We start from the raw sequence: 226,720 nt of genomic DNA, 5'->3' as shown, positions 1-226,720 counted from the left end.
TCTGTATCGCGAACGTATCGAGGGGCTGGGCAGGGATCGCGGCGAGGATGCTCGGCTGCAGGAGCGGCGCTTCAAGGAATTCCGCCTTGTCGGGCTGAAGGCCGAACGCGCCGCCTTGATCGACCTCATCCGCACCCGCCGCCTGAGCAGCGAGAGCATCCACAGACTCACACGCGAACTCGATCTGTCAGAGGCTCGGTATCGCGCCTGATCAGGGCGTGCCGCTGCGTTTGAAGGGCACCTTGAGCACCTCGATCGCGGCACTGCTCTGCTGGTGCATCGTGGCGGGTGTATAGGGCCCCGCCGTGCAGATGAAGAGCGTCTGCCCGTCGGCGCCGCCCAGCGCGCAGGCGTAGGAAAAGCGATCATCGTCATAGGGGATGAAGTGCGTCGCCCCCTTCCCCGGCTCGACACGGAACACGCCGGGGCCGCGCGCGGTGGTGACCCAGGCGCCGCCCCGATCGTCGCCGCAGATCCCGTCCGGATATTGGCCGCTGTCCAACTGGGCGAAGAGGGTGCCGTTGGACGGCACGCCATCCGCATCGAGATCGACACGCGTCAGCCGCATGCCCGCGCTCTCGGCCACGACCAGCTGCTGACCGTCGGCCGTGAGGATCATGCCGTTGGCAACGCGGAAACGATGTTCGCTCTCATACCAGCGCCCATCGGGTTCGACGACGATGATCGGTTCTTCGGGTGGCGGGCTCTGGTGCAGGAACTTGGCGACATAAGCGCGGCCGTGCGCGTCGACGACCATGTCGTTGATGCCGGTCGGCGCGACCGAGGTCAGATCGGCGTGGACGTGAAGTTCCCCGTTAGACAGGCGCAGGACGCGCCCCTCGTCCATCCCCGCGATCAGCATGTCGCCGTTTGGCAGCCATCCGAGGCCACCCGGCCGCGATTCGACGCGAACGACCGTTTCGAGCGTGCCGCCCTCGTCAATCCGATAGACGGTGCGGCCATACATGTCCGAGAAATAGAGCCAGCCGTCGCGCCAGCGCGGGCATTCGGTGAAGCAGAATCCGTCGGCGAGCGTGCGCGGACGCTCATCGAACTGGATCGGGGTTTCGGCGGTCATCCTCTTATCTCCTCGCCTCGATCCGGATCGGCAAACTCGTCCAGCCGATCTGGAATTCGGAAACGGCCCAATGGCCTTGATCGCGCAGGCAGGTCCATCGTTCGACCCGTTCCAGGAACTCGCGCAGCATGATCTGCCCTTCCATCCGCGCGACGTGGATACCGATGCAGAAATGCGCGCCCATGCCGAAGCTGATCAGGCGGCGGGGATTGCGATTCCAGCGGAATTCCTCGGGACCATCGAACTCGCGCGGATCGCGATTGGACGAGGCGAGCAGCATCAGGACCCGCTGTCCGGGCCTCAGCGCCACACCGCCCACCTCGACATCGCGGGCGACCGTCCGACCGAACCATTGAGCGGGCGCGCACAGGCGCAACATCTCTTCGAACGCCGGCGCGATCCGCGCGTCCAAATCCGCCCGGATCGCAGCCAGCTGATCGGGCAGCTGTTCGAGCAGAGCGATCCCGCCCGTGATCACCTTGGGAAGCGACTCGACGCCGCCGACGATGATCGAATTGACCTGCGGCATGATATCCGCATCGGTCAGCGGGCGGCCGAGCATGTCGGTGTTGATCAGCGCGTCGAGCAGGCGATTGGGCGGCGACTCCCCCGCACGGCGACGGCGCAGCAATTCCCCGATCTTCCCGTAGATCTGGCCCAGGAACTGCCGGCCCCGCTCGGTGAAGCCGGGCGTGTCCGGTTCACGCTCCATCCCCTGATGGACGAGCGAGGCGACATGTTCGGCCTCGTCGAGCGCCATACCGGTGATCATGCACATCGTGCACGCCCCGACATAGCCGGCGAAGTCGCGGTGAAAGTCGAACTCGCCCCGCTCGATCAGCGTGTCGAGCCGCCGGCGCGTGATCTGGCGGATGTCGTCGGCCAGTTTGTTGACGTTCCCCTTCAGGAAGGGCGCGGCCGTGACCTGGCGGAATTTGGTATGAACCGGGGGATCGATGTTCAGGAAGATGTCCATCGGATCGAGCCGGTGCGCGCGCGGGGGCCCCGCATTGTGCTGGAGCAGCTGTTCGCGCGCGAACATCTCACCCTCGGCAGTCGAGAAGTTCACGCTGTCGTTCAGGATCGCCCAACAATCCTCGAACCGGCTGAAGGCCCAGCTGTCATAGTCCGGCATGTAATAGGCCGGGTGATCTTCGCGCAGCACCCGATAGAGCGGCTGCGGATTGCGCATCGCCTCGATCGAATAGGGATCGTAGTGAAACGATGTCGCAACCATATGCCTGCCGCCTTTCAGGTCGAAGGATGCGATGAGGTCGAACGCGCGGCCCATGCGTCGAGGGCTGCGGCCACCCGCGCCCGCACCTCGTCGGGCGTTCCGAACGCATCGACGACGATGTGGCGCGCGGGATCGCGCGCGGCCTGATCGAGAAACGACTGGCGGATGCGGCGGTGGAATTCGAGATCGAGCGTTTCGAAACGCCCTTCGTCGACAGACGATGCCGACAGTCTGCTGCGGCTCCGCGCAAGCCCGATTTCGGCATCCAGATCGAGGATGATCGTAAGATCGGGCCAGACATCCCCCACCACCTGCGCATGCAGCGTGCGGATGAAATCTTCGGACATGCCGCGCCCGGCGCCCTGATAGGCGATGGTCGATCCTGCATAGCGATCCGACACGATAAAATGTCCGCGTTCGAGCGCCGGCGTAATCACACGCCTGACATGCTCGATCCGGGCGGCCGTCATCAGCAGCAGTTCGGAATGCGGATCCCAGGCATCATCCTGCCCGGACAATATCAGCGAGCGAAGCTGCTCGCCCTGCGGCGTTCCGCCGGGCTCGCGCGTCGCGATCCCTTCGAGCCCGAAGCTGCGCAGGTGATCGACCAGGAAGCCGACCATCCCGCTCTTGCCGCAGCCATCGACCCCTTCGATCGCATAGAAACCCGACCGGTTCATCCTGCCCGCCCTGTCACGAAACCGCTCGTGCCTCAAAAGGATTTTGCGCGGTCCGTCGACACGGCGAGCGGACGATCGCCTCAATCCTTCTGGGTCGGCGTCGGCGGCGTGAAGGATCCGGCCGGCATGAAGCGGGTCCGCTCAGCCGCCGGGGTGGGCGGAGGCGCGGGCGCTTCGGCGGCCTTGACCATGTCCGGATTGACCAGCTTCGCCGTCGCGCGGCCGGGCTTGTAACCCGCATCGGTGAGCTTCTTGTAGTAAAGGCCGTTATAGAGGAACGGCCACACCAGCAGCCAGGTGAGTCCGCCGGTGACGATATCCGTCGCCAGCATGATCCCGCCCCAGAAGATATCGCCGCGCATGAAGGCCGGAATCGGCCCGAACAGCAAAGTCGTCCAAGAATAGCCCGAAGGCGCTTCTTTGGTATCGCCCGTTTCGATGTTTGTCAGCGTTGCCATGATCCCATCCCCTGTTCTGTCCGAACCTGCGCCAAGGCGGCTTAGCCGACAAGCGATTCGCACAAAGTGATGGCAGTCACATGATCACCGCTAGAGTGTACGCTCCGCGTCGAGGAAGCGTTCGACGGCGCCAAGATCGACCTGCTTGTCGAGGAAGGTCTGGCCGATGCCGCGGGCAAGGAGGAATGGAAGGCGTCCGCCCTCCATCTTCTTGTCGTGGAGCATATGCGCGACGAGCGCGGCGCCGGTCGTATCGACATGCGCCTCGCGCAGCGTGGCGGGGAGGCCAGCGGCGCGCAGATGCGCGGTCACGCGATCGGCGTCGGCGGCCGAACACAGGCCAAGGCTGCCCGAAAAGCGGAAAGCGAGCGCCATGCCCGCTGCAACGCCCTCTCCGTGCAGGAGGACGTCCGAAAAGCCCGTTTCCGCCTCCAGCGCGTGGCCGAAGGTGTGGCCGAGGTTGAGGAGCGCGCGGGTGCCGCTCGTCTCTCGCTCATCCTCGCCGACGATGCGGGCCTTGGCGGCGACGCTGGTCGCGATCGCATGTTCGCGCGCCTGCGCTTCGCCGTCGAGCAAGGCGGGGCCATTGACCTCGCACCAGTCGAAGAAGGCGGGATCGTCGATCAGCCCATATTTGACGACCTCGGCATAGCCCGCGCCGACTTCGCGCCGGCCCAGAGTGTCGAGCGTGGTCGGATCGATCAGGACGTGGACCGGCTGATAGAAAGCGCCGATCAAATTCTTGCCCGCTTTGGTGTTGATCGCGGTCTTGCCGCCGACCGAACTGTCGACCTGCGCGAGCAGGGTCGTCGGCACCTGCACGAAGTTACACCCGCGCTTGAGCATCGAGGCCGCGAACCCGACCAGATCGCCGATCACGCCACCCCCCAGCGCTATCACCGTGTCCGACCGTTCGACCCCCTCTTCGAGCAGGCGATCGGTGACGCGGGCGAGGTTCGCCCAGCTCTTGGTCGATTCGCCCGCCGGCAATATCTCGATCGCGTGCGTGATCCCCGCCGCGGTCAGCGACGCTTCGAGCCGTTGCCACTGCGACTTGGCGACATTCTCGTCGGTGACGACCACGAAACGCCCGCGCCTGGCGAAAGGCCGCAGCAGATCGCCAGCACGATCGAGCGCGCCTGCCTCGACGTGAATGTCGTAGCTGCGCTCACCGAGCGCCACGCGGATGTCGGTCATGCGGCGAGTGCCTTCAGGATGCTTTCGACGGTCGCCTCGTGCGGCAAAGGCTGGCTGCGGACGTGGATCGGTGCCAGCGCGTAGAAGGGATTACGGATCGCCGCGAGCTCGGCGAGTGCCTCGCGCGGATCGCGGTTCTTGAGGAGCGGACGGCTGCCGTCGCGGCGCTTCACCCGATCGACCAGCACGTCGAGATCGGCGTCGAGCCAGATCGCGGTCGCGCGCTCGAGGATCAGGGAGCGGGTCTCTTCCTGCATGAAGGCGCCGCCGCCGGTCGCGATCACCTTGGGCCGCCCGTCGATCAGCCGCGCGATCACGCGCCGTTCGCCGTCACGAAATTCCTTTTCGCCGAAACGTTCGAAAATTTCGGGAATCGAAAGGCCCGCCGCGCGCTCGATCTCATGGTCGGCGTCGACGAACGGGAGGTGGAGCCGCGCCGCCAGCCGCTTGCCGACCGTCGATTTGCCCGTCCCCATCAGACCGATCAGCACCAGAGGCCGATCAAAAACGGGCATCGGCGGTGTGCTGTTCTGGGCCATGTCGTCGAGGGCTATACACATGGGGGTCCCCTCGGGCAAAAGCGCGATCGTTGCAAGCATCGCCCCGTTTTCCGAGGTATCCAATGTCCCGTGCCGCCGTCATCGCCCTGGTCGTCGTCCTGCTGATCGTCGTGGGGCTCCTCGCGCTCGGTTTCAAGCATGAGGATCGCCCGCTGACGACTGTCGAAAAGCCGATGCTGAACGAGAGCGGAGCGCAATAAGCCGATGCGCAAGCTCTGGTTGGCGGGCGGCGGGGCGCTCGCGCTCGCCGCGGGGATCGCCAGCCTCGCGCCTGTCTTTGCGCAGGGCGCGCCCGAATCGCTGCTGCCGCCCGGATTCGGCGAGGCGCCGGCGCCACGTCCCGTGCAGCCGACCGCGCCTACCCCCGGTCAACCCGCGCCTGCAGCGCCGGGAGCAGCTACGCCTGCGCCGGTTCTCGCGCTCGATCCGGCGCTGTTCGCGCCCGCGCCGACACCGGTGGCGGAGGCGCTGGAACTGCCGCCGAGCGCGCGCCGCTCCACCAACCGGGTCGGCGTGATCGCCGGGCTCGGGCCGGACACGTTCGGGACTGCGAACGGCAAATATCTGGCGGGCATCATGCGCCGCCTCGATATGCCGCTCGCCTCGCGCTGGGCCTCGATCACGGTGCGGCGCGCCTTGATCTCGCGCGTGGAAACGCCCGCCGGAATTGACCCGGCCGACTGGATCGCCGAGCGCGCGTGGCTGCTGCTTCGCATGGGCGAGGCCGATGGCGCGCGGATGATGGTCCAGGCCGTCGACGTCGATCGCTACAATGCCAAGATGTATGCGGTGGCCGCGCAGACTGCGCTCGCGACCGCCGACCCCGCCGGCCTCTGCCCGCTGGCCGACGGCGGCGCGCTCAGGTCCAAGGAAACGATCTGGCCGATGGCGCGCGCGATCTGCGCGGGCCTTTCGGGCGACGGCGCGATCGCCGACGTGCTGATGGATCAGGCGCGCCGGCGCACCAGCGACCCGCGCGGTATCGACGTTCAGCTCGCCGAAAAGGTGCTGGGCGTGAACGGATCGGGCGCGCGTTCGGTCAACATCGAATGGACCGGGGTAAACCAGCTCACCAGCTGGCGCTTCGGTATGGCGAGCGCGTTGGGCGTGACGGTGCCGTCCGATCTGATGGCGACCGTCGGCCCGCAGGTCGCCGCATGGCAGGCACGCAATCCGATGCTGCCCGCCGCCGACCGGATCGATGCAGCCCTGATCGCGGCGCGCCTGGGTGTCTTTTCGAACGCCGCTTTGGTCGACCTCTACGGCCAGCTCGCCGACGATGGCGAGGAACTGACCGCCGACAGCAAGGGCGGCCGCCTGCGCGCCTGCTATGTCGGCGACGACGACGGTGCGCGCGTCGCCGCGATGCGCTGGTTCTGGAAGGGCGAGGGCAAGGAAGAGGGTGCGGCGCACGATCGCTTCCCGCAACTGATCCTCACCGCCCGCGCCGCCGCCAGCGTCACGCCGAGTGAGGATTTCGCGGGTGACGTCAGCGATCTGGTCGGCGCGATGATGACGGCGGGGCTCGATCGCCGCGCGGCGCGCTGGGCGCCGGTCGTGGCGGGCATGTCCGACGAGAAGGCCGATACCGCGTGGGCGATCCTGGCGACCGGTTCGCCCGAACCGGTCGTCGATACCCGCGTGGCGCGTGTCGATGCCTATGCCGCCCGGATCGAGGGAAGCGATCCTCACAAGGCAAAGATGCTGATCGCGGCGCTGGCGGGCCTCGGCCGGCTGGGCGGCGAGGATGCACCCAAGCTGTTTTCCGATCACGGCGTGACGTTCGACCTGACATCGAACTGGGCGCAGCTGATCCGCCGTGCGGCCTTCGATCGCCAGCCGGGGACGGTCGCCCTGCTCGTCGCGATGGGGATGCAGCGGATGGAGTGGCGATCTGTCTCGCCCGCCTTGTTCTACACGATGCTCCGGTCGCTGCGCGAAGTCGGCCTCGACGGCGAGGCGCGCATGATCGCCGCGGAGGCGATGACGCGCCTATGAGCGATACCGACGCCATTCGTCGGTTCCTCGAAATGCTGGCGGTCGAAGGCGGTGCGGCGAAGAACACCGTGCTGGCCTATGGCACCGACCTGCGCGGTGCGTCGGCCTTTCTGGGCGGCGATCTGTCGCACGCCGACGAAGCCGCAATCCAAAGGCTCGCGACCGAGTGGATGCCGCTTGCCAATTCCTCGGTCGCGCGCAAGGCGTCGGTGCTGCGGCGCTTCTTCGCCTTTCTGCAGGACGAAGGCGATCGGCCCGACGACCCGTCCGACGCCCTCCCCCGCCCCGCAACCCGCCGCGCGCTGCCCCGGACGTTGGGGCATGAAGACATCGCCAGGCTCTTCGCCGCGCTAGAGGAACGACGCGAGGCACGGCACGCCGATCCACTGACTTTACGCCTGATCGCGCTGGTCGAGCTGCTATACGGTTCAGGGCTTCGCGCGACCGAACTCGTCTCCCTCCCCCGACAGGCGCTGCGCAGCGATCAGCCCTTCCTGATCCTGCGCGGCAAGGGCGGGCGCGAGCGGCTCGTGCCGATCTCGGACCGCGCACGCGCCGCTGTCGCCGAATGGAGGGTGCATGTGCCCGCCGATCAGCCTTTCCTCTTCCCGTCCGGGCACAGCCACCTGAGCCGCGTCCGCCTGTTTCAGCTGGTGCGCGAACTGGCGGCCGAAGCGGGCATCCCGCCGCAGCGGATCAGCCCCCACGTGCTGCGCCACGCCTTCGCGACCCACCTGCTCGAAGGCGGCGCCGACCTGCGCGCGCTACAGACGATGCTAGGCCACGCCGACATCGCGACGACAGAAATCTACACCCATGTCGACAGCAGCCGACTCGTCGAACTGGTCAATGCGCGACACCCGTTGATGGACAAATAAGGGAACTGCCCATCCGCCCGGACATTTTCACGCCTATCGGACCGAGAAGGAGTGTCGTTCGATGGTGCGTATGCTTATTCCCGCCGCCCTGATCGCGGCGGCCGTCGCCGGCCCTGCCCTCGCCGATCGCGGGCCGAGCCGGGAGGAGGCGGCTGCGATCGCCGCGAAGCTGACCGAGGCGGGGTTCAAGAGCTGGAACAAGATCGAGTTCGACGAGGACGGACCGATCTGGAAGGTCGACGACGCCCGCACGATCGAGGGCAAGACCTACGACCTGCAGCTCGACCCGACCCATTATGGAATCGTCAAGAAGGATGGGGATTAATCCCCCCTTTCGTTGACGCCGCGCGCCCGGCGGCTTAACCGGGCGCGATGGCAGTCTATCTGGAATTCGAGAAGCCGATCGCGGAGCTGCAGGCGAAGATCGCCGAGCTGCGCGACACCGCCGATGCCGGCGACATCGATATCGGCGCGGAGATCGCGAAGCTTGAGGCGAAGTCCGACAAGCTGTTGCGCGACACCTACACCAAGCTGAGCCCGTGGCAGAAGACGCAGGTCGCGCGGCATCCCGAGCGCCCGCACTTCAAACATTATGTCGCGGGCTTCGTGACCGATTTCATGCCGCTGGCCGGCGACCGTGCCTTTGCCGACGATCAGGCGATCCTGGGCGGCTTCGGCCGGATCAACGGCCGGCGCGTGATGGTGATCGGCCATGAAAAGGGTGACGACACCGCATCGCGCATCCGCCACAATTTCGGCATGGCCAAGCCCGAGGGCTATCGCAAGGCGATCCGCCTGATGCAGCTGGCCGACCGCTTCGGCCTGCCGGTCGTCAGCCTGGTCGACACGTCGGGCGCCTTCCCCGGCATCCAGGCCGAAGAGCGCGGCCAGGCGGAAGCCATCGCGCGATCGACCGAGCAATGCCTGGCGCTGGGCGTGCCGATGATCGCGGCGGTGGTCGGCGAAGGCGGATCGGGCGGCGCGATTGCCATCGCGGCGGCCAACCGCGTGCTGATGTTCGAACATGCCGTCTATTCGGTCATCTCGCCCGAAGGCTGCGCGTCGATCCTGTGGCGCACCGGCGACAAGGCGCCCGAAGCGGCCGAGGCGATGAAGGTGACAGCGTCGGACCTGAAGGGCCTGGGCGTCGTCGACCGCATCGTGCCCGAACCGGTCGGCGGCGCGCATCGCGATCCGGCGGCGGCGATTGAGGCGCTCGGCAAGGCGATCGACGAAGAACTCGCCAGCTTCAAGAATCAGTCGGCAAAATCGATCCGCGCCAGTCGGCAGGACAAGTTCCTGAAGATCGGCTGATCCCTGAAATCCTCCCCGGGACGGGGAGGTGGCGCCGAAGGCGACGGAGGGGGATCGCCGCAAACGCTGTACTCGACCTCCCGCCCCCTCCACCGCTTCGCGGTCCCCCTCCCCGTGCCGGGGAGGAACTGAACGCCGAGATGATCATTTCGCCGCCATGAAGACGCTGATCCTCGCACTATCGCTGGCCACGACGGCACTCGTCGCGACCCCGCTTTCCGCCCAGTCGATTTCGGAGGGCGACAAGAGGATCGGCGCGCAGGCCAATCCCGAACTGGTCGCCCAATATGGCGGCGCGATGAAGGGGCCGGCGGCCGACTATGTCGCGCGCGTCGGCAGAAGGATCGCGGTACAGTCGGGGCTTTCGAATTCCGAACGCGACTTCACCGTCACGCTGCTCGATTCATCCGTGGAGAACGCATTCGCGATCCCGGGCGGCTATGTCTATGTCACGCGCGGCCTGCTTGCGCTGATGAACGACGAGGCCGAACTGGCATCGGTGATGGGGCACGAAGTGGGCCATGTCGCCGCCCGCCACGCCGCGAGCCGCCAGCGCACATCGACGATCACGTCGGTCCTTGCGGGTCTTGCCGGTGCCGTCGCGGGCAATTCGGGGCTGGGCAGCCTGGTCGGGCGCGGCGCAGGCGTCGGCGCGGACCTGATCACCAAGGGTTTCTCGCGCAGCCAGGAATATCAGGCCGACGATCTGGGCGTCCGCTATCTGGCGAGCGGCGGCTATGATCCCACCGCCGCCGCCGACATGCTGGCGCAACTCGACGCGACCAAGTCGCTGACCGCCAAGACGACCGGGCAGACCAATAGCATCCCGACCTGGGCCAGCACCCACCCCAACTCCGCCGACCGCGTCACCCGTGCCGAAAACAAGGCGCGCGAGACGGGCCGGCAGGGCGGCGAGCGCAACCGCGCCGCCTTCCTCGCCGCGATCGACGGCCTCGTTTATGGCGACGACCCGGCCAAGGGCTATATGGAGGGGCGCGTCTTCAAGCTGCCGACCGAGCGGCTGAGCTTCGCGGTGCCGTTCAATTTCACGGTCAACAATGGCGACGCAGCCGTGACCATCGCCGGATCGAACGGACAGGCGATCTTCGCGGGCGGAAAGGCCGGTGGGACGCTGGCCGCGCATGTCGACAGCGTGTTTCGCGGGCTATCGCAAAATGGCGTCGGCCATGGCCAGATCAGCACGACCAAGGTCGGCGATCTGCCGATGGCGTACAGTTTCGGCCAGGCGAACAGCAATGCGGGCGTGCTCGACGTCGGCGTGTTCGCTTATGATTTCGGCGGCGGGAAGGCGTTCCACTTCGTCACGCTGACGCGATCGGGTGCCGGCATCGGCCCGTTCGAACCCCTCATCAACAGCATGAAGCGGATGAGCGAGGAAGAGGCGCGCACCGCCAGGCCGATGCGGATCAAGGTGGTGACCGTGAAGGCGGGCGATACCGCCGCCAGCCTTTCCAAACAGATGGCCTATGGCGATTATCAGCTCGATCGTTTCCTGACGATCAACGGGCTGGGCCCGGACGCGCCGTTGCGGGCGGGCGACAAGGTGAAGCTGGTCGTCCGCTAACGCGTGCGGCGCTGGATCGCGTGATGCTCCGCACGGGTGAGGAGCGCGTCGAGATCGGCGCGCGCGATGTCGAAGCTGTCAGGCATGTCGGCCAACGCCTGATCAATATCGGCGAGGTTTAGCCCCAGCGGTTCGGGCACCGGCGGCAGTGCGCGGTGCGGATAGCTGTGGCCCGACCAGCGGTGGAATGCGATCGCAAGCGCGGCGAGCGCGATCGAATTGATCCCCACCGGCACGAAGGCGAAGCTCCAGCCGGCCGCATGGATTGCCGGCCCGCCGATGACCGCGGTCAGTGCCGCAGCACCCCCTGGCGGATGCAGGCAGCGCAGCAGCGACATTGCCAGAATCGCCCCGCCCACCGCGACGCCGGCGGCAACATGCGCTTCGGGCACGAGCCGGAAAGCGGCGATCCCGATCAGCGTCGAGACGATATTGCCGCCCACCACCGACCAGGGCTGTGCCAGCGGACTGGCGGGCACAGCGAAGGCAAGCACGGCAGATGCGCCGATGGGCGCTACGATCAGCGGCAGATCGGCCATCGCGAAGGGATAATAAGCGCAGACCAGCATCGTCAGCGTGATGCCCAGCAGCGCGCCCACGCTGGCGACGGCACGATCGCCCAACGTAGCGCCGGCGATCAGGGGGCGGAACCAGGATGTCATGTCCGTTCGATTGGCGCAGGCCGATCGTGGTCGCCAGCGACCATTTCGGCCTGCCCCTAAAGATCAGATATCAGCCGAATAGCCGATTGCCTGCGCGACATGACCCAGCTTGTCGGGATTGCGCGTCATGTAGATCGCGGCGATCCGGCCGTCGCGAATGTCGAGCGCGGTCGTCTGGAATATGCCGCCCCGATCCCGGGTGACGTAACCGGGCAGACCATCGATCGTGACCCATTCGAGGATTTCGGGCCGTTCCTCGAACTTGCGGCGCAACCCTGCGAACAGGCGCATGACCTTGGCGATGCCGGTGATGACGTTGCGGAAGGCAATGACCTTACCACCACCATCGGACGTCAGCGTCACATCCTGCGCGAGCAGTGAGGCGAGCGCGGCCGTGTCCCCATCGCGCGAGGCGGCGAAGAAGGCGCGGGCGAGGCGATCGGCATCGGCGCGCTCGACCTTGAAGCGCGGGCGCGCAGCCTCGACATGGCGGCGCGCGCGGACCGCAAGCTGGCGGACGGCGGCAGGATCGCGATCGAGCGTGGTCGCGACATCCGCCAGTTCCATGTCGAACACGTCGTGGAGCAGGAAGGCCGCGCGTTCGAGCGGGGAGAGACGCTCCAGGGCCAGCATCAGGGTCAGGGTGATATCGTCGGCCATGATTTCCATTTCCGTCGTTTCGACGAGCGGATCGGGCAGCCAGGCGCCATAATAGGTCTCGCGCCGCGCCCGCGCGCTGTCGGCACGATCGAGGCAGAGGCGGGTGGCGATACGGGTGAGGTAGGCGGCGGGGCTGTCCACCGTATCCTCGACCCGCGCCCAGCGGATCCAGGCGTCCTGCACCACATCCTCTGCCTCCGCGAGCGATCCGGTCATGCGGTAGGCGAGGCGCAGCAGCCGGGGCCGCTGCGCCTCGAACGCCGCGAGGTGGCCGTCAGGCCGCGACACGCGCGCGATCTTCGGCCGACACGGGGTGCGCGACGCGGAAGCCGACCTGCAACCGGTTCCAGGTGTTGATCGCGCCGATGGCGAAGGTGAGCTGAACCTGCTCGGCCTCGCTGAACTCGAACGCGAAGTCTTCATAATCCGCGTCGGGCGCGTGGGTTTCGGACAGACGGGTCAACGTCTCGGCCCAGCCGAGCGCCGCGCGTTCCCGCGGGGTGTAGAGCGACGATTCACGCCAGGCGTTGAGCATGTAGAGCCGCATCTCGCTCTGCCCATCCTTGCGCAGCAGGCCGGTGTGCATGTTGATGCAGAAGGCGCAGTGGTTCATCTGCGACACGCGCAGCCGCACCAGTTCGAGCAGCACCGGATCGAGGCCGGTGGCGGCAAAGCTGCTTTCCAGCGCCATCATCGCCTTCACCTGTTCGGGGGCGAGGGCGATCGGATTTGCGATACGGGGCTTCATGGGTCGTCTCCTTGCACAGCGTGCACCATGCGCGCTCGAAGACAAGACGGGATGGAGAACGCCCGTGTGACATGGGGTGCGAATTTTTCTGCAATTTGATCCTCCCCCGCCAGGGGGAGGTGTCAGCGGAGGGGGCGGAGGGGGCGGAGGGGGCGGAGGGGGCGGAGGGGGCGGAGGGGGCGGACACGACCACCCTCAAGTTCTTCGCCGTCCTCTCCCTCCGTCAGCTACGCTGACACCTCCCTCTGGCGGGGGAGGACTTAGAAGGCGCATACGAAAAGGGCGGCGAACCCGAAGGTTCGCCGCCCGATCTGTCAGCCGTACCCGGTTTCTAGGAACCGATTACGAAGCCTTCATGTTGTTCGCGACGTTGTTGAACGTCTTCTGCAGCTGGTTGCCCAGGCTGGTCATCGCAGTGATCGCGGCAACCGCGATGAGGGCAGCGATCAGACCATATTCGATCGCAGTCGCGCCCTTGTTGTTCTTAAGCAGCTTCGCAACAAACTTCATAACTCTAACTCCCGCTTGGACACTTACGGGTCCGGCCCGGATGGCCCGCCTACGGCCAACGATTGCGATCTAGCCCGGGATTCCCTGTGAAACAGTTAATGCGTGGGACATTATCGCCATCAATCAGATGGTGGAGCCGACTTTAGTCGCAATGTTGTTCCAGGTCGCTTTGACCTGTCCGCTCAGCGTGGTGACGCCCACGAGCAGCGCCAGCACCACCAGCGCGAGGATCAGGCCATATTCGACGGCAGTCGCGCCATCTTCCGATCGGAACAGGCGACGGATAAGAGGTGAACGGGACAAGAGCGGTCTTTCGACTAATGGATAAGATTGCATTTTCCTTACGGCGATCAGCTTAAGGAAGCGATAAAGGACAAGGCGGTTTTGAACCAAAATCCAATGCTTATGGTCACGGCGGTGGCGCTGATCGATGCCGATGGGCGCGTGCTCGTGCAGCAGCGGCCCGAGGGGAAGCCGATGGCGGGGCTGTGGGAGTTTCCCGGGGGCAAGATCGAACCGGGCGAGACGCCCGAAGCCGCGCTGATCCGCGAACTTCGCGAGGAGCTGGCGATCGAGACACAGACCGCCTGCCTCGCCCCCGCCGCCTTCGCCAGCGAGCCGCTGGGCGAGCGCCACCTGCTGCTGCTGCTCTACATCTGCCGAAAATGGCGGGGCATCCCGCAGGCGGTGGAGGCGCAGGCGCTCAAATGGGTCCGCCCCGTCGAGCTGCACAACCTGCCGATGCCGCCGGCGGACAAGCCGCTGATCGGCCTGCTGGATGCCCTGATATGACGCTGGCCCACTGGTGGATCTTCGTCTGCGCCACCTTCCTGGTGTCGGCGATGCCGGGACCGAACATGCTCCACATCATGACACGCGCGATGCGCCACGGCGTCGCCCGCGCGACCTTCGCCATGGCCGGGTGCATGCTGGCGCTGCTGACCTTGTTCGGCCTGTCGGCGGCGGGGATGAGCGCCTTGCTCTCCGCGCTGCCGCAGCTGCTGGGGATCATCAAGGTGGGCGGCGCCGCCTATCTGATCTGGGTCGGGATCAAGGCGTGGCGCGATCGAGGCACGCCTGTCGACGTCGGCCCGAACACCGGCAATGCGGCGATCGATCCGCAGGCGAGCGCAGGCCAGTTGTTCCGCGGCGGCTATCTGATCAGCATCGCCAACCCCAAGGCGCTGATCTTCGCAGCCGCCTTCTTCCCGCAGTTCATCGATGCGAGCGCGCCCAAGGCGCCACAGTTCGCGATCCTGCTGGCGACCTTCGCGGTGATCGAGACCGCGTGGTACTTCACCTATGCGCTGGGCGGCCGATCGTTGAGCGGATTGCTGCGCGAGATGCGCTGGCAGCGCCGCTTCAACCGCGCGACCGGCGCATTGTTCGTAGGGTTCGGGCTATCGCTACTCGCGTGGCGGCGGTGACTTTTAATCCTCCCCTGGCGGGGGAGGATTAAAAAGATTCACCGCTGCTTGATCTGGGGTTGCGGGATCACCGGGAACGTCGGTTCGACGACATTGTCCACCGCGCGCTCGAGCGGACCGGGCAGGCCGCCCAATTCGCTGCGGAAGAAGATCGCAAGCGACGCCGCCTGGGTTTCCAGTTCCTCGATCAGCGCCGGCGGCAGCGCGTGGCGGGCGCACTGGCGCGCAATCGAGCCGAGGAGCTGTGACAGGCCGAACTGGCCGAAATTGTCGAGCAGCGCGCGCAGCGATTCGGCTTCGGTCGCGGCGACCTCCCATGCGCGGGCGCGCACGGCGGCGGCGATCCGCTTGGGACGATCGGTGACGTCGAACAGCAGCATCCGGATCAGCGTCGCGGCATCCTGCTCGCCCGCTTCCTCGACAAGCCAGCTCAGCCGCTCGCGATTGAAATGATCGGCGGGCGCGGCCTTCACCGGGCTGGCGCTGCGGCGCATCTTGTCGATCATCTCGATCAACTGGCGCGACACGATCGGCTTGGGCAGGAAGCTGTCGACCCCCGCTTCGAAATAGAGCCGGCGGCGTTCGGGCATCGCATCCGCCGAAATCGCGACGATCGTGGTTTCGGACGCCGGCGGATCGAGCGCGCGGATCGCGCGGGTCGCACCGAGGCCGTCAAGTTCGGGCATCTGCATGTCCATCAGGACCAGATCGAAACGCTGCGTCGTCATCGCCGACAGCGCCTTGCGCCCATCCTCGACCGCGACGACGTCGTGCCCGTGGCGGATCAGCAATGCCTTCATCAGACGGCGGTTGATCGGATTGTCTTCGGCCAGCAGGATGCGCAAGGGCTGCGCTTCCGCATCGCCTTCCTCAGCGGCCGTCGGCGCGCCGACGTGGGTCGCGAAGGGCAGTTCGACCGAGAAGATGCTGCCCTGCCCGGGCTCGCTCGACACCGCGATCGATCCGCCCATCGCCTCGGCAAGCTGCTGGCTGATCGACAGACCAAGCCCCGCCCCGCCCTGCAGCCGGTTGCGCGCGGCATCGACCTGTTCGAAGCGCGAGAAGATGCGGCCCAGCGCATCTTCGCCGATGCCGATGCCGCTATCCTGCACCATCACCATCCAATAATCGGATTCGGACGTGCGGCGCGAAATCGACGCGGTGATCGAAATCTTGCCCTGATCGGTGAACTTGATCGCGTTCGACAGCAGGTTGGACAGGATCTGCTGCACCCGTGCCGGATCGCCGCGCACGATCGCCGGATCGCCATCGATACCGTTGGCTTCGAGCGAGAGCCCCTTGGCGGTGGCGCTGCCCTGATAGAGATCCGCGGTGTTGCGGACGAGCACCTTGAGATCGAACTCACGCGATTCGAGGACGATGCGGCCCACCTCAATCCGCGACTGATCGACCAGATCGTCGACCACCGTCATCAGCGTGCAGGCCGATTGGGCGAGGCTTTCGAACAGGCGCAGCCGCTGCTGCTCGGGCGGATCCTCGCGCAGCAGGTCGATCGTGCCAATCACGCCCTGCATCGGCGTGCGGATCTCTTCGCTCATCACGGTCAGGAAATCGCCGCGCGCGCGTTCTGCGGCGCGGGCCTGGTCGCGGGCGACGATCAGGGCGCGTTCGCGCTCGACCTCGCCCGTCGAATCGTGGACGATCCCGAACATCGCGTCGGGGCCGTCCATCCGGCAGCTGACCGTCATGTGGATGGTCGGGCCATCGGGGCGCATCCAGCGCAGACGGAAGTCGTCGAGCTGGCCGGTTTCACGCGTCTCGGTCAACACGGCGGACAACCGGTCGCGGTCGTCGGGGTGGACACGGTCGATGAAGAAGCTGGTCGTCAGGCGAGCGCCGCGCTCAAGCCCGCAGACGTCGCTCATCTGTGGCGAAATGGTGATCGTGCCCTCGGCCAGATTCGCGCGCCAGTGCCCGAAACCCGAAAGGGCTTCGGCCAGCAGCAGCAGGCGGTTGGCCTCAGAAAGCCTATCGTTTGGAATGACGCTTCCCTCCCCGCGCGTTCCGATAAGCAAAGGACATATACTCACCCACGACATCACCCTTCAGGGCGATCAGGCCCGGTGCTTCCTCCTCAAAAAGCGCCAAGCTTCGTGAACGCCCGGGACGTTAATATAATACGGCACCGAATGCACGCAAACGACTGTAAATTATCATTGCGCGGGTCGGGTTCCGACGAAAGTTGCACAAGCCGCCAAAAAGGCGCCGCACAGTAAAGCAACCCACAAGGGCGGGTCCGCGAGCAGCAGCACCACGAACCCGCCGACCATGCTGCCAATCGCGAGGACTTTTGCCTTGGTCGGGATCGCCCGGTTCTCACGCCAGCGGCGGATCGGCGGCCCCATCCAGCGATGCTCGAGCAGCCATGCCTCGAACCGCGGGCTCGACCGGCTGAAGCAGCCGGCGGCCAGGATCAGGAAGATCGTGGTCGGCATAACCGGCAGGATCGCGCCGATAATCCCCAGCCCGACCATCACCCAGCCGAGCGCGAACCAGGCCCAGCGCGTCATGCGCCTGCCCGGTCGCGCCGGATGCGCCTGATCAGAACTGCCCGTGGCAGTGCTTGAACTTCCGCCCCGAGCCGCACGGACAGGGCGCGTTACGGCTAAGGCCGGCTGCCATGTCCTGCGTCAGAACAAAATCCGAACCCGGCGCCTGGGGCGGCCGCGCGGTGATCAGCCCCCGCGTGCCCGCATCGAAATCGCGCGTATCGTCCTCGCCGGTCAGCGGATCGATATGGCTGGTGATGAAATCGGGCATCGGCGGCAGCTCTGTCATCTCGGGCGGCATCGCGCCGAACTGAGCATGGGCCAGAATGCGGGTCACTTCCTCTCGAATCGCGATCAGCATCCGTTCGAACAACGCGAACGCTTCCTGCTTATATTCGTTGATCGGGGTCTTCTGCGCATAAGCGCGCAGGTGGATGACCTGACGCAGCGCATCGAGCGTCGCCAGATGCTCCTTCCAATGATGGTCGAGCGACTGGAGCAGGATGCTCTTTTCAACGCCATGCCAGCTGACTTCGTCGATCTGGGTCTTCTTCTCGGCGATCAGCGCGTCGGCGCTTTCGAGAACGCGTTCGGCGACCATTTCGGCATCGATGCCGTCCTGCGCCAGCCATTCGTCAATCGGCAGCTCGAACCCGAGCGTATCGTACGCGCGGGCCTTGAGAGTCTCGACGTCCCACTGTTCGGGGTAGCTGTTGGGCGGGCACGCTTCGCCGACGATGCTGTTCGCGGTTTCGGCGCGCATATCGGTGACGACGTCGTCGACCGTATCGGCATCCATGATGTCCGCGCGCTGTTCGTAGATCACCTTGCGCTGATCGTTCATCACGTCGTCATATTCGACGACCTGCTTGCGGATGTCGTAGTTGCGCGCCTCGACCTTCTTCTGCGCGGTCTCGATCGCCTTGGAGATCCAGGGGCTGACGATCGCCTCGCCATCCGCCAGATTCTTGTTCATCATCTTGGCGAACATCGTCTGCGGGCCGAAAATGCGCAGCAGATCGTCGTCGAGCGACAGATAGAAGCGGCTCAAGCCCGGATCGCCCTGACGGCCCGAACGACCGCGCAGCTGATTGTCGATGCGGCGGCTTTCGTGCCGCTCGGTGCCCAGCACGAACAGACCGCCGGCCGCGAGCACGGCTTCCTTCTCGGTCTGGATCTCGGCGCGGATGGCCGTCGCCTTGTCGGTATATTCGGGCGTGCCTTCGACGAGACCGGGATATTCGTCGAGCATGCGATATTCGAGGTTGCCGCCCAGCTGGATGTCGGTGCCGCGGCCCGCCATGTTGGTCGCGATCGTGACCGCGCCAAGCCGGCCGGCCTGCGCTACGATATGCGCTTCCTGTTCGTGATGGCGCGCGTTCAGAACCTTGTGCGTGACGCCCTCCTTCTGGAGGAACTCGCTCAGCAGCTCGGACTTTTCGATCGAGACCGTGCCGACCAGCACCGGCTGCCCGGTCTGCGCCTTGTCGCGGATGGCCTGGGTGATCGCGGCGAACTTGTCGTTCTGATTCTTGTAGAATTCATCATCCTCATCGACCCGCTTGACCGGCAGGTTCGTCGGAATGGTGACGACGTTCATCTTGTAGATCTGGAAGAATTCGTGGGCCTCGGTCGCCGCCGTGCCCGTCATGCCGCCCAGCTTGGGATACATGCGGAAATAGTTCTGGAAGGTGATCGAGGCCAGCGTCTGGTTCTCGGGCTCGATCTTGACGCCTTCCTTGGCCTCGACCGCCTGGTGCAGGCCGTCCGACCAGCGGCGACCGTCCATCATGCGGCCGGTAAATTCGTCGATGATGACGACCTTGTCGTCCTTCACCAGATAATCGACGTCGCGCTTGAACACGATGTTCGCGCGCATCGCCTGGTTGACGTGGTGGACGACCTGGGTGTTCTCGAAATCGTAGAGGTTCGTGCCTTCGAGCAGACCGGCGGTCTCCAGCAGGCGCTCCAGACGCTCGGTACCGTCCTCGGTCAGCACCACCGAACGCTGCTTCTCGTCGAGCTCGTAATCCTCGGGCTGGACGTTGCGGACGATCGCGTCGATCTGCTTGTACAGTTCGGACTTGTCGTCGGTCGGGCCGGAGATGATCAGCGGCGTGCGCGCCTCGTCGATCAGGACCGAATCGACCTCGTCGACCACCGCGAAGGCGAACGGGCGCTGCACCATCAGGTGGCGCTCATATTTCATGTTGTCGCGCAGATAATCGAAGCCGAACTCGTTGTTCGTGCCGTAGGTGATGTCGGCAGCATAAGCGTCGCGCCGCTCGGTATCGGTCAGGTTCGGCACGATCACGCCGACGGTCAGCCCCAGGAAGCGATAGACGCGTCCCATCCAGTCGGCATCGCGGCTGGCCAGATAGTCGTTGACGGTGACGACGTGGACGCCCGCACCCGGCAGCGCGTTCAGATAGACGCCGAGCGTGGCGACCAGCGTTTTGCCCTCGCCCGTGCGCATCTCGGCGATCTCGCCGCGATGGAGGACGATGCCGCCGATCATCTGGACGTCGTAATGCCGCTGCCCCAGCACGCGCTTCGCCGCCTCGCGCACCGTCGCGAAGGCTTCGGGCAGCAGGGAATCGAGCGTTTCGCCGGCATCGAGGCGGGCGCGGAACTTCGCGGTCTGACCGGCCAGTTCGTCGTCGGTCATCGCCGAGATGGTCGGCTCGAAACCGTTGATCTGATTGACGATCGGACGGAGCGACTTGACGTAGCGGTCGTTCGACGAACCGAAGATGGCTTTGGCGAGGCCGCCGAGCATGGGCATTCCTTGAAAACATGGGCCAACGGGCAGCCTTTTCGGGCCGCCGCGCCGGGATCGTCGGCAGATAGGTGGCGGGTGGGCCTACGTCAATTCGGGCGCGCGAGGATTACGCCAGCAGCGCCGCCGTTCCAATCGCCACCAGCCCGTCGTAGCGATCGGCTTGGCCGGCAGCGATCGCGGCGATGATCATCATGGTGATCGCTTCGAGGCGCCATTGGGCGTCGGCAACGCCGCGCGCTTCCATCTGCGAAAGGATGCGCTGCGGGATGGCCTTGGTGACAGGGCCGGCCATCTCCTGCCAGTCGGCGAGCCAGCCGGCCTTGCGCACTTCGAGGAGGAACGCGGCGTAGGAGGCGTATCCGGAAACATCCGCGCCGACAACGAAGGGCCGGAACAGGATGTCGAGCAACGTGCCAACGTCCGGTTCCCCCCGCGCCTCAGCCCCCCTCATCAGATCGACGCGCGCCGCCTCCAGCGCGGGAAGGCGGTGCGCGAAGATCGCGCGGACGAAGCCGTGGGCATCGCCGAAATGATAATGGACCGCAGAACTGTTGGCCGACCCGGCCTCCGTCGCGATCTGGCGAAGGGCCACGCCGTGGATGCCGTGGCGGGCGAACAGCCGCTCGCCCGCCTCGATCAACCCCGGCCCGGTCGCGCTGCGACGCTTCGTCTTCGTCACTCGGCGGCGACCGCCAGCGGCTCGGGATGGATCTGGACGCTCTGCCTGCCATCCACCCCCACCGGCACTTCGCCCGCCAGCGTCACGCGCCGCACGACGCGGGTCTGGTTGCCGAGATCGGCGGCGACCTTGTGCTGGGTCGCGCGATTGTCCCAGATCACGAGATCGCCGGTACGCCAGTGCCAACGCACGATATTCTCGGTCGCTTCGACATGGCGGGTGAACATCGCGAGCAAGGCATCCGAATCCGCCTTGGGCAGCCCGACGATCTCGCGCGCGAAGCCGCCGAGGAGCAGCAGCTTCTCGCCCGTCACCGGGTGGACGCGCACCATCGGATGCTCGGTTTCGAAGCGGGTCGCGGTGAAGGCGCTGAAATCGCTGCTCTTGGCATTCTGGACCGGGGAGGGCGCGAGATAATCGAACATGTTGGTGTGAATGACGCGCAGGCTCTCTGCCAACTGCTTGAGCGTATCCGGCAAATATTTGTAGGCCGTGACCGTGTTGATCCACATCGTGTCGCCCCCCGCCGGCGGCATATCAACCCCGCGCAGGATCGACGCGCGCGGATAATCCGCGGTGAAGGTGACATCCGTGTGCCAGACCGAGGCTACACGGTTCTCGGCGGTCGCGAGTTCGAGAATGTAGGACGATCCCGGCGCGACCTTGAGCGTCGGGTGCGCGACCGGCCTGCCCAGGCGATTAGCGAACGCCTCCTGACTCTCATCGGTCAGATGATCCTGATCGCGGAAGAACAGCACCTTGTGCCGCGCGAGTGCGGCCTCGATCGCCGCGACATCGGCGTCGCTGATGTCTGGCCCCAATTTGATGCCGCGCACCTCGCCGCCGATCCGCCCGGTGACGGGGGCGATATCGAGCGGCGACGATGGATCGGGCTGGTTATCGTAGCTGATGGTCATGGCGGTCCTCTCCTCTTATGCGACCCGTTTTAATTCATCTGAATTATTTTGCCAATGGACTGCTTCAAACCGTCGCATGTCCGGCCTATGGGCGTGGCATGAGCGACCAGACATCCCCCCTCGCCCGCCCCTTCCCCGCTTTGCCCGCGATCCCCGGCGTTCGCGCCGCCGTGGCCCGCGCGCGCTACAAGAATTGGGACCGGTGCGACCTGACCTACGTCGCGTTCGATGAGGGCACCGCGGTCGCTGGGGTGACGACTAAGAGCAAATGCCCCTCACCCGAAGTCGAGTGGTGTCGCGCCGCGCTACCGCTGGGCCGCGCGCGCGCACTGGTAGTGAATGCGGGTAACTCGAACGCGTTCACCGGGCATCGTGGCCGCGCGGCGGTCGAGGCGATCGCTGCGAAGGTGGCGGGCGCCGTCGGCTGCCAGCCGTCCGACGTGTTCGTCTCGTCGACCGGCGTGATCGGCGTGCCGCTGCCGATCGACAAGGCCGAGGCGGGGCTCGACGCGGTGCTGACCGCGCCCGAAGCCTCGTGGGAAGACGCCGCCGCCACGATCATGACCACCGATACCTTCACCAAGGGCGCCGTCACCCGCGCGGTGATCGGCGGCAAGACGGTCAGCCTGGTCGGCATCATCAAGGGTTCGGGGATGATCGCGCCCGACATGGCGACGATGCTCGGCTACGTCTTTACCGACGCCGCCGTCGAGCCCGCCTTCCTGCAGACGATGCTCGACAGCGCGAACGTCGCCAGCTTCTCCTCAATCACGGTCGATGGCGATACGTCGACCAGCGATACCGTACTCGCCTTCGCAACGGGCAAGGCGGGGAACGAGGTGCTGCGCAGCTTCGACGATGCCGGCGCGGACGCGTTCCAGTCGGCGCTGACCGATCTGTGCACCCAGCTCGCCCACCTGGTCGTCCGCGACGGAGAGGGCGCGTCGAAGTTCATCGCGATCACCGTCGAGGGCGCGGTCAGCAACGAGAGCGCGCACAGGATCGCGCTGTCGATCGCCAATTCGCCGCTGGTGAAGACCGCGATCGCGGGCGAGGATGCCAATTGGGGCCGCGTCGTGATGGCGGTCGGCAAGGCGGGCGAACCCGCCGAGCGCGACAAGCTCTCGATCCGTTTCGGCGCGACCCAGGTGGCGCGCGAGGGCCTCGCGGTCGAAGGCTATGACGAGGCGCCGGTCGCCGCGCACCTCAAGGGGCAGGACATCGAAGTCGGCGTCGAACTCGGGCTTGGCGAAGGGCGCGCGACGGTTTGGACGTGCGACCTGACCCACGGCTACATCTCGATCAACGCGGATTATCGGAGCTAGAGCGATTTCAAGGCAGATGGAAACATCTGCCGGCTCGGAAATCGCGGCAAACAAAAACTACCCGACCTCGATCCGGGCGGCGTTGCGCTTCGCCCACTCGGCGATCGGCAGCGGCGTGAGGCCGTAACGGCGGGCGGCAGCGGCGCGCGCCGGATAGCCGATGTCACCCAGCCAGACATGCTGGGTCACGATGCGCGGGTGCAGCCCCAGCTCTGTCGCGCGTTCGGGCGAGGCGCGCACCACCTTGACCGGCTTGCCCGATGCCGCGGCGAGCGCGTCCGCCATAGCCTCGTCAGTCAGTTCATCGTCGGCGATTTCGAGGATAGCGCCCGCGAAGCGATCGGGGTTGGCGATCGCGGTCGCTGCCGCCTCGCCGATGCTCGCATAAGATATGTAGGGCACCTTCACGCCCTCGGGCACCGCCGTCAGGATCTCGCCATGCGAGGCGAGGCGCGGAAACAGCACGCGCGCAAAGGCGATCGCATTGTCGACGATCATCGGCGGCCGCACGATCGTCCAGCGCTGGAAACCCGCCGCGCGGACCAGCCGCTCCTCGGCCGCCTTCAACTCCCAATAAGCGTGTCGGCCATCCCAATAATCGGGCCAGATCGACGGATCGGTCCAGCCGGGGAAGCTTTCATGCAGGCCGGTCGCGGAGACGGTCGACTGGACGACATGCTCCACCCCGGCTGCGAGCGCGGCGTTGAGCAAGGTCTCGACATGCGTGACGGGCGCATTGTCGAGCTGGAGCGAGAAGAGGGCGTTCACGCCCTCCACCGCGCGTGCGATCGAGGCGGGATTGGCATAATCGCCCACGACCAGTTCGGCGCCCAGCGCGGCCAGATCGCGCGCGACCGGCTTCTCCGCATCGCGGACCAGCGCGCGGACGCGCATGCCGCGTTTCAGGCAGGCACGCGCCGTCGCACTCCCCTGCCCGCCAGTCGCGCCTGTAACGAGGATATGCGTCATCGGCTCAACCCTGAAGCTGTTCCATCTGCTTCGCGAAGTCGGCCGAATCGAAATAATCGCGCCATACGGTGATCTCACCATTCTCGACCGTCAGCGTGCCCATCACCGGCACCGAGATCCGCACCCCGCTGGTGTGCGTGAAGGCATCGACACGTTCGTTGAGGACGACATTGCCGGCCGCCGCGATATGGACCGTCTCCCAATCCACCGTGAACGCAGTGCCGGCGCCGAAATCCTTGTGAAACTGGCGCACATTTTCGCGGCCCGTAATGTCGGGAAAGGGCACGTTGTCGTAGAGGACGTCGGCCGACAGCATGTCGATCGCGGCGTCGACGCGCTGGGCATTCCAGTGATCCAGGAAGGTCTTGGCAACGGCGATCGGATCAGCGGACATAGTGTCTCTCCTGGAGATATCTTTGCGCCGAGCCTGATCGAGCAACATGACGATTGCACGGGCCAGCCCGCGCTTTACAGCCACACGGAAAGCCATGGAGTATCGCGCCATGTTGACGAGCGAAGGCGGCTGTCTGTGCGGCAAGGTCCGCTATCGCATCGGGGCCGAGCCGACCGATGCCGGCTGGTGCCATTGCCGCAATTGCCAGCTCAATTCGGGCAGCCCGGCGATGGCCTTTTCCAATGTGCCCGTCGCGGACTTCGCCTTCATTGCGGGCGAGACGCTGGTCGGCCGCTACCAGTCGAGCGAGATCGGCCACCGCGCCTTTTGCACCGCTTGCGGAACGCCGCTCTATTTCAAGGCAGAGGAGGAGGAGAGCCTCGCCTTCTCGATCGCGACGCTCGACGCACCCGAAACGGTTACACCCGGCTATCATATCTACTATGCGAGCCACATCGCCTGGGCCGGCGCGGCCGATGATCTGCCGCGCTACGCCAAACTTCGATCGGATGGAGACCCGCTTTGATCATCTGGGGACGGCTTAACTCGCACAACGTCAAGAAGGTCGCCTGGCTCGCCGAGGAAATCGGGCTGGACTATGAACGCCGTGACATCGGGGGGCAGTTCGGTTTCACCGATGCCTATACGCGCATGAACCCCAACAAGCTGATCCCCACGATCGAGGATCGGGGCCTCGTGTTGTGGGAATCGAACGCGATCCTGCGCTACATGGCCGCCGAACATGCACCCGAAATCTTCTGGCCGGATGATGCGCGCGTCCGCGCGCGGGCCGACAAGTGGATGGACTGGCAATTCAGCTTCGCCGACGCGCAGCGCGACGCCTTCGTCAACCTCGTCCGTCGCAAGGAAGGTGAGCGCGATGCCGATGCGGTCGCCAAATCGGCGGCGGCTGCGGCCAGGGCGATGGCAATCATCGAAGAAGCCTTGGGCGACGCGCCCTGGCTTTCGGGCGAGCGCTTCGGGATCGGCGACGTGCCGATGGGGGTCTATGCCCACACCTTCTTCACGCTTGATATCCCGCGACCGCCGCTACCGCGCGTCGAGGAATGGTATGGCCGGCTGAAGACGCGCCCCGGCTATGCCGCCAACGTCATGATCCCGCTGACATGAGCCACGCCCTCTACGCCCCCGTCGCCGATCTGATGCAGATCGTCGCCCGCGACATCATGATGCCGCGCTATCAAAAGCTCGCCACCGATCAGGTGAGCGAAAAGACGCCCGGCGACTTCGTGACCATCGTCGATCGCGAATCCGAAGCGTTACTGTCCGAAGCGCTGGCCAGGCTTCTGCCGGGTTCGCGGATCGTCGGCGAGGAAGCGGCGTCGGTCGATCCGACCGTCGTCGACCGCATCGGCGAAGGCGCGTGCTGGATCATCGATCCGCTCGACGGCACCAACAACTTCACCGAGGGCAAGAGCCCGTTCGCGATCATGATCGGCCTCACGATCGACGGCGAGCGTGAGGCGGGATGGATCCTCGATCCGGTCACCGGCCGGATGTGCCATGCGGTGCGGGGCGGCGGATGCTTCGTCGGTGGCGGGCGGGTGCGATCGCGCCAGTCGGGCGCGCTGCCCAAGGCGGCAATCGCGACCTATTTCATGCCGCCCGAGCGCCAGGCCGATGTCCACCGGCGCGCTGAGGGCCGGATCGAGATCGTCAACATCCCACGATGCGCGGGCGAGCAATATCCGCGCCTGTTCCTGGGCACCAACGACATCGCCTTGTTCGAACGCACCCACCCGTGGGATCATGCGGCGGGCGCGCTGATGCTGGAGGAAGCCGGCGGCCGGATCGCGCGACACGACGGATCGCCCTATCGCCTCGACGTGCCCGGCACCGGCGCCATCGCGGCGTCGACCCCCGAAATGTGGGATCTCGCGAAGGCGGTGTTGTTCGACTAGAGCAGCGGTGCGCCGTCGCCGATCAGGGGATTGGCGAGGCGCTCGGGGAGCGGCCGGTCGCGGATCGCGGCGTCGACCCAGGCGCGTGCGCGGGCGATATCGGGCCCGACTGCGACGCGGTTTTCCTCGCGACGAGCAATGCGCGATTCGTTGTCGAACGCGGCGCCCGGCACCTTGGCATATTGGGCCGCAAGCGACGTGATCGCATTGTCGCTTGCGGGCGCGATCCCGAAATAGGCGGCGGCGGCGGCAATTGCTTCGACAGGTTCTGTGAACAGGGCTTCCGCGTCGAGGCTGCGCAATTGCGGCCAGCTTTCGAGCGCACGGGCATAGATGCGGATCTGCGCCAGCCACAGCGCGCCGGCTTTCTGCGCCGTGTCGAGCCCATCCACCGGCCCCGCCTCGATCGCGATCACGGGGGCAAGCTCCTGCGCCATCATCTCGATCCAGTCGCGATGCTGGTCGGACCGCAGGATCGCGGCGAGATAGTCGTTAAGGCCGAAGTGGAGCAGGATGCCCTTCGCGTCCGGCTGCAGTGCCATCAGCTCGGGAATGATGAAATTGACGGGCACGTTTGCCTTCACGACCACCGGCGCATCGGCATCGTAGCGCCGCCCGAGCATCGCGAGCTGGAGCCGGAGCCCTTCGATCCAGCCGTCGTTCGCAGGCTCCCCGGCAAAGGTCTGCGCCGCTTCGATCGCAAGCTGATGCAACGGCGCAGGTTCGCGCAGGACGAGGCTGTGGTCGGTGCGGTCGATCCCGCGCGCGAGCAGGGTCGATCCGCAATAGGCGACGTGGAAGATCCAACCGATCTCGGGCGCATCCCCGCCGCGCTGCTGGTTGTGCTGAAGCAGCGGCACGATCGGCACCCGCGCGCCACGCGCGCTGGCGGCCTCGATCCGCTGGTCCAGGAAGATCGAGCGGGCATAAGCCTCCCGGTCCATCTCCCGAAAAACCGCATCGTCGTCGTCGAAGATGAACAGATAGTGATCCGGACTGGCGAAGAGATCGTCGAGGGTGATGCTCATGGCCGCGGCGACTAGCACGGCGGCGCAGCACGCGCCATCGCGCCAGCCCCGTCGTCAAACAGTGTTAAACATCATCAATTCGTCTCAGGATTGGGGCGTTTTCAGATTTCGTTAACCATTTGAGTCCGAATGCGGATGCATGGCTTTGGTCGAGTTCCCTCCCCCGCCCCTGCACCCGCAGGAGGCGATGCGTCAGGCGACGCTCGACGCGCTGGCGATCCTCGACACGCCGCCAGATCGCGAGTTCGATGCGATCACCCATGCGGCGCGCGCTCTGTTCGGTTGCAAGATGGCTCTGGTGTCGCTGGTCGATCGCGACCGGCAATGGTTCAAGTCGCGCTGCGGCCTCGACACGAGCGAAACGCCGCGCGATGTCGCCTTCTGCCAGCATGTGATCGCGCTCGATCGGCCGCTGGTCGTGACCGACGCGACGCGCGACGTCCGCTTCGCGATGAACCCACTCGTCACCGACGGGCCGAAAATCCGCTTCTATGCCGGTGTGCCGCTGCGCATCGTTCGGCCGGACGGCAATGGCGAACGTTACCCGGTGGGCACATTGTGCATCATCGACGACAAGCCGCGTGATTTCGCCAGTGCAGCGCTGGCGCAGCTTTCCGAACTGGCGGGCGTGATCGAGACGTTGCTCGACGTGCGGCTGTCCGAACAGGCAGCGCGCAGGCTGGGCGAGGCGCAGCGGCGCGCGCTCGATGCGCTCGACATCATGCAGCGCCAGTTCCGCCAGGCCGAGCGCATGGCGAAGATCGGATCTTGGCGGCTGCCGCTGTCGACGCGGCGGGTGCAATGGTCCGCCGAGACCTATGCGATCCACGCGCTCGAGCCCGCCGACAGTGAATCGGTCGAACGCGCGATCGAATTCTACGCCCCCTATGAGCGAGCGAAGATCGCCTATGCGCTCGAGCGGGCCGTCGAACATGGCGAGCCGTACGACCTCGAACTCGATTTCTCCGACAATGACGGCACAGCGAAGCGGGTCCGTTGCAAGGGCGAGCTGGAGATGCGCGACGGCGAGCCCGTCGCTCTGATCGGCGTGATCCAGGACGTAACCGAACGCTGGATGATGGAACAGCGGCTCCGCCAGATCGCGAACACCGACGAATTGACCCGGCTCGCCAATCGGCCCGCTTTGCTCGCCTATCTCGACGATCAGCTCGATCGCGGCACACCGCTGGCGCTGCTGCTGATCGACCTCGACAATTTCAAGGCGGTCAACGATCGCTGCGGCCATGCGGCGGGGGACGATCTGCTACGGCTGATGGCCTCGCGCCTGCACGCGCCCTATCTCGCCGGCAGCTTCGCGGCGCGGCTGGGCGGGGACGAGTTCGTGATGGTGCTGACCGCGCCCGAAGCGCTCGACAATCTCGATACCCTGCTCGCGCGGCTGCTGTCCAATCTGCGCCATCGCGCGATTGATGCCGACGGTCCGATCCACACCGGCGCGACGATCGGCGCCGCATATCGCATCGCCGGCGAAGGCCGCAGCGCGCTGATGGCCCGTGCCGACGCCGCGCTGTATCGCGCCAAGGCGGCGGGGCGCGGCTGCGGCGCGATCGCGGGCGCCGAAAATCGCCTCATCACCCCCGCCGACCGCGCAGCGCATCTTCGCGCCGTCGGATAGCCACCCCCACGCATTGACAGCCGCCCCGGCCCCAGCAACACATAGGTAAAATGCGTTATAATGGGGAGGTTCGGCGATCATGGCGAAATGCCAGGCGCTTATTTTCGACAGCGGGCCGGACGTGGCCGAGGCACTGGGCGCGCCCGCGACGATAAGGGGCGATCTGTTCCTGCCCGAAGGCGCGCCGCGCCTGTTGATGGTCTGCATCGCCGGGGGCGGCATGAACCGGCATTATTTCGATCTGCCGACCCCGCCGGGCGAGGAGGAGGCCAGCTTCGTACGCGCGATGATGGCAAAGGGGTTCGCGGTCGCATTGCTCGATTTCCTGGGCATCGGCGACAGCGACGAGCCCGCCGACCCGTTCCGGCTTACCCCCGATCTCCACGCACAGGCACTGGCCGCCGCGACGCGAGCCTTGCAGGCGCAGACCGGGTTGCGCACCGTGGGCGTGGGTCACAGTTTCGGCGCGGGGCTCAACGTCGCGATCCAGGCGCATGACGCGCTGCATCTGGGGCTTGCGCTGCTCGGCTTCGGCGTCGCGCCGCTCGCGCGGCTGACGATGCCGGCCGAGGCCGACCTGCCGATCGAAGAGGCCCGCGCCCGCTTCGCCGAGTTCGCGGAGAACCGCTTCAAGACGCCCTATCTCACCATCGAGCCCATGGGTGGGCCGCGCGGGGCGATGCTGACGACGGCGAACGACCGGCTGCTCGCGACGTCGGCCTATGCGACCGTCCTGCCCCACACCTTCAAGCCCGAAGCCGACTTGATCGACGTGCCGCTGCTGATCGGCCTGGGCGACAAGGATCTGCACGGCGAACCGCGCGAGGCGATCCGGCACTTTCCGAAAAGCCGCGACATCACCCTGATCGAGCTGCCCGAAACCCGGCACAACCATTTCGTCTATCCGAGCCGCACGCACCTGTTCGATAGGATCGCGCATTGGGCGTCGGGCCTGTGAAGGCGCTGGTCGTCGGCGGGGCGGGGCCAACCGGCCCGTTCATCGTCGAAGGACTGCGCGCGCGCGGCTATCGGGTTTCGGTGCTCAACCGCGGCGTCCACCCGGTCGAGGCACCCGAGGATGTCGAACGGATCGTCGGCGATCCGCATTTCCTCGAGCCGCTGCAGCAGGCGATCGGCGATCGGACCTTTGACCTCGTCATCGCCAGCTATGGCCGGCTCGCGGTGGTGGCCGAGGCGCTGGCGGGGCGTGCGGGGCGTGCGGGGCGGTTCATCGGGGTGGGCGGCTTCGTCGCCTATCGCGGCTTCTACGATCCGAAGGTCAATTTCCCCGCTGGCCTGCCGATCCCCACGCCAGAGAGCTTCGATCTGGCCCGCGATCCGGCCGAGCATCGCTTCGCCGCGCTCGTTACCGCCGCCGAGGACACGGTGTTCCGGCTACATCCCGGCGCCGCCATCTTCCGCTATCCTTATGTTTATGGTCCGCGCCAGCTGGTGCCGCGCGAATGGTCAATCGTGCGGCGCGTGCTCGACGGGCGGCGTGCAATCCTCGTCGTCGACGGTGGGCTGAGCCTGATGATGCATGGCTATGCCGAAAATCTTGCCCACGCGATCATGCTGGCGGTCGAGCAGCCCGAGGCAGCGGCCGGCATGGCGTTCAACTGTGGCGACGAGGTTCAACTGGATCAGCGCCAGTTGATCGAGGTGGCGGCAGCCGAGCTGGGTGCGTCAATCGAACTGGTCTCGGTGCCCGACACCCCCACCGCCCGCGCGATCGCGCTCAACGCACCCAGCGCCCCCAAGCTGATGGACATCGCGCTGATCCGCGAGCGGCTGGGCTATCGCGACATCGTGCCGACGGTCGAGGCGGTAAGGCGCACCGTGCGGCATTATGCCGACAATCCGCTGGAGCGCGGCGGATCGATCGAGCAGCGCATGTACGACGCCTTCGATTATGCCGCCGAGGATCGGCTGATCGCGCTGACCCGCGATCATCTCGCTCGCATCGCCGATCTGCCCGCACCCGATACGCAGACCGCGCATCCTTATGCCCACCCCAAACAGGCCGGAGCCACCCTTGACCAGCGTGGACGCTGAAGCGCGCATCCGCGCCAATTTCGCGCGGATGCTCCGTGCGAAGCGGGTGGCCGTGCTGGGCGCGTCGGCGCGCAATCAGTTCTCGGCGCCCGTCATCGCCAATTTCGACAAGTTCGGCTTCACCGGCCATGTCCAGCTGGTGAACCCCAAGGGCGAGCCGATCGGCGACCGCCCGGTTCTGCGCAGCATCGCAGACCTCGAAGGCCCGGTCGACGCCGCGTTCGTCTGCGTGCCGCAAAGCACCGTGATCGATACGGTCGCGGAAGCGGCGGTGGCCGGCGTGACCGGCTTCGTCGTCGTCAGTTCGGGCTTTGCCGAGGCGGGCGCGGAAGGACGCGCATTGCAGGATCGGCTCGCGGCGGTGGCGCGTGAACATCAGGTGGCGTTGCTCGGCCCCAACGGGCTTGGCTTCATCAACTATGTCGATCGCGTGCCGATGTGCGTGCTCGGCCGCCCGGTGCGCACCGGCGGGCTGGGGATCGCGTCGGTCTCCGGATCGGTCGGCGGCTATCTGACCAAAGTCGCGATGCTGCAGGGCGTGGGCGTGTCGCACATGATCCTGACCGGAAACGAGGCCGGGATCACGATCGCCGACGTCGTCGATTTTCTGGTCGATGATCCCGACACCACATCGATCGCGGTGTTCCTGGAGGCGATCTACGATCCGCGCCGCTTCGCCGCCGCCGCCGAACGCGCGCTGAAAGCCCGCAAGCCGATCGTCGTCCTGAAGGCCGGCGCATCCGAAGCCACCGCCCGCCTCGCCGCGGCCCACACCGGCGCGCTTCTGGGTGACGACCGCGTGTTCGATGCGGTCGCCGCCGAACTCGGCCTGTCGCGCGTCTATAGTTATGAGGATCTGATCGCGACTGCCGCTCTGCTCGGGCAGGTGGGCCCGGTTGCAAAGCCCGGCGTCGCAGCACTGACCGTCTCAGGCGGTTCGGGTGAGATATTGTCCGATCTGGCGGGCGCGGCGGGCGTGTCCTTCCCGCCCTTCTCCCCCGATGTGCAGGCCGCGCTGGAGGCGACCGTCAGCGCCTTCGGCCAGACCCACAACCCGCTCGACCTGACCGGCGCGGCGCTCGCCGATCCCTTGCTGTGGGAACGCTGCCTCACCGCCATTGCCGCCGACGAGACGATCGGGCTGACCCTGTGCCTGTGGGATCCGCCGATCGGCCCGACCGAGGGCTGGATCAAGGCATCGCTCGAATCGATCGCGCGCGGATATGCCGCCTACCCCGCGACCCCGCCGCTCGTCGCACTCGTCGCCGAACCGATGACCGATTACGGCCATGACGCGCTGCGCGACGCGGGCATCCCCGGCGCGATTGCGGGCCTCAAACCCGCCGTCACCGCACTGGCGCAACTGGCGCCGTGGAGCCGCCGCGTCCTCGAAGGTCGACAGGTCTCGCTATTCGCAGACATCGGCGACGACATCGATCGCCCGCGCCACGACCGCGCCCTGCTCGATCGGCTCGGCGACCTCGGCGCGCCGGTCGTTCCCGGTACGATCGTCAGCGATGCCGATGCGGCCGTGCGGGCGGCCGAGGGCTTCAATTATCCGGTCGCGCTCAAGCTCGTCGCGCTCGATCTCCAGCACAAGACCGAGGTGGGCGGCGTGCGCCTCAACCTTGCCGACGCTGATGCCGTGCGCGATGCCTTCGCCGCGCTCTGCGCGATCGATCACGAAGGAATCGAGGGCATCGCCGTCTCGCCGATGCGCCGGCTCGACGCCGAGTTGCTCGTCGCCATCTCGCACGATCCGAGTTGGGGTCCGGTGCTGACGCTCGGCCTCGGCGGCATCTGGGTCGAGGTGATGGACGATGTCCGCCTCCTCCCCCTCCCCGCCGATGCGCGCCGGATCGAGGCTGCGCTGCGATCGCTGCGCGGCGCCCCGTTGCTCACCGGCGCGCGCGGCCGTTCACCGGTCGACCTCGCCACCGCATCGCAGGCGATCGAACGCATCGCCGCCGCCGCACTCGCGCTCGGCCCCGATCTCAGCCTGCTCGAAATCAACCCGCTGGGGATATCGAGCGAGGGCGCCGAAGCTCTCGACGCCCTTGCCCTCTGGAAAAATTGATCCTCCCCCGGAGGGGGAGGTGGCAGTCCGCAGGACTGACGGAGGGGTAGTTAGTCGCAAGCACATCGCTGCCGGCCAATACCCCTCCACCGCTTCGCGGTCCCCCTCCCCCTCCGGGGGAGGATTGAGATCAGGCCAACTCTGCCACGTCGCCGGCCATCAGCATTGTCTTGGATTCGAGGAAGGCGCGAAGCCCCTGGTGTCCGCCTTCGCGGCCGATGCCCGACTGCTTGTAGCCGCCGAAGCCCAGCGACATGTCGATCTTGAAGCCGTTATGGCCAACGGTGCCCGCGCGCAGTTGACGCCCGACGCGATAGGCGGCGTCGACATCGTTGGTGAAAACGGCGCTGTTGAGGCCGAAGGCGGAGTTGTTGGCGATGGCGATCGCCTGCTCCTCGCTGTCGGACGGGATCACGCTCAGGACCGGGCCGAAGATTTCCTCCTGCGCGATCGTGGCATTGGGATCGACATCGGCGAAGACGGTCGGGGAGACGAACCAGCCGCGCTGCAGTTCCGACGGGCGCTCGCCGCCGCCGACGAGCGTCGCGCCTTCGGCACGGCCTTTGGCGATATAGCCTTCGACGCGATCACGCTGCCGCTCGGTGGCGAGCGGGCCGAGCTTGGTCGCCTGATCGAACGGATCGCCGACCTTGATATGCTTGAAGGTCGCCGCCACCGCCTCGGCAAAGGCATGCTGGCGTGCGCGGGGCACGATGACGCGGGTCAGCGCGGCGCACACCTGCCCGTTCATGAACATCAGCGATCCGGCCAGGTTCTGCGCAGCCGCCCCGACATCATAATCATCGAGCAGCACCGCCGCCGACTTGCCGCCCAGTTCGAGCGTGCAGCGCGCGATGCGTTCGCCGCAGATCGATGCGATCTTCTTGCCCGCGACGCTGGAGCCGGTGAAGCTGATCTTGTCGACTTGGGGATGGCGAACGATCAGTTCGGAGACTTCGCGATCGGCGACGATCACGTTGATCACGCCCTTGGGCAGCCCGACCTTCTCGCAAATCTCGGCCAGCACCCAGCCCGCATGCGGCGCTTCGGGCGACATCTTCACGATCATCGTGCAGCCAGCGAGAAGAGCCGGCGCCACCTTGATCATCGTGAGCGAGGTGGGCGAGTTCCACGGGATGATCGCGCCCACCACGCCGACGGCCTCATAGACAACATAGCCGGTGCCGCCGCCGCGTGGGGCATGCTTCTCGACGAAGGGGTAGGTCTCCGCCATCGCCGCATATTCCTTGAGCGTGCCCGACGCGCCGACGCCGGCCCAGCCTGCCATCGTGCGGACGATGCCCATCTCGTTCGACTGCGCATCGGCAAGCTCGTCGCCGCGCTTCTCGAACTCGGCCGCCATCGCCAGCAGATAGCCGGCCCGCTCCTTGTGGGTCAGCCGCGCCCAGGGGCCATTGTCGAAGGCGTCGCGCGCGGCCGCGACGGCACGCTCGACATCGGGCGCCTGCGCTTCGGCGAACGTGGCGAAGGCCTCGCCGGTATGCGCCGAAATCACGGTCAGCGTGCGGTCGCTCGACGGGGCGACCCATTCGCCGTCGATGAAGAAGCGATCGGGGTGGCGGACGTTGGGGGCGGTCATGGCATTCTCTCCTTGAAATTCATCGCGGCCAGCCGGCCGGCGGCGGCGAGGGCAGCGAACAGCATCGTCAGCAGCGACACGATCACCGCGGATTCATAGACGTCGGCGATGACGAAACTGCGCGCGCCGACCGTCGCCAGACCGTCGGGCGCACGCGCGAACATCATCGGATATTGGAGCGCGCTCACGCCCCAGATGAGGCAGGGCTGGAGCCAGAAACCGCGCGTGAAGGCAGGGGCTGCGGCGGTGAAGCGGCGCTCGACCAACGCGAACAGCTGCAGCGCAACCCAGCCGGTCAGGAGCCAGCCGAGAAAGTTGGTCAGCGGAACGCCGAAATAGCCGCTCGGATATCGGAAAGCCCAATGGCCCAGCACAGTCGACCCGATCGGATCGTAGCCGAGGTCGTAGCCCGCGAGGATGAAGGTCGCCGCGATCGGCGTGGTCACGGCGTAGAGCGGCGCGAGGCCGGTCGGCCGGCCGCGCATGATCAGCTTACCGAGCGACCACGCGAGATAGCCGAGGAAGACATAACCTAGCGCCACCGGCGGCGGCACGCCCAGCAGCTTCGGCCCCATGAAGTCGCTATGGCTGTAGAAACCGAAGGGGAAACCGGTGTGGATGCTGCTCGCCTCCATCGCGAAGGCGACCGCGAGGCTGATTGCGAAGAAGGCGCCGAACCCCTTCCAGCCATAAGCGAGCGAGGCATGCACCGCGACCCAGCCGACCAGCACCAGCGTCTGGATGCCCGCCGCAGCCGGGCCTGCGCCCAGCTGTGCGGCCGCGAAGGCGACGAGCCAGAACGACAGCAGAACCCAGGTCGCCATAAAGCGCCATTTTCCGTCCATCGGCCTCCCCTCTTCTGGCCCTCTTCCGGCCCTGGCGGCACAGTGCCGATGGTTGGAAAGCGCGCAAGGCTTCAGGCGGCGAGCGCTTGCAAGGGACCACAGGTGGCCCCGAAAGGGCCGGCGGGCGGGATCGACCCCCGCCCGCCGGCATCGTCAAAATGCGAACTTCGCGCCCACGCCATAGGTGCGCGGCGGGGCAAAGCTGCCGCCGTCGCCGGTGTTGAGCGCAAAGACGGTGCGCAGATAGGTCGCGTTGGTCAGGTTGCGGCCATAGGCATAAACGGTGAAGCCGCTGTTCGCCGGCGTGAACGCCGCGCGCGCGCCCAGGGTCGCATAGGCTTTCTGCTCGATCCGCGCGGCATTATCCCAGAAGAACTTGCTGGTGTAATAGCCGGTGCCCGTCAGCTCGACCGTGCCGAAATCATAGTCCTCACGCCAGTTGGCGGTCAGGCCTGCGGTCAGCTTGGGCGAGAAGGGCATGCGCCCGTCGCTCAGATCGCCGGTGGTCGTCACGCTGCCGCAACGGCAACCGGGGAACTGCGCGTTGAACACCGCACCCGTATATTTGTCGTACTTGGCGTTCAGGTAAGCGATGCTGCCGGTCGTCGTGAACTGCGGGGTCCAGTGACCGGTGATCTCGGCATCGGCGCCCCAGATCTTCGACGTCGCGGCATTGGCTGTCACGTTGAAGCCGTTGACGATCGCCAGCACCTGCAGATCCTTATACTTATAGTAGAAGGCGGACAGGTTGGCGGAGATGATCCGGCTGGTGTTCGTCTTCAGGCCGACTTCGAACGCATCGATCTTCTCGGGCTTGAACGGCGTCGGCTGGAACGCCGAGATGTTGTAGCCGCCCGATTTGAAGCCCTTCGAATAGGTCGCGTAGATATTGTCGCCGCTGTCGAGATCGTAGCGGACCGAGATGCGCGGGGTGAAGCTGTCATATTTCACCTTGCCCGCGCCGATCGGGAAGAAGGCAGGCTTCTGCTTCACGCCGAAGGTGAAATTGCCCGATGCTTCACGCTTTTCGGAACTGTAGCGCGCGCCAAGAATGACCGTCAGCTGGTCGGTCGGCGTCCAGTTGAGCTCGCCGAACGCGGCATAGGCCTTCGTCTTCTGCTTCGACCAGATATAGGTCTGCGGATTGGTGGGGCCGTTGGGACCGAAATCGGCCTCGAGTGGGTCATATTTGCCCAGGCTGTCATAATAGAACAGCCCGACCACCGCCTGCATCTGCCCCATCTTCTCGGTCGAGAAGGTCAACTCCTGCGAGAAATCCTTCTGGTTCTGCTGGAGCCGATAATAGACGAGGTCGAGGTTCGAAAAGTCGCCCTCGGTATTATAGTCGGAATAAGCGTCGTTATAGGCGGTGATCGATGTCAGCGTGCCGACGTCGGTCTCCAGGCTGATATTGCCGCCGACGGACCAGCTGTTCGCCTTGAAGAAAGGCCCGTCACGGTTGAGCGAATAGGTGAAGGTGTTCGCGCGATTGGGCACGATCGGGCGCAGGCCGGGCGTCAGGTTCGCCGCCGAATTGCCGTTCAGCGCGGTGTAGGCGGCCGAATTGCCGTCCTTGCGCTTGCTGTAGGTGCCGAACAATTCGATGCTCAGCGTCTCGGTCGGCTCGAACAGCAGCTTGGCGCGCGCCGTCTTGCTGTTGATGCCGGTCGCCTTGGTGTTGCGGACGATGTCGCGGGCATAGCCGTCGCTGTCGTTGAACACGCCCGACAGGCTGAACGCGACCTTGTCCGCGACGATCGGCGCCGAGATATAGCCTTTCACCAGCACCTCATCGAGATTGCCGTAGCTCGCCTCGACCGAACCCGTCGGGGTGTATGACGGCCGCTTTGTGACGATGCGGATTGCGCCGCCGGTCGCGTTGCGGCCGAACAGGGTGCCCTGCGGCCCCTTCAGCACTTCGATACGCTCGACATCGGCAAGGTCTGCCGCGTTGTTCGCCGTCTGGCTCGATTGATACACGCCGTCGACATAGGTCGCGACGTTGGCATCGTTGCCCGGATCGGTCTGGCCCGAGGAGACGCCGCGGATCGCCGGCTGCGAATTGGGGCCGTTGCCGCCCATCTTGAGGCCCGGCGTGACGGTAGCGAGATCCTTGATCGAGATGATGCCCGATCGTGCGAGCTGCTCGCTGGTCTGCGCGACGATCGCGATCGGCACGTCGCTCAATTTTTCGCTGCGGCGCTGCGCCGTCACGATGATGTCGCTGTCGGCAGCCCCTGCATCGGCCGCAACGGGCGCCGCATCCTGCGCGAAGGCCGGCACCGAAAGCGTGCCGATGGCGAGCACGGTGGACGACAAGGCATGACGGATCGTCTTGCGATTCATGGCATTTCCCCTTCCTGTCGCGGCCGGTTGTTCCCGGTCCGCTGTTCGCATCAATTCATATGACTCTTTTACGCGCTTCACAATTCAAACCGGCAGCAATGGCCGCACGAGGCCGTTGAGGTAGAGCGATCCCGGTACCGCGAGCAGGAAAGCGCGGCGGCAGACATTGGCGTGGAGCAGCCGCAACAGCGCCTCGTCCGCCTCCGGCCCGGCGGCGTCTACAAAAGCTTCGAGCAGGCGATCCGCCTCGGCGACATCGGCGGGTGCGGCACCGGTCATCCGCGCCACATCGGCCAGATAATCGGCTTCCAGCTTCGGCCCATAGAGCGCGATCCGCTCCAGATAAGCGGTCAGCGATCGCTGGACATTCTTGCGATAGGCCGCGACCGGATCGGCTTCGGATAGTTCGCCGACCATGCTCGCTATCGCGAAGATCGGCGCGTCGGCCCAGCCGTGGTGGACGGGTGGCGGCGCGGGCGGTTCGAGGGTCACGCCGATGCACTCGGCGATCGCCTCCAGCGCCTGTTTCGCCTCCCAGACGATCCACACCAGATATTCGACATAATCGGCATCGGGCTGGGGCGCGGCCAGGAACTGTTCCATGCACAGGCACGAGGCCATCGTGCCTGCCAGCGCGAACGCCGCGGTGTGAAATCGGATCGCGGGCAGATCGACCGGCCAGCCGCCGGCCGCCTCGTAGAGCGCATAGAAGCTGGGGATATCGCCCAGATCCTCCCACTGCCCCCGGATGCGCAGCGCGGCCAGATCCATCATCGGATCGCCGATCACGCTCAGTTCGAAGTCCATCAGGGCGGTCAGCTCAGCGCCGTCGAACAGGAACTGGCCCGCATCGCAGGCGGTATAGCAGGCGGGTCGCGCCGAAGACGGCGCGTTGCGCTCGATCCAGCGCGCGGCGAAGGCAACCAGCGGGTCGGCGCGCCGCCGCTCGGCCTTATAGCGTGCGAGGATGTCGTCGAACTGCGACAGCGTCAGCGCGCGCGGGCTGTCCGGCAATCGCAGACCGGCCGCCACGAATGGCGCGATATCGAGCCGGTGCATCTGCACCATCTGCGCGGCCAGCTGGCGGCGCACCGCCTCGACATCTTCCGCGCTGTCGGCGGTCGCGAGGTTCGAACGACCCGCCACCCGGTCCATCACGATGCCGGGCAATTCCTCGATCAGCCCGTGGACATGCGGCACCCGGAGTCCACCTGCTTCGAGCAGCCGCCAGATGCCGAATTCGCGTTCGAGCGAATAGGGCAGGAAATTCTCGACGCGTTCGCCACGCACGTACAATTCCAGGGTGCAGCCATCGCGCTCGACGTCGACATGCCAGGCCGGACGCCAGCGCCCCTGCCGCACGATTCGTAGCACCTTTCCGCCGACATGCGCCTCGATCCAACGGGTGACATGCCGCTCGGCGGCGTCCGCCAGCGGCCGCTCCTCCTCCACCAACATCGCCGTCTCCGCGGTTTCGATAACTGAATCTACCTCAGGAAAAATGAAATGCAATCATGTCATTCCGTTATGGCCGGGACTTGCGCTATCTGGTCGACTTCGCGAATGACGGTCGGATGACCAGCACCGTCGCGCTCGCGCGACCGGCCAATCGCGCCGGCCGCCCCACCAAGGCCGATCTCGAACGCCGCAAGGCGCGCATCATCGAGGTCGCCGAGGCGATGTTCATCGAACAGGGTTTCGCCGCGACCACTCTGGAAGGCATAGCGCGCGCGGCCGGCGTGGCGACGCGCACGCTCTATCATCACTATGGTGACAAGGCCGCCTTGTTCCGGGTGATCGTGCAGGAACGATCGCGGATGGGCACGCCCGCCGAAATCTATGCGCTCGATGCGCTCGGCAAGCGCCACGCCCCGCGCGACGTGCTGCGCGCCGCGACGCGCCGGCTGCTGTCGATCTGCCTGTCGCCCGAAACCATCGCGATCGAGCAGATGATGATCGCCGACATGAAGCGCTTCCCCGATCTGCCGCAGAGCGTGGTCGCGCCCAACGTCGCCCAGTTGCAGGACAATCTCGCCGATCTGCTGCGGTCGATGGAACGCCACGGGCTGATCGGCGCGATCGACCATGATGCGGCCGCCAAATGCTTCATCGACCTGATCGTGGGCATGGCGTCGCTCCACCTGCTGGTCGGCTATGCCGAGGCGATGCCCGACGCCGCCGAAATCGATCGCAAGATTGACCTGTTTCTGGCTGGCCTCGACGCGCTCAAGCGGGCATGAGCATCGGATGCCACGAACGAGCCCAGTGCGGGTAAACGAAGATATCAGGCCAGTCGGGCGCGCCCAGCTGCGCAAACGGGCCAAGGCCGACACGATCCTGCAGGCCGCGCGCGAGCTGTTCCTCGAACATGGCTATAGCGGCGCGACCACCGACATGATCCAGGGGCGCGCCGCCGTCTCCAAATCCACGCTCTACTCGCATTTCCCGACCAAGGAGGTGCTGTTCGAGGCGGTATGCAAACTCGGCTCCGACGCGTTCGAGGCGATGCTGGCCAACGCCGTCGTCAGCGAGACCGAACCGCGCGGCTTCCTGCACCGCTTCGGCACCGAGTTCCTCACCTACCTGCTATCCGAAGAGGGCAAAGCCTTCTTCCGGCTGATGGTGGAGGCGAGCAAGAACTTCCCACAGCTCGGCCCCATCTTCTACGGCGCAGGCATCAAGGCGTCGAACGACATGATCGAACGCTATCTGGCGGACGCACACGCAGCGAAGCGGCTGGTCATCGACGATCCGGCGCTGTCGTCCGAACATTATATGGGAATGCTGCGCGGCGACATGCACCTGCGCGTCATCCTCAACATCGGCACGCCGCCAAGCCCCGCACAGATCGACACCTATGTCGCGGCGACGGTCGACCGTTTCCTGAAGGCGCACTCCGCCTGATTTAATAGCTGGTGAGCCCCAGGATCACGATATCGATCGACTTGAACGCGCGGCGTTCGCCTTCTTCGGTCCGGATGTTCCAGGTGAAAGCGAGTGCCAGCTGGACGTCGATCGGCTCGACATCGGGGGAAATCGCCCCGGCCGCGATGCACGCATTGGTAAGGTGGGCGATCGCCGCGTGGACGGGCAGATGCGCCTCCATCCGCTCCTGCTCGGTCGTCGCCGCGCTTAGCAATTGCGCAAAGCCGGTCTGTCGGCGCGCGAGTTCGACCAGACGGCGGCACCATGCCCGCAACGCCTCGACCGGCGGAAGTTGTTCGGTCAGGTCGCGCGCCAGATCGACCACACCCTCCAGATCGGCTCGATAGACCGCGACGACCAGTGCCTCGCGGGTCGGGAAATGGCGGTAGAGCGTGCCCGGCCCCACCGCCGCCAGCTTCGCGATCGCATTGAGCGACGTCGCCGGATCCCCGGCCAGCGCAGCGCGGGCAACCTCGATTATGCGTTGGCGATTGGCCTGTGCGTCGGAACGTAACGGAACAGCGACAGTCATTCGCAGACCCTAGTTGACTGAAACGGAGAAGTCTCCGATATTCGATAATCGGACGGCATAAAAGAATCAGACGACCGTTTTTAACCCATTGTCATCCTTGTCGGGTGGGAGCCCGGCGAGCCAGGCGGAGAGGCTGCAATGAGCTACAATATCCTGATCAAGGGCGGGACCGTTATCGACGGTCAGAACAACCCGCCGTTCAAGGCCGACGTGCGCGTTTCGGGCGGCAAGATCGTCAAGGTCGCCGAGAATATCGAGCGTGAAGGCGTCGAGCGCGTCGTCGACGCGGCCGGCTGCTACGTCACGCCGGGCTTCATCGAAACCCACAATCACTATGACGCGCCGATGTGGTGGATGCCCAACATGTTCCCGCTGCCGGGCTATGGCATCACCACCTCGATCAACGCGAATTGCGGCTTCGGCGCGGCGCCCGTGCCCGATACGAAGGAGGCCAAGGATGCCATGATCGGCATCTTCTCCTTCTTCGAGGACATCCCCCTTCAGCCGTTCCACGAGCAGCTGCCGTGGGACTGGAAGACCTGGGGCGAATATCGCGATTCGATGCGCCGCAACCTGAAGGTGCCGCTGAACTTCGAATTTTTCGCCGGCCACCAGCCGATCCGCCTCGCCGCGATGGGCATGGACGCGACCAAGCGTGTCGCGACCGACGACGAGATCAAGAAGATGCAGGACATGCTGCGCGAGGCGCTCGACGCCGGTGCATGCGGCTTCTCGTCGAACACGATGGACTATGACGGCGACGGCAACCCCGTCCCTTCGCTTCTTGCCGATGATCGCGAGTTCAACGCGCTGTTCGACGTGATGGACGACTATCCCGACAAGACCGTCGAGATCATCATCTCCACCTTCCAGCGCTTCACCGGCGTCGCCGACATGGAACGGCTGGTGCCGATGCTGAAGGACCGCAAGTTCCGTACCCAGTGGGCGGGCGTTCCCTTCCTTAAGTATCAGCTGTCGCGCGGGATCGGGCCGCTGATCGAGGAGCATGAGCGCTACAAGAAGGAAGGCTGGCCGCTCTACACCGGCTTCACCCATGTCGCCCCGGCGACGATGATCAATTTCAATTCGCCGCTGACCTTCGCGCAGAACAACATTCTCGTCTGGGTCGAAATGGCGCGCGAAACCAACGCGACCAAGAAGCTCGAGCTTCTCCAGAACGAAGAATGGCGCGAGCGCGCCCGCGCTTCGTGGGAGGAGATGTATCCGCAGGCGATGTGGCGCAAGCCGGAAACGGTCATCATGCGCGACAGCCAGTATCGCGTCGGGCCTTATGGTTCGAACGTCACGTTCAAGGACGTACTCGATCTGCGCGGCGACAACGTCCATCCGTCGGACGCACTGGCCGATTGGGTGATCGAAAACGGCATCGGATCGACGCTCGGCTACGGCATGGAGATCGAATCACAGCAGCAGATCATCGATCTGTTCAAGGACGAGAATGCGCTCGGCAACATCTCGGACTCGGGTGCCCATGCGCAGATGCTGTGCGGCATCGGCGATCACATCGATCTGATCAACAGCTACGCCCGCGACAACGATCACCTGACGATCGAGATGGCGGTCTATAATCTGACCGGCAAGCTGGCGAACTTCTTCGGCTTCCGCGATCGCGGCCATATCGCGGAGGGCAAGACCGCCGACATCGCGATCTGGAACATCGACGAGATCGAGCGCCGCCCGATGATCAAGGAGTTCGACGTGCCCGATGGGTCGGGTGGTCGTGCCTATCGCTATACCCGTGACGCCGCGCCGATGCGCATGACCCTGTGCCATGGCGAGCCCGTCTTCGACGGCGGCAGCTTCACCGGCGCCTATCCGGGCCGCATCGCCGGCCACGAAACGCACGAAGCGTTCGCGCAGGCGGCCGAATAATCGAGCGTTCAGGCAGGGCGGCGTCCACCGGGGCGCCGCCCCGTCCGTTACATCATGTTCCACTTTTACGAGTGACCGGACGGCGCGCTTCGCGCCCGTCACGTTTTTGTGTTTAGCTGCTCCGATAACAAAGCCCACGGAGAGGCAGCATGAAGTTCAGTTTCGCCCTACCCAACACCGTCCAGCTCAAGGCTCTCGGCAACGACTGGGAACGCAGCGTCGACGGCGCCGCGCAGACCGCGATGATCAAGCGCGCCGATGCGCTGGGCTATGACATGGTGGCGGTGCCCGAACATTTCCTGGTGCCGACCGAACATATCGAGCTGTCGGGCGCGCATTATTTCGACAGCGCAACGGGCATGGCCTATCTCGCCGGCGCGACCGACCGGATCCGCGTCAACAGCTGCCTCACCATCCTGCCGCTGCATAACCCGGTGCTGCTCGCCAAGGCGCTGTCCACCATCGATTTCATGAGCGGCGGGCGCGTCACCTGCACCTTCGGCGTCGGCTGGCTGAAGGAAGAGTTCGATCTGCTGCGCGTTCCCTTCCACGAACGGGGCAAGATGAGCGACGAGTATCTTGCGGCGATGGTCGAACTGTGGACCAGCGAGAATCCCAGTTTCGAAGGCCAGTACGTCTCGTTCAAGGATGCGGCCTTCGAACCCAAGCCGGTGCAGAAACCGCATGTCCCGATCTGGATGGGCGGCGACGCCGACGGCCCGCTCAAGCGCGCGGCGCGCTATGCCAGCGGCTGGATCCCCTTCCTGACCAAGGAAGCCGACATCCCCGCGCGGATCGACTTCATCAAGTCGCAGCCCGACTATAAGGGCGGCCCGTTCGACGTATCGTACAGCCTCGTCACCTCCGCGATCGGCGAAGGCCATGTCGTGCAGGACAATCCCGAAATGCACGTCCAGCGCAGCGTCCAATATTATGTCGATCGCATCGGGCAACTGGCGGACCTGGGAGTCACCTACACCGCCGTCCCCGCGCTCGAGGCCAAGAGCGTCGAAGCCTATATGGACCATGCCCAATGGGTGATGGAGGAGATCAAGCCACGGCTTAGCTGACATCGCCCCCTCGTCGCTGTTGCCGCAAAAGCACAGCGCGACGGCAAAAGATATAACTCTATAGTCGCCAGATCGACCGGATTTGGCCGCTTTAACGCCTTGCAACACTGCATTGGCGGCAAATTCTGTGCATTTCCGCCATTGTGGACTTGCAATCCGACGCATTGACAACCGCCCCTCCCATCTCGCTGGGAGAAACAGTCAAAAGTTTTGACGGGAGGGTGTTTCGTGAAATCCAATCTTCGTAAGCTGGCCTGTGGCTCTGCCGCCACGGCTTTGGCTCTACTTATCGCCGGTCCGGCCTGGTCGCAGGAAGCGGCACCGCAGGACGCCGAGCAGACCGGTGGCATCCAGGACATCGTCGTCACTGCCCAGAAGCGCGAACAGCGCCTGCAGGACGTGCCGGTGGCCATTTCGGCTGTGACCGCGGCCTCGCTCGAAGCCAACCGCATCGTCAGCGTTCGCGATCTCGACTCGATCTCGCCGAACCTCACGGTGCGCCAGATCGTCGGCGGCGGCGGCCTGCCGACCTACTCGATGCGCGGCGAAGTCACGATCGGTTCGTCGATCGGCGTCGATCGCGGCATCGCGCTCTATGTCGACGGCGTCTATCTCGCCAATGCGCAGGGCTCGATCTTCGAACTGGGCGATATCCAGCGGATCGAAGTGCTGCGTGGCCCGCAGGGCACCTTGTTCGGACGCAACTCGACCGGCGGCGCGGTGAGCATCACCACCGGCGACCCGAAGGGCGAGTTCGGCGCGAAGGGCACGATCAGCTACGGCAATTACGATCAGTTCCGCGCTGTCGCTCACGTCGATACGGCGAAGTATGGCGATTTCAGCGCAGCCTTCAGCTACGTCCACACCGAGCGCCGCGGCGACATCAAGAACCTTGGCGGCGGCACGACATGGGACTTCAGCCGTGTCGGCGGGGGCATCCGCAAGTCGCCGAAGCATCTGGGCGGCTTCAACACCGAAGCGGCAAGCGCCAACATCCTTTATGATGGCCCGGCAATCCGCGCGATCTACAAGTTCGACTGGACGGACAGCACCTTCTCGGCACCGGGCCAGGGCGTCATCTACATGTCGCCGCTGCTCCGCCAGCTCTATGCAGCGCAGCCTGCCGCCAACCGGCCGAACCTGACCCAGCTTTCGAAGACCCGTCCCGACGCGGTCAACAATGCGGGCGTCGTGAACAGCCGTATCAAGAACCAGGGCCATAACCTGACCCTGTCAGGCGACATTACCGACAATCTGTCGTTCAAGAACATCGCCGCCTATCGCCGGTCCAAGTTCCAGTCGCCGCTGACGCTCATCGACGGCAATGGCGGCCTGGTGAACCCGGGCACGGTGGCCATGGGTCCGTTCGCGACAGCCTTCGGCCTGCTCGCCGGCGGTGCACCTCTGCTGAACGCCAATATCGGCGCTCCGTTTCTTCTGCAGCCGACGCTCACTTCGGGCCTCGACAGGCAGTGGTCGGACGAATTCCAGCTGAACTACGATTCGGAATTCGCCACTCTCACGGCCGGCGGCCTGTACTTCCAGCAGCGATCCAACCGCGGTTCGACGGGTGACGGCAACAGCGTGCTGGGCAAGGCTCGCTCGGCCGCGTTCCAGATCTATCCCGGCTTTGCCATTCCGGGGCCGCGCGCCAACGGTTTCGGGGCGATCGACGGCCATGTGAAGGTGGTTTCGAAGGCCGCGTTCGGCCAGGCCGAATTCCATGTCCTAGACAATCTCGATCTCGTCGCCGGCGGCCGTTACACGCACGACAAGAAGACCGGCATCGACAACACCGTCGTTTCAGGCGCCGCGCCGATCGCCACGAACTCCTTCGTGGTGGATTATTCAAAGGGCAAGTTCACCTACAATCTGGGCGCCAATTACAAGGTGAACTCGGACGTACTGATGTACGGCAAGTATGTGACCGGCTTCATCTCGGGTGGCCAGTTTGCGGGCTTCGTGTTCGATCCGGAGACTGCCAAGTCGTGGGAAGGTGGCATCAAGGCCGACTGGTGGGGCCGCAAGCTGCGGACCAACCTGTCGCTGTTCACGGTGAAATATACCGGGCTGCAGCTGACGACGTCGGGTCCGAATATCGGCAGCACCAACCAGAACCTGACCCAGGTTGTGCTCAACGCGGGTGACGCGCGTGCGAAGGGCTTCGAGCTTGAAACCACGTTCCAGCCGATCCGCGAACTGACCTTCAACGCGTCGCTCGGCTACACCAACTTCAACTATACCCGCATCGATCCGCGGATCGCCGCCGCCGCCGCCGTGGTGGTCGCCAACGATCGTTCGACGTTGACGAGCGCGCTGTCGGCTCAATACGAGTCCGAGCCGGTGTGGGGCGATGCCAACTTCGTCGTGCGCTTCGACGGCAACTATAAGTCGAAGCAGCAGAAGGTGCCGATCGTTCCGCTGACCACGGGCTCCAGCGCCCTGTTCGGCATAAACGCCGCCGAACAGCAGGCCTTCGCCAATGCGCAGCGCATTCCGGGCTATTGGCTCGTGAACGGCCGTATCGCGTTGCAGGGCATCTCGATGGGCGGATCGAAGGCCACGCTGGCGCTGTGGGGCCGCAACCTGTTCGATACCAAGCAGGTCAGCTACGCGCCGTCGCTCGTCTATGCCATTTCGGCTGATTACGAGCGCGCCCGCACCTACGGTGTCGACCTGACGGTCGAGTTCTAAAACAACCGCCTCTTCACGAGGATTTCTACGCCCGTGGCCCAGTCGCCACGGGCGTATTTTTTTGCCATCGTGCGACCATGCAGATCCGGCACCTCGAATATCTCGTCACGCTCGAACGCGAAGGGCATTTCGCGCGGGCGGCGGCCCGCTGCAATGTGTCGCAACCGACGCTGTCGTCGGGGCTCTCCGCGCTGGAGGAGCAACTTGGCGCGCGGCTTATCGAGCGCGATCGGCGCTATATCGGGCTGACAGCGGAGGGGCGCGCCGTCCTTCCCTGGGCGCAGGCGATGCTCGCCGCACATACGAACATGAGCGCTGCGGCCAGCGTGGTGCGCGGGCCTCTCAAGGGCACGCTGCGCCTCGGCGCGATCCCCGCGTCGATGCCCAGCGTCGGCCACTTCGCCCGCGCGATGCGGGAGGCGCACCGGGGTGTCGAGGTCGACATCCGATCGCTCACCTCGCGTGAGATCGAGGCGGAGCTGGCGGCGTTCCGGCTGGATGCGGGCATCACCTATATCGACCATGATCCGCCCGCGAACGTCAGCGCGACGCCGCTCTATGCCGAGCGCCCGATGCTGGTCGTCGCGCATGGCCATCATATGGCGCAGATGGCGACCACGCGCTTCGAACGCGCGCTGGAGGAACCGCTCTGCCTGCTCCACCAGGGCATGCAGAACCGCCGCATCCTAGACGAGCATCTGGCCGCGCGGGGGTTGACGGCAGCCCCGCTCGCAACCGCCGACAGCTATGTCGCCCTGCTCGCGCTCGCGCGGTCGGGCGCGTTCGTCACGATCATGCCCGACAGCTACCGCACCCTGCTGCCCGACTGGGCGCACACGCTGACGTTCGAGGAACCGAGCTATGAAAGCCGCATCGGCCTGATCATCCCCGATCGCCTGCCGCGATCGCCGTTGGGCGAAGCGGCGGCGGCGGTCGCGCGCGATCTCGACCTTCCCTTTGATAGATAGCTTCTATCAAATTTCAGGAAAGTCGATTTGACCCTATCACGCGGGAGGCGCACCGCTCGTTCCCGTGATACCCGATGATCTCGACACGATCGTCGGCCGGCTGGCCGAGCGATTTTCAGCGCAGCGCGGCGCGTTGCTTCCTCTGCTTCACGCAATTCAGGAGGAAGTGGGCTGGGTGCCCGACGCGGCGACCCCGCTCGGCGCCCGCGCGCTGAATCTCAGTCGCGCCGAAGTCCACGGCGTCGTCACTTTCTACCACGATTTCCGTCGCGAACCCGCCGGCCGCCATGTCGTCAAACTGTGCCTTGCCGAAGCCTGCAAGGCGCGCGGCGTCGGTGCGATCGAAGCGGCGCTGGCGGATCGGCTGGGCGTTGGCATCGACAAAACCCGCGCGGACGGACAGGTCTCGTTCGAGGCGGTCTATTGCCTGGGCCTATGCGCCACGGGCCCTAATGCGCTGGTCGACGACCGCCCCGTCTCCCGCCTCGACGCCCGCAAGGTCGACCGCATCGTCGCCCAGGTGAGCGCATGACCCGCGCTTACATCTCCTGCGACATGGCCTCGGTCGCGCTGGGCGCCGACGATATCGCCGAGGCGCTGACGGCGGCGGGCTGCACGGTGATCCGCACCGGAGCGCGCGGCCTGTTCGCAATCGAGCCATTGGTCGAGATCGAGACCACGGACGGTGCCCGCATCGCCTACGGCCCGGTCGAGCCGGAGGATGTGCCCGCAATCCTCGACGACACCCACCCCAATCGCATCGGCGACCTCGCCACCCTGCCCTTCTTCGCGAAGCAGCAGCGCTTCACCTTCGCCCGCTGCGGCATCACCGATCCGCTGAGCATGGCCGATTATACCGCGCATGACGGCTGGAAAGGGCTTGCCGCCGCCCGTGCCCTCCCACCCCAGGCGGTGGTCGACGCGGTCAAGGCGTCGGGCCTGCGCGGGCGCGGCGGGGCGGGCTTTCCGACCGGCATCAAGTGGCAGACCGTCCTCGATGCCGCGTCCCCTGAAAAGTTCATCGTCTGTAACGCCGATGAGGGCGACAGCGGCACCTTCGCCGATCGGATGCTGATGGAGGGCGATCCCTATTGCCTGCTCGAAGGCATGGCGATCGCGGGGCACGCGGTGGGGGCAAGCCACGGCTACATCTACGTCCGCTCCGAATATCCCTTCGCGATCCGCGCGCTGAACGCGGCGATCGAGCGCGCCGGGCCGATCCTCGCGCCTTTCACGGTCGAGGTCCGCGTCGGCGCGGGCGCCTATGTCTGCGGTGAGGAGACCGCGCTGCTGGAATCGATCGAGGGCAAGCGCGGGCAGGTTCGCGCCAAGCCGCCCCTCCCCGCGATCCAGGGCCTGTTCGGGCAGCCGACCGTCATCAACAATGTGCTCAGCCTCGCCGCCATCCCCTTCATCCTCGCCGAAGGGCCGGAGCGTTATGCCGAGGTCGGCTTCAGCCGGTCGCGCGGGACGATGCCGGTGCAGCTTGCGGGCAATGTTAAGAATGGCGGGCTGTTCGAAATCGGCTTCGGCATCACGCTGGGCGAACTGGTCAACGATATCGGCGGCGGCACCGAGAGCGGGCGGCCGGTGCGCGCGGTGCAGGTCGGCGGGCCGCTGGGCGCCTATTTCCCGCCGTCGATGTTCGACTTGGCCTTCGATTACGAAGCGTTCGCGGCGGCAGGCGGGCTGATCGGCCATGCCGGGATCACCGTGTTCGACGATACCGTCGACATGGCCGCGATGGCGCGCTTCGCGATGGAATTCTGCGCGGTCGAGAGCTGCGGCAAGTGCACGCCCTGCCGGATCGGGTCGACCCGCGGCGTCGAGACGCTTGATAGGATTATTGGCGACCGCATCAAGGGCGCCGCACAGCGCGAACAGGCGCTCGAAGCCATGCCCCAGATGCGCAACGCCAAGGTCAAGCACCGCTCGGTCGACGAGGAGATCGGCGTGCTGCGCGACCTGTGCGAGACGATGAAGTTCGGGTCGCTCTGCGCGCTCGGCGGGTTCACCCCCTATCCGGTGCTGAGCGCGCTCGATCATTTTCCCGAAGATTTCGGCGGCGCCCGCGCGCTGCCCCAGGCGGCGGAGTAGAGAGATGGGCTGGATCGGCGAGATCGACCTCGGCACGAAGCCGATGCCCGTCACCGGGCCTCTGGTATCGCTCACCATCGACGGCCAGCCTGTCGACGTGCCGGCCGGCACATCGATCATGCGCGCCGCTGCGTTGATGGGCACGAACATCCCGAAGCTGTGCGCGACCGACACGCTCGAAAGCTTCGGATCGTGCCGCATCTGCCTGGTCGAGATTGACGGGCGCGCGGGCTACCCGGCGTCGTGCACCACCCCTGTCACCCCCGGCATGGTCGTGCGTACCCAGACCGACAAGCTCGCCAAGCTGCGCAAGGGCGTGATGGAACTCTACATCTCCGATCACCCGCTCGACTGCCTCACTTGCTCGGCGAACGGCGATTGCGAGCTGCAGGATCAGGCGGGCGCGGTCGGCCTGCGCGACGTGCGCTACGGCTATGACGGCGCGAACCATCTCGACGCCGCCAAGGACGAGTCCAACCCGTATTTCACCTTCGATCCCGCCAAGTGCATCGTCTGTTCGCGCTGTGTGCGAGCGTGCGACGAGGTGCAGGGGACGCTTGCGCTCACCGTCGACGGACGCGGTTTTTCGAGCCACATCGCTGCGAGCCAGGACGAGGATTTCCTGTCGTCCGAATGTGTGTCGTGCGGCGCGTGCGTGCAGGCATGCCCTACCTCGGCGCTGATCGAGAAGGAGGTCATCAAGGTCGGCACCCCCGACAAGGCCGTCATCACTACCTGCGCTTATTGCGGGGTCGGCTGTACCTTCCGCGCCGAGATGCGCGGCGAACAGCTGGTGCGCATGGTGCCGTGGAAGGACGGCAAGGCCAATCGCGGGCATAGCTGCGTCAAGGGCCGCTTCGCGTGGGGATATGCCAACCACAAGGAACGCATCCTCAACCCCATGATCCGCGCGTCGGTCCACGAACCGTGGCGCGAGGTAAGCTGGGAGGAAGCGATCGCCCACACCGCGTCCGAGTTCCGCCGTATCCAGTCCACCTACGGCACCCGCGCAGTGGGCGGGATCACGTCGAGCCGCTGCACGAACGAGGAGACCTTCCTCGTCCAGAAGCTGATCCGGCAGGGCTTCGGCAACAACAATGTCGATACCTGCGCGCGCGTCTGCCACTCGCCGACCGGATACGGCCTGAAGACCACCTTCGGTACGTCCGCCGGTACGCAGGATTTCGACAGTGTCCAGCATAGCGACGTCATCCTCGTCATCGGCGCGAACCCGACCGATGGCCACCCCGTCTTCGCCAGCCGGATGAAGCGGCGGCTAAGGCAGGGCGCCAAGCTGATCGTCATCGATCCACGTCGCACCGATCTGGTCCGCAGCCCGCATATCGAGGCGGCGCATCACCTGTCGCTGCGCCCCGGCACCAATGTCGCGGTGCTGACCGCGATGGCGCATGTGATCGTGACCGAAGGGCTGTTCGACGAAGCCTATATCCGCGAACGCTGCGACTGGGACGAATATGAGGATTGGGCGGCCTTCGTCAGCGAAGACCACCGGTCGCCCGAGGCCAGCGCCGAGATCACCGGCGTCGACCCGGACGAACTCCGTAAGGCTGCGCGCCTCTATGCGACCGGCGGCAATGGCGCGATCTATTACGGCCTGGGCGTCACCGAGCACAGCCAGGGATCGTCGACCGTGATGGCGATCGCCAACCTGGCGATGGCGACGGGCAATGTCGGGCGCGAGGGCGTGGGCGTGAACCCGCTGCGCGGACAGAACAATGTCCAGGGCGCATGCGACATGGGCAGTTTTCCGCACGAATTTTCCGGATACCGCCACGTTTCCGATCCGGAGGCGCGCGCGATGTTCGAGGATGCGTGGGGCGTGCCGCTGGACGACGAACCGGGCCTGCGCATCCCCAACATGCTCGACGCCGCGACCGACGGGGCGTTCAAGGCGTTGTTCATCCAGGGCGAGGACATCCTCCAATCCGACCCCAACACCGCCCACGTTGCCGCCGGCCTTGCCGCGATGGAATGCGTGGTGGTGCAGGATCTGTTCCTGAACGAGACCGCGAACTACGCCCATGTCTTCCTGCCCGGATCGACCTTCCTCGAGAAAGACGGCACCTTCACCAATGCCGAACGCCGCATCCAGCGCGTCCGCAAGGTGATGTCCCCTCTCAACGGATTCGCCGATTGGGAGATCGTGCAGATGGTCGCGCAGGCGATGGGTCTCGGCTGGAACTACACCCACCCGTCCGAGATCATGGACGAGATCGCCGCGCTCACCCCCAGCTTCGCCAACGTCCATTATGACGCGCTCGAGGAGCATGGCTCGCTTCAGTGGCCTGCGACCGCCGCCGCCCCGCTCGGCACGCCGACGATGCACTTGGACGGCTTCGTGCGCGGCAAGGGCAGGTTCGTCGTCACCGATTATGTCGCGACCGACGAAAAGACCGGCCCACGCTTCCCGCTGCTGCTCACCACCGGGCGCATCCTGAGCCACTACAATGTCGGCGCGCAGACCCGGCGCACTGATAACGTGGCGTGGCATCCCGAGGATCTGTTGGAGATCCACCCGCACGACGCCGAAAATCGCGGGCTGCACGACGGCCAGTGGGTCTCCCTGCGCAGCCGCGCGGGCGAGACAACCTTGCGTGCGCTCGTCACCGAACGGGTCGCGCCGGGCGTGGTCTATACCACCTTCCACCACCCGACGACGCAAGCCAACGTCATCACCACCGACTTTTCGGACTGGGCCACCAACTGCCCCGAGTACAAGGTGACGGCCGTGCAGGTGTCGCCCTCCAACGGGCCGAGCGATTGGCAGGAAAGCTACGAGGCGCAGGCGAAGAGATCGCGCCGGATCGAGCCGCGCCTCGAACCGGCGGAGTGACGCGCATGATGTCGACCGACCAGCGGCTTGCCTATATGGCCGATCAGATCGCGCGCAATTTCGCCGCGATCGGGCATGACAAGGCAGCGATGGCGACGGCGGACCATATCGCGAAATTCTGGGATCCGCGCATGAAGGCGCGGATTGCTGGCCTGACCGACAGCCTCGGCCCCGTCGCCGCGCGCGCCATCGCGATCCTGCAGGAGAAGGGCGCGCCGCCACCGCAAACCCATGCGACCGAATATGCCGACGTCGCGGGTGCGGGCCATGACGACGCCGGCTGAGCGGCGGCCGGTCGAACGGGTCGGCAGCGACGGGACACGCGCGACGATCGACCGGGTGATCGCGGTCGAAATGCCGATCGCGCTGGAATTCAGCGGCATCGGCTATGCGGTGATGATGGCGACACCTGCCGATCTGGCGGATTTCGCCACCGGCTTCTCACTCTCCGAACGGCTGATCGATCACGCCGCCGACATCGTCGACATCGATGCGCACGAAGCCCCACAGGGCGTACTGCTACGCGTCACCCTGATCGAGGATCGCATGCCGCGCGTGATGGATCGGGTGCGCCATCGCGTGTCCGAAAGCAGTTGTGGCCTATGCGGGATCGAAAATCTCGAAAGCGCGCTACGTCCCCTGCCCGCGGTCAAGGCGACCAGCGAAGCCGACGAGGCCGCCGTGTTCCGCGCGCTCGGGCATTTGCGCGATCACCAACCGCTCAACGCCGAAACCGGCGCGGTCCACGCCGCCGCTTTCTGCTCTGCCGAGGGCGTGGTGCTGATCGCGCGCGAGGATGTCGGCCGGCACAACGCCTTCGACAAATTGATCGGCGCGATGGCGCGCGAGGGGCGCTCTTGGGACGGCGGCTTCGCGCTGCTAAGCTCGCGCTGCTCGTTCGAACTTGTCGAGAAGGCCGTGCTTGCCGACTGTCCGCTGCTCGCCACTGTGTCCGCCCCGACCAGCCTTGCCATCACGCGGGCGGCCGAGGCGGGGCTGCGCCTGATCGTGCTCGCCCGGCCAGACGCGCTGCTGATCGCATGAAGCGCCTGGGAGTGGTGCTGGCGGGAGGGCGATCGAGCCGCTTCGGCAGCGACAAGGCGCGCGCCATGCTCGACGGGCGCGCGCTGATCGACCATGCGCGCGACACGATCGCGCCGTTCGTCGATGCGATGGCGACGGATATTCCCGACCATCCCGCCCCCGGCCTCGGCCCGCTCGGCGGCCTGTGCGGGGCGCTGCGCCACGCCAAGGCGCAAGGCTTCGACGCAGTGATGGTGACGGCGTGTGATATTCCCCTGCTCCCCTCCGATGTCGTGCCGAAACTGATCGATGCAGCGCCCGCCTTCCTGCTCGAAGCACCGGTCGTCGGCTGCTGGCCGGTCGGGCTTTCGAACCAGCTCGAAGCCTTTCTGGGCGGTGAGGATCGATCGATGCACGCCTGGGCGCGCGCCTGCGCTGCGACCGGCATCGCCAGCGATCCGATCCACAACATCAACCGCCCCGCCGACCTGACCAGCGCGCAACCGACGCCCAAGCCGAACCGCCCCGCCTTTTTCGAGGCCATCGCGATCGTCGAGCGGCATGTGGCGACCCTGCCCGCCGAGACGATCGCCCTGACCGACGCGCTGGGCCGCGTCACCGCCGCACCGGTGCAGGCCCAACGCTTTCACCCCGCGGCCGACATGTCGGCGATGGACGGCTTCGTCCTGACCGCCGCCGATTGCACGGGCGGTGATCTGGCGATCGGCGATCCGATCTTCGCGGGCGACGCCAGCGCGCCGCTTCCGCCCGGCACCGCGTGCCCGATCATGACCGGTGCGATCATCCCGACAGGCGGCGCGACCGTGCTGATCAAGGAGCGCGCGACCGTCGAGGGCGATCGGCTGCGCATCACCGAACCGGTCGCGACCGCCATGAACATTCGCAGCAAGGGCGAGGATGCCGCCCCCGGCGACGAGGTGTTGGGGCCGGGCCGCGCGATCTCCGCCCCGATGCTCGGCGCACTGGTCGCCTACGGGGTCGAGACGATTGCTGTGCGCCTCCGCCCGCGCGTGTCGATCATTCCGACCGGCGACGAATTGGGCGGCGGGATCATCGACGTCAACGGCCCGATGATCGCGGCCCTGCTTGCGGAAACCGGTGCGGCCGTCACGCTCTCCGCCCCCGTCCCAGACAGTCGCGAGGCGATTGCCAGTGCGATCGCGGCGGCGCTGGCGACATCGGATTTCGTCATCACCACCGGCGGCGCATCGGCGGGCGAGCGCGACCATATCCCCGATGCGGTGCGCGACGTCGGCGCGACGATCCATTTCCACGGCGTCCGCATGCGCCCCGGCAAGCCCGTATTGTTCGCGACGACACCGGACGGGGTGCCGATCCTGGGCCTGCCGGGCAATCCGGTGGCTTCCCTCGTCGGCTGCCGCTTCTTCGGCATGGCGGCGTTGCGCCGGATGCTCGGCCTGCCTTCGGAGACCGGGCGTGCCGTCACCAGTGCGGTCCTGCCCACCAACGGCGTCACCAACATCACCCGCGTCGTCGCGGACGACGGGCCGATCAGCCCCCTGCCCGGCGATCGGCCGCACATGATGCGCTCGCTCCTCACTGCCGATCACTGGATGGTGCAATTGTCCGATACCGAACAAGCGACGCTCTTTCCCCTCACCGATCGGCTGCGCTAAGCCCGGGCAAACAAGAGGGGATTTCGATGCTGCACGACCTCAACGCGCTCGCCGCGCCTTCTGCGGCCCTGCTGGTCGAACGGGGGCAGTCGATTGCGGTGGCGGACGGATCGACCGGCGGCCTGATCTCAGCCGCCTTCTGCACCATCCCCGGCGCGACGAAGTTCTTCAAGGGCGGCGGGACGCTCTATTCGATCGCGGGGCGCAAGCATCTGTTCGGCCTGCCCCTTTCGGACTGGAACGGCCTGCGCGGCGTGACCGAGCCTTATGCGCTGCTGCAGGCGACCGCGATCCGCGACAATTTCGGCGCCGACTGGTCAATCGCCGAAAGCGGGTCGGCGGGCCCGGTCGATCATCCGCATGGCAAGCCCTCGGGCACCAGCTGCATCGCGGTGGCGGGTCCGGACGGCTTCACGATGGTCCGCATGGTCGAAACCGACAGCAACGATCGCATGGCCAATATGGAAACCTTCGCCAAAGCCGCGCTGGCGATGTTTCATGAGGCGCTGACCGCCAAATAATCCTCCCCCGCCAAGGGGAGGTGGCGCCAAAGGCGACGGAGGGGGAGGGTGCGAGTCCTCTGATTGGACGCCGCCCTCCCCCTCCGTCAGCTGCGCTGACACCTCCCCCTGGCGGGGAGGATTGGAGAGCGTCGCTTGCCTGTCACGATAATAGTTTCATAGTCGGGAAATGACCGTTTCCCGACGCACCTTCCTCGCCGCCTCCGCCGCCGCTTCGGCGGTGCCCGCTATCGCTGAGACGCTGATGGCGCCCACCGGCGTCTCGCCCGAAAAGCTTGCGGCCGACGAAGCCTGGTGGGCGCAGGTCGCCAAACTCTACGACACGCCGCCGCCGGGCATCGTCCAGCTCGAAGCCGGCCATTTCGGTGCGATGCAGACAAAGGTGCGCGAGGCCTATGAAGCGCGCACCGACAAGGTGAACCGCGAGACGACGCTCTACACGCGCGGCCCCGCCAATGCGGAGATGCGCGCGGTTCGCACGCAGGTAGCCGCCCTCCTCAAGGTCGATCCGGCCGAGATCGCCTTCACGCGCGGCGGCAGTGAATCGATGGCGGTGCTGATCGGCGGCTATAACAAGCTCAAGCCCGGCGATGCCGTTCTCTATGCCGATCTCGATTATGACGCGATGCAGACCGGCATGGATTCGCTCGCGCGGCTGCGCGGCGTGCGGGTCGTCAAGATCAACTTGCCCGAGCCCGCGACCGCGCAGTCTCTGGTCGACGCCTATGAGGCCGCGCTGAAGGCCGATCCGAAGATCCGCATGATGCTGCTGACCCAGCTCAGCCACCGCACCGGCCTCGTCCCGCCGGTGAAGGCAATCGTCGCAATGGCGAAGGCGCACAATGTCGACGTGCTGCTCGATGTCGGTCACGCGCTCGGCCAGCTCGATTTTTCGCTGAAGGAACTGGGCGTCGAGTTTGCGGGGATCAACCTGCACAAATGGATCGCTGCACCTTTGGGCGTCGGCGTAGTCTATATCGGCAAGGATCGCATCCGCGACATCGATCCCTCGCTGCTCGAAGCACCAAGCGACCGGATCGATGCGCGCATCCACACAGGCACCGTCAACTTCGCCGGCATCCTCACCGTCCCCGACGCGATCGCCGCGCACCAGAGGATCGGCATCGCCGCCAAGGCCGCACGCCTGCGCCACCTGCGCGATCTGTGGGTGAAGCCGCTGCGGGGCGTGAAGGGGATCGAGATCCTCACCCCGGACGATCCCGCGCTTCACGGCGGCATCACATCCTTCCGCCTGACCGGCCGCACCTCGATCGAGGCCAATCGCGCGCTGCGACAGGCGCTGTTCGACCTTCATCGCATCTTCACGATCGAGCGCGACGGCCCCGCCAAGGGCTGCTGTGTGCGCGTCTCCCCCTCTTTCACCAACAGCGCCGCCGACATGGCGAAGCTGGTGACGGCGCTGAAGGCGATGGCCTAGAGAATAGTTCTGCACGGTCCGGAACCTTCGTTCCCCTGAACCATTCGGCCAACGGGCCGAGAGTAGATAGGGCCGCAGGGGGACCGTGAGCACAACTACCGAATATTCGCGCGACCCGCTGCTCTTCCTCGCAGGCGGCGGGGAGATGGGCGATCGGATCGCAGCGTTCGACTGGTCGGCCTCGCTCGGCCCGATCGAGGCCTGGCCCCAATCGCTGCGTACGATCGTCGCCTTCGTCGTCCATTCGCCGGTGCCGATCGTGATGCTGTGGGGCGACGACGGCATCATGCTCTACAATGACGGCTATTCGGTCTTCGCCGGCGATCGACACCCCGTTCTACTGGGCAGCAAGGTGCGCGAAGGGTGGGACGAGGTCGCCGACTTCAACGACAATGTGATGAAGGTCGGGCTGGCGGGCGGCACGCTGGCCTATCGCGACTTCATCCTCACGCTCAACCGGACCGGCGAGTTCGAGGATGTCTATCTCGATCTCGATTATTCGCCGATCTACGACGATGAAGGGGTGCCGGCGGGCGTGCTGGCGATCGTCATAGAGATCACCGACAAGGTGAAGGCCGAGCGACAGCTCCTCGCCGACGGGAATCGCCTGCGTTTCCTCGATGCGCTGAACAGCGCCACCGCCATCAGCCGCGACGCCGACGAAATCCTCGACATCACCACCCGGATGACCGGCCAGCATATGGGGGTGTCGATCTGCTCCTATGCCGACATGGACGCCGACGAGCTGGGCTTTCGCGTACGCGGCGGCTGGGCTGCACCCGGATCGGGCAGCGCGATCGGCCATCATGTCCTTGCCGATTTCGGCAAGGAGGCAGTAACCGAACTCAGTGCCGGCCGGCCGCAGATCGTCAACGATCGCACCGAACTCGGCCCCAGGAGCGCCGCCACTTACGAAGCGCTCGGCATCAACGCGACCCTGTGCGTGCCGCTGGTCAAGGAGGGACGCCTGATCGCGCTGATGGCGGTCCACCGCGCCCAGGCGCATCCATGGAGCGACGCGGAACTCGCCCTGATCCGCGAAGTCGCCGAACGCAGCTGGGCGCATATTGAGCGTGTTGGCGCCGAGGCCGAACTGCGCGAGACCGCCGAGAGCCTTCGCCACCTCAACGAAACGCTCGAGGCCCGCGTCGCCGAACGCGCCGCCCAGCTCCAGCAGAGCGAAGCCACGGTCCGCACCGTGTTCGAAAATTCGTTCATGGCGCAGGGGCTGCTGACCCCCGAGGGACAGATTCTCTACCTCAACGCGACCGCTTTGTCGGCGATCGATGCGAAGCTCGATGACGTCGCTGGTCGCGATTATTGGGACACGCCCTGGTATAGCGGCACGCCCGAGATGATGGACAAGGTGCGGGACGCGGTCGCACGTGTCGCAGCCGGCGAGAGCGTCCAGTTCACCATGCCGCTCCATCTGCCCGGTGGCGAGCGTGTCTATGAATTCTCGATGCGTCCGGCCTTCGATCCGGCGGGCAGGATCGTCGCGCTGGTGCCCGAGGCGGTCGAAGTCACCGCGCGCGTCCGTGCCGAAGACGCACTTCGCCAGGCGCAGAAGATGGAAGCGGTCGGCCAGCTGACCGGCGGCCTGGCGCATGATTTCAACAATCTGCTCGCGGCGATCAGCGGCAATCTGGAGCTGCTGGAAAAGCGGATCGATCAGGGCCGCGTCGCGGGGCTGCAGCGTTATATCGACAACGCACAGGGCGGCGCGCGGCGCGCGGCGGCGCTGACCCAGCGGCTGCTCGCCTTCTCACGCCGCCAGACGCTCGATCCCAAGCCGACCGACGTCAACCGCCTGATCCTGGGCATGGAGGATCTCGTCCACCGCTCGATCGGCCCGCTCAACGAGTTGGAGATCGTCGGCGCAGCGGGGCTGTGGACGACGCGGATCGACGCGCCCCAGCTCGAAAATGCGCTGCTCAATCTGTGCATCAACGCGCGCGACGCGATGGCGCCGAATGGCGGGCGGATCACGATCGAGACCGCGAACAAGTGGCTCGATGATCGCGCGTCGATGGAGCGCGATATGGCGCCGGGCCAATATATCTCGATCTGCGTCAGCGACACCGGCACCGGTATGGATGGCGAGACGATGGCGCGCGCCTTCGACCCGTTCTTCACCACCAAGCCGCTGGGCGAAGGCACCGGCCTGGGCCTGTCGATGGTCTATGGCTTCGCGCGTCAGTCCGGCGGGCAGGTGCGGATCTATTCGGAGGTCGGACGCGGCACCAACATGTGCATCTATCTGCCCCGTCACCACGGCACGGCCGAGGAAGAGGCGCTGGCCCATGGCCACGAGACCGATCATGGCGACGGCGAGCGCGTGCTGGTGATCGACGACGAGCCCGCGATCCGCGCGCTTGTGGTCGAAGTGCTCGAAGATGCCGGCTATGTCGCGATCGAGGCACCCGACGGCGCGAGCGGCCTGCAAATCCTGTCGACCGACCAGCGGATCGACCTGCTGATCACCGACGTGGGCTTGCCCGGCGGCATGAACGGCCGACAGGTGGCCGATGCCGCGCGCGTCTATCGTTCGGCGCTGAAGGTGCTTTTCATCACCGGCTTCGCCGAAAATGCGGCGGTCGGCAACGGCCTGCTCGCGCCCGGCATGGAGGTGATTACCAAGCCCTTTGCGATGAACGCGCTGTCGAACAAGATCCGGGATCTGATGGAGCGGTAGCCGCTTCGCCACTTCTCTTCGTCATCCCAGCTTTCGCGGGGATGACGATATGAGGTTCACCCCTTCGGCGCGAAGCTGTCGTCGAACCTCGTCAGGTCGGGCATCGGGAGAACCGGCAAGCTGCCCCAGCCCGCGACATAGCCCCCCAGCGCATCGAGCATCGCGACGCGCGCGTCGTGCGTCACATAAGGCGTGTGCCACGCGACGAACGGTTCGAGCACGTCGCACCCGACATAGCCCAGCGCACCCTGGAAGAAATGGCGGAGCATCCCGGTTTCCAGCTCGCCGTGGATCGATCCCGGCCCGAACATATGCTCGCGCCCACCCAGCGAGAAGGCCGCGAGTGCCTTCTTGCCCTTGAGCGGCCCCGCCCCATAGACCCGCCGCCCGCCATAGAAGGGGCCGGAGATGAACACCCGGTCGATCCAACCCTTCAGGATCGCGGGCACGCTGAACCAGAAGACCGGGAAGGTGAAGACGATCAGGTCGGCGGCCAGCACCTTCTCGATCTCGGCTACGATATCGGGCGCGAGCGTGCCGGCGTCGTAATTGTATCGCTGTTCGAGCGCGTAGGTCAGGTGGGCTTCGTTCTTGCGGCTGCCGAAATCGGCGGGCGACAGGACGGGGTTGAAGCCCATAGCGTAGAGATCGGACTGCGCGATCTCGGCCCCCTGCGCGATCAGTGCCGCGACCGCGGCATCGCGCATCGCCGCGACGAAGCTGTCGCTTTCCGAATGGGCATGGACGATCAGCGCCTTCACTTGGCGTCCCCCCACGGATCGAACGGCAGCGCGGACGCCTTGCCTTTGAAATCGGGCGGGCGCTTCTCCAGGAAGGCCGCGACCCCTTCCTTGCCGTCACCCACGCTCGAATGGAACATCGCGAGCGAGTCGATCCGGTGCGCGTCGATCGGGTGCGGGAGCGCGGCGTTCCGGCGCATCATCTGCTTGGCATAAGCGATTGCGACCGGCGAGCGATGCTCGGTGAACTTGCGCGCGAGCCCGATCGCCTCGACGAGCAGGGCGTCGCGATCATCATGGACGCTGCGCACCAGCCCGCCCGCCTTGGCCGTATCGGCATCGAGGATATCGGCCGACAGCACCCATTCGAGCGCGGTCTGCATCCCCACGATCCGCGGCAGGAACCAGGTCGAGCAGGCTTCGGGCGTCACCCCGATCCGCCCGAACACGAACCCGATCCGCGCAGCCTTGCTCGCCAAACGGATATCCATCGCCAAGGTCATCGTCGCGCCGATGCCGACTGCGGGGCCGTTGATCGCGGCGATGACGGGCTTGACGCAATCGTGGATCGCCAGGGTCACGCGCCCGCCAGTATCGCGCACGCCGCGCTCTATCGCGGGATCGTGCAGCCGGTCAGTCATGTCGGCCATCGTGGGCGTCTGGCTTTCGTCCAGACCGAAGACGTTGCCGCCCACCGACAGGTCCATTCCCGCGCAAAAGGCCCGCCCCGCCCCCGTCACCACGATCGCGCGGATCGCATCGTCGTCATTGGCGCTTCGAAACAACGCTTCCAACTCGTCCGCCATCTCCACCGTAAAGGCGTTCAGCTTGTCGGGCCGGTCGAGCGTGACCAGCAATATGCCCTGTTCGTCCAGCTGCGTGGCGAGTGTCGTAGTGGTCATGTCCCCTCCTACACCGGTATCGCGGTGCTGTATTTAATGAGCCCGAGCGCGAAGTGCGAACTTGCGGTCAGAACCGTCGGATGCCCCAGCAGGCTGCGCATCAGGAAACGCTCATAGTCGCCGACATCGGCCACCACGATCCGCAGCAGATAATCCCATTCGCCCGACATCGAGAAACATTCGAGGATCTCGGGCGCCGCGCGGGCGAAATCCTCGAAAGCGGCGCGGTCGGCGGGGGCGTGGCTGCGCATCCGCACGCTGCACAGCACGTTGACTCCGCGCCCCACCCGATCGGGATCGACCAGGCGCACCGTGCCGATCAGCACGCCCGCCGCCTCCAGCGCCTTGATCCGTCGCCAGCAGGAGGCAGCCGAGGCCCCCACCTCCTCCGCCAGATCGGCGTGGGTGAGCGCCCCGTTGCGTTGAAGCGCGGTGACGATGCGGCGATCGATCGCGTCGAGTTGATGAACCTGTTTCATATTCGCGGCGTTCCGATGCAGATTGCACAGCGATAGCGACGATCGGACGAAATATGAAACGCCATCGCGCCCCAACTCTGCGAGGATGCCCCCATGCTGATCCTTCACGATTATTGGCGATCGGGGGCGGGCTATCGCGTGCGGATCGCGCTGGCGCTCAAAGGCGTGGCGCATGATCGCGTCACCCACGATCTGCGCACCGGCGCGCAACGCGATCCGGCTTATGTCGCGCTCGCGCCGCAGGGGCTGGTGCCCGCGATCGAGGCCGACGGGATGACCCTGACGCAAAGCCTCGCGATTCTGGAGTGGATCGAGGAGAGCTGGCCGAAGCCCGCTTTGCTCCCGGCCGACGCAGCAGGCCGCGCGATCGTCCGATCGATGGCGGCCTTGATCGCGTGCGACATCCACCCACTCAACAATCTGCGCGTGCTGAATACACTCAGGGCCGATCTGGGGGCCGAGCAGCCGCAGGTCGACGCCTGGATCGCGCGCTGGATCGGCGATGGCTTCGCGGCGCTTGAAACCCTGATCGCGCGCCATGGCGCGGGCTTTGCCTATGGCGACAAGCCGACGATCGCCGACTGCTGCCTGGTGCCGCAGGTCTATTCAGCCAAGCGCTTCGCGGTCGACCTGTCCGCATATCCACGCCTCGTCGCCGTGTCGGAACGGACGCAGGCGATCGAAGCGGTTTCCGCGACCCATCCGTCAAGCCAATCAGACGCCGACTAGCGGGCATATGGTCCGTCATGCCATAGAATTTTCTTTCGAAATGGGAGAAAATGGGATGAGGCTGACAGGCAAAGTGATCATCATCGGCGGTGGTGCCGGCGGATCGGGCGAGGCGGTGTCGCGACGGCTAGCTGCCGAGGGTGCGCATGTCGCGATCGGCGATTTCGATTTCGACGGGGCCGAGCGGCTCGCCGCCGAGATCGGCGACAAGGCCAGCGCGCACCGCTTCGACCTGCGCGATCGGGCGAGCATCACCGCGATGATCGAGAGCGTTGCGGCCGTCCAGGGCCGGCTCGACGGGGTCCACATGATTGCCGGCAACCCGACCGCCATGCCGCATGACGCCGATCTGCTCGCGCTCGACTTCGACATCTGGCAGTCGCAGATCGACGCGCATCTCTATGGCTATGCACAGGCGGCCAAGACCGCGATCCCGCTGATGACCGGCGGCGGATCGATCGTCTTCACGTCGTCCAATTCATGTCGCGGGGTCGATGTCACCCGGCTCGGCTATCAAACCGCGAAGGCCGGGGTCGAAACAATGACCCGCCATGTGGCGCGCCGCTACGGCAAGCAGGGGATACGCTGCAACACGCTGTCCTACGGCATGATCCTGACCGAGCGCGCCAAGGCGGGCCTGCCGCAAAAATTCATCGATGCGGGCCTCGCCAACGCGTGGAGCCCGCGCCTCGGCAAGCCCGACGACGTCGCGGGCATCGCCACCTTGCTCCATTCGGACGACGGCGAGTGGATCACGGGGCAGGTGATCGACGTCAACGGCGGGGCGCTGGTGCGGGGCTAGATTACCACCGTCACCCCGGGGCTTGGTCCGGGGTGACGAATGGGATGTGTGTACGAGCGGGCAACACCTCGCTCCACCGCGTCGCGCAGTTCATATCGTCATTGCGATAAGCCGAAGGCGACGAAGCAATCCAGTCCTGCTGGAGAGAAGGTCACGAACCTCAGTTGGTTCGGGCCTGGATTGCTTCGCTACGCTCGCAATGACGAGAGATGATGTGGCGAGCTTACAGCTCGCCTTCGAGCCACCCCTTGAGCTGACTCTTGGGGGCGGCGCCCACCTTGGTGGCGGTCGGCTGACCGTTCTTGAACAGGATCATCGTCGGGATGCCGCGCACCCCGTAACGGCCGGGCGCTTCGGGATTCTCGTCGATGTTGAGCTTGGTGATCGTCACCTTCTCACCCAGTTCCTCCGAGATTTCCTCGAGGCTGGGGCCGATCATCTTACACGGGCCGCACCACTCGGCCCAGAAATCGACGAGGACGGGGCCGTCGGCGGCGATGACGTCGCTGTGAAACGACGAGTCGGTGATGGCTTTGGTCGGCATGTGCTGAAAACTCCTTCGTTACCGCAACGATGTAAGGCGGGTCCGCGTCACGCTCAACGGCCTGACGCCTGCTTTTGCTCCGCCCCCCTAAAGCCCGGCTTGTGCGCCGCGAGCACGTCGGGCGGCAGCACGATCAGCGCAGGCCCGCTCGTGTAGAGCAGCCCGGCCTCGATCCGTCGCCCCGGAAAGATGGTCGCGAGCGCGGCGGCATAAGCACCCATCTGCCGCAGATGATGTATCGGCACCGCCTCGACCGAACCCGGCACCCGCCGCCCGGTCTTGAAATCGACCACCAGCACGCGATCGGCCGACACCAGCAGGCGATCGACCGTGCCCGCAATCACATCGCCGTCGACCACCGCTGCGATCGGCGCTTCGGCAAGGGCGTCGGAGGCAAAGACGGCGGCGAAAGCGGGATGATCGATCACCGCGCAGGCGTCGGCCACCAGCGCGCGGCGTTCATCGGCATCCGCCACGCCCGCCGAATGTTCCAGCCAGCGTTCGGCAGCGCCCGACCGATCGGCCGGCGCCACGCCCGGCAACCGCTCGAACAGCGCATGGAGCAGCGAGCCGCGCCGCCCCGCCGCGCGCATCGCAGGCGTCGGTGGCGGATCGGCAACCTCGTCCGGCCCCAGCGACGACGGCGCGAGCGGACGCGGCGGCCTCTCCTCGCGCGGTGCGCCGATACGGAGCCAGGCCGGTTCGCTGATCACCGGCAGTTCGGAGCGCGGCTTCGGTTCCTTGCGCGTGCCCGCCGCCAACGGCGCGCTGCCGCGGAAATGGCTGGCCGTGCCCCACAGCTCGTCCTCGACCGGCTCGGCGCCCACCCCGGTCATCGCCGCCTCGATCGCGCCATACCAGCTGCGCGACGGGGGCACGCCCTTGGCACGTGGGCCCAGCGCGCCGCCGATCACCAGATGCTCCTCGGCGCGCGTGGCGGCGACATAGAGCAAGCGCCAATGTTCGGCCGCCTCGCGCGCGGCATGATCGTCAGCGTCGCGGCGCAGTTCGTCGACCATCTCATCCTTCTTGGGGCGCGGGACGGGGACGGGATGCATGTCCTCATCGATCGTCCAGCCGAGCGTGGCGCCGCGGTTCGCGTCCGGATCGCCGGTCGCATCGGCCAGAATGACGAGCGGCGCCTGCAGCCCTTTCGAGCCATGCGCCGTCATCACCCGCACCGCATCGGCGGGGGCAGACGGATCGCGCGTGATCTCGACATCGCCGCGATCAAACCAGTCGAGGAAGCGCTGAAGCGAGGCGGTTGCCACCCCTTCGAACTGGAGCGCAGCGTTGAGCAGTTCCTCGATCGGATCGCGTGCCTCCTGCCCCAGCCGCGCGATCAGCCGCGCGCGACCCTGCATCGGGCCGGTCAGCATATGTTCGAGGAAACGATAGGGCGTGGTGAAATCGGCCTGGTTGAGCAGATCGTCGAGCATCGCGACCGCATCGTCCCCGCTGTCGCGCACCGCCTTCCACAGCGCGCCCTTGCGCCCGAAGCCGACCTCGTAGAGCCGTTCCTGGCTCCACCCGAACAAGGGCGAGACGAGCAACGATGCGAGGCTAAGATCATCCCCCGGCTGCAACGCGAAGCGCACCGCCGCGAGCAGATCGCGCACCGCCAGCGGCGCATTCAACCGCAGGCGATCGACGCCCGCCACCGGAACCCCCTCGGCATGCAACCGCGCGACGATCAGCGAGGCAAGGCTCCCCCGCCGCCGCACCAGCACCAGGATGTCCTCAGGCCGCAGCGTCCTTCCCAGCCCCGGCATGTAGAGCGGCTCGGCCAGCCACAGCTTGATCTGCCGCGCGAGCCGGGTCGCGAACTCGCGGGTCGCATCACTCTCCCAGCTTTCCTCGCCGGCATCCTCGACATCGTCGACCGCCTCGATCGACAGCGGCTTCCACAGGGTGACGACCCCCGGCAGATGCGACCGCGCCGACATGTGGGGTTCGGCAAGCTGCTGGAGGCCCAGCCCATCACTGCCCAGATCGGCGATCATCCGGTCGACCAGTTCGAGCACTGGCGGTGTCGAACGAAAGCTGCGATCGAGCGACAGTTCGGCAAACTCACGCTCGCCCCGGATCGCCTTGAGCTGGAACGCGATCCGGGCGCGCTCGAACGCGCGGGGGTCGGTGCCCTGGAAACCAAAGATCGCCTGCTTGAAGTCGCCGACGGTGAACATCGTCCGCACGACGCGGGCATCGCGCGCGCCTTCGCCCGCGAAGAACTCGCCCGCCAGCGCCTCGACAATGTCCCATTGGGACCGGTTGGTATCCTGCGCCTCGTCGACCAGAATATGGTCGGTCTGCTGATCGAGTTTGAAGCGGACCCACTCGCCCATGCCCGGCGTATCGAGCAGGCGCACGGTCGCGCGGATCAGATCGTCGAAGTCGACCAGCCCACCGGCGCGCTTCGCCCCTTCGTAGGCCAGGGCATAGCTCTGTCCTGCGCGCAGCGCCGCGCCCAGCAACGCCGCGAGCGCCGCCTTCATCCGCAGCTCGATCAGCGCGCGCACCTGCTCGACCAGGCGCTCGCAATGCGTGACGTAGAGCGGCTCGGCGTCGATCAGCTTCTGCGAATATTTGCGCGGGGAGCCGTCCTTGGTCAGCGCCACGCCGATGATGTCGTCGAGCATCGCCGCCCGCGCTGCGGCGCCCGCATTGATGAACGCGACCACCCGGTCGGCATCCTTCAACCCCGTCGCCGTTCCCCAGCCGCCATTGGCCTGCGCGATCGCGTGGAAGCAGCCCATGTCGAGTTCCGCGCACCGATCGACGATCACGCTCTCGACATCGCCGATCGGCACGCCCAGCGCCATGCGCAGCCGCGCCTCGATCCCCTCGCGCATGCCCAGCGCCCGCATCGCATCGGGCCGCCGCGCACAGTCCATCAGATAGCTTTCGGCCTTGTCCTCGCCCAGCCGGCGGCTGAGCGTCTGCACGTCGCGGATCAGCGGCAGATCGCCGCCCTGCGTCGCATCGGCCAGCATCGTCGCCAGCGTCGAACGCGCCAGCGCCGCCTCCTCGCGCCCTTCGATCGGGCGGAAACCGGGCACCAACCCTGCCTCCGCCGGGAATCCCGCGAGCAGGGTTTGGCAGAAGGCGTGGATCGTCTGGATCCGCAGCCCGCCGCCAGGCGCCTCCAGCACCCGCGCAAACAATTTGCGCGCGCGGGCAACCGCTTCATCGCCATGCGCCTCGCCCAGCTGGAACAGGTCCTGCGCGAGCAGATTGGGCTTGAGCCGCGCCCAATGCGCCAGCCGGCCGTGGATACGCTCGGCCATCTCGGCCGCGCCCGCCTTGGTGAAGGTCAGGCACAAGATCGTCTCGGGCCGAACGCCGTTGAGCAGCAAGCGCAGCACCCGCGCGGTCAGGACGTGCGTCTTGCCCGTTCCCGCCGATGCCGACAGCCAGACGAGCGCCCCCGGATCGGACGCATCGCGCTGCTGCGCCATCAACGGCATCAGGGGCTTCAGCCGCCGACTCATTGGCCCCGCCCATACCATTCGTCGAGGCGCATCAGCTGATCAAAATCCCCATAAGGCGCATGTTCAGGGTGAAGCTTGGCGGTGAAAGGTTCCAGCCCCAGCAGCCACTTTTCCACCGCCTCCGCGAAGGTCGATGCGGCCAGCGGCATGAAGTCGGCCGGGTCGATCCCGTTCCGCCCGCCCACCGGCGACGAGGTATAGCCGAGCAACCCGGTCTTGATGTCACGCGCGAGCGACCAATATTCGAACGCGGCGGGCACGCCGTCCACATCCTCGAACCCGCCCCGCTCGGCGATCAAACCGAGCAGGCCCAGCTGCATCGCATATCCAGCGGCGACCTGTTTGCCCTTGGGCGGCGTGCCCGTCTTGTAATCGACGATCGCAAGGCCGCCGTCGGGCAGACGATCGATCCGGTCGACCGTGCCCTTCAAGGTGACGCCCGAAATCGCCGCCGTCCCCTTCACTTCGGCGACGAGCGGACGGCGCCCCTCGCGCTTCATGTCGCGGAAGAAATCGGCGAACTGCCCGATCGCCTCCAGCAAGCGCGGCTCCCAAAGCGCCCGCATCACCGGATGCGCCGCCATCGCATCGAGCATCGCGCGGGCGCGGGGCAGCAATTGCTCGGGATCGGCCGCATCCTCCTTCATCCACGCTTCGAGGACCGCATGGACCGCCGTGCCGCGCCACGCCGCAGTCGGATCCGCATCGACCGCGTCGAGCGGATAGAGCTTGAGCATCGCGTCGGCGTAGAAAGCGTAAGGGTCCGCCTTGAGCCGATCGAGCTTGGTGACCGCGATCTCCTTCGGCCGATCGGCGACCGGCGGCACCGGCGCGGGGCGGCGCGCAGGCGGCACCTCAGGCGTGCGATCGAGCGCGCCCGCCCAACTGCGCAGCGCGGGATCGCGCGTCATGCCGCCGGTCATCGCCTCGAGCCGCAACCAGAAGCGCGACGCGATCGTCGGCGCGCGCGCATCGCGCCGGGCGCGGGTGACGATCACCTGTTTCGCGCCCAGCGCCATCGCGAAATCATGCGCCGACAGCCCGATCCGCCGTTCCAGCCCCGGCAGGCCCAGTTCGGCGCGGATGCGCGGCGCAAGCCACGGATCGGGGCTCGGCAGGGTTGGCCAGACTCCTTCGTTCAGCCCGCCCAGCACCATCAGATCGGCCTGCTGCAGACGCGCTTCGAGCAAACCCCAGATCGACACGCGCGGATGCCCGCCCTGCGGCGGCCGCACAGCATTGGCATCCATGAACCCGCGCAGCATCGGCACCAGCCCGGCCGGATCGAAGCGTTCGGGGCCGAGCGGCGCCGCCGCCTCCAGCTCTGCGATCATATCCGCCGCCGCGCGCCCGTCCGGCCCTGCCCAGGCGGCATCGCCGGTGAGCGCGGTCGCGGCTTCGCGGAGCGCGGCTAAGTAGCCCCCAAGAGTTCCGTTCGTGTCGAGCGAAGTCGAGACACGTTCACCAGCGCCCAGCCCACGTGTCTCGACTTCGCTCGACACGAACGGATGGGGGGAGGAGGGATTGCTGAAGGCCCGTTCAAGCGGCTCCAGCAGCTTGCGCGCATCGCCCCAGAAGCCCAGCGCCGCCTTGCGCTTCCACGCCGTATGGCGATCGCCGTCGAGCAGGAAGGCCGTCACCCCGCCCAGCCCCGGCGCCGGCCGCGGACCGCGCAGCGCGACGTCGAGTGCACGCGCACCCTCCAGCCAGTCGAGCCGTTCGTCCCCCTTCATCACCAGCGGATGCTTGAGCAAAGCCAGCAGTGGCACCGGCGCAAAGCGTTCCGCCGCCGCCTCGGCGATACCGAGCAACAATGTGCCCGCAGGCGTCAGCGACAGCGGCGTGCCCGCGCTGTCGTCCGCCACGATGTCCCAGCGCTTCAGATGCGCCGCCACGCGCCGCGCGAGCGCGCGATCGGGCGTCACCAGAGCGGCCGTTCGCCCAGGCGTTTCGATCGCGCCGCGCAGGGCAATCGCAATCGCCTGCGCCTCTTCCGCCGGATTGGCGAGTTCGATCGCGCGCACGCCCGACAGACGGCGTTCGGCATTGGGCAGGGTGGCCCATTTGTCGGTGAACTCGGCCGGCGCCATCGCATTCGCAATCGCCCGCGCGCGCACCGCCGCTGCGTCGCGCCGCCCGCCCCAGCGCCACCGCTGAACCTCACCGCGCGCCACGCCCAGCCGGTCGAGCAGCAGCTTCATCTGAAATTGCGGATGCGTCTCGATCGAACGGCGTGGGGCAACACCGTCCTCGCGCGCAAACGGCCCCAGCGCGTCCCACTCCGCCTCAGGCCCGCTGGCTTCGACACCCGGCAGAACCACCATCCCCAGCGGCAGTCGCGCGATCACATGGAGCAATTCGGCCACCGCCGGCGCGCCGCTGCTGATGCCCGCCGCGACCACCAGCCTCGCAGGCGGCGCATCGCGCCAACGCTGACCCAACCCGCGCAACAGCCGGTTGCGCCGATCCGCCATGTCGATCTGACCGCGCTTCGCCAATTCCCCCGGCCAGCGATCGGCAACCGCCTCCAGCACCGAAAGCGCGCGCCGCCAATGATCGGACAGATCGGGATTGTCGACCGCGCCCGCGAGATCGGCGGTCGTCACCCCTTCGATCGTCAGCTCGTCGATCGTACGGGCCAGGTCGGCCGCGAGCCGCACCGCCTCCGCCCCCTCGATCGGTTCACCTGCCAGCGCGCGGGCTTCGCTCACCAGTCGCGCGAGGATGAACTGCCGCTCGACCGGATCGATCGCGGGCGGCACCGGCTCGGCCAGCAGCGGATCGAACAGCCCGCCCAGCCGCTCATCGAGATTAGGATCGCCCACCGCGATCAGGCGCGGAAGCAACAAGCCACCCTCGGCCCGCCTTACGAACGCATCCGAAATCGCCTTTCCCGCGCGATTGCTCGGCACGAACAACGTCGCCCGCGCCAGCCCCAGCGGTTCGTCCTTGGTCAGCGCGATCAACCCGGCGGCGAGCGCGTCGGCGAAGGCACGGTTGGCGGGAATGGTGAAGACGGCGGGCATGGACGGTACAATGCTAGTCGCCCCAACGCCGATCGTCACCCCGCGATGCGCGGACCCAGCACCGCCATCAGTTCGGCGCATCCGACAACGTCGTCATGATCGAAGCGGCCCGGAATCGGGCTGTCGAGGTCGAGAACACCTAGCAACCGTCCCTCATGTTCGATCGGCACGACCAGTTCGGAGGCCGACGCCGCGTCGCAGGCGATGTGGCCGGGAAAGGCGTGGACGTCTTCGATGCACTGTATCTCGCGCGTGGCCATCGCCGTGCCGCATACGCCGCGCCCGTTTTCGATCCGGATGCACGCCGCCTTGCCCTGAAACGGCCCGAGGACGAGGTCCGTGCCTGCTTCGTCGACGCGGTAGAAGCCCGCCCAGTTGAGATCGGGCAGGAATTCCCAGATCAGAGCGGCGGCATTGGCCATGTTGGCGATGGGATCGCGTTCGTCGGCCGTAATCGCGCCGATCGCCGAAAGCAGGTCGGCATAGAGGGTCTGCTTGTCCGAGCCAGCCTTGGCCGCGAATTCGTACATCGAGGGATCACTCCAGGTTCGGCCGCGCGCGGCCACGCTTGATCTGGCCCCGCGAGGTCTTGGCTTCAACCCGCTTGGCCTTGGCGGCCTTGCTGGGCTTGGTCTTGACCCGCCTTTCCGGGCGGACGCGGGCTGCAGCGACAAGTTCGGCGAGGCGGCGGCGGCCATCCTCGCGGTTCGCTTCGCGCGCGCGGTGGCTGCGCGCGGTGATGACGATCTCGCCCTCGTTCGTCCACTTGCTGCCCGCCAGCACCTTCAGCCGGCGATAGACATCGGGCGCGAGGCCGAGCGCGAAGACATCGAGCCGGATCTGCGCCGCGGTCGCCACCTTGTTGACGTTCTGCCCGCCAGGCCCGGTCGCGGCGAGGAAGCGTTCCTCGATCGCGCTTTCGGGCAGCGCCGGCGCGTCAGCCCTTGGCATCTTTGGCGTCATCGCCGAAGCCGAGCGCCTTGAACGTGTCGGGCATCGGCGCGGTCGCGGCGGCCGCACTTTTGCCCTCGCGCGGCACCGACAGCGAGGCGGCATGGAGCAGCATCAGATGCGCCAGTTCGCGGCCATAGACCGGATCGCCCAGGATCGGCACGCCGATCCCGCTCGCGGCGTGGACGCGGATCTGGTGGGTGCGGCCGGTGGTGGGCCGAAATTCGACCAGCGCGCGGCCGCCCTGCGTCGCCACGGTGCGCCATGTGGTGGTGGCCGCCTTGCCCTTGGGGCTCGCCACCATCCGCCACCCCGTCTCGCGGGTCGAGACCTTGGTAAGCGGCATGTCGACCACGCCCTCGCTCGCCTCGGGGATGCCGTCGAGGACCGCGAGATAGACCTTCTGGACCGTCCCCTCCTCGAACACCTGCTGAAAGCGCTTGTGCGCCTTGGGCGTGCGCGCGAGCAGCAGGCAGCCCGACGTGTCGCGATCGAGCCGGTGGACCGGCAGCGGCCAGCGCTTGAACCCGAAGCTGAGCGACTGGAGGTGGTTTTCGACGCTCAGTGATCCGTCGCGCGGCGCATCGACCGGCAACCCCGCAGGCTTGTCGATGATGATCGCTTCGGCGTCGATGAAGAGAATGCGTCCGTCCAGCATTTCGGGGCTATGACGCTTCTGCCCCTTCGTGTCGAGCATGTCGGGCGGTCGAACCATCGATCCCCACCCGCCCAACAAAGGGAGCCGCCCCTCCCTGTCGGGAGAGGCGGCCCAGAAGCATCCCCCGGCGAACCGGGGCATGCGGCTTCGTCGTGATCAGAACCCGACGCGCGCACCCAGACGCAGCGCCCACAGCGAGACGCGGCCCTGGTTGGCCACCGCCGGGTTCGAGAAGTTCGAGTAACGATATTGGGTGCAGTTGTTGCCCACGGTCGTCGAGCAAGCGACGTTCACCACCGATGCGAGATAGGGGAACGAGACCTGGCGGAGCGAACCCCAGTTCTTGTTGAGCATGTTCAGCACGTTTTCGAGATCGGCGAAGACCGTGATCTTCCCCGTCGAAACGATCGGCAGCGGGATTTCCTGATCGATGTGGAGATCGATCTTGTCCCAATGCGGCGCGGTCTGCGAATTCTTCTTCGCGATCTTGCCCTGCTTCAGCCCGTTCGCGGTCACGAAGGCTGCGAAGTTGTTGAAGGTCGCGGTCGAGTCATAGGTGACCAGCGGATCGGCGGTGATGCTCGACACGTTCGGCACATAGAGCAGGTAGCGGTTCGAGCTGCCGGCGGTGCCGAAGACGTTGCCGTGGCTGTTGGTCTGAACGCTGTCGTTCATCGTCAGGCTGTACGGAATGCCCGAACGACGCTCGGCGAAGATATTCAGGCGGGTCTTGTAGCCATCGATATATTCATGCTCGAAATCGAGGTGCAGCTTCCAGCTGTTCTTGATCTCGTAGATCGAGCGACCATAGGCGGCACGATTCGGATCGATCACCGGGTTCTGGCCATAGGTGCCCGAAGCGGTCGTGCCGTTCATCGAGCTGAGATCCTTCACGCTCTGGCGCGTGTAGGTGCCGCCTACGTCGATGCCGTAGTCGAAGTGCTTGTTCCAGCTGACCGCGCCGATGAGCGAGTGGCCCATGCGGGTGTTGGTCAGATAGAGATCGGTATTGGCGCTGGTCGGCGTGATCGAGGTGTAACGCGCGCGACCGTCCGCCGCCGTACCGATCTGGCGCAGACGGAGATCCTGATACATCGGCGCGTAATTGACCTTGCTGCCGTACAGATCGACGCCCGCGGTCCAGCCCGACCCCAGGAAGTTGTCGAAGTCATGATCGTAGCTGACCGAGAAGTTGGCCTTCCAGGTCGACTGCAGCTTGAAGTCGGGATCGAGCGCGTTGACGTTGGCGAGCGACAGCGACGCCGTGTTGGTGCGCAGGAACGACTGCACCAGCGGATTGAGCGTGCGACCGTCGACATTGTCGAGCGCGGCCGAACAGAGCGCAGCCGAAATGCCACCCTGACAGCCGACGCCGTTCAGGTTGCGCGAGATCGTGAAGCTGTTCTGCACGACACCCGACACCGAGTAGCTGTTGCCCAGGAACACGTTGGGCGAGCCGCCCGCGAACAGGCCGACGCCACCCTTGACCGTCAGCTTGTCGAGCGGGCTCCACGTGTAGCTGAAGCGCGGCTGAATGACATATTTGCCGTTGATCGTCGCACGGTTTGAGAAGCCATAGCGCGCGGTGAAGAAGCTGTTCAATGGCGGCGGGGTGAGACCGCCATACATGTCGGTGCGGAAGCCGGCGGTGACGTTCAGATCAGGGCTGGGATCCCAGGCGACCTGCTGACCGATCGTGTAGCTATCATACTGGAAGCTCGCGAGCGCATCGTTCAGGTTGCCGGTGATCGAACCGCCGAGCGCAAGGCTGCCGGCCCGGCGCGCCTGGAAGTCCGCAACTGAGTCGAAATAATAGTTGCCGAAGGCGTTCTGAAGGAAGGCGTTCTGGACATCCAAGTGGCTGTAAGCCGCCGTCAGCTTGAACGAGAAGTCCTTATATTCCCACCGGACTGCCGTATCGCCGCCATATTGCTTGTAGCGAACATAGTTGAAGTGGCGGAACTGGTCCGGCCCGAAATAGAGGCGCGCGGCACCGGGCGCTGCGGTCGAACCCTGCGAGCAGAGGGTCGCGTTGGTGTTCGCGGCGCCGTTCTGCTGCGCGGCTGCGGTCGGGTCGAGACAGACCTGCATCTGCGCGAAATTGAACTCGCCGAACGGCAGCGGGGTCAGATCATATTTGCGATAATTGCCGCGGACTTCGGTGTGGAAGCTGTCTGACCAATCGGAGATCAACTGGCTGACGTAGGAATCGACCTTTTCCGGACGATTATAGTTGTTCGACTGGAGCCCCAGCACCGGCGACGTGCCGACGATCGACGAAAAACCGGCGGTCGAGCTGTTGTTCGAGTCGTTGTGGATCCAGGTCGCCGAGAGGCGGTGTCCCTCGGTGATGTTCCAGTCTGCCTTGACCGTCCACTTCTCGTCGGTTTCGATCGTCGACTGCTGAACGCCCAGCGTGTCGTAGTTATAGGCTGCCTTGGCGATCGTACTGATGTTGGTTATCTGCGCGTCGGTCAGGTTCGGCACGACGTTGGGGAAGCCTGCGGTGCCGATCTGGATCGGCGTGCCTTCCTTGAGGTGTTCGTAGGACACTGCAAGGAACAGCTTGTCCTTGATGATCGGGCCCGACAGGAAGCCGCCGTAGGTTTTCGACTTGAAGTCGAGATTGATCTTGCCGGTCCGGATCTTGTCACCGGTCAGCTTGTCGCTGTTGTAGGTGTAGAAGGCTTCGCCGGTCAGCTTGTTGGTGCCCGAACGCAGGATGACGTTGATCGCGCCGCCCTGGAAATTGCCTTCGGAGACATCATAGGGCGCGACCTTGACCGAGAACTGCTCGATCGCGCTGAGCGGCACCGGGCCGCGCGAGGTGGGCAGGCCGCCGACGTTCAGGCCGAAATCGTCCGAGAAACCGAGGCCGTCGACCGAGAATTTGTTCAGGCGGGCATTCTGGCCCGCAATCATGACGCCGCGGCTCTGGCCCGGATCGATCGTCGCGAACGGATCGCGGCGGGCGATGTCGCGGATGTCGCGGCTGACCGACGCGATCGTGGCGATCTGTTCGCGGCCGATCGAGGTGATCGGGCCGGGTGACAGCTCGGTCGCGCGGATGCTCGCGGCGGTGACGACGATCGCGTCCTGCGTCGCCAGCTCGACGGGCAAGCGCAGCGGCTGGCCGGCGGTCAGGTTGATGTCGGTGACAGTCGAGTCGGCATAGCCGGCCGCCGTGACGACGACGGTGAACGGACCGCCCGGGCGCAGGCCCGAAGCCGTGAAGCCGCCGTCGGCGCCCGTGGTCGCCGTTGCGGTCGTGCCCGACGGAACGTGGGTCACGGTGACGCTGGCACCGCCGACCGGCGCGCCCGCCGAAAGGACGGTGCCGCGGATCGACGATGTGGTCTCCTGCGCGTAAGCCGCAGTCGAACAGGCGACGATGGCGATGGCCGCCGCGCCTGCGTTCAAATAATGACGCATGTTTCAGTCCCCCTTTTGCAATCCCTGGTCCGATCTTCGGGTGGCGCCTTTGGCGTCCTGCCCTCGATCCATCCCCCTGCGGACGACCTGGAATATCGTGGCCTGGTTATGGCCCCGCGGAAGCCCCTCCCGCGGCGACGCCCGGCACCGTATCCCGATAGCGGTCCCAATGGTCGGTAATCTCGTCGACGACCTTGCCGCCGATGATGAAGGCAGCATCCAGCGACGGCTGAAGCCCCGAATAGCCGCCCGAATTCTCGGAATTCAGGCTTTCCGCCGCGCCCAGCCCGGACGCGGGCGACGGCATCGAATAATTGCTGCCGGTGCGCAGGACGAGCACGCGCTGCGGATCGGCCTTGCCCGACTTGGCGAGCATCTTGATGGACTGGATGACGCCCGAATCTTCCATCGCGGTCATCACGAAGCGGGCTTTGTCACCCGCCCAATAGGTCGTCCATTTCTCGAAATGCGCGTTGAGCAAAGCGCCGTGCCAGAAGGTCTGGCCCGTAATCTCGTCGCCCTTGATGACCTTGGGCGGCTCCATCGCCTTGGGGAAGCCGGTATAGGTCGCGCGCATCTTCTGCAGATCGGGCGTGTCGGCCAACTTCACGTTGGCGGTGAGCGTATAGGCCCAGTCGCGCAGCCCCTTGTTGACCGGGAACAGGTTGTAGCTCGTCTCGGGCGAACGCGGCAGTTGATAGGGCGCCGATCGATCGCGCGGCCACTGCCCTGCGGTCCACCCCTTGGGCGCCTCGCGCACGTCGACCGCATAGCCATAATCGCTGTCGATCACGTCGCCGATCCAGGCAGCGGAGCCGAGCGACGCTTCGTTCGGGTTCACGCCCGCGATCGCGGCGATCATCCAATAGGCTTTGCTGAGGTCGAAACGCGGATCGAGGCCGAGCGCCATCGTCGACGCGGCGGCGCGATTCGTGCCGACCCCGGTCGACAACAGCAGCGCCTGCTTCTTCGCGTCATAACGCAGATCGCGAAACCCCATCGGGAAAGCGATCTTGTCGGGCATCACGGTCGCCCACGCCTGAAACTCGCCAGCCTTGTCGCCAGTATCGGCACCGACCTCGAACGCGGTGACGATCACCATGCGAATCGGAAGCGGAGCGGCAGGCGCCGGTTCGGCCGCGTGCGCAGGTGCGATCCACGCGAATGACAGCGCGGCAGCCGCCAACAAATGACGGCGCAGAGTGTTGCGCTGCGAAACCTTTTCCATTGGGCCCCCTTGTTCCCCTGCGGGCGCCCTCTCCCCTACTCCCGTCATGCGCGGGTTGGGGCGATCCTAACATAAGTGTGACCGTCCGCAAGACGAGGTAACAGGATTCTTACTTACGGTTGCCGCATTGCAACATTATAGTGTTCGTAACGGGGGTGACATCATCGCAGATGCGGCAACACAAGTGGGCGAACCACGAAAGCGCGACTCCGATCGCACGCGCGCCGCGATTCTGCGCGCGGCGACGCGCGAGTTCGGCACGCATGGCTTTTCGGGCGGGCGTATCGAAAGGATCGCCGCTGCCGCCCGCTGCAATATTCGCCTCCTCTACCACCATTTCGGCAACAAGCAGGCACTGTACCTGACGGTGATCGAGGCGGCTTATGCCGATCTGCGCGCCAAGGAGGCTGCGGTCGTGCTCGACTCCGCCGATCCGCTGGCCAGCGTCGAGGCGCTGTTGCGTTTCACCTTCGGCTATTTCGAAAAGAACCCGCTGCTCGAAGGGCTGATCCGCTCCGAAAACATGATGCAGGGCCGTTTCCTGCGCCAGTCGCACAGCGTGCCCGAGGCGGCGGAGCGGCTGAAGGAACGGCTCTCGGGCGTCATCGCGGCGGGGGAGGCGAAGCGGGTGATGCGCGCAGGCATCGATCCGGTGCAGCTCTACGTGACGATCACGGCGCTGAGCCGCTTTCACCTCGCCAACAGCCACACCTTGTCCAACGTGTTGGGCGTGGACCTGACCAGCGCGGACTGGCGTGCCGCATGGCTCACCCACAGCATCGATCTGCTGCGCGCTTGGGTGCGGCCTTAAGCCAGCCGTTCCGGCACCACTTCCGAATCCTCGACGATCTTGTCGACCGTCGACACCGTTTCCCACGGGAACACGAACCAGTCCTTGTTCTGCGACCGATCGATCATGCGGAAGCGATAGTCGACGCGCTCGGCCGAGATCGTGTTGTCGATCAGCACGGCGAAGCGGACATTGTCCGCCACCGCGCCGGCCGCCGACAGCCCGGTGCGCAAATGGGTGATCGTGCCGCCCGAATCGTTGATGTCGTCGACGAACAGCAGCCGCTCCCCCGTCTGGGTGCGCTTGGCGAGCTTCACGAGCAGTTCGGCCGCGAAGTCGGGCACGTTCGACGAATAGTCGACCGACAGCATCGGGATGCTCGTCGCGTGGCTCAGATAAACCGCCGGGGTCAGGCCACCACGGCCGACGCCGATGATGAAGCTCGGCTCCCAGTTGCTCTCCTTCACGCGGGCGGCGACATAATGGACGGCGGTCAGGAACTCGGCCTGCTCGACGGGGGTCAGGGTCGGCATCATGATCTCCGAAGGCGACGGAAAGCGGGGCTTATGCGCACGGATTGCCCGTCGATCAAGCGTCCGTAGCGGTCACATAGGCATCGAGTGCCGCCAAATGTTTCGCCACCGCATCGTCGGGCAGGAAGGAACCGAGGAAGCTGTTGCGGGCAAGGCGTGCGAAGTCCTTCGCGTCGAGCCGTCCGGCGGGGATCAGCGCACGGTAATTGTCGTTCACATAACCACCAAAATAGGCCGGATCGTCGGAATTGATCGTCGCGCGCAGGCCCGCGCGCAACATCCGCTCAATCGGGTGTGCATCGATGTCGTCGACCACGCACAGCTTGAGGTTCGACAACGGGCAGACCGTCAGCGTCATGCCGCTGCGCGCGAGTCGTGCGGTCAGCGCCGGATCGTCCAAGCTGCGATTGCCATGATCGAGCCGATCGACGTGGAGCAGGTCGAGCGCCTCGTGAACATAGTCCGCCGGCCCCTCCTCCCCCGCATGCGCGACGCGGAGCAGCCCCATCTCGCCGGCGCGCGCGAAGACACGCTCGAACTTCGACGGCGGATGGCCCAACTCGGAACTGTCGAGGCCGACCGCCGCAATGCGATCGAGCCAGGGCTCGGCGGCCTTGAGCGTCGCGAAGGCGGCTTCCTCGTCGAGGTGACGCAGGAAGCAGAGGATCAGCTTCGAGGTCAGGCCGTGCTTCGCCTCTGCCGAGGCCATCCCCGCGAGCAGGCCATCGATCGCCACGTCGAACGGGATACCGCGATCGGTATGCGTCTGCGGATCGAAGAATATCTCAGCGTGACGAACATTGTCGGCGGCGGCGCGATCGAAATAGGCGGTCGCGAGGTCGCAGAAATCCCATTCGCTGCGCAGAACGTTCGCGCCAGCATAATAGATGTCGAGAAAGTCCTGAAGGTTCGAGAATTCGTATGCCGCCCGCACCTCCTCGACGCTCTTGAACGGGATCTCGACCTTGTTGCGTGCGGCCAGCGCGAACATCATCTCGGGCTCGAGGCTGCCTTCGATATGGAGGTGGAGTTCGGCCTTGGGCAGGCCGGAGACGAAGGCGTCGAGGTTCATCGGATATGATCCCGTTGGTGGGCGAGTTTGCCCGCCAGATAGGTGAAGGCGACCGCGCGGTCATCCCCCAGGATCTGCAGCGCGAACAATCTGTCGTGGAGCGACGCCCCCGCTGTCCGCCGCGCGAGCAGCGGCGTGGCGCATGGATCGAGCACCGCAAAGTCGGCCTCCTGCCCCACCTTCAGCGCCCCCACCCGATCGGCGATGCCGAGCGCCCTCGCCCCGCCGACCGTCGCGAGATGGAGCGCGCGGAACGGATCGAGGCTCACCCCGCGCATCTGGCCGACCTTGTATGCCTCCCCCAATGTATGGAGCAGCGAGAAGCTGGTCCCCGCGCCGATATCGGTGCCGATCCCGACGCCGACACCATGCGTGCACGCTTTCTCCAGATCGAACAGGCCCGATCCCAGGAACAGGTTCGACGTCGGGCAGAAGGCGGCATGCGCGCCCTTCGCCCCCATGCGCGCAAAGGCGTCGTCGTCCATCTGGATGCAGTGCGCGAACACCGATCGATCGCCGACCAGCCCGAAGCGATCATAGACGTCGAGATAGTCCTTCGCCGTCGTGAAACGCGCGCCGACCGCCGCCACCTCGCCCAGATTTTCGGCGAGATGCGTATGCATCAGCACGTCCGGGTGCGCCGCGACCAGTTCGCCCGCGCTCGCCAGTTGCGCGTCGCTCGACGTCAGCGCGAAGCGCGGCGTCACCGCATAACGCAGCCGCCCCCGCCCGCGCCATCGGGCGATCAGCGCCTCGCTGTCGGCCCGCCCGGTCTCCACGGTATCGCGCAGCCCGTCGGGCGCGCCCTGGTCCATCAACACCTTGCCCGAAACGATCCGCATGTCGCGGGTCAGCGCGGCTTCGAACAAGGCATCGACCGATTCCGGATGAACCGTCGCATAGACGAGCGCGCTGGTCGTGCCGTTCCTCAACAGTTCGTCGAGGAAGAAGCCCGCAATCGCATCGGCATGATCGCGATCGGCGAAAGCGGTCTCGGCCGGGAAGATATGCCGATCAAGCCAGTCCAGCAGTTGCGCCCCATGCGCCGCGATCCGTTCGGTCTGCGGATAATGGACATGAGCATCGACGAAGCCTGGCACGATCGTCTTGCCGGGGAAATGCGTAACCGACGCGTCGGCAAATCGTCCCGCCAGATCGGCATGATCACCGATCGCGACGACGATCTCGTCCTCGACCACCAGCAACCCATCGGCATGATGGACGATAGACGCGCCGTTCCTCGGATCGTCCGGGACGGCCAGAATTTCGGCGCGGAACGCCTCGATCACAGTTCGTCACCCCCGCGTAGGCGGGGGCCTATCCAAAGCTTTCCCATGTGATGACACTGGATGGGTCCCCGCCTTCGCGGGGATGACGGTTTGTGGGGAGAAACAGCCACTCAACTGCCCCGATAGGTCGAATAGCCGAAGGGCGAGACGAGCAGCGGCACATGATAATGCGCGCTCGCATCGGCCACCGCGAAGTCGATCGTCACCCGATCGATGAACGGCGGTTCGGGCAGGACATGCCCCACCGTCCGAAAATAATCGGCCACCGCGAAGGTCAGGCTGTAATGCCCGATCTCCAGCGGCCGATCGCCGAGCAGGCCGGGGCAGCGCCCGTCCTCGTTGGTCACGCCCTCGAACCACGCCGCGCCTTCATGCAGCAGCGTGATCGCGACACCGCGCGCGGGCACGCCGTTGGTCGTGTCGAGAACATGGGTCGAAAGCCCCATCAGCGCGGCTCCCAAGTCGAAACGAATTCGGGCTCGTCATAGGCCAGATAGTCGGTCAATGCGGCCTCCTGATCGTCAAGGAACAGCTGGTTCGCGACCCCCTCGACCAGCCGGGGGATCGCATATTTGAGGCCCGACAGCGCCGACGCCGACAGCCCCAGGCTGATCAGCCCTGAATAGTTGAACGCGAACAGGCCGTGCAGCTTCGGGCTTCCCTGCAACTGGAAACCCGGCCCCAGATAGGGGTGATCGTCGATCAGCGGATTGGCGAGATCGGCGGGCGCTTCGTATCGATCGCGCCACCGCGCGATATCCTCGGCAAGCAAGGCGAGTTCGGGCCGCAATTTGGGATCGGTGATCAGCCCGGTCGACAGGATCAGGAAGTCGAAGCCGTGATGTCCCTCCGGCGTCTCTACGATCACCTCACCATCCGCCTCGCGCACCGACAGCCACGGCGCGCCGAGATGCAAGCGAAAGCCCGGCCACGCCGCCGCGCGCTGGAACGTATCGTTGGTCGGCGGCTGGTTGCGTGCGAAGAAGCTCGCCATCACGCGGTACTTCGCGGCATCGTCGAGTGCTGCGAACCGCCCCGTCATCCCCCAGCGTTCCATGAAGCGGATCGGATTGACCTGCGGCAGCGCTTTCCTGCGCACGAAAACATGCGCTTCGGCCACGCCGTGCGACAGCGCGTGTTGGGCGTTGTCGAACGAGGATGCGCCCGCGCCCAGAATCGCGATCCGCTTGCCCGCCAGCGTCGCGAAGTCGATCGCTTCGGACGTGTGCGCATAACGATCGCGCGGCAAATGCTTGACGAGGTCGGGTGTATGCCATTCGCCGCCGCCTTGAATGCCCGTCGCGAGGATCACCTTGCGCGCGGCCATCGTCCGTTCGCCGCCCGGCCCCTCGACACTCAGCCGCCAATGCCCGTCCGATCCGCGATCGAGCAGGGTCAGCCGCGTCTCATTCTCGACCGGCAACGACAGGACCGCGCGATACCAGCGCAGATACTCCATCCAGTCGCCGCGCGGGATCTTGTCGATCGCCGCCCAGCCCTCGGCGCCGTGCTGCGCCTCCCAGAAGCTGCGGAAGGTGAGCGAGGGGATGCCTAGGTCGATCGACGTGATCTCCTTGGGCGTGCGCAGCGTTACCATCCGCGCATAGGTGTCCCACGGGCCTTCATAGCCCGCGGGATTTTCGTCGATGATCAGGATGTTCGACATGCGCTCGCGGATCAGCCCGAACGCCGCGCCCAGCCCCGATTGCCCGCCGCCGACGATCACGACGTCATAGACGCCCCGCGTCTCGCGCACCCAGGTCGGCTTGCCGGCCTCGATCTTCGTCAGATCGGCCGCGACCTGCGCGTTGAGATCGTCGAGACTCATGCGAGCGCGTCCGCCAGCCGCAGGTGAACGATCTTGGCGATCTCGCCCCGCGCCGTCGCGATCTCGGCGGGCACATCGTTCGCTGCGCGATCGTGCATCGCGGTCAGGATACCCCGCTTGGTGGTCGTCCGCACCGCGATGATGAAGGGGAAGCCGAAGCGCGTCCGGTAGGCGTCGTTCAGCTGATGAAACAACGCATATTCATCGGGCGACAGCCGATCGAGCCCCGCCGATGCCTGCTCGGCGGTCGAGGCATCGGTCAATTCCTTGGCAATCGCCGCCTTGCCCGCCAGTTCGGGATGCGCGCGTAGCAGCGCGATCTGCTTCGCCTCGCCCGCTTCCTCGATCACATCGGCAAAGGCCGCCTCCATCGCCGCGATGCTCGCGAACGGCCGCCGCGCTTCCGCCGCCGCGACGATCCACGGCGAATGTTCGAACAGGAAATCGAACTTCGCGTTGAAGTCCGATGTGGAGAGGGCGTTCACTTCTTCGACCGTCATAAGCCTCTTCCCGTCACCCCCGCGGAGGCGGAGGCCCATCCGCTCTCGCGTGGCGCGCAACCTCCCGACTGGATAGGCCCCCGCCTCCGCGGGGGTGACGAAATGGGGATCATGCCGGATGCACCTCCAGCCAGTGGCGCGCGATATCGATCCGCCGCGCGATCCACGCATCCGGATGCGCCAGCACATGATCGAGGAAGCGCCCCACTGCCGCGGCACGCCCCGGCTTGCCCGCGATCCGGCCATGCAGCCCAATCGACATCATCCGCCCGCCCTCGGCATGGAGCGCGTCGAACGTATCGCGCATGTGGCGGAAGAACTGCTCGCCCTCGGTAAAACCGTTCAACGCCACGATCTTCATGTCATTGACGTCCAACGTATAGGGCACGATCAGCTGCGGCTTGCCGTACCGCCGATCATAATAAGGCAGGTCATCGGCATAGCTGTCGGCATCATAGACGAAGCCGCCTTCCTCGACGACGAGCCGCGCCGTGTTCGGGCTGGTCCGCCCCTGATACCAGCCCAACGGCCGTTCGCCGGTCAGCTTCGTGTGCAGCGCAATCGCTTCGGCGATGTGGGCGCGCTCCACGTCCTCTTGTACCTTCTGATAGTCGATCCACTTGAGCCCGTGGGTCGCGATCTCCCACCCGGCCGCCTGCATCGCGGCGACGGCCTCCGGATTGCTCTCCATCGCCTTGGCCACGCCGAAGACGGTGACGGGCGCATTGCGCGAAGTGAACAGCCGGTGGAGCCGCCAGAACCCTGAGCGGCTGCCATATTCGTACAGGCTCTCCATCGCCGCCGAACGCTCGCCGACATGGCTCTGCGCACCCACCATTTCGGACAGGAACGCCTCCGAACCCGCATCGCCGTTGAGGACGCTGTTCTCCGCCCCCTCCTCATAATTGATCACGAACTGCACCGCGATCCGCGCGCCGTTCGGCCAGTGCGGATCGGGCGGGTTCTGCCCGTAGCCGACGAGGTCGCGCTCCATCAGATCCTCCCCCGGAGGGGGAGGGGGACCGCGAAGCGGTGGAGGGGTATTGGCCGGCAGCAATGCGCTCGTGGAGAATACCCCTCCACCACGCTTCGCGCGGTCCCCCTCCCCTTCCAGGGGAGGATCAACATGACCAAGCCTCCAGCGCTGCATCCACCCCCGCGCCGGACTTCACCGCAAAGCCCTCCGCGCGCAGCACCGCCTCCAGCGCGCCCAATGTGATCAGCACCTTATGCTTCATGGCGTTGTAACCCATCGCGCCGATCCGCCAGATCCGGCCCTGCAGCGGTCCGAACGCCGTGCCGATCTCAATCTCGAAATCCTCGCGCATCCGGCGGCGCACCGCCTCGCCATCGACGCCCTCGGGAATATACACCCCGGTCACGTTCGCCATGCGATGCGTATCGTCGCCATAGACCGTCAACCCCATGCCGCGCAGCCCCGCGGTCATCGCCCGCCCCGCCGCCGCATGACGGGCAAAGCGCGCCTCCAACCCCTCGCCCAGCACGATCCGCGCACATTCGCGCGCGCCGTAGAGCATCGTCGTCGCCTCGGTATGGTGGTTGAGGCGCTTCTCGCCCCAATAATCCATCACCATCGCGAGATCGAAATAGTTGGAGCCGATCCGCGCCCGCCCGCCCTGTGCCAGATCGTCGCGGGCAATCCCCTTTTCGGTATGGCGGCGCGCGAAGATGAACTCGGCCGCGCGATCCGAAATCGTGATCGGCGCCGAACCCGAGGGGCCGCCCATGCACTTCTGCAGCCCGCCGGTCACGATATCCGCGCCCCACGTGTCGGTCTCTACCGCCATCCCGCCCAACGTCGCGGTCGCATCGACATAGGACAGCGCGCCATGCGCCCGGCAGATGTCACCCAAGCCATCGAGCGGCTGCGCCATCGTCGTCGACGTATCGCCGTGGACGCACGCCACCACCGCCGGCTTGTGCGTGGCGACCGCCTCGGCGATCGCCGCCATGGGCACCACCTCGCCCCATTCGGCATCGACCGTGACGATGCTCCCGCCGCACCGCTCGACGATCTCCGACAGCAGCAGCCCGAAGCGCCCGGAGCGGACGAGCAGCACGGTCGCCCCCGGCTCGATCAGCGAGACGAGCGCCGCCTCGATCCCCGCCCGCGCGGTGCCGTCGATCAGGAAGGTCCAGCGGTTCTCGGTCTGGAAAACGGCGCGGTAGAGCGCCATGACCTCGTTCATATAGGTCGTGAATTCGGGATCGAACTGCCCCAGCAGATCGGCCGACATCGCGCGCAGCACGCGTGGATGCGCGTTCACCGGCCCCGGCCCCATCAGCAGCCGCTGCGGCGGATCGATCTGGCTATAGAGATCAACCAACGTAGTTCGCTCCCAATTTGTCGATGAACCGGCGCATCACCTGCAACGCCGCCTCGGCATCGTCCGCCGTCACCGCCTCGGCCGGATTGTGGCTGACCCCGCCTTCGCAGCGGATGAACAGCATCGCGGTGGGGCACAGGCTCGCCATCACCATCGTATCGTGCCCCGCGCCCGAAACGAGTGTGCGCACCCGATGCCCGCTCTCGACCAGCGCGTCTTCGAGCATCGCGGTGAGCTTCGCGTCGCAGGGCGATGCGCCCAGATCCTGCACCTGTTCGACGGTGAGTTCGAGGCCGCGTGCCTGCGCGACCTTGCCGATCTCATGAACGATCCGCTCGGCGGCGGCGTTGCGCACCGTTTCGATGCCCGATCGCACGTCGATCGAAAAATCGACCTCGCCCGGCACGACATTGACCGCGCCGGGACCCACGATCATCCGCCCGACCGTCGCCACCAGATCGCCACCGACCTCATGCGCGATCCGCTCGACCACGAGCACCGCGTCCGCCGCCCCGGTCAGCGCGTCGCGGCGCAGGTGCATCGCATTGGTGCCGGCATGGCCCGCCTTGCCGGTGATGCGGACCTGATAACGCAGCTGCGCGGCAATGCCGGAGACGACGCCGAGCGCCAGCCCTTCGGCTTCGAGGACCGGCCCCTGCTCGATATGCGGTTCGAGGAAGGCGAGAGCGGTTTTGTAGCGCGCACTCAAAAACAGTCTGCTCGTGTCGAGCGAAGTCGAGACACGTTGGCTCGGTGCATCGCTTGAGAACGTGTCTCGACTTCGCTCGACACGAACGGGGAAGGTGGAAATGGCATCGACCAATCCCACCCCATCACGATCCGCGACCTCAAGCGCCCCGGCCTCCAGCGTCCCCGCTATCGCCCGACTGCACAGCATCGACGCCGGAAAGCGCGAGCCTTCCTCATCGCCGAACGCGATCACCTCGATCGGAAAGGGCATCTGCCGCCCGCCGAGCGCCGCGACCGCCTCGATCCCCAGCATGATCCCCAGCGGCCCGTCATAGCGGCCCGCATCGCGCACGCTGTCGATATGCGATCCGATCAGTAAAGCGGGCGCATCCGGGTCCGAACCTTCGTAACGCCCGATCAGGTTTGCGGCGGGATCGAGCCGCACGGCCATCCCCGCTTCCTCCATCCAGCCGCCGAGCCGTTCGAGCGACGCGGCATGGGCCGGCGTCAGATAGGCGCGAAACAGCCCGTCCGCGCTGTCGCTATACGGCGCGACGCCCAGTTCGTCGCACCGCGCGACGGCGCGTTGTCCGCTAGGTTTAGCGCCACCGCTCACCATGCCGCCACCGCGCCGTCGCTGCGCGGGTCGGTCGCGCCCTCGATCACGCCGTCGGAATGGCGGACCAGCGCGCCGGCATGGCCCATCGTCGAAGTGAAGCCACTCAGCAGTTCGACATCATGCCCCGCCTCGGCCAACTGCCGCACAAGCGCGGGATCGAAGCGGTCCTCCAGCTTGAGGGTCACACTCTCCTCGCCCCAGGTCTTGCCGAGCAACCATCGCGGCGCGGTGATCGCGGCCTGCAGCGGCATGCCCAGATTGTAGCGCGAAAAGACCGCCGCCTGCGTCTGCGGCTGCCCTTCGCCGCCCATCGTGCCATAGGCCATGCGCCGCCCGTCATCGAACAAGGCGATGGCGGGATTGAGCGTGTGGAACGGCTTGCGCCCCGGGCGGAGCGCATTCCAGCCATCGGGCGCGAGGCGGAAGCTCGCGCCACGATTCTGCCAGACGATGCCGGTGCGCGGCAGGGTCACACCCGATCCGAACTCGAAATAGGTCGACTGGATCGCGCTGACCGCTCGCCCCTCGTCGTCGATCGCACCGAACCACACGGTATCGCCCAGCGCCGGCACATGCGGCCACGGCATCGCCTTCGCCCGATCGATCCGCGCCGCCCTCGCATCGAGCGCGGCGGCATCGTCGAGCAGCGTCTGGCAGTCGACCGTCATGTACGCGGGGTCGCCAACCTCGGCATCGCGGAACAGGAAGGCTTGTTTGGTCGCCTCTATCAATCCGTGGATATGATCGAAACCGTCTATCACGCCCGCGTCGAGCCGATCGAACAAAGCGAGGATCAGGAGCGAGGCGATTCCCTGCGTCGGCGGGGTCATGTTGAAGAGGCGCGCGCCCGAAATCGCGACGCTCAGCGGATCGGGCGTGGTCGTGCGGTGGGCGGCAAGGTCGGCCGCCGTCACCGGGCTTCCTGCGGCCGCCAGATCGGCGGCGATGTCGGCCGCCAGCGCACCGGTGTAGAAGTCGGCGAGACCCTGCGACGCCAGCCGGCGCAGCGTTTCCGCCAGCGCCGGCTGGCGCAGGATCCCGCCCTCCGCCAGCGGTTTCCCCCCGCCCCGGAATATGTCCGAATAACCGAACACATCGCGCAGTTCGGCATCCTTGGTCTTGGCGATTTCCGCCCCGCCTTTCGTCACCACCACGCCCGCATCGGCATGGTGGATCGCATCACGCAGAATCCTGCCGAGCGGCAGCGGATCGGCCACGCGCGCCAGCATCGCCGCCCACCCCGAAATCGTCCCCGCGACCGTGTTCGCCGCCAGCGGCCCGCGCCACGGCACCGCGCTCATCCCGGCATAGAGATCAAGGTTGGCCGCCTGCGCCGCGCCGCCGACCGCGCTCACCGCGTGGACGCTCCCGTCCGGCTCCGCGACCAGCCAGAAGCTGTCGCCGCCGATCGAGTTCATGTGCGGATAGACCACCGCCAGCGCTGCCGCGGTCGCGACCGCGGCCTCGATCGCCGATCCGCCATCCTGCAACACCGAAAGCCCCGCCTGGCTTGCGAGGTGATGCGGCGCGGTCACCATCCCGCGCAGCGATTTCGGCGTGTGGAGCATCAGCCCCCCGCCATCCACGCGAAGCGCACGACGAACAAACCGGCGAGAACGAACAGCAGCCAGTCGCGCTTGGTCGCCTTGCCCTTGAACAGCTTGAGCGCCGCATGCGCGGTGATGCCGAAGGCAAGGCCATTGGCGATCGAGAAGGTCAGGGGGATGAGTGCCAGCGTCAGGAAAGCGGGGATCGCCATCTCCGCATCGTCCCACGGCACTTCGACGAGCGGTGCCATCATCAGCCCGCCGACCAGGATCAAAGCGGGCGCGGTCGCGGCGAGTGGGATCAGTTGCGCATAAGGCGCCACGAACATCGCCAGCAGGAACAGCACGCCGGTCACCACGGCGGTCAGGCCGGTGCGTCCGCCGGCCTGCACGCCCGCCGCGCTTTCGACATAGGAGGTGACGGTGCTGGTGCCCGCCATCGACCCGAAGATCGTCGCGATCGAATCGGTGAAGAGGATGCGGTTCAGGCGCGGGATCTTGCCGTCGGGCTCGATCAGGCCGGCGCGCTTGGTCACCGCCACCAGCGTGCCGATATTGTCGAACAGATCGACGAACAGGAAGACGAACAGGATTTCGAGCAGGCCGAGGCCGTGGTGGCCCGACGCGCCGAATACGCCCGCGAGATCGAGCTTGAACGCGGTCTCGGTCATCGCGCCCAGATCATAGGGTTCGGGCTTGAACTGAACCGCACCGAAAGCCCAGCCGAGCAGGGTCGTCACCACGATCCCGATCAGCATCGCCCCGCGCACGTTCCACATGCTGAGCACCGAGATGATCACGAGCCCCGCAATCGCGAGCAGCGGCCCCGCCGCGTGAAGATCGCCCAGCGCGACCGAGGTCGCCGGGTTGGACACGACAATCCCGGCATTTTTCAGCCCGATGAAGCCGATGAACAGGCCGATGCCGCCCGCCACCGCCGCGAACAGATGCGGCGGGATCGCGGCGACGATCATCTGCCGGATACCGCCGAGAGTCAGCAGCAGGAACACCACGCCCGACACGAATACGCAGCCGAGCGCGACCGGCCACGGCACGCCCATCTGCTGAACGACGGTGAAGCTGAAATAGGCATTCAGCCCCATGCCGGGCGCGAGCGCCAGTGGCACGTTGGCCGCAAAACCCATCAATATGCTGGCGAAGGCGGCGGCGAGGCAGGTCGCGGCGGCGACCGCAGCGACCGGCATCCCAGCCTGCCCCAGGATCGCCGGGTTCACCAGGATGATATAGGCCATCGTCAGGAAGGTGGTCGTGCCCGCGACGATCTCGGTCCGGGTATTGGTCCCCCGCTCCGCCAGGCCGAAATAACGTTCGATCGCGCTCATGCGTCTGCCACCCCCTTGGCGTGTCTTTCTCCTCCCGCGCGCCGGCCGTTACCGATCGCCATCACCCTATCGCACATCGCGCGGCTCCGAAAAGCCCGTCAGCCCTGCGGCCTCCAGTCGGGCGGCGGCGGCGAACAGGGTGGCTTCGCTGCCGGGCTTGCCGACCAGCTGGACGCCCAGCGGCAATTTGCCGGGCCGAAGCAGCGGCATGGTGAGAACGGGAAGCCCGATGAAGCTGAGCGGCTGCGTGAGTAACCCGATATTGGCGCGCGCCGGTACCTTCTCGCCACCGACCATCATTGTCGGATCGTCGATCAAGGGCGCGACGCAGGGTGCGGCGGGGGCGAGCAGCACGTCGAACCGTTCAAAAAGTTCGGCCGCGCGCGCCGCGAACCAGCTCCGGAAACGCTGCGCGCGGACATAATGTGCCGCGGGCAGTAGCGCGCCGGCGAGCAGCCGGTCGCGGGTCGCGGGGTCATAGTCCATCGCGCGGGCGCGCAAGGTCGCCAGATGCAGTGCCCCGCCCTCCGCCGCCGTCATCACGAACGCAGCCGATCGCGCACGATCGACCTCGGGCAGTTCGACCAGCGGCCCGCCGCCGAGCGCATCGGCGAGGCTATCGAGGCCGTCGAGCAATTCGGGATCGGGATCGGCGCGAAACCAGCCGTCAAGTCGCCCCACCCTTAATCCTCCCCCGCCAGGGGGAGGATTAAGAAGGGCAGTCCACGCCAGCCGCAAATCCTCGACCGACCTTGCAAACGGCCCGATATCGTCGAAGCTCTCCACGAACGGAAACACCCCCGCCATCGGCAGCGCGCCATGGGTCGGCTTCAACCCGTACAGGCCCGTCAGCGCCGCCGGGATGCGGATCGATCCGTTGGTATCGGAGCCGAGCGACAGCGGCAGCATCCCCGCAGCGACCGCCGCCGCCGAACCGCCCGACGATCCCCCGCACAGCCGCGCCCCATCATGCGGATTGCGTGTCGTACCATAGGCCGCGTTCACCGTGACGAAGCCATAGGCATATTCGTCCATGTTGAGCGTCGCGATCAGCACCGCGCCTGCGGCTTTCATCCGCACCACCGCCTCGGCATCCGCACGCGCAGGCGTCGCATCGGCGCGCATCCCCGCACCCGCGGTGGTGGGCAGGCCCGCGACATCAAACAGATCCTTCACGCCATAAGGCACGCCCGCCAGCGGCCCCGGATCGCGCCCCGCCGCTACGATCGCGTCGACCGCATCAGCTTCGGCCAGCGCGCGTTCGTCGAGTAACCGCGTCACCGCCCCGATCGCGCCGTCCTTCGCGCGGATCGCGGCGATGGCGGCCTCGGCGAAGGCGCGCGCGCTGCGCTGGCCCGATCGCACCTCGGCGGCGATGGCGGCGGCGGACATCATGGGTGCGGATCGTCCGGCAGGGGGAAATCGGCCAGCTTCGCGGCATGCGCTTCGAGCAGCACGGCGTTGGCGCGCACGCCCTCGAGCGTCTCTGGCGGGAGGGCAAGGCCGATCGCCGCTGCCGATATACGCAACGCCTCCCCGACCCGATCTTCCGCCATCGCCAATTCCCCCGAAGTAAGAGAATTATGAATTGATGCGGATTTGCGCCCGTTTCGGCAAGCAGTTTTTGCAGGTGCGAACACCTCCATCCTTCGATCGTCCTTGCGAGGAGCCGGAGGCGACGAAGCAATGCACCCCGAACTGCGGCGTGGATTGCTTCGCTATGCTCGCAGTGACGAGGAGAAAGTGTTGCGAGTGCGAACGGCTTCGGTCACCCTTGGTGCAAAAGGGGAATTCCATGCGCCTGTCGATCCTGTCCGCCGCCATGCTCGTCGTCGCGTCGCCGCTCGCTGCGAAGGGCACGCCCACGCCGAGCCCGGAGGCGCGCACCGCCGCCTATATGGCATCGATCGCGGGCGATCGGGCGAAGCTGCGCCTGTTCCTGCAGGCGATGCCCAAGGGCGCCGATCTCCACAACCATCTGGGCGGATCGACCTATGCCGAGGATGCTCTGAGCTGGGCCGGCGATGCGGGGCTGTGCATCGACTTGGTTACCGCACATATCGTCGATGGCCCCTGCAAGGCCCCTGACACCGTTCCCGCCAAGGGACTTGATGCCGACGCGAAGCTCTATTCGCGCGTCGTCGACGCCATTTCGACGCGCGGGTTCGAACGCGGTTTCGGCGATCCGAAGGTGCCGGGGCAGGACCGCTTCTTCCACACGTTCGAAGCGTTCGGCCCCGGCACGCGCGGGCAGACGGGCAAGATCATCGCCGCCACGCTCGAACAGGCCGCCTATGATCATGTCGGCTATATCGAGCCGATGACGATCCTGTCGCCGATGCGCGCGCTGATCCCCGTGGCGATGCGCGACGGCGGCGACGGCACCGACTTCGCAAAACTCGACGCCGCAATCGCACCCGCAATGGCGCAGGCCGTCGCCGCCGGTCGTGCGGAGATGGACGCGGCCGAGGCGGAGGCGAAGCGGATGCTCGGTTGCGGCACCGCGTCGGCGCAGCCCGGCTGCGCGGTCGCGATACGTTACCTGCCCTGCGCGCTGCGCAATCTCGATCCGCGCATCGTCTTCGCGCAGCTGGCCTATGGCTTCGCGCTGGCCGAGGCGGATACGCGCTTCGTCGGCGTCAACATCGTCGCGCCCGAACATGAGCCGGTGCCCCGCCGCGACTATGCGCTCCACATGGCGATGCTCAAATGGCTGAAGGCCAAGCACCCCAACGTCGCGCTGTCGCTCCACGCGGGCGAACTCACGCTCGGCCTCGTGCCCCCGCGCGACCTGAAGTCGCACATCGCCCAGGCGGTCGAGGTGGCGGGTGCCAAGCGGATCGGCCACGGCGTCGACATCGCATATGAGGCGGACGCTCCCGCCCTGCTGCGCCGCATGGCGAAGGATCGCGTCGCGGTGGAGATCAACCTGACCAGCAACGACGTGATCCTGGGCGTGAAGGGCGGCGACCACCCGCTCGCCCTCTACCGCAGCTATGGCGTGCCGGTGGTGCTGTCGACCGATGACGAGGGCGTCGCGCGCAGCGACATGACCAACGAATATCTGCGCGCCGCGACCGAACAACATCTCGATTATCACGAACTTAAGGCCATTGCGCGCGACGGGCTGCAATATGCCTTCCTTCAAGGTGCGAGCCTGTGGGCGGATCGTTCGGGTGTCGGCCGCGTCACTGCCTGCGCTGACATGAAAAGCGCGTCGTGCGCCGCCTTTCTCTCCGCAAGTCCCAAAGCGCATCAACAGGCCCTGCTCGAAGCCGATTTCGTGACTTTCGAAAAGATCCATTTCCGATAATACTTCCCTCGGATTCGGGGGAATTTCATGATCGTCGATGCGGCGCTGCAGGCGCTCGACTTCATCACGCATGAATTGATGCTCTTCGCGTGCATCGGATTGCTGATCGGCGGCATCGATGATCTTGCAATCGACTGCATATGGCTGGCCGATGTCTTGCGCGCCTGGATCGGTGGGCGTCGGCGCACCGGCGCGCCATCGATCGACGCGCTGCCCGCCCCGCAATCGCCAGGCCGGATCGCCATCCTGATCCCCGCCTGGGATGAACAGGACGTCATCGGATCGATGCTGCGCAGCGCGGTCGATCGGATCCGGCACGATGATTATCGCATCTATGTCGGCGTCTATCCCAACGATCCCGCCACGATCGCGGCCGCGCGCACGGTAAACAGCCCGCATATCCGCATCGTATCGGGCACGCTCTACGGCCCGACCACCAAGGCCGAATGTCTCAACCGATGCTGGCGCGCGGTGTTGGAGGACGAGGCGCGCGATGGCATGCGCGTGAAGGCGATCGTGCTTCACGATGCCGAGGACGTGATCCACCCGCTCGAACTCGCTCTGTTCGATCGGCTGATCGAGACGAGCGACCTCGTGCAGATCCCGGTCTTCCCGCTTGCGGATCCGCGCTCGCCGTGGATTTCGGGCCATTATATCGACGAGTTCGCGGAATCGCATGGTAAGCAGATGCTGGTGCGCGAGCGGCTGGGCGCGGGAATGCCGCTGGCAGGTGTCGGCTGCGCCATATCGCGCGATGCGATGGCGGCCCTCGCCGACGTGCGCGGCGGCGATCCGTTCGACGCGGCGAGCCTGACCGAAGATTATGAGATGGGGCTGCGGCTGAACGCGCTCGGCCGCAGCGCGCGTTTTGCACGCATCGCGGGTCGTCCGGGCGGGTCGCCGATCGCCACGCGCGCTTATTTCCCCAACACGCTCGACGCCGCCGTGCGGCAGAAGACCCGGTGGATGATCGGCATCGCGCTGGCGGGCTGGGAAAAGCTCGGTTGGACTGGCGATCTGGCCGAAGGTTGGATGCGGATGCGCGATCGCCGCTCCGTCCTGGCCGCGATCGTGCTGACGGCGGCTTATGCCGGGATGCTGTGCGCCTCGATCCAATGGCTGCTGGGACAGCCGATGCGCGGCGGCGCTGCCTTGCAGGCGCTGCTGGGCTTCAACAGCGCGCTGTTGGTGTGGCGGATGGTGATGCGCGCCGGCTTCGTCGCGCATGCTTATGGCGTGCGGCAGGGCCTGCTGTCGGTGCCGCGCCTGTTCGTCGGCAATCTGATCGCGATCGCATCGGCGCGGCGGGCGGTGTTCGCTTATGCGCGCGGGCCGGTCGCCTGGGACAAGACCAGCCACGCCTTTCCGGCCGAACTGCCCGCCGAATGACAGTGCGGCAGCTGGCGCCGATCCGGTTCCTGTGGATCATCGTGGGCGGCTGGTGCGCCATGCGCGCGGTCTTCGGCTTGCTCAGTGGCCTGCCGGTAACGGCGAAGGTCGAGACCCCAGCGAGAAGTGCGCGGGTTGTCCGCCAGGTTCTCGCCGCCGTGGCCCCGGTGGCGATCGCACCGATAATGCTATCGGACAGCACTCCGCCATCCGGGCGCACGGTGCAGCCGGGGGAAAGGCGACGCCCCCGGGCCGTCACGGCGACACTTCCGTCAGACTTCGCGCAGTTCGCCAGGATTGAGGCAGACGCCGCCGAAGCGCCCCCCGTTCCGACACTCCCGCTTCCGCCCCTTCCCGCCACCGCATCGACGGGCAGGCGATGGCATGGTTCGGCCTGGTTGTTCGCGCGGCGCGGTGGCGATGTCGATCTGGCGCGCTTCGGCCAGCTCGGCGGATCGCAGGCGGGGGCGCGGATCGCGTGGCGGGTCGACGGCAGCGGGCGGATCCCGATCTCGATCGCCGCGCGCGCCTATACCCCCCTGCGAACCCGAAACGGGGCAGAAGGCGCCGTCGGCGTCGAGATCGAACCTCTGCGCCATGCCGCACTTCGCCTCAGCGTCGAACGGCGCTTCCGCATCACGCGCGGCGGGCGCAACGCCTGGGCGGCTTATGCCGCGGGCGGGCTGTATCGCGAATTCGGGGCCGACATCGTCGCCGATGCCTATGCGCAGGCCGGCATGGTCGGCGCGCAGCGGCGCGACCTGTTCGCCGACGGTGCCGTGCGCGCGGGCCGACACGTGCGGATCGACCATAAGCGCGCCATCATCGTGGGCGCCGGCGCCTGGGGCGCGGCGCAACCGGGCGTCTCGCGCCTCGACGTCGGGCCGCGCATCGCGCTCGCCCTGCCGGTCGATCGGGCGACCGTGACCCTTGCCAGCGAATATCGCATACGCGTGGCGGGCGATGCACGCCCCGGTTCGGGCCTCGCGCTGACCCTGTCGACGGACTTCTAACCGCGCGGGCGGCGCAGGATCAGGTAGAGCGCGCCCGCCCCGCCGTGACGGGGATGCGCGCCACGCACGGCGGCGATGCGATCGGCATGGGGGCTGGCGGCGATCCAGCTGTCGACCTCGCCCCGGATCGCCCCGCGCCGCGCGGCACCACCGCGCCGGTCATCGGCCTCGCGCGGCGGGCGCCCCGTTACGAGCAGCAACACCCGCACCCCATCCGCCAGCGCCTCGCGCAGCCCCGCATCGAAGGCGCGATGCGCCGTCGCGAGCGTGTGGCCGTGCAGATCGAGCGTGCGATCGGGCCGCGCCAAGCCCTTGAGCAGACGCCGGTCCCAGCCGCCATCGAGGCCATCGGCGGTCAGGTCACGCGGCGGAACCGGCTTGATGGCCGCAACCCGCGCAGGCGGCACGCGGCCCTTGGGCGGCTTGGCGACGGCGACGGGGGATAGGGGATCGGCAAGCACAGGCGATGGGCGTGGCAAGGCACGCTTGCGCAACGGGCGGACGGTTTCTGTCACACGCTCCCAGAGCGCGGCCTCGTCGGGTTCGAGGTCAGGACCGCGCCTGCGCGGCACCTTGGGCCTCCAGCCGGTCGACCGAAGCGCGCGGCAGCAGCAACCACGCCTTGCCGCGCCCGCTCATGCCGCCTGCGATCCGGCGCGCATCGTCGCCGGCGCCCCAGAACGTATCGAAACGGTTCGCGCCCTTGATCGCGCCGCCGGTATCCTGCGCCACCCACAGCCCGTTCGCCTCGGTCCGATCGAGCGACAGCACGACAGGCGCGCCCAGCGGGATGAAGGCCGGATCGGCGGCGACGGTCGTCCGCCCCGTCACCGCGACGTTCAACGCGCCCAGCGGGCCGGCGCCGGTGAGTTCGCGAAAGAACACGAAGCTCTTGTTCTCGCGCATGATCGCGTCGCCCTCGGCGGGGTGCGCGCGCAGCCAGGCCATCACGCCCTGCATCGAAAGTTCACCGGGGCCGAGCAATCCGCGGTCGCGCATCAGCTTACCGATGCCGACATATTCGCGGCCATTCTGCCCGTCATAGCCGATGCGGATGATGCGGCCGTCGGGTTGGCGCAGCCGCCCCGAACCCTGAACCTGCAGGAAGAAGAACTCGACCGCGTCGGCGGCATAGCCGATTTCGAGACCGCGTCCCTTGAGCGCGCCATCCTCGATCGCGCCGCGATCGGGATAGGGGACGAGCCGGCCGTTCTGGACGCGGCCACGGATCTTCTTGCCCTTCAGGTCGGGATAGAAATCGCCCAGATCGCCTTCGACGAGATCGGACGGCTTCTTGTAAACCGGCACTTCGTAACCGAGGCGCGGCTCCCGCGAGCCGGCGATCTCCGGCTCGTAATAGCCGGTTGCGAAGGCCTGTCCGTCACCGACGGCAACCGTCTGGAACTGCGCCGAGAAGAAGTTGGGCGCGTCGCTGTCGGGCCAGCCGGCCGCAGCCGCACAGGCACCGTCCCAATCGCCCGCACGCGTCAGCCCGCTCGCGTCGTTGCGCCGCTTGAGCGCGGGGCAGGACAGGCGGAACGCCACCAAAGCCGCGCTCGCCGACGTCGGCGTGACGCCGAGTTGGGTATAAGCCGGGCCGCGCGCGATGCCGGCCGCAGCGGCGGTCGTCGGCTTGATCGATGGCGTCGGTTTGGGGGCTGGCGTTGGCGTCGGACGCGCGTGATGCGTGGGCGCGGGCGTGGAGGCGCCCGGCTGGGGAACGACGGTCGCGCAGGCGGAGAGCGTCGCGAGGCCCGCGACGCTCAGACAAAAGCGGCGGATCACGCGGCCTCGTCGGTTTCGATCAGCACCCAATTGGGATCGTCCGACTTCACTTCGCGCGCAAAGGTCCAGACGTCGTGGGTCGGCACCGCATCGGTCAGCGAACCGGCGATCACATGATCCTCGGCATCGCGCGTGACCGCAGCGATATCAGCTTCGAAGCGCACGGTGATGCTCGCCTGCCGGCCGGAAAGCGACGCAGCCTCGATAACCGCGCTCTCGATCGTGACGAGGCGATTGTCGAGCTTCTGGCCCGCATCCTTACGCTGCGCGATCGCATCGGCGAACGCATCATAGACCGAGTCGCCGGTCAGGTTGCGCAGCGTATCCAGATCCTCTTCCCAATAGGCTTCGAGGATCATGCGATAGGCCGAGCGGGCACCTTCGACGAACTGCGCGGCATCGAAATGGGACTCCACCGACTGGATGGCGCGCAGGCCGGTTTCGGCACGCGGTTCGACCAGAGCGGGACGTCCGGGGGCAATGGGCGCGGTGGTGTCAGGCAGCGAACGACCCGCCGCGATCGGCGCGGGGGTGGCCTCGGCCGGGCGCGCGATGGTCTGTTCGTGGCCGGTACGGCGGCCGAGGACGCTCCAAAGACGGAACGCGACGAACAGAAACACCATCGCGAGAATGACTATCGTGGCCACCAGTCCTCCCATGCGCCAAACGGGCGCGAAATCGAACCGCCTACATAGGAGCAAGTGGCCCGACTTTCAAATGGCGCGCGCCATTGCCCTGCACCGCCCGCTTTGCTAGGCGCGGGCGCCATCGCCGGGCGACGCGCCCGGCCCTCCAATCAACATGGGCAGGAACGACATAATGGCCGACGAACAGGGCACCGATCAGGGCGCGGAAGCAACGATTCCCAACGGCATCGACAACGAGCCGCAGGTGATGATGATCGCGCAATATGTGAAGGATCTCTCGTTCGAGAACCCGAACTCGCCGTCAATCTACCAGGCGCCCGAACAGCCCAAGATCGACGTCCAGTTCAACATCGGTTCGCAGCAGGCGGCCGAGGACGTGTTCGAAGTCGCGCTGAAGATCGAGGTTTCGGCCACGTTCGACGAAACGCTCGGCTATGCGGTCGAGCTGGTCTATGCGGGCCTCTTCGGCCTGCGCAACATCCCGGCCGAGCAGATCCAAGCGTTCCTCTTCGCCGAAGCGCCGCGCCTGCTCTTCCCGTTCGCGCGCCGCGTGGTCGCCGATGCGATCCGCGACGGCAATTTCTCGCCGCTGGTGCTCGAGCCGATCGATTTCGGCACGCTCTATCTGCAGCAGGCCGCCCAGCAGGCCGAACTCGCCAACGCCCAGCCCGCTGGCGAGGCTTAAACCCCTATGCTCCTCCCCGGCACGGGGAGGGGGACCATGCGCAGCATGGTGGAGGGGGCTGGCCACAAACGGCATCGCTCGCCTCCAGCCCCCTCCGTCAGCTTCGCTGACACCTCCCCGTGCCGGGGAGGATTTCTCACCGCATGAACCTGCTCCGCGCCTCGGCCACGATCGGCGGGCTGACATTGGTCAGCCGCGTGCTCGGCTTCGTGCGCGACATGCTGATGGCACGGTTTGTGGGCGCGGGTTTCGCGTCGGACGCCTTCCTGATCGCGTGGCGCCTGCCCAACCTGTTCCGCGCCCTCTTCGCCGAGGGCGCCTTCTCCGCCGCCTTCGTGCCCATGTTCAACCGGACGGTTGCCGAGGGTGACAAGGAAGCCGAGGGCACCGGCCTGGCCACGGGCATCCACTTCGCCGAGGATGTGCTGTCGGTCCTGCTGCCAATCCTGATCGTCTTCACCGTCGTCATGATGCTGGCGGCCGGGCCGATCGTCTACGCGATGACCGGCGGCTTTCCCGACGGCGGCCCGGAAAAGTTCGCGCTGGCGACCCAATATACGCGGATCACCTTCCCCTATCTGATGCTGATCAGCCTGGTGTCGCTGCTCGGCGGCATCCTCAATTCGCTCAACCGCTTCTGGGTGAATGCGGCCGCGCCGATCCTGCTCAACATCTGCCTGATCGTCGGCCTGCTGTTCTTCCGTGGGGCTAGCGACGTCGAAACCGCGCGGACTCAGGCGATCGCGGTGACGGTGTCGGGCGCGCTCCAGCTCGCCTGGCTGGTGCTGGCCTGCTGGCAGGCCGGGGTGCGCCTGCGCATCCGCCTGCCGCGCGTCAGCCCGGAGGTGAAGCGCCTGCTCAAGCTGATCGGCCCGGCCGCGCTCGGCGCGGGGGCGGTGCAGTTCAACCTGCTGATCTCGACCACGCTCGCCGCGCGCTTCCTGCCCGAAGGATCGGTGTCCTATCTTTATTATGCCGATCGCCTGAACCAGTTGCCGCTCGGCCTGATCGGGATCGGCGTGGGCACCGCGATGCTGCCCAGCCTGTCGCGCCAGCTTGGCGGCGGCGACCACAAGGCCGCGCTCGATACGCAGAACCGCGCGATCGAACTGGTCCTGCTGCTCACCCTGCCCGCCACCGCCGCTTTGATGGTGTCGGCGATGCCGCTGATCCGTGCGCTGCTCCAGCATGGCGCGTTCAACGCCGCCGACACGATCGCCAGCGCCCACGCGCTCGCCGCCTTCTCGATCGGCCTGCCCGCTTATGTGCTGATCAAGGTGTTGACCCCCGGCTTCTACGCCCGCGCCGACACGCGGACGCCGGTGCGGATCGCTCTGGTCGCGATGGCGGTGAACCTCGTCCTCAACCTCATCCTGATCTGGCCGCTCGGCCATGTCGGCCTGGCGCTGTCGACCGCGATCTCGGCCTGGGTCAACGCGATCCTGCTCTATTGGACCCTGCGCCGCCGCGATCATTTCGCGATCGACGCGCGCCTGGCGCATACCGGCCTGCGCCTGCTCGCGGCGACAGCCTTGCTCGCGGGCATGCTCCTGATCGCCAATCCCTTCGTCGATCCGTGGACCGGCCGTTCCCTGATCGAGCGCGTCGTGGCGATATCGCTGCTGATCGGCGCGGCCTTCGTCGTCTATTTCGGCGCGGTGTTTGGCCTGGGCGCCTACAAGCTGTCGACGCTCAAGGGGCAGTTGCGGCGCAGGCGCTGACAATCCTCCCCGGCACGGGGAGGACAAGGGGCGCTTGATTCCCGCCGCCCCCCGCGCCACAAGCCGCCGCACTATGACAAAGCGCACAGTCTCGGGCATTCAGCCCACCGGAAACCTGCATCTCGGCAATTATCTCGGCGCGATCCGGCGTTGGGTGCAGATGCAGGACGAGCCGGGCGAGTGCCTGTTCTTCCTGGCGGATCTCCACGCGATCACGGTCCACAACGATCCGGTCGCGCTGAAGAACAACATCCGCGAGATGGCCGCCGCGCTGATCGCGTGCGGGATCGATCAGGACAAGGCGATCCTGTTCCGCCAGCGGCAGGTGCCCGAACATGCCGAACTGTGCTGGTTGCTGAACGGCACCGCGCGGATCGGCTGGCTCAACCGCATGACCCAGTTCAAGGAGAAGTCGGGCAAGAACCGCGAAGGTGCCTCGATCGGCCTCTATGCCTATCCGGTGCTGCAGGCGGCCGACGTGCTGCTGTACAACGCGACGCACGTTCCGGTGGGCGAGGACCAGAAGCAGCATCTGGAGCTGGCGCGCGACATCGCGACCAAGTTCAACACCGATTTCGGGGTCGAGCTGTTCACCCTGCCAGAACCCGTCATCGGCGGGCCGGCGGCGCGCGTGATGTCGCTGCGCGATGGTGCTGCCAAGATGTCCAAGTCCGATCCGTCGGACGCGAGCCGCATCAACCTGACCGACGATGTCGACACGATCATGGCGAAGGTCCGCAAGGCCAAGACCGATCCCGAGCCGCTGCCGTCCGAAATCGACGGGCTGGCCGAGCGGCCCGAGGCGCGCAACCTCGTCGGCATCTACGCCGCGATAACCGATACGACGCCGGCCGCAGTGCTGGCGCAGTTCGGCGGCCAGGGCTTCGGCGCGTTCAAGCCGGCGCTTGGCGAACTGCTTGTCGAGAAGCTCGGCCCGATCGCGGCGCGGCTGGCCGAGCTGAAAGCGAACCCGGATGAGCTGGACGCGATCCTGCTCCGGGGTGCCGAGAAGGCGCAGACGCTCGCCAAGCCGACGCTCAAGGCCGCCTACGAGGCGATGGGGCTCTGACCGAAATATCCTCCCCCGCCAGGGGGAGGTGTCAGCTTTAGCTGACGGAGGGGGAGGACGGCGGCCAACTCGTTTGAGTCGCATCCTCCCCTCCGTCGCCTTTCGGCGCCACTTCCCCCCGGCGGGGAGGATAAGAACTATTCCGCCTTCTTCTTCGCCGCCGGCTTCTTCGCGGGAGCTTTCTTCGGCGCGGCCTTCTTGACCGGCTTCTTGCCCTTGGCCGGCCCCTTCGCCGCACGTTCCGCCAGCAGGACGAGCGCCGATTCCAGCGTCATCTCATCGGGGTTCGCCGTCTTGGGCAGGGTCGCGTTGGTGACGCCGTCGGTGACGTAGGGGCCGAAGCGCCCTTCCATCAGCTTGACGTCCTTCGTCGTTTCCGGGCTCGTTCCGAACACCTTGAGCGGCTCGCGCGCCGCGCCACGCCCGCGCCCGCCACCGGCGGCCGCCTCGGCCAGCTTCACGACCGCCGCGTTCATGCCGACTTCGAACACCTCGGCGGTCGATGTCAGGCGGCCATATTTGCCGTCATGGAGCAGATAGGGGCCGAAGCGCCCGATCGATGCCTGGATCGGCTTGCCGCTTTCCGGGTGCATGCCCACCGTGCGCGGCAGGCTGACGAGCTTGAGCGCCATGGTGAGATCCAGATCGGCCTCGGGCACGTCTTTGGGGATCGAGCCGCGCTTCGCCTCCTTGCCTTCGCCCAGCTGGATGTACGGTCCGAAGCGCCCGCTGCGCTTCGACACTTCCAGCCCGGTGTCGGGATCGGTGCCCAGCACGACAGGGCCGGAATCGGCGCCGTCATTGGCCGCCCCACCCTGCGCGAAGCGGCGCGTGAACTTGCATTCGGGATAGTTCGAGCAGGCGATGAACGCGCCGAACTTGCCGCCGCGCAGGCTGAGTTGCCCCGCCTTGCAGGTCGGGCACAGGCGTGGATCGCTGCCATCCTCCTTATCGGGAAAGAGATAGGGCGCAAGGAACTGGTCGAGCGCGGCCGTCACCTCGGACGGCTTCTGCTCCATCACCTCGGCGGTCTTGGGCTTGAAGTCCTTCCAGAAGGCTTCCAGCACCGCCTGCCAGCCCGCGCGGCCGCCCGACACGTCGTCGAGTTCCTCTTCGAGATGCGCGGTATAGTCGTAGCTGACGTAGCGTTCGAAGAAGCGCTCGAGGAAGCTCGTCACCAGCCGCCCGCTCTCGTTCGGCGTAAAGCGGTTCTTTTCGACCGTGACGTAATCGCGGTCCTTGAGCGTCTGGAGCGTCGCGGCATAGGTCGACGGGCGACCGATCCCCAGCTCCTCCATCTTCTTCACCAGGCTCGCTTCCGAATAACGCGGCGGCGGCTGGGTGAAGTGCTGTTCGGCGTCGACCTTCTTCTTGGCCGGCGCGTCGCCCTCCTTCATGCGCGGCAGGCGGCGCGATTCCTCGTCGCCCTCGTCGTCGCGACCTTCCTCGTAGAGCGCGAGATAGCCAGGGAAGAGGACGACCTGGCCGGTCGCGCGCAGGCTGTGCTGGCCGGTCCCGTCCTGCATCTCGACGGTGGTGCGCTCCATCCGTGCCGATGCCATCTGGCTGGCAAGCGCGCGCTTGAACACCAGATCGTACAGCCGCGCATGATCGCCCGAACCCGCCCGATCCTTGGAAAAGTCGGTCGGGCGGATCGCCTCGTGCGCTTCCTGCGCGTTCTTCGCCTTGGTCTGATACTGCCGCGGCTTGTCGGGCACGTAGGATGCATCATAGCGCTTGGCGATCGCACCGCACGCCTCGTTGATCGCCCCGCCATCCATCTGGACGCCGTCGGTCCGCATATAGGTGATCGCGCCATCCTCGTAGAGCGCCTGCGCCAGCCGCATCGTGTGGCTGGCCGAGAAGCCGAGCTTGCGCGCCGCCTCCTGCTGCAGGGTCGACGTGGTGAACGGCGGCGGAGGATTGCGGGTGACGGGCTTGGTTTCGACCGAGACGACCGAGAAGCGCCCCTCCTCGACCGCCTTCTTCGCTGCCGCCGCGTCGCCGCCATTGCCGATCGTCAGGCGATCGATCTTGTCGCCCTTCCAGCGGACGAGCCGCGCGACGAAAGGCACGCCGTCCTGCTCCATGTCCGCAGTGACCGACCAATATTCCTGGGCCTTGAACAGCTCGATCTCGCGTTCGCGATCGACGACCAGGCGGAGCGCGACCGACTGCACCCGTCCGGCTGACTTCGCGCCGGGCAGCTTGCGCCACAGCACCGGCGACAGCGTGAAGCCGACCAGATAATCGAGCGCGCGGCGGGCGCGGTACGCATCGATCAGGTCGAGGTCCAACTCGCGCGGGTTCGCCATCGCTTCGAGCACCGCGGGCTTGGTGATCGCGTTGAACGTGACGCGCTGGACGTCCTTGGGCAGCGCCTTGCGCTTCCGCAGCACCTCCTGAACGTGCCAGCTGATCGCCTCGCCCTCGCGATCGGGATCGGTCGCGAGGATCAGGGTGTCGGCGCTCTTCGCCTCGTCGGCGATCGCCTTCAGCTGCTTGGTCTTGTCGGCATAGGGCTCCCATTCCATCGCGAACCCATCGTCGGGGTTCACCGATCCATCCTTGGGCGGCAGATCGCGGACATGGCCGTAGGAGGCCAGAACGCGGTGGCCCGGCCCCAGATATTTCTCGATGGTCTTTGCCTTGGCGGGGGATTCGACGACGACGAGTTTCATGATTTTCCGAGACGCCCTTCACGTGCGCACGTGCGCATACATACACATGTAGGGTGGAAGGCGCGGCGCGGAGTCGTCAAGCCCGGTCGAGGACTTTCCTAACCCCGTCACCCCGGACTTGATCCGGGATCTGGCTTCTTCTTCCATAGTCGAGAAAGGTAGCTGGACCCCGGATCAAGTCCGGGGGGACGGATAAATTGGGGGCTAGCGCGCCGCAATGCCCCCGTCGACGCTCAGCGCGTGTCCGACGATGAAGCTCGACTTCGGATCGCACAGGAACAGCACGGCATGCGCCTGCTCGCTCGGCTGCGAAACGCGGCCCGCGCCCGGCTGGCCGCCCTGCGGTTTATAGTCGCCGGCCATCTGTCCGATATTATCCTTCAGGATCTGGGTATCGACCGCGCCCGGAGCGACCAGGTTGATGCGGATGCCCTTCGCCGCATATTGCAGCGCCGCCGATTTGGTAATGCCCAGCACCGCATGCTTCGACGCGACATAATAGGGCTTGTTCTGGATACCGGCGAGCGAGGCGAAGCTGCCCATGTTGACGATCGCGCCGCCGCCCTGCTTGAGCATCTCGGCGATCTCGCGCTCCATGCACAGGGCCACGCCGCGCACGTTGACGCGGTGGATCTTGTCGAACAGGTCGATGCCCCACTTGGCCTCGGGATAGATTTCCGGATCGATGCCGGCATTGTTGACCGCGCAGTCGACCCGGCCGAACTTGGCGATCGTCGCATCGAACGCCGCGTTGACCGACGCCTGATCGGAAACGTCGCACCGCACGAAGATCGCCTCGCCACCCTTGGCCGTGACCGCATCGGCGGCCGCCTGCCCTGCCTTCTCGTCGATATCGGCGACCACCACCTTCGCGCCCGCCGCGGCGAACGCCTCGACAACCGCAAGCCCGATCCCCGCGCCGCCGCCCGTCACGAACGCGACCTGTCCCGTGAAATCCGTCATCTCTGCCTCTCCCGTTCTTTTATCATCATCGAAGCACGCTCAGGGCTTGAGGACCAGCCGTCCCGTCAACCCGCCTTGCGCAATACGCTTATGCGCTTCCGCAGCAGCGGAAAGCGGCAGCACCTCCTGCACATGCGGCGCAGGCACCTTCACGCTCGCGATCAGATCGAACAGTTCGATCATGTCGGCACGATATTCGTCGGGATGCGATCGGCGACGGAGCAGGATGTTGTAGAAGGTGGCCGTCCGCGTGCTCCCGTCGATCCGCCCCAGCTTCGGCCAGATCGCGTTGAGCAGGACAAAGCCCCAGATCACGCTGGCGACCGATCCCTCGCCGTCGACGAAGCCCTGCGCGCCATAACCCACCAGCACGCCGCCCTTGGCGAGCGACCGCCAGCTCGTCTTCCAGCTTCGGCCCGCAATCGCATCGTACGCGACCGCCACCCCGCCCCCGCTCGCCGCCTTGATGGCCGCCGCTAGGTCCGGGCGACGATAGTCGATCGGGATCGCCCCCAACGCCTCAACCTGCGCCATATTGCCCGCTGAGCAGGTGCCGATGACCGTGAGGCCCAGATGCCGTCCCAACAGCACCAGCGCGCGCCCCACGCTGCCCGACGCGCCGACGACGAGGATCGCCGAGCCTACCGGCGGACGCGGGCAGCGGCGCAGCATCTGCCACGCCGTCATCCACATCAGCGGCACGTCGACCGCCACTTCGGGTGTGATCCCGTCCGGCACCGGCACGAAATCCTCGGCCGGCCCTACGAAATATTGCGAATAGCCGCCGTTCATCGGCATGTCGGCGACGCGCTGACCCACCGTCAGCCCGCTCACGCCCTCGCCCGGCTTGTCGACGATGCCGACCAGATCGTAGCCCGGAGTAAGCGGCAGGCCGCCCTTGTAATCGATATATTTGCCGCGTCGCAGGATCGTATCGGTGAAGCCCACGCCCGCCGCCTCTATGGCCACGCGCACCTCGCCGGGGCCGGGTTCGGGCAGGCTAGGCTCATGCTCGATCTTGAGCTCTTCCGGGCCGCCGAAATGGCGCACCACGATCCGGTCATAGCCCTGATCCACACTGTCCTCCCCATGCGTCATGCCCGTCTTGTTGCGCGCGTGACGGCGTGTAAAGCTCTACCTAATAACAAGAGGGGGAATGTCATGGGCGATCGGATGGAGGCTGTCCTTACGGCCCAGCGCGCGACATTTTCCGCCGAACTGCCCGTATCGCCCGACGCCCGAAGGGATCGGCTCAAGCGACTCGCCGCGATGGTGATCGAGAATGGCGACGGCTTTGCGCGGGCCATGTCCGACGATTTCGGCCACCGCAGTCGCGAGCAATCGATGATGGTCGACATCGTCAGCTCGGTCGGGCTGGTGAAGCACGCGCTCAAGCATCTCGATCGCTGGATGCGGCGCGAGAAGCGTCCGCTCCAATTTCCGCTCGGCCTGCTCGGCGCGCGCGCCTGGATCGATTATCAGCCCAAGGGCGTAGTGGGCGTGATCTCGCCGTGGAATTTCCCGGTGCAGCTTGCCGTCGGGCCGATCGCGGGCGCCTTCGCCGCCGGCAATCGCGTGATGGTCAAGACGTCGGAGATCACGCCGCGCGTCTCCGCCCTCTTCGCTGAGACGGCGCCCCGCTATTTCGAAGAAACCGAACTCGCCTTCTTCGGCGGCGGGCCGGACGAGGGGAAGGCATTCTCCGCACTGCCCTTCGATCATCTCCTTTTCACCGGCGCAACCGCGATCGGGCGCCACATCCTCCACGCCGCCGCCGACAATCTGGTGCCGGTGACGCTCGAACTCGGCGGCAAATCGCCGACGATCATCGGCCGATCCGCCGATATCGCGACGGCGACCGATCGGATCGCGACCGGCAAGATGCTCAACGCCGGGCAGATCTGCCTCGCGCCGGATTATCTGCTCGTCCCGCAGGAGAGCGAACGCGCGGTGGTCGACGGGCTGACCCAGGCGGTCAGGGCAATGTACCCCACGCTGCTCGCCAATCCCGATTACAGCTCGGTCATCAACGACCGGCATCATGTCCGCCTGAACGCCTATCTCGACGATGCCCGTGCCAAGGGCGGCGATGTGATCGAGGTCAATCCGGCTAACGAGGATTTCGGCGGGTCGAACGGCCACAAGATGCCGCTCCACATCATCCTGAACCCCAGCGACGACATGGCGGTGATGCGCGAGGAGATTTTCGGCCCCATCCTGCCGGTCAAGCGCTACGCCGCGATCGACGACGCGATCGCTTATGTGAACGCGCACGATCGTCCGCTCGGCCTCTATTATTTCGGGCGCGACGCGGGGGAGCGGGATGCGGTTCTGTCGCGCACGATTTCGGGCGGCGTGACCGTCAACGACACCGTGTTCCACGCCGGAATCGACGATCTGCCCTTCGGCGGGGTCGGCCCGTCGGGCATGGGCAGCTATCACGGCATCGACGGCTTCCGCACCTTCAGCCACGCCAAGGCGGTGTATGTTCAGCCGAAGATCGACGTGACGAAACTCGCCGGCTTCAAGCCGCCCTACGGCAAGACCACGCTCAAGACGATCGCAAGGGGCCTGAAACTCTAGCGACCATCCTCCCCCGCCAGGGGGAGGTGGCGCCGAAGGCGACGGAGGGGGAGGACGGCGACCAACTCCAGATCATCGCATCCTCCCCCTCCGTCAGCTGCGCTGACACCTCCCCCTGGCGGGGGAGGATGGAAATGCGTGGATCATTCCTCCCCATCCGCCGTTTCCGCCCAAACCCTTCCGCGAGGTTCGCCATGGAAACGCAGACGCTGCAACGCGGTCGACTGATCGATCATCTCCAGCTCGTCGTCGTCGATATCGACGCCAGCCGCCGCTTCTACGAGGCGGTGATGAAGGCGCTCGACGTGCCGATCGGCGGCTCGGAAGAGGATTATTTCTGGGTCGACGAGCTGTTCGTCTCGACCATGGACAGCGCAGCCGCCCAGGATGCGCCGACGGGGCGCAGCCACATCGCGTTCCAGGCGCAGGACCGCGCGATGGTCGACGCCTTCCACGCGGCCGGACTGGTGGCTGGCGGCGTCGACAATGGCGCGCCGGGCGAGCGGCCCTATCATCCCGGCTATTATGCCGCCTTCCTGATCGACCCCGACGGCAACAATATCGAGGCGGTCTATCACGGCGAGGCGCAGCGCAGCGCGCCGTCGGTGACGATCAACCTCTGATCGCGATCACCCCCGCCGTCCGCGCGCGCAGCTCGGGCGCGGCAAGGCATGTCGCCAGCGCCTCGTAACCCGGCGCGCCGGGCACCGGGTCGACATAGACCGGCGGGCTGTGATTGGCGGGGCAGAGGATGATCGCCTCCCCCGCGCCCACCATCCCCAGATCGAGCATCGCGCTCGATCGCGTCATCAGCACCAGCGGCCGCGCCCAAACCGGCCGCGCGCGCAATCGGGCGGCCAGTGCGACCTGCTCGTCCGCATCCAGCCCCTCCTCGACCATGTCGATCACCAGCGGCCCCTCGCCCTCCGCGATCAGCGCCTCGATCGGCCGATCGCGTTCGAGGCCCACGAAACGCCCGCTGGGCAGGCTTTCCGCGATCCGCATCGCCAGCCGCGTCTTGCCGCTGCCCAGCGGACCCGTGAGCCAGAGGATCGGTGGCAGACCCCGCAATTCGAACCGCTCGCCGCCCCACGGCCAGGGCAGATCGAACGCGATCGTAGCCTCTTCCTCGTCCGCAGGCCGCATCGCCCGCAGCCGCCCGATCGCCTCCGCGATCCGCGCCGCCTCGCTCCGCAACCGCGCCTCATGCCGCGCCAGACCCGCGCCCGGATCGGCATCGAGCATCGGCCCGATCTCGCGCAGGGCGACGCCCAGCCCCCGTAGCGCGGCGATTTCACGCGCCCGCACCATTTCGTCCGGCGCATAGATCCGCCACCCCGCGGCGCTCCGCCCCGGCGCGATCAGCCCGGCGCGTTCGTACAGGCGCAGCGCCTTCACGGAGACACCCAGAGCGGCGGCAGCCTGCGATGCGGAGAGGTTTCGGTGCATAGCGCGCTTATCGGGGCGGCCCCAGGGGCCGGGTCAAGCGCTATCGCCATTTCCGCCCTTGCCGTCTAAACCGTGCCCGTCGCCGACGATTGAGGGGGGAGAGCGTCAGGATCATGCCGTCGTCCGAGCATCCGCTGGTCGTCGACATGGATGGCACCCTGATCCGCGCCGATCTGCTCCACGAAACCGCGAGCCAATATCTGTCCGACAATCCGCTGCGTATTGTCCGGCTCGCCGGCTGGACGATGGCCGGCAAGCATGCGCTGAAGGAACGGCTGGCGGAGGCGACACCCTTCGATCCGGCGGCCCTGCCCTATCACGAAGAGGTGATCGAATGGCTCCGCGCCGAACGCGCGAAGGGCCGTCCGATCGTGCTGGCCACCGCCAGCCACCGCCGCCTCGCACAGGCCGTCGCCGATCATCTCGACCTGTTCGATACGGTGCTGGCCACCGGCGACGGCGTGAACCTGAAGGCGGAGGCGAAGCGGGATGCGCTGGTCGCGCTCTACGGCGAAAAAGGCTTCGACTATGTCGGCAACGATGGCGCCGATCTGGCTGTCTGGGCCGTCGCCGACAAGGCCTATCTGGTAGACAGCTCGGCCGCTTTCGCCGATCGCGTCCGCGCCGTCGCGACGCTCGATTGCGTCTTCGCCGATGGCCGCAAGCCCGCCCCCGCCGCCTTGTTCCGTGCGCTGCGCCCACACCAGTGGGTCAAGAATCTGCTGATCTTCGTGCCGATCCTCGCCGCGCACCATTTCCGCGATGTCGACGGGATGATCGCGGCGCTGATCGCCTTCCTCGTCTTCGGGCTGACCGCGTCGAGCGCCTATATCCTGAACGACCTCGCCGACGTCGCCGACGATCGCCATCACCGGCTGAAACGGCACCGCCCCTTCGCGGCGGGCGACCTCAGCCTGCTCGCCGGGTGGGCCTTGTGGCCTGCTCTGCTGCTGATCGCGGGGCTGATCGCCGCGCTCGCGCTGCCGCCGGCCTTCGTGGGTGTGCTGGCGATCTATTTCGTCGTCACCGTCGCTTATTCGCTGCGATTGAAGCAGGTCGCGATCGTCGACGTGCTGGTGCTCGCCGGCCTCTATTCGATCCGCATCGTCGCGGGTGCAGCCGCCACCAACGTGCCCTTGTCCTTCTGGCTGCTCACCTTCGCGCTTTTCATCTTCCTCAGCCTCGCGCTCATCAAGCGGGTCAGCGAACTGCTCGTCGCGCGGGCCAGCGGGCGTGAAACCTCGCTGCGCGGGCGATCCTACGGGCCGCAGGATCTGGAGATGCTGTCGGCGATGGGCGTGGGCGCGGGCTATCTCTCCGTCCTGGTCCTCGCGCTCTACATTCACGACGCGCAGACGGCGGAGCTTTACGCATCGCCCCGCTTCATCTGGCTTGCCTGCCCGATCCTGCTCTACTGGATTTCGCGTGCCTGGCTGATCACGCACCGGGGCCAGATGCATGACGATCCGATCGTGTTCGCGATCAAGGACAAGGCCAGCATCCTGATCGGCGTCGGTTTTCTCGGTGTCTTCGCGCTGGCCAAGGGATTGGGATGAGCGCGACCCGTATCGCCATCCTCTACACGGCCATTGCCGCAGCATCCTCGGCGATCAACCTGATCGTCCAGATGATCGTGATCGCACTCTACAGCGGGCCGTTCGCGATCGAATTGTCGATGATCATCGGCATCGGCGCCGCGCTGCCGCCCAAATATGTGCTGGAGAAGCGCTGGATCTTCGCCTTCACCGCGAACAATCTGCGCCACGACGGCGGGCTGTTCCTGCTCTATTCGGGTCTCGGGCTGTTCACGACCGCGATCTTCTGGGTGATCGAACATTCGTTCCAGATCGTTTTCGGCACAGATGTGATGCGCTATGTCGGCGGCGCGATCGGCCTCGCTGTGGGGAATCACGTCAAGTATCAACTCGACAAGCGCTTCGTGTTCGTCACGCGGGCGGCCGCCTGATGGAACTGAGCGGCTGGGGGCGCTATCCGCGTGTCGACGCGCAAGTCGCGTTCCCCACCGATGCCACGGCCTGTGCGCGCGCGGTCACCGCCTCGCAGACAATCGCGCGCGGTCTCGGCCGGGCCTATGGGGATAGCGCGCTGGCGGACGATGTCGTCGCGATGTGCGGGCTCGATCGCTTCCACGCCTTCGATACCGAAACCGGGCTGCTCAGCTGCGACGCGGGCGTCTCGCTCGACGAAATCCTGACCCTGCTCGTCCCGCGCGGCTGGTTCCTGCCCGTCACCCCTGGCACACGCTTCGTCACCGTCGGCGGCGCGATCGCCAGCGACGTGCATGGCAAGAACCACCATGTCGACGGCACGTTCGGCGATCATGTCGTCGCGATCGATCTGCTGCTGGGCAATGGTGAGGTCGTCCGCATCGGCCCCGACGCGCAGCCCGATCTGTTCCACGCGACCTGCGGGGGCATGGGGCTGACCGGCATGATCCTGTCCGCCACGATCCGGATGCGGAAGATCCGATCGAGCCTGATCCGCGAAACCACGGTCAAGGCGCGCGATCTGGACGCCATCCTCGCCGCCTTCGAAACCCACGGCAGCGCCACCTATTCCGCTGCCTGGATCGATTGCCTCGCGCGCGGCAAAAGCCTTGGCCGATCGCTCCTCATGCTCGGCGAACATGCCGACGAAGGCCCGCTGGCGCCGCGCACGAAACCGCCCCGCGCCGTCCCGTTCGACATGCCCTCGGGCCTGCTCAACCGCGCGACCGGCAAGGCGTTCAACGCCTTGTTCTACGCGCGCGGCCCCTCGACCGTCCGCACGCGCACGATCCCCTACGAGCCGCATTTCCACCCGCTCGACGGCCTCGCCGAGTGGAACCGTCTCTACGGCCGGCAGGGCTTCGTCCAGTACCAGTTCGTCCTGCCCAGCGCGGAGGGGCTGCGCCGCATCCTCGAAACGATCGCCATGTCGGGCCAGGGCGCGTTTCTCGCCGTCCTCAAGAAGTTCGGGCGCGCGAACCGAAACCTGCTGTCCTTCCCGACCGAAGGTTATACGCTCGCGCTCGATTTCAAGGCGGCGCCGGCGGTGTTCGCATTGCTCGACCTGCTCGATCGGGCGGTCCTCGATCTGGGCGGGCGAATCTATCTGGCGAAGGATGCGCGGATGAGCGAGGCGATGTTCAAGGCGAGCTACCCCAACTGGCAGGCATTTCAGGAGGTCCGCGCGCGCCACCACGCGATCGGTCGCTTCGCCTCGCACCAGTCGAAGCGGCTGGGCCTGTCATGACCCGGATCGCGATCATCGGCGCGACATCGGGCATCGCCGAACATTGCGCGCGATTGTGGGCCGGGCGCGGCCATGACCTGACCCTCGTGGGCCGCGACACGGCCCGCCTCGATGCCGTCGCTGACGACCTCAAAGTGCGCAGCCCCGTGTCGGCGATCGACACGCTGGTGGCCAGCGACTTCCTCGATCCGCAGGCCGTCGACATGATCGTCGGCGCGCTCTGTGCCGAACGGCCGGTCGACATCGCCCTGATCGCACACGGCACGCTGCCCGATCAGCAGGCGTGCCAGAATGACGGCGCGCTCGCGGCGGACACGATGCTGGTCAACGGCGTTTCGCCCGCTCTGTTCGCCGAAGCTTTTGCGCGCCACATGGTCCCCGTCGATCGCGGCACGATCGCGATCATCGGGTCGGTCGCGGGCGATCGGGGGCGCAAGGCGAACTATGTCTATGGCGCTGCCAAGGGGCTGGTCGATCGCTACGCGCAGGGGATGCAGCACCGGCTGGCGAACACGAACGTCCGCGTCGTCCTGGCCAAGCCCGGCCCGACTGCGACCGCGATGACCGCCGCGTTACAGACGAAGGGCCAGCGCATGGCCTCCCCCGCCGATGTCGCCAAGCGGATCGTCGCCGCGATCGATCGCGGCAGCCCGGTGGTCTATGCGCCCGCACTCTGGGCGGTGATCATGGCGGTCGTGCGCCTGCTCCCGCGCCCGATCTTCCACAAGCTCAACATATGACAGCCAAAGAGCGCGCCCTCCACTGGCTGCTCCTCGCGGTGCTGATCCTGCTCGCGGCCGAGCAGTTCGCCGATGCGCTGATCGAGCATCGCCACGCCCCGATGCTCGACCTCGCGGTCTATCGCAGCGCGGCCGAGAACGGGCCGCTGATCCGGTCACCGCACGGGCCGATGTATTTTACCTACCATCCGATCATGCGGCACTTTTTCGAGGCGCTTGGCGCGCAGTTCGATCTGAAGCTGCTGACGGTCTATACCCTGCTGACCCTGCTCTATGGCGCCACGATCCACACGCGGCCGGGCGCGGCGCTGGCGACATTCCTGGGCCTCGCCATCGGCGGTCTGGGTGTCGCGGCGATCACCACGGGCAACATCACGCCCTTCGTGCAACTGGCGATCCTGGGCCTTGCCGCGCGCGGCTTCGATGCGCCGCGCGACCGCTGGACCTTCCTCGCGGCGGTTGCGGTCACGGCGATCGTGAAGCCTTATATGATCGCCTATGCGATCCTGCCCCTCGGTGTCGCGATGGGCCGCCGTCAGCCGCTCCGCCCCCATATGATCGCGGCGGCGGCGACGATCGGCGCGGTCGTCGCACTGATCGCGCTTTACGCCGTCGTTCGGCCCGACGAGACGGCGACCTTCATCCGCAACCTGACGACCCAGACGCTGGCGCAGGGCGACCTGGGGATTGGGTCTTATGGCCGCCTCGCCGGGCAATTGGGGTCGGCCGGGGCGCTGATCGCGCATGGCCTGATCGTCCTTACCGCCGCCGCCATCGCGATCGGATCGGCGTGGAGGCAGGGGCGCCTCGCCGACCCCGCCTTTGCCCTGCTGCTGTTCTTCCTCGCCGCAATCCTGAACCCACGCCTGCAGGACTATGACCTGTTCCCCGCGATCGTCGCGCTCACCCTCTACATCCTGAGCACCGGCGGCTGGCGCGCGACGGCCGCGCTCCTCCCAGCCTTCATAGCCGCCGCGATCCCGCTGCACGGCGCGCGCTTCGTCGATATCGAAAGCGGCTTCTGGCCCTACGCGCCGAACGTCTATGCGGTGGCGACCGCGCTGCTGGTGCTCGGCCTGCTCACCCTGCCCCGTTCGCCGCGATCGCCTTCCGCCCGGCCCTGAGGCCGATCAGCAACACGATCGCCGAAGCCGGCCCGAAGATCGCATAGGTCGTCGCGATACCCAGCCCGACATGCTCGGCCCCACCATAGACCTTCTCGGTGAAGATCGCGACGATCGACGGGCCCGTGATCATCCCGATCAGGTTCAGCACCACCATGAAGATCGCGATCGTCCGTGCGCGGAAACGCTGCGGGGTCGACACCTGGATGTGCGCGATCGCGGGGCTGGTGAAGGGCAGCATGATGTGGATCATGCCGATCATCAGCAGCACGACCGGCGCTGACTCGATCACCGTGAACGCGATCACGCCCACTACGGTCAGCGCGATGCAATTGACCACGAAATAGCGATAATGAGCATCGCGCATGCCGGTATTGTGCAACCAGTCGACCAGCCAGCCTCCACCCACGAACCCTGCGAAGCCGGCGACGCCCTGCACCAGCCCCAGAGTCGAACCGATCTTCGCCGCATCATAGCCGAAGTGCCGCCCCAGATAGGCCGGCGCCCAGCCCGCGACCGCATAGGCCAGGATCGCGTGCAGCCCGACGCCGATCGAGATCGTGGTGATGTAGAAGGCGTTGGCGCGCAGCCACGCGCCATAGCCAGGTGCCGCCGCGAGCGCCGCCGCCTCCTGCGCCGTCGGCAAAGCGCGCTTCGGGCGCGGGATCAGGAAGATCAGGGGGGCGATCAAAATGCCCGGCGCGCCGACGACCAGGAACGTCACCTGCCACGGCTTGAAGCCCCACAGGCCGCCCATCCCCTCGGCCCATTTCATCACGAAGCCACCGATCGCGAGCGACAGCCCCCCGCCGATCGCGATGCCGCCCGCCAGCACGCCGATCGCGAAGGTCAGCCGCCTTTTGGGAAACAGATCGCCCACGATCGCATAGGATGACGGCGAAAGCGTCGCCTCCCCCATCCCCACCGCAAAGCGCGCCGCGAACAATTGCCAGTAACTCTGCGCCATCCCGCACAGCATCGTCGCGATCGACCAGCCGGTGACGCCGAAATAGACCACCCAGCGCCTGGAGAACCGATCGGCCAGCCACCCCATGGGCACGCTCGACAGCGCGTAGAACAAAGCGAAGGCAAAACCCTGGATCAGGCTGAACTGCACGTCGGTCAGGTGCAGGTCCGCCTTGATGGGATCGACCATCAGCGCGATGATCCCGCGATCGAGGTAGGACAGGATCGTCATCACCATCAGGATGCCGATCGAGAACCAGCCGATCAGGCCGCCCTTCGGTTCATCCTCGGATATCGCGGCGGCGGTCGCTTCAGCCATGATAGTTCATCCAATCCGGAAAACGCAGCTTGGCGTGGGGCAATTCGCGCAGCCCCTGTTCGGCCAGCAACGCCTCATAGTCTGCCTGATCGTCGGACCAGGACCGCGCATCGCCCATGAAAACTTCGAACAATTCCACGCCCTCGGGACCGGCGATCATCGGCCCGCCCGCCATCCCCTGCTCCAGCACGATCTGCATCCCCGCGCTGCATTCGACATCGCCGAACCGCATCGATCCCTTCAGGACGTAGATCACCTGGCGGCTGTTATGGCCGTGCTTGCGGATGATCATGCCGGGATCCCAGCTGGCCAGCAGCGTCATCGATCCGGGGGTGAATTCCAGCCACTTTTCGCGCACGGCCATGCGGCGGCCGCCCCCATCACTGGCGCCGTCGCCTATGACGCGCACCTCCTGCCATTCTTCCTCATCGGCATGGCGGAAGCGGATTTCGGGTGCAGGCGCGTCAGGCATTGAGCCCTCCGTTGATGCTGATGATCTGGCCGGTGATCTTGGTCGACAGCGGCCCGCACAGGAAAAGCGCGAGCGGCGCGATATCGGCGGGGGTCGGCAGGCCGAGGCCGGCCTTGTCGCGCGCCTTCTGCACGCGACCGCCGCCCAGCTCCAGGAAGCGATCGAAGATCGGCGTCTGTTCGACATAGCTGGGCGAAATGCAGTTGATCCGCACCCCGTCGCGCGCCGTCTCCAGCCCCAGATTGCGCACGAAGGCGATGATCGCCGCCATCCGCGCCGCCACCAGCGACTGGCGCGGCGCCGCGAACAGGCCCGAATCCGACGCGAACGCCACGATCGCCCCGCGCGTCTCGCTCAGGTGCGGCAGCGCCGCGTGGCACATCTCCTGAAAGCTCGCGACGCCCATTTCCAGAAAGGCGCCATAGGCCGCCGGATCGGTGCGGCTCAGCGGCCCGCTGATCGCGCCGGCCGGTCCATAGCCCGCCGCATGGATCAGCGCGTCGAGCCGACCATGCACCGCCACAGCCTTCTCGACCAAGGCCGCGGACGATCCGGGCGCGGTCAGATCGGCGATCAGCGGGGTAAATCCGCCCTCCGGACAGCGCGCCGCCAGCGTCTCGATCGCCTTGGCGCAGCTCTCCTCGCGCGATCCGTGAACGATCACCCGCGCGCCGCCTTCAGCGGCCTGCGCGGCGATCTCGATGCCGATCGCGCCCGTGCCGCCGACGACCAGCAGCACGGCGTCCGGCGCGACGATTCCGATGGTCATGCTGCCCCTCCCGATCTCACACCTCCTGCGCCCGCCTCTTTCCGGGCGGTGCGCGATTTTTCGGGACTAACGCGCTTTTGCCCAGCGTAGCAAATCGCTTTTCGTCATTGAGGCATCTCAATCGGCGAAGTCTCGCGAACATCGCCAGCTGGCGCCATGTTCGCCCCGCCTACCTCGTCATTGCGAGGCGCCGCAGGCGACGCGGCAATCCACTCCGCACTGGAGAGGCGCGGAGAACCGGATCGCCTCCCTCCGCTCGCAATGACGAAGCCAGCGCGCAAAGCCCTCCCCTCCCCCAACGTCACCCCGGACTTGATCCGGGGTCCAGCTTCTTCTTCCTTCTGAAGCCTTCTCCCGCTTGCGGGAGAAGGTTTGGATGAGGGTCTTCTTCCTTCTTCCACCGCCCCTCGGAGGCGAGGCAGATCCTCACCCCAGCCCTCTCCCGCAAGCGGGAGAGGGAGCCAAAAGCTGGACCCAGGATCAAGTCCAGAACAAACAGAGTACAAATTCACCCTATCGCGCTCGCGTGTCGCTCTTTCTCATCGTCAGCAGTCGCGCCATTATTGCGAATGCCAATCAATATCCCATCAAAGGGATGCATTCCCGCGATGACGTAGTGACAAGTTTGACAACTTTCGCGCACCATCGTGACGCTGCGACTCGTAGCGGTCGCAGGCGCTCCGCGAGCCTCCAAAATCGCGCGCGAGGCTTAGGGAACCCGCCGCACGCTCAAAATCTTGACGGGCTTTTCGATATATTGCCCCTTCATCGAACCCGATCCGGCATTGGCGATCGTCCTGGCCGCCAGGATCGCCTTCACCACGTCCATGCCCTTCACCACGCGGCCGAACGCGGCATAGCCGACGCTCTTGCCCTTGGCGTCCATGCCCGGCGACGGGCTGACCATGATGAAAAAGTCGCCCATCGCGGTCCCCGGCTCGGTCCGCGCCATCGAAATCGTCCCTGCGATATGCTTGAGGCCGGTCTTGCTGGTCGGCTCGTGCGCGATCGGGGGAAAGGATCGGAAGATGCTATGCTGGATCCCGCCCTGGACGAAGCCCATCTTGGGATCGCCCTTTGCCCGCGCCGCGCGATAGAAGGTGGTGCCATCGAGCTTCTTGCCGTCGACATATTTCAGGAAGTTGGTGGCGGTGATCGGCGCCTTCTTCACCTCCAGTTCGATGACGATGTCGCCCTTGTCGGTCTTGATGTCGACGCGCGGCAGCTTGGCCGGGGCCGCCGCGAGCGGCGCGGAGACGGCGAGCGCCAGCAGAGCGAGCGATGCGCGGATCATTTGGCGCCGCCCTTCTTCCCGTCGAGCGCCTCGACCGTCGCGGTCGCCCACGGTGCGTCCTTCATCGCCAGCGCGACCTTCTCCGCCTGCGTCATCACGCGCAGCACATTCTCGCCCGCCAGCTTGGCGATGTCGGCGTCGCTCCACCCGCGCTTCATCAACTCGGCGAGCAGGGCGGGATAGGTCGACACGTCCTCCAGCCCCTTGGGCAGCTTGTTGCTGACGCCATCGAAATCGGAACCCAGGCCGACATGATCCTTGCCCGCCATCTTCGCGATATACTCGACATGGTCGGCGACCATCGCCAGCGTGACGACGGGGGCGGGATGCGCCGCCTCCCACGCCTTCAGCGCCTCGGCCGCCTTGTCGGGCTGGCCGATCAGCATCCCCCCGAAGGGCGGCGTGTTGAGGCGCGCGCGTTCGGCCGAGCGATCCGATTCCCAGCGCCAATAGGCTTCGGACACATAGGAGTCGGCATAGTTGACCATCACCACACCGCCATTCGCCGTCACCAGCTTCAGCACATCGTCGGGCACGTTGCGCGGGTGCGGATCGACGCCATAGGCGCTGGAGTGCGAGAAGATCACCGGCGCCTTCGTCACGCGCAGCGCGTCGCGCATCGTCTCCGCGCTGACATGGCTCAGGTCGACAAGCATGCCGAGCCGGTTCAGCTCCGTCACCACCGCCTCGCCGAATGGGGTCAGGCCGCCATGTTTGGGATTGTCGGTCGCCGAATCCGCCCAGTCGATCGTGCGCGAATGGGTGAGCGTAAGATAACCCGCGCCCAGATCATGATAGGCACGCAGGACGGAAAAGCTGCTGTCGATCTGCCCGCCGCCCTCGACCCCGATCAGCGACGCGATCTTGCCCTGCGCGTGGATGCGCCGCACGTCGGCAGCGGTGCGCGCCAGCGCGAAGTCGTTGGGGTAACGCGCGACGATATGCTTGACGAGGTCGATCTCCTCGAGCGTCTCCTTGACCTGATCAAGCGGCGGTTGCCCCGCCGACACCCACACCGACCAGAATTGCGCGCCGACCTTGCCCGCGCGCAGCCGCTCGATATCGGTGTTGTACGGATCGGGGCCAGTGCCCAGCCCCTTGGTCAGATCGAGGCTCCACCGCCCCTCCCCCGCATTGCCGCGCAGCGCCTCGGGCCAGTCATTATGCCCGTCGATCAGCGGGGTCTTCTTCAAAATCTTCGCAACGCGCGCGGCATAATCCGGCGCGGCATATGCGGGGGTGAGCGCGAGCAGCGCCGCGGCGGCGAAAAGGGCGGTTTTCATGGGAACGCAGCGTGCCGTGCCGCGATGCGGACGGCAAGCAAAACAACTCGATCCTCTCCCGGAGGGAGAGGGGGACCACCCGCAGGGTGGTGGAGAGGTATTGGCCGGCAGCGGAGTTCATCGCTTGTGGCGAATACTCCTCCACCGGCTACGCCGGTCCCCCTCCCCCTCCGGGGGAGGATCTTATTCCCCCGCCACCTCGAGCAGGATCTTCCCCCGCACATGCCCGTCCTCGACGCGGCGTTGCCCCTCGCCCGCCTGCTCCAACGGCAGGACCGCATAGGGCGGCGTGCGGATCGCGCCGGCCTCAATCCCTTTCACCAGCTCGCGCCATGCCTCGACCTGGAACCAGCGCGCATCGGGCTTGCGCGCGTCCATGATGTTGTTGACCACGCGGATGCCGCGCGCCTTCGCGCTGTCGAGGTCATAGGCCTCCACATCGGTCAGCAGGTTCTGGATAACGACAAGGACGCCGCCCGGCTTGATCACGTCGACGATGTCGGCGGGCAGGCTGTGCTGACCAACCGCGTCGATGACGACGTCGATGCCGTCCGGTGCCCATTCGGCCAGCGCGGCCTTGGTATCCTCCTTCGTATAATCGATTACCCGATCGGCGCCGAGGCCCGCGACATGATCGACATTGCGGGTGCTGCACGTCGTCGCCACCCGACAACCGATCCACTTGAGATATTGGACGCCGAACGTGCCGACGCTCCCCGCGCCGCCGCTGAAGAATACGGTGCTGCCCGGCGCCACCTTCGCCACCTCGATGATCGTCGATGCGGCGCTGGCCGAGGCGGTCGGGATCGTCGCCCCTTCGGCCAGCGTCAGCGCGGACGGCAGTTTGAGCACGCGCATCTCGGGCACGCAGGCATATTCGGCATAGCTGCCCGACATGCCCTGCCCCAGACCCGACATCGCGATCACCTTGTCGCCCGGTGCGAAGGCGGTGACGCCCGGTCCGACCGCTTCGATCACGCCCGCACAGTCCATCCCGACGACCATCGGAAACGGCCCCCGCACCACGGGCAACAGGCCCGCGCGCGTCTTCCAGTCGGCGGGATTGATGCTGGCGAAGGCGACACGGATCAGCACCTGCTCCGCGGCCGGTTCGGGCACCGGCAAGTCCGCCACCCGGAATTCCTCCGGCCCGCCGAAACGGTCGATCACCATCGCCTTCATCACATCTCTCCCTTTATCGGGAGCGATCATCGCAAGGCGTTTCGCCGTGGGTCAAGCGTCGACGCTACGTCTTCCGCTTTGCCCCGTTCAGCGCCGACGCCGCCTGCACCAGCGCCTTGAACGCGCCGGCGTCGATCGCCCCGCCTTCAAAGATGTCGATCGCGCGGCGGGCATTGCCGTCGAGGCTGGCGTTGAACAGCTTCGCCGGATCGTCGATCGACGCGCCCTTAGCAAAGGTCAGCTTGACCTTGTCCTTATAGGTTTCGCCCGTGCAGATGATGCCGCCATTGCCGTACCAGGTCGGCACGCCACGCCATTTCCATTCTTCGACGAGGTCGGGCACCGCCTGGTGGATCAGCGCACGGGCCCTCGCGAGCGTCTCGCCCCGCCAGTCACCCAGTTCCGCGATGCGACCGTCGATCAGTTCGGATGGCGTTTTCTCGGTCATCCCTGCTCCCCTGCGCCTGCTTCGCGCCACATTACCAATCGATGCGGTAGGTGACCAGAAAGCCGTCATGGTCGGACAGCTCCGGCCCGCTCGATCCGCCGTCGAACATCGCCTCGACGCGGATGGGTCGGACGGTCGCGCGCTTGCCGTTGGCGAAGAATTGCAGATCCTGCGTGTCCATCCACGGTTCGTCGCCGTCCCACGACATGCGGACATCGCAGCCCGATTGTGGATCGGCGCAGACCCGGTGCACGAGGTGGAGCGTCTGATAGCGTGACAGATTGTCCCAACGCGGTTCCGAATGCCGCATGTTGAAATCGCCGCCAAAGATCATCGGATTGTCGTCGGCATGGGTCTGTTTGAAGAATTGCGAAGCTTCGAAAGCCTGCCGCTCATGCGCCGCAAGGTTGCGCGGCTCGGGCGCCTTCGATGCCCCGCGCGAGTTCATGTGGGTGTTATAGATATCGATCGGCACCGGCACGCCCGGCACCGCGATCCGCGCGAGCATCACGCCTTTGTTCGCAAGGCAATCGATCCCCGCGCAGGATCGGCGACCATAAGGCTGCCGGGCATCGCCGACGATGGGATAGCGCGATGCAATGACTATCCCGCCGCCCGTCAGATGGATGCCGAGTTCGCCATGCTTCCACCGCGTGATACCCGGCAGGGGCATAGTGACCGACGGTTGGGCCTTCATCGTGCGGTGCGGTCCGCTGACGATCGCCGGATAGCCGGTGGCGAGGATCGCGCGCTTGGCCGCGCCGCTGAACACCTCCTGAAACAACACCACGTCGGGCGCGTGGCCGGCATCGCGCATTGCCTTCAGCCGACGCCCGATCTGCTTTAGCTGGCCAGCACGACCCGATCGGGCGGGCCATCCCAGCCCCTCGACATTATAGGTGAGGACCGAAAGCTCCGCGGTGCCCGATGCGGATGGCCGCGCATCGGCCGGCGGTGGAGCCATCTGCCGAAGCCGCGGAGACACGCCGCATGAAGCGGCCAGCAACAGGACAACCGCCGACAAACCGAAGCGAAGGCGCGTTCCACCTTGCCGGCTGGGGCGCCGCATCGCGAGCAGCCTCAATCCCTCAGCGTGATCCACGTCGGGGCATGATCGCTCGCCTTCTCCTTGCCCCGCGTATCCTTGTCGACGCCCGCGTCGAGCAGGCGATCGGCGGCGACGGGGCTGAGCATCAGATGATCGATGCGGAAGCCTGCATCACGCTGCCACGCGCCCGCCTGATAATCCCAGAAGGTATAGGCCGGACCGTGCGGGTGGATCGTGCGGAGCGCGTCGGTCCAGCCCGCATTGCACATGCGGCGAAAGGCGGCGCGGCTTTCGGGCTGGGTCAGCGCGTCATTCGCCATCGCGCGTTCGGAGAAGGTGTCGTCGGTGCTCGACGTCGGGATGACGTTATAATCGCCACACAGGATCACCGGCCGTTCGGAGATCCACAAAGTCGCCGAATGATCGATCAGCCGATCGAACCAGGCGAGCTTGTAATCGAACTTGGGGCCAGGCTGCGGATTGCCGTTGGGCAGGTAGATGCAGCCGACGATCAGATCGCCGACATCGGCCTCGATATAGCGACTGTGGGTGGGATCGGGATCGTCGGGAAGCCCCTTCATCCGCTCGATCGGCTGCTGACCCCTGGCGAGGATAGCGACGCCGTTGAACCCCTTCTGCCCGTGCCAGATCGCGCCGTAGCCGGCCGCCTCGATCTCTGCGGCGGGGAAGGTTTCGTCGCTGGTCTTGATCTCCTGCAGGCAGGCGATGTCGGGCTGTTTCTCCTCAAGCCATTCGAGGAGGCGGGGGAGACGGGCCTTGATCCCGTTGATGTTGAAGGTCGCGATCTTCATGGGAGCGACCGATAGCGCGGCGCTGGCCCCCCGTCACGCATCGTCGGCCCCATAAACGAAGAAGCAGCCCGGCACCCCTGCGTGCCGGACTGCTTCGCCCCGTTCGAAACGGTCGTGAAGAGGGGACCGGAGCCCCCTCTTCGGATCAGAACGCTGCCGAGATCGAGAAGACGACCTGGCTGCCCGAGATCGGCTTGCCATCCTTGGTCGAACCGAAGTTCGGGCGCAGATAGGTGCCGTCGCTGGTCTTGATGTTGGTATCGACATAAGCGACGCCGACCGTGATCGGCGCGAGACCGAGATCGGCGAGCGACAGATCGCCACCGAGCATCCAGTCGATATACTGGCCGGTCGGCGCGACGCTGGTGCCGTTCGGGCCGAGGCCCGAATTGCCCTTCGAATAGCCGGCATGCGCCTTCAGCGTGATCGGCGTTCCTTCGATGGCGCTGCTGACGTCACCCCAGATGTAGAGATTATCTTCCTTCGCGCCGGGTCGGTCGGGGATACCGGTCGCGAAGGTGGTGGCGTTGTTATACCACTTGCCCAGCGCCTGCTGCTTGGGCGCGTAAGCGATGCCACCCAGCCAGTTGACGGGGCCGAACGTGGTGCTGAGCTTGATATACGGCTCGGCGAAATCGGTTTCCGACGCACCGCCCGGATACATGTACCAGGTCAAGCCGACGTCGAGCTTCACGCCCTCGCTGACTTCGGTCGCGAAGCCGCCGACGAGGTCGAGTTCGGTGTTCGAACCGCCGAAAGTGCCCCAGCCCGACAGGTTCGAAGCCCAGGTCGCGGCATAGAGGCCGCTTTCGTGGGTGATGGTCAGGCCGCCCTGAACGGCCAGTTCCTCATCCGACTGCGAAACACCGCGGAAACGATAGTCGCTGACCATGCCGACGCTGCCCGATACGGTGAAAGGGCCGGAAGCTTCTTCCTGAGCGAGAGCGGGCGAGGCGGCTGCGAGGCTCAGCGCAGTGGCGGCCAAGAGCTGAAAGCGCATAGAACAATCCCCTTATACGGTTGGACTGTTCCTCCTGATGTATCGGCCTGCCGAGGTCCGTACTTGCGGCCCCGATCATCGTCGATGCAGTGCAGCATTGCCGCCAACTCGATGACCGGGCGTTGCTTATTCGTTACAAAGTGTTGCTATGAAAGGTGCCACGCTCGACCGTCACCGAGCGTGGCACCAACGCAACACTGACCTGGGTTTTCCGTTGGGGACGGGAGGCAACCCCGGATCAGTGCGCGATACGAATTCAGACCTCGATACGCTTGAGCTGGGCCGGATGACCGTCCACCTCGATTGTCATGCCGCCCGCGCGACGGCGCTTGATCCACTCGCCGAGCATCTCCGCGACGGTATGGTCGATCGCCGGCACCCGCTTGATGTCGAGCGTGAGCTTGCGGTCCTTCGACACCGCGTCGAGCGCATTGCTGAGCTTGGGCAACGTCACGAAGGTCGCTGCGCCCGTGAGCTGAAGCTCGCTCGAATTGCCCTCATCCTTGCGCAGAACACGCAGGTTGAGGCGACGCGCATGCGGCACCAGTTCGACAAGCGAGAGACCCAGGCCGACGAGCACGCCGGTCAGCAGGTCGGTCGCCACCACCATCACGAAGGTCGCCGCCCAGATCGCGGCAGGCAGGATGCCGTGATTGTGGAACAGGTGGCGGACATGGCTGACCGACACGAGGCGGAAACCGGTGACGACCAGGATACCGCCCAGCGCGGCCATCGGGATCGTCTGCAGCAGCCAGGGCAGCAGCGCGACGAAACCGAGGATCCACACGCCGTGCATGATCGCCGAGGCGCGGGTGAGCGCACCCGCCTGCACGTTGGCCGACGAGCGCACGATGACGCCGGTCATCGGCAGCGCGCCCGCGAAACCGCAGAGCAGGTTGCCCACGCCCTGTGCGCGCAGTTCCTTGTCATAATCGGTGCGCACGCCATCATGCATGCGATCGACCGCCGCCGCCGACAGCAATGTTTCGGCCGAGGCGATGAACGCGATGGCAAGCGCGGTGACCACGATCGCCGGATTCATGATCATGCCGACGAAGGTCTGATCGGGCGGTACCACGGCCGCGATGATCGACGCCGGCACACTGACGCGCGCGATATCGAACGAGATCAGCATCGATACGAGCGTGCCCGCCACCACGCCGACCAGCGCGCCCGGCACTAGCCGCAGCGACTGCGGCCGCACCTTTTCCCACACCAGCATCGCCGCGATCGTGATCACGCCGATGAAGAAGGCGGCTTCGGCGGCCGAAGCGCTCCACGGAGTCAGGCCGAGCAGGCGGCCCGGCATCGCCGAAAGATTGGCGAGGCCATTGGGAAGCGGCTTGGCGTCGAACAGGACGTGGAACTGCCCCGCAACGATCAGCGCGCCGATACCCGCCAGCATGCCGTGAACGACCGCGGGCGAGATGGCGCGAAACCAGCCGCCCAGCTTGAACACACCCGCGACGAACTGGATCGCGCCGGCAAGCGCCAGGATCGGGCCAAGCGCCGAGATGCCGTGCTGCTGCACCAGTTCGAACACGATGACTGCGAGGCCCGCGGCGGGGCCGCTGACCTGCAGCGGCGACCCCGCCAGGAAACCGACGACGATGCCGCCGATAATGCCCGTGATCAGGCCCTTTTCGGGCGGCACGCCCGAAGCGACCGCAATGCCCATGCACAGGGGCATCGCGACCAGGAAGACGACGATCGAGGCGGTGAAATCCCGCGAGAACGTCTTTTGAAGGCTGGCGGGGAGCAGGCTCATTCTGCGGCTTCGGCGATGAAGTCTGCGGCCAGGCGCTGGCTGGCGGCATGCGCCACCGGCAGCGGCTGATCCTCACGCAGCGGCACAAAGCGGCCGGTCGCGCCGTCGAGGCCGAGCACCTGCCCGGCATGGATGTCGACGAACCAGCCGTGCAGCGACATTTCGCCGCGCGCGACCGACGAGGCGACCGACGGGTGGGTCTTCAGGTGGTTGAGCTGTGCCACGACGTTCTCGAGGCTGATCGCGCGAACGTGGTCGTCACCCTGGACGTTCGGATAGGCGTCTTCGACAACCTTGACCGCCGTCGATGCGTGGCGGAGCCAGGCGGCGACGTTGGGCATGCTGTCGGTGCTGCCCGGCTTGGTCAGCGCCTTCATCGCGCCGCAGTCCGAATGGCCGCAAACGATGATGTCGCGGATGCCGAGTACCATAACCGCATATTCGACGGTGGAGGTGACGCCGCCATTCTGGGTGGCATAGGGTGGCACGATGTTTCCCGCGTTGCGGCATACGAACAGGTCGCCGGGCTCCGCCTGGACGATATGTTCAGGCACGATGCGCGAGTCGGCGCACGAGATCATCAGCGCCTTGGGGAACTGCCCATGCGTTGCGAGCTTGCCGTAGAGGGCGCTTTTGTTCGGGAAGGTGGACTTCTCGAAGCTGAAGACCCGGCCGATCAGCTCGTTCATGATTATTGCTCCTCAACAGACGTACAGCAGCCGGATTTCCGGCCATTGGACCGAGGAATTAGCGGCCTGCTTTTTCCGCAGCGCGGCGCGAATGTAAGGAAATATTGCTGGCCGGCGCGCGCCGATGCGGCGGGCCTAACAGGATTGTTCGTAACGCATCTGTGATGGCATAAGGCGCCATGCACATCGAAACCGTGGCGCCTGATTCTGCACGCCGGATCCGGATCTGCTTCTTTTTCAACGCGCAGCGGCACCAACTGCTGCACGGCATGGCGACGGCCGTTCATCTCGCGCGCATGCCGCGGCACGACGTCTGTGTCGTCTCCCCCGCGCAGGGGCATATCGATTATGCGCTGACGCTTACCGAACGGCTAGGCGGCGCGCCGATCACCTTCGTTCACGCCCGCTCGGGCCTGCTTGCGGCAGGCATGAAGCGGACGGGCAAGGTCATCCCGCCCAAGCTGCTCAGCCTGGGCGTCCTCGCACGCTGGCTCAACGGGTTCGATGCGATCGCCCTGCCCGAACGCACCTCCATCCTGCTGCGCAAATTGGGGGTGAAGCACCCGCGCTTCATCCATCTCGATCATGGCGCGGGGGATCGCGCAGCGGGCTTCGATCGCCGGATCCGCCGGTTCGATTTCGTGCTGATGGCCGGCCCCAAGCATCGCGAGCGGCTGATGCGCGAACGGCTGATCGCGCCGCAGCGGCACGCCGTGGTCGGCTATCCCAAGTTCGAGGCGGCGGATGCGATCCGCGATCCGGACTGGCGCCCCTTCGCCAACGATCTGCCGATCGTGCTCTACAACCCGCATTTCTCCCCGCTGGGATCGTGGAAGCCGTGCGTCGAGCAAGTGCTCGAGGCGTTCGCCGCGCAGGATCGGTACAACCTTCTCCTCGCCCCGCATGTCCGTCTGCTCGACGGCAAGGAAGCGCAGGCGCGCTGGGCGCCGCTGCTCGATCGGTTTGACGGCCATCCACGCATCCACATCGATCGCGGCAGCGACCGCGCGATCGACATGACCCACACCTCGCTCGCCGACCTCTATCTGGGCGACGTTTCGAGCCAGGTTTACGAATATCTGCGCACGCCCCGCCCCTGCCTGTTCCTGAACCCGCACCGCGTCGATTGGGTGGAGGATGAGAATTACGGCCATTGGCATTATGGCGAGGTGCTGGACGGTGAAACCCTGGATGGGGCGAACGACATCATAGCCGCTGTCGATCGCGCCTTCGCCGATCATCCGCGCTATCGGCCGGTTCAGGAACGCGGCATGGCGCGCACCTTCCTCCCCGAAGGCGGGGCGAAGATGGCCGCGGCGGCGATATCGACCTATCTGGCGCAGGCGACCCCCCTGCCACAGCCCGTCCCCCGCCGGCGTGATCCGCGGCCACATGGCCATCGCTCGACCCGGTCGCTCGGTGCGACCGCGCGGCGGGCGGCCGTGCTGCTGACGGTGCTCGCCGGGGGAGCGCTTCTCTACAATGCGGCCGGCCCCGGCCCGACCGAAGCGGCGACATCACCCTTTCTCGACCGCGCGGTCGCTTCGCACCGCACCACCCTGCTGCGGCAGGATATGCGCAGCCAGTCGCCTTCGACGGCTTATGATCCGGAGGACATCCGGCGCGCGACCGGCATCGTCATGCCGAAGCTGCCTGCTGGATGGAGCGTCGGCGACACGCAGATCTATCCGTCGACGTTGGGCGATATCGTCCAGGTGATGGTCCGCACCCCCGGCGGTGATCGCCTTTCGCTCGTCGCGATGCGCGTCGAAACCAACGCCGAAGGCCAACCGCTCCTGGAACAGCGCGCAGCCGAGGACATCGCTTATTGGGAAGATCGAGACTGCGCTTATGCGCTGGTCGGCGACCTTCCCTCGTCCGAGCTGCTCGGACTGGCGGCGGAGCTTTCGCGGCTGACGTAATCGATTGGTTGAAATCAGCCGCGCGGCGCCACCGGCAGTTCGATCGTCGCGATCAGCCCGCCTTCGGGCCGGTTGGCGAGGCGTAGCGAACCGGCGTCGCGTTCGGCGATCCGCTTGACGATCGCAAGGCCCAGGCCCAGCCCCTTGGTGTTGCGACCGCGCGCGGGATCGAGCCGGACGAACGGCTCGAGCGCCTCGGCCAGCCGCGCCTCAGGAATGCCCGGGCCGTCATCGGACACGCGGAAGCGCATGACCTCACCCTCGCGCTCCAGCGAAATCTGGACGTTGCGGCCATAATGGAGCGCATTGTTGGCGAGGTTGCCCAGCGCACGCTTCAGGTCGACCGGGCGCACCATCGCCTCCAGCGTCTCGGGCCCTTCATACCGGATCCGGTGCCCCTGATCGGCGAGGTCATCGACGATCGTCTCGGTCATGATCGCGACGTCGACGCGCGCACGCGGCTCGGGATCGCTCTCTCCGCCCAGATAGGCGAGCAGGGACGCGACCATGCCCTCCATCTCGGACGCGTCGTCGTGCATCGCATCGCGGGTCGTGGGATCGGACAGCGTGTCGATCCGCAGCTGCAGCCGGGCGATCGGCGTGCGCAGATCGTGGCCGACGGCGGCGAGCGCCTGGGTCCGATCGGCGATCAGGCGATGGATGCGCGCCTGCATCGCGTTGAACGCGCGGATCACGCGCAGCACCTCGCCCGATCCGGTTTCGGGCAAGGGAGTCCATTCACCGAAGCCGATCCGCCCCGCCGCATCGCCCAGCATCTTCATCGGACGCAGCGTCTGGCGGATCAGCAGGCCACCGATCAGCATCAGCCCAACCGCAGGCACCAGCGCGAGCAATATCCGGCCCAGCGCCAGATCCCAGCCGGTCTGCACCTCGTGCATGCCGAAATAGAGCCAAGTACCGTCCGGCAGCGTGAGACCACCGGTGACCACCGTGTTGCGCCCAGGCGACGACAGCTTGAGCCGCAGGTTCGCGGCGGCGAGCGTGGGTTCCCACGCGACGATCTGGCGCTGCATGTCGCCCAGTTCGGCCGCAAGCGGCGGCGGCGGCGGCAGCGACGGCCCCCAGCGCACATCATAGCGATCGGTGGTCAGCAGCCGCGCGATGGCAGGCCGCTCGCGCGTGGGTCGCTCGGAAATCAGCTTGCGCGTGACGACGAGATGCTCGGCTAGGCGATGTGCCTCGTCCTCCCGCAGCGAGAACTGGCTCGCGCGCTCATAGAGCATCGTACTGGTGCAGAACTCGACCGTGATGGTGAGCAGCAGGATGACGAGGATTCGACCCGCGAGCGTCAGCGACGGGCGGACGAAATGTCTCAAACGCGCATGACCTCGGCATTCAGCATGTAGCCGGCGCCGCGCACCGTGGTGATCGGCGCGTGCTGGCCGGCGAGTTGCAGCTTGCGGCGCAGGCGGCTGATCAGCACGTCGATGCTGCGGTCGGACGAATCCCCCAGCCGGTTGCGCGACAGCTCGATCAGGCGCTCACGCGCGATCACGCGCTGCGGATTGTTGAGGAAGCTCGACAGCAGATCGAACTCGGCGCCCGTCAGTTCGACCAGCGCGCCCGTGGGCGAGCGCAGTTCGCGGCGCGGGAAGTTGACGATCCAGCCGTCGAAATGCGCCTCGTTCTGGCGCGCCAGGCCGCCCTGCCGCTCCATGCCGCCACGGCGAAGCACGGCGCGGACGCGCGCGACCAGTTCGCGGGTGCTGAACGGCTTGGGCAGATAATCGTCGGCGCCGAGCTCAAGCCCGATGATGCGATCGGTCTCGCCGCCCTTGGCGCTGATGAAGATGATCGGCACGTCGCTGCGCTGGCGGATCTGGCGGCACAGCTCGATCCCGCTCGTGCCGGGCAGCATGACGTCGAGCAGAACCAGATCGACCGGCCCCGCGCCGAACGCGATCCACATTTCGGGGGCCGATGAGGCCGGACGGACCACATATCCATCTTCCTGCAACGCGCGTGCGGTCAGCATCCGCAGGGGGGGATCGTCCTCGACCAACAGGATCGTGCTCGCCGCCACTGCTTTTATGACCTTCTCAAACGTTACCGGGGTGGGCAGGACTTATGAACGCCTCGTGCGACCGTCAACCACCGCACTGCAGCGAACGAGGGCCTTTCGCTTTCAGCAACAATTTGAAACCGCAGGGCAACTACCACGTCACGACTACGCTAAGATTCGCAAGAAACAGCGACGATTCATTACCAATTCGCGACCATTCAGCAATGTTCGATACCTAGCTTTTCCTCATCCAATCGCCCCGAATGAGGAGTTAAAAAATGATCATCCGTGCCATTTTCTCCGCCGCTCTGATCGCTGTTTCCGCCCCTGCGCTGGCGGGTGGCATCGGCGAGACCCATGAAGTCGTGTCGACTCCGCCGGGTAAGCTGCAGGCGACCGCCTACCGCCCGATCGATCAGAAACATTGCAATGTCGCGCCCAAGTCGCACCCTGCCGGCGGCCGCACGGTGCATCATGGCGAGGCCTATAGCGCCGATACCTGCGCCGAGCACGATGCAGCCCGCGAGGACACCAAAAAGCGCGGTTAACTACCAAAATATCGCATGCGAAACGCCCCTTCGTTCCCCGGAGCGGAGGGGCGTTTTGTTTCTGTGCTCTGCCCGATCATTTCGTTACTCCGCCGCAACCTGCATTGCCCGCGAGGTGCGCGATCGCGACGTCGTCCCCGAATATTGCTGCAGTGGCGGCTACCCTTGACGGGGTAGGGTAAGGCTTGCGCCTCTGCCTAGCCTGATCGCGGCTCAAAGCCGCAAGACCGAGAAAATGGAGAGGATATGGCGATCGATTTTTCCGGCCGCGTGGCGATCGTCACGGGCGCGGGGCGCGGCATGGGGCGCGATATCGCCCTGTCGCTCGCCCGCCGCAATGCACGCGTGCTGGTCAACGATTATGGCGGTGGCGTCTCGACGTTGAATGCCGGCGGGATCGAGGTCGCACAGACCGTCGTCGACGAGATCGCGGCCCTCGGCGGCGAAGCGATCGCCGACGCATCCGACATCGGCGCGGAAGACAGTCCGGCGGCGATCGTCGACAAGGCGTTCTCCGCGTTCGGGCGGGTCGACATCCTCGTCAACAATGCCGGCGGCAATCGCGGCGACACGATCGATGCGCTCGACGATGCGCAAGTGATGGGCCTCCTGCGTACCAACTTCATCGGCGGTTATATGTTGTTGCGCCGCTGCTGGCCGCACATGCGCGATCAGGGTTTCGGGCGGATCGTGAACATCATGTCCTCCGCCATGCTCGGCCGCCCCGGCACCGCCGCCTACGCCGCGGCGAAGATGGGTCTGCTGGGCGTCACCAACGTCGCCGCGATCGAGGGCGAACCCTATGACATCCGCGTCAACGGCGTGCTGCCCGTCGGCAATACCCGCCTCGTCGGCGGGTTGACCGAACAGGCGCTGATCGACTGGATGGCCAATTTCCCGCCGCATCTTGTGGGCGAAGCGGTCGCCTATTTCTGCGCCCCCGAATGCAAGGAAACCGGCGAGTTCTACAGCGTCGGTGCCGGCCGGGTCGCGCGCAACGCGATCTTCAACGCCACCGGCTTCCACGACGCCGCGCTCACCGCCGAAAGCCTCGCCGCCAACATCGGGGCCGCGCGCGACATGACGGACTCCAAGCTGATGCGTCACTCCGCCGATGAAAATGCGAGCTTCTTCAGCGTCGCCCCCTGGCCTCTCGACTAGCCACCGCTGGCACGGCACTCTCCCACTCAGAATCACAAAAGAGCGGAGAGCGAACGTGGCCGATCAGGACTATAAGGGCGTGCGGACCGAAGGGCGGCTCATCCCGCCGCCCGTGTCGATCAGCGCAGAGGCGCGCGCGCATCTCGAAGCGATGGTCGGCCCCGACGGCATCCCCGCCGGCCTGCTCGGCGCCAACCCCTCCCCCGACGACCATCCGGCGTGGCGCGAACTGAAGACGATCGCGAACGCGCGGATCATCGAGATGATGCAGCCGCGCTTCGCCAGCGTAACGTCCACGGTCGAGACGATCGAACTCGGCGGCGCCCGCGTCCATGTCGCAACGCCCGCCAATGCCGGGCCGGACGACCGCGCCTATGTCGATATCCACGGCGGCGCCTTGGTCTATGGCGAGGGCGAGATGTGCCGGATGGGCGCGCAGTTGCAGGCGATGCTCCACGGCGTCCGCGTCTACGGCATCGACTATCGCACCCCGCCCGAACATCCCTATCCCGCCGCGCTCGACGATTGCGTCGGCGCCTATCGTGCGCTGCTCGATCGCTACCGGCCCGATCGGCTGGTGATGGGCGGATCGTCGGCCGGCGGCAATCTGGCCGCCGCGCTGGCGCTGCGGGCGCGCGACGAAGGGCTGCCCCTTCCCGCCAGCCTTTTGCTGATGACGCCCGAAGTCGACCTGACCGAATCGGGCGATACTTTCCAGACGAACCAGCGGCTCGACGTCGTGCTGCCCCGCCCGCTGATGAACACCAACCTGCTCTACGCGGCTGGCCATGACCTGGCCGATCCCTATCTCTCGCCGCTGTTCGGGGACTTCACCAAGGGCTTCCCGCGCACATTGATTCAGGCGGGCACGCGCGACCTGTTCCTGTCCAACGCGGTCCGCATGCACCGCGCGCTACGCCGCGCGAACGTGCCCGTCGAGCTCCACATCTTCGAAGGGATGCCCCATGGCGGCTTCGGCGGCTCATCGCCCGAAGACGCAGAGCTGGCGGGCGAAGTTAAGCGGTTCGTGCGCGAAAGCTGGGGCGCCTAAATCCTCTCCCGGTGGGAGAGGGGACCGCCCTAAGGGTGGTGGAGAGGTATTGGCCGGCAGCGACGCACTTGCGGATAGCTACCCCTCTACCGGCTGCGCCGGTCCCCCTCCCCCTCCGGGGGGAGGATTTGAGATTCAATTCCGTCCCAGCAATTCCTCGGTCTTTCCGATCGATGGCGGGGAGCCGACGTCGAACCAAAGCCCCTGATGGACGACGCCATAAGCCCGCCCCGCCGCGATCGCGCGGTTCCACAGAAGGTTGAACGAGAAGCTGCCCTCCTCCGCCCCCTTGAACAGCCGCTTCGAAACCAGTTGGACGCCCGTATAGACGAACGGCGCGACCTTGGCGGGCCTGCGCCGGGCGATCACGCCGTCGGCGCCCATATGGAAATCGCCCTGCCCGCTATGGCAGTTCGCGCGCGCCAGCGGGACGAGCAACAGCAACGCGTCCATCTGCGCATCGTCCCAGCGATCGACGAGCAGGCGGATCGCGTCGACGGGACCGTCGACCCACAGATTGTCGCTGTTGGCGATCAGGAACGGGTCCGCGTCGATCAGCGGCAGCGCCTTGAGCACGCCCCCGCCCGTTTCGAGCAGCTTGCCGCGCTCGTCCGAGATCGCGATCTCCAGATCGCCCGCCTTGCGCTTCAGATGCGCTTCGAGCGCGTCGGCGAGATAGTGGACGTTCACCACCACCTTGGGGATCCCCGCCGATCGCAGCCGATCGAGGACGTGATCGAGCAAGGACTGTCCCGCCACCTCGACCAGCGGTTTGGGGCGCGTCGCGGTGAGCGGGCGCATCCTCTTGCCGAGGCCGGCGGCGAGCACCATCGCGGCGCCCACCGGCGGCCTGGTGGGGTTGGGCCGAAGCACCAGCTGCTTTTTCGTCGTCATGCGGGCGTATTTTCCCAGGCGGCTGCGCGCTTCGCATAGGGCACATTTGCGTCAAACCAGCGTGCGACCGGCTTCAGCGCCGGGTGCGCCAGATCGCGCTCGAGATAGGCCCAGACGCGCGGCTGATATTGCAGGTAGCGCGGCTTGCCGTCGCGCTTCCACAGCCGCGTGAAGATACCCAGGATCTTGGCGTTCCGCTGCGCACCCAGAACTGCATAAGCTGCGATGTCGATCGGCCGCGACGCCTGATAGCGCCAGAGCATCGCCAGCTCGACCTCCGCCGACACGTCACGCCGCGCGTCCTGCAGCAACGAGACGAGATCATAGGCCGGATGCCCCGCCAGCGCGTCCTGAAAGTCGAGCAGGCCCAGCCGCCCGTCGTCGAGCCGCATGATGTTTTCGGCGTGATAGTCGCGCAACACCGTCACCGACTGGTCCAGCGCGATCGCCCGCAGCACCGCATCCCATGCCGCGCGGTAGCCCGCCTCGTCGACGTCGATGCCGACCGCAGGCGCATACCATTCGGGGAACAGCCCCACCTCGCGCTGATACACCTCCATGTCATAAGGCGGAATCGCGCCCGATGGCTGGCGGTGGAGATCGACGAGCAGGTCGATCGCCTGCTCGTAGAGCGGAAGCTCGAGCGCGGGATCGAGGTCGATCTCCTCCTTCATCCGCGCGTCGCCGAAATCTTCGAGCAGGATCAGGCCAAGGTCGAGATCCTCCGCCAGCACGCGCGGCGCGCGGAATCCGGTCGCATCGAGGTGGCGCGCGATCTGGAGGAAGGGGCGGCTGTCCTCATGTTCGGGCGGCGCGTCCATCAACACCGCGGTCTGCTCCTGGCGCACCACGCGGAAATAGCGGCGGAAGCTCGCATCGCCGGCCAGCGGCACTATCTCTGCGCCGGCCCATCCGTTGCGGGCGAGGAAGTCGGGCGCCGTCGTCGGCGGTATCATTTCGATGGCCATCGGCCTTCCCATGCCGGGGCCGGGGCCCAAGTCAAGCGTCGCCCCTCGCCTTCGGGCTCGATCGAGAGCGCCAGCGCCCCCGGCCAGCCGCGCGATCCGAGCCGATCGGGCCACTCGATCAGCAGCGCGCCGCCATCCGTCGCCTCGTCCAAACCGAGTTCTTCCAGCTCGTCGGGATCCTCGATCCGGTAGAGATCGACGTGCCACAGCGGCAACCGAACCTCGGGCGGATCATAGGTCAGCACGATCGGGAAGGTCGGGCTCGCCACCTCCCCCTCCAGCCCCAAAGCCGCCAGCACGCCGCGCGCGAAGCTGGTCTTGCCCGCGCCCAGATCGCCCGACAGTGTCACGACATCGCCTTCGCGCAGCACCGCGCCCAATGCACGGCCCGCCGCCTCGGTCGCCGCCGGATCTTTCAGAAACATCAGAAGGACGATTCGTCGGGCACGGTACGCGGCAGGCGGATGACGACGACGGTCCCCTGCCCCGGCTCGCTGTCGAGCGTGATCGATCCGCCATGCGCCTCGACCAGTTGGCGTGTCAGCGGCAGGCCGATGCCAATGCTGCGGGATCCGTCCTCGGCGGTGCCGTCGATGCGCGGATAGGCGTCGAAGATGCGCGCCTGCTGATCCGAATCCATGCCGCGCCCGGTATCGGCGACGCGCCAGCTCACCCAATCCTCGTCACCCTCGGCCGTCAGCCGTACCTTGCCGCCAGGGGGGGTATAGAGGATCGCATTTTCGAGCAGATGGTCGAGGATCTGGCGCAGCCGGCGCTCGTCGCCGCGGATCGTGCCGAGTTGCGAGGGCAGTTCGACCTGCAAGGTGATCGGCCGGTCCATCGCGGCCGGCCCCGCTGCCTCCACCGCATCGCGCAGCAATTGTTCGACGTCGACCAGTTCGGCGGTCAGCGGCAGTTGCCCCGCCGCGCCCTGCGTCAGATCGAGCACGTCTTCGATCAGTGAGGCGAGGCGCGCGACCGAGGCCAGAACCGCCTCGACATATTCGCCCGCGCTTTCCGGCAGTTCGCCCGCATAACCACCCGCGAGCATCTCCGTAAAACCCTGGATCGAGGTGAGTGGCACGCGCAGCTCGTAACTCATGTTCGCGACGAACGCGGTCTTGAGCCGATCTGCCTCCTCCAGCGCGTCGGCGCGTTCGCGCAACGCTTCCTCGATCCCGCGGCTCGCGGTGATGTCGAGCAGCGTGAACAGCGCGTTGCCATCGGGCAGCGGCACGACCGCGAAATCGAAATGGCGCCCGTCGGCAAGGCTCAGCCGCCCGCGCTCGCGCTGGCGATCGACCGTGGCGATGCGCACGAGATCGCGGATCTTTTGCGCGCGGCTGGGATCGAGCAGACGCGCGGCGACCTTGTCGACCAGCGCGTCGACCCGCATGTTCTGCGCAAGATCGGTCTCGTCGAGCCCCCACATCTCGGCGAAGCGGTTGTTCCACAAAGTCAGGCGGCCATCCGCCGCGAACACGCCGATAGCCTCGAACAGATTGTCGAACGTGGCGGCGCGCACGCGCAGCAGCGTGTCGCGCGCGCTCGTCAGCTGGATCTGCTCGGTGCGGTCCTCGAACAGCAGCAGCAGCCCGCCATTCGGCAGCGGCTGTGCCACGACGCGGACGTGGCGACCGGCGGGCAGCGTCCAGTTCTCCTCGATCGCGGACACGGCGTTGAACCAGGCCCGGCGATCATTCTTCCAGCCGGGGAAGTCGCGCACTTCGGGCAGGCTCTGCGCGTCGCGCATCCGTTCCAGCACGCGGTCGAATTCGGGCGAGTCCTTCAGCCATTCGGGACGGATCGAGAAGAGGCGCAAGAAATTCTGGTTGTAGAAAACCAGGCTGCGATCCGCCGCGAACTGCGCCACGCCGGCCGACAGATGATCGAACAGGTCGCGCTGCGCCGACTGGAAACTGCCCAGTTCAGTGCGGATCGCCTCCAGTTCCTGCACGTCGACCGCATAGCCCGCGACGCCATGCGCGCCCATCGGAACGTCGACGATGCGCATCATCTTGCGCTGCCCGCCCAGCGTCACCGGCACGATCTGGGTGGAGATGCGGCCGCTTTCGTACGCACGCGCCGCGCTGGGGCTCGGCGCGTCGCCCGATCCGTCGATCAATTCGATTCCGCGCGTCACCACCTGCTCGGCGCTCACCCCCTCGACCGCGGCGACGTAGGCCGAGTTGACGAGCGCGAGCCGCAGGTCCGGCCCACGATGCCACATCGGGAATGGCGCCGCCTCGATCAGCGCGAGGCAGCTGTCGAGCGCATCGCTGATCCGCTCGGCCTCGTCGGAGAGCAGGCGGATCTCGCCCATCGCCTCGCTCTGATCGAACAGCCAGATGAGGAGACCATCGCCCAGCGCGCGCGGCGCAATCCGCCCCTCCGCCATCAACACCCGATCGGTGCCGGCGAGGTGCAGCGCGCGCACGAATGGCCGTCCGGTCGATCTTATGCCTTCGATTTCGGCGCGCAGCGCCTCGGCATCGGCAGCGGCCAAGCCGCCCGCATCGGCGCTGGCCAACGCGTCGAGCGTCGCAGGAACGCTCTGCAGCCCCAGGATCGCGGCGAAGCGGTCTTCCGCGCTGATCCGCCCGTCCGGCCCTACAAGCATGGGCGCGCCCGGGGTCGCGGCAAGCAACGCGGTGAGCCGCTCGATCTCGGCCGCATGCGCGCGGGCGACGACATCGCGCCGCAATCCGATGAAGATCGCCGCGACCGCCGACGCCAGCCACAGCGCGAGCAGCGCCGACAATATGGCCGTCGCGGTGGCGTCGATCTCGATCATGCTGGCTCGCTCGCGGCGGCGGAGGACGCGGTCATGCGCGTTGTCTTAGAGGGAATTGTAAGGCGTGGGAATCGGCTCTGTGCACGAACGTCACGCGCTCCAAAAACGTCATCCCAGCGCAAGCTGGGATGACGAAAAGGTGGGCGGGACGCGAACGCCCCGCCCCCTTGGATCAGTAGCGATAGTGATCCGGCTTGAACGGGCCTTCGGTCGAAACACCGATGTACGAAGCCTGCTTCTCGGTCAGCTTGGTGAGCTTGACGCCCAGCTTGTCGAGGTGAAGCGCCGCCACCTTCTCGTCGAGATGCTTCGGCAGAACGTAGACCTCGTTCTTGTACTTCTCGCCAGCCGTCCACAGCTCGATCTGGGCAAGCGTCTGGTTGGTGAACGAAGCCGACATCACGAACGACGGGTGGCCGGTCGCGCAGCCCAGGTTCACCAGCCGGCCCTTGGCCAGGATGATGATCTGCTTGCCGTCGGGGAACTTCACCAGGTCGGTGCCCGGCTTCACTTCGGTCCAGTCATAGTTCGACAGAGCGGCGATCTGGATCTCGGAGTCGAAGTGGCCGATGTTGCAGACGATCGACATCGGCTTCATCGCGGCCATGTGCTCGGCGGTGATCACGTCGGCGTTGCCGGTCGCGGTGCAGAAGATGTCGGCGCGCTTGACGGCCTCTTCCATCGTCACGACTTCGAAGCCCTCCATCGCGGCCTGCAGGGCGCAGATCGGATCGACTTCGGTCACCATCACGCGGGCGCCGCCGTTGCGGAGCGACTGGGCCGAACCCTTGCCGACGTCACCGAAACCGGCGACGCAGGCGACCTTGCCGGCGAGCATCACGTCAGTGGCGCGACGGATCGCGTCGACCAGCGATTCCTTACAGCCATAGAGGTTGTCGAACTTCGACTTGGTAACGCTGTCGTTGACGTTGATCGCGGGGAAGGGAAGCTCGCCCTTCTTGGCGATCTCATACAGGCGGTGGACGCCGGTGGTGGTCTCTTCCGAAACGCCCTTCAGGTTCTTGACGGTCTGGGTCAGATAACCCGGATACTTCGCCAGGAATGCCTTCAGCGCGCGCTGGAACTCGACTTCCTCTTCGTTCTCCGGCTCGCCGAGCGAAGCGCCGGCTTCGATCTTGGCGCCCCAGAGCGCGAACATCGTCGCGTCGCCGCCGTCATCGAGGATGATGTTGGCGGTGGTGCCGTCGGTGTCGGCGCCCCAGTTGAAGATGTCGCCGACATAATCCCAATAATCGGCCAGGCTCTCGCCCTTGATCGCGAACACGGGAACGCCCGACGCGGCGATCGCGGCGGCGGCATGATCCTGGGTCGAAAAGATGTTGCAGGTCGCCCAGCGGACTTCGGCGCCGAGCGCGGTCAACGTCTCGATCAGCACCGCGGTCTGGATCGTCATGTGGAGCGAACCGGTGATGCGCGCGCCCTTGAGCGGCTGCGACGCGCCGAATTCCTCGCGCAGCGCCATCAGGCCCGGCATCTCGGTCTCGGCGATGTTGATCTCGGCGCGGCCGAATTCGGCCAGGCTCAGATCGGCGATGACATAATCGTTGAAGTCGGTAGCTGCGGCGGTGGCCACGGTCGTCTCCTCGGGACAGCACCGGGCACGGCTCGCCCGGCGGAATGCTGCCCGGATAGAGAGCCAGTGTGACAAATGCAAATATAAAGATATCTTTATATCTGATTTTCACAGAATCCCCACCCACCGGACCCAGCCGCAAATGAGAATGATTATCAAAACTATTGCGAACGTTTCGGACTGGCCCTAATGCGGCGAGACTCCAGACTGGAATTCCGCCAAAAGTGACCGCTCAGCCTGCCGATCCCAAAGCAAACGAATTCGCTGCCCAAGCCCGTCGGGGATTCTGGCTGAAGCATCTGACCCGCTGGCACTGGATCAGCGCGGCGATCTCGATGATCGGGATGGTGTTGTTTTCCTTTACCGGCATCACGCTGAACCACACAGCCGATATCGACGCGAGCCCCAGCAGCGTCCAGAAATCGGTCGTCCTGCCTGCGCCGCTGCTCCGGTCGTTACCGACGAAGCCCGACGGCACGAAGGCGCCGCTTCCCGAAAATGTCCGCAAATGGGCCGCCGATAAGATCGGCGCGCGCCTGCCCGCATCGGCCAATGCCGAATGGTCGGCAGACGAGGTCTATCTGCCCCTGCCCCGCCCCGGCGGCGATGCGTGGCTGTCGATCGACCGCGCGAGCGGCGATGTCAGCTACGAACGCACCGATCGCGGCTGGATCGCCTGGGCGAACGATCTCCACAAGGGCCGCAACACCGGCAAGGCGTGGGCCTGGTTCATCGATATCTTCGCGGTCGCCGCGCTCTTCTTCTCGATCACGGGCCTGGTGCTGCTCCAGATGCATGCGCGCCGCCGTCCCAGTACCTGGCCGCTCGTGGGCTTCGGCCTGCTGCTGCCCGTCCTCATCATCATCCTGTTCATCCACTAAGGGGTAATCGCCGATGCGCCTTTCCTACAGCCTCGCACTCACCGGCATCGCCGTCGCGGCACCCGCGACCGTGACGACCGCCGCGACGATCGACCTGACCGTCACCATCCCGCAGCTCAAGGTCGCCGAATATCACAAGCCCTATGTGGCGATCTTCGTCGAGCAGCCGGGCGGCACCGTTGCGCCGAAGACGCTCGCGGTCTGGTATGATCTGGGCAAGCGCAACAATGCCGGCACCAAGTGGGTCAACGAAATGCGCACCTGGTGGCGCAAGGGCGGCCGCACGATGAAGCTGCCCGCCGACGGCATCAGCGGCGCGACCCACGCACCGGGGCCGGCGAAGGTGACGCTGAACACCGGCGATCTGCCGGTCGGCAAGTATGACCTCGTCGTCGAAGCGTCGCGCGAAGGCGGCGGCCGCGAAGTGGTGCGCCTGCCGATCAACCTCGCCGGTGGCACCGCCAAGGCGGCCGGCACGAACGAACTCGGCGCGGTCACCGCCGTCGTCAAGAAATAAGCTGGGGAGGACCAACCATGATCAAGACGCGGATATTGGCGGCGCTCGGCGCCGTCTCGATGCTCGCTATGTCGGGTGCGGCGCAGGCGCATCACCCGTGGATCCTGCCGTCGAGCACGATCGCTGACGGGCAGGACGCCTGGGTCACGATCGACGTCGGCGTGTCCGAAACCCTGTTCGCCCCCGAACGGCCCGCCCCGCTGACCAACGTCAAGGTCTGGGCGCCGGACGGGACCGAAGTTCCGGTCGAAGGCGGCGTGTCGGGCAAGCAGCGCAGCAGCTTCGACCTGCACCTGACCCAGCAGGGCACCTACAAGATCGTCAACACCGGCGGCGGCGTGATGGGCGGCTACAAGCAGGGCGGCGAAATGAAGCGCCTGCCGCGCGACATCACCCCGGACAAGATCGCATCGTCGATCCCAGCCGACGCCACCGACGTTCGCATCAACGAGATGTCGTCGCGCGTCGAAAGCTTCGTCACCCTCGGCGCGCCCACCGAAGGCGCGGCGTTCAAGCCGACCGGCAAGGGCCTGGAGCTCCAGCCCGTCGGCCATATGAGCGACTTCGTGACCGACGAGCCCGCCAAGTTCCGCTTCCTGGCGGACGGCAAGCCGGCGGCGAACATCGCGGTCACGCTGATCCCCGGCGGCACGCGCTATCGCGACGCTCGCGGCGAGGTCAGCCTGACGACCGATGCCGAAGGCGTGGTCACGATCAAGTGGCCCGGTGCCGGCATGTACTGGCTCGGCGCCTCGGCCAAGGGCGCCCCGACCATCCAGGGTGCGACCGAGCGGCGCATGAGCTATGCTGCGACGATCGAGGTCCTGACCCCCTGACGCTTGCGACCATGACGAACCCTCCGACCCTGACGGAGGCCGAACCAAGGCTACTGATTCCGACGCGCGTGGACCCGATGGTCCTCGCGCGTCGGATGCCCCACGGCCACGTCGTCGATATCGGCGGCGCGACGATGGGGACGCGCTGGTCCGCGCGCCTCGTCCTCATCGATCGATCCGCGGCGGATGCGGTGCACCTGGCGATGGAGCGCGAACTCGCTACGATCGTCGCGGAAATGAGCACATGGGAACCTGCCTCGCTCATATCGCGCTTCAACGCAGCGCCGGCGGGCGGTTGGTTCACGCTGCCCGAACGCTTCTTCACCGTTCTGACGACCGCGTTGGCCATCGCCGAGGCGAGCGACGGCGCGTTCGATCCGACCGCTGGCGCGCTGGTCGATCTGTGGGGCTTCGGCCCGCACGCCATCGATCATCTGCCGGACGACGACGCGATCGCCGCGGCACTGGCCCGCACCGGATGGCAGACGATCGAGATCGATCACGAAGCCCGTCGCGCGCGCCAGCCCGGCGGGGTCTCGCTCGATTTCTCGGGCATCGCCAAGGGTTATGCGGTCGATCGGCTGTCGGGTGTCGCGCGGGAGGCGGGAATCGCCAATCACCTGATCGAGATCGGTGGTGAATTGCGCGGCGAAGGGGTCAAACCCGATGGTCAGCCGTGGTGGGTCGAGCTGGAATCGCATCCCGAAATTGAGAGCGATAACGTGCGCGCAGCGCTTTGCGGATTGTGCGTCGCAACATCGGGAGACTATCGTCGCCACCATGACGTCGGACAGAACCGCCTTGCCCATACGATCGATCCTCGCACCGGTCGCCCGGCCGCCCGTGGCATCGGATCGGCCTCGGTGATGGCGGTCGACTGCATGACGGCCGATGCCGAGGCGACGGTGCTGAGCCTGCTCGCGCCCGAGGCTGCGCTTGCCTATGCCGATCGCCGCGGGCTCGCCGCGCGTCTGCTCGTTTCGAGCGATTGTGACGGAAATGAAATGTTTTCGGCACCCGCCCGTGCCATGCTGGACGCGTGATGGAATTGGAACTGCAGCAATTTGCCTGGGCGGGCGCCGCAATCTCGGCCTGGGCTGCGCTCACGCTCGGCATATACATCCGCACGCAATTCCAGCGGCGCGATGCTGAGCCCGCCGAAGTCCCGGTCGACGATACGAGCGAACCCGCGACCTTGGTGCTGTGGGCAAGCCAGACGGGCTTCGCCGAGGATCTGGCGCTGCGCACCGGGCGTGCGCTGCGCGATGCGGGCGTCAACACCCGCATCCTGCCGTTGGCGACCATCACCAACGATCAGATCGTCGGCACGAAAGCCGCGCTGATCATCGCCAGCACCACCGGAGAGGGCGATGCCCCCGACGGCGCCGATCGCTTCCTTCAGCGCGATCTACCCGCGCTCCAGGGCCTCGAATATGCCCTGCTCGCGCTGGGCGACAGCAGCTACGTCAATTATTGCGGCTTCGGCCACAAGCTCGATCGCTTGCTTCGCGCGAAGGGCGCGCATCCGCTCACCGATATGATCGAGGTCGACAATGGTGATGTCGGCGCGCTCCACCATTGGCAGCAGCAGCTCTGGCTGTTCGGCGGTTCGCGCGCCGAGCCCGATTGGGCGCCGCCGGAATATGGCGCGTGGCGCCTCGTTCGTCGCGACCATCTCAATCCAGGCAGCGCGGGGAAGCCCGCTTATCATATCCGGCTCGAGCCGCAGGGCGACCTGCCCAACTGGATCCCCGGCGCGATCGCCGAAATCTACCCCGGCCCCGCCGAACCGATCCTGACCGGGGGCGAGGCGCCCACCCTACCCCACCGCGAATATTCGATCGCCTCCTTGCCCGGCGATGGCGGAATCGAACTGGTCATCCGGCTGCGCCATCTTGAAGACGGCACCTACGGCCTCGGCTCCGGCTGGCTGTGCAACGAAGCGCCGATCGGCGCGGCGATCGGCATGCGCCTGCGCGCGAACAGCGGCTTCGCGCCGCCTGCCGACGACGTGCCGATGATCCTGATCGGCAACGGCACCGGCATCGCCGGCTTGCGCGCGCATATCAAGGCGCGACCTGCGGGCACCCGCAACTGGCTGATCTTCGGCGAACGCAACAGCGCGCATGACAGCCTGCTCGGCACCGAAATCGCCGAATGGATCGCCAGCGGCCATCTCGAACGCTGCGACCTCGTCTTCTCGCGCGATGGCGAAGGCCCCCGCTACGTCGCCGACCAGATCGACGTCGCGCAGGACGAGATTCTCACATGGGTGATGGCCGGCGGCGCGATCTACGTCTGTGGCAGCCTGTCGGGCATGGCCGGCGACGTCGACACCACCCTCGCCCGCATCCTCGACCGCGAGATCCTCGACGACCTGGTCGATCAGGGCCGCTATCGGCGCGACGTATACTGAGGGGGCTTCGCCCACTCGCATTTCGAGGACAAGAAGCGGGACGCCCAGGAGGCCGCCGGGCGCCATATCCGGGCCCCAATCTATGGAGCCTCGCATGTCCTTCCGCCTATCGGGCCTCGACCCTGCCCCCTTCCGCCATCTCTACGGCCTGACCGACGAAGCCCTCGCGGAGCACGGCGCGCGCCGTTATGTCGTCGACACCGCACCGGGCTTTCCCGACCGCGTCGAGATGCGCGACCTGCTGCCGGGCGAACATGCGATCCTGATCAATCATGTCCACCAGCCTGCCGACACCCCCTATCGCGCCAGCCACGCGATCTTCGTGCGCGAAGGCGCCAGGACGGCGTGGTCGGAAATCGATACCATCCCCCACGCACTGCGTATCCGCCCGATCTCGCTGCGCGCTTTCGACGACGATCACGAGATGGTCGACGCCGATCTCATCGATGGCTGCGACATCGAAGCCCTGATCACCCGCTTCCTCGCCAATCCCGACGTGGCCTACCTCCACGCCCACTATGCCAAGCGCGGCTGCTACGCCGCCCGCATCGATCGGGCGTGATCAAATCCTCGCACTCACTCGTCGGAACAACCACACCCGTATCGCGCTCGCGAGGTTCGGCAGGTCGTCCTGCTCGATCCGTTCGACATCGATCCGCGCGACCAGTGCGTTGAGGGGGAGGCCCTCTTCCTCCGCCGCGCGGACCAGCGCGTCCCAGAAAACGGGTTCGAGCGTGATCGAGGTCGAATGGCCCGCAATGCTGACCGATCGTTTGACCGGGCCGGCCATATCGACGCCCCCGATCAATACATGTGCTGGCCGCCGTTGATCGACATGGTCGATCCCGTGATGAAACCCGCATCCTCGCCGCACAGGAAGGTCACGCCGCGCGCGATCTCGTCCGCATGGCCCAGGCGGCCGACCGGCACCTTCGCGACGATCTTTGCCAGCACGTCGGCGGGGACGGCGGCGACCATGTCGGTGTCGATATAGCCCGGCGCGATCGCGTTGACGGTGACGCCCGCCTTCGCGCCTTCCTGCGCCAGCGCCTTGGTGAAGCCGTGGATGCCCGATTTGGCGGCGGCATAGTTGACCTGGCCATATTGGCCCGCCTGCCCGTTGACCGATCCGACATTGACGATCCGGCCCCAGCCACGCGACCGCATGCCCAGGAACACCGCCTTGGCCATGTTGAAGCAGCCGCCCAGATTGACGTCCATCACCTCTTTCCAATCCTGATAGGTCATTTTCAGGATCGTGCCGTCGCGGGTGATACCAGCATTGTTGACCAGGATATCGACCGGGCCGACCTCGCCCTCGATCTGTTCGACATTCGACTGGCAGCCATCGAAATCGCCGACGTTCCACTTGCGGGCGATGATGCCCGTGCGTTCGGAGAATTCCTGCGCCTTGGCATCGTTGCCGGCATAGTTGGCGACGACGGTGACGCCCTTCTTCTGCAGGGCGACACTGATCGCCTCACCGATACCGCGAGTTCCCCCGGTAACGATTGCGACCCGTGCCATATTCACTCTCCCGCTATGCGATTCGAACCGAGATTAAGAGGGCGCGAGCCAGCCATCAAGCTCACGAGTCAAGAGAATTTCGAGCATTTCCAGACCCGCAGCCCCATCGTTGAGACAAGGCATGTAGGCAAAGTTTGTTCCACCCGCGGAAAGAAAAGTCTCGCGCCCGCGGATCGCGATTTCCTCGAGCGTTTCCAGGCAGTCGGCGGAAAAGCCAGGCGCGAACAGCGCAACCTTCCTCACCCCCTGCCCCGGCAATGCTGCGAGGGTCGTATCGGTGGCAGGCTCTAGCCATTTGGCGCGTCCAAACCGTGACTGGAAGGTTACATTTAGCGGACGGCCAAGCGCCTCCCCCAGGAGCCGCGCGGTCTCAAGGCATTGATCGGCATAGGGATCGCCCAGCGTTCGGGTCCGCTCGGGCATGCCGTGGAAGCTCGCGACCAGCGCGTCGGGCGTGAAGTCCAGCGCGGCGAGGCTTGCCTCCACCGACGCCTTGAGCGCGCCGATATAGGCGGGGTCGTCATAATAAGATGGCAGCGTACGGATCGCGGGTTGCCAGCGCATCTTGCCCAGCGCCGCGAACGCCGCATCCTGCACGCTTGCGGTCGTTGCCCCGCAATATTGGGGATAGAGCGGCGCGATCAGGATCCGGTCGCATCCCGCCGCCTTCATCGCCTCCAGCCGATCGCCGATCGCGGGATTGCCGTACCGCATCGCATAATCGACGACGAGACGGTCTCCGAAATGTTCGGCGATCGCGCTCGTCTGCCGCTTCGTGATCGCGGCGAGCGGAGATCCCTCATCGGTCCACACCTGTTGGTAGGCGTGCGCCGACTTCCTGGGCCGGGTGTTGAGGACGATTCCGCGCAGGATCGGCTGCCACACGATCGCGGGGATCTCCACCACGCGGCGATCCGACAGGAATTCCGCCAGATAGCGCTTCACCGCAGGCGCGGTCGGCGCGTCGGGCGTGCCGAGATTGACGATCAGCAGGCCGATCCGGCCCGAACCAGTCCGGTTCATGCGTCGGCCAGTCGCAACGGCAGGTTGCGCAGGCGCTTGCCCGTCGCCGCGAAGATCGCATTGGCAATGGCCGGCGCTACCGGCGGCACCGCGATCTCGCCCACACCGCCCGCCGGATGCGCGGACTCGATCAGTTCGACCCGTATCTCGGGCGTATCGGTCAACATCGGCAGCCCCAGTGCGTCGAAACTCTGCGCGGTCACCATCCCCTCATTCAACTCGACCGGCGATCCGAAGGCGTTGGACAGGCCGAAGACGATCCCGCCCTCGATCTGCTGCAGCACGATATCGGGGTGGATCACATGGCCGCAATCGACCGCAGCGCTCACGCTCAGCACCTTCACCCCCTGATCCGCCGTCACCTCGACCTCGACCATCATCGCGACATGGCTTCCGAAGCAGCTGTGGACCGCGATCCCCTGCCCCACGCCCGGCTGCCCGCCCTGCCAGCCGCCGAGCGCCGTCGCCGTCGTCAGGCAATGCGCAAGGCGCGGCGCGCCCGACAGCGTCGCCATGCGAAAGGACAAAGGATCGAGCCCCGCCTGCTGCGCGAGTTCGTCGGCGAAGCTTTCGTTGAAGAAGGCGGTGTAGCTGTTGGCGACCGATCGCCACACGCCCGTCCCCACCCCGATCGCCGCCGCGGCATGGCTCACGGCCAGCGCGGGTGTCGCATAAGGCGGGGTCGCACCCTCGATCGCGCCGCTTTCGGGCTTGGCATCGGCATCGCCCGTCAGGCGCAATCGGCCCATCATCTCAGCCTGGGTCGCAGGCGCGGCGATGGTCGCCTCCCACCCCGCGATCGTCCCGCCCGGGCCGATCCGGCCGCGCAATCGGCCGAGCGCAGGCGGTCGGAAGCGGCTGAGGTGGATATCCTCGCGCCGAGGATAGACGAGCTGGACGGGCTTGCCCGCCTTCTTCGCGATGATCGCCGCTTCGCACGCCGCATCAATCTCGACCTTGCGACCGAAGCCGCCGCCGACGAGCGTGGGATACAGCGTCACCAGCCCCTCATCCATTCCCATCGTCTTGGCAACGCCCGCGCGGCACAGCCCGGCCGCTTGGGTCGGCACCCACACTTCCAGCCGATCGCCGGTGAAGCGCGCGGTCGCGGTCAGCGTCTCCATCGGCGCGTGGGCGAGCATCGGCACCGAATAGGTGGCGGTCACGACGTTCGTGCCGCTGAGCGCGCTCTCGATCTCGCCGCGTTCGACGAACCGCTTCGCCCCGCCACCCCCATTGAGCGTGGCATCGAGCGCAGCCTTGAGAGCGCGCGCGATCGTGATGTTGTTCGGGCGCGGGCCTGCGGTTTCGAATTCGACCTGGAGCTTCTGTAGCCCGCTGTCCGCCGCCCACCAGTTGATGCCGATCACCGCTATGAAATGCGGATCGATCACCACGCCCGCGACGCCCGGGGTCGCCTCTGCATCGGCCAGCACATATTTGGCCGGCTTGCTGCCGCCGTAGGGGCCGTGCGCGATCGAAGCGTAGAGCATCCCCGGCAGGCGCACGTCCGCGCCGAAGCGCGCCGATCCATCGACCTTCGACGGCAGATCGAGCCGCGGCACCGATGTGCCCACGATCGTCCGCTCGGCGGGCTCGCGCAGCGGTACCGGATCGGGCGGCGTCATACCCGCCGCCTCGGCCGCCAGATCGGCAAAGCGCAGCCGATCCTCGCCGCGCACGACGAATCCGTCCTTGGTGTCGCACGCCGCCCAGTCGATCCCCCACCGCTTCGCCGCGACCATGCACAGCAGCGAGCGGGCAACCGCCCCCGCCTCGCGCAGCGGCGCTTCGAACGCGCGGATCGATGTGGAGCCGCCCGTCAGGATCAGGTTTCCGCGCATCGCAATCTCGCGCGCCGCCCAGTGCGCGACCCCGCCCAGGAAACTCGGCACCCTGCCCGCCATCGCCTCTTCGATGATGAAGCTGTTCGCGTAGACGGGCGATACCGGCGCGGGCTCGACCCCCACGGTGCGCCAGTCGGCGCCCAGCTCGTCGGCCAGGATCTGCGGCAGCGAGGTGTAGACCCCCTGCCCCATCTCCGCCTGCGGCACCGCGACGACCACGCGCCCGTCCGCGCCGATCTTGAGGAACGCGCCAAAGATCGTCTCGCCGGGGGCGGCGGTCAGGTCGCTGCGATAGGTGCGCGGCCACAAGGTCCAGCCGACGACGAGCCCCGTCGCCACGCCGCCGCCGATCAGCAGCCTGCGCCGCGTGATCCCCTTCCTCTCCGTTACCATTTTCTCGGATGCTTGCCCGTGCATCGGCGCATGATAGGAGGGGGCATCGTCCAAAGGAAGCGCGGAGGTGCAGTGACATGGCCTATTCGGGAAGCTGCCATTGCGGTGCGGTGTCGTTCACGGTCGACGCGGAGCCACCGACGCAGGCGATCAGCTGCAACTGCTCGCACTGCCGCGCCAAGGGCTTTCTGCTGACGTTCGTGCCCGTCGACCAGTTCACGCTGACGTCGAGCGAGGAAACGCTCAAGAGCTACGAATTCTATAAACACCGCATCGAACACCGCTTCTGCACGTCGTGCGGTACCCAGCCCTTCGCCCACGGCAAAGGCCCCGACGGCTCCGAAATGCGCGCGATCAACCTGCGCTGCGTGCCGAGCGTCGACCTCGATGCACTGGAACTGCAGAAGTACGACGGGGCGAAGCTCTAACCGTGCGTAGCCCCGGCGGAGGCCGGGGCGACGACTTCCCTTCCCCCCGCCCCCTTGCGAGGCTATGCCCCTCCCCAACCATATCCTCGGGGACGCCCCTCTTGATCCTGCAAATTCTGGCCGACGCGAGTTCGGCGATCCGTTTTACCGATCTCGGGCTCGATCCGATCGCGCTGTCGATCGGGCCGGTCGCGATCCGATGGTATTCGCTCGGCTATATTGCCGGGATCATGATCGGCTGGTGGTATCTGACCAAGCTGATCGCGCAGCCCAATGCGCCGATGGCGCGGCGACATGCCGATGATTTCGTCTTCTATGCGACGCTGGGCATCCTGCTGGGCGGGCGCGTGGGCTATGTTCTGTTCTATCAGCCCGAACTGCTGCAGAATCCGATCGAGGTGCTCAAGCTCTGGCAGGGCGGCATGTCGTTCCACGGCGGCGCGTTCGGCACCTTCCTCGCGATCGTTTACCTCGCGAAGAAGAATGGGCTGAGCGTGCTGCGGTTCGGCGATTATGTCGCGTGCTGCGGGCCGTTCGGATTGTTCTTCGTGCGCATCGCCAACTTCATAAACGGCGAGCTGTGGGGCCGGCCGACCGACGTGCCATGGGCGGTGATCTTCCCCGACGCGCCCGACGCGCTGCCGCGGCACCCGAGCCAGCTTTACGAAGCGGGCCTCGAAGGGATCGTGCTGTTCTGCGTCCTCTCCTTCCTGTTCTGGCGCACCGACGCGCGGCTGAAGCCGGGCATGCTCGGCGGTGTGTTCCTGCTCGGCTATGGCATGATCCGCTTCGGGCTGGAATTCGTGCGCGAACCCGACGTTCAGCTGGGCACGCTCAGCTGGGGGCTGACGATGGGGCAGACGCTGACCGTGCCGATGCTGGTCGGCGGCGCGTACCTGATCCTCACCTCGGGCAAGCGGAAGCTCGTTTCGGTCGCCAATTAACCATTTAGCGACCTGTATCTGCTAAGGCGCTTCGCATGGAGAGCCCTGCCGAACTGGCGGAACGGCTGATCGCGCGGATCACCGCCGACGGACCGATCCCCGTCGCCGACTATATGGATGCGGCGAACAGCGTCTATTACGGGTCGCACGATCCTTTTGGGGTGAAGGGCGATTTCATCACCTCGCCCGAGATCAGCCAGATGTTCGGCGAGCTGATCGGCATATGGATCGCGGACCTGTGGACCCGAGCGGGCAAGCCCGACATCGCCTATGTCGAACTCGGCCCCGGCCGCGGGACGCTCGCCGCCGACGCGCTGCGCGCGATGCGATCGCAGGGGCTGGAGCCGCCGGTCCACTTCGTCGAGACCAGCCCGGTGCTGCGCAAGCTGCAGGCCGAACGCGTCCCCCACGCCACCTGGCATGACGACGTCCGCACCCTGCCCGATGACGTGGCGCTGACCATCATCGCCAACGAATTCTTCGACGCGCTCCCGTACCGCCAGTACATCATGACCTATGGCGGCTGGCGCGAACGCTGCGTGGGCCTGGACGAAGAGGGCTTCCGATCGGTGCCCGGCGACGAGCCGACCGAGGATCGCGTGCCCGATCACCTGCACGGCGCGGTCGCGGGCAGCATCTACGAGACATCGCCGATCGGCCTCGACATCGCCCAGCGGCTCGCGCGGCGGATATCGGCGCAGGGCGGCGCCCTGCTCGCGATCGACTATGGGCACGAGGATTATGACGCCGGCGATACACTGCAGGCTCTCAACGCACATGCTTATGCCGATGTGTTCGCCAATCCGGGCGCGAACGATCTGACCGCGCATGTCGATTTCACCGCGCTGGGCCAGGCCGCGCAGACCGGTGGCGCGCGGGTGCATGGGCCGGTGAGCCAGGCGTTCTTCCTCTCGACCCTCGGCCTCGCCGCGCGCGCCGCAGCACTCGGCCGGCTCCACCCCGATCGGATCGACGATATCGGCATGGCCCATCGCCGGCTGGTGAACGAGGAAGAGATGGGCACCCTGTTCCGCGCGCTCGCGATGATCGCGCCGAAATGGCCCAACCCGGCGGGGTTCTGACCTCCTTGATCCGCCCCCTGGCGGGGGAGGATTTAGGTGGGCTGGCAAACCAAGCCCGCCTATAGTGAAGACATGCAGCCCCGCCCCATCCACGTTCCGCTCCTCGCCCACACGCCGCACGGCTTTCTCGGCCGCGAAGGCGGGGTTTCGACCGGGATACACGCCGGCCTGAACGTAGGACTTGGATCGGATGACGATCGCGACGCGATCCACGAGAATCGCCGCCGCGTGATCGATGCGGTGACACCAGGGCGCACGCTCGTCACCGTCCACCAGGTCCATTCGCCCGACTGCGTGGTGGCCGAATCCTGGGCCGACGATGCCCGCCCGCATGCCGATGCGATCGTCACCGACAATCCCGATTTCCTGATCGGCATCCTCACCGCCGACTGCGTGCCCGTCCTGTTCGCCGATCCCGGACGCAACATCGTCGGCGCGGCGCATGCGGGCTGGAAGGGCGCGATCACGGGCGTCACCGACCGGACGATCGAAGCAATGGAGAAACTCGGCGCGCGGCGCGACTGCATCGTCGCCGCGGTCGGCCCGTGCATCGCGCGGGCGAGCTATGAGGTCGACGACGGTTTCGTCCGCCGCTTCGGCGAGGACGATCCGGCCAACGAACGCTTCTTCGCCGAAGGCCGCCGCGCGGGCCACGCCCAGTTCGACATCGAGGCTTATGTCGTCCACCGCCTCGCCATCGCCGGGCTCAGCCGCATCGTCGCGCTGGGGGAGGACACCTATGCGCAGGAAGACCGCTTCTTCAGCTTCCGCCGGGCCACGCATCGCGGCGAGAGCGGCTATGGGCGACAGATTTCGGTGATCGGGGTTGCGGCTGTTTGATTAGCCCTCAGACGCCGGGCGGGCGGCATCCGCCGCCCTTGGCTTCCTCGCAATAAGCTCGGGCGCGCGTTCGCGCTTGCGGGCCTCAGCGGCCCGATATACCCACTCGTAGGAGAGTAGCCGCCGTCAGAACGGCAGCCACTTCGATTCCTTAGTGATGTTCATATAGCCGACGTTGACGCCGAGCCGCCAGCCGACGCCCAGCCGGATCGGGATCAGCACGACATCCCCGCGGCGCAGATAGCTCGCGGTGAAGCCGCCGATCACATAGGCTGTCCCCTCCGCGGCGGGGAAGCGGTGAAACAGGTCTCCGCTGTCGTAGAGATTATAGACCAGCACGAAGCTTTTGGCGCCGTTCGCGCCGAAATCGAAGCCGAGCGACGGTCCGGTCCAATAGACCGGCATCTGCCCCTCGACCTTGTGGAACAACGTGCCCGAACCATAACGCAGGCCCACCACGACCGCGCCGCCGACCTCGCGGCCCGCAATATAGGCGTTGGGCCGGCCTTGATCCTTCAGGACTTTCTCGATCATCCGGGCGAGCCCTTCGGCACCCTTGCCGAACACGCCCTCGGCGGCGGCGACGACATCGTCTTGCGCATATGTGCCGTTTTCGGAGGCCTGCGCGGCATCAGCGCGCAGCGTGCTGGCGGGGGCGACGGCGGGTGCAGCCTCCGCAGTCGCCGCAGCTTCGACGGTTGACGGGGGTGCAGCCGGCTCGCCCTGCTCCACCGGCGCCAGATCGGCCTGCGCGGCGGCATTGGGATCGACCGTCTTCACAGCCTGCGCAGCAACAGGCGCGAGCGGCAGGGCCAGCGCCGACAGCAGGGCGATCCCTGCAATCCTGAACCGCGACATCGCCCCCATCGTCATTCTCCAACCGTGATCGGGGGCGACCTTATCCGCGTTCCGCCTGTCGCTGCAATGAACGAGCGCCGAGCGGAGTTTCCAGCGAGTCAGAAGGGCTGTTGATCCCGCCCCCTCTCCCGGTTATAGCGCCCCCTCTGCCGTTCCCGGACACGTGGGTGAGTGGCTGAAACCAACGGTTTGCTAAACCGTCGTACCCTGAATAGGGTACCCCGGGTTCGAATCCCGGCGTGTCCGCCAGCATTGCATCAATCGATGCTGAATGCCGCCCCTCCGCAGAGGCCGTCGCGCAAATCACTTCGTCGTAAGGCGGAAGTAACTGCCGACTATCGGGCTCCCTTTTCCGATCGCAGGTGCCATTTTTGCCGCGATGCGGTACCTTGCCAGTCTGTCCCGCTTGGCGTACGCGGGCGCCATTCAGCCCGGGGGCCGGTTGACAAGGCTGGTTGTTGGCGCTGCTGCTCCGTGCACTTCAGGGGTTGGGAAAACGATGAGCGCATATCTCGATTATTTGGCCGAAATCGAAACCAGAAAGACGCAGGGTCTCGCGCCCAAGCCGATCGATGATGGCGGCCTCGTCTATGAAATGATCGCGCTCATCAAGGATACCGGCAGCGAGCATCGCGCCGGTGCGCTCAACTTCCTTATCTACAACACGCTGCCCGGCACGACGAGCGCCGCGGCCGTCAAGGCGGGGTTCCTGAAGCAGGTCATCCTCGGCGAAATCACGGTGCCCGAGATCACGCCCGCCTTCGCGCTAGAACTGCTGTCGCACATGAAGGGTGGCGCCTCGATCGGCGTGCTGCTCGACATCACGCTGGGCGACGCCCCCGCGCTGGCCGCACAGGCAGCCGAAGTGCTCAAGACCCAGGTCTTCCTCTACGACGCCGACATGCACCGCCTGAGCGAAGCCCATAATGCGGGCAACGCGGTCGCGACCGACGTTCTCGAAAGCTATGCGAAGGCCGAATTCTTCACCAAGCTTCCCGATGTCGAGGACGAGATCAAGGTCGTGACGTTCATCGCCGGCGAAGGTGATATCTCGACCGATCTTCTGTCGCCGGGTAACCAGGCGCATTCGCGTTCGGACCGCGAACTGCACGGCCAGTGCATGATCTCGCCCGAAGGCCAGCAGGCGATCGTGGCGCTCAAGAAGCAGCATCCCGACAAGCGCGTGATGATGATCGCCGAAAAGGGCACGATGGGCGTCGGATCGTCGCGCATGTCGGGCGTGAACAATGTGGCGCTGTGGACCGGGAAGCAGTCCAGCCCCTATGTTCCCTTCGTCAATTACGCACCGGTCGTCGCGGGCACCAACGGCATCTCGCCGATCTTCGGTACCACCGTCGACGTGACCGGCGGTATCGGCATCAACCTGAAGAACTGGGCCAAGATGACCGGCCCGGACGGCAAGCCGATCCTCAACAATGACGGCAATCCGGTGCTGGAAGAGAAGTTCTCGGTCGAGACCGGCACGGTTCTGAAGATCGACGTCAAGAACAAGAAGCTCACCGACGAGAACGGCGTCGAGTTGGTCGACGTCGCTTCGGCCTTCACCCCGCAGAAGATGGAGTTCATGAAGGCGGGCAGCTCCTATGCCATCGTCTTCGGCAAGAAACTCCAGACCTTCGCCGCGCGGACGCTCGGCATCGAGCCAACCCCGGTCTATGCGCCGAACAAGGAGATCACGGTCGAGGGCGTCGGCCTGACCGCGGTCGAGAAGATCTTCAACCGCAACGCCGTGGGCGTGACCCCGGGCAAGGTGCTGCACGCGGGTTCGGACGTGCGCGTCAAGGTGAACATCGTCGGGTCGCAGGACACGACCGGGCTGATGACCGCGCAGGAGCTTGAGGCGATGGCGGCAACCGTCATCTCGCCGCTGGTCGACGGCGCCTATCAGTCGGGCTGCCACACCGCGTCGGTGTGGGACAAAAAGGCGCAGGCCAACATCCCGAAACTCATGTCCTTCATGAACAATTTCGGCCTGATCACCGCGCGCGACCCCAAGGGCGTCTATCATTCGATGACGGACGTGATCCACAAGGTGCTGAACGACATCACCGTGGACGACTGGGCGATCATCATCGGCGGCGACAGCCACACCCGCATGTCGAAGGGCGTGGCGTTCGGCGCGGATTCGGGCACCGTCGCGCTGGCGCTGGCCACCGGCGAGGCGACCATGCCGATCCCGCAGTCGGTGAAGGTCACCTTCAAGGGCAAGATGCAGTCGCACATGGACTTCCGCGACGTCGTCCACGCGACCCAGGCGCAGATGCTGCAACAGTGCGGCGGCGAAAACGTCTTCCAGGGCCGGATCATCGAAGTTCATATCGGCACGCTGCTGGCCGATCAGGCGTTCACCTTCACCGACTGGACGGCCGAGATGAAGGCCAAGGCGTCGATCTGCATTTCGGATGACGAAACGCTGATCGGTTCGCTGGAGATCGCCAAGGCGCGCATCCAGATCATGATCGACAAGGGCATGGACAATGCCGCGGGCACGCTGGCGAACCTGATCGCCAAGGCCGACACCCGCATCTCCGAGATCCGGATGGGCGACAAGCCGGCGCTCACGCCAGACAGCAACGCGACCTACTTCGCCGAGGTCGTCGTCGATCTCGATCAGATCGACGAACCGATGATCGCCGATCCGGACGTGTACAATGCGGACGTTTCGAAGCGGTACACCCACGACACGATCCGCCCGGTCTCTTATTATGGCGGCACGAAGAAGGTCGATCTGGGCTTCATCGGATCGTGCATGGTGCACAAGGGCGACATGAAGATCCTGGCCCAGATGCTCAAGAATATCGAGCAGACGACGGGCAAGGTCGAGTTCAAGGCACCCCTGGTCGTCGCCCCGCCGACCTACAACATCATCGACGAGCTCAAGGCCGAAGGCGACTGGGACGTCCTGCAGAAATATTCGGGCTTCGTGTTCGACGACGACAAGCCGAAGACCGCGACCCGCACCGAATATGAGAACATCCTCTATCTCGAGCGGCCGGGCTGCAACCTGTGCATGGGCAATCAGGAGAAGGCCGCGAAAGGCGACACCGTCCTCGCCACCTCGACCCGGCTGTTCCAGGGCCGCGTCGTCGAGGACACGAACGAGAAGAAGGGTGAATCGCTGCTCGCATCGACCCCGGTCGTGGTGCTGTCGACCATCCTCGGCCGTACGCCGAGCGCCGAGGAATATAAGAATGCCGTCGCCGGGATCGAATTGACCAAGTTCGCGCCGCCCAAGATTGCGGCCGATCCGCTGGCGGTGCAGTTCTAACGGGCTGCCCGGCCCAGCCGGAAGGAACAGAAGCGGCAGCGCGGGCGAAGACCCTGCGCCGCCGCTTTCGTTTTACTCGCCGTTGAAGGGATCGTCCTCGCGCGGGCGTTCGCGTTCATCGCGCGGCTCGTCACGGTCTCCACCCCCCAGGAAGCGGGGAAGCAGCCCTTCGATGAAGCGTTCGAAGGGCGAACGCTGCTCGTCCTCCAGAGCCTCGAGCGCCTCGAGCGCGCGTTGTTCGGCGGCGAGGCGCATCGCCTCCTGACGTTGCTCGATCGCGACGCGCAGACGTTCAGGGACCTGAAGGTCGGCCTCTCGCAGATGCGCGTTGCTCATGAAGCTGCGCCAGATTTCCGCCGGCAATTGTCCGCCGGTCACGCCACGCATCGCCGAATTGTCGTCATTGCCGACCCATATGCCCGTCACAAGGCCGCCCGCGAAACCGACATAGACGGCGTCGCGGTGATTCTGGGTGGTGCCGGTCTTGCCGAACGTGGGGATACCGAGGGCGGCGGCGCGGCCGGTGCCCTGGTTGGTCGCGCTCCACAACAGATCGAGCACCTTCTCGCGCGTGACGGGATCGAACTGCGCGACCTGGGCCTGGCGGCTTTCGGCGAGCCCGCTGGCGGCGACCGGGTAACGGCCGCCCGCGATCGCCGCATAAGCGGCGGTCAGCTCGATCAGGGTTGTGCCCGACACACCCAGCGCCATCGACGGACCCGACGCGAGTTCGGAGCCGATGCCCAGCCGACGCGCGGCATCGGCGACGTTGCTGCGCCCGACCATCTCGGCCACGCGCACCGCCGCGACGTTGCTCGATTGCGCAAAGGCACTGCGCATCGTGATCGGTCCGCCGTAGCGATTGCCGTAATTGTGCGGTTCCCAGCCGTCGATCGTCAGCCGGCTGTTGTCGACCATCGAGTCGGGCGAATAGCCGCGCTCCATCGCCGTCAGATAGACGGCAAGCTTGAACGCCGATCCCGGCTGACGCTTCGCCTGGGTCGCGCGGTTGAACGGGCTGGCGCGGTAGCTGCGCCCGCCGATCATCGCGACCACCCGGCCATCGGGCGTCATCGCGACCAGCGCCGCCTGCGTCGCATGAACGCCATCGCCCCAGCGCGACAGGATCGAGGTCAGCGATCTGACGGCGGCTTTCTGGAGATCGCGGTCGAGCGTGGTGCGGACGGTAATCTGCCCCTCGCCCTCATTCGCGCGATCCTCGATCTGCGGGGCGACCCAATCGACGAAATAGGTGCCGGCGGGCAGTTCGTCGGTCGCGACATTGGGGCGAGCGGGCCGGGTGCGGGCGAGCTCCTCCGGGGTGATCATCCCCTCCTCCGCCATCGCCGCCAGCACCAGCTTCGATCGCGCCTGCGCGCCATCGAGATTGCCGACGGGGTTGAGGCGGCTAGGCGCCTTCACCATCCCCGCGAGCATCGCCGCCTGCGCCGCGTTCAGCTTCTCCGGCTCCTTGCGGAAATAGTGATGCGCGGCGGCGCGCAGGCCATAAGCGCCGTCGCCGAAGTAGATCGACGAAAGGTAGCGAGACAGGATCTCGTCCTTGCTGAGCCACGCATCGAGCCAGAGCGCGAGGACGAATTCCTGCAGCTTGCGGCCGATCTTGCGGTCCGAGGTGAGGAAGTCGGTCTTGGCGAGCTGCTGCGTGATCGTCGATCCGCCCTGCACCACGCCGCCCGCGCGCATGTTGCGCCAGAAGGCGCGGATCAGCCCGCGCGGATCGACGCCCATATGGCTGGCGAAGCGGCGGTCCTCGATCGCGATGAAGGCGCCCTTCACCTGCACCGGCAGAGTTGCGGCGTCGACCGGCGCCTCGCGGGTTCCGCGCCGCGCGATCGGGGTTCCGTCGCTGCTCAGATACAGGAAGCTCGGCTTGCGTGGCGGCTGCATATTGCCCCACGGCGGGGCGATCCAGCAGGCCCACAGGATCGCGAAGACGAACAGACCGGCAAAGGCGATGCCGGTCCACTTGCCGATCCGCCACCACGGCAGACCGCGCAGGCCATCGCGCAGCCTTTGCTGCCACGGGGCGGTCGGCGCGGCCGTTTCGTCGCCCCCATTAGGATCGGGGGTCGGCGCGTCAGCTTTTGGCAAGCGGAACCAGGAAATCACAAATCGCCCATGATGTGCCGATCTGATAGCGGATCGGACCTTTCGCGGCGTTGAATGGCCGCATGACAGGGTCTTTGACGATGGATTGGGATTTTTCAACTCGGCGACTGGGGTTCCGGCCCGACGGGACGCCGATCGCAGGCGGAATCGCGCCCGACCGACGCTTCCGCGCGACCTTCCGCGTCGAGCCGCAGCATATCGACGAGATGGGCCATGTGAACAATGCGGTGTGGCTGCTGTGGCTGCAGGATATCGCGGCCGCCCACTGGTATGCCGCCGCGCGCGATGAGGATCGCGACCGGCTGGTCGGCATCGTGCTGAAGCATGAGATCGACTATCGCGCCAATGTGGGCGTGGGCGCGGAGATCATTGTCGAAACGTGGATCGACAGCCTGCCGCAGGGGCTGCGCTGCACCCGCATGGCGCGCTTCACCGACGCGGCGGGCAAGCTGCTGGTCGCCACGACGTCGCAATGGGGGATGCTCGATCGCGAGACGGGCCGGCTGGCGCGGATCGGCGCCGACGTGGTCACGCCCTTCCTGCCGCTTGCGGGGGCGGCCGATCCTTCCTAAAGCCCCGTTCGATCGCGTCGGTTCCCCGCAAGGGGATTGAATGGGAATGCGGTGCGGATGCCTGGCATCCAAATCCGCGGCTGTCCCTGCAACTGTAAGCGGCGAGCGCGATGCACAGGCCGGTCTTTCATGACCGGCAGCCACTGGACCGACAAGTCTGGGAAGGCGTGCATCGGGTGACGACCCGCGAGCCAGGAGACCTGCCGGCGTCTGGTCGCTCTTGCTCTGGCCCAGGGGATGGCCACGGCACGGCTTGTCCGGCTGAGCGACGTGCAAGCGGCGGGGGCCGCATGGGACGTGCGTGTCGGTCGCTTCAGGCGTCCGGCCGACAGGCGCGTCATGCCGAAAGGCCCAGCCCCCTGCCTTGTCGTCCGACGCCGGAAGGAGCGATCGATGAGCAAGATTCCCGCGACCGTCATCACCGGATTCCTGGGGGCCGGCAAGACCACCCTGATCCGCCATCTGCTGCAGAACGCCAAAGGGCGCCGCCTCGCGCTCATCATCAACGAATTCGGCGACGTCGGCGTCGATGCCGAGCTGGTGAAGGGCTGCAACGACGAAGCATGTCCCGAGGACGATATCGTCGAACTGGCCAATGGCTGCATCTGCTGCACCGTCGCCGACGATTTCCTGCCGACGATGATGAAACTGCTCGATCGGCCGAACCCACCCGAACATATCATCATCGAGACATCGGGCCTGGCGCTGCCCAAGCCACTGGTGAAGGCATTCCAGTGGCCCGACATCCGCACGCGGGCGACCGTGGACGGCGTGGTCGCGCTGATCGATGCCGATGCGGTGGCGGCCGGGCGTTTCGCGACCGACGAGGCGGCGCTGGCTGCGGCGCGTGCGGCCGATCCGACGCTGGATCATGACAGCCCGCTGGAAGAATTGTTCGAGGAACAGCTCGCCTGCGCCGACATGGTGGTGTTGAACAAGACCGATCTGGTTTCGCCCGATGCGCTGAAAGCGGTCGAAAAGCAGGTCGACGCGGAGACCCGCCCCGGCGTGAAGATCATCCGCGCCGATCATGGCGCGGTCGACATCGCCGCCTTGCTGGGCATCACCGCCGCCGCCGAGGACGATCTGGACTCGCGCCGCTCGCACATCGACGATGGCGAGGAGCATGACCATGACGACTTCGACAGCTTCGTGCAGACCGGCGGCGAAGTCCCCGATCTCGATGCATTGCTCGCGCGGATGGGGGAGGTGATCGCTACCCACGACGTGCTGCGCATCAAGGGTATGGTCGCGGTAGCGGGCAAGCCGAGCCGGCTCGTCATCCAGGCGGTCGGCCCGCGCATCCAGCATTTCTATGATCGCGCGTGGAAGGGCGACGAAGCGCGCCGCACCAGCCTGGTCGTCATCGGCCAGAAGGGCCTCGATCGGGCGGCGATCGAGGCCGAACTGGGCACCGTGATCGCCTGATGCATCTGCTGGCCGCCACCCCGGGGACGGTATCGAACGGCGACGAGGCGATCGACCTCGATCAGTCGCCGGGCGACATCGTGTTCCTGACGGTGGCGGACAGCGAACTCGCCTGCTTCGCGCAGGCGGTGGCAACCTTGGGCGATGGCGCGCCACGCGTGCGCCTCGCCAATCTGCTCCAATTAAAGCACCCCTATTCGGTCGACCTCTATGTCGAGAAGGTGATCGCGCGGGCGAAGTTCGTGTGCGTCGTCCTGCTCGGCGGCAAGGCGTACTGGCCCTACGGGATCGACGAGATTGCGCGGGTGGCGCGCGAGGAGGGGATCGCCTTCGCCGCGATCGCCGACGGGCGCGAGGCCGATCCGACGCTCGATCTCGCCTGCACCGTTGCGCCCGAGATGGTCGAGCGTTTGCGCGATTATCTGCGGCAGGGCGGCGTCGCCAACGCCGCCAATTTCCTGCGCCACGCCGCGCGGCTGATCGGCCGCGAGATCGGCACGCCCGACGATCCGGTGCCGATCGCCGATGCGGGCCTCTATGTGCGCGGGGTCGATCGGCCGTCGATCGCCGACGTGCGGGCGCGCTGGGTGGCGGGGCGGCCGACCGCTTTGCTCTGCTTCTATCGCGCGCTGATGATCGCGGGGACGCTCGACGCGGTCGATGCGCTGGTGGCGGCGCTGGAGGGGCAAGGGCTGAACGTCGTCGCGGTCCATGTCCGCGCGCTGCGCGAACCGTTCGCGATCGATCTGCTGCGCGGGGTGATCGGCGAAGTCGCGCCTGACGTGATCCTGAATGCGACGTCGTTCGCCGCATCCTCGCCGGGCGAAAGCCGGGTCGCGAGCGTATTGGAACAGGCCGACTGCCCGATCCTTCAAACCGTGTTCGCGGGCGCGATCGAGGGCGACTGGCGCGACAGCCCGCGTGGCCTGGGTCCGCGCGATCTGGCGATGAACGTCGCGCTGCCCGAGGTCGACGGGCGTCTCTTCACCCGCGCGGTGGCGTTCAAGGCCGCCGAACGCTTCGACGCGGCGACCGAATGCGGGATCGTGGTGCCCAAGGTTGCGCCCGATCGGGTGGCGTTCGTTGCCGATCTCGCGGCGCACTGGGCGCGGCTGCGCGTGACGGCGAAGGCCGATCGCAACGTCGCGCTGGTGCTGGCCAATTATCCCAATCGCGACGGGCGGATCGGCAATGGCGTGGGCCTCGACACGCCCGCCAGCGCCGCCGCGATCCTGAAGGCACTGGGCGATGCGGGATACGATGTCGGCAACGCGCCGACCGATGGCGCGGCGCTCATGGCGATCATGCTGGCGGGCGTGACCAACGCGGCGGACTCGCGCGATCGGCCGACCGAGGTGCGGCTGTCGCTGGCCGACTATCGCGCCGCCTTCGATGCGATGCCGGCCGGGGTGCGCGTGGCGGTGGACGAACGCTGGGGCGATGCGGCGGCCGATCCGTTCGTGCGCGATGGGGCTTTCCATCTGGCGGTGCACCGCTTCGGCAAGGTCGCGGTCGCGGTGCAGCCGGCGCGCGGTTACAACATCGATCCCAAGACGAGCTACCACGATCCCGCGCTCGTCCCGCCGCACGCCTATCTGGCGTTCCACATCTGGATGAACCGGCATTTCGGGGCGCATGCCGTCGTCCATGTCGGCAAGCACGGCAATCTGGAGTGGTTGCCCGGCAAGGCGCTGGCGCTGTCCGAAACCTGCTTCCCCGAAATCTGCGCGGGGCCGGTGCCGCAACTCTACCCGTTCATCGTCAACGATCCGGGCGAAGGCACGCAGGCGAAGCGGCGGATCGGCGCGGTCATCATCGATCATCTGACCCCGCCGCTGACCCGCGCCGAAAGCTATGGCCCGCTCAAGGCTTTGGAGGCGCTGGTCGACGAATATTATCTGGCGGCGGGAATGGACCCGCGCCGGTTGAACCACCTGAAGGGCGAGATCCTCGATCTGGCGCGGTCGCAAGGGCTGGACACCGATGCGGGCGCGAGCGGCAATGGCGAGGATGCGCTGTCGGCGATCGACAACTATCTGTGCGAGCTGAAGGAAATGCAGATCCGCGACGGGCTGCACATCTTCACGCAATCGCCCGATGGCCGGCTGCGTACCGACCTGCTGATCGCTTTGTCGCGCACCCCGCGCGGATATGACGTACCGGGGCAGGCTTCGCTGCTACGCGCGATGGCGGACGATCTGGGGCTGGGCTTCGATCCGCTCGATTGCGTGATGGGGGATGCGTGGAGCGGGCCTCGGCCTGACGTGCTGGCTGCCGTGGCGAGCGATCCGTGGCGCACCGTTGGGGATACGATTGAGCGGCTGGAGATTTTGGCGACGAACCTCGTCTCCTCCCTCCGAAGTGACGATGTGGGGGAGAGGACGGTGGCCGTCCTCCAATCGATCGCGACCGACCTCGCCCCCCGCGTCGACGCCTGCGGCACGGCCGAGCAGGCCGCACTCCTCGCGGGTCTCGACGGGCGCTTCGTCACCCCCGGCCCGTCCGGCGCGCCGACGCGTGGCCGCCCCGACGTGCTGCCGACCGGGCGCAATTTCTACTCGGTCGACACCCGCTCGGTCCCCACCGCCACCGCCTGGGATCTGGGGCAGCGATCGGCGCAATTGCTGGTCGACGATTATTTCCAGCGCGAGGGCGATTGGCCAAAGGCGATGGCGCTCAGCGCGTGGGGCACCGCGAACATGCGGACCGGCGGGGACGACATCGCGCAAGCGCTGGCGCTGATGGGGGTGCGGCCGACGTGGGACTGGACATCGGGCCGGGTAACGGGGTTCGAAGTGATGCCCCTCGCCGAACTGCGCCGCCCGCGTGTCGACGTGACCTTTCGCGTATCGGGCTTCTTCCGCGATGCCTTTCCCGAACAGATCGACCTGATCGACAGCGCGGCGCGCGCGGTGATGGCGCTGGACGAACCCGTCGACGACAATCCCGCCGCCGCGCGCCACCGCGCCGAGACCGCGCGGCTGATCGATCATGGCAGCGATGCCAAGGCAGCGGCCCTGCGCGCGGGCTTTCGGGTGTTCGGCTCCAAGCCCGGCGCTTATGGTGCGGGACTGCAGGCGATGATCGACGAGAAGATCTGGCACGACCGCGCCGATCTGGCGAACGTCTATCTCGACTGGGGCAGCTATGCCTATGGCGCGGGTGTGGAGGGCGATGCCGAGCGCGATCTGTTCACCGCGCGGCTCGCATCGGCCGATGCCGTCGTCCAGAACCAGGACAATCGCGAGCACGACCTGCTCGACAGCGACGATTATTACCAGTTCGAAGGCGGGATCGCTTCGGCCGTCGAGCATCTGTCGGGCAAGCGTCCCCGCGCCTATCACAACGATCACAGCCGCCCCGAACGCCCGGTCGTCCGCACGCTGGAGGACGAGATCGGCCGCGTCGTCCGCGCGCGCGTGACCAACCCCAAGTGGATCGCGGGCGTGATGCGCCACGGTTACAAGGGCGCGTTCGAGATTGCGGCATCGGTCGACTATCTGTTCGCCTTTGCCGCGACCACGCATGCCGTGCGCGATCATCATTTCGACGCGGTCCACGCCGCCTTCATCGAGGATGAGGCCGTGCGCGCCTTCATGGCTGAGGCCAACCCGGCCGCCTTGCGCGAAACGGCGGCCCGGCTCGCCGAGGCGCTGCAGCGCGGGCTTTGGAAGCCGAAATCGAACAGTGCGGGCCTGCTGCTCGCCGAACTTGCAGGAGAGTGACGATGGCCGAGCGCACCGAGGAACAGCATACCGAAAAGATGAAGAAGCTGCAGGCCGCGCACGACAAGATGGTCGCGACCAAGACGATCGAGAAAGGCCTGCTGATCGTCCACACCGGCAAGGGCAAGGGCAAGACCACCGCCGCGCTGGGCATGGTCGTCCGCGCGATCGGGCACGGCAAGAAGGTGGGCGTCGTCCAGTTCGTGAAGGGCGCGATGGCGACGGGTGAGAAGGCGGTGTTCGATGCCTTCCCGAACCAGATCGAATTCAAGCCGATGGGCGAAGGCTTCACCTGGGACACGCAGGACCGCGCCCGCGACATCGCGGTGGCGCGCGAGGCGTGGGACGAGGTGAAGCGCATGATCCTCGATCCGAGCTACGACATGGTGCTGGCCGACGAGCTGAACATCGTCCTGCGTTATGACTATCTGCCGGTCGACGAAGTGGTGGAGGTGCTGAAGGCGAAGCCCGAGATGACCCACGTCATCGTCACCGGCCGCAACGCGCCCGACGCGGTGGTCGAGATCGCCGACCTCGTGACCGAGATGACCCTGGTGAAGCACCCGTTCCGCGAACAGGGCGTGAAGGCGCAGGCCGGGGTGGAGTTCTGACCACCGACGATCTCGAGACGCTGCTGAGCTGGCGGCGCGATGTCCGCCATTTCGATACGCGCGCAATCGACGCGGCCGTGATCGAACGACTGTTCGAACTCGCGCAACTGGCGCCGTCGGTGGGCAATGCGCAGCCGTGGCGCTTCGTGCGGGTAAAGACCGCGAAGCTGCGCGAGACGCTGGCTGCGCATGTCGACGAGCGCGCGCGTGAGGCAGGCGCGGCCTATGGCGAGAGCGAACGCGCCGCGCTCTACGCTTCGCTCAAGCTGCACGGACTGCGCGAGGCCCCTGAGATCGTTGCGGTGTTCTGCGACGAGGAACCACCGCAGGGGCACGGCCTCGGCCGCGCAACGATGCCCGAGGCGCTGCGATATTCCACGGTTCTGGCGATCCACACGCTCTGGTTGGCAGCGCAGAATGAGGGGATCGGATTGGGCTGGGTCTCGATCGTCGATCCCGCCTTCGTCGCGGCACTGATCGAGGTTCCGGCGCAATGGAGCTTCGTCGCCCTGCTGTGCATCGGCTATCCGGTCGCGCCGTCGGACACGCCCGAACTGGAACGGCGCGGCTGGCAGGCGCGCGGCGATTGGCGCGTGAACGTCAGCGAACGCTGATCAGGCCGTCCACTCGGTCAGGTCCGGCTCGCCGCCGATCAGCGCAAGGCCGTGCGCGATCGAGGTGAGTTCGCCGCCCGTCGCGATGCGATCGGAGCCGAAGCGGCGATCGAACAAAGCGCGGATCGCGGGGATGAGCGAGGAGCCGCCGGTCAGGAACACGCGGTCAATCGCGTCCGCCGACACACCTGCGCGCTCCAGCCCCGCTTCCATCGCCGCCTCGATGCGGCGCAGATCGTCGACGATCCAGGCTTCGAAATCGGTGCGACGGACGTCGGCCCCGATCTCGATATCGTCGCCGACGAAGTGGAAGCTTGCCGCCTCCTCCCCCGACAAGGCGCGCTTGAGGCGGCCGACCGCATCGTAGAGGGGGAAGCCCTGCTCATGCTCGATCAGCGCGATCATCCGGCCGATCGGCTCGGGATCGACGGCGTCGCGCTGCAGCCGGCGCAACTCGTCCATCGTGCGCCGATTGCGCATCATCGCGAGGCGCGACCAATCGGCGAAATCGTTGAAATAGCCGCCGGGGATCTCGAGCAGCTTGCCGAACGACCGGTAGCTGCCACCCTTGCCCAGCATCGGCAGCACCAGATGTTCGACGATGCGGCGATCGAAGCGATCCCCCGCAATGCCGATGCCCGATGAGGCGAGCGGCACGCAGCGGCGCGGGGCGCCCGGTTCGGCCACGCGCACGATCGAGAAATCGGTGGTGCCGCCGCCGAAATCGGCGACCAGGATCGTCGCAGGCTCGGTGAGGCGCGAGGCGTAGGAGTAAGCCGCGCCCAGCGGCTCATAGACATAGTGAAGCTCGACCCCGAAATTGTCGAACATCAGATCGTAGCGTTGGCGCGCCAGTGCGGGATCGGGGCGGCCGCCGGCATATTCGACCGGGCGGCCGATGATGATCCGCTGCGGCCGATCGTCGAGCTGGCCACCGGCATGCGCCACCAGTTTCTGCAGGAACAGGCGGCCCATATCCTCGAACCGGAAGGGCTTTCCAAAGATCAGGGCGCGTTCAAACGCCACGCTGGCCGCGACCGTCTTGAACGACTGGACAAAGCGGCTGTCGAGCGGGGATTGGAGATATTCGGCGATCGCCCACGGCCCCGCCTCATGCGCGATTCCGTTCCAGCCGCGCTCCTCCTCCCAGAAGCAGAGTGCCGAGCGAAAGATCGCGCCCGTCGCCTCCTCACCAGCAAACTCGATCAGCTGTGCGCCGCCCGCGCCGTCGGCCATCGCCGCGACGGTGTTGGTGGTGCCGAAATCGAGGCCGAGGACGCTGGACACGATCGTCTCCTGAACAGGGGCGGGCGCCTATGGCATGGCGTGCCGCCAGCGACAAGTTTCGGTCCTCATCCCACCAGTCTATTATTGATAATGCCTCGCAATAGTATATTGTGATGCCCATCAGATATGGAAGGAGACCGGAGCATGAACGCGAACGCGCAGCAGGTGATCGACTGGAACGGCGATAGCGGCGCATGCTGGGTCGCGCATCAGGAACAACTCGATCGGATGCTCGAACCCTATGGCCTCGCCGCGCTGACCAAGGCGGCGATCCGCAGCGGCGATCACGTCCTCGACATCGGCTGCGGCGCCGGCGAAAGCACATTGGCGATCGCCGGGGAAACGGGGCCATCCGGCCGCGCGCTGGGGATCGACATTTCCGAGCCGCTGATCCGCCGGGCGTGCGAACGGGTGCGGGACACGATGCCGCAGGCCGAATTCAGGATTGCGGATGCCAGCACCATGACGCTTCCGGTCGCGGGGTTCGACTGCCTGTTTTCGCGCTTCGGGGTGATGTTCTTCGACGATCCGGTCGCAGCCTTCGCGCATATGCGCAGCGGCCTGAAGCCCGGCGGCCGGCTCGCCTTCGCCTGCTGGCGCGGCGCGGGCGAGAATGACTGGGCGACGCTGCCGCTCCGAGCGATCGAGGGAATCGTGCCATCCGCTCCTGCGGCATCGCCCACCGCGCCCGGCCCCTTCTCGTTCGGCGATCCGGATCGCGTGCGCGACATCCTGCGCGACGCCGGCTTTGACGCCGTCGAAATCGAGCCGATCGACCACTCGGTCGTCTTCGGTGAAGGCGCGACGGGCGCGGAGGCGGTCGACGACGCGCTCGACCGCGCGTTCGCGGTGGGGCCGCTGCGCCGTGCGCTGGCGGGTCAGGCCGATCTGGTGGTGGTAAAGGCCGCGGCGGCGGTCCACGCCGCGTTCACGCGCAAGCTGGTCGACAATCGGGTGCTGATCGACGGCGCCGGCTGGATCGTCTCGGCGCGCAACCGGGCGCACTAGCTCCGGCGGCTGACCCGATAGACCACGCTGTAGCCGATATGATCGGACAACATCGTGCCGTCCGCCTCACGCCCGAACAGGGGCAGGCGGCGGACGGGGCGGATGTCGGTGGCGGCGGAGCCCGCGAAGAACTGCCAGTCGGTCGCGTGAGCGAGGGGCAGGTTCGACGCGATCGGCAGATCCATCCCGCACGCGCCCTTGCCCTGCCCGCAGAACATGGCCGGCTTGCGCACCACGCCCATCGCGGTCGCGGGTGTCATGTTCCAGCGGCGGCCATGCGCCTGAAGCGCCTCCAGCCGGCCGATCGAATGGACGTTGAAATCACCCGCAAACAGGCGAACCCGCTTCGTGCCGCCCATCAGCCGATCGACCGCATCGAGCTGCGCGCGATAGGCGGTGAGGTTGCGCTGAGGCGAAGTCATCGAGCTTTTGCGGCAATTGAGGTGGGTGGTCGCCACCTCGATCGGTTCCGCGACGCCGGGCGCCGCAATGGTCGCGACCAGCACGCCCTTGTTCGCGCCGCAATCGAACCCGGCGCACGCGGTGAACGGCGCGGAGCGGGTCGCAAGGATCGGATAGTCCGAGAAGATGGCGAGGCCGCTCGACAGCACCGGATCGCTGCGTTCGCCCAGATACCAGCTGCGGTTGGCGACGAAGGCGGCGGGCAGCGGCACGTCACCACGCGCATCCTCGGCAGCAGGGCCGAATGCCTGATAGCGGTAGCCCGCCAGCCGCCCGATCGATCGAGCTTCGGGCGTGAAGGCTTCCTGCAGGACGACGATGTGCGGCGCCACGCCTGATCGGCGCAGCGTGCGCAGCCGTTCGGCGATGCGGGCAAGATCGTGTTCTCGGCCGGAATTGATCGGCCAAGGCAACGCCTCGACATTGTAGGTCAGCACGCTGATCTCGTCGGCGCGGTGGTGCAGTTCGGGCGCGACGGCCGCCTCGGCCAGCCGCTGCACGCCGGGGCTGATCGGTGACGAATAGGCGCTGCCGACGATCGCCAGTGCAGCGAGCAAGCCTGCCCTCATCTTCGCCTCCAGCCGCCATCGTAATCACGGCGCTTCTGCGCGAAGAATGTTTCAGTCGCCCGGTCACGACCATGTCAAAACGGTTGCTGAACCGATCGGAAGCAAGTCGATGAACCGCATGAGCCGTCGACGAACGGCTCTGTTCGTTGGCGCGGCTTACTTTATTTCCCGATCATGCCTTTTATTTCACTGTTGGTCGCATGATGCGGCGCCATAAGCCGCTCCATTTCCTGCTTTTTGGCGGGATAATCATCGTGGCGTCACCCGCCGCAGCACAGACGGCGGTGAACAGCTATCAGTCCTCTTTCTTCACCCCCTTTTCCCCCGCCAACGCGCTCGAAATCGTGCGCCGCGTCCCCGGATTCGTGATCGAGAAGGTCGACGAGGATATTCGCGGCTTCAGCCAGGCGGCGGGCAACGTCGTGATCAACGGGCAGCGGCCGAGTTCGAAGTCCGACACGGTCGAGGTGATCCTGTCGCGCATCCCGGCCAATCGCGTCGTGCGGGTCGAAGTGGGATCGGGCGAACGCTTCGGGTCCGAATATACCGCCAAGGCACAGGTGCTGAACCTGGTGCTGAGCGATGCAGGCGGGATCGCGGGCACCGCGGAGGGCAGCGTGCGGCGCGACTTTCGCGGCCGGCTGGCGCCCGAGGCGAGCCTGTCGGGGCTGCTGAGGCGCGGCAAATCGACCTTCAACCTGTCCGGCGCGCTCACCAACGGCGTCTATACCGAGGAAGGGTTCGACCGGATCACCACCCTGCCCTCCGGCGCGCTGCGCGAGTTTCGCGACAAGGTGAACGTCACCACCGAGCCGACCTACACCGTGTCAGGCAGTTGGGCCCATGATGGCGGTGCGAACCGCACCGCGCACATCAACGCGCGGCTCGCGCAGGCAAATTTCAAGCTCGACCAGCGGAACGACGTGTTCCCCGCCACCGGCCCTGCCCGCAACGACGCGCTGACCCAGCGTTACGACGTGCGGCGGATCGAGATCGGCGGCGACGTGACCCGGCCCTTTGCGGGCGGCGGGGTCAAGCTGGTCGGCCTCGCCACGCGACGCGACCGCGACAATGTCGATACGGTGTTCCTGCGCGCGAACGGCGCGTCGTTGGGCGGCAATCAGCAGACGACCGACGACGTGAGCGAAGAGACGCTGGCGCGGCTTGTGTGGAACAGGGGCAACCTGCTCGGCTGGTCGGTCGAGATCGGCGGCGAGGCCGCGATCAACAAGCTCGACAGTGATGTCGGCCTGTTCGACGTGACGCCTGCGGGCGGCCGCAACCGCATCGACCTGCCGATCGATCAGGCGGTGGTGAAGGAGAAGCGCGGCGAATTGTTCGTCAATGCCGGGCGGCCGATCACGAAGGCTTTGCGGGCTGATCTGGGCTTCACTTACGAAGCGTCGCGTCTGACGGTGAGCGGCGATGCGACCGCCGAACGGACGCTGCGTTTCCCCAAGCCCAAGGCGACGATCGACTGGCGCCCGCGCGGTGGCTGGCATGCGCAGCTTTCAGTGTCGCGCACCGTCGCGCAGTTGCAGTTCGAGGACTTTATCAGCAGCGCCACGCTCGCCGCCGAGCAGATCAACGGTGGCAACGCGAACCTCGTTCCGCAGCGCGCGTGGGAGGTGCTGGCGACGATCGAGCGGCCGATCCTGGGCGACGGCCTCGTCAAGATCGAACTGGGCCACGACAAGGTGTCGAAGGTGCAGGATCGCGTGCCGACGCCCGAAGGATTCGACGCGCCGGGCAATCTGGGATCGGGCGATAAGTGGATCGCGCGCGCCAAGGTCGACACGCCGCTCAAGTCGATCGGGATCAAGGGTGGGCGGCTGACGCTCTACGGTTCTTATGTCGGGACGTCGGTGGTCGATCCCTATACGTTGGAGAAGCGGCCCTTTTCCAATTTCGACGCCTTCTATTTCGAGATCAATTTCCGTCAGGATCTGGGCAAGTTCGCGTGGGGACTGGATGCCGAGGGCAACACCCATTCGACGACGTTCCGCCGCAACGAGCTCGACCGGTTCTCCCAGCGCAACCCTTACACGAGCGTCTTCGTCGAATATCGGCCGAGCGCGCGCACCACGCTCAACCTGACTTTGGGCAACGTCACCCAGGCGCCCTCGTATCGCCGGCGCACGTTCTTCTTTCCCGATCGGACCAATCCCGATCCCGGCCAGCTCGAGATCCGGAAACGCAACCGCCACGTCCTGCCGACGCTGAAGATCAAGCACAGCTTCGGATAACCGACGGTATTTCCATATCACCGTCGAAAATTATTGACGTGCGGTGCAATTCGCTATGAAATGCAAGCGCTCAGAACAGAAAATGGCTGGCCGTCCGTGCGCCGGTACGCGCGTGGATCGCCTCCGGCGAGGAGACACACGATGAATGAGATGAGCCCAATCGAACTTCCACCGATCCCGATGTCACATCGCGACCATACGGTCGGCTTCGGCAAAGGCTGGTATTGCGTGGCCGAAAGCGCCGAGATCAGCGCCGACACGCTGCTGCCCGTATCCTATTTCGACCGCGAGCTGATCGTGTTCCGCGACAAGAATGGCGATGCGAAGGTTTCCGACGCCTATTGCCCGCATTTGGGCGCCCATCTTGCCAGCGCCGACGGCTGCATCGATCAGGGTGAGATCGTCTGCCCGTTCCACAAGTGGCGCTTCGACGCGACGAGCGGCAAGTGCAACTCGATCCCCTATACCAAGTTCGTCCCTCCGCAGGCGAAGCTGAGTTTCTATCCGACGATGGAAATGAACGGCATGGTGCTGATGTGGTGGCACAATGCCGGCGCCGAGCCCGAAGCCAAGCCGTACAACGTCATCGAAGCGCATTCGGACAAGGTGTGGCTGCCGGCGTTCGAGCGCAGCTTCGAAACGACCGTGCCGCTGCGTGACCTGCACGAGAACATCTTCGATACCGCGCACATCCAGCAGCTTCACCGCAGCAACGGCATGCCCGAAATCGCCGACGTCGTGCGCCACGACTTCGGCCTCGAGGTCAATTTCGAGGCGATGCCCGATGGCGAGCGCACCGCGATCCACTTCATGCAGTTCAACTTCAGCGGGATGAGCATGGTCAGCCATGTCGTTCTCGGCACCGGCTACGGCTTTTGCCAGAACAACACGATCACCCCGATCGACCGCGAACGCAGCCTGATGCGGATCCGCATGTTCATGCTCGACACCGGATCGCCCGAAATGAACGAGCAGATCGGCAAGGCCTTCGCCGCGCGCGTGATGACCGAGATCGATCAGGACATGAAGGTGCTGAACTTCAAGAAGCACCTCGAACGCCCGCTGATCTGCGCCGGCGACGGCCCGATCATGAAGTGGCGCGAATATGCCGAGGAACTGATGGCGGCGTAATCGCGCCCTTTAAACTCCCCTCCCTGCGTAGGGAGGGGAGAAGTCGGGCTTAATCGTTCACCCAGCGCGCGAAGATCGCGGTGGGGAGCAGGAGGCCGCGGGCTTCCTCCCTCACCGCCATCTCGCCGACTTCGATACGACCGCCCAGATCGCCGAGCATCTGTTCGAGCAGAGCGCCGATCGCGAGCGCCGACATCCGCACCGCATAGACGGTGAGGACGAGGAAGCGCGAATTCTTGTCGAGCACGTTGCGGCAATGCTGGATCAGGCCGGGGAGATGCTCCTCCAGCCGCCACACTTCGCCGTCCGGCCCGCGACCGAACTTCGGCGGATCGAGGATGATGCCGTCATAGCGGCGTGCGCGGCGCACCTCGCGCGCGGCGAACTTCACCGCATCGTCGACCATCCAGCGGATCGGGCGATCGGACATGTCGGACAGGAAAGCATTGGCCTTGCCCGCCTCGACCGACTTCTTGGACGCATCGACATGGGTGACGCGCCCGCCCTTGCCCGCCAGCGCAAGCGTGCCGACGCCGGTATAGCCGAACAGGTTGAGCATCTCGCTGCCCTCCTGCGTGCGCTCGCGCGCCCATTCCCATTGCGGCATCATGTCAGGGAAGAAGGCGAGATGGCGGAAGGGCGTGTTCTGCGCGAGGAAGCGCACCTCTTCCCACTTCATGTGCCAGCCGCCGCGCGGCACATCGCGCGACAAATGCCATTTGCCGCCGCCATCCTCGTCCGAGGCCGCGATGAAATCGCCATCCGCCTGCCAGTCGGACGTGGCGGGCGCCCACATCGCCTGCGGCTCGGGCCGGATGAAGCGGAAGCGGCCGAACCGCTCCAGCTTGCGGCCGTGCCCGCTGTCGATCAGTCCGTAATCGTCCCAGGGTTCGGTGATGAGGGTTTTCAGTTCCACAGCACAGCCTCCCCAACCCCGTTCGTGTCGAGCGAAGTCGAGACACGCTGGCTGGGCGCGTAGGAACGTGTCTCGACTTCGCTCGACACGAACGGAACGATATAAATCACGCCGCCGCCTTCAGCGCGGGGCCGACCGTCGCCAGCGTCTCGCGGCCCGCCAGGATGCGGGTGCCGACGGCGCGGGCCTGATCGACCGTGCAGGCGTCGATTCGCGCAACAATGGTCGACAGATCGAGCGGCTTGCCGTGGACCAGCGTCTGGAAACCCAGCCGGTCCGCGCGGCCCTGCACCGATTCCAGCGCCATCAGGATCGTCGCCTTGATCTGCGCCTTGGCGCGCGCCAGCTCGACCGCCGTCAGCGTCGCGGCGGTTTCGTGCAGGATCGATCGCGACAGGTTCACCGCACCTGCCGCTTCGGCGCGCGCGGTGGCGAGATAGACGGTGATCATGCCGGTATCGCGCCACGCCGACACCGAACTGCCGACCGAGTAAGCCAGTCCGCGCTCCTCGCGCACCGCCTGGAACAGCCGCGAGGACGAACCTTCGCCTGCCGCCTGGCTGAACAGCATCAGCGCGTAATAATCGGGATCGAGATAGGACAGCCCCTCATGCCCGAACAGGATGTGCGCGCTTTCGAGCCGGCGGCGCTCGACGAAACTGCCGCCTTCATAGGTTGCGGCATCGGCCACCGGGCGGGGCGCCTGCTCCATATCGCCAAAGCGCGCTTCAGCAAGCGCCACCAGTGCGTCGAAGTCGATCTTGCCGGCAGCGGCAAGGACCATCGCCTCGGGGCGATAATGACGCTCGGTCCAGCCGAACAGGTCGTCGCGGTCGATGGCGGCGATCGTCTCCTCGTCGCCCAGCACGGGGCGGCCGAACGCCTGGCCCGGCCACGCGGTCGAATGGAAATGATCGTTGATGATATCGTCGGGCTGGTCGCGCGCTTCGCCCAGTTCCTGCAGCACCACGTCCTTTTCGCGGACGAGATCGCCCGGTTCGAAATGCGGCTTGCGGACCAGATCGGCGATCAGGTCGACGCCGAGCGGCGTGTCATCGGCCAGCAGCCGCGCCTGGAATACCGTCTGGTCGCGCGACGTATAGGCGTTCAGATAGCCGCCGACATTCTCGATCGCTTCGCTGATCTCGCGCGCGTTGCGGCCACCGGCACCCTTGAACACCATATGTTCGAAAAGGTGCGCGAGGCCGTTGGTCCGTGCATCTTCATGCCGCGCACCGCAATCGACATGCAGGCCGATGGCGACCGTCTCCACCCCCGCCATCGGATCGGCGGCGATGGTGAAGCCATTGGGCAGGCGGTGGATCAGCGATTCCGACATGACAGGTTAGGCGTCCACCCCGACCTGATCCGACACATAATCTTCGATCGCCTCGATCGTCGCCGGCAGGGTCGCGTAACGCTCCTCGCGCTCGAACAGATTGCCGACGCGGCTCGGGAGCGCGGGACGGTTGCCCGTGGCGCGCTCGACGGCATCGCGGAACTTCGCCGGATGAGCGGTCGCCAGCGTCACGACAGGGACGTCGGCGGGAAGATCGGCATCCTGCGCGGCCGCGAAGCCGATCGCGGTGTGGGGATCGAGCAGTTCACCTGCCTTGTCCTGACCCCAGCGCATCGCGAGCGCCATGCGATCGGCGTCGATCCGTGCGCTCGTGAACAGGCCTTCGACCTCACCGCGCATCGCGGCCGGAATGACGAGCTTCTTCGTTTCCTCGAACCCACGCATCGACGCGGCGAGCGCGGCGCCGTCGCGGCCGTGCATATCGAACAGCAGGCGTTCGAAATTCGAGCTGACCTGAATGTCCATCGACGGAGCAGCCGTGGGCGTGACCGAGCCGACCGAATAGTCACCGGCGGAGAGCGCGCGGTGGAGGATATCGTTGACGTTGGTCGCCACGATCAGCTTGGCGATCGGCAGCCCCATCTTCGATGCGACATAGCCCGCGAACACATCGCCGAAATTGCCGGTCGGCACCGAGAAGGCCACGGGCCGGTCGGGCGCGCCAAGGCGCACGGCCGCGTAGAAATAATAGACGACCTGCGCCATCAACCGCGCCCAGTTGATCGAATTGACCGCGCCGAGATTGTAGCGGGTGGCGAAGCTCTGATGCGCGAACATGGCCTTCACCAACGCCTGAGCATCGTCGAAGCTACCCTCGATCGCGATATTGTGGACGTTGGGCGCCAGCACCGTCGTCATCTGCCGGCGCTGCACGTCGGACACGCGATCTTTGGGGTGCAGCATGAAGATGTCGATCTTCGCGCGCCCCGCCACCGCGTCGATCGCCGCCGATCCGGTGTCGCCGCTGGTCGCGCCCACGATCGTCAAATGCGTATCGCGATCGCGCAGGAAGCGTTCGAACAGCAGGCCGAGCAGCTGGAGCGCGACATCCTTGAACGCCAAAGTCGGGCCGTGGAACAACTCCATCACCCACTGGCGATGATCAAGCTGCTTGAGCGGCACGACCGCAGCATGGCTGAAGCGGCCATAGGCGGTCTCGCAAAGACTCTTGAGTTCTTTGTCGGTCAGCGCGCCCGCAACAAACGGCCGCATGACGGCGACGGCGGTGTCGACATAGGACAGCCCCCTGAGCGCCGCGATCTCGTCGCGCGAAAAGCCGGGCCAGCTTTCGGGGACGTAAAGCCCCCCGTCGCTGGCGAGCCCCGCGAGCGTGACATCCTCAAATCCCATCCGGGGTGCGGCCCCGCGCGTGCTGACATACTGCATGACCGGCGGGCCTTAGGCTTTGCGGCGCGGAGGAGCAAGAAGAACGGGGGTTTCGGGATGAAAAGACGGCGGCATGATCGCGGAGAGGGAACTATTTCCGCCCGCAAGGCTTGCCCAACATGGTAGGATGCAGAGGCGCATGATCGGACGGACCACCTCGTCGGCCCCGAGGCCACGACCGAAACGCCGCCACAGCTTCGTCCTCGCGACATGGGTGGCGTTGTGGACCGCGATCCTCTGCGCCCTGCCGAGCGGCGCGATATCCGCGAGCAAGACGTTGGGATCGGCCTTCGATCCGGCGACGACCAGCGTGGTGCTGAAAGCCCGGTCGCAATCGCTGACCCGACAGTCGAGCATCCAGCGCACACCCCCGGCACCCGATATCCATATTCCCGAACAGCGCGCCGCCATTTTCGCGCTGGCAGCCGCACCGACATCGTCGACTGCGATATCCTATCCGCCGATTCCGCCATCGGCACCCGGCACCCGCCTGCACGGCGACGCACAACCCCGCGCGCCACCGCGCGCCTGATCCCAACCCGCGGTCGCCTTCGCGCGGCGACAATGTTCTGAACGCCATTCCCGAATGGAGGCGCATATGGACAGGCGAAAGCCACCCGGCTGGTTTCGGTTCGCCCTGTGGGGCGGCATTGCCGGCGCGGCGGGCATCATCGGCGCGCTGATCAGCGCAGCCGTACAATGATCATCCCGACCATCTGAACGACCCCCGAGGGGCGGCCCATAGCGGCGGCCCCGATATTACGAAAGCGAGCAGGCATGCCGCATCACACTCCCCTGGTCGCGACGATCGTCGCTGGCCTCGTTGTCGCCTTCATCTTCGGGGCACTCGCGCACCGGATGCGCATATCGCCGATCGCGGGCTATCTGCTCGCGGGCGTCGCGGTTGGCCCGTTCACGCCGGGCTTCGTCGCCGATTCGGGTCTGGCCAACGAACTGGCCGAAATCGGCGTAATCCTGCTGATGTTCGGGGTCGGCCTCCACTTCTCCCTGCGCGACCTGCTCTCGGTGAAGCGGATCGCGGTGCCCGGCGCGATCGGGCAGATTGCGGCGGCCACCCTGCTGGGCATGGGCCTCGGCTGGATGTTCGGCTGGACGCCGGTCGCGGGCTTCGTCTTCGGTCTTGCGCTCTCGGTCGCCAGTACGGTGGTGCTGCTACGCGCGATGCAGGCGCTCGATCTGGTCGACACCGAACGCGGGCGCATCGCGGTTGGCTGGCTGATCGTCGAGGATCTGGTGATGGTGCTGGCGCTCGTGCTGCTGCCCGTCCTCGCGCGCTCCACATCGGGCGATGCGTCGAGCGGGGTCAGCGACATAGCAATCGCGCTAGGCGGCACGCTGTTGAAGGTCGGCGGGTTCCTCGCACTCATCCTGATCGTCGGGCGGCGCTTCATCCCCTCGACTCTCCACTGGGTCGCGCATAGCGGATCGCGCGAACTGTTCCGCCTTGCGGTGCTGGCGATCGCGCTGGGCGTTGCCTTCGGCGCGGCGGTGGTGTTCGGGGTCAGCTTCGCGCTCGGCGCCTTCTTCGCCGGCATGATCCTGGGCGAAACCGAACTCAGCCGTCGCGCAACCGAGGAGACGCTGCCGCTGCGCGACGCTTTCGCGGTGCTGTTCTTCGTTTCGGTAGGCATGTTGTTCAACCCCAGCATTGTCGTCGAACAGCCGCTGGGCGTGCTGGCGACGGTGGCGATCATCATCGTCGGCAAGTCGATCGCCGCCTATGCGATCGTCCGCGCCTTCGGCCATTCGAGCCACAAGGCGATCACGATCGCGGCGAGCCTGGCGCAGATCGGCGAATTTTCGTTCATCCTCGTCACCCTCGGCGCCAATCTGGAGATATTGCCTGCCGATGCGCGCGATCTGGTGCTCGCGGGCGCGATGATCTCGATCTTCCTCAATCCGATCATCTTCTCGTTCGTCCCCCGCCGCGAGGCAGAAGATGCGGAGCCCGAGGCGGAAAAGGAGCAGAAGCCCCCGCGCAAGGGACACTGGATACTCGTCGGTTTCGGCCGCGTCGGCCGCCAACTCGCGAGCGACATCCACGAAAAGGCCCGCTCGTTCGTCATCATCGAAGGCGAAAAGGACATGGCCGAACGCGCGCGCAAATCGGGTTACGAGGTCGTCACCGGCAACGCCGTCGAACCAAAGACGCTGCGGGCGGCAGGCGCGGACCACGCCAGTGTGATCCTGATCGCGATCCCCGAAGGATTCGAGGCGGGCGCCGTTTTGGAACAGGCGCGCGCGATCTGCCCCAACATCCGCGTCATCGCGCGATCGCACTCAGATGCCGAATATGCACATCTGGAAAAACTGGGCGCCGACTGCGTGATCTCCGGCGAGCGCGAAATCGCGCGGCGGATGGGCGAGCTATGCATAGAGTGACGTGACGTCAACTATCCTCCCCCTCCCTCAGCTGCGCTGACACCTCCCCCTGGCGGGGGAGGATCAATGCGCTACACTTACCCCCGATGACCCCACCCCACCGCCCGATCTCGCGCGCCTCGATGGCGATCGCGGCTTTCTCGACGGTGGTCGAGTGGTACGACTTCACCCTCTACCTCTACCTCGTCACGATTCTGTCGCGGCTGTTCTTCGGAGGCGGCGAAGCATCGGTGGTGACGACGCTCGGCGGGTTCGCGATCGCCTATCTTATGCGGCCCGTCGGCGCGATCCTGTTCGGGCATATCGGCGACCGATATGGGCGGCGGCGCGCGATGCTGGGGTCGATGGCGCTGATGACGGTGGCGATGCTCGCGACCGCTTTGCTGCCGACGCGCGATCAGATCGGCCCGAGCGCGGGCGTGATCCTTATCCTGCTCCGCTGCGTCATGGCCTTCGCGGTGGGTGGCGAATATACCGGCGTCGTCGCCTATCTGATCGAAGGCGCCGCGCCCAGGCGGCGCGGTCTCATCACCTCCTCGGCCTCGGCGGCAAGCGAGATCGGGGCGTTGCTCGCGGTTGGCATATCGGCCGTGACGGTCGCAACGCTGGCGCCGGCGGCGCTCGACAGCTGGGGCTGGCGCATTCCCTTCCTGGTCGGCGCCGGGCTGGCCGGCTCGGTGCTGATCGCACGGGCGAGCATGGACGAATCGCCCGAGTTCGAACGGCAGCGCGCCGCGGGAACGGTGCCCGCCAATCCGATCGCCCATGTCGCGCGCCACCACCGCGCCGCCATTGCCCGCGGCTTCGCGATCTCCGCGCTCGGATCGATCAGCTATTATGTCGGCATCACCTACGTCCCCGCCTTCCTGACCGCCACGCGAACGATGGGTGAGGCCGATGCGCTGGGCCTGTCGACGATCGCCGCGGTCGTCGTGATCGCGGTGACGCCGTTCGTCGGCCTCCTCTCCGACCGGATCGGGCGACGGCCGGTGCTGATCGCGGTCGGCATAGCCGGTGCCGCCCTGCCGATCGCCTTGTTCGGGACGATGGCGGGCGCCGGCTTTGGCGCAGCGCTGGCGGGCGCGGTGGCGCTGGCCGGACTGGGCGGCGCGGTGAGCGCGGTTGGGGCGGTCGCGACGGCCGAACTTTTGCCCGGCGAAGGACGCCTCAGCGGCCTCGCCTTTGGCGCAACGGGCGCGACCGCGATCTTCGGCGGGGTGACGCCATGGCTGGCGCACCTCCTGATCGAGCGGACCGGATCGCCGCTCGTGCCCGGAATGATGATCGCCGCGGTGGCGTTGTGCGTGCTGCCGATTCTGTGGCGGATGCCGGAGACGCGGCCGACTCTACCCTAGTCCGTTATTTGAGAGCAGCCCCCACCGCCGCTGCCGCGTGCAGCGTGGTCGTATCGAACAGCGGGACGGCACTGTCGCCCTGCCCCACCAGCAGCATGATTTCGGTGCAGCCGAGGATGATCGCCTGCGCGCCCTGCTCCACCAGTCGAGCGATCACCCCGCGATACTCCTCGCGCGATTCGTCACGCACGATGCCCGCGATCAGCTCGTCGTAGATGATGCGGTGGACGATCGCGCGATCGCCATCGTCCGGCACGATCACCGCGCCGCCGATGCCGTCGGCGATCCGATCCCGATAGAAGGGCTTCTCCATCGTGAAGGCGGTGCCGAGCAGGCCGACCCTGGTGAAGCCGGCCGCGCGGATCGCCGCGGCGGTCACGTCGCCGATATGGAGCAATGGGATCCCGATCGCCGCCTGCACGGCATCGGCGGCGATGTGCATCGTGTTGGTGGCGATCAGCAGCAGATCCGCCCCGCCCGCCTCGATATGCCGCGCCTCGGCGATCATCATCGCCTCCAGTCCCGCCCAGTCGCCGTCATGCTGGCGCGAGGCGATCTCGGCGAAGTCTACAGAGAGCATCAAAGTGCGCGCCGAATGCGGCGGCCCAAGCCGATCACGGACCGCGCGATTGATGAGCGCGTAATAGGCAGCTGAGCTTTCCCAGCTCATGCCGCCCAATATGCCGATCGTCTTCACCTCTGCCGCCCGCGCCGGCGCAGCGCGATGACATAGATGATCACCGCGACCGCCGCGAACAGGAACCACTGCACCGCATAGCTGCGATGGTTGTTGGGAATGTCGCCGATTTCGGGCGGCAGGCTTGCCTGATATCCGGCGGCGGGCATTTCCAGCACGACGAGGACGGGCAGCGGGTGGGCAGCACCCGTCAGCACGCGACGGCCGAGCTCGGGGTCGGGCACAAGCCGGCCGATCGAGGCAAGCGCAGCGCCCTTGCCCGGCGGCACCGGCTTCGCGCTGATCCCGCTCCAGCCGATATCAGCCATCATTGTCCGGCCGTCGGCCAAAGCACAGCCGACAAAGTTGCGAAAGCCCGTTTCGGAGCGCTGGTTGCGCCCGCCCTGCTGGATCGGCGCGGTCGTGACGGTACAGGCGACATGCGCGCGGCGGAAAGCGACGCCGTCGATCGCATCGTCGGCAGGCACGGCGGCGATCGGATCCTTGCCGACCGCAGCGGCATAGGTCGCCAACATTCCTTCCTTCCACTCAGCACGGCGTATCTGCCACAGGCCGAGCCAGATCATCGTCGCAACCGCAGCGACGACTATCAGGGTCGGAAGGATCGGAATACGCTTCATGGCTTGATGATCCGCCCTTCGCGGGCAGCGTTGCGATATTCGAGCGCGAGCAGCAGCCCCTTGGCGAAGCGCAGCGACACGATTGTCAGCCCGATCGTCAGCGGCAGCCACAGGATCACATGCACCCACCAGGGCGGCGACGCCGAAAGCTCCACCATGATCGCCAGTACCGACACGATCGCACCGATGATCAGGATCAGGAACGCCGCCGCGCCGTCGCCGACATTGAACCCGTCATAGTCGAGCCCACAGGCGGGGCAGCGATGGGCGAAACGCAGGAAGCCCGCGAACAGCCCCGGCGCCGCGCAGCGCGGACACAGGCCGCGTAGCGCGGCTTCAGCCGGATGGGGTGGCGTATGATCGGTCATCGCGCTTTCCCTAAACGACGAGGGGCGCGGTGACCATCGCCACCGCGCCCCCAATCTTCTCGCTGAAGCGTGGGATCAGCCGGCGTGAACCGTCGCGCCCCAGCCGCCCCAGACATAGACGACGATGAAGAGGAACAGCCACACCACGTCGACGAAGTGCCAGTACCAGGCGGCCGCTTCGAAGCCGAAATGCTGCTTCGGAGTGAAATCACCCTTATAGGCGCGGATCAGGTTGACGATCAGGAAGATCGTACCGACCAGCACGTGGAAGCCGTGGAAGCCGGTCGCCATGTAGAAGGCGGCGGCGTAGTTCAGGCCCTTAAAGCCGAACGGCGCATGGGCATATTCGTAGAACTGGATGCACGAGAAGATCGCGCCCAGGATGATCGTGAGCCACAGGCCCTTCTTCAGCCCATCACGATCGCCGTGCAGCAGCGCGTGGTGCGCCCAGGTGATCGTGGTGCCCGAACACAGCAGGATCAGCGTGTTGAGCAGCGGGAAGTGGAAGGCGTCGATGACTTCGAGGCCCTTGGGGGGCCAGATGCCGGCGGCATGGGTTATGCTGTTCGGGCCTTCGATCAACGAGACGACGCCTTCGCTGACCTGCACCGGCGCCGGGAACAGCGCGAAATCGAACCACGACCAGAACCAGCCGACGAAGAACATCACTTCCGAAGCGATGAACAGGATCATGCCGTAGCGCAGGTGGAGCGACACGACCGGCGTGTGATCGCCCGCATGCGCTTCCTTGATCACGTCCGACCACCAGAAGAACATGGTCGCGAGCACGCCGATAAAGCCGGCGATGCCGACTGCGGCACCATAAGGTGCGCTGTGCATCCACATCGTCAGGCCGCCGAACAGCGCGAGCGCCGACATCGAACCCATGAACGGCCACGGGCTCGGGGGGAGAATGTGGTAATCGTGGCTCTTCGCGCCTGCCATGTGTGCGTGCCCCTGATAGTCCGGCCCTTCGGGCCGCTGATTTGGAAGTCCCTTAACCGCCTACCGACGCGGAATCCACATCCGATTTGTCGGGAAAGAAGGTGTAGGACAGGGTGATTTCGTTGAATTTCGCGGCGTCCTTGTCTTTCAGGATAGCCGGATCGACATAATAGATGACGGGCATGCGCACCGTCTCTCCGGGCTTCAGCGTCTGGCTGGTGAAGCAGAAGCACTGGATCTTCGTGAAATAGGCGCCGGCCAGTTCGGGCGTGACGTTGTAGGCCGCGGTGCCCGTGACCGGACGATCGCTGAGATTCTTCGCGACGAAGAACGCCATCTTGCGCTGGCCGATGACGATGCGCTCGCTCTTCTGCTCGGGCGCAAACTGCCACGGCAGGTTGGGCGAGACATTCGCATCGAAGCGTATGTCGATCATCCTGCCTGCAATCTCCCCCGGCGCCTTGTCCGAGGTTGCACGCATCGGCGTGCCACCGAATCCCGTCGCCTGACAGAACATCCGATAGAGCGGCACCGCGGCATAGCCGAGGCCGAGCATTCCGATCGCGATGACCAGCGCGATCAGCGCGACGCGGCGATTCCGATCGGCAGGGGCGGCGACGCTGCTCACAGCATCTTGGCGATCGAAATCGCGTAAAAGAGGATGACGAGCCCGCCGAGAATCACGGCGGTGACGACCGCACGCGACTTCTGCTTGCGGCGAATCTCGGCCTGCTGCTCGGGCGTATAATCGATCATGCAAACACCTTGTCGGCAACGAGGAGGCCGAAGATCGCGAAGAGATAGGCGATCGAGAAGGCGAACAAATGGCGTTCGGCCTTCATCGCGGCAGGATCGGACACACGGCTGAAGCCGACGCGAATCGATAGCAGCAGGAAGATTCCCGAAAGGATCGCGGTGCCGACGCCGTAGATCGCGCCGGTCAGACCCAGCGGCCAGGGCGCGACAGCCGAAGCGACCATCGGCAGCGTGTAGAGCAGTTGCTGGATACGGGTGACGCGCTGGCCCGCCACCGCAGGCAGCATCGGCACGCCGGCGCGCGCATAGTCCGAGTTGATGAACAGCGCGAGCGACCAGAAATGCGGCGGCGTCCACAGGAACACCGTCGCGAACATCAGGACGGGGAGCATCTCCACCCGACCCGTCGCCGCTGCCCAGCCGATCATCACGGGAAACGCGCCCGCAGCACCACCGATCACGATGTTCTGCGGGGTCCGGCGCTTGAGCCAGATCGTATAGACGACGACGTAGAAAAGGATCGAGACCGCCAGGATCGCAGCCGACAGAACGTTGACCGCCAGGCCCATCAGCAGGACCGAGAAGGCGGCGAGGCCGACACCAAAGTGGAGCGCGGTCTGGCGATCCATCCGGCCGGCGGGAAGCGGGCGATCCGCGGTGCGCTTCATCACCGCATCGATATCAGCCTCATACCACTGGTTCAGCGCGCCGGCCGCGCCTGCGCCCAGGGCGATACAGAGAACGGCGGTGAAACCCAGCACCGGATTGATGTGGGCAGGAGCCGCAAGCAGCCCGCACAGGCCAGTGAAGACGACGAGCGTCAGGACGCGCGGCTTGAGCAGTGCGACGAAATCGCGCCATTCGGCGGTGGTCGTCTGGGTTCCGGAGAAAGGCTGGCTCGCCATTATCTTACGCTAGTCCCTAACCGAAGCCGCCGCTTTGACGATATCGTCGAAGCGGCGGCCCCTCATTCCTTCAAAGTCCGAGCCGATCAGTGGTGATCGTCGTCGCCGATGTGCGGCAGCTGCTCGAACTGGTGGTACGGCGGCGGGCTCGACAGCGTCCATTCGAGCGTGGTCGCACCTTCGCCCCAATAGTTGCCCTCGACCTTGCGGCCCGCGAACATCGACCAGAAGACGTTCACGAAGAAGAAGATCATCGAGAAGGCCATCAGTTCGTAGCCGTGGGTCGCGAACGAATTCCACTTCTCGAACGCATCCGGATAGTCCGGGATACGGCGCGGCATGCCGTCGAGACCGAGGAAGTGCATCGGGAAGAACAGCACGTTCACGCCGATGAAGAACAGCCAGAAGTGGATCTGCGCCAGGATCTCATTGTACTGGCGGCCGGTCATCTTGCCGAACCAGTAGTAGAAACCTGCGAAGAGCGAGAAGACCGCACCCAGCGACAGCACGTAGTGGAAATGCGCGACCACATAGTAGGTGTCGTGCATGTAATTGTCGACGCCGCCGTTCGCGAGGAGGACGCCGGTGACGCCGCCCACGGTGAACAGGAAGACGAAGCCGATCGCCCACAGCATCGGCACTTCGAACTTGATCGAACCGCCCCACATCGTCGCGATCCACGAGAAGATCTTGATGCCGGTCGGCACCGCGATCACCATCGTCGCTGCGGTAAAGTACATCTTCGTGTCGACCGACAGGCCGGTCGTGAACATGTGGTGCGCCCACACGACGAAGCCGACCACGCCGATCGCGACCATGGCGTAGGCCATGCCGAGATAACCGAACACCGGCTTCTTCGAGAAGGTCGAGATGATCTGGCTGACGATGCCGAAGCCCGGCAGGATCATGATGTACACTTCGGGGTGACCGAAGAACCAGAAAAGGTGCTGGTACAGCACCGGATCGCCACCGCCCGACGCATCGTAGAAGGTCGTGCCGAAGTTACGATCGGTGAGCAGCATCGTGATGGCGGCCGCGAGCACCGGCAGCGCCAGCAGCAGCAGGAAGGCGGTGACCAGCACCGACCAAACGAACAGCGGCATCTTGTGCAGGGTCATGCCCGGCGCACGCATGTTGAAGATGGTGGTGATGAAGTTGATCGCACCCAGGATCGACGAGGCACCCGCGATGTGCAGCGCGAAGATGCCCATGTCGACCGCCGGACCCGCCGAACCGCTGGTCGACAGCGGCGCATAGACCGTCCAGCCCGTGCCCGCACCGTTGCCGGTGCCGCCCGAAACGAACGCCGAGCCAAGCAGCAGGGCGAAGGCCGGAATCAGCAGCCAGAACGAGATGTTGTTCATCCGCGGGAAGGCCATGTCCGGCGCGCCGATCATGATCGGAACGAACCAGTTGCCGAAGCCGCCGATGATCGCGGGCATGACCATGAAGAACACCATGATCAGGCCATGTGCGGTGATCAGCGCGTTCCACAGGTGGAGCGAGGTATCGAAATCGGGATTGCCGCCCATCAGCGCGGTCCAGGTGCCCAGATACTGGATGCCCGGATGCGCCAGTTCGGCCCGCATCAGACCCGAAATCGCGCCGCCGACGATGCCGGCGAAGATCGCGAAGATCAGGTAGAGGGTGCCAATGTCCTTGTGGTTGGTGGACATGAACCAGCGGGCGAAGAAGGCCGGCTTATGATCGCCGTCGTGATGCGCATGATCGTCATGCGCATGAAACTCGGCAGGATGTGCGGTGGTGTCGGTCATCTTTGCTGGCCCTTAATTCTGCGCGGGCTGAGAAGTGGCGGCAGGCTCGGCGACGTTGTCGCCGGCCGGGGCCGTCTCGGCGGGGGCCGCAACGGCGGCGGCCGGAGCAGCGGCCGGGGCCGCAGCGGCCTCGCCCTCACCCGGCATCTTGCCACCCTTCGAACGGACCCATTCGGCGTACTTCGCGTCGGACACGACCTCGACCGCGATCGGCATATAGCCGTGGCGCGCGCCGCACAGTTCCGAACACTGGCCGAAATAGAGGCCTTCCTTCTCGGCCTTGAACCAGGTTTCGTTCAGGCGGCCGGGGACGGCGTCCATCTTGGTCCAGAACGCGGGAACCGCGAAGCTGTGGATCACGTCGTTCGAGGTGACGATGAGCTTCACGACACGGTTGACCGGCACGACGACGCGCTCGTCGACCGCGAGAAGGCGGGGGCCATCCTCGGGCTTGCGCTTGTCTTCGGGCAGCAGGTTCGAAACCAGTTCGAAGTCGCCATTATCCGGATACTGATAGGTCCAGTACCACTGGTTGCCGATCACCTTGATCGTCACGTCCGCCTTGGGCTGCGCATATTGATGCGCGAGCAGGCGGATCGAGGGGACCGCGATCACGAGCAGGATCAGGACCGGAGCGAGCGTCCAGACGACCTCGATCAGCGTGTTGTGGCTGGTCTTCGACGGCACCGGGTTGGCGGCGGCGCGGTAGCGAATCGCCACCCAGATCAGCAGCATCAGCACGAAGATCGACATGATCGTCATGATCGGCATCAGCAGGGAGTCATGCATCCACTGCGCGTCGTGCCCGATCTGGGTGACCTGCGGCTGAAGCTTGAAGCCGCCCGGGATCGGCTGACCGATGTCCGCGGTGGGCGCCATATGCTGGAAGGCGGGCTTGGCAACCGCAGCCTCTGCCCCGGCTACGGGTGCTGCAGGCGCAGCGGCGGGAGCGGCGGGCGCCGCGTCCTGCGCCATCGCCGCCGCGGGGGCGAGGGCCAGCGCCAGCCCCATGATCATCGTCTTGAACGTCTTCATCTTACCCCCGGTCAACGCGGCGGAAACCCACGGCTTTGTTATCGGGCCCGTCGAAAATCGAGCGCCTTATAGGCGTCGCTCCCCGCGCCCTCAAGCACTGGATGGCGCGGAATGCAAGCAGTTGAAGCGATTATCGCACACGCCTATCTGGGCCGATGCTGCAAAGCGGCGATATTGGAAGCCGAACGGGGGATATCGAATGACCGACGAAGAGGTGCTGGCCGAGTTCCGTGAGGCCGAGGCGCTGCTCGAAGGGCATTTCATCCTGTCTTCGGGGCTGCGGAGCCCACGCTATCTGCAGTGCGCGCGCGTTCTTATGAACCCCGCGCGGGGTGAAAGACTCGCGCAGGCGCTGGCGCTCAAGATCCCCGACAAGATCAAGATCCAGCTCGAAGCCGTCGTCTCGCCCGCGATGGGCGGGGTGATTGCGGGCCATGAAATGGGCCGGGTGCTGGGCCTCGACGCGATGTTCGTCGAACGGCCCGACGGCGTTTTCGGACTGCGCCGCGGCTTTCGCCTCAATCCGGGACAGAAGGTGCTGCTGATGGAGGACGTCGTCACGACCGGCCTGTCGTCGCGCGAGGCGATCAAGGCCGTTGCCGAAGCGGGGGGCGAGGTGATCGCGGCGGCATCTTTGATCGACAGGTCGAACGGCACCGCCGATCTCGGCGTCCCCTTCTTCCCGCTGATTCGACTCGAAGTGCCGACCTATGCGCCCGACGCGCTGCCGCCCGAGCTGGCGGCGATCCCGGCGGTGAAGCCCGGCAGCAGGGCCAAGCCGTGAGCCACCTCCGCCTGGGCGTAAACATCGATCACGTCGCCACGATTCGGAATGCGCGCGGCGGCGCCTATCCCGATCCGATCCGCGCCGCGATCGTCGCGCAGGAAGCCGGGGCCGACGGCATCACCGCGCATCTGCGCGAGGATCGTCGCCACATCATCGATCAGGACATCGCCCATCTGATCGGCGCGATCGCCCTGCCCCTCAACATGGAGATGGCGGCGACCGAGGAGATGCTGGCGATCGCGCTCAAGCATCGCCCCCACGCCGCGTGCATCGTGCCCGAGCGGCGCGAGGAAGTGACGACCGAGGGCGGCCTGAACGCCGCCGGCCAGCACAATCACCTTCAGCCGCTGATCACCCGGCTGAAGGATGCCGGCATCCGTGTGAGCCTGTTCATCGAGCCTGACCCCCGCCAGATCGAGGCGGCGCTGTCGCTGGGCGCGCCGGTGGTCGAGTTCCACACCGGTCGCTACGCGCATAGCGAGGGCGAGGAACGCGCCGTCGAGCTGCGCCGGATCGCCGACGCAGCGGCGCTCGCCGCCAAGAACGGGATCGAACCGCACGCCGGCCACGGCCTGACCTTCGACAATGTCCAGCCGATCGCCGCCATCCCGCAGATCGCCGAACTCAACATCGGCCACTTCCTGATCGGCGAGGCGATCTTCGAAGGGCTTGGCCCCGTCGTGCAGCGGATGCGCGGCCTGATGGACGAGGCGCGCGGATGATCATCGGGATTGGATCCGACCTGTGCAATATCGAGCGGATCCAGGCCTCGCTCGATCGCTTCGGCGACCGATTCATCCAGCGCGTCTTCACCGAGATCGAGCACAAGAAAGCCGAGAAGCGCCCGTTCACGCGCGCCGGAACTTATGCCAAGCGATTCGCGGCGAAGGAGGCGTTCAGCAAGGCTGTTGGCACCGGCTTCAAGGCCGGCGTCTATATGAAGGACATCGGCGTGGTGAACATGCCGTCCGGCGCCCCCACATTGCATTTGTCGAACGGGGCCAAGGCGAGGCTTGACGCGCTGACGCCACCGGGCCACGCGGTGGACGTTCATTTGACGATGACGGACGATCATCCCTGGGCGCAGGCGTTCGTCATCCTGTATGCGCGCCCGCTTTGAGGAGAGGATCGCGGTGAGCGATCAGCCTATCGAGGTTTCGACCAGTTCGGTCGAGCCGACCCCCGTCACCGAGACGAAGGCCGACAAGCCCAAGACCGACTGGTTCGGCGAGGCGCGCGGCATATTGTGGCTGATCCTGGCGGTGCTCGGCTTCCACAGCTTCATCGCCAAGCCCTTCTACATCCCGTCCGAATCGATGATGCCGACTTTGATCACCGGCGATCGTCTGGTCGTGACAAAATATCCGTACGGCTGGTCCTATGTTTCGCCCAGCTTCCACGTGCTGCCCTTCATTCGGGGCCGCGTGTTCGGGCGGCTGCCCGAGCGCGGCGACATCGTGATCCTGAAGCCCCCGCAGGCCGACACCGACTTCATCAAGCGCGTCATCGGCCTGCCCGGCGACCGGATCGAAGTGCGTGGCGGTACCGTGGTGATCAACGGCGTGCCCGTAAAACGCACGCCCGAGGCGCCGGCGATGATAGCGATCGACCCGAACGTGCCGTGCGATCAGCCGCAGGTGGCGCAGTTCCGGGTTTCGGGCCCCGACGGCAAGGCCTATTGCGCCATCCCGCGCTTCCGCGAGACCCTGCCCAACGGCCGCAGCTACGATACGCTCGACCTCGGCTACTTCCCCGACATCGACGATTTTCCTGCCATCACCATCCCCGAGGACCGGGTGTTCGTGATGGGCGACAATCGCGATCAGTCGGCCGACAGCCGCGTGCCGAGCTACCGCAACGGGCTCGACGGCCCCGTGCCGTTCGAGAATATCGGCGGCCGCGCCGAGTTCATCACCTTCTCGCTCGACGGGACCAGCAAGATCTGGAACCCGATCAGCTGGGTCACCGCGCTGCGCGGCGGCCGCGCCGGCACCAGCCTGCATCCGGCGCGCGCGGCGAAGTAAGTTCAGACACGCGCCCGGGCCGCCGCAAGCGCCCCGGGCGTGTCGACATCGATCGACACGCCGGGATCGTCGACGGGGAGCAGGATGAGCCGCTCCCCCACCCCGGCCAGCAACGCACGGCCGCCCGTGTCGCCGGTGAGGCCGGCAAGTTGCGCGAAGAAAGCCCGCCCCCACGCCAGCGGATTGCCGCGCTGGCCTTCGTGGACGGGGGCGATGACCCGATCCTCCCGTGCTGCCGCCGCCAGGGCGCGGAGTGTGGCGGGGGCGACAAACGGCATATCACCGAGACAGATGAGGGCGGCGCTCCAGTCCGCAGGGACCGCGCGGATCGCGGCGGCGATGCTGTGGCCCATGCCCAAGGCGTGATCGGGGACTTCCATTCCTTCCCGCGCCGGTGGCGATCCCTCTCCACCATCCTTCGGATGGCCCCCCTCCCCATCCCGGGGAGGAATTGCCAGGATCATCGGCAATCCCGCCGCCTCGACCGCGTCGATCGCATGCGCCAGCAGCGGTTTGCCGTTCAGATCAGCCGCAAGTTTGTCGGCGCCCATACGTCGCGACAGGCCGGCGGCGAGGATGATCGCGCCGACCGTCATCACGCGCGTGGCTTGCGCAGCGCCGCGATAGTCCCCGCGAGGATCGACACCGCGATCTCGGCCGGGTTGACGGCGCCGATCGAGAGCCCCGCGGGCCCCTGGACCCGATCGATCGCGGCCTCGTCGAAGCCGGCGGCGGCGAGTCGCTCGCGCCGCTTGGCATGGGTGCGGCGCGAACCGAGCGAGGCGATGTAGAAGGCGTCGCTGTCGAGCGCCGCGATCAAGGCGGGGTCGTCGATCTTGGGATCGTGGGTTAGCGTGATGACGGCGGTGCCGCTGTCGATCCGCCAGTCGGCGAGCGCCTCATCCGACCAACGCGTGTCGACCGCGATCGCCTCGAAGCGCGCGGACGCCGCGAAACCGTCGCGCGGATCGACGATCAGCGGCTGAAATCCCGCGATCGTGGCAAGCGGAACGAGTGCCTGCGCGATATGGACCGCGCCGACGATCATCATCCGCAGGCGGGGCGGATAGACGTTGACGAACGCGCCTTCCGCTTCGCCTTCGCGGGTGACGCCGGTCGCGAGATCGGTGGAGAGGACGAGTTCGCGGCCTCCGGCCCGCGCGACAGCGATGCGATCGATCAATGCGGGCGCGAAGGCATTGTCCGCGATCGCCTGAACGAACACCGATATCTCGCCGCCGCAGGCCAATCCGACCTGCCAGGCCGAATCATCGGCGACGCCATAATCGCGCCGTTCGAAGCCGCCGCTCACGGCGATCTCCTGCGCGCGCAGCAACAGATCGCCTTCGACGCAACCGCCGCTCACCGATCCTTCGAACAGCCCGTCGTCGCGGATGAGCGCGTGACTGCCACGCCGACGGGGGGCGGAACCCCAGGTTTCGATCACGGTCGCGATCGCGACGCCATGCCCATCGCCAAGCCAGTTACGGGCGGTGTCGATCAGACGGTCGAGTTCGTCCTTCACGGCCGATTCGATCCGACTTCGAGCGCGCGGAAGTTGTGGAAGTTGTCACTACGTCTGCGTCGGAATCGCTTCCCCGGCGCGACCAGGGGGTTCGACGAGAGGGGATATCGGACAGTGTTTGCCATGCGCATGACGTAATGCCTTCAGGTCGAGTAGGACAGGGCATCGCGATGGTGACGCCCCAACGAAAAAGGGCGGCCCCGAAGGACCGCCCTTGATCTTGGTAAGCTATGTCCGAGCCTTAGAAGGCGCCGGCATAAGCCTCGTTACCGACGAAGCCCATCTTCTCGACATTGGCCCGCTTGGTCACCGCGAGCACTTCGTCGACGATGACGTAGCGCGCCTGCGGATCCGGCTGCAGGTGCAGTTCGGGAACCGGGTTCATCTGCTGCGTGATGTCCAGATACTGGCGCAGACGGATGAGATCGATCGGGCTGCCGTTCCAGAAGATCGTGCCGGCCGCGTCGATCGTGACCTTGTTCTTCACAGGGTCGACCGGCGGCGGCGTGGCGTTCGGCTGATCGACCGGAAGATCGAGCTTCACCGCGTGCGTCTGGATCGGGATGGTGATGATGAACATGATCAGAAGAACCAACATGACGTCGATCAACGGCGTCGTGTTGATGTCCATCATCGGTTCGCCTTCGGCGGTGGCTGCTGCCATTGCCATCTTATCTACTCCTCGAAAGCGTGATCAGAGACGCTCGTTGCCGCCGGGGGGCGGTTCCGAGATGAAGCCGACGCGCTGGAAGCCCGCGCGCTGCACCGTCACCATCGCGCCGCCGATGCAGCGGTACGGCGTGTTGATGTCGCCACGGATATGCACTTCGGGGAGTTCCAGGCCGGGCGCCGACGGGCCACCCTGCTTGTCGATTTCCCGCTTGAGCTTCGCGACCGAGCGATCGAGCAGTTCCTGCCCGGTCACCTTGGTCTGGCCCCAATAGACCTCGCATGCGCCGTTCGACGCTGCGCGGATCGAGAGAGCCACGTTCTCTGGCTTGGTCGTGGTCGCTTCGTAGCGAACGCTAGGAAGCTTCACGGGAACCGTCTGGATCACGACGGGAACGGTGATGAGGAAGATGATGAGCAGCACCAACATGACGTCCACGAGCGGCGTCGTGTTGATGTCCGACATCGGTGCGCCATCGTCGGATGGGCCGGCACTCATGGCCATCGTTTAGGATCCTATTCTCATTCGAGGAACGGGCCGCCGGTCTGTTGCCGGCATGAACGCCCCTCCGTCCATCAAGCAGAAGGAAGAGGGGCGGACCGCGAAGCCCGCCCCGATACCTTCCTTACTTCTTGACCGGAGCCGGAGCCGCCTTGACGACGACCGGCTTCACCGCACCGGCCGAAACCATGTAGCCGTGCAGATCGGTCGAGAAGGCAGCGAGCTGCTCCGCGACGACCTTGTTGCGGCGGATCAGCCAGTTGTAGCCGAGCACGGCCGGAACCGCGACGACGAGACCGATCGCGGTCATGATGAGCGCTTCACCGACCGGGCCGGCGACGGCGTCGATCGAAGCCTGACCAGCAGCGCCGATCTTCACGAGTGCGCGGTAAATACCGATAACGGTACCGAGCAGACCGACGAACGGCGAGGTCGAACCGACGGTGGCGAGAACCGCGAGGCCGTTGCCGAGCTTCGAGTTGATCGCGCCCTGCGAGCGAGCGAGCGAACCGAGCAGCCACTCATGCTGGTCGACGGGGTCGGTCAGCTTGGTGTGCTGTTCCTGGGCGAGCAGGCCGTCGTCGACGAGCTGGCGATAGGCCGAGTTGGCTTCGAGCTTGGCCTGGCCGTCGCGCAGGCTGGGCGCCTGCCAGAAAACGGTGCGGGCCTTCTTCGCCTGGTTCAGGATCTTCTGCTGCTCGAACAGCTTGGTGAACATGATGTACCACGAAGCGGCCGACATGATCACGAGGATCGCGAAGATGCTCTGCGCGATGATGCCGCCCTGTTCGAGGGCAGCGCCGAGGCCGTACGGATTACCGCCAGCGGGGGGGGTAGCCATTGATGTCTTTCCTTCTCTCGAGCTCGTTTAACTTTGTGGACTTGAGCGGCCTGGCGGACGACCAGCGGCCGCCCGCTTCGACCATCCGATTAATCGTTCGGGATCTGCCAGCGCACCCGGTTCGAATAGGATGCAGGTACGCCCTGACCTTCCGTATTCTTCGCGGGGCTAAAGCGCGCACGGCGCATCAGCATCTGGCAAGCCTTGGTATCCAGCGACGGGAAGCCGCTCGACGACGTGACAGTGCAGTTGGTGACCTTTCCACCAGCATCGACTTCCAGACGGAAGCCAGTGGTGCCCTGGTTGCCGGCGCGCATGTCACCCGAGGGATAATCCTCCGGCGTCACCCATTCACCGGGCGTGCCGCGTGCCTTGAGAGCAACGGCAGGAGCCTGCGGCTTCGGCGGCGCAACGGGTGCGGTCGGCGTGATGACGACCGGAGGCGCAACCGGAACCGAGACGATCGGCGGTGCAATGGTGGGAGCAACCTGAACGATCGGAGGCGGCGCCACGACGGGCGGCGGCTCGACCTTGGTTTCAGGTGGCGGCGGCGGCGGGAGATCCTCGGGAGGCGGAGCCTCCTCCGCGATATCCACCACGTTCAGGTCTTTGGCGACCTTCTTGACGACATTGAAAGCCAGACCCGTAACGAAAGCGTAACCGATGACCACATGAAGAAGGATCACGGCAACGATCGACACGAGCTTACGGGGGCTCATCGTCGGTTGATCAGCATAAGCCATTAAGGAAATGAACTCCCTCAAAATCCACGAGCGAACCCGGTAAGTTCCCCAAGGGCAACCTGCCGCGCTCTCCGCCCGTACCGCCAGTGACGCTCGTATATTATTTGGCGAAGTGTGTCCTTATCGCGACAGTCCGACCGACGCAACAGGCCAAAGAGCATTCGATGGCCGTTTCCGGGACGTGACGAGCACCGTAACGACCGGTTATGAGGAACTTCGAACCCCGCCCAGGAGGCTGATTTACGCCATGAATCGCACCATTGCACCCAGCCGAAAGAAAAGTGGCACGGTTTTTGCCGCGATCGCGACCGCCGCTGCGATATTAACGGTTACACTGCCCACCGTTCCGCTTGCGGCGGCGACAATCGCCCTCCCGGCACCGGCTTATAGCTATGCCGATCTTGCTGATCTGGCCTTGGGATCGCCGTTGGTGGCGGGGGTGGAAATCCTGAAGGCGGAGCGCCTCAAGGGCGATCTGGCGCCCGGACTTCAGCCCGGCTTTGCCCGCTTTTTGATCAGCGCGAGCACGCAGATGCTGCTTCGGGGGGCAGATGGCATGCCCGGCACGATCACCTATCTCGCCGACGTGCCACTCGACGCGAAGGGCCGCGTACCGACGCTGAAAAAAATGCGCGTCGTGGTTCTTGCCGAGCGCGTTGTTGGCAGGCCGCAGGAGATTCGGCTCAGTTCACCGCACTCCCAGATCGCATGGACGCCCGAGATCGAATCGCGGCTGCGCTCGATTCTCACCGAATCGGTCGGCGGGAAGGCGCCACCACGCGTCACGGGAATCACAGGCGCCTTTTACTCGCCCGGCGCGATCGCGGGCGAGAGCGAGAGCCAGATCTTTCTGGCGACCGCCGACAAGCGCCCGATCTCGCTGTCGGTGCTGCGCCGTCCCGGCGAACAGACCCAATGGTCGGTCGCGACCGGGGAGATCGTCGACGACAGTGCGACGATTCCGCAGCGCGATACGCTGATCTGGTATCGCCTGGCCTGCTTCCTGCCGAAGCGAATCCCGGCAAAGGCGCTCGCGCAGCTTTCCGACGGCGACGCGCAGGCGGTGCAGCAGGACTATATCTTCGTGCTGGAACAGCTCGGCGCGTGCGCGCGGACGATTCGGTAGGCTCTCAGACGCCGAGGGGGCTGCCGGCCTTGCGCAGCCCGCGACTCCGAGTGGCTCAGCTCCTGGGAAGCGTGCTGCTCAGTTCGACCCCGACGGCGGCGCAATCGGGATAGACGTCGGGCTTGCTGGTGGAGACCCGCAGGCCCGTGACGCCGGCGCGCGCGGCGACGAGCGTGTAGATCTCGCGCGCCAGGGTTTCCTGCAGGTTGAAGCGGCGTCCTTCGACAAGGCGCAGGATTTCGGTACGCAGGAAATCATAATCCCAGGCGGCGGCCACCTCATCGACATCGGCGAAGGCGGCGTCGTTCAGCCAAACCTCGATCGTGACGAAGATGCGCTGGGGCGATCCGATCTCGAATTCGTGGAAGCCGATGTCGACCGGCAGCGCGAAATCTTCGAGCAGGATGCGACGCGTGGCGGGGCGGAGCGCGGGTGGGACGAGACCGTCGAGGCTGGCGGGATCCAAATCAGGGCTCCATGAATTGCACATCGCGCGGAAGCGCGAGGAAACGTTGCCCGCCGTCGACGGCGATCGTCTGCCCGGTGATGGCGGGCGAGGCGACGAGGAAGCGCAGCGCGCGCACCAGATCATCGACATCGACGCCACGGTGCAGCGCGTTCATTGCGTGGACCTTGGCGAAATTGTCGCGGCTCTGCGGGCCGGACACCATTGTCACCGACGGCGCGATCGCGTTGACGCGTATGCCGCGCGGGGCGAGCGAGCGGGCCATCAGTTCGGAGAGGCCCGCAAACGCCATTTTCGAGACGGTGTAGCTGTAGAAATCGGGATTGGGCTGTGCGAGCTTGGCGTCGAGCAGGTTGACGATCAGCGCGCCCTGCCCCGCCGGCGCCGCCGCCGCAAAGCCACGCGACAACAAGGCCGGGCCGCGCGCATTGGCATTCATATGCGCGTCCCACGCCTGCGCCGTGAAATCGTCGTGCGAATCGAGTTCGAACAAAGAGGCGCTGTTCACCAGCAGGCCCGGCGCCGGCATGCCATCGAGCGCGGCGATGACCCGATCGGGCCCGTCGACCGTCGCGAGATCGGCAGCCACGACGCGCGCGCCGTTTCCGACTTCGGCGGCCAGCGCCTCCGCCTCGGCGATCGATTCGCGGCAGTGGATCAGGACGGTCCAACCGTCCTCGGCCAACGCACGGACGAAGCAGGCGCCGATCCGCTTGGCACCGCCGGTGACGATCGCTGTTCTGGGGGAGCCGAATTCGGGCGTCATGCGGGCCAGCCTAGGCGAGCACCCGGAATCGAGCAAGAATCGGGCGAATTTGAGTTATCCACAGGCAATCCACAGCGAATCCACAGACATCAGGCGCCCGCCGACGGCCTCGCGCTGGCCGCGGCGTGCCAGCGCGCGAGGTTCGGGCGGCCGGAAAGCGGGTCGGGCATCTTCGTCGAGGCACCGAAATCCACCGCGACGAGCGCGGCAATGTCGGCGAAGCTGAAGCCGGCACCGACCAGCCAGTCGCGCGCCGCCAGATGCGCATCGATCCGATCGAGGCACGCGCTCCACATCAATTCGCCGCGTTCGATCAGCGCGGGGATCTGGGCGATCTCCGGCCAGTCGCCCGAAATCGCCCTACCCGCGAACGCCGCATGCTTGTTACGAAACGCATAGGTGACGGGGGTGTAGAGATCGCTTTCGATCCGCCGGATCCAGCTTTCGACCTGCCCGATCTCGGTCGGGTCGCGGCCGAACAAGGGCGGTGTCGGGTGCAGCGCCTCGAAATAGCGGCAGATGCCGACCGAATCGTCGATCAGCGTGCCATCGTCGAGCAGCAGCGAAGGGACGAGCCGGCGCGGATTGACCGCGGCATAATCGGGACTGTCGGTCTCCGCCTTGCGCAGATCGAGCGACTCACGGGGCACATCGATCCCCTTCTCGGCAAGGTAGATGCGGACGCGCCGGGGGCTGGGAGCCCATATTCCATCGAAAAGCTTCATGGTTACTGACCCGATTTTGACTTGGAATCCGTCGATGACTCGCTATCTGCGCGCGCTCCATGCGTCCAGACGCCATGTCCATCGAAGGTTAAGCCCCGCATTGATCGAGCTGTTGCCCATTGCCGCCGTGCCGCCCGTTGCGATCGAAAGCCTGCTGGATGCGGCGTTCGGGACGGATCGACATGGACGCACGGCCTATAAGCTGCGCGCTGGCATGGATGCTCTTCCCGGGCTGAGCCTGGCGGCGGTCGAGGATGGCGAACTGGTCGGGTCGATCCAGTGCTGGCCGATCCAGCTGACCGAGGCCGATGGCGACACCACCCCGCTGATCCTGGTCGGGCCGGTCGCGGTGCGGCCCGATCGCCAGCGTGACGGGATCGGTCGTCTGCTGATGGATGCGATGATCGAACACGCCGATGCGAGCGACCATGCGCCGCTCGTCCTGATCGGCGATCCCGAATATTATGGCCGCTTCTTCGGCTTTGACGATCGCGTGACCGGCGGATGGGCGGTGCCCGGGCCGGTCGAGCGGCGGCGCCTGCTGGCGCGCGTGCGCTCCGGCCCCGGCCTGCCGCGCGAGGCGGTCATGGGGCCGCGCGTCGCCGCCCCGGCTCTTGTCGAGAACCGCTAAGCGCGCCAAAGCGGTGCCATGCCCGAAAGCGTTCCCCCCGCCGACATTGCCGGCCTGTCCCTGACCGAGATCGCCACCCTCGTCGCCGAGCGCAAATTGCCGCCGGTCGAGAAGTGGAACCCGACCCATTGCGGGCATAGCGACATGCGGATCGCGAGCGACGGCACCTGGTTCCACCAGGGATCGCCGATCGGCCGCCCCGCAATGGTCCGCCTGTTCGCGACGATCCTGCGGCGCGAGGCCGACGGTAGCCACGTCCTGGTCACGCCGGTCGAAAAGCTGACGATCGATGTCGAGGACGCAGCCTTCGTCGCGGTCGAACTCAAGACCGAGGGCGCGGGCGAGACGCGATCGATGGCGTTCCGGCTCAACACTGACGAACTGGTGGTCGCCGACGCCGATCACCCCTTGCGCATCGTGCAGGGCGAAGATGGTCCGCGCCCCTATCTGGCGGTGCGCGGCGGGCTGGAAGCGCTGATAGCGCGGCCGGTTTATTACGAGCTGATCAACCTCGCGATCGACGAAGGCGCCGAACCGATCGGCCTGTGGAGCGGCGGCCGCTTCTTCCCGCTCGACGGCGGCGAATGAGCGCGCTGGCCGAACGGCTCCGCGAAGCCTTCGCCGCGCCGTCCGAACCCCCGCTTTATCACGATGTCGGCCCCGAATTGATGGGAACGACCGAGTTCGTGCCCGCCGCCGTGCTGGTCGGCGTGATCGACGCGCCCGCGCCGCGCCTTTTGCTGACCGTACGCCATGCCGGCCTGCGCAAACATGCGGGCCAGGTCGCCTTTCCCGGCGGGCGAGTGGATCCCGAGGATGCCGGCCCCGTCGCGGCGGCGTTGCGCGAGGCGTGGGAGGAAGTGACCTTGCCCACCGCCGTCGCCCAGATCGTCGGCACCGCCGAACCCTATCGCACCGGCACCGGATATAGCATCACCCCAGTGATCGCGGTGCTGCCCGACACGCTGAATCTCGTGCCGCATGAAGCCGAGGTTTCGGCGATCTTCGAACCGCCGCTCGCACACATGCTCGATGCCACGAATCAGGATCGCAAGACCCTGACCGTGCAAGGGCGCGAGCGGGCCTTTTACGAGATCCTGTGGAACGAGTTCCGGACCTGGGGCGTGACAGCCGGGCTGATCGTGAACCTGGGCAACCGCCTGCGCGCGGGCCTGTCGGCATGACGACCCTGCCGCAAGCGGAGTGGCGCGCGATGGCGGGGCTCGATGCGCTGGTCGAGGCGCTAGGCGCGGGCGAAGGCGCGATCCGCTTCGTCGGCGGCGCGGTGCGCGACACGCTGCTGGGCCTGCCGGTCAAGGATGTCGACTGCGCGACGCGGCTGATGCCGGAGGATGCCAGCGACCGGATCAAGGCCGCAGGATTCAAGGCGGTGCCGACCGGCATCGCGCACGGCACCGTCACCGCCGTCTTGCCGGGCGGCGTGGTCGAGGTGACGACACTGCGTCGCGACGTTTCGACCGACGGGCGGCGCGCGACCGTGGCCTTTACCGACGACTGGCGCGAGGATGCGGCGCGGCGCGACTTCACGATCAACGCGCTATCGGCCGATCCGCTGAGCGGCGAGATCTTCGATTATTTCGGTGGGGTCGCCGATCTGGACGCACGGCTCGTCCGCTTCATCGGTGATCCGTTGCAACGGATCGCCGAGGATCATCTGCGGATCCTGCGATTCTTCCGATTCCACGCGCGTTTCGGCAACGGCGCGCCCGATGCGGCAGGGCTGGCGGCGTGCGCGGCACGCGCCAACGACCTGATGGCATTGTCGCGGGAACGTATAGCCGACGAACTGACCAAGCTGCTGGGCGTCGCCGATCCGGCGCCGACCATCGCGTTGATGGTCGATCAGGGGATTTTTCGCCCGGTCGTGCCCGAGATCGATGAAACGAGCGTCGCGCGGCTGCGTCACCTGATCGCGCGTGAGGTTGAGGCCGGGGTGGATGCCGATCCGATCCGGCGGCTTGGGGCGCTGCTGCCCCAGAGCCCGGAAACCGCCGTCGCGATCGCACAGCGGCTCAAGATGTCGAAGGCGGTCCTCAAGCGGATCGAAGCGGCGAGCGGCGAAGGCGCCCCTGTGCGAGCCCTTGCCTATCGACTGGGGCCGGACGTGGCGCGCGATATCGTGTTGAAGGGCGACGGCCCGACCGAAGCGCTGGCATCACTGGACGGATGGGAGCGCCCGCAACTGCCGATCAAGGGCGGCGATCTGGTCGCGCATGGGCTGACGGCGGGGCCGGTCGTCGCGGCGACCTTGCAGGCGATCGAACGGCGCTGGATCGAGGAAGATTTCCCCGACGCCAGCCGGGTCGATCAGATCACGTCGGAAGAACTGGCGAAGGCATTGCGTTCGGCCAGATAGAGATAGGCTTCGTCGGCGGGAAGCGCCTTGGCGAAGTGATAGCCCTGCGCCACATCGCATCCCAGCGCGATCAGGGTTTCGGCCAGCGCTGCGGTCTCGACGCCCTCGGCCGTCGTCACCATGCCCAGCGCGTTGGCGAGGCCGAGGACCGCGCGGACGATTGCGACCGAATCCTTGTCCTCCAGCATCGGCGCGATGAAGCTGCGATCGATCTTGAGAACGTCAATCGGCAGACGCTGGAGATAAGCGAGGCTGGAATAGCCGGTGCCGAAATCATCCATCGCAATCCCGACGCCCAGATCGTGGATCGCGCCCAGGACGCGATTGATCCCCTGCGGATCGGCGACGATGCAGCTTTCGGTGAGTTCGAGCTTGAAGCGTTCGCCCGCAATGCGGCTCTCGACGAGAGCGGCGGCGACCGCGGCGGCGACATCGTCGCGCTGGAACTGCACCGCGGAGACATTGACCGACATATAGATCGGCAGAACGTAACCCGCGCGACGATCCCAGGCGGCGAGCGTGCGGGCGGCGGCGCGCATCGCCCAGCGACCCAGCTCGACGATCAGGCCCGATTCCTCGGCGACAGGGATGAACTCGGACGGCGGGATGATGCCCTTTTCGGCATGCACCCAGCGGGCCAGCGCCTCGAACCCCGTCACCTCCCCCGAAGTGAGATCGATCAGCGGCTGATAAGCGAGGGTCAGTTGATCCTGCTCGATCGCGCGGCGCAGCTCGGTTTCCATGCTGAAGCGCTCGCGCGCCGCGGCGCTGTCGCCGGTCTGGTAGATTTCGGCCTGGCCCGACGTCTTGGCGCGCTTCACCGCGAACTGGGCGTTGCGGATGACCTCTTCGGCCAGATCGATGCCCGACGACATCAGAGCACAACCGACCGCGCAGTCGATCTTGATCTCGAGATCACCGAGCCGGATCGGGGTGGCGAGCGCGGCCTGCATCCGGCGCGCGGCGCGCAGCGCATCGGCGGCGCTGCCCAATTCCATCAGCACCGCGAATTCATCGCCCACGATTCGCGCGAGCACGTCGCCTGCACGCAGCGTGGACACGAGGCGGCGGGCGACCGTGATGATCAGTTCATCGCCAGCGAGACTGCCAACGCCTTCATTGACGCGGCTGAAGCGGGTGAGATCGACAACGAGGACCGCGAAACCATCCCCCGTTTCGCCGAACGCGTCGATCGCCTTGTCGACGCGCTCCGCGAAGGCCGAACGATTGGGAAGCCCGGTCAGGCTGTCGCGCAGCATTTCCTTGCGAAGCGACCGTTCCGATTCGATCTGTGCGGTGCAGTCGATCAGCGAGAGGACACAGCGCGGCGAGGCCGATTCGCCGGTCCGCAGCCGGACCATACGGACCGCGAAATGGCGACCGCCGATGCCGGTCGTTTCCTGCATGTCGATCGCGCGATCTTCGTCGTCGGCCGCAAAGAAGGCGCGCAAAGCGGCGTTGAGCGGGAGGGCCAGGCCGCTGCACAAATCGGCCTTGGCCAGCTCCGACGCGGCGAGCCGCATGTCGGAAAGTCGCAGAAATGCGGCATTTCTTGCCATGATCCGCGGATTGCCGTCGACCTCCGCCACGATTGCGACCGCAACGGGAAGTGCGTCGAGAAACTCCTGACGCTCGGCGGCGCGGGGGGTGTTGAGAAGCTGCTGAAGCGCGGGCGGGACCGGGAAATTGCCAGCGGGCGCCGCCGCTTCGGGCGCCACCGGCAAGTCCGCTATCTGAGGTCGTGTCGCCCGCATATCGACATCGATGTAACAGCCGACAGTTAACGCACTCTTTCCAGTGGTTTAGACGATAGGGCTACGGGGAAGCCCGTAGGACTTTCATCCTCCCTCGCCAGGGGAGGTGTCAGCGTAGCTGACGGAGGGGGAGGACGCGATGATCGGGAGTTGGCAACCGCCCTCCCCCTCCGTCGCCTTTGGCGCCACCTTCCCCTGGCGGGGGAGGATCAAGTCAGCCGAACCGGTTGTCCCTTGGAAAACCAACGGGAGGCATGCGGCCCGCGGCACCGCGGGCGGCGCGCCAGAGCGAGAGGTCGGTCTCGGTGCGGGTGCGGCCGGTGTCGCCGCCCATCGCCCAGCTGAGCCCCGCTTCGAAGCGGAAGCTGATCGCGTCGGACAGGCCGCCATCCTTGTAGCGCTGGAGCGCGACGCCCTGCCCGCGCGCCATGCGGGGCAGCTCGCTCAGGGGGAAGATCACCATCTTCCGATTCTCACCGATGACGCCGACATAATCGTCGCCGCCCTCCGACGTATCGATCGCGTGGACGATCTTGAGCTTCGCCTGATCCTTCAGATTGACGACCTGCTTGCCCTTGCGAGTCTCCGCGACGATCTCAGCCATCTCCGCGACGAAACCGCGCCCGTCGGACGATGCGAGGAGCAAGGCGCCGCCGGGCTTCGCGACGACCAGCGCGATAATCCGCTGATCGGCCTCGACATCGGCGAACAGGCGCACCGGCTCACCGAAGCCGCGCCCGCCGGGCAACTTGTCAGGCGAGAGGGTGAAGAAGCGACCCGCATCGGTGCCGATCAAGATCTTGTCGGTCGTCTGCGCGCGCGCGGAGAAGGCGAAGCCGTCGCCCTCCTTATACTTGACGCCCGCAAGCTGCGCCTCATCGACATGGCCGCGCATCGCACGAATCCAGCCGCGCTGCGACAGGATGATCGTGACAGGCTCGCGCTCGATCATCGCCTCGATCGGAATCTCGCGCGCAAGCGCCGCTTCCTCGACGATCGTGCGGCGTTTGCCCAGCGCGGTTTCGGGGCCATAGCGTTTGTAGAGCGCATCGAGATCGCGCTTCATCCGGGTGCGCTGGCGCGGCGGGCTGTCGATCAGCTCCTGCAGCCCCTTGCCCTCGGCATCGAGCGTGTCGCGTTCCTTGCGGATCTCCATTTCCTCGAGCTTGCGCAGCGAACGCAGGCGCATGTTGAGGATGGCTTCGGCCTGCCGGTCGGTCAGCGAGAACTCGGCGATCAGGATGGGCTTAGGCTCGTCCTCCTCGCGGATGATCTGGATGACGCGATCGAGGTTGAGATAGGTGACGAGATAGCCGTCGAGCAGCTCGATCCGATCGGCGATCTTGGCGAGCCGGTGCTGCGAGCGGCGGATCAGCACCTCGAACTGGTGCTTGAGCCATGCGGCGAGCACTTCCTTGAGGCTCATCACGCCGGGCGTGCGGCTGTCGTCGAGGACGTTGAGGTTGAGCGAGACGCGCACCTCCAGATCGGTCAGCCGGTACAGACTGTCGGTGAGCATCGCCGGATCGACGGTGCGGCTGCGCGGTTCGAGGACGATGCGGATATCCTCGTCGCTCTCGTCGCGGACGTCGGCGAGGATCGGCAGCTTCTTGTCGTTGATAAGCTCCGCGATCTGTTCGATCAGCTTGGCCTTGGGCACCTGATACGGGATCTCGCTGACCACCAGGTGCCAGCCGCCGCCCTTTTCCTGGACGGTCTCGACCCTGGCGCGGACGCGGAAGGCGCCACGGCCGGTTTCATAAGCCTGCGCGATTGCATCCTGGCTGTCGACGATGATGCCCCCGGTCGGAAAGTCCGGCCCCTGGACATGCTGCATCAGCTTGCGGGTGTCGGCGTGCGGATCGTCGATCAGCATCTTCGCCGCTTCGGCGAGTTCGGCGACATTATGCGGCGGGATCGACGTCGCCATGCCGACCGCGATGCCGGTCGCGCCGTTGGCGAGCAGGTTGGGGAAGAGACCGGGGAAGATTTCGGGCTCTTCCTCCTCACCATTATAGGTCGGGCGGAAATCGACCGTGCCCTCGTCGAGCCCGGCCATCAGATCGCCGGCCGCCGCGGTCAGTCGCGCCTCAGTATAGCGCATCGCCGCGGCATTATCGCCGTCGACATTGCCGAAATTGCCCTGCCCGTCGACCAGCGGATAGCGCAGCGAGAAGGTCTGCGCCAAGCGGACCATAGCATCATAGACCGACTGGTCGCCGTGCGGGTGGTACTTGCCGATGACATCGCCGACGACGCGCGCGCATTTCTTGTAACCGCTCGCCGGATCGAGCTTGAGCAGGCGCATCGCCCACAGCAGGCGGCGGTGAACCGGCTTCAGCCCGTCGCGAACGTCGGGCAGCGAGCGCGCCGTGATCGTCGACAGCGCATAGACGAGGTAGCGATCGGAGAGCGCGCTATCGAAGGGGGTGTTGCGGATGCTGTCATCGGGCAGCTCGGCGGTTTCGGTCATGGATCAACGTCTAGGGGGCGGGTTGCGGTTCGGCAATGGCGCCGCTTTCGACCGCGACCTCCGCCGTCAGCCATTCGCGGAAGCCGCGGATCTTGGGGGTGGCGTGGCGATGTTCGGGATAGACGAGCCAGAAGCTGCTGTCCGCGCCGACATAAGGAAAGAGCTGCACGAGGCGGCCGGCGGCGATCTCGTTCTGCCAGAAGCGCGGGGTGAGCATCGCCACCCCCTGCCCCGCCATCGCCGCCATGCTTTCGATCACCTGCGAATCGACGTGGATCGAGCTGCGATCGAAATCGGGGCCGACCTCGACACCCATATGAGCGAGCCATGCGCGCCACCAGACATCATCGGAGTTGAGCCGCAGCACCTTGAGGAGATCGGCAGGGGTATCGAACGGCCCCGCCCGATCGAGAAAATCGGGGCTGCACATCGGCGTATATTCGGCCGGGAACATCTCGATCGCGCGCAGGCCCGGCCAGACGCCCTTGCCGATGCGGACGCCGACATCGACCGAATCGCGCGCAAAATCGACCAGCTCGTGCGTTGCCAGCAGCCGCACCGCGATGCCGGGGCGCGAAATCTGGAAACGGGCCAGGCGCGGACCAAGCCAACTCGCCGCGATGCCAGGCGCCGCGCTGATCGTCAGGACGCCGCCCTCCTCCTCGCGCACCTTGCCAAACGCCTCGTCGAGCAGATCGAATGCCGACGAAACCTGCGGCGCGAGCCGCGCACCCGCCGGGCTCAGCGCGACGCGGCGGCCGTTGCGGACGAACAACGCCGCACCCAGCCGCTCCTCGATCAGCTTGATCTGATAGCTGACCGCCGCCTGCGTCATCGCCAGCTCCTCGGCGGCGCGCGTGAAGTTGAGATGGCGCGCGGCGGCTTCGAACACGCGCACGGCGGCAAGCGGAGGAATCTGGCGGGCCATGAAATAAGTATAGCTTATGTGCTCTATTCGACAACCGATTGGCTAGACCCCGAGGAAAGGCATAAATGGACAACCGTCGGCTGCAGGTCAGCTTATCAGCGACGGAGGGTGAAATGGATCGGAACAGGAAGCAGAGCGGCGGCGAAAGCCGGTTCGCGACGGTACGGCGGCGGGTACGCGATGGAATAAAGTGGTGGGCCGAACATCAGGCCTGGCCAGCGACCGACGAGATTCGGATCGAGCCGAAGAAGCTGCGATTTTGACGCCACCCCATTTCGTCATCCCCCGCGAAGGCGGGGCCCCATCCAGTTTCTCTTCGCGGGGGTGACGGCAAGGTCAGATCGTCGTCTGCGATCCCAGTTCGACCACGCGATTGGGCGGTATGCGCAGGAAGTCGGTGGGGTCGGCGGCATTACGATAGAGGAAGATGAACAGCAGATCCTGCCAGAAGGGCATGCCGCTGTGCTTCGACGGGCGCAGGGTCGATCGGCCGATGAAGTAGCTGGTCCCGACAGGCTCGATCGCCTTTTCATCGCGCGAGCGGGCGACAGCAAGATCGCGCGGCACGTCCGGGGCTTCCATGAAACCGTAGGTCAGCAGCGCGCGGCTGAAATTGGCGTCGATCGGCAGGATCGTCAGCCGTTCGGCGGGATCGACGAAGGGCGTCGGCGCGGTCCGCACGGTGAGCGCGATATTGCGTTCGTGCAGGATCTTGTTGTGCTTCAGATTGTGGAGCAGCGCATTGGGCGCGCCGTCACGATCGGCCGACAGGAAGATCGCGGTGCCGGCCACGCGCTCGGGCGGGCGGGCCGTCAGCATCCGCGCCAGTTCCTCGAGCGCGATCGCCTGCGCCTTATCGATCGCGTGGAGCAGCTTGCGGCCACGCACCCATGTGACGATCAGCAAGCCGACGCCGCCGGCCACGACGAGCGGCACCCATCCGCCTTCATAGACGCGCAAGATGTTCGCGCCGAAGAAGAAGAGATCGAGCAACAGGAAGGGCGCGATGACCGCGACTGCAAGCCCCAGGCGCCATTGCCAGTTGCGCCGCACGATCACAAATGCCAGCAGCGTCGTCACGACCATCGTGCCCGTGACCGAAATGCCATAGGCGGCCGCCATCGCGCTCGACGATCCGAAACCGAACACCAGGATCATCACGCCGACGAACAGCAACCGATTGATCCCCGGCAGGAACACCTGCCCCGCCATGTGCGCCGATGTCTGCCGCAGCTTCATGCGCGGCAGCAGGCCGAGCTGGATCGCCTGCTGGGTCAGCGAAAAGGCGCCAGTTATCACCGCCTGACTCGCGATGACCGTCGCCATCGTCGCCAGAAGCACCATCGGCGCGCGCAGCCCCTCCGGGATCATCATGAAGAACCAGTTCTGGTTCGTGAACTGGGCACCGGTCACGGCCGCATGTTCGAGCTGCGAGAGCGCGAAAGCACCCTGCCCCAGATAGTTGAGCGCGAGCGCGGGGAACACGACGATGAACCACCCACGCCGGATCGGCCTCGCGCCGAAATGCCCCATATCGGCCGTCAGCGCCTCGGCCCCCGTCACCGTCAGAAACACCGCGCCCAGCACGAAAAGCCCGACGACGCCGTGGTTGAGCATGAACAGCACGGCATAATGTGGGGAGAAGGCTGCGAGAATCGCGGGCTCGTCGAAAATGTGGATCAGCCCGATGGCGGCGATCGCGGCGAACCAGAGCAGGCAAACCGGCCCGAACAGCCGCGCAACCGCCGCCGTGCCGCGACCCTGCATCGAAAAGAGCGCGACCAGCAACACGGCGGTGATCAGGATGATCTCACCACGGTTGATGTGATGCCCGATCGCCGGGATCGTCTTGAGACCCTCGACCGCCGACAGCACCGACAGTGCGGGCGTGATGATTCCGTCGCCGTAGAACAGCGCCGCTCCGGCAGCGCCCAACACCACGAGCAGGCGGCCACGCTTCCTTGCGGAACGCTGCGCGAGCGCCATCAGCGCCAGCACGCCGCCTTCGCCATTATTGTCGGCCCGCATCAGGAACAGGACGTATTTGCAGGTAACGACGAGGATCAGGGCCCACAGGGCGAGGCTGAGCACACCCAATATCTCGCCCGCGACGATGCCGTCGGCTGCCGCCTGGTTAAGCGCCTCTCGGAACGCATAAAGCGGGCTGGTGCCGATATCACCAAAGACGACGCCCAGCGCACCCAGGGTCAGCGCGAGCTGGCTGTGCCCCCCATGCGTGGGATCGACATCGGCGGCCCGCACAAGGGCGTCCGCCTCCATCTGGCTATCCGCCACGTCGCCCGTCCGATCGACCATGAGGCCCCACTAGCAAAACCCGGCGCGCGATAGGCTCGCCCGTCAGTATATGCACGCGAAAACTGTTACGTCTCCACACGCATTTGCGCGGCAAACGCAATCGCGGTAAGGGCGGTTCCGAATTGCCTCGGCGGCTGCGTCCGAATCGACGTCGTCTCCGGGGCATCGTCATTTTTCCCGCTTTTGCGAGCCCATTGGAGGCCCGACCGACATGACCCGCCGCCGCCAGATCTACGAAGGCAAGGCCAAGATCCTTTACGAAGGCCCCGAGCCCGGCACGCTTATCCAGTATTTCAAGGACGATGCGACCGCCTTCAATGCCCAGAAGAAGGGCACGATCAACGGCAAGGGCGTTCTGAACAATCGCATCTCCGAGCATATCTTCACCCTGCTCGGCACGATCGGCGTGCCCACCCACTTCATCCGCCGCCTGAACATGCGTGAGCAGTTGATCCGTCAGGTCGAGATCATTCCCATTGAGGTCGTGGTGCGCAACGTCGCGGCCGGCTCGATCGTGAAGCGGCTCGGGATCGAGGAGGGCACCCAGCTGCCCCGCACGATCATCGAATATTATTACAAGGACGACGCGCTGGGCGATCCGATGGTCGCCGACGAGCATATCGCCTGCTTCGGCTGGGCCAGCCAGGAGGAGATGCACGACATCGCCGACATGGCGATCCGCGTGAATGATTTCATGTGCGGCCTGTTCGCCGGGATCGGCATCCGCCTGGTCGACTTCAAGCTCGAATTCGGTCGCTTCTTCGACAACGACTATAGCCGCGTGATCCTGGCCGACGAGATCAGCCCGGACGGCTGCCGCCTGTGGGATATGACCACCGGCGAGAAGCTGGACAAGGATCGCTTCCGCCAGGATCTGGGTGGTGAGGTCGAAGCCTATCAGGAAATCGCACGCCGACTCGGGCTGCTGCCCGAGGGCGAGAACATGGTCCTGGACCTCGACAAGCACCGCAAGAGCAAGGGCAAGTAGGCCCGGCGAACGCTTCGGCGTTCATCTGGCATTCAGCCTGCCGCAATCCTGCCGCATCTGGTCGCAGAGACCATTTAAAAGCGGATCGGTAGTAATGACTCTTCGTTCCGGCAGGCGCATGTTTCCTGCACGAGAGCGAGGAGTCAGCGGCTATGGCGACGACCCGTTACGAGCATCCCTCTACAGCACCGATGGTGCTGATGTTGCCCGATCCTGCATCGGATCGACCGGGCTATTGGCAGCGCCACTGGGCCGCGACCCGGATGGACTGTGCCGTGCTGGATCTGGGTACCAGCGCGACCCCGAACCGCAATAGCCTGGTCGGGCGGCTCGATCGCGCCGTCCACAGCGCGGACATGCCGGTCGTCCTGGTCGGCCATGGCCTGGGTGCGCTGACCATCGCGTGGTGGGCGAGCCTGATGAGCGGCGAGGATGCCCCGGGTATCATCGCGGCGCTGCTGGTCTCCCCCACAGATCCGCAGGAGATCGACGCCGCGGAGATCGGCCCGCTGCCGACCAGCGTCCTTCCCTTCCCCGCGCTCGTCGCGGGCAGCGACGACGATCCCACGCTGCCGATCGAGCGCGCGTTCAGCATCGCACGCCAATGGGGCGCGGGCTTTGCGCGGTTCGATGGGTGCGGCGGCTTTGGCCCTTCCGACGGCGTCGGCTTCTGGCCCGAGGGCGAAGAACTGCTCGACCGCTTCATCGACCTGGTGGACGATCATGCCGCGCGTACCCATCTGTTGAGTCTTCCCGAATGGCGCCTGTCCGCTCCCAATGGCGGGCCGGCGCTGTTGCGCCGCTGATCCCTTCGCGGCGCGACTCCCCGCGCCCTGCCGTCGTTCTCCGGGACGGCGGGGCGCGGCCCCCTTCACACAAGCTTAGCTGTGGCCCGCTTCAGCAAGAATGGGTTGGCGCGGTGGAATCACCGGCCTATGGCGCTGCTTTCCATTCGCAATAAGACGGTGTGACGGCGTGGACATGATGAGCAATCGCGAACCGGTGAAGATCCCAGAGAACAGCGCTTTCTACAGCGAGACGGTGCTGTGGGTGAAACATTGGAACGAGCATCTGTTCAGCTTCGCGATCTCGCGCCCCGCTGCGCTGCGCTTCCGGTCGGGCGAGTTCGTGATGATCGGGCTGCCGCAGGAAGGCGGCAAGCCGCTGCTGCGTGCATATTCGATCGCTTCGCCGTCTTATTCCGATGAAATCGAGTTCCTGTCGATCAAGGTCGACGACGGCCCGCTGACCTCGCGCCTCCAGAAGATCGTGCCGGGTGACGAAATCTACATGGCACGCAAGACCACCGGCACGCTGGTGACCGACGCGCTCAAGCCCGGCCGCCGGCTGTTCCTGCTCGCGACCGGCACCGGCCTCGCGCCCTTCCTGTCGGTGATCCGCGATCCCGACGTCTATGTGCAGTTCGAACAGATCGTCGTGCTGCATTCGGTGCGCCGCGTGAGCGACCTCGCCTATCGCGATCTGCTCGAGGCGAAGCTGGAGGGCGATCCGCTGCTCGACGACGAGGCGCGGGCCAAGTTGCATTATATCCCGACGGTAACCCGCGAGCCGTTCCACCGTTCGGAGCGCATCACGACGCTGCTGGAAAAGGCCGACCTGTTCGACGACGGCGTCGAGGGCGACCATGTACTCGATCCCGTCCACGACCGCGCGATGATGTGCGGCAGCATGGACATGATCAAGGATTGCGCGGCGATCCTGGAACGGCTCGGCTTCGAGGAAGGCTCGAACGCACACCCGGCCGACTTCGTGATCGAGAAGGCGTTCGTGGGGTAAGGCGAAAGCCGCCCCCCACCCCGAATCGTCATTCCCGCGAAGGCGCTTAAGACGCCATCCGCTTATCGCCTGGCGTAAACTCGACCATCTCGGCTCCCGGAAACGCCTCCATCGCGGCGCGCACCAGCGGCGTGGCGAGAATTGCGTCGCGAGCCGCATGCTCGGCCGCCAGCTCCAGCGCGCGCAGCGAAGGTTGCCCGCCTCCGTCGGCGATCGATACGGTCCACGGCTCTTTCGTGATCGATTTGAGCGCATTCGCCAATTCGTTGACGAAGCTCAGCGTGATCGACGAACTCCGCGCGATCGCCAGCTCGGTGCCCGACAGATGAATGATCGAGGCATGATCGCCGAACGTGACCGCCAGACTCTGCTTCTGGTTGTTCATCAACAGATCGTGGATCGCCTGCGCGCTATCCGGAAGGGCGAGGAGTGGCGGCTCTTCGGCAGGCGCGGGCGCAGCCGACGGAAGCGCCGGCGCGGCACCCGTTGCGGGCGCGGCGATCTCCCCGCTCAGCAGCTTGCGCGCGAGTTCGCCGGGATCTGGCATCTGGCTGGCGTGAACGACGCGGAGTAGCGCCATTTCGGCGGCCTCGATCGGCATCGCGGCCGACTGGACCTCGCCATGCCCCTTGAGCAACAATTGCCACAGCCGGTGGAGCGTCGCGAAGCCGAGCTTGGATGCCCATTCGGCCAGCGCCTCGCGCTCCTCGACCGACATCGCCGGATCCTCGGTGCGAGACACCTTGGCACGCGTGACGCCGTGGCACGTTTCCAGCAACCCATGGAGCAGAGCGGCGGGCTCGACGCCCAGATCATATTGCCCGCGCACGCCCGCCAGCACCGCTTGCGCATCGCCCGACAGCAGATCGCCGAACAGCCGGCGGATCGCGCCGCGATCGGAGAGGCCGAGCATGTCGCGCACCTGCTGCGCTTCGACCTTGCCCGAACCATGCGCGATGGCCTGGTCGAGAATCGACAGGCCATCGCGCGCCGATCCTTCGGCCGCGCGGGCGATAAGCGCGAGCGCCTCCGGGTCGGCCTCGACGCCCTCTGCCTCCACGACGCACGCGAAATGGGCGCCCAGCGTCTCGGCCGAAATCCGCTTGAGATCGAACCGCTGGCAGCGCGACAGGACGGTGATCGGAACCTTGTTCACTTCCGTGGTGGCGAACAGGAATTTGACGTGGGGCGGCGGCTCCTCAAGCGTCTTCAGAAGCGCGTTGAACGCATTCTTCGACAGCATGTGGACTTCGTCGATAATGTAGATCTTGTAGCGCGCCGAAACCGCCGAATAGCGCACCGCCTCGATGATCTCGCGGACGTCGTCGACGCCGGTATGCGACGCGGCGTCCATTTCGACGACGTCGATGTGCCGCCCCTCGGCGATGGCGCGGCACGGCTCGCAGATTCCGCACGGATCGATCGTCGGGCCGCCCTGCCCGTCGGGACCGATACAGTTGAGCGCCTTGGCGATCAGCCGTGCGGTGGACGTCTTGCCGACCCCGCGGACCCCGGTGAGCAGGAACGCATGCGCCAGCCGATCACGCCGGATCGCATTGCCCAGCGTCGTCACCATCGCATCCTGGCCGATCAGTTCGGCGAAGCTCTGCGGGCGATATTTGCGGGCCAGGACGCGGTAGGGCTGCGGGGATTCGGACATGACGAAACTCTATCGGCGGGAGCGCCGGTTGTCGCCTGCGATGTGGTGAAAGGTGGGAGCCGGGACGACCCGTTGCGAAATCGTTGTGGCTGCTTCCTTCCGGATCTGACCAGGTTGGCGACGGCACCGTCCGCCCGACTCCCGCCGCGCATATGGGCGAAGCCGGCGGGGGATGCAAGATCAGTGCGTCAAACGGAAAAGCTCGATCCGCAGCCGCAGCCCGAGGCCGCGTTGGGGTTGGTGACGCGGAAGGCCGCACCGCCCAGCGATTCGACATAATCGACTGCGCCGCCGCGAACGAGATCGAGGCTGATCGCATCGACAACGAGCGAAACGCCATCGCGGGTGGCGACGGTATCGTCGTCGGCGGGCCCATCGGCCAGTTCGAACTTGTACTGGAAACCCGCGCAGCCGCCGCCATCGATGGCGAGGCGCAATATGGCGGGCTTACCCGTCTTCGCGGCGATCGCGGCGACACGCGCTGCGGCAGACGGGGTGATATCGATCTCGGCGTTCATACGCCCAAGATAGGGTGTCGGGAGGTTCCCGACAATCGGTAGATCAGTCCTGCGCGTCTTCCGGGCCGCCCTGTGCGATCGGCGCGGTCACGCGATCCTGCATCGCCATGATGTAGTTCGCGGATTCGAGGAAGGGGATCGGGTTGACGGCGCGGCCGTCGATGCGGACTTCGTAGTGGAGATGCGGGCCGGTGGAACGGCCGGTCGAGCCGACATAACCGATCAGGTCGCCGCGGGCGACGCGCTGTCCGTCATGCGCGACGATGCGCGACATGTGGCCGTAGCGGGTCGAGATGCCCTTGCCATGTTCGATTTCGACGCAATTGCCGTAGCCGCCAAACCATTCGGCGCGGTTCACCATGCCGTCGGCGGTGGCGTAGATCGGGGTGCCCGTCTTCGACGCGAGATCGATACCGGCGTGCATCGCGGCACCGCCACGGAACGGATCGCTGCGAACGCCGAAGGCGCTGGTGAAGGTGAAATCGGCGAGGGGCTTGATCGACGGGATCGAAATCACGCCCTTCTCCATCGCGTCCAGCTTCTTCCACGACATGAAGAGAGCATGGAACTGACCGGCGGCCTCGGCCTGAGCGGTTTCCGCCTGGGCGGTGACCGGCGCGACGAGCATGGCGACAAGGATCGTCAATCGGCGAAAAGCAGCAGCAAATTTCGACATTTAGTGCCCGACCCCGGCCATTATTGGCGCCGAAACCGCTGGCGCGGATCCGACGCTATTTGCGTAATGCCGAAGTCAGGATTGCCCCCCCTGCTGCGACGTCCGAACTGTGCTTGGGATCACACCAACCGGCAACCCCGGCCATGAAGGCTTTCGTTAGGCCGGCCCGCTCACGCGATGAGTCGTTGAACGGCGGCTTAATCATTCCCCGAAAGTAGCAAGCTACCAGTTGGCCCCAGGCAACCGAATAGTCGAATCGATGTTGCGCCGCACAAGCCGATTCGAACCACTCCACCCCCGCCCGAACATGGCCGATCTCGTCTTCCGCAATCCGTCGCAAGATGGCGGCGGAGCGATCGTCCCCCGCAGTTGCAAAACGATCGATCATCGCCGGCGTGACATCCAGCGCGCGCGCTTCGAGCACCATCGGGACCACGGCGAGGCGCGCGAGCGGATCGTGCGCGGTGGCGGCAGCGGCCTCCCACAAGCCGTCATGCGCGGGGAGATCGCCGTAGGAGGTGCCGAGCGCGTGCAGCCGCCGTTCGATCAGCGCGAAATGCATCGCTTCCTCCGCGCCGACCTGAAGCCAGCGATCGGCGAAGGCGCGGGGGAATTGCGCGCCGAAACGGCCGACCAGATCGAAGGCGAGATCGATCGCGACATATTCGATGTGCGCAAGCGCGTGAAGCATCGCGATCCGCCCGCGTTCGGACCCCGCCTTGCCCCGGCGGGGCATGCGATTCGGCGGCAACAGCGGCGGACGATCGGTGCGGGCCGGCGCATCGGGCATCGCGACACAGAAGGCGAAATCGGTTCGCCCCAATCGCCAGTCGCGCGCGGCCCGGCGCGCCGTCTTGACCTTGTCCAGCGGATCGGCAGCGAGCAGAACGGCGCGGCAGGCGTGCCCCAAATCCGTCGCCCCGGCGGAGGCCGGGGCCGGCGTCCGCTCCTGCGACGACGTCATCTCTCGATCTCTGGCGGCCCTGGCCTCCCCCGGGGCGACGCAGGACGTCACAGCGCCTTCACCGCCTCCAGTACCGCTTCGGCATGGCCCTTGACCTTCACCTTGCGCCAGACGCGGGCGATCGTCCCGGCCTTGTCGATCAGGAAGGTCGCGCGTTCGATGCCCATATAGGATCGACCGTACATGCTCTTTTCAACCCAGACGCCAAATGCCTCGCAGACCTTCGCGTCGGCTTCAGGGCCATCGGCGTCGGTCGCGAGTTCGACCTTGAGGTCATATTTCTTGATGAAGTTCTGATGCTTTTTCGGCGTGTCGCGCGAGATGCCGAGGATCGCGGCCCCCGCCTTGGCGAAATCGTCGGCGAGCGCGGTGAAGGCCTGCGCCTCGGTGGTGCAGCCTGGCGTATCGTCCTTCGGATAGAAATAGAGGACGAGCGGCTTGCCCTGCCAATCCGACACTCGCTTCGTCGCGCCGTCGGGCATCGTCAGCACGGCGTCGGGGGCGTTATCGCCTTGAGCCAAATTATCCTGTGCTGGCATCGCGGTTCCTTCCCATTCTGGTCGGAACCGCCTTTCGCGCCGATGGGGCGCCGACGCAATCCTTGAGGGTCTACCCCCTCCTCCCAATAGCGGTAAGAAGGAGGAAGAAGACCCTCACCCAGCCTCTCCCGCAAGCGGGAGGGGGGCTAGAAGATTAAGCCGCCTGCGCGGTCGGCATCGACGAAATCGCAGACTGCCATGCCTGCGACACCACCGCGCGGGCATCACCATAGGCCACGACCAGCGCATCCCAATCCGCGAGACCACAAGCCTGCGCGATCGCCTCGCGGCGCTCGGGTGCGGGTTCGTGGGCGTGCGGCGATACGGTGCGCAGCGCGATCAGCAAGCGGCTGAGCAGATCATGCGCCCCGATCAGCGAACGATCGGCCAGGCCCGCGACCACCAGCGATCGGATCGCAGCGCGCAGGCGCGGGTGCAGCCCGACATGATGGTTGAGCTGGAGGGTGTGGACCGCGAATTCGAGGTCGACCAGACCGCCCTGCACCAGCTTCACGTCGAAGGCGCCGCGCGGTGCCTTGTTGCGCGCAATGTCGCCGCGCATCTTGAGCGCGTCGGCGATCAGGGTCGCCCGGTTGCGCGGGGATCGCAGGCGGCACGTGACGAGACGCTTGAGCGTCTCGCGCGCCGCATCCGAACCGAATACCGGCCGCGCGCGGGTGAGCGCCATATGTTCCCAGGTCCAGGCTTCGTCGCGATGATAGGCGTCGAAACAGTCGACCGAACAGGCGAGCAGCCCCTTCGAACCCCACGGGCGCAGGCGCGTATCGACCTGATAGAGCGGGCCGAGCGTGGTCATCGTCGCCATCATCGTCGAAACGCGACGCGCGACCCGGCTGAAATATTCGTTGGCGTCGAGCGGCCGGCGGCCGGTGCTGTTCGTGCGGCAATCGCCGGTGAACAGATAGACGAGATCGAGATCGGAGCGATGCGTCAGCTCCGAGCCGCCGAAGCGACCGAGGCCGAGGATGAGGAATTCGGACCCCGGCACCTTGCCGTGGATAGCCTCCATCTCCGCCAGCGCATGCGCGGTCACCACGCTAAGCGTCGCTTCGGCGAGGTCGGTCGACCCTTGCGCGATATCGACGAGATCGGCGGTGGCCTCGAGTGTCTGGAGGCCCAGCGCGAAGCGGTGCGCGTTGACCGCCTCCGCCATGCGCAGCGCACCGGCATGGGCATCGGTGCCGGCCAGCATGTGCCCCAGTTCGGCCTCCACCTCGGCGCCCTTGGGAACCGGCGCGAAAACGCTGCTGTCAATCATGCGGCCGACGAGTTGCGGCTGCACGACCAGATGGCGAGCAAGCACGGGGGCACGACCGATCACGCCGAGCATCGAAAGGAGCAGCGACGGGCGCGCCTCGAAGCTGCTGAACAAGGCGACACCGGCAGGCTGGCGGCCGACGACTTCGTCAAACACGGCCAGCACCGCATCGGGATCGGGAAAATGCGCGATCGCCTGGAGCAGCTGCGGCAGAACCGCCTTCATCGCGCGGCGCTCGGCCGAGGTCGCGAGCACGGCGCGGCGCCCCTCGTCCCATTCACGGAAGCGAGCGGCGGCGCTGATCGGATCGGCGAAGCCGACCTCGCTAAGCGCGAGTTCGACCGGATCGGTGACGCCGGGGAACAGCGCGCGACGCAGCGTATCGACCAAAGCGGTGTGGAGCGCGGCGGTATCGGCGCGCAACGTCGCGAGGATCGACAGCGCCTCGGCAGCGCGGACGGTCGCCTCGGCATATTCGGCGGTCATGAGTTGCTGAGGCGACGGGCCGACGATGGCCTCGACCTGCGCCAATTCGGTCAGGAGCAGCGCCTGTTGCGCGTCGTAATCGCGCTGGGAGCCGAGGGTGAGCGTGTCGCTGGCACCAATCCCGGCGAGCAGATCGGCCGCCGCCATCGTCATGCGATTGAGCTGTGCGAACAGCCGATCGAAGGCACCACCCGCCGCCAGCGCCCGAAGCGCGGCATAGCTGTGCCCGATCCGATCGAGCAGAGCCGCCGGATCGACGGTGTCGCGCCCGGGGGCCGCGAGGTTGCGAAACGCGGTGTCGGCCTTCACATCGGCCTCCGCGACTGGTGGGGGGTACGCAAGAACAACATGAGAGGGGTCTTACCCGCCCAACCGCGTAAGGACGGTTTCCGGTATTGGTTTAGGCGGCGGTAACCTGTTCCGCCGACACCCGCGTCCATTCCCCCGCGATCAGGGTGCGCGCCGCGCCGTAAGCTGCTGTCAACGCGCCCCAATCACCGTGACCGCAAGCCTTGGCAACCAGCGCGCGCGAGGCGACGGGCGGCTCCCCCGAGTCCGGCGCGACCAATCGGAGCGTCACCAACATACGGGTAAGCAAGGCGTGCGCGTCGGCGAATCCCGGATCGAGCAGCCCTGCGTCGGCAAGCGCGCGGGCGGCGGTGCGCAGCCGCGGATCGAGGCCGACATGATAGCGAAGCTGGAGCAGGTGCACCGTGAACTCGGCATCGACCAGGCCGCCGGGGATCAGCTTGACGTCGAACGGGCCGGCGGGCGGCTTGTGCCGCGCCATTTCGGCCCGCATTCGCACGGCATCGGAGCGCAATTCCTCGACATCGCGATCCCCGCGCAATGTATCGTCGACGATCGCGGCGACCTCGGCACGCGCGGCGTCGGACCCGAAGATCGGCCGCGCGCGAGTCAGCGCCATATGCTCCCATGTCCACGCGCCTTCACGCTGGTAACGCGCGAAGCTGTCGACCGAGACGGCGAGCAGCCCCTGCGCGCCCGAAGGCCGCAGGCGGGTATCGACCTCGTACAGCGGGCCGGACGCGGTGGGGACCGAGAGCGCCGCCGACACCCGGCTAGCCAGACGGTTGAAATACGTCGTGGCGCCGAGCGGCTTCGGGCCATCGGATTCGGGCATGATGTCGCCCGTGAACAGATAGACGAGATCGAGATCCGATGCATGAGTGAGCGCGCCGCCGCCCAGCCGGCCGAGTGCGAGCACGACCAGCTCTGCGCCCGGTACCCGCCCATGGACGCGCTCGAACTCGGTGACGGTCGCCGAGGCGATCACCTGCAACGCGGCTTCGGCGACGCGCGCATAGCCGCCACCGATATCGATCGGGTCGCCCACCCCTTCGATCAGCTGGACGCCCAGCGCGAAGCGGCGTTCGCCGACAAGCTGGCGGACATGATCGAGAAGCCCCTCAAACCCATCGCCACGCTCCACCCCGCAAAACTCACCGGCGAGCACTTCGGTGGACGGCGCGGGATCGAAGGCGGTGGCGTCGATCAGACCGTCGAGGAGAGCGGGACGGCGGGCGAGCGCCTGCGCCAGCGTCGGCGCATGGCCCAGGACCGCGATCAGGAGCGCGGCAAGCGCAGGTCGCGCTTCGAGCAGGCGGAACAGGTTGAGCGCGCTCGGCAGGCCGCCGACCAGATCGTCGAACCGGGCGAAGGCCCGATCGGGATCGGGCGAATGCCCCACCGCCTCGACCAGCTTGGGCAGCATCGCTTCGAGCGCGGCCTGCGCGACGGGGGTGCGCAGCGCGCGCGCCTTTCCCTCGCGCAGTTGATCGATGCGACGGCGGGCGGTGGACGGGTCAGCGAAACCGGCGGCCGACAGCGCCTCGTCAAGCTGCTCGGCAGTCGATGGCAGGCGCGCCGCCGGTTCGCCGTCGAGCGCATCATAGAGCGTGCCGACCCGATCGACATGCGGGCGCAGCCGTTCGATCAGGGCATCCCCATCGACAAGTCCGTCGAGCGCGGCGACGTTGTCGAGCGCGTCGGCCTGTTTGGGCAGGCGGTGGGTCTGCTGATCGTCGACCATCTGAATCCGATGTTCGATCGTACGATACAGGCGATAGGCATCGGCCAGCTCGCGCGCCTCGTCCGCGCCGATCACCCCGGCCGCGCCGAGCGCCGCGAGCGCATCGAGCGTGGCAGGAGCGCGCAGGCCCGGATCGCGGCCGCCGTGGATCAGCTGGTGAATCTGGGCGTAGAATTCGACTTCGCGGATTCCGCCGCGGCCGCGCTTGAGATCATAGCCGAGGCCGAAGCGCTGGCCCTGCGCATGATGATCGCGGATACGGTGCGACATGGCGCGAATCTCGGCGATCGCCCCGAAATCGAGCGAGCGGCGCCAGACGAAGGGCCGGATTGCATCGAGGAAGCTTTGCCCCAGTGCGACATCGCCCGCCGCCGCCCGCGCGCGGATGAAGGCCGCCCGTTCCCACGACAGAGCCGCCGATTCATAATGGCCGAGCGCGGCCTCATAAGGGAGCGCGAGCGGGGTCGCCTCGGGCGATGGGCGCAGGCGCAGGTCGACGCGAAAGACATAGCCGTCGCCGTCGCGCGCCTGGAGCAGTTCGACGACACGCTTGGCGATCCGCACCGCCGCCTCGATCGGCTCCTCGCGCTCGCGGCGCGGCAACGTCTCCGGATCGAAGATCAGGATCGGATCGATGTCCGACGAATAATTGAGTTCGCGGCTGCCATGCTTGCCCAAGGCGAGCGCGACGAAGCCCACAGGATCCGCATCCGGCGTCCGTTCCGCGATCGCGACCTTGATCGCGCTGTCGAGCGCATGATCGGCGAAGTCGGAGAGCCAGCCGACCACCTGCTCCAGCGGTGCGCCGCCGAGATCCGCCAGCGCCACCGTGAGCGCCACGGCCTGACGCTGGCGCCGCAGCATCCGCGCCGCATCCGCCGGATCGACCGAAGCGCATTGGGCGCGCACGACGGCATCAGCGCCGTCGCGCAGGATCGCCTCGGCTATTTCGGGACGTTGTCGGGCGATCACGCGCAGGAAGGGCGAATGCCGGTCGATCCGTTCAAGCAACGCATCGAGGGCGGCGGAGGACGATCCGGTTCCCATGATCGCTGCGAATACGCACTACGACGGATTGCGCAACCCGCGCGATATCCGTGCGTTATAGGATGCATGACCAGTAGCGATGCTTATCGGCCCCGTGAAGGGACGCCCAGCCCACCGCAGCGTATCGCGGCACCCACTGCCCATGAAGGCGTGGGCAATGCTCTCCGCGCGGCTTATGGTCAGACCGGAGCGATACCGGACGAGTGGCGCAAATTGCTCGGACGACTCGATCGCTAGGCGGCGCGTTTAGCTCTGACCTGCACGGCCCCACACCGTGAACAACGGCGGAGGGCGCGGGTTTGCGAAATGGTGATGAACGCGGTCCAACGGCGATGGACCCCGAAAAAGCATAGAAACGACATCGGTCGCCTATGGCCGCTTACATCGTTGTAAGCGACAGGCCATTGGTAGAACCATGCGTCGCAATTCTCAGTCCGGTTCGACCGTCCTGCGATCACGGCTCAGGCTGTCGACGTCGGACATGATCTGCTGAAGCGTGGTGGTCGACGCGTCGGTCTTGTGTTCACGTCGCGATGGAAGCTGGCCATTCGTCAGCAACTCTTCCAGCGCGGCGCGGCCACGCGCGACGCGACTCTTGATCGTGCCCACGGCGCAACCGCAGATTTCGGCGGCCTCTTCATAGGCAAAGCCGCCGGCGCCCACGAGAATCAGCGCCTCGCGCTGAGGCTGAGGCAGATGAAGCAACGCGCGCTGCATATCGGCAAGCTCGACATGGCGATCCTGCGATGCGGGTGCCGCGAGCAGCTTCGACGCCGTCAATTCATCCCATTCGCCGCGGAAGCGAGCGCGGCGCATCTGCGACAGGAACAGGTTGCGCAGGATGATGAAGGTCCAGGCGCGCATGTTGGTACCGGCCTGAAACCGCTTGCGCGCGGCCCATGCCTTCATCAGCGTTTCCTGCACCAGATCGTCGGCAAGATCGCGGTTGCCCGAAAGCGAGCGCCCGAAGGCGCGCAAATGCGGGATCACGCGCGCCAGTTCGTCCTTGAACTCGCCATCGGACAGCGCAACGGGCTCCACCGGGGTTTCCGGCATTTCGCCTTCGCTATCGTTCATACGCGCTTTCACCCCGGCGGCGCCTGAAGCGCCATTAAAGTTGGCCAGATACAACCGATGTACCCCATGCGATATGGCAATTCCGCGAAGGGACGACATGTCCACTTCGCGGCTTCGCACTCTTACGAGGTCAAACGGACGTCGCCGTAACGGGTTCCAATTGTTTCGCTATTGGAACAATCGGCAGCATCAGGCGGCGACAGTTGCCGCATCGAAGAACAATGCCTGGCTGATCGCCGCGCGGACCGTCGACCGCTGGAACGGCTTGGTGATGAGGAAGGTCGGCTCGGGCCGCTCACCCGTCAGCAGCCGTTCGGGGAAGGCGGTGATGAAGATCACCGGCACGCTGAATTCGGCCAGGATATCCTTCACCGCATCGATGCCCGAACTGTCGTCGGCCAGCTGGATATCGGCAAGAACGAGGCCCGGACGATGCGCATGCGCCTGCGCGACTGCTTCGTCGCGGGTAACCGCAACGCCGGTGACGCTGTGCCCCAGATCGCGGACGATCGTTTCGAGATCCATCGCGATGATCGGTTCGTCTTCGATGATCAGCACGTCGGTACGGGTCTGCCGTTCGATCTCGCCGACCGCATCGGCAACCAGCGCCTCGACCTCATCATCGGTCGAATCGATCAGATAAGCGGTTTCGGTGACGGTGAAGCCCTCCATCGCGGTCAGCAGCAGCGCCTGACGCGACAGCGGGGTGATGGTCTGCAGGCGGGCCTGGGCAACCGCTTCACGCTCCGCGCCGAAGGGCGGCTGGGCGCTGCCGTCGTCGTCATAGGTGGTCGATTGCCAGATCGCCTGGAAGGTGCGGTAGAGCCCGACGCGGGCATCGACATCGGCGGGAAAATCGCCCGGCGACGCGACGATGGCTTCCAGCGCCGCCCGCACATAATTGTCGCCGTGGCTCTGGCTGCCGGTCAGCGCACGCGCATAGCGGCGCAGGAAGGGCAGGTGCGGCGCGAGTTTCTGGCCAAGCGACATGATATTCTTATTCTCCCTGACTGGGTGCCGCGTCATCCGCACGGTGGATCAAGGAGATAGTAACCCGACCCACCCAGCGGAAGCCGCCTCGGCCCCCAAAATTAGAATGCGCGCAATTTGACATTCGGAACGTGGAACCAACGGGACAGTTTTTTGTTTCCTGACCGCGGCATGCATTTTATGGCATCAACCATTAACTGTCCGCAACGATCATGACAGGGCTGGCTTCCGGGCCGAAAACAAGCCCGCGGGGTAGCGTGTGGACGATAAAACATTGATCAGGGGTGCAGGCCAGTTGGAGCCTACCGACGACAAGATTGGGGGCGAACCTAAAGTGAGCACGCCCAAGCCCGCGCGACGCAAGCGTGAAGGCGCCCGCGATAGCGGCGTCGGCAACGCCCTGCGTTCGGTCTATACCGAAACCGTCAATGAACAGATTCCCGACGAGTTCCTGGACCTGCTGAGCAAGCTGGACTGACGGTGCGAACCGTTACGCCCGCCTCGTTTCCGCTCATCGGCGAAGAACGCTTCGGAACGCCATAATGGCGCGGTCGGTGCGCATCCTGGCCGCCAGGCTGTCGACCGGCACGAAAATGCTGCTGATCCTGTCGGCGGCTTTGTTGCCGCTCGGCCTGATCGCACTCCTTACATCGCTGGACACCGCAAACGCGAACAGGCAGCAGAGGCTGACCGCAGCACAGATGACGACTGCCGTCTATGCGGCGCAGGTCGACAGCGCCATCGACGCGCGCGTGGGCGCAATGCGCCTGCCGCTTTCCAACGCGCGTGACGCCGCCGACATCTGCCGCGCATTGATCAGCAAGGTGCGCCCCGACAATCCCGGCCCGGCGATCGCGATGTTCGACGGCTCCGGCGTGCGCCGCTGCCAGACGCCCGGCCCCCGCGTGACCGAAGGAAAGCTGCCCGTCGGCGTCGATCAGGCGGTGCGGATCGACGACGCCCGCAAGCTTCTGCGCCTGACCGTCGCACGGCCCGATCATTCGCTGATCGCCGAGACCGAGCTGCCCATTTCCGAAATCCCCGTCGATATCATCGACGAACCCGGAATGCGGCTGACCCGGCTGGCATTGTTTCAGGGCGGGCGGACGCTGATGCTGACCGACAGAGGAGCAGGATCGATCGCGCGGACGGTGCCGATCGGCAACACCGGCGTTCTGCTCCAGGCCTGGTTCGAAACCGACTCGGTGGGTGCGCGCACCGCCCTGCTGGTCGCGATCCCCATCCTGATGTGGCTGGCGGCGGCCTTCACCGGCTGGCTGATCGTCAACCAGTTGCTGATCTTCCCGATGCTGAAGCTGCAGTCGGCGATCGATTCCTACGAACTGGGCCACGGCCCGCTCGTTCTCCCCCGCCTCAATACCCCCGCGCACGAGATCCGCGAGCTGGCCGAGAGCTTCGCCAAGGTCGCCAGCCAGATCATCGCGCATGAGGAGGAATTGCAGGAAGGGCTGAAAACCCAGGTCAAGCTGACCCGCGAAGTGCATCATCGGGTCAAGAACAACCTTCAGGTCATTTCCAGCCTGATCAACCTGCATGCGCGTGGCGCCAGCGAGCCAGCCGCGCACGACGCCTATGCCGCCATCCAGCGACGCGTCGACGCGCTTGCGGTGGTCCACCGCAATCATTTTGCCGAGCTCGAGGACAATCGCGGCGTCGCGATCCGCGCGCTGGCAGGCGAACTTGCGTCGAACCTGCGCGCCTCTGCGCCGCCAGCCGCTTCGGGCATGCCGATCGCACTCAACATGATCAGCGCCAATGTCGGACAGGATGTCGCCGCCCCGGTCGCGTTCCTGATCACCGAAGTCGTCGAATTGATGATGTTCTGCAATCCGAAGGGCTCGATCCTGATCTCGCTGGAGGCCACCGACGCGCCCGATCGAGCGCTGCTGCGGATCGAAACGCTGGCGCTGGTCGAAAACGCGCTAGAAAGCTCGCCAGCATTCGAGCGGTTCGAGCGGGTCATTACTGGCCTCGCTCGCCAGCTGCGCTCCCCACTCGATCAGGATACACGCGCCGGCCGCTTCGCGATCAGTATTCCGATCATGGCCGGCTGACGAACGCGTCGTTTTTTTCGTTAAAAACGCAAAATCTTTTGGCACCGATCGGAACCGATAGTCGGGAAGGCCGTTCAGCACTTCGGATAGCGATGCTTTGCCCCCCCCGCTCCCGCTATCCACAATAACCAGGGCCCGGCCGCGTCTCCCCCCCCCCCGACGCGCCGGGCCCACTACTTTCCAGGGCAATTAATCTTCCGGATCAAATCATTACAGCTTGGGAACAAGCTTGTGAGCCACGCATTATCTCGCGTGATCCCCGCCTTCGCGCGGAGGAGAAAGTTTCAGGAGGACAATCATGATCAAGCACATCGCCGCCGCCGCCCTGCTGTCGGCCGCCCTGCTCGCCGCTGCGTGCAACACCGTCGAAGGCGCGGGCAAGGACGTCTCGTCGGCCGGCAAGGCCGTTTCGAACGCTGCTGACGGCGCGAAGTAACACTCTAGGAGAGGCGCGCGGGCAAAGTATCCGCGCTGCTCAAAAAGGCGCCCGGGACGGTCAGACCGTCTCGGGCGTTTCTTTTTTGCGGCTTCGTTCGGTGAACCAGATGCCGATCAGCGCGAATTCGTAGAGGATCACCAGCGGGATCGCGAGCAACAGCTGCGATCCGATATCGGGGGGCGTCAGCACCGCTGCGATCGCGAATGCACCGACGATCGCATAACGCCGCGCCCCGACGAGTTGCTGGCGGGTAACGATCCCCGCGCGCTCCAGCAGCATCAGCACGACCGGCAACAGGAAAGACAAGCCGAAGCCGAACAGGAATTGCATGACGAACGAAAGATAGTTGCCGACGCCCGGCAAAGCCTCCTGCTGCACGCCGCCCAGATTGCCCTGGAAGCCGAGCAGGAAGTGGAGCGCGACAGGGATCGCCACATAATAAGCCAGCGCAGCGCCCGCCAGAAACAGCAACGGTGTCGCGAACAGGAAGGGCAGCAGCGCCCGCTTCTCATTCTTGTAGAGGCCGGGTGCGACGAACTGCCACAGCTGATTGGCGATGATGGGGAATGCCAGCATCATCGCGGCGAAGAAGGCGACCTTGATCTCGACGAAGAAGGCTTCGAAGATCTGGGTGTAGATCAGCTTGCCCTGCCCGGCACGCAGCAGCGGCTGCACCAGAAAGGCGAAGATCGGCCGCGCGAAATACAGGCAGACCGCGAAGCAGACGCCCACCGCCCCGACCGCGATCAGCAACCGGCGGCGCAGCTCCAGCAGGTGTTCGAGCAGGGGCGCCTTGCTCTCGTCGATCTCGTTCATGGCAGTGGCGTGGTCTTCGGATCGGGATGCGGGGCTTCGACAGGATCGGCAGGTCCATCGGGGCGGGCGTCGCTCACATGCCCGATCGGCAGCATCTGTCCGTCATCATCGACGGGTCCGGGCGCGGAGTGTTCAACCGAAGTCTGAACGGGATGCTCGCGCATGATTCGCTCATTCTCCGCCGCCCACTTCTTTTCCATCTCTTCCAGCTCGGACTGGCGGATCATCTCGTCGATGCCCGAGCGGAAATGGCGTGCGACCCCGCGCGCCTTGGCGATCCACTGCCCCACGAAGCGCATCGCGCGCGGCAGATCCTTCGGGCCGATCACGACGAGCGCGACGACGGCCACCAGCAGCAGTTCGGTCGGTGCGATGTCGAACATCGCGGCTTTGCCCCGTTACCCCGTCGGATCAGCTGTGCGGGCGATCGTCCTTCATAGGCTGCAGCGTCTGATCCGGATTGGGATCGAGCGGGGGCTGCTGCTGCAGGCGAGGCGCAGGACGCTGCGCCTGCTGCTGGGCCTCGTCCTCTTCGGACATGCCCTTCTTGAAGCTTTTGATGCCCTTGGCGACATCACCCATCATGTCGGAGAAGCGGCCCTTGCCGAACAGGAGCATGACGATCACGCCCACGACCAGCCAATGCCAGATGCTCAAACCACCCATTACGATTCTCCTCGGAAGCCCCGTATCTAGGCGTCCTCTTCGGGTTTTTCCATGATTAGCTGCTCCATCGCCAAATCTACCGGATCGAGCAGGCCAGCGGCCTTCAGATCGGCGATTCCCGGCAGATCGCGCCGATCGCCCAGCCCGAAATGCGACAGAAAGCCTGGCGTCGTCGCATAGATCAGCGGACGTCCCGGCACCTCGCGTCGTCCCGCAGGCCGAATCCAGCCGGCTTCGAGCAGGACATCGAGCGTCCCCTTCGAGATCTGGACACCGCGGATCGCTTCGATTTCGGCGCGGCTGACGGGTTCGTGATAGGCGATGATCGCCAGCGTCTCGATCCCCGCACGGCTGAGCTTGCGCGGTTCTTCGCGGGTACGGCGCAAAATATGCGCGAGATCGGCGGCGGTCTGGAAATGCCAGCGCCCGCCCCGTTCGACCAGTTCGATCCCCCGGCCCGCATAGAGCGCGGCGAGGCGGGGCAGCGCCCCCGCGACGCCCTCCGACCCGATCACCGTCGTCAGTTCGGCGACCGACATCGGCGCCTCGGCCGCGAACAGAGCGGCTTCGAGGGCGCGGAGCAGATCGTCAGGTTCGTCGCTCATGCCGTCCCCCGGATCATCAGCGGCGCGAAGGGCTGTTCCTGCTGCAAGGCCACCCGCCCCTGCTTCGCAAGTTCGAGCGCGGCGACAAAGCTCGAGGCAAGCGCCGAGCGGCGATAGTCACCGTCGATGCCGTGGGGGAGGAAGCTTTCGAGATCGGCCCAGTCGAGCGCGGCACCCACCATCCGGGACACGCGGTCGATCGCCTGATCGAGTGTCATCACCGGCCGGCGCTGTACCAGATGGACGGGCACCTCGGCCCGCGCACGAACCGCGCCATAGGCCGCGATCAGATCGAACAGGCTCGCCTCCCACGCCGCCTTGCGGACGAGCTTGAGCCCTTCGGGCGCGCCGCGCTCGAACACGTCGCGCCCGATCCGGTCGCGCGCCATCAGCCGCGCCCCGGCCTCGCGCATCGCGTTGAGGCGCTGAAGGCGAAGCTGGAGCCGCAAGGCCAGTTCCTCGGGGCTCGGCTCGACCTCGGGATCCTTGGGCAGCAGCAGGCAGGATTTGAGATAAGCGAGCCACGCCGCCATCACGAGATAATCGGCCGCGAGCTCGAGCTTGAGCGCACGGGCATTGTCGATGAACGCCAGATATTGCTCGGTCAGCTGCAGGATCGAAATCTCGCGCAGATCGACCTTCTGCGCGCGGGCGAGGGTGAGCAACAGATCGAGCGGCCCTTCCCATCCGTCGAGATCGAGCGTCAGCACTTCCGCCGACGCACTCTCGGCATATGGCAGCTCGAACGGTTCGCTATCTCCGGCCATTTCTTAACCCTCTCCCGCGTGCGGGAGAGGGT

At 66.1% G+C, this 226,720-nt stretch carries 212 protein-coding genes, 1 tRNA gene, 1 other RNA gene and 1 riboswitch (2 of these 215 cut by a window edge); of the genes, 91 read left to right on the top strand and 123 right to left on the bottom strand.

Annotated features, from left to right (window positions below; translation table 11 throughout):
- Positions 1–211, top strand: partial view of a Na+/H+ antiporter gene (locus FYJ91_RS10220; RefSeq protein ID WP_181008439.1) — the end only. Its footprint begins 1,424 nt before the window's first position; 211 of the gene's 1,635 nt are visible here — the last part of the coding sequence; its start codon lies off the left edge, out of view; its stop codon occupies positions 209–211.
- On the opposite strand, the gene FYJ91_RS10215 is transcribed toward FYJ91_RS10220, so the two are convergent.
- The 6 genes from FYJ91_RS10215 to FYJ91_RS10190 all read right to left on the bottom strand — a co-directional run bounded on the left by FYJ91_RS10215 (position 212) and on the right by FYJ91_RS10190 (position 5,189).
- On the bottom strand, positions 212–1,078 hold the full coding sequence (locus tag FYJ91_RS10215; RefSeq protein ID WP_149522127.1) for an SMP-30/gluconolactonase/LRE family protein: 867 nt from the start codon (positions 1,076–1,078) through the stop codon (positions 212–214). It abuts the gene before it with no gap.
- 4 nt (positions 1,079–1,082) lie between these two features.
- The gene (locus FYJ91_RS10210; RefSeq protein ID WP_181008438.1) at positions 1,083–2,315 is read right to left on the bottom strand and encodes a cytochrome P450; all 1,233 of its coding nucleotides are present in this window, start codon (positions 2,313–2,315) and stop codon (positions 1,083–1,085) included.
- Positions 2,316–2,329: 14 nt separating this feature from the next.
- Complete coding sequence (gene tmk / locus FYJ91_RS10205) at positions 2,330–2,995, bottom strand: dTMP kinase (protein ID WP_149522125.1); 666 nt, start codon at positions 2,993–2,995, stop codon at positions 2,330–2,332.
- Positions 2,996–3,075: 80 nt separating this feature from the next.
- A complete protein-coding gene (locus FYJ91_RS10200; RefSeq protein ID WP_149522124.1) occupies positions 3,076–3,453 on the bottom strand; it encodes a hypothetical protein in 378 nt (125 codons plus the stop codon).
- 90 nt (positions 3,454–3,543) lie between these two features.
- Positions 3,544–4,650 carry a 3-dehydroquinate synthase gene (gene aroB, locus FYJ91_RS10195; protein WP_149522123.1) on the bottom strand — a complete coding sequence of 369 codons (1,107 nt, stop codon included), beginning with the start codon at positions 4,648–4,650 and terminating at the stop codon, positions 3,544–3,546.
- Positions 4,647–5,189, bottom strand: a complete 543-nt coding sequence (locus FYJ91_RS10190) for a shikimate kinase (protein ID WP_246152581.1) — start codon at positions 5,187–5,189, stop codon at positions 4,647–4,649. Before FYJ91_RS10190 ends, aroB begins: the two co-directional genes overlap by 4 nt.
- A gap of 83 nt (positions 5,190–5,272) precedes the next feature.
- On the opposite strand from FYJ91_RS10190, the gene FYJ91_RS20590 reads away from it, so the two are divergent.
- The 6 genes from FYJ91_RS20590 (at position 5,273) to FYJ91_RS10165 (ending at position 10,985) form a co-directional block, all read left to right on the top strand.
- Positions 5,273–5,410 carry a hypothetical protein gene (locus tag FYJ91_RS20590; protein WP_181008437.1) on the top strand — a complete coding sequence of 46 codons (138 nt, stop codon included), beginning with the start codon at positions 5,273–5,275 and terminating at the stop codon, positions 5,408–5,410.
- Positions 5,411–5,414: 4 nt separating this feature from the next.
- On the top strand, positions 5,415–7,208 hold the full coding sequence (locus FYJ91_RS10185; RefSeq protein ID WP_149522121.1) for a hypothetical protein: 1,794 nt from the start codon (positions 5,415–5,417) through the stop codon (positions 7,206–7,208).
- Complete coding sequence (locus tag FYJ91_RS10180) at positions 7,205–8,086, top strand: tyrosine-type recombinase/integrase (RefSeq protein WP_149522120.1); 882 nt, start codon at positions 7,205–7,207, stop codon at positions 8,084–8,086. The genes FYJ91_RS10185 and FYJ91_RS10180 overlap by 4 nt, the downstream gene beginning before the upstream one ends.
- Before the next feature lie 61 nt (positions 8,087–8,147).
- A complete protein-coding gene (locus FYJ91_RS10175) occupies positions 8,148–8,411 on the top strand; it encodes a PepSY domain-containing protein (protein WP_219822579.1) in 264 nt (87 codons plus the stop codon).
- 47 nt (positions 8,412–8,458) lie between these two features.
- Entirely contained in the window at positions 8,459–9,400 is a 942-nt protein-coding gene (locus FYJ91_RS10170; RefSeq protein WP_149522119.1) for an acetyl-CoA carboxylase carboxyltransferase subunit alpha, read from the top strand.
- 157 nt (positions 9,401–9,557) lie between these two features.
- Entirely contained in the window at positions 9,558–10,985 is a 1,428-nt protein-coding gene (locus tag FYJ91_RS10165) for a M48 family metalloprotease (protein WP_149522118.1), read from the top strand.
- Here FYJ91_RS10165 and FYJ91_RS10160 read toward each other — a convergent pair.
- The 5 genes from FYJ91_RS10160 to FYJ91_RS10140 all read right to left on the bottom strand — a co-directional run bounded on the left by FYJ91_RS10160 (position 10,982) and on the right by FYJ91_RS10140 (position 13,868).
- Complete coding sequence (locus FYJ91_RS10160; protein ID WP_149522117.1) at positions 10,982–11,647, bottom strand: HPP family protein; 666 nt, start codon at positions 11,645–11,647, stop codon at positions 10,982–10,984. The genes FYJ91_RS10165 and FYJ91_RS10160 overlap by 4 nt on opposite strands.
- Positions 11,648–11,710: 63 nt before the next feature.
- Positions 11,711–12,604, bottom strand: a complete 894-nt coding sequence (locus FYJ91_RS10155; protein ID WP_425474013.1) for a sigma-70 family RNA polymerase sigma factor — start codon at positions 12,602–12,604, stop codon at positions 11,711–11,713.
- Complete coding sequence (locus FYJ91_RS10150; protein ID WP_219822577.1) at positions 12,582–13,055, bottom strand: carboxymuconolactone decarboxylase family protein; 474 nt, start codon at positions 13,053–13,055, stop codon at positions 12,582–12,584. The genes FYJ91_RS10155 and FYJ91_RS10150 overlap by 23 nt, the downstream gene beginning before the upstream one ends.
- A 342-nt stretch (positions 13,056–13,397) precedes the next feature.
- Positions 13,398–13,565, bottom strand: a complete 168-nt coding sequence (locus FYJ91_RS10145) for a Flp family type IVb pilin (RefSeq protein WP_127746708.1) — start codon at positions 13,563–13,565, stop codon at positions 13,398–13,400.
- Positions 13,566–13,688: 123 nt separating this feature from the next.
- Positions 13,689–13,868, bottom strand: a complete 180-nt coding sequence (locus tag FYJ91_RS10140) for a Flp family type IVb pilin (protein WP_246152552.1) — start codon at positions 13,866–13,868, stop codon at positions 13,689–13,691.
- A gap of 96 nt (positions 13,869–13,964) precedes the next feature.
- Between FYJ91_RS10140 and FYJ91_RS10135 the strand changes: the two genes are divergently transcribed.
- Both FYJ91_RS10135 and FYJ91_RS10130 read left to right on the top strand, forming a co-directional pair.
- Positions 13,965–14,357, top strand: a complete 393-nt coding sequence (locus FYJ91_RS10135; protein WP_149522115.1) for a (deoxy)nucleoside triphosphate pyrophosphohydrolase — start codon at positions 13,965–13,967, stop codon at positions 14,355–14,357.
- The gene (locus FYJ91_RS10130) at positions 14,354–14,992 is read left to right on the top strand and encodes a LysE family translocator (protein WP_149522114.1); all 639 of its coding nucleotides are present in this window, start codon (positions 14,354–14,356) and stop codon (positions 14,990–14,992) included. Before FYJ91_RS10135 ends, FYJ91_RS10130 begins: the two co-directional genes overlap by 4 nt.
- 38 nt (positions 14,993–15,030) lie before the next feature.
- Here FYJ91_RS10130 and FYJ91_RS10125 read toward each other — a convergent pair whose 3' ends face one another.
- From FYJ91_RS10125 to FYJ91_RS10105, 5 genes are all read right to left on the bottom strand, one after another.
- On the bottom strand, positions 15,031–17,028 hold the full coding sequence (locus tag FYJ91_RS10125; RefSeq protein WP_246152551.1) for a PAS domain-containing hybrid sensor histidine kinase/response regulator: 1,998 nt from the start codon (positions 17,026–17,028) through the stop codon (positions 15,031–15,033).
- Between the two features lie 138 nt (positions 17,029–17,166).
- The gene (locus FYJ91_RS10120) at positions 17,167–17,523 is read right to left on the bottom strand and encodes a YbaN family protein (RefSeq protein WP_149522112.1); all 357 of its coding nucleotides are present in this window, start codon (positions 17,521–17,523) and stop codon (positions 17,167–17,169) included.
- Positions 17,524–17,554: 31 nt separating this feature from the next.
- On the bottom strand, positions 17,555–20,281 hold the full coding sequence (secA, locus tag FYJ91_RS10115) for a preprotein translocase subunit SecA (protein WP_149522111.1): 2,727 nt from the start codon (positions 20,279–20,281) through the stop codon (positions 17,555–17,557).
- 109 nt (positions 20,282–20,390) lie between these two features.
- Positions 20,391–20,963 carry a TetR/AcrR family transcriptional regulator gene (locus FYJ91_RS10110; protein ID WP_149522110.1) on the bottom strand — a complete coding sequence of 191 codons (573 nt, stop codon included), beginning with the start codon at positions 20,961–20,963 and terminating at the stop codon, positions 20,391–20,393.
- Positions 20,960–21,880: a TauD/TfdA dioxygenase family protein gene (locus FYJ91_RS10105; protein WP_149522109.1), complete on the bottom strand. Its 921-nt coding sequence runs from the start codon at positions 21,878–21,880 to the stop codon at positions 20,960–20,962. Before FYJ91_RS10105 ends, FYJ91_RS10110 begins: the two co-directional genes overlap by 4 nt.
- Positions 21,881–21,978: 98 nt before the next feature.
- Here FYJ91_RS10105 and argJ point away from each other — a divergent pair, with 98 nt between their 5' ends.
- Entirely contained in the window at positions 21,979–23,205 is a 1,227-nt protein-coding gene (argJ, locus tag FYJ91_RS10100; RefSeq protein WP_149522108.1) for a bifunctional glutamate N-acetyltransferase/amino-acid acetyltransferase ArgJ, read from the top strand.
- Positions 23,206–23,262: 57 nt separating this feature from the next.
- Here the strand turns inward: argJ and FYJ91_RS10095 are convergent, their stop codons facing one another.
- Positions 23,263–24,174 (bottom strand): SDR family NAD(P)-dependent oxidoreductase, encoded by a 912-nt coding sequence (locus FYJ91_RS10095; protein ID WP_181008436.1) that lies wholly within the window; start codon positions 24,172–24,174, stop codon positions 23,263–23,265.
- A 4-nt stretch (positions 24,175–24,178) separates the two neighbouring features.
- On the bottom strand, positions 24,179–24,568 hold the full coding sequence (locus tag FYJ91_RS10090) for a limonene-1,2-epoxide hydrolase family protein (RefSeq protein ID WP_149522106.1): 390 nt from the start codon (positions 24,566–24,568) through the stop codon (positions 24,179–24,181).
- Positions 24,569–24,677: 109 nt separating this feature from the next.
- Here FYJ91_RS10090 and FYJ91_RS10085 point away from each other — a divergent pair, with 109 nt between their 5' ends.
- Genes FYJ91_RS10085 through FYJ91_RS10075 form a run of 3 tightly spaced genes read left to right on the top strand, consistent with a single transcriptional unit; the run spans position 24,678 to position 26,490 of the window.
- On the top strand, positions 24,678–25,094 hold the full coding sequence (locus FYJ91_RS10085; protein WP_181008435.1) for a GFA family protein: 417 nt from the start codon (positions 24,678–24,680) through the stop codon (positions 25,092–25,094).
- Complete coding sequence (locus tag FYJ91_RS10080; protein WP_149522104.1) at positions 25,091–25,699, top strand: glutathione S-transferase family protein; 609 nt, start codon at positions 25,091–25,093, stop codon at positions 25,697–25,699. The genes FYJ91_RS10085 and FYJ91_RS10080 overlap by 4 nt, the downstream gene beginning before the upstream one ends.
- The gene (locus tag FYJ91_RS10075) at positions 25,696–26,490 is read left to right on the top strand and encodes an inositol monophosphatase family protein (protein ID WP_149522103.1); all 795 of its coding nucleotides are present in this window, start codon (positions 25,696–25,698) and stop codon (positions 26,488–26,490) included. The genes FYJ91_RS10080 and FYJ91_RS10075 overlap by 4 nt, the downstream gene beginning before the upstream one ends.
- On the opposite strand, the gene FYJ91_RS10070 is transcribed toward FYJ91_RS10075, so the two are convergent.
- Positions 26,487–27,518 carry a hypothetical protein gene (locus tag FYJ91_RS10070; protein ID WP_149522102.1) on the bottom strand — a complete coding sequence of 344 codons (1,032 nt, stop codon included), beginning with the start codon at positions 27,516–27,518 and terminating at the stop codon, positions 26,487–26,489. The genes FYJ91_RS10075 and FYJ91_RS10070 overlap by 4 nt on opposite strands.
- Before the next feature lie 139 nt (positions 27,519–27,657).
- Between FYJ91_RS10070 and FYJ91_RS10065 the strand changes: the two genes are divergently transcribed.
- From FYJ91_RS10065 to FYJ91_RS10050, 4 genes are all read left to right on the top strand, one after another.
- Complete coding sequence (locus FYJ91_RS10065) at positions 27,658–29,154, top strand: diguanylate cyclase domain-containing protein (RefSeq protein ID WP_149522101.1); 1,497 nt, start codon at positions 27,658–27,660, stop codon at positions 29,152–29,154.
- 79 nt (positions 29,155–29,233) lie between these two features.
- The gene (locus FYJ91_RS10060) at positions 29,234–30,112 is read left to right on the top strand and encodes an alpha/beta hydrolase (RefSeq protein ID WP_149522100.1); all 879 of its coding nucleotides are present in this window, start codon (positions 29,234–29,236) and stop codon (positions 30,110–30,112) included.
- Positions 30,094–31,209, top strand: coding sequence for an NAD-dependent epimerase/dehydratase family protein (locus tag FYJ91_RS10055; protein ID WP_149522099.1), 1,116 nt, complete (start codon positions 30,094–30,096; stop codon positions 31,207–31,209). The genes FYJ91_RS10060 and FYJ91_RS10055 overlap by 19 nt, the downstream gene beginning before the upstream one ends.
- Positions 31,199–33,286, top strand: a complete 2,088-nt coding sequence (locus FYJ91_RS10050; protein ID WP_246152579.1) for an acetate--CoA ligase family protein — start codon at positions 31,199–31,201, stop codon at positions 33,284–33,286. The genes FYJ91_RS10055 and FYJ91_RS10050 overlap by 11 nt, the downstream gene beginning before the upstream one ends.
- Before the next feature lie 130 nt (positions 33,287–33,416).
- Here FYJ91_RS10050 and FYJ91_RS10045 read toward each other — a convergent pair whose 3' ends face one another.
- The 4 genes from FYJ91_RS10045 to FYJ91_RS10030 all read right to left on the bottom strand — a co-directional run bounded on the left by FYJ91_RS10045 (position 33,417) and on the right by FYJ91_RS10030 (position 39,535).
- Positions 33,417–34,886, bottom strand: a complete 1,470-nt coding sequence (locus FYJ91_RS10045; protein WP_149522097.1) for an aldehyde dehydrogenase — start codon at positions 34,884–34,886, stop codon at positions 33,417–33,419.
- Entirely contained in the window at positions 34,883–35,710 is an 828-nt protein-coding gene (locus FYJ91_RS10040; RefSeq protein WP_181008433.1) for a carotenoid biosynthesis protein, read from the bottom strand. The genes FYJ91_RS10045 and FYJ91_RS10040 overlap by 4 nt, the downstream gene beginning before the upstream one ends.
- Before the next feature lie 174 nt (positions 35,711–35,884).
- Complete coding sequence (locus FYJ91_RS10035; protein ID WP_181008432.1) at positions 35,885–38,077, bottom strand: TonB-dependent receptor; 2,193 nt, start codon at positions 38,075–38,077, stop codon at positions 35,885–35,887.
- Between the two features lie 84 nt (positions 38,078–38,161).
- Positions 38,162–39,535, bottom strand: a complete 1,374-nt coding sequence (locus FYJ91_RS10030) for a phosphotransferase (protein ID WP_149522094.1) — start codon at positions 39,533–39,535, stop codon at positions 38,162–38,164.
- Positions 39,536–39,591: 56 nt separating this feature from the next.
- Between FYJ91_RS10030 and FYJ91_RS10025 the strand changes: the two genes are divergently transcribed.
- Both FYJ91_RS10025 and FYJ91_RS10020 read left to right on the top strand, forming a co-directional pair.
- Entirely contained in the window at positions 39,592–40,317 is a 726-nt protein-coding gene (locus FYJ91_RS10025; protein ID WP_149522093.1) for a TetR/AcrR family transcriptional regulator, read from the top strand.
- 25 nt (positions 40,318–40,342) lie between these two features.
- Positions 40,343–40,981, top strand: a complete 639-nt coding sequence (locus tag FYJ91_RS10020; protein ID WP_181008431.1) for a TetR/AcrR family transcriptional regulator — start codon at positions 40,343–40,345, stop codon at positions 40,979–40,981.
- Between the two features lies 1 nt (position 40,982).
- Here FYJ91_RS10020 and FYJ91_RS10015 read toward each other — a convergent pair whose 3' ends face one another.
- On the bottom strand, positions 40,983–41,534 hold the full coding sequence (locus FYJ91_RS10015; protein ID WP_149522091.1) for a TetR/AcrR family transcriptional regulator: 552 nt from the start codon (positions 41,532–41,534) through the stop codon (positions 40,983–40,985).
- Between the two features lie 138 nt (positions 41,535–41,672).
- Here FYJ91_RS10015 and FYJ91_RS10010 point away from each other — a divergent pair, with 138 nt between their 5' ends.
- The 13 genes from FYJ91_RS10010 (at position 41,673) to FYJ91_RS09950 (ending at position 60,445) form a co-directional block, all read left to right on the top strand.
- Complete coding sequence (locus FYJ91_RS10010) at positions 41,673–43,427, top strand: amidohydrolase family protein (protein ID WP_149522090.1); 1,755 nt, start codon at positions 41,673–41,675, stop codon at positions 43,425–43,427.
- Positions 43,428–43,576: 149 nt separating this feature from the next.
- Positions 43,577–44,497, top strand: coding sequence for a TIGR03619 family F420-dependent LLM class oxidoreductase (locus FYJ91_RS10005; RefSeq protein WP_149522089.1), 921 nt, complete (start codon positions 43,577–43,579; stop codon positions 44,495–44,497).
- A 228-nt stretch (positions 44,498–44,725) separates the two neighbouring features.
- Positions 44,726–47,191, top strand: a complete 2,466-nt coding sequence (locus FYJ91_RS10000) for a TonB-dependent receptor (protein WP_181008430.1) — start codon at positions 44,726–44,728, stop codon at positions 47,189–47,191.
- 77 nt (positions 47,192–47,268) lie between these two features.
- Positions 47,269–48,159, top strand: coding sequence for a LysR family transcriptional regulator (locus FYJ91_RS09995; protein WP_149522087.1), 891 nt, complete (start codon positions 47,269–47,271; stop codon positions 48,157–48,159).
- A gap of 64 nt (positions 48,160–48,223) precedes the next feature.
- Entirely contained in the window at positions 48,224–48,691 is a 468-nt protein-coding gene (locus FYJ91_RS09990) for a formate dehydrogenase subunit gamma (RefSeq protein ID WP_425474002.1), read from the top strand.
- Positions 48,688–50,256 carry an NADH-ubiquinone oxidoreductase-F iron-sulfur binding region domain-containing protein gene (locus FYJ91_RS09985; RefSeq protein WP_149522086.1) on the top strand — a complete coding sequence of 523 codons (1,569 nt, stop codon included), beginning with the start codon at positions 48,688–48,690 and terminating at the stop codon, positions 50,254–50,256. The genes FYJ91_RS09990 and FYJ91_RS09985 overlap by 4 nt, the downstream gene beginning before the upstream one ends.
- A gap of 4 nt (positions 50,257–50,260) precedes the next feature.
- Complete coding sequence (gene fdhF / locus FYJ91_RS09980) at positions 50,261–53,110, top strand: formate dehydrogenase subunit alpha (protein ID WP_149522085.1); 2,850 nt, start codon at positions 50,261–50,263, stop codon at positions 53,108–53,110.
- Positions 53,111–53,115: 5 nt separating this feature from the next.
- The gene (locus FYJ91_RS09975) at positions 53,116–53,394 is read left to right on the top strand and encodes a formate dehydrogenase subunit delta (protein WP_219822576.1); all 279 of its coding nucleotides are present in this window, start codon (positions 53,116–53,118) and stop codon (positions 53,392–53,394) included.
- Positions 53,378–54,154, top strand: a complete 777-nt coding sequence (gene fdhD, locus FYJ91_RS09970; protein WP_149522084.1) for a formate dehydrogenase accessory sulfurtransferase FdhD — start codon at positions 53,378–53,380, stop codon at positions 54,152–54,154. Before FYJ91_RS09975 ends, fdhD begins: the two co-directional genes overlap by 17 nt.
- The gene (locus tag FYJ91_RS09965; protein WP_149522083.1) at positions 54,151–55,791 is read left to right on the top strand and encodes a molybdopterin-binding protein; all 1,641 of its coding nucleotides are present in this window, start codon (positions 54,151–54,153) and stop codon (positions 55,789–55,791) included. Before fdhD ends, FYJ91_RS09965 begins: the two co-directional genes overlap by 4 nt.
- Before the next feature lie 26 nt (positions 55,792–55,817).
- Complete coding sequence (locus FYJ91_RS09960) at positions 55,818–56,312, top strand: CinA family protein (RefSeq protein ID WP_149522082.1); 495 nt, start codon at positions 55,818–55,820, stop codon at positions 56,310–56,312.
- 169 nt (positions 56,313–56,481) lie between these two features.
- A complete protein-coding gene (locus tag FYJ91_RS09955; RefSeq protein ID WP_149522081.1) occupies positions 56,482–57,750 on the top strand; it encodes an aminotransferase class V-fold PLP-dependent enzyme in 1,269 nt (422 codons plus the stop codon).
- Positions 57,751–57,835: 85 nt separating this feature from the next.
- Positions 57,836–60,445, top strand: a complete 2,610-nt coding sequence (locus tag FYJ91_RS09950) for a GAF domain-containing hybrid sensor histidine kinase/response regulator (protein ID WP_246152550.1) — start codon at positions 57,836–57,838, stop codon at positions 60,443–60,445.
- A 56-nt stretch (positions 60,446–60,501) separates the two neighbouring features.
- Here the strand turns inward: FYJ91_RS09950 and FYJ91_RS09945 are convergent, their stop codons facing one another.
- The 3 genes from FYJ91_RS09945 to FYJ91_RS09935 are packed head-to-tail and all read right to left on the bottom strand — an operon-like array spanning position 60,502 to position 62,566.
- Positions 60,502–61,206: an NAD(P)H-dependent oxidoreductase gene (locus FYJ91_RS09945; RefSeq protein WP_149522080.1), complete on the bottom strand. Its 705-nt coding sequence runs from the start codon at positions 61,204–61,206 to the stop codon at positions 60,502–60,504.
- Positions 61,203–62,087 (bottom strand): crotonase/enoyl-CoA hydratase family protein, encoded by an 885-nt coding sequence (locus tag FYJ91_RS09940; RefSeq protein WP_149522079.1) that lies wholly within the window; start codon positions 62,085–62,087, stop codon positions 61,203–61,205. Before FYJ91_RS09940 ends, FYJ91_RS09945 begins: the two co-directional genes overlap by 4 nt.
- 8 nt (positions 62,088–62,095) lie before the next feature.
- Entirely contained in the window at positions 62,096–62,566 is a 471-nt protein-coding gene (locus FYJ91_RS09935; protein WP_149522078.1) for an Lrp/AsnC family transcriptional regulator, read from the bottom strand.
- Between the two features lie 93 nt (positions 62,567–62,659).
- Between FYJ91_RS09935 and maiA the strand changes: the two genes are divergently transcribed.
- Both maiA and FYJ91_RS09925 read left to right on the top strand, forming a co-directional pair.
- Positions 62,660–63,295 (top strand): maleylacetoacetate isomerase, encoded by a 636-nt coding sequence (gene maiA / locus FYJ91_RS09930; RefSeq protein WP_181008429.1) that lies wholly within the window; start codon positions 62,660–62,662, stop codon positions 63,293–63,295.
- A gap of 55 nt (positions 63,296–63,350) precedes the next feature.
- Positions 63,351–64,097, top strand: coding sequence for an SDR family NAD(P)-dependent oxidoreductase (locus FYJ91_RS09925; protein ID WP_181008428.1), 747 nt, complete (start codon positions 63,351–63,353; stop codon positions 64,095–64,097).
- A gap of 223 nt (positions 64,098–64,320) precedes the next feature.
- On the opposite strand, the gene trxA is transcribed toward FYJ91_RS09925, so the two are convergent.
- The 8 genes from trxA to FYJ91_RS09885 form a co-directional block, all read right to left on the bottom strand.
- Complete coding sequence (gene trxA / locus FYJ91_RS09920; RefSeq protein ID WP_149522076.1) at positions 64,321–64,641, bottom strand: thioredoxin TrxA; 321 nt, start codon at positions 64,639–64,641, stop codon at positions 64,321–64,323.
- Between the two features lie 53 nt (positions 64,642–64,694).
- Positions 64,695–68,132, bottom strand: a complete 3,438-nt coding sequence (gene addA, locus FYJ91_RS09915; RefSeq protein WP_149522075.1) for a double-strand break repair helicase AddA — start codon at positions 68,130–68,132, stop codon at positions 64,695–64,697.
- The gene (gene addB / locus FYJ91_RS09910) at positions 68,129–71,158 is read right to left on the bottom strand and encodes a double-strand break repair protein AddB (RefSeq protein WP_181008427.1); all 3,030 of its coding nucleotides are present in this window, start codon (positions 71,156–71,158) and stop codon (positions 68,129–68,131) included. Before addB ends, addA begins: the two co-directional genes overlap by 4 nt.
- Before the next feature lie 35 nt (positions 71,159–71,193).
- Positions 71,194–71,688: a GAF domain-containing protein gene (locus FYJ91_RS09905; protein WP_149522074.1), complete on the bottom strand. Its 495-nt coding sequence runs from the start codon at positions 71,686–71,688 to the stop codon at positions 71,194–71,196.
- 7 nt (positions 71,689–71,695) lie between these two features.
- Entirely contained in the window at positions 71,696–72,109 is a 414-nt protein-coding gene (gene arfB / locus FYJ91_RS09900; protein ID WP_149522073.1) for an alternative ribosome rescue aminoacyl-tRNA hydrolase ArfB, read from the bottom strand.
- Positions 72,096–72,824: an RluA family pseudouridine synthase gene (locus tag FYJ91_RS09895; RefSeq protein ID WP_425474001.1), complete on the bottom strand. Its 729-nt coding sequence runs from the start codon at positions 72,822–72,824 to the stop codon at positions 72,096–72,098. The genes arfB and FYJ91_RS09895 overlap by 14 nt, the downstream gene beginning before the upstream one ends.
- Positions 72,825–72,923: 99 nt before the next feature.
- Positions 72,924–76,199: a TonB-dependent receptor gene (locus FYJ91_RS09890; protein WP_149522072.1), complete on the bottom strand. Its 3,276-nt coding sequence runs from the start codon at positions 76,197–76,199 to the stop codon at positions 72,924–72,926.
- 106 nt (positions 76,200–76,305) lie between these two features.
- On the bottom strand, positions 76,306–77,427 hold the full coding sequence (locus FYJ91_RS09885; protein WP_181008426.1) for a purine-nucleoside phosphorylase: 1,122 nt from the start codon (positions 77,425–77,427) through the stop codon (positions 76,306–76,308).
- Between the two features lie 184 nt (positions 77,428–77,611).
- Between FYJ91_RS09885 and FYJ91_RS09880 the strand changes: the two genes are divergently transcribed.
- Entirely contained in the window at positions 77,612–78,238 is a 627-nt protein-coding gene (locus FYJ91_RS09880; protein ID WP_219822575.1) for a TetR/AcrR family transcriptional regulator, read from the top strand.
- On the opposite strand, the gene FYJ91_RS09875 is transcribed toward FYJ91_RS09880, so the two are convergent.
- The 13 genes from FYJ91_RS09875 to FYJ91_RS20585 form a co-directional block, all read right to left on the bottom strand.
- Positions 78,235–78,750, bottom strand: a complete 516-nt coding sequence (locus FYJ91_RS09875; protein WP_149522070.1) for a phosphoribosyltransferase — start codon at positions 78,748–78,750, stop codon at positions 78,235–78,237. The genes FYJ91_RS09880 and FYJ91_RS09875 overlap by 4 nt on opposite strands.
- Before the next feature lie 55 nt (positions 78,751–78,805).
- On the bottom strand, positions 78,806–79,822 hold the full coding sequence (locus FYJ91_RS09870) for an adenosine deaminase (protein ID WP_149522069.1): 1,017 nt from the start codon (positions 79,820–79,822) through the stop codon (positions 78,806–78,808).
- Positions 79,819–81,111, bottom strand: a complete 1,293-nt coding sequence (gene guaD / locus FYJ91_RS09865) for a guanine deaminase (RefSeq protein WP_219822574.1) — start codon at positions 81,109–81,111, stop codon at positions 79,819–79,821. Before guaD ends, FYJ91_RS09870 begins: the two co-directional genes overlap by 4 nt.
- Before the next feature lie 110 nt (positions 81,112–81,221).
- The gene (gene uraH / locus FYJ91_RS09860; RefSeq protein WP_149522068.1) at positions 81,222–81,557 is read right to left on the bottom strand and encodes a hydroxyisourate hydrolase; all 336 of its coding nucleotides are present in this window, start codon (positions 81,555–81,557) and stop codon (positions 81,222–81,224) included.
- The gene (locus FYJ91_RS09855) at positions 81,557–82,939 is read right to left on the bottom strand and encodes an FAD/NAD(P)-binding protein (RefSeq protein WP_149522067.1); all 1,383 of its coding nucleotides are present in this window, start codon (positions 82,937–82,939) and stop codon (positions 81,557–81,559) included. The genes uraH and FYJ91_RS09855 overlap by 1 nt, the downstream gene beginning before the upstream one ends.
- Positions 82,936–83,439, bottom strand: coding sequence for a 2-oxo-4-hydroxy-4-carboxy-5-ureidoimidazoline decarboxylase (uraD, locus tag FYJ91_RS09850; protein WP_149522066.1), 504 nt, complete (start codon positions 83,437–83,439; stop codon positions 82,936–82,938). Before uraD ends, FYJ91_RS09855 begins: the two co-directional genes overlap by 4 nt.
- 109 nt (positions 83,440–83,548) lie before the next feature.
- Entirely contained in the window at positions 83,549–84,433 is an 885-nt protein-coding gene (gene puuE / locus FYJ91_RS09845; RefSeq protein ID WP_149522065.1) for an allantoinase PuuE, read from the bottom strand.
- Between the two features lie 127 nt (positions 84,434–84,560).
- Positions 84,561–85,742, bottom strand: coding sequence for a pyridoxal-phosphate-dependent aminotransferase family protein (locus FYJ91_RS09840; RefSeq protein ID WP_149522349.1), 1,182 nt, complete (start codon positions 85,740–85,742; stop codon positions 84,561–84,563).
- 37 nt (positions 85,743–85,779) lie between these two features.
- Positions 85,780–87,096, bottom strand: a complete 1,317-nt coding sequence (locus tag FYJ91_RS09835; RefSeq protein ID WP_149522064.1) for an allantoate amidohydrolase — start codon at positions 87,094–87,096, stop codon at positions 85,780–85,782.
- Positions 87,090–88,664 carry a gamma-glutamyltransferase family protein gene (locus tag FYJ91_RS09830; protein WP_149522063.1) on the bottom strand — a complete coding sequence of 525 codons (1,575 nt, stop codon included), beginning with the start codon at positions 88,662–88,664 and terminating at the stop codon, positions 87,090–87,092. The genes FYJ91_RS09835 and FYJ91_RS09830 overlap by 7 nt, the downstream gene beginning before the upstream one ends.
- Complete coding sequence (locus FYJ91_RS09825) at positions 88,664–89,986, bottom strand: NCS2 family permease (protein WP_149522062.1); 1,323 nt, start codon at positions 89,984–89,986, stop codon at positions 88,664–88,666. Before FYJ91_RS09825 ends, FYJ91_RS09830 begins: the two co-directional genes overlap by 1 nt.
- Before the next feature lie 66 nt (positions 89,987–90,052).
- Positions 90,053–91,381 (bottom strand): amidase family protein, encoded by a 1,329-nt coding sequence (locus FYJ91_RS09820; protein ID WP_149522061.1) that lies wholly within the window; start codon positions 91,379–91,381, stop codon positions 90,053–90,055.
- Positions 91,378–91,542 carry an AtzG-like protein gene (locus FYJ91_RS20585; RefSeq protein WP_181008425.1) on the bottom strand — a complete coding sequence of 55 codons (165 nt, stop codon included), beginning with the start codon at positions 91,540–91,542 and terminating at the stop codon, positions 91,378–91,380. Before FYJ91_RS20585 ends, FYJ91_RS09820 begins: the two co-directional genes overlap by 4 nt.
- A gap of 239 nt (positions 91,543–91,781) precedes the next feature.
- Between FYJ91_RS20585 and FYJ91_RS09810 the strand changes: the two genes are divergently transcribed.
- From FYJ91_RS09810 to FYJ91_RS09800, 3 genes are read left to right on the top strand one after another with little or no spacing between them, the layout of a single operon-like run.
- Positions 91,782–93,299 (top strand): adenosine deaminase family protein, encoded by a 1,518-nt coding sequence (locus tag FYJ91_RS09810; protein WP_149522059.1) that lies wholly within the window; start codon positions 91,782–91,784, stop codon positions 93,297–93,299.
- A 27-nt stretch (positions 93,300–93,326) separates the two neighbouring features.
- Positions 93,327–94,688: a glycosyl transferase family protein gene (locus FYJ91_RS09805; RefSeq protein ID WP_181008424.1), complete on the top strand. Its 1,362-nt coding sequence runs from the start codon at positions 93,327–93,329 to the stop codon at positions 94,686–94,688.
- Positions 94,685–95,701: a hypothetical protein gene (locus FYJ91_RS09800; protein WP_149522058.1), complete on the top strand. Its 1,017-nt coding sequence runs from the start codon at positions 94,685–94,687 to the stop codon at positions 95,699–95,701. Before FYJ91_RS09805 ends, FYJ91_RS09800 begins: the two co-directional genes overlap by 4 nt.
- Here the strand turns inward: FYJ91_RS09800 and FYJ91_RS09795 are convergent.
- The 3 genes from FYJ91_RS09795 to FYJ91_RS09785 are packed head-to-tail and all read right to left on the bottom strand — an operon-like array spanning position 95,698 to position 98,133.
- On the bottom strand, positions 95,698–96,273 hold the full coding sequence (locus FYJ91_RS09795) for a Smr/MutS family protein (RefSeq protein WP_149522057.1): 576 nt from the start codon (positions 96,271–96,273) through the stop codon (positions 95,698–95,700). The genes FYJ91_RS09800 and FYJ91_RS09795 overlap by 4 nt on opposite strands.
- Entirely contained in the window at positions 96,251–97,486 is a 1,236-nt protein-coding gene (gene mltA / locus FYJ91_RS09790; RefSeq protein ID WP_149522056.1) for a murein transglycosylase A, read from the bottom strand. Before mltA ends, FYJ91_RS09795 begins: the two co-directional genes overlap by 23 nt.
- Complete coding sequence (locus FYJ91_RS09785; RefSeq protein WP_149522055.1) at positions 97,483–98,133, bottom strand: Tim44/TimA family putative adaptor protein; 651 nt, start codon at positions 98,131–98,133, stop codon at positions 97,483–97,485. Before FYJ91_RS09785 ends, mltA begins: the two co-directional genes overlap by 4 nt.
- 172 nt (positions 98,134–98,305) lie before the next feature.
- On the opposite strand from FYJ91_RS09785, the gene secB reads away from it, so the two are divergent.
- From secB to trpS, 3 genes are all read left to right on the top strand, one after another.
- Positions 98,306–98,818, top strand: coding sequence for a protein-export chaperone SecB (gene secB / locus FYJ91_RS09780; RefSeq protein ID WP_149522054.1), 513 nt, complete (start codon positions 98,306–98,308; stop codon positions 98,816–98,818).
- Positions 98,819–98,961: 143 nt separating this feature from the next.
- On the top strand, positions 98,962–100,539 hold the full coding sequence (gene murJ / locus FYJ91_RS09775; RefSeq protein WP_149522053.1) for a murein biosynthesis integral membrane protein MurJ: 1,578 nt from the start codon (positions 98,962–98,964) through the stop codon (positions 100,537–100,539).
- A 73-nt stretch (positions 100,540–100,612) separates the two neighbouring features.
- A complete protein-coding gene (gene trpS, locus FYJ91_RS09770) occupies positions 100,613–101,608 on the top strand; it encodes a tryptophan--tRNA ligase (RefSeq protein ID WP_149522052.1) in 996 nt (331 codons plus the stop codon).
- A gap of 137 nt (positions 101,609–101,745) precedes the next feature.
- Here trpS and topA read toward each other — a convergent pair whose 3' ends face one another.
- The 3 genes from topA to FYJ91_RS09755 all read right to left on the bottom strand — a co-directional run bounded on the left by topA (position 101,746) and on the right by FYJ91_RS09755 (position 106,350).
- Positions 101,746–104,289: a type I DNA topoisomerase gene (gene topA, locus FYJ91_RS09765; protein WP_149522051.1), complete on the bottom strand. Its 2,544-nt coding sequence runs from the start codon at positions 104,287–104,289 to the stop codon at positions 101,746–101,748.
- A 204-nt stretch (positions 104,290–104,493) separates the two neighbouring features.
- A complete protein-coding gene (locus tag FYJ91_RS09760) occupies positions 104,494–105,252 on the bottom strand; it encodes a glucose 1-dehydrogenase (protein WP_149522050.1) in 759 nt (252 codons plus the stop codon).
- Positions 105,253–105,291: 39 nt separating this feature from the next.
- Positions 105,292–106,350 (bottom strand): zinc-binding dehydrogenase, encoded by a 1,059-nt coding sequence (locus tag FYJ91_RS09755; RefSeq protein ID WP_149522049.1) that lies wholly within the window; start codon positions 106,348–106,350, stop codon positions 105,292–105,294.
- Between the two features lie 63 nt (positions 106,351–106,413).
- On the opposite strand from FYJ91_RS09755, the gene FYJ91_RS09750 reads away from it, so the two are divergent.
- Positions 106,414–107,835, top strand: coding sequence for a coniferyl aldehyde dehydrogenase (locus FYJ91_RS09750; protein ID WP_246152549.1), 1,422 nt, complete (start codon positions 106,414–106,416; stop codon positions 107,833–107,835).
- A 194-nt stretch (positions 107,836–108,029) separates the two neighbouring features.
- A complete protein-coding gene (locus FYJ91_RS09745; protein ID WP_149522048.1) occupies positions 108,030–108,458 on the top strand; it encodes a VOC family protein in 429 nt (142 codons plus the stop codon).
- Here FYJ91_RS09745 and FYJ91_RS09740 read toward each other — a convergent pair.
- Entirely contained in the window at positions 108,448–109,284 is an 837-nt protein-coding gene (locus FYJ91_RS09740; protein WP_149522047.1) for a MerR family transcriptional regulator, read from the bottom strand. The genes FYJ91_RS09745 and FYJ91_RS09740 overlap by 11 nt on opposite strands.
- Positions 109,285–109,397: 113 nt before the next feature.
- Here FYJ91_RS09740 and FYJ91_RS09735 point away from each other — a divergent pair, with 113 nt between their 5' ends.
- The 5 genes from FYJ91_RS09735 to FYJ91_RS09715 are packed head-to-tail and all read left to right on the top strand — an operon-like array spanning position 109,398 to position 114,403.
- Entirely contained in the window at positions 109,398–110,840 is a 1,443-nt protein-coding gene (locus FYJ91_RS09735) for a UbiA family prenyltransferase (protein ID WP_149522046.1), read from the top strand.
- Positions 110,837–111,250 (top strand): GtrA family protein, encoded by a 414-nt coding sequence (locus FYJ91_RS09730; RefSeq protein ID WP_149522045.1) that lies wholly within the window; start codon positions 110,837–110,839, stop codon positions 111,248–111,250. Before FYJ91_RS09735 ends, FYJ91_RS09730 begins: the two co-directional genes overlap by 4 nt.
- A complete protein-coding gene (locus FYJ91_RS09725; protein WP_149522044.1) occupies positions 111,250–112,539 on the top strand; it encodes an FAD-binding oxidoreductase in 1,290 nt (429 codons plus the stop codon). The genes FYJ91_RS09730 and FYJ91_RS09725 overlap by 1 nt, the downstream gene beginning before the upstream one ends.
- On the top strand, positions 112,536–113,279 hold the full coding sequence (locus FYJ91_RS09720) for an SDR family NAD(P)-dependent oxidoreductase (RefSeq protein WP_149522043.1): 744 nt from the start codon (positions 112,536–112,538) through the stop codon (positions 113,277–113,279). Before FYJ91_RS09725 ends, FYJ91_RS09720 begins: the two co-directional genes overlap by 4 nt.
- Positions 113,276–114,403 (top strand): hypothetical protein, encoded by a 1,128-nt coding sequence (locus FYJ91_RS09715; protein ID WP_149522042.1) that lies wholly within the window; start codon positions 113,276–113,278, stop codon positions 114,401–114,403. The genes FYJ91_RS09720 and FYJ91_RS09715 overlap by 4 nt, the downstream gene beginning before the upstream one ends.
- On the opposite strand, the gene FYJ91_RS09710 is transcribed toward FYJ91_RS09715, so the two are convergent.
- From FYJ91_RS09710 to FYJ91_RS09655, 12 genes are all read right to left on the bottom strand, one after another.
- Positions 114,360–115,688 carry an MFS transporter gene (locus FYJ91_RS09710; RefSeq protein ID WP_149522041.1) on the bottom strand — a complete coding sequence of 443 codons (1,329 nt, stop codon included), beginning with the start codon at positions 115,686–115,688 and terminating at the stop codon, positions 114,360–114,362. The genes FYJ91_RS09715 and FYJ91_RS09710 overlap by 44 nt on opposite strands.
- Complete coding sequence (locus FYJ91_RS09705; protein WP_149522040.1) at positions 115,681–116,160, bottom strand: cupin domain-containing protein; 480 nt, start codon at positions 116,158–116,160, stop codon at positions 115,681–115,683. The genes FYJ91_RS09710 and FYJ91_RS09705 overlap by 8 nt, the downstream gene beginning before the upstream one ends.
- Entirely contained in the window at positions 116,153–116,929 is a 777-nt protein-coding gene (locus FYJ91_RS09700; protein ID WP_149522039.1) for an SDR family NAD(P)-dependent oxidoreductase, read from the bottom strand. Before FYJ91_RS09700 ends, FYJ91_RS09705 begins: the two co-directional genes overlap by 8 nt.
- Positions 116,930–117,638: 709 nt before the next feature.
- Positions 117,639–118,223, bottom strand: a complete 585-nt coding sequence (locus FYJ91_RS09695) for a peptidylprolyl isomerase (RefSeq protein WP_149522038.1) — start codon at positions 118,221–118,223, stop codon at positions 117,639–117,641.
- Complete coding sequence (locus FYJ91_RS09690; RefSeq protein ID WP_149522037.1) at positions 118,220–119,506, bottom strand: dipeptidase; 1,287 nt, start codon at positions 119,504–119,506, stop codon at positions 118,220–118,222. The genes FYJ91_RS09695 and FYJ91_RS09690 overlap by 4 nt, the downstream gene beginning before the upstream one ends.
- A 183-nt stretch (positions 119,507–119,689) precedes the next feature.
- Positions 119,690–120,688, bottom strand: coding sequence for a quinone oxidoreductase family protein (locus FYJ91_RS09685; RefSeq protein WP_181008423.1), 999 nt, complete (start codon positions 120,686–120,688; stop codon positions 119,690–119,692).
- Positions 120,689–120,752: 64 nt separating this feature from the next.
- Positions 120,753–121,136 carry a DUF1801 domain-containing protein gene (locus FYJ91_RS09680; RefSeq protein WP_149522035.1) on the bottom strand — a complete coding sequence of 128 codons (384 nt, stop codon included), beginning with the start codon at positions 121,134–121,136 and terminating at the stop codon, positions 120,753–120,755.
- A 31-nt stretch (positions 121,137–121,167) separates the two neighbouring features.
- The gene (locus FYJ91_RS09675) at positions 121,168–122,100 is read right to left on the bottom strand and encodes an endonuclease/exonuclease/phosphatase family protein (protein ID WP_246152548.1); all 933 of its coding nucleotides are present in this window, start codon (positions 122,098–122,100) and stop codon (positions 121,168–121,170) included.
- 116 nt (positions 122,101–122,216) lie between these two features.
- On the bottom strand, positions 122,217–122,996 hold the full coding sequence (xth, locus tag FYJ91_RS09670; RefSeq protein WP_149522033.1) for an exodeoxyribonuclease III: 780 nt from the start codon (positions 122,994–122,996) through the stop codon (positions 122,217–122,219).
- A 145-nt stretch (positions 122,997–123,141) separates the two neighbouring features.
- The gene (locus FYJ91_RS09665) at positions 123,142–123,996 is read right to left on the bottom strand and encodes a TorF family putative porin (protein WP_149522032.1); all 855 of its coding nucleotides are present in this window, start codon (positions 123,994–123,996) and stop codon (positions 123,142–123,144) included.
- Positions 123,997–124,252: 256 nt separating this feature from the next.
- Positions 124,253–125,764 (bottom strand): SulP family inorganic anion transporter, encoded by a 1,512-nt coding sequence (locus FYJ91_RS09660; RefSeq protein ID WP_149522031.1) that lies wholly within the window; start codon positions 125,762–125,764, stop codon positions 124,253–124,255.
- On the bottom strand, positions 125,761–126,453 hold the full coding sequence (locus FYJ91_RS09655; protein WP_149522030.1) for a carbonic anhydrase: 693 nt from the start codon (positions 126,451–126,453) through the stop codon (positions 125,761–125,763). The genes FYJ91_RS09660 and FYJ91_RS09655 overlap by 4 nt, the downstream gene beginning before the upstream one ends.
- A gap of 179 nt (positions 126,454–126,632) precedes the next feature.
- Here FYJ91_RS09655 and FYJ91_RS09650 point away from each other — a divergent pair, with 179 nt between their 5' ends.
- Positions 126,633–128,375 carry a hypothetical protein gene (locus FYJ91_RS09650; protein WP_149522029.1) on the top strand — a complete coding sequence of 581 codons (1,743 nt, stop codon included), beginning with the start codon at positions 126,633–126,635 and terminating at the stop codon, positions 128,373–128,375.
- A 14-nt stretch (positions 128,376–128,389) separates the two neighbouring features.
- Here FYJ91_RS09650 and FYJ91_RS09645 read toward each other — a convergent pair whose 3' ends face one another.
- Entirely contained in the window at positions 128,390–129,712 is a 1,323-nt protein-coding gene (locus FYJ91_RS09645; RefSeq protein WP_149522028.1) for an ATP-binding protein, read from the bottom strand.
- Positions 129,709–130,419: a response regulator transcription factor gene (locus FYJ91_RS09640; RefSeq protein ID WP_149522027.1), complete on the bottom strand. Its 711-nt coding sequence runs from the start codon at positions 130,417–130,419 to the stop codon at positions 129,709–129,711. The genes FYJ91_RS09645 and FYJ91_RS09640 overlap by 4 nt, the downstream gene beginning before the upstream one ends.
- A gap of 257 nt (positions 130,420–130,676) precedes the next feature.
- On the opposite strand from FYJ91_RS09640, the gene FYJ91_RS09635 reads away from it, so the two are divergent.
- The 3 genes from FYJ91_RS09635 (at position 130,677) to FYJ91_RS09625 (ending at position 133,158) form a co-directional block, all read left to right on the top strand.
- Complete coding sequence (locus FYJ91_RS09635; protein WP_149522026.1) at positions 130,677–130,946, top strand: hypothetical protein; 270 nt, start codon at positions 130,677–130,679, stop codon at positions 130,944–130,946.
- A gap of 246 nt (positions 130,947–131,192) precedes the next feature.
- Positions 131,193–132,107 (top strand): SDR family NAD(P)-dependent oxidoreductase, encoded by a 915-nt coding sequence (locus FYJ91_RS09630; protein ID WP_149522025.1) that lies wholly within the window; start codon positions 131,193–131,195, stop codon positions 132,105–132,107.
- Between the two features lie 55 nt (positions 132,108–132,162).
- Complete coding sequence (locus tag FYJ91_RS09625) at positions 132,163–133,158, top strand: alpha/beta hydrolase (protein WP_246152547.1); 996 nt, start codon at positions 132,163–132,165, stop codon at positions 133,156–133,158.
- 135 nt (positions 133,159–133,293) lie between these two features.
- Here FYJ91_RS09625 and FYJ91_RS09620 read toward each other — a convergent pair whose 3' ends face one another.
- From FYJ91_RS09620 to ahcY, 5 genes are all read right to left on the bottom strand, one after another.
- A complete protein-coding gene (locus FYJ91_RS09620; RefSeq protein ID WP_149522023.1) occupies positions 133,294–134,052 on the bottom strand; it encodes a nucleotidyltransferase family protein in 759 nt (252 codons plus the stop codon).
- Complete coding sequence (locus tag FYJ91_RS09615) at positions 134,049–135,008, bottom strand: aminoglycoside phosphotransferase family protein (RefSeq protein ID WP_149522346.1); 960 nt, start codon at positions 135,006–135,008, stop codon at positions 134,049–134,051. Before FYJ91_RS09615 ends, FYJ91_RS09620 begins: the two co-directional genes overlap by 4 nt.
- Positions 135,005–135,445 (bottom strand): tRNA (adenosine(37)-N6)-threonylcarbamoyltransferase complex ATPase subunit type 1 TsaE, encoded by a 441-nt coding sequence (gene tsaE, locus FYJ91_RS09610; protein WP_149522022.1) that lies wholly within the window; start codon positions 135,443–135,445, stop codon positions 135,005–135,007. The genes FYJ91_RS09615 and tsaE overlap by 4 nt, the downstream gene beginning before the upstream one ends.
- On the bottom strand, positions 135,445–137,814 hold the full coding sequence (locus FYJ91_RS09605; protein ID WP_149522021.1) for a sensor histidine kinase: 2,370 nt from the start codon (positions 137,812–137,814) through the stop codon (positions 135,445–135,447). Before FYJ91_RS09605 ends, tsaE begins: the two co-directional genes overlap by 1 nt.
- A 172-nt stretch (positions 137,815–137,986) precedes the next feature.
- On the bottom strand, positions 137,987–139,408 hold the full coding sequence (gene ahcY, locus FYJ91_RS09600; RefSeq protein ID WP_149522020.1) for an adenosylhomocysteinase: 1,422 nt from the start codon (positions 139,406–139,408) through the stop codon (positions 137,987–137,989).
- Between the two features lie 224 nt (positions 139,409–139,632).
- Between ahcY and FYJ91_RS09595 the strand changes: the two genes are divergently transcribed.
- The 6 genes from FYJ91_RS09595 to FYJ91_RS09570 all read left to right on the top strand — a co-directional run bounded on the left by FYJ91_RS09595 (position 139,633) and on the right by FYJ91_RS09570 (position 144,620).
- Positions 139,633–140,289, top strand: a complete 657-nt coding sequence (locus FYJ91_RS09595; protein ID WP_149522019.1) for a PepSY-associated TM helix domain-containing protein — start codon at positions 139,633–139,635, stop codon at positions 140,287–140,289.
- A 13-nt stretch (positions 140,290–140,302) separates the two neighbouring features.
- The gene (locus FYJ91_RS09590) at positions 140,303–140,806 is read left to right on the top strand and encodes a DUF2271 domain-containing protein (protein WP_149522018.1); all 504 of its coding nucleotides are present in this window, start codon (positions 140,303–140,305) and stop codon (positions 140,804–140,806) included.
- A gap of 17 nt (positions 140,807–140,823) precedes the next feature.
- Entirely contained in the window at positions 140,824–141,642 is an 819-nt protein-coding gene (locus tag FYJ91_RS09585; protein WP_246152546.1) for a DUF4198 domain-containing protein, read from the top strand.
- A gap of 77 nt (positions 141,643–141,719) precedes the next feature.
- Positions 141,720–142,685 carry an FAD:protein FMN transferase gene (locus FYJ91_RS09580; protein WP_246152578.1) on the top strand — a complete coding sequence of 322 codons (966 nt, stop codon included), beginning with the start codon at positions 141,720–141,722 and terminating at the stop codon, positions 142,683–142,685.
- A complete protein-coding gene (locus FYJ91_RS09575; RefSeq protein WP_149522016.1) occupies positions 142,685–144,058 on the top strand; it encodes a sulfite reductase subunit alpha in 1,374 nt (457 codons plus the stop codon). The genes FYJ91_RS09580 and FYJ91_RS09575 overlap by 1 nt, the downstream gene beginning before the upstream one ends.
- A 94-nt stretch (positions 144,059–144,152) precedes the next feature.
- Entirely contained in the window at positions 144,153–144,620 is a 468-nt protein-coding gene (locus FYJ91_RS09570; protein WP_149522015.1) for a DUF1203 domain-containing protein, read from the top strand.
- Here FYJ91_RS09570 and FYJ91_RS09565 read toward each other — a convergent pair whose 3' ends face one another.
- From FYJ91_RS09565 to FYJ91_RS09550, 4 genes are read right to left on the bottom strand one after another with little or no spacing between them, the layout of a single operon-like run.
- The gene (locus FYJ91_RS09565; RefSeq protein ID WP_149522014.1) at positions 144,621–144,848 is read right to left on the bottom strand and encodes a ribbon-helix-helix domain-containing protein; all 228 of its coding nucleotides are present in this window, start codon (positions 144,846–144,848) and stop codon (positions 144,621–144,623) included.
- 14 nt (positions 144,849–144,862) lie between these two features.
- Positions 144,863–145,585, bottom strand: coding sequence for an acetoacetyl-CoA reductase (gene phbB, locus FYJ91_RS09560; RefSeq protein ID WP_149522013.1), 723 nt, complete (start codon positions 145,583–145,585; stop codon positions 144,863–144,865).
- 33 nt (positions 145,586–145,618) lie between these two features.
- Positions 145,619–146,608, bottom strand: a complete 990-nt coding sequence (gene hemH / locus FYJ91_RS09555) for a ferrochelatase (protein ID WP_149522012.1) — start codon at positions 146,606–146,608, stop codon at positions 145,619–145,621.
- Positions 146,605–148,848 (bottom strand): xanthine dehydrogenase family protein molybdopterin-binding subunit, encoded by a 2,244-nt coding sequence (locus tag FYJ91_RS09550; protein ID WP_181008422.1) that lies wholly within the window; start codon positions 148,846–148,848, stop codon positions 146,605–146,607. Before FYJ91_RS09550 ends, hemH begins: the two co-directional genes overlap by 4 nt.
- 77 nt (positions 148,849–148,925) lie before the next feature.
- Between FYJ91_RS09550 and FYJ91_RS09545 the strand changes: the two genes are divergently transcribed.
- From FYJ91_RS09545 to pgeF, 4 genes are all read left to right on the top strand, one after another.
- Positions 148,926–149,276, top strand: coding sequence for a GFA family protein (locus FYJ91_RS09545; protein WP_149522010.1), 351 nt, complete (start codon positions 148,926–148,928; stop codon positions 149,274–149,276).
- A gap of 101 nt (positions 149,277–149,377) precedes the next feature.
- On the top strand, positions 149,378–150,220 hold the full coding sequence (gene lgt, locus FYJ91_RS09540; protein ID WP_149522009.1) for a prolipoprotein diacylglyceryl transferase: 843 nt from the start codon (positions 149,378–149,380) through the stop codon (positions 150,218–150,220).
- 35 nt (positions 150,221–150,255) lie between these two features.
- On the top strand, positions 150,256–151,302 hold the full coding sequence (locus FYJ91_RS09535; RefSeq protein WP_149522008.1) for a class I SAM-dependent methyltransferase: 1,047 nt from the start codon (positions 150,256–150,258) through the stop codon (positions 151,300–151,302).
- Positions 151,303–151,374: 72 nt separating this feature from the next.
- A complete protein-coding gene (pgeF, locus tag FYJ91_RS09530) occupies positions 151,375–152,142 on the top strand; it encodes a peptidoglycan editing factor PgeF (protein ID WP_149522344.1) in 768 nt (255 codons plus the stop codon).
- A gap of 126 nt (positions 152,143–152,268) precedes the next feature.
- On the opposite strand, the gene FYJ91_RS09525 is transcribed toward pgeF, so the two are convergent.
- The gene (locus tag FYJ91_RS09525) at positions 152,269–153,000 is read right to left on the bottom strand and encodes a DUF1134 domain-containing protein (RefSeq protein ID WP_149522343.1); all 732 of its coding nucleotides are present in this window, start codon (positions 152,998–153,000) and stop codon (positions 152,269–152,271) included.
- 157 nt (positions 153,001–153,157) lie between these two features.
- On the opposite strand from FYJ91_RS09525, the gene FYJ91_RS09520 reads away from it, so the two are divergent.
- Together FYJ91_RS09520 and FYJ91_RS09515 are read left to right on the top strand one after the other, a co-directional pair.
- Positions 153,158–153,249 (top strand) — tRNA-Ser (locus FYJ91_RS09520).
- Positions 153,250–153,499: 250 nt separating this feature from the next.
- The gene (locus FYJ91_RS09515; protein ID WP_149522007.1) at positions 153,500–156,289 is read left to right on the top strand and encodes a bifunctional aconitate hydratase 2/2-methylisocitrate dehydratase; all 2,790 of its coding nucleotides are present in this window, start codon (positions 153,500–153,502) and stop codon (positions 156,287–156,289) included.
- Positions 156,290–156,361: 72 nt separating this feature from the next.
- On the opposite strand, the gene FYJ91_RS09510 is transcribed toward FYJ91_RS09515, so the two are convergent.
- Complete coding sequence (locus FYJ91_RS09510) at positions 156,362–158,401, bottom strand: transglycosylase domain-containing protein (protein WP_149522006.1); 2,040 nt, start codon at positions 158,399–158,401, stop codon at positions 156,362–156,364.
- A gap of 80 nt (positions 158,402–158,481) precedes the next feature.
- Here FYJ91_RS09510 and FYJ91_RS09505 point away from each other — a divergent pair, with 80 nt between their 5' ends.
- The 5 genes from FYJ91_RS09505 (at position 158,482) to bluB (ending at position 165,369) form a co-directional block, all read left to right on the top strand.
- Complete coding sequence (locus FYJ91_RS09505; protein WP_246152545.1) at positions 158,482–158,991, top strand: acyl-CoA thioesterase; 510 nt, start codon at positions 158,482–158,484, stop codon at positions 158,989–158,991.
- Positions 158,992–158,994: 3 nt separating this feature from the next.
- A riboswitch (cobalamin riboswitch) is annotated at positions 158,995–159,213 on the top strand.
- Positions 159,214–159,384: 171 nt separating this feature from the next.
- Complete coding sequence (cobW, locus tag FYJ91_RS09500) at positions 159,385–160,419, top strand: cobalamin biosynthesis protein CobW (RefSeq protein WP_149522005.1); 1,035 nt, start codon at positions 159,385–159,387, stop codon at positions 160,417–160,419.
- The gene (cobN, locus tag FYJ91_RS09495; protein ID WP_149522004.1) at positions 160,419–164,144 is read left to right on the top strand and encodes a cobaltochelatase subunit CobN; all 3,726 of its coding nucleotides are present in this window, start codon (positions 160,419–160,421) and stop codon (positions 164,142–164,144) included. The genes cobW and cobN overlap by 1 nt, the downstream gene beginning before the upstream one ends.
- 2 nt (positions 164,145–164,146) lie before the next feature.
- Positions 164,147–164,755: a cob(I)yrinic acid a,c-diamide adenosyltransferase gene (gene cobO, locus FYJ91_RS09490; RefSeq protein ID WP_149522003.1), complete on the top strand. Its 609-nt coding sequence runs from the start codon at positions 164,147–164,149 to the stop codon at positions 164,753–164,755.
- A 20-nt stretch (positions 164,756–164,775) separates the two neighbouring features.
- Complete coding sequence (gene bluB / locus FYJ91_RS09485; RefSeq protein ID WP_149522002.1) at positions 164,776–165,369, top strand: 5,6-dimethylbenzimidazole synthase; 594 nt, start codon at positions 164,776–164,778, stop codon at positions 165,367–165,369.
- Here bluB and FYJ91_RS09480 read toward each other — a convergent pair whose 3' ends face one another.
- Positions 165,370–166,605 carry an Hsp70 family protein gene (locus FYJ91_RS09480; RefSeq protein WP_149522341.1) on the bottom strand — a complete coding sequence of 412 codons (1,236 nt, stop codon included), beginning with the start codon at positions 166,603–166,605 and terminating at the stop codon, positions 165,370–165,372.
- A 195-nt stretch (positions 166,606–166,800) separates the two neighbouring features.
- On the opposite strand from FYJ91_RS09480, the gene FYJ91_RS09475 reads away from it, so the two are divergent.
- Complete coding sequence (locus tag FYJ91_RS09475; protein WP_149522001.1) at positions 166,801–167,664, top strand: class I SAM-dependent methyltransferase; 864 nt, start codon at positions 166,801–166,803, stop codon at positions 167,662–167,664.
- Here the strand turns inward: FYJ91_RS09475 and FYJ91_RS09470 are convergent.
- Positions 167,661–168,695 carry an endonuclease/exonuclease/phosphatase family protein gene (locus tag FYJ91_RS09470; RefSeq protein ID WP_149522000.1) on the bottom strand — a complete coding sequence of 345 codons (1,035 nt, stop codon included), beginning with the start codon at positions 168,693–168,695 and terminating at the stop codon, positions 167,661–167,663. The genes FYJ91_RS09475 and FYJ91_RS09470 overlap by 4 nt on opposite strands.
- 254 nt (positions 168,696–168,949) lie before the next feature.
- Between FYJ91_RS09470 and FYJ91_RS09465 the strand changes: the two genes are divergently transcribed.
- Together FYJ91_RS09465 and FYJ91_RS09460 are read left to right on the top strand one after the other, a co-directional pair.
- Positions 168,950–170,941 (top strand): TonB-dependent receptor, encoded by a 1,992-nt coding sequence (locus tag FYJ91_RS09465; RefSeq protein WP_149521999.1) that lies wholly within the window; start codon positions 168,950–168,952, stop codon positions 170,939–170,941.
- 141 nt (positions 170,942–171,082) lie between these two features.
- Complete coding sequence (locus FYJ91_RS09460; protein WP_181008421.1) at positions 171,083–172,072, top strand: Rieske 2Fe-2S domain-containing protein; 990 nt, start codon at positions 171,083–171,085, stop codon at positions 172,070–172,072.
- Between the two features lie 49 nt (positions 172,073–172,121).
- On the opposite strand, the gene FYJ91_RS09455 is transcribed toward FYJ91_RS09460, so the two are convergent.
- The 3 genes from FYJ91_RS09455 to thrC form a co-directional block, all read right to left on the bottom strand.
- A complete protein-coding gene (locus FYJ91_RS09455) occupies positions 172,122–172,988 on the bottom strand; it encodes a class I SAM-dependent methyltransferase (RefSeq protein ID WP_149521997.1) in 867 nt (288 codons plus the stop codon).
- Between the two features lie 106 nt (positions 172,989–173,094).
- A complete protein-coding gene (locus tag FYJ91_RS09450; RefSeq protein WP_149521996.1) occupies positions 173,095–174,327 on the bottom strand; it encodes a M16 family metallopeptidase in 1,233 nt (410 codons plus the stop codon).
- A 6-nt stretch (positions 174,328–174,333) separates the two neighbouring features.
- Positions 174,334–175,734: a threonine synthase gene (gene thrC, locus FYJ91_RS09445; protein WP_149521995.1), complete on the bottom strand. Its 1,401-nt coding sequence runs from the start codon at positions 175,732–175,734 to the stop codon at positions 174,334–174,336.
- Between the two features lie 139 nt (positions 175,735–175,873).
- Here thrC and FYJ91_RS09440 point away from each other — a divergent pair, with 139 nt between their 5' ends.
- From FYJ91_RS09440 to FYJ91_RS09430, 3 genes are all read left to right on the top strand, one after another.
- Entirely contained in the window at positions 175,874–176,266 is a 393-nt protein-coding gene (locus FYJ91_RS09440; RefSeq protein ID WP_149521994.1) for a hypothetical protein, read from the top strand.
- A gap of 245 nt (positions 176,267–176,511) precedes the next feature.
- Positions 176,512–178,137 (top strand): cation:proton antiporter domain-containing protein, encoded by a 1,626-nt coding sequence (locus tag FYJ91_RS09435; RefSeq protein WP_149521993.1) that lies wholly within the window; start codon positions 176,512–176,514, stop codon positions 178,135–178,137.
- 86 nt (positions 178,138–178,223) lie between these two features.
- Positions 178,224–179,492, top strand: coding sequence for an MFS transporter (locus FYJ91_RS09430; protein WP_246152544.1), 1,269 nt, complete (start codon positions 178,224–178,226; stop codon positions 179,490–179,492).
- A gap of 4 nt (positions 179,493–179,496) precedes the next feature.
- On the opposite strand, the gene FYJ91_RS09425 is transcribed toward FYJ91_RS09430, so the two are convergent.
- The 9 genes from FYJ91_RS09425 to coxB all read right to left on the bottom strand — a co-directional run bounded on the left by FYJ91_RS09425 (position 179,497) and on the right by coxB (position 186,593).
- Positions 179,497–180,189 carry an aspartate/glutamate racemase family protein gene (locus FYJ91_RS09425; protein ID WP_149521992.1) on the bottom strand — a complete coding sequence of 231 codons (693 nt, stop codon included), beginning with the start codon at positions 180,187–180,189 and terminating at the stop codon, positions 179,497–179,499.
- Complete coding sequence (locus tag FYJ91_RS09420) at positions 180,186–180,809, bottom strand: SURF1 family protein (protein WP_149521991.1); 624 nt, start codon at positions 180,807–180,809, stop codon at positions 180,186–180,188. The genes FYJ91_RS09425 and FYJ91_RS09420 overlap by 4 nt, the downstream gene beginning before the upstream one ends.
- On the bottom strand, positions 180,806–181,177 hold the full coding sequence (locus tag FYJ91_RS09415; protein WP_149521990.1) for a DUF983 domain-containing protein: 372 nt from the start codon (positions 181,175–181,177) through the stop codon (positions 180,806–180,808). Before FYJ91_RS09415 ends, FYJ91_RS09420 begins: the two co-directional genes overlap by 4 nt.
- Before the next feature lie 75 nt (positions 181,178–181,252).
- On the bottom strand, positions 181,253–182,122 hold the full coding sequence (locus FYJ91_RS09410) for a cytochrome c oxidase subunit 3 (protein WP_149521989.1): 870 nt from the start codon (positions 182,120–182,122) through the stop codon (positions 181,253–181,255).
- Between the two features lie 52 nt (positions 182,123–182,174).
- Positions 182,175–182,750: a cytochrome c oxidase assembly protein gene (locus tag FYJ91_RS09405; RefSeq protein ID WP_149521988.1), complete on the bottom strand. Its 576-nt coding sequence runs from the start codon at positions 182,748–182,750 to the stop codon at positions 182,175–182,177.
- Positions 182,747–182,878 carry a hypothetical protein gene (locus tag FYJ91_RS20995; protein ID WP_281290586.1) on the bottom strand — a complete coding sequence of 44 codons (132 nt, stop codon included), beginning with the start codon at positions 182,876–182,878 and terminating at the stop codon, positions 182,747–182,749. The genes FYJ91_RS09405 and FYJ91_RS20995 overlap by 4 nt, the downstream gene beginning before the upstream one ends.
- Entirely contained in the window at positions 182,875–183,783 is a 909-nt protein-coding gene (locus tag FYJ91_RS09400; protein ID WP_149521987.1) for a heme o synthase, read from the bottom strand. The genes FYJ91_RS20995 and FYJ91_RS09400 overlap by 4 nt, the downstream gene beginning before the upstream one ends.
- An 86-nt stretch (positions 183,784–183,869) precedes the next feature.
- Positions 183,870–185,558, bottom strand: a complete 1,689-nt coding sequence (ctaD, locus tag FYJ91_RS09395; protein WP_149521986.1) for a cytochrome c oxidase subunit I — start codon at positions 185,556–185,558, stop codon at positions 183,870–183,872.
- Positions 185,559–185,570: 12 nt separating this feature from the next.
- Positions 185,571–186,593 carry a cytochrome c oxidase subunit II gene (coxB, locus tag FYJ91_RS09390; RefSeq protein ID WP_149521985.1) on the bottom strand — a complete coding sequence of 341 codons (1,023 nt, stop codon included), beginning with the start codon at positions 186,591–186,593 and terminating at the stop codon, positions 185,571–185,573.
- A 199-nt stretch (positions 186,594–186,792) separates the two neighbouring features.
- On the opposite strand from coxB, the gene pyrE reads away from it, so the two are divergent.
- Genes pyrE through lepB form a run of 4 tightly spaced genes read left to right on the top strand, consistent with a single transcriptional unit; the run spans position 186,793 to position 189,404 of the window.
- Positions 186,793–187,377: an orotate phosphoribosyltransferase gene (pyrE, locus tag FYJ91_RS09385; RefSeq protein WP_149521984.1), complete on the top strand. Its 585-nt coding sequence runs from the start codon at positions 186,793–186,795 to the stop codon at positions 187,375–187,377.
- The gene (locus FYJ91_RS09380; protein ID WP_149521983.1) at positions 187,374–188,102 is read left to right on the top strand and encodes a pyridoxine 5'-phosphate synthase; all 729 of its coding nucleotides are present in this window, start codon (positions 187,374–187,376) and stop codon (positions 188,100–188,102) included. Before pyrE ends, FYJ91_RS09380 begins: the two co-directional genes overlap by 4 nt.
- Positions 188,099–188,500, top strand: coding sequence for a holo-ACP synthase (gene acpS / locus FYJ91_RS09375; protein ID WP_149521982.1), 402 nt, complete (start codon positions 188,099–188,101; stop codon positions 188,498–188,500). Before FYJ91_RS09380 ends, acpS begins: the two co-directional genes overlap by 4 nt.
- A 7-nt stretch (positions 188,501–188,507) precedes the next feature.
- Complete coding sequence (gene lepB, locus FYJ91_RS09370) at positions 188,508–189,404, top strand: signal peptidase I (RefSeq protein ID WP_425474012.1); 897 nt, start codon at positions 188,508–188,510, stop codon at positions 189,402–189,404.
- A gap of 2 nt (positions 189,405–189,406) precedes the next feature.
- Here lepB and FYJ91_RS09365 read toward each other — a convergent pair whose 3' ends face one another.
- The 6 genes from FYJ91_RS09365 to FYJ91_RS09340 all read right to left on the bottom strand — a co-directional run bounded on the left by FYJ91_RS09365 (position 189,407) and on the right by FYJ91_RS09340 (position 193,684).
- The gene (locus FYJ91_RS09365; RefSeq protein WP_149522339.1) at positions 189,407–190,000 is read right to left on the bottom strand and encodes a nucleotidyltransferase family protein; all 594 of its coding nucleotides are present in this window, start codon (positions 189,998–190,000) and stop codon (positions 189,407–189,409) included.
- The gene (locus FYJ91_RS09360; protein ID WP_149521980.1) at positions 190,000–190,929 is read right to left on the bottom strand and encodes an XdhC family protein; all 930 of its coding nucleotides are present in this window, start codon (positions 190,927–190,929) and stop codon (positions 190,000–190,002) included. The genes FYJ91_RS09365 and FYJ91_RS09360 overlap by 1 nt, the downstream gene beginning before the upstream one ends.
- A 241-nt stretch (positions 190,930–191,170) precedes the next feature.
- The gene (locus FYJ91_RS09355) at positions 191,171–191,599 is read right to left on the bottom strand and encodes an ExbD/TolR family protein (RefSeq protein WP_149521979.1); all 429 of its coding nucleotides are present in this window, start codon (positions 191,597–191,599) and stop codon (positions 191,171–191,173) included.
- 24 nt (positions 191,600–191,623) lie between these two features.
- Complete coding sequence (locus FYJ91_RS09350; RefSeq protein ID WP_149521978.1) at positions 191,624–192,103, bottom strand: ExbD/TolR family protein; 480 nt, start codon at positions 192,101–192,103, stop codon at positions 191,624–191,626.
- A gap of 121 nt (positions 192,104–192,224) precedes the next feature.
- Positions 192,225–192,941: a MotA/TolQ/ExbB proton channel family protein gene (locus FYJ91_RS09345; protein WP_149521977.1), complete on the bottom strand. Its 717-nt coding sequence runs from the start codon at positions 192,939–192,941 to the stop codon at positions 192,225–192,227.
- Between the two features lie 89 nt (positions 192,942–193,030).
- The gene (locus tag FYJ91_RS09340; RefSeq protein ID WP_149522338.1) at positions 193,031–193,684 is read right to left on the bottom strand and encodes an energy transducer TonB; all 654 of its coding nucleotides are present in this window, start codon (positions 193,682–193,684) and stop codon (positions 193,031–193,033) included.
- Between the two features lie 247 nt (positions 193,685–193,931).
- Between FYJ91_RS09340 and FYJ91_RS09335 the strand changes: the two genes are divergently transcribed.
- A complete protein-coding gene (locus FYJ91_RS09335; protein WP_149521976.1) occupies positions 193,932–194,810 on the top strand; it encodes a hypothetical protein in 879 nt (292 codons plus the stop codon).
- Positions 194,811–194,865: 55 nt separating this feature from the next.
- Here FYJ91_RS09335 and FYJ91_RS09330 read toward each other — a convergent pair whose 3' ends face one another.
- The 3 genes from FYJ91_RS09330 to FYJ91_RS09320 form a co-directional block, all read right to left on the bottom strand.
- Positions 194,866–195,276: a dihydroneopterin aldolase gene (locus FYJ91_RS09330; protein WP_149521975.1), complete on the bottom strand. Its 411-nt coding sequence runs from the start codon at positions 195,274–195,276 to the stop codon at positions 194,866–194,868.
- A 1-nt stretch (position 195,277) separates the two neighbouring features.
- Positions 195,278–196,042, bottom strand: a complete 765-nt coding sequence (locus FYJ91_RS09325) for an SDR family oxidoreductase (protein WP_149521974.1) — start codon at positions 196,040–196,042, stop codon at positions 195,278–195,280.
- An 89-nt stretch (positions 196,043–196,131) separates the two neighbouring features.
- Positions 196,132–196,767 carry a glutathione S-transferase family protein gene (locus FYJ91_RS09320; RefSeq protein ID WP_149521973.1) on the bottom strand — a complete coding sequence of 212 codons (636 nt, stop codon included), beginning with the start codon at positions 196,765–196,767 and terminating at the stop codon, positions 196,132–196,134.
- Positions 196,768–196,867: 100 nt separating this feature from the next.
- Between FYJ91_RS09320 and FYJ91_RS09315 the strand changes: the two genes are divergently transcribed.
- Genes FYJ91_RS09315 through FYJ91_RS09300 form a run of 4 tightly spaced genes read left to right on the top strand, consistent with a single transcriptional unit; the run spans position 196,868 to position 199,775 of the window.
- A complete protein-coding gene (locus FYJ91_RS09315; protein WP_149521972.1) occupies positions 196,868–197,398 on the top strand; it encodes a GNAT family N-acetyltransferase in 531 nt (176 codons plus the stop codon).
- An 18-nt stretch (positions 197,399–197,416) separates the two neighbouring features.
- Positions 197,417–197,986 (top strand): DUF1285 domain-containing protein, encoded by a 570-nt coding sequence (locus FYJ91_RS09310; protein ID WP_149521971.1) that lies wholly within the window; start codon positions 197,417–197,419, stop codon positions 197,984–197,986.
- Positions 197,983–198,582: a CoA pyrophosphatase gene (locus FYJ91_RS09305; protein ID WP_149521970.1), complete on the top strand. Its 600-nt coding sequence runs from the start codon at positions 197,983–197,985 to the stop codon at positions 198,580–198,582. Before FYJ91_RS09310 ends, FYJ91_RS09305 begins: the two co-directional genes overlap by 4 nt.
- Complete coding sequence (locus FYJ91_RS09300) at positions 198,579–199,775, top strand: CCA tRNA nucleotidyltransferase (protein ID WP_149521969.1); 1,197 nt, start codon at positions 198,579–198,581, stop codon at positions 199,773–199,775. The genes FYJ91_RS09305 and FYJ91_RS09300 overlap by 4 nt, the downstream gene beginning before the upstream one ends.
- Here the strand turns inward: FYJ91_RS09300 and FYJ91_RS09295 are convergent.
- The 3 genes from FYJ91_RS09295 to gcvA form a co-directional block, all read right to left on the bottom strand.
- Positions 199,727–201,493, bottom strand: coding sequence for a putative bifunctional diguanylate cyclase/phosphodiesterase (locus FYJ91_RS09295; protein WP_246152543.1), 1,767 nt, complete (start codon positions 201,491–201,493; stop codon positions 199,727–199,729). The genes FYJ91_RS09300 and FYJ91_RS09295 overlap by 49 nt on opposite strands.
- 250 nt (positions 201,494–201,743) lie before the next feature.
- On the bottom strand, positions 201,744–204,002 hold the full coding sequence (parC, locus tag FYJ91_RS09290; protein ID WP_149521967.1) for a DNA topoisomerase IV subunit A: 2,259 nt from the start codon (positions 204,000–204,002) through the stop codon (positions 201,744–201,746).
- 10 nt (positions 204,003–204,012) lie between these two features.
- The gene (gene gcvA, locus FYJ91_RS09285) at positions 204,013–204,930 is read right to left on the bottom strand and encodes a transcriptional regulator GcvA (RefSeq protein ID WP_149521966.1); all 918 of its coding nucleotides are present in this window, start codon (positions 204,928–204,930) and stop codon (positions 204,013–204,015) included.
- A gap of 113 nt (positions 204,931–205,043) precedes the next feature.
- Between gcvA and FYJ91_RS20580 the strand changes: the two genes are divergently transcribed.
- A complete protein-coding gene (locus FYJ91_RS20580; RefSeq protein ID WP_181008420.1) occupies positions 205,044–205,193 on the top strand; it encodes a hypothetical protein in 150 nt (49 codons plus the stop codon).
- A 73-nt stretch (positions 205,194–205,266) separates the two neighbouring features.
- Here the strand turns inward: FYJ91_RS20580 and FYJ91_RS09280 are convergent, their stop codons facing one another.
- A complete protein-coding gene (locus tag FYJ91_RS09280; protein WP_149522337.1) occupies positions 205,267–207,210 on the bottom strand; it encodes a potassium transporter Kup in 1,944 nt (647 codons plus the stop codon).
- Positions 207,211–207,457: 247 nt separating this feature from the next.
- On the opposite strand from FYJ91_RS09280, the gene purC reads away from it, so the two are divergent.
- From purC to FYJ91_RS09265, 3 genes are all read left to right on the top strand, one after another.
- A complete protein-coding gene (purC, locus tag FYJ91_RS09275) occupies positions 207,458–208,234 on the top strand; it encodes a phosphoribosylaminoimidazolesuccinocarboxamide synthase (protein WP_149521965.1) in 777 nt (258 codons plus the stop codon).
- Positions 208,235–208,386: 152 nt separating this feature from the next.
- Entirely contained in the window at positions 208,387–209,040 is a 654-nt protein-coding gene (locus FYJ91_RS09270) for an RBBP9/YdeN family alpha/beta hydrolase (protein ID WP_149521964.1), read from the top strand.
- Positions 209,041–209,215: 175 nt separating this feature from the next.
- Entirely contained in the window at positions 209,216–210,031 is an 816-nt protein-coding gene (locus tag FYJ91_RS09265) for a ferredoxin--NADP reductase (RefSeq protein ID WP_149521963.1), read from the top strand.
- Between the two features lie 46 nt (positions 210,032–210,077).
- On the opposite strand, the gene FYJ91_RS09260 is transcribed toward FYJ91_RS09265, so the two are convergent.
- The 10 genes from FYJ91_RS09260 to FYJ91_RS09215 all read right to left on the bottom strand — a co-directional run bounded on the left by FYJ91_RS09260 (position 210,078) and on the right by FYJ91_RS09215 (position 221,320).
- Positions 210,078–211,691, bottom strand: a complete 1,614-nt coding sequence (locus FYJ91_RS09260; protein ID WP_149521962.1) for a DNA polymerase III subunit gamma/tau — start codon at positions 211,689–211,691, stop codon at positions 210,078–210,080.
- Positions 211,692–211,739: 48 nt separating this feature from the next.
- Positions 211,740–211,837, bottom strand: an RNA gene (gene ffs / locus FYJ91_RS09255) — signal recognition particle sRNA small type.
- Between the two features lie 42 nt (positions 211,838–211,879).
- Positions 211,880–212,209 carry an iron-sulfur cluster insertion protein ErpA gene (gene erpA, locus FYJ91_RS09250; RefSeq protein WP_149521961.1) on the bottom strand — a complete coding sequence of 110 codons (330 nt, stop codon included), beginning with the start codon at positions 212,207–212,209 and terminating at the stop codon, positions 211,880–211,882.
- Positions 212,210–212,252: 43 nt separating this feature from the next.
- Positions 212,253–212,885 (bottom strand): M23 family metallopeptidase, encoded by a 633-nt coding sequence (locus FYJ91_RS09245; RefSeq protein WP_149521960.1) that lies wholly within the window; start codon positions 212,883–212,885, stop codon positions 212,253–212,255.
- A gap of 55 nt (positions 212,886–212,940) precedes the next feature.
- Positions 212,941–213,849, bottom strand: a complete 909-nt coding sequence (locus tag FYJ91_RS09240) for a ferritin-like domain-containing protein (protein ID WP_149521959.1) — start codon at positions 213,847–213,849, stop codon at positions 212,941–212,943.
- Between the two features lie 47 nt (positions 213,850–213,896).
- The gene (locus FYJ91_RS09235; protein ID WP_149521958.1) at positions 213,897–214,388 is read right to left on the bottom strand and encodes a peroxiredoxin; all 492 of its coding nucleotides are present in this window, start codon (positions 214,386–214,388) and stop codon (positions 213,897–213,899) included.
- A gap of 154 nt (positions 214,389–214,542) precedes the next feature.
- Positions 214,543–216,462 (bottom strand): [protein-PII] uridylyltransferase family protein, encoded by a 1,920-nt coding sequence (locus FYJ91_RS09230; protein WP_149521957.1) that lies wholly within the window; start codon positions 216,460–216,462, stop codon positions 214,543–214,545.
- A 91-nt stretch (positions 216,463–216,553) separates the two neighbouring features.
- Complete coding sequence (locus FYJ91_RS09225) at positions 216,554–219,253, bottom strand: bifunctional [glutamine synthetase] adenylyltransferase/[glutamine synthetase]-adenylyl-L-tyrosine phosphorylase (RefSeq protein WP_149521956.1); 2,700 nt, start codon at positions 219,251–219,253, stop codon at positions 216,554–216,556.
- A 429-nt stretch (positions 219,254–219,682) separates the two neighbouring features.
- On the bottom strand, positions 219,683–220,330 hold the full coding sequence (locus FYJ91_RS09220) for a sigma-70 family RNA polymerase sigma factor (protein WP_149521955.1): 648 nt from the start codon (positions 220,328–220,330) through the stop codon (positions 219,683–219,685).
- Between the two features lie 189 nt (positions 220,331–220,519).
- Entirely contained in the window at positions 220,520–221,320 is an 801-nt protein-coding gene (locus FYJ91_RS09215; RefSeq protein WP_149521954.1) for a response regulator, read from the bottom strand.
- 259 nt (positions 221,321–221,579) lie between these two features.
- Between FYJ91_RS09215 and FYJ91_RS09210 the strand changes: the two genes are divergently transcribed.
- From FYJ91_RS09210 to FYJ91_RS09200, 3 genes are all read left to right on the top strand, one after another.
- Positions 221,580–221,798 (top strand): NepR family anti-sigma factor, encoded by a 219-nt coding sequence (locus FYJ91_RS09210; RefSeq protein ID WP_149521953.1) that lies wholly within the window; start codon positions 221,580–221,582, stop codon positions 221,796–221,798.
- 64 nt (positions 221,799–221,862) lie between these two features.
- A complete protein-coding gene (locus tag FYJ91_RS09205) occupies positions 221,863–223,395 on the top strand; it encodes a sensor histidine kinase (protein WP_149521952.1) in 1,533 nt (510 codons plus the stop codon).
- 298 nt (positions 223,396–223,693) lie between these two features.
- Positions 223,694–223,831: an entericidin A/B family lipoprotein gene (locus tag FYJ91_RS09200; protein ID WP_149521951.1), complete on the top strand. Its 138-nt coding sequence runs from the start codon at positions 223,694–223,696 to the stop codon at positions 223,829–223,831.
- Positions 223,832–223,891: 60 nt separating this feature from the next.
- Here the strand turns inward: FYJ91_RS09200 and tatC are convergent, their stop codons facing one another.
- The 6 genes in view from tatC to FYJ91_RS09170 are tightly spaced (at most 28 nt apart) and all read right to left on the bottom strand, a layout consistent with a single transcriptional unit that may run on beyond the window.
- Positions 223,892–224,650, bottom strand: a complete 759-nt coding sequence (gene tatC / locus FYJ91_RS09195; protein ID WP_149521950.1) for a twin-arginine translocase subunit TatC — start codon at positions 224,648–224,650, stop codon at positions 223,892–223,894.
- On the bottom strand, positions 224,647–225,033 hold the full coding sequence (gene tatB, locus FYJ91_RS21090) for a Sec-independent protein translocase protein TatB (protein ID WP_425473998.1): 387 nt from the start codon (positions 225,031–225,033) through the stop codon (positions 224,647–224,649). Before tatB ends, tatC begins: the two co-directional genes overlap by 4 nt.
- A gap of 28 nt (positions 225,034–225,061) precedes the next feature.
- Positions 225,062–225,316: a twin-arginine translocase TatA/TatE family subunit gene (locus FYJ91_RS09185; RefSeq protein WP_149521949.1), complete on the bottom strand. Its 255-nt coding sequence runs from the start codon at positions 225,314–225,316 to the stop codon at positions 225,062–225,064.
- A 26-nt stretch (positions 225,317–225,342) separates the two neighbouring features.
- Positions 225,343–225,921 (bottom strand): SMC-Scp complex subunit ScpB, encoded by a 579-nt coding sequence (gene scpB, locus FYJ91_RS09180; protein WP_149521948.1) that lies wholly within the window; start codon positions 225,919–225,921, stop codon positions 225,343–225,345.
- Positions 225,918–226,688 (bottom strand): segregation and condensation protein A, encoded by a 771-nt coding sequence (locus FYJ91_RS09175; RefSeq protein WP_149521947.1) that lies wholly within the window; start codon positions 226,686–226,688, stop codon positions 225,918–225,920. The genes scpB and FYJ91_RS09175 overlap by 4 nt, the downstream gene beginning before the upstream one ends.
- A gap of 3 nt (positions 226,689–226,691) precedes the next feature.
- Positions 226,692–226,720, bottom strand: partial view of an endonuclease domain-containing protein gene (locus tag FYJ91_RS09170; RefSeq protein WP_149521946.1) — the 3' end only. The gene runs 355 nt beyond the window's last position; the window shows 29 of its 384 coding nt (coding positions 356–384); the start codon falls outside the window, past its right edge; its stop codon occupies positions 226,692–226,694.

It is taken from the genome of Sphingomonas montanisoli (assembly GCF_008274695.1).
In the GTDB taxonomy this organism is placed as follows: domain Bacteria; phylum Pseudomonadota; class Alphaproteobacteria; order Sphingomonadales; family Sphingomonadaceae; genus Rhizorhabdus; species Rhizorhabdus montanisoli.
Note: the sequence above shows the minus strand (reverse complement) of the source record. Positions and strands in the feature narration are given on the sequence as shown.

What these genes read in the sequence shown, in the direction of transcription:
- FYJ91_RS09345 (WP_149521977.1), bottom strand. Translation starts at nt 192,941, where the DNA reads ATGGCTACCCCCCCCGCTGGCGGTAATCCGTACGGCCTCGGCGCTGCC.
- FYJ91_RS10060 (WP_149522100.1), top strand. Translation starts at nt 29,234, where the DNA reads ATGGCGAAATGCCAGGCGCTTATTTTCGACAGCGGGCCGGACGTGGCC.
- FYJ91_RS20995 (WP_281290586.1), bottom strand. Translation starts at nt 182,878, where the DNA reads ATGATCGATTATACGCCCGAGCAGCAGGCCGAGATTCGCCGCAAGCAG.
- FYJ91_RS09350 (WP_149521978.1), bottom strand. Translation starts at nt 192,103, where the DNA reads ATGGCCATGAGTGCCGGCCCATCCGACGATGGCGCACCGATGTCGGAC.
- FYJ91_RS09690 (WP_149522037.1), bottom strand. Translation starts at nt 119,506, where the DNA reads ATGAAAACCGCCCTTTTCGCCGCCGCGGCGCTGCTCGCGCTCACCCCC.
- aroB (WP_149522123.1), bottom strand. Translation starts at nt 4,650, where the DNA reads ATGACCGACATCCGCGTGGCGCTCGGTGAGCGCAGCTACGACATTCAC.
- pgeF (WP_149522344.1), top strand. Translation starts at nt 151,375, where the DNA reads ATGCAGCCCCGCCCCATCCACGTTCCGCTCCTCGCCCACACGCCGCAC.
- FYJ91_RS10070 (WP_149522102.1), bottom strand. Translation starts at nt 27,518, where the DNA reads ATGAGCATCACCCTCGACGATCTCTTCGCCAGTCCGGATCACTATCTG.
- FYJ91_RS09325 (WP_149521974.1), bottom strand. Translation starts at nt 196,042, where the DNA reads ATGACGCCCGAATTCGGCTCCCCCAGAACAGCGATCGTCACCGGCGGT.
- fdhF (WP_149522085.1), top strand. Translation starts at nt 50,261, where the DNA reads ATGGGCTGGATCGGCGAGATCGACCTCGGCACGAAGCCGATGCCCGTC.
- FYJ91_RS09965 (WP_149522083.1), top strand. Translation starts at nt 54,151, where the DNA reads ATGAAGCGCCTGGGAGTGGTGCTGGCGGGAGGGCGATCGAGCCGCTTC.
- maiA (WP_181008429.1), top strand. Translation starts at nt 62,660, where the DNA reads ATGCTGATCCTTCACGATTATTGGCGATCGGGGGCGGGCTATCGCGTG.
- FYJ91_RS09715 (WP_149522042.1), top strand. Translation starts at nt 113,276, where the DNA reads ATGACAGCCAAAGAGCGCGCCCTCCACTGGCTGCTCCTCGCGGTGCTG.
- FYJ91_RS09955 (WP_149522081.1), top strand. Translation starts at nt 56,482, where the DNA reads ATGACCGTTTCCCGACGCACCTTCCTCGCCGCCTCCGCCGCCGCTTCG.
- FYJ91_RS09705 (WP_149522040.1), bottom strand. Translation starts at nt 116,160, where the DNA reads ATGCCTGACGCGCCTGCACCCGAAATCCGCTTCCGCCATGCCGATGAG.
- coxB (WP_149521985.1), bottom strand. Translation starts at nt 186,593, where the DNA reads ATGAAGACGTTCAAGACGATGATCATGGGGCTGGCGCTGGCCCTCGCC.
- FYJ91_RS20580 (WP_181008420.1), top strand. Translation starts at nt 205,044, where the DNA reads ATGGATCGGAACAGGAAGCAGAGCGGCGGCGAAAGCCGGTTCGCGACG.
- FYJ91_RS09750 (WP_246152549.1), top strand. Translation starts at nt 106,414, where the DNA reads ATGGGCGATCGGATGGAGGCTGTCCTTACGGCCCAGCGCGCGACATTT.
- FYJ91_RS09885 (WP_181008426.1), bottom strand. Translation starts at nt 77,427, where the DNA reads ATGGAAAAGGTTTCGCAGCGCAACACTCTGCGCCGTCATTTGTTGGCG.
- FYJ91_RS10160 (WP_149522117.1), bottom strand. Translation starts at nt 11,647, where the DNA reads ATGACATCCTGGTTCCGCCCCCTGATCGCCGGCGCTACGTTGGGCGAT.
- FYJ91_RS20590 (WP_181008437.1), top strand. Translation starts at nt 5,273, where the DNA reads ATGTCCCGTGCCGCCGTCATCGCCCTGGTCGTCGTCCTGCTGATCGTC.
- cobN (WP_149522004.1), top strand. Translation starts at nt 160,419, where the DNA reads ATGCATCTGCTGGCCGCCACCCCGGGGACGGTATCGAACGGCGACGAG.
- FYJ91_RS09665 (WP_149522032.1), bottom strand. Translation starts at nt 123,996, where the DNA reads ATGCGCTTTCAGCTCTTGGCCGCCACTGCGCTGAGCCTCGCAGCCGCC.
- FYJ91_RS09585 (WP_246152546.1), top strand. Translation starts at nt 140,824, where the DNA reads ATGATCAAGACGCGGATATTGGCGGCGCTCGGCGCCGTCTCGATGCTC.
- FYJ91_RS09470 (WP_149522000.1), bottom strand. Translation starts at nt 168,695, where the DNA reads ATGAGGGCAGGCTTGCTCGCTGCACTGGCGATCGTCGGCAGCGCCTAT.
- FYJ91_RS09565 (WP_149522014.1), bottom strand. Translation starts at nt 144,848, where the DNA reads ATGGCCGGCCCGGTCAAACGATCGGTCAGCATTGCGGGCCATTCGACC.
- FYJ91_RS10065 (WP_149522101.1), top strand. Translation starts at nt 27,658, where the DNA reads ATGGCTTTGGTCGAGTTCCCTCCCCCGCCCCTGCACCCGCAGGAGGCG.
- FYJ91_RS09620 (WP_149522023.1), bottom strand. Translation starts at nt 134,052, where the DNA reads ATGACGACGAAAAAGCAGCTGGTGCTTCGGCCCAACCCCACCAGGCCG.
- FYJ91_RS09215 (WP_149521954.1), bottom strand. Translation starts at nt 221,320, where the DNA reads ATGTCGCTTGGCCAGAAACTCGCGCCGCACCTGCCCTTCCTGCGCCGC.
- FYJ91_RS10105 (WP_149522109.1), bottom strand. Translation starts at nt 21,880, where the DNA reads ATGACCATCAGCTACGATAACCAGCCCGATCCATCGTCGCCGCTCGAT.
- FYJ91_RS09755 (WP_149522049.1), bottom strand. Translation starts at nt 106,350, where the DNA reads ATGACGCATGGGGAGGACAGTGTGGATCAGGGCTATGACCGGATCGTG.
- FYJ91_RS09525 (WP_149522343.1), bottom strand. Translation starts at nt 153,000, where the DNA reads ATGTCGCGGTTCAGGATTGCAGGGATCGCCCTGCTGTCGGCGCTGGCC.
- FYJ91_RS09175 (WP_149521947.1), bottom strand. Translation starts at nt 226,688, where the DNA reads ATGGCCGGAGATAGCGAACCGTTCGAGCTGCCATATGCCGAGAGTGCG.
- FYJ91_RS10170 (WP_149522119.1), top strand. Translation starts at nt 8,459, where the DNA reads ATGGCAGTCTATCTGGAATTCGAGAAGCCGATCGCGGAGCTGCAGGCG.
- arfB (WP_149522073.1), bottom strand. Translation starts at nt 72,109, where the DNA reads ATGCCAAGGGCTGACGCGCCGGCGCTGCCCGAAAGCGCGATCGAGGAA.
- FYJ91_RS10030 (WP_149522094.1), bottom strand. Translation starts at nt 39,535, where the DNA reads ATGTTGGTGGAGGAGGAGCGGCCGCTGGCGGACGCCGCCGAGCGGCAT.
- acpS (WP_149521982.1), top strand. Translation starts at nt 188,099, where the DNA reads ATGATCATCGGGATTGGATCCGACCTGTGCAATATCGAGCGGATCCAG.
- FYJ91_RS10045 (WP_149522097.1), bottom strand. Translation starts at nt 34,886, where the DNA reads ATGACCGCCCCCAACGTCCGCCACCCCGATCGCTTCTTCATCGACGGC.
- FYJ91_RS09440 (WP_149521994.1), top strand. Translation starts at nt 175,874, where the DNA reads ATGATCGGACGGACCACCTCGTCGGCCCCGAGGCCACGACCGAAACGC.
- FYJ91_RS09700 (WP_149522039.1), bottom strand. Translation starts at nt 116,929, where the DNA reads ATGACCATCGGAATCGTCGCGCCGGACGCCGTGCTGCTGGTCGTCGGC.
- puuE (WP_149522065.1), bottom strand. Translation starts at nt 84,433, where the DNA reads ATGGAGCGCGACCTCGTCGGCTACGGGCAGAACCCGCCCGATCCGCAC.
- FYJ91_RS09430 (WP_246152544.1), top strand. Translation starts at nt 178,224, where the DNA reads ATGACCCCACCCCACCGCCCGATCTCGCGCGCCTCGATGGCGATCGCG.
- FYJ91_RS09225 (WP_149521956.1), bottom strand. Translation starts at nt 219,253, where the DNA reads ATGGGAACCGGATCGTCCTCCGCCGCCCTCGATGCGTTGCTTGAACGG.
- FYJ91_RS09800 (WP_149522058.1), top strand. Translation starts at nt 94,685, where the DNA reads ATGACAGTGCGGCAGCTGGCGCCGATCCGGTTCCTGTGGATCATCGTG.
- FYJ91_RS09890 (WP_149522072.1), bottom strand. Translation starts at nt 76,199, where the DNA reads ATGCGTCATTATTTGAACGCAGGCGCGGCGGCCATCGCCATCGTCGCC.
- purC (WP_149521965.1), top strand. Translation starts at nt 207,458, where the DNA reads ATGACCCGCCGCCGCCAGATCTACGAAGGCAAGGCCAAGATCCTTTAC.
- FYJ91_RS09240 (WP_149521959.1), bottom strand. Translation starts at nt 213,849, where the DNA reads ATGACGTCGTCGCAGGAGCGGACGCCGGCCCCGGCCTCCGCCGGGGCG.
- FYJ91_RS09635 (WP_149522026.1), top strand. Translation starts at nt 130,677, where the DNA reads ATGATCATCCGTGCCATTTTCTCCGCCGCTCTGATCGCTGTTTCCGCC.
- FYJ91_RS09575 (WP_149522016.1), top strand. Translation starts at nt 142,685, where the DNA reads ATGGAATTGGAACTGCAGCAATTTGCCTGGGCGGGCGCCGCAATCTCG.
- uraH (WP_149522068.1), bottom strand. Translation starts at nt 81,557, where the DNA reads ATGGGGCTTTCGACCCATGTTCTCGACACGACCAACGGCGTGCCCGCG.
- FYJ91_RS10025 (WP_149522093.1), top strand. Translation starts at nt 39,592, where the DNA reads ATGTCATTCCGTTATGGCCGGGACTTGCGCTATCTGGTCGACTTCGCG.
- fdhD (WP_149522084.1), top strand. Translation starts at nt 53,378, where the DNA reads ATGACGACGCCGGCTGAGCGGCGGCCGGTCGAACGGGTCGGCAGCGAC.
- FYJ91_RS09305 (WP_149521970.1), top strand. Translation starts at nt 197,983, where the DNA reads ATGAGCGCGCTGGCCGAACGGCTCCGCGAAGCCTTCGCCGCGCCGTCC.
- FYJ91_RS09340 (WP_149522338.1), bottom strand. Translation starts at nt 193,684, where the DNA reads ATGGCTTATGCTGATCAACCGACGATGAGCCCCCGTAAGCTCGTGTCG.
- FYJ91_RS09535 (WP_149522008.1), top strand. Translation starts at nt 150,256, where the DNA reads ATGGAGAGCCCTGCCGAACTGGCGGAACGGCTGATCGCGCGGATCACC.
- FYJ91_RS09550 (WP_181008422.1), bottom strand. Translation starts at nt 148,848, where the DNA reads ATGGTAACGGAGAGGAAGGGGATCACGCGGCGCAGGCTGCTGATCGGC.
- murJ (WP_149522053.1), top strand. Translation starts at nt 98,962, where the DNA reads ATGAACCTGCTCCGCGCCTCGGCCACGATCGGCGGGCTGACATTGGTC.
- scpB (WP_149521948.1), bottom strand. Translation starts at nt 225,921, where the DNA reads ATGAGCGACGAACCTGACGATCTGCTCCGCGCCCTCGAAGCCGCTCTG.
- uraD (WP_149522066.1), bottom strand. Translation starts at nt 83,439, where the DNA reads ATGACGGTCGAAGAAGTGAACGCCCTCTCCACATCGGACTTCAACGCG.
- tatC (WP_149521950.1), bottom strand. Translation starts at nt 224,650, where the DNA reads ATGAACGAGATCGACGAGAGCAAGGCGCCCCTGCTCGAACACCTGCTG.
- FYJ91_RS09905 (WP_149522074.1), bottom strand. Translation starts at nt 71,688, where the DNA reads ATGTACGAATTCGCGGCCAAGGCTGGCTCGGACAAGCAGACCCTCTAT.
- FYJ91_RS10130 (WP_149522114.1), top strand. Translation starts at nt 14,354, where the DNA reads ATGACGCTGGCCCACTGGTGGATCTTCGTCTGCGCCACCTTCCTGGTG.
- addB (WP_181008427.1), bottom strand. Translation starts at nt 71,158, where the DNA reads ATGCCCGCCGTCTTCACCATTCCCGCCAACCGTGCCTTCGCCGACGCG.
- pyrE (WP_149521984.1), top strand. Translation starts at nt 186,793, where the DNA reads ATGACCGACGAAGAGGTGCTGGCCGAGTTCCGTGAGGCCGAGGCGCTG.
- FYJ91_RS09720 (WP_149522043.1), top strand. Translation starts at nt 112,536, where the DNA reads ATGACCCGGATCGCGATCATCGGCGCGACATCGGGCATCGCCGAACAT.
- FYJ91_RS09960 (WP_149522082.1), top strand. Translation starts at nt 55,818, where the DNA reads ATGCTGCACGACCTCAACGCGCTCGCCGCGCCTTCTGCGGCCCTGCTG.
- FYJ91_RS09940 (WP_149522079.1), bottom strand. Translation starts at nt 62,087, where the DNA reads ATGACCACTACGACACTCGCCACGCAGCTGGACGAACAGGGCATATTG.
- FYJ91_RS09675 (WP_246152548.1), bottom strand. Translation starts at nt 122,100, where the DNA reads ATGGCTCCACCGCCGGCCGATGCGCGGCCATCCGCATCGGGCACCGCG.
- FYJ91_RS09660 (WP_149522031.1), bottom strand. Translation starts at nt 125,764, where the DNA reads ATGAGCCTGCTCCCCGCCAGCCTTCAAAAGACGTTCTCGCGGGATTTC.
- secB (WP_149522054.1), top strand. Translation starts at nt 98,306, where the DNA reads ATGGCCGACGAACAGGGCACCGATCAGGGCGCGGAAGCAACGATTCCC.
- FYJ91_RS09820 (WP_149522061.1), bottom strand. Translation starts at nt 91,381, where the DNA reads ATGATGTCCGCCGCCGCCATCGCCGCCGAGGTGCGATCGGGCCAGCGC.
- FYJ91_RS09400 (WP_149521987.1), bottom strand. Translation starts at nt 183,783, where the DNA reads ATGGCGAGCCAGCCTTTCTCCGGAACCCAGACGACCACCGCCGAATGG.
- trpS (WP_149522052.1), top strand. Translation starts at nt 100,613, where the DNA reads ATGACAAAGCGCACAGTCTCGGGCATTCAGCCCACCGGAAACCTGCAT.
- FYJ91_RS10210 (WP_181008438.1), bottom strand. Translation starts at nt 2,315, where the DNA reads ATGGTTGCGACATCGTTTCACTACGATCCCTATTCGATCGAGGCGATG.
- FYJ91_RS09810 (WP_149522059.1), top strand. Translation starts at nt 91,782, where the DNA reads ATGCGCCTGTCGATCCTGTCCGCCGCCATGCTCGTCGTCGCGTCGCCG.
- FYJ91_RS09985 (WP_149522086.1), top strand. Translation starts at nt 48,688, where the DNA reads ATGACCCGCGCTTACATCTCCTGCGACATGGCCTCGGTCGCGCTGGGC.
- FYJ91_RS09200 (WP_149521951.1), top strand. Translation starts at nt 223,694, where the DNA reads ATGATCAAGCACATCGCCGCCGCCGCCCTGCTGTCGGCCGCCCTGCTC.
- FYJ91_RS10015 (WP_149522091.1), bottom strand. Translation starts at nt 41,534, where the DNA reads ATGACTGTCGCTGTTCCGTTACGTTCCGACGCACAGGCCAATCGCCAA.
- FYJ91_RS09185 (WP_149521949.1), bottom strand. Translation starts at nt 225,316, where the DNA reads ATGGGTGGTTTGAGCATCTGGCATTGGCTGGTCGTGGGCGTGATCGTC.
- FYJ91_RS10120 (WP_149522112.1), bottom strand. Translation starts at nt 17,523, where the DNA reads ATGACGCGCTGGGCCTGGTTCGCGCTCGGCTGGGTGATGGTCGGGCTG.
- secA (WP_149522111.1), bottom strand. Translation starts at nt 20,281, where the DNA reads ATGCTCGGCGGCCTCGCCAAAGCCATCTTCGGTTCGTCGAACGACCGC.
- FYJ91_RS20585 (WP_181008425.1), bottom strand. Translation starts at nt 91,542, where the DNA reads ATGGCGGAAGATCGGGTCGGGGAGGCGTTGCGTATATCGGCAGCGGCG.
- FYJ91_RS09460 (WP_181008421.1), top strand. Translation starts at nt 171,083, where the DNA reads ATGAATGAGATGAGCCCAATCGAACTTCCACCGATCCCGATGTCACAT.
- FYJ91_RS09300 (WP_149521969.1), top strand. Translation starts at nt 198,579, where the DNA reads ATGACGACCCTGCCGCAAGCGGAGTGGCGCGCGATGGCGGGGCTCGAT.
- FYJ91_RS10090 (WP_149522106.1), bottom strand. Translation starts at nt 24,568, where the DNA reads ATGTCCGCTGATCCGATCGCCGTTGCCAAGACCTTCCTGGATCACTGG.
- FYJ91_RS09570 (WP_149522015.1), top strand. Translation starts at nt 144,153, where the DNA reads ATGTCCTTCCGCCTATCGGGCCTCGACCCTGCCCCCTTCCGCCATCTC.
- FYJ91_RS09515 (WP_149522007.1), top strand. Translation starts at nt 153,500, where the DNA reads ATGAGCGCATATCTCGATTATTTGGCCGAAATCGAAACCAGAAAGACG.
- FYJ91_RS09280 (WP_149522337.1), bottom strand. Translation starts at nt 207,210, where the DNA reads ATGGAGGCGGACGCCCTTGTGCGGGCCGCCGATGTCGATCCCACGCAT.
- FYJ91_RS10185 (WP_149522121.1), top strand. Translation starts at nt 5,415, where the DNA reads ATGCGCAAGCTCTGGTTGGCGGGCGGCGGGGCGCTCGCGCTCGCCGCG.
- FYJ91_RS09310 (WP_149521971.1), top strand. Translation starts at nt 197,417, where the DNA reads ATGCCCGAAAGCGTTCCCCCCGCCGACATTGCCGGCCTGTCCCTGACC.
- FYJ91_RS09710 (WP_149522041.1), bottom strand. Translation starts at nt 115,688, where the DNA reads ATGGCTGAAGCGACCGCCGCCGCGATATCCGAGGATGAACCGAAGGGC.
- FYJ91_RS10095 (WP_181008436.1), bottom strand. Translation starts at nt 24,174, where the DNA reads ATGACGCATATCCTCGTTACAGGCGCGACTGGCGGGCAGGGGAGTGCG.
- FYJ91_RS09615 (WP_149522346.1), bottom strand. Translation starts at nt 135,008, where the DNA reads ATGATACCGCCGACGACGGCGCCCGACTTCCTCGCCCGCAACGGATGG.
- FYJ91_RS10175 (WP_219822579.1), top strand. Translation starts at nt 8,148, where the DNA reads ATGGTGCGTATGCTTATTCCCGCCGCCCTGATCGCGGCGGCCGTCGCC.
- FYJ91_RS09805 (WP_181008424.1), top strand. Translation starts at nt 93,327, where the DNA reads ATGATCGTCGATGCGGCGCTGCAGGCGCTCGACTTCATCACGCATGAA.
- FYJ91_RS09415 (WP_149521990.1), bottom strand. Translation starts at nt 181,177, where the DNA reads ATGACCGATCATACGCCACCCCATCCGGCTGAAGCCGCGCTACGCGGC.
- FYJ91_RS09655 (WP_149522030.1), bottom strand. Translation starts at nt 126,453, where the DNA reads ATGAACGAGCTGATCGGCCGGGTCTTCAGCTTCGAGAAGTCCACCTTC.
- tsaE (WP_149522022.1), bottom strand. Translation starts at nt 135,445, where the DNA reads ATGTTTCTGAAAGATCCGGCGGCGACCGAGGCGGCGGGCCGTGCATTG.
- FYJ91_RS10145 (WP_127746708.1), bottom strand. Translation starts at nt 13,565, where the DNA reads ATGAAGTTTGTTGCGAAGCTGCTTAAGAACAACAAGGGCGCGACTGCG.
- cobO (WP_149522003.1), top strand. Translation starts at nt 164,147, where the DNA reads ATGGCCGAGCGCACCGAGGAACAGCATACCGAAAAGATGAAGAAGCTG.
- FYJ91_RS10180 (WP_149522120.1), top strand. Translation starts at nt 7,205, where the DNA reads ATGAGCGATACCGACGCCATTCGTCGGTTCCTCGAAATGCTGGCGGTC.
- FYJ91_RS09735 (WP_149522046.1), top strand. Translation starts at nt 109,398, where the DNA reads ATGCCGTCGTCCGAGCATCCGCTGGTCGTCGACATGGATGGCACCCTG.
- FYJ91_RS09760 (WP_149522050.1), bottom strand. Translation starts at nt 105,252, where the DNA reads ATGACGGATTTCACGGGACAGGTCGCGTTCGTGACGGGCGGCGGCGCG.
- FYJ91_RS09265 (WP_149521963.1), top strand. Translation starts at nt 209,216, where the DNA reads ATGATGAGCAATCGCGAACCGGTGAAGATCCCAGAGAACAGCGCTTTC.
- argJ (WP_149522108.1), top strand. Translation starts at nt 21,979, where the DNA reads ATGAGCGACCAGACATCCCCCCTCGCCCGCCCCTTCCCCGCTTTGCCC.
- FYJ91_RS09220 (WP_149521955.1), bottom strand. Translation starts at nt 220,330, where the DNA reads ATGAACGATAGCGAAGGCGAAATGCCGGAAACCCCGGTGGAGCCCGTT.
- FYJ91_RS09410 (WP_149521989.1), bottom strand. Translation starts at nt 182,122, where the DNA reads ATGGCAGGCGCGAAGAGCCACGATTACCACATTCTCCCCCCGAGCCCG.
- FYJ91_RS09995 (WP_149522087.1), top strand. Translation starts at nt 47,269, where the DNA reads ATGCAGATCCGGCACCTCGAATATCTCGTCACGCTCGAACGCGAAGGG.
- FYJ91_RS09355 (WP_149521979.1), bottom strand. Translation starts at nt 191,599, where the DNA reads ATGGCAATGGCAGCAGCCACCGCCGAAGGCGAACCGATGATGGACATC.
- FYJ91_RS09835 (WP_149522064.1), bottom strand. Translation starts at nt 87,096, where the DNA reads ATGGTGAGCGGTGGCGCTAAACCTAGCGGACAACGCGCCGTCGCGCGG.
- FYJ91_RS09505 (WP_246152545.1), top strand. Translation starts at nt 158,482, where the DNA reads ATGACAGGGTCTTTGACGATGGATTGGGATTTTTCAACTCGGCGACTG.
- hemH (WP_149522012.1), bottom strand. Translation starts at nt 146,608, where the DNA reads ATGAACCGGACTGGTTCGGGCCGGATCGGCCTGCTGATCGTCAATCTC.
- FYJ91_RS09830 (WP_149522063.1), bottom strand. Translation starts at nt 88,664, where the DNA reads ATGCTCCACACGCCGAAATCGCTGCGCGGGATGGTGACCGCGCCGCAT.
- xth (WP_149522033.1), bottom strand. Translation starts at nt 122,996, where the DNA reads ATGAAGATCGCGACCTTCAACATCAACGGGATCAAGGCCCGTCTCCCC.
- FYJ91_RS09685 (WP_181008423.1), bottom strand. Translation starts at nt 120,688, where the DNA reads ATGAAGGCGATGGTGATCGACCGTTTCGGCGGGCCGGAGGAATTCCGG.
- FYJ91_RS10085 (WP_181008435.1), top strand. Translation starts at nt 24,678, where the DNA reads ATGTTGACGAGCGAAGGCGGCTGTCTGTGCGGCAAGGTCCGCTATCGC.
- FYJ91_RS09875 (WP_149522070.1), bottom strand. Translation starts at nt 78,750, where the DNA reads ATGCCGACCCTGACCCCCGTCGAGCAGGCCGAGTTCCTGACCGCCGTC.
- thrC (WP_149521995.1), bottom strand. Translation starts at nt 175,734, where the DNA reads ATGCAGTATGTCAGCACGCGCGGGGCCGCACCCCGGATGGGATTTGAG.
- FYJ91_RS09605 (WP_149522021.1), bottom strand. Translation starts at nt 137,814, where the DNA reads ATGATCGAGATCGACGCCACCGCGACGGCCATATTGTCGGCGCTGCTC.
- FYJ91_RS10005 (WP_149522089.1), top strand. Translation starts at nt 43,577, where the DNA reads ATGAAGTTCAGTTTCGCCCTACCCAACACCGTCCAGCTCAAGGCTCTC.
- FYJ91_RS10035 (WP_181008432.1), bottom strand. Translation starts at nt 38,077, where the DNA reads ATGAATCGCAAGACGATCCGTCATGCCTTGTCGTCCACCGTGCTCGCC.
- FYJ91_RS10150 (WP_219822577.1), bottom strand. Translation starts at nt 13,055, where the DNA reads ATGAAGCCCCGTATCGCAAATCCGATCGCCCTCGCCCCCGAACAGGTG.
- FYJ91_RS09925 (WP_181008428.1), top strand. Translation starts at nt 63,351, where the DNA reads ATGAGGCTGACAGGCAAAGTGATCATCATCGGCGGTGGTGCCGGCGGA.
- FYJ91_RS09260 (WP_149521962.1), bottom strand. Translation starts at nt 211,691, where the DNA reads ATGTCCGAATCCCCGCAGCCCTACCGCGTCCTGGCCCGCAAATATCGC.
- FYJ91_RS09975 (WP_219822576.1), top strand. Translation starts at nt 53,116, where the DNA reads ATGATGTCGACCGACCAGCGGCTTGCCTATATGGCCGATCAGATCGCG.
- parC (WP_149521967.1), bottom strand. Translation starts at nt 204,002, where the DNA reads ATGACCGAAACCGCCGAGCTGCCCGATGACAGCATCCGCAACACCCCC.
- FYJ91_RS10010 (WP_149522090.1), top strand. Translation starts at nt 41,673, where the DNA reads ATGAGCTACAATATCCTGATCAAGGGCGGGACCGTTATCGACGGTCAG.
- erpA (WP_149521961.1), bottom strand. Translation starts at nt 212,209, where the DNA reads ATGAACGCCGAGATCGATATCACCCCGTCTGCCGCAGCGCGTGTCGCC.
- FYJ91_RS09590 (WP_149522018.1), top strand. Translation starts at nt 140,303, where the DNA reads ATGCGCCTTTCCTACAGCCTCGCACTCACCGGCATCGCCGTCGCGGCA.
- cobW (WP_149522005.1), top strand. Translation starts at nt 159,385, where the DNA reads ATGAGCAAGATTCCCGCGACCGTCATCACCGGATTCCTGGGGGCCGGC.
- addA (WP_149522075.1), bottom strand. Translation starts at nt 68,132, where the DNA reads ATGAGTCGGCGGCTGAAGCCCCTGATGCCGTTGATGGCGCAGCAGCGC.
- FYJ91_RS09740 (WP_149522047.1), bottom strand. Translation starts at nt 109,284, where the DNA reads ATGCACCGAAACCTCTCCGCATCGCAGGCTGCCGCCGCTCTGGGTGTC.
- FYJ91_RS10135 (WP_149522115.1), top strand. Translation starts at nt 13,965, where the DNA reads ATGCTTATGGTCACGGCGGTGGCGCTGATCGATGCCGATGGGCGCGTG.
- FYJ91_RS09205 (WP_149521952.1), top strand. Translation starts at nt 221,863, where the DNA reads ATGGCGCGGTCGGTGCGCATCCTGGCCGCCAGGCTGTCGACCGGCACG.
- FYJ91_RS09480 (WP_149522341.1), bottom strand. Translation starts at nt 166,605, where the DNA reads ATGGCCGACGGCGCGGGCGGCGCACAGCTGATCGAGTTTGCTGGTGAG.
- FYJ91_RS10190 (WP_246152581.1), bottom strand. Translation starts at nt 5,189, where the DNA reads ATGGCCCAGAACAGCACACCGCCGATGCCCGTTTTTGATCGGCCTCTG.
- FYJ91_RS09680 (WP_149522035.1), bottom strand. Translation starts at nt 121,136, where the DNA reads ATGACCGAGAAAACGCCATCCGAACTGATCGACGGTCGCATCGCGGAA.
- FYJ91_RS09630 (WP_149522025.1), top strand. Translation starts at nt 131,193, where the DNA reads ATGGCGATCGATTTTTCCGGCCGCGTGGCGATCGTCACGGGCGCGGGG.
- ctaD (WP_149521986.1), bottom strand. Translation starts at nt 185,558, where the DNA reads ATGACCGACACCACCGCACATCCTGCCGAGTTTCATGCGCATGACGAT.
- FYJ91_RS09745 (WP_149522048.1), top strand. Translation starts at nt 108,030, where the DNA reads ATGGAAACGCAGACGCTGCAACGCGGTCGACTGATCGATCATCTCCAG.
- FYJ91_RS09320 (WP_149521973.1), bottom strand. Translation starts at nt 196,767, where the DNA reads ATGAAGCTTTTCGATGGAATATGGGCTCCCAGCCCCCGGCGCGTCCGC.
- trxA (WP_149522076.1), bottom strand. Translation starts at nt 64,641, where the DNA reads ATGCCGACCAAAGCCATCACCGACTCGTCGTTTCACAGCGACGTCATC.
- FYJ91_RS09270 (WP_149521964.1), top strand. Translation starts at nt 208,387, where the DNA reads ATGGCGACGACCCGTTACGAGCATCCCTCTACAGCACCGATGGTGCTG.
- FYJ91_RS09725 (WP_149522044.1), top strand. Translation starts at nt 111,250, where the DNA reads ATGGAACTGAGCGGCTGGGGGCGCTATCCGCGTGTCGACGCGCAAGTC.
- gcvA (WP_149521966.1), bottom strand. Translation starts at nt 204,930, where the DNA reads ATGGCCCGCCAGATTCCTCCGCTTGCCGCCGTGCGCGTGTTCGAAGCC.
- FYJ91_RS09730 (WP_149522045.1), top strand. Translation starts at nt 110,837, where the DNA reads ATGAGCGCGACCCGTATCGCCATCCTCTACACGGCCATTGCCGCAGCA.
- FYJ91_RS09450 (WP_149521996.1), bottom strand. Translation starts at nt 174,327, where the DNA reads ATGTCGGAATCGCTGATCCACCGCCTGCCCAATGGCTTCACCATCGCC.
- FYJ91_RS09650 (WP_149522029.1), top strand. Translation starts at nt 126,633, where the DNA reads ATGCACATCGAAACCGTGGCGCCTGATTCTGCACGCCGGATCCGGATC.
- FYJ91_RS10075 (WP_149522103.1), top strand. Translation starts at nt 25,696, where the DNA reads ATGAGCCACGCCCTCTACGCCCCCGTCGCCGATCTGATGCAGATCGTC.
- FYJ91_RS09580 (WP_246152578.1), top strand. Translation starts at nt 141,720, where the DNA reads ATGGTCCTCGCGCGTCGGATGCCCCACGGCCACGTCGTCGATATCGGC.
- FYJ91_RS09435 (WP_149521993.1), top strand. Translation starts at nt 176,512, where the DNA reads ATGCCGCATCACACTCCCCTGGTCGCGACGATCGTCGCTGGCCTCGTT.
- tatB (WP_425473998.1), bottom strand. Translation starts at nt 225,033, where the DNA reads ATGTTCGACATCGCACCGACCGAACTGCTGCTGGTGGCCGTCGTCGCG.
- FYJ91_RS09935 (WP_149522078.1), bottom strand. Translation starts at nt 62,566, where the DNA reads ATGAAACAGGTTCATCAACTCGACGCGATCGATCGCCGCATCGTCACC.
- FYJ91_RS09335 (WP_149521976.1), top strand. Translation starts at nt 193,932, where the DNA reads ATGAATCGCACCATTGCACCCAGCCGAAAGAAAAGTGGCACGGTTTTT.
- FYJ91_RS09545 (WP_149522010.1), top strand. Translation starts at nt 148,926, where the DNA reads ATGGCCTATTCGGGAAGCTGCCATTGCGGTGCGGTGTCGTTCACGGTC.
- FYJ91_RS09895 (WP_425474001.1), bottom strand. Translation starts at nt 72,824, where the DNA reads ATGGTTCGACCGCCCGACATGCTCGACACGAAGGGGCAGAAGCGTCAT.
- FYJ91_RS10165 (WP_149522118.1), top strand. Translation starts at nt 9,558, where the DNA reads ATGAAGACGCTGATCCTCGCACTATCGCTGGCCACGACGGCACTCGTC.
- FYJ91_RS09855 (WP_149522067.1), bottom strand. Translation starts at nt 82,939, where the DNA reads ATGAGTCTCGACGATCTCAACGCGCAGGTCGCGGCCGATCTGACGAAG.
- FYJ91_RS10215 (WP_149522127.1), bottom strand. Translation starts at nt 1,078, where the DNA reads ATGACCGCCGAAACCCCGATCCAGTTCGATGAGCGTCCGCGCACGCTC.
- FYJ91_RS09840 (WP_149522349.1), bottom strand. Translation starts at nt 85,742, where the DNA reads ATGGGGCCGGGGCCGGTGAACGCGCATCCACGCGTGCTGCGCGCGATG.
- FYJ91_RS09235 (WP_149521958.1), bottom strand. Translation starts at nt 214,388, where the DNA reads ATGCCAGCACAGGATAATTTGGCTCAAGGCGATAACGCCCCCGACGCC.
- FYJ91_RS09365 (WP_149522339.1), bottom strand. Translation starts at nt 190,000, where the DNA reads ATGACGGTCGGCGCGATCATCCTCGCCGCCGGCCTGTCGCGACGTATG.
- FYJ91_RS10040 (WP_181008433.1), bottom strand. Translation starts at nt 35,710, where the DNA reads ATGGCGACCTGGGTTCTGCTGTCGTTCTGGCTCGTCGCCTTCGCGGCC.
- FYJ91_RS09420 (WP_149521991.1), bottom strand. Translation starts at nt 180,809, where the DNA reads ATGAAGCGTATTCCGATCCTTCCGACCCTGATAGTCGTCGCTGCGGTT.
- FYJ91_RS09475 (WP_149522001.1), top strand. Translation starts at nt 166,801, where the DNA reads ATGAACGCGAACGCGCAGCAGGTGATCGACTGGAACGGCGATAGCGGC.
- phbB (WP_149522013.1), bottom strand. Translation starts at nt 145,585, where the DNA reads ATGGCACGGGTCGCAATCGTTACCGGGGGAACTCGCGGTATCGGTGAG.
- FYJ91_RS09870 (WP_149522069.1), bottom strand. Translation starts at nt 79,822, where the DNA reads ATGAACCTCGACGCCTTCGTCTCCGGCCTGCCCAAGGCCGAACTCCAC.
- FYJ91_RS10200 (WP_149522124.1), bottom strand. Translation starts at nt 3,453, where the DNA reads ATGGCAACGCTGACAAACATCGAAACGGGCGATACCAAAGAAGCGCCT.
- FYJ91_RS09695 (WP_149522038.1), bottom strand. Translation starts at nt 118,223, where the DNA reads ATGATCCGCGCATCGCTCGCTCTGCTGGCGCTCGCCGTCTCCGCGCCG.
- tmk (WP_149522125.1), bottom strand. Translation starts at nt 2,995, where the DNA reads ATGAACCGGTCGGGTTTCTATGCGATCGAAGGGGTCGATGGCTGCGGC.
- FYJ91_RS09245 (WP_149521960.1), bottom strand. Translation starts at nt 212,885, where the DNA reads ATGTCGAAATTTGCTGCTGCTTTTCGCCGATTGACGATCCTTGTCGCC.
- topA (WP_149522051.1), bottom strand. Translation starts at nt 104,289, where the DNA reads ATGAAACTCGTCGTCGTCGAATCCCCCGCCAAGGCAAAGACCATCGAG.
- FYJ91_RS09825 (WP_149522062.1), bottom strand. Translation starts at nt 89,986, where the DNA reads ATGAGCGCGATCGAACGTTATTTCGGCCTGGCGGAGCGGGGGACCAAT.